The organism is Methanosphaera sp. ISO3-F5, assembly GCF_034480035.2.
In the GTDB taxonomy this organism is placed as follows: Archaea; Methanobacteriota; Methanobacteria; order Methanobacteriales; family Methanobacteriaceae; genus Methanosphaera.
Window position 1 is genome coordinate 855,001 of the sequence record NZ_CP118753.2, and the last position, 230,686, is coordinate 1,085,686.

Sequence of the window (230,686 nt, forward strand, 5' to 3'; positions counted from 1 at the left end):
AGTGGGACAGAGATCCACTGTAGAGTGTAAGGGCATAAGCCAGCCTGACTGTATTTCGAATAGTAAGAAATTCAGAGGCGAAAGCCGGGCCTAACGAACCTCAATGTCCTCGTCGATGGGGGCTTGAGATGACAGAAAAACTACCTCGGGGATAACTGGGTGGTCGCAGGCAAGAGCCCATATCGACCCTGCGGCTTGCTACTTCGATGTCGGTTCTTTCCATCCTGGGTGTGCAGCAGCACCCAAGGGTGGGGCTGTTCGCCCATTAAAGGGGAACGTGAGCTGGGTTTAGACCGTCGTGAGACAGGTTGGTTGCTATCTAATAGAAGTGTTTTGTTGCTTGAGCGGAAGGTGGTTCCAGTACGAGAGGAACGAGCCGTCGGTGTCTCTGGTCTACCAGTTGTCTGATAAGGCATTGCTGGGCAGCTACGCACTATGATAATAAAGGCTGAAAGCATCTAAGCCTGAGGTATTCCGTGAAAATAAGCAGCTTTTTTAGGGTATGAGTAGAAGACTTGTTTGATGGGGCTGGGATGTAAGCTTCGAGATTTTTTCGAGTTGTTAAGTCCGCGGTTTCCAACACCCGATTTTTTCACAAATTTCATATTAAATATAATTACAAACTAGGCAAAATATCTTAGTTATAAGTTCTATTTTATGCATAACATATTATGATTAATGATTAGTATGTTTTTATGGAATATTACAAAGTTTCTTATGATTCTTAGTACATTCTAGTTAGGTGTATTCAGTATTTGGCTTTTATGTTTCGTATTTTTTTCTGGATATTTACATTTATCGATTTTATCTGGTACGGCGACCAAAGCGATAGGGTCACATCTGATCTCGTCTCGATCTCAGTAATAAAGTCTATCTACGTTCTGTTTTGTACTATAGGTGGTAAGCTTATGGGAATTTCGGAAAGTTGCCGGCCTTTAACTTTTATTTACTTGCTTGTTTTGTTTATTGTTTGTTTGGAATTTATTATGTAGTTTTTTCTGATTTTTGTAATGAGTTCATGCTTCTAATTTTTATCCTTTTTACTTGTAATTAGTTAAATATTTTGTTTACTTGTTTTTATTATACTAATTATCTTTTTTTCATGTTTTAGCTCTTGTTTTATTTTTAATTTATAGGATAATCTTTTATTTGTTAATATTCTATTTTTAAGATTTTCTGTATTTGCTTTACGAAAAAAATTAGATTAACATAATATTTTGCATCGAAAATAAATATATACACTTTTGTTATATCTAAATAACTTAATATATTTTGTGATATTAATTAGTAATGTCTAAATATTTTTTTTGGTGAAAAATGTCAATGCTGTCTATTTAAGTAGTTATCATTTTATTAGTTTATTTTTATTTTAGATTATTTTTTGATTTTTATTTTTATTATTTTCATTAATTTTTCTTTGTTTTAATTTATTTTTACTTTTATTATTGTTATAGTTGTTATTATTAGTGTTTATTTTTTTAATTGTTGTTTTAATTATTAATTAGGGTTATATTTATATATTACTTTTTATATATATTTTATTAGTGAATATGATTTCTATACTTTTTTGAATTTTGTTATGAGTTTATTGTATTCATTTTTATTTGAATTTATCTTATTTGTGGTGTTAATTTATGAATTTTATGGTTGAGGTTGAGAATTCTATTTGTAGGATTGAGGACTATAATGATTATAAGTATTGGTATGGACGTAAAGCTTTTACTCGTGTTCGTAAATGGAGTTTTATGGATTATGTACTTTTTGTTTTAGTCAATAAAGGTCGTAGTAGTTCTATTGAGATTGAAGAGTACGTTAAAGAACGTTGGGATGATGAATCTAAAATCATTTCTAAACAGGCTTTATCAAAGCAACGACTTAAAATTAAACCTAAAATCTTTAAAGACATGAATCTAGACTTTATAAAAGATGTATTTAATAGTTCTGAATTTGAACATGATTTTAAAGATTATACAATACTTTTAGTTGATGGTTCTGATCTTCAATTACCTAATATTAAAATTACCAAAGAAGAATTTAATGTTGCACCAGATACCATAGTGTACACCCAGGCACCAAGTGTTAAAGCTTCTATGTTGATAGATGCTAAATATAACCTTGTAGTTGATGCTATCTTAGGTGATTTTAAATCAAATGAAAGGGAATTAGTTAAACAACACATATCCAATATTGAAGATAAAATAAATTTAGAAAAAACAATAATAATCTTTGATAGGGGTTATATATCACTTGAATTAATGTTATTCCTTGAAAACAAAGGTATTAAATATTTATTCAGATCCAATGAAAGATACTACCAAAACGAAATATTAACTATGAAATCTCGTGATGAAACAGTACAATTAGAAATCAATACCAACAGAACTCAAAACATCAAAGACAAAAACATAAAAAAACAAGCATTAAACCTAGAATATTATCAAACAAGAATAAGCAAACCATTATTAGACAATGGAGTTACAGAAATACTATTTACTAACATCACTGAATCAGAAGCAGACATTCACAAACTCAAAGAATTATACAAAATGAGGTGGGAAATCGAATTAAATTACGAAAAAATCAAAAATAAGATACGAATAGAAAATTTCTCTGGAAAAAGAAGAACCATAATTGAACAAGACTTCTATTCACAAATATACATCTTCAATTTACAAATGGCAATACAAAACAAAGCACAAAAAGAACTAGAACCAGAAAACAAAGAATTACGAGAAAAACACGATAAAGAAAAACGACCAAACACCAACCTGGGAATAGGACGTCTCAAAAACAAACTAACCCAAATACTATTAAAACCATTAAACGAAATAAAAAGAATCTTAAACAATTTAATCATCAAATCCATCAAATTCACAACAGATTACAAATTCAACCGACCATCAACAAACAGAAAAACCAAAAGACACGTAAAATACCCCTACAATCTAAGAAGAAGCTTTTAAACAAAATATTTTTTTTTCATAGAAAAAACATTATCAAACAAAACAAATCAAAAATTAAGTTGACAGTATTGGGATATTTTATTAAAAAATAGTACTTTTTTTTGTTAAAGGGGAACATTAATCATTTTTTTCTTCTAAAAAAATAATTTTTAGTATGACATGAAGATTAATGTTCCTTGTTTTGATATAAACTTATATTATTTAATATTGTTTGTTATAAACAAACAATTATTATATACTCTTTTATAATATATGAATGTTATTAATGTTTGTTTAGCCTAAATCTGTTGAGTCATACTCTTTTTTAAGATTTTACTAAAAAATTTTTTGTTTAATTAATTTCTTTATAAAAATAGTTTTTTTGATAAAGGTTACAAAGACAGAAAAATTATGGAAATTTCTACTTTATAACCTATTTCTTAATGAATATATTTATGTATCATTATAATACATTGATTAATAAATATTAATCAATTATATTTTTGTTTAAACTTTATTATATACTTTGCATATTAATCTATTTTAGTAAGATTATCCTATATATTTATAGGTGTTGATATGAAGACTGATAAAAAGAAAAAATTGGAGATTTTATTTATTGATGATATAAGATCTCTTCATAATAATTTATTATCCGATAAGTCAAATCATTATCTTCAGAATATGTTGTTTAATTTAAGACTTTTATTTAGGTATAATAATCGTGATCTTGATGATTTGATTGACTTTTATTATTATGTTGAGGATATATTGAATAATAAGATTTTATTGGATTTTGATGAGCTGAAGATTCTTATTTATAGGGTTACTGATTTGGTTGTTAACTTGGATGATTATGATGTTCGGGGCAATACTTTAATCACGGAGTCTTGTTCTAGTCTTTTACAGTCTTTGTATCTTGAGTTGGAAACGTACAGGTTGGCTGATAAAACTAGTGAATCTAGTGCATGGAAGAATATTCTTGTAAATCAACTTAAGAATCAGGTTGTTGATTTCGAGTTGCTAATACGTATTTTGGAATTGTCTAATGATGATGATGTTAAGGGTATTGTTCTAGAAATTTTGGAGAATAATTATCCATTTGAGTTTGCCACTTATAAGGCTCGTAATGGTATTTTAATTGTGTAGGTGTTATTTTTATGGAGTATAGGGTTTCAGGTAAGACTGGTGATAAGATTTCATTGTTGGGTTTTGGTGCTATGCGTTTAAAATCTAGTGGTGGTCGTGTTGATATGGATTTAGCTACTGATTTGTTAAGGTATGCTATTGATAATGGTGTTAATTATATTGATACTGCTTATTTGTATGGTAATGGTTCTGGTTCTAATGAACGTGCTATTGGTATGATTCTTGAAAGTCTTGGCTATCGTGATAAGGTTTTTATTTCTACTAAGATGAACAGGTTAGCTATTCATTCTCGTGAGGATATGGATGTAATGTTTTCTAATCAGTTGGAGAATTTATGTACTGATCGTATTGATTATTATTTTATTCATAATGTTATTTGTTATGATGATGTTGTTTCATTGATTGATATGGGCTTGTTTGATTTTATTAATGAGAAAAAGTCTAGTGGTCAGATTGTTAATATGGGTTTTTCTTATCATGGTTCTTTGGATGATTTTAGGAAGATTTTGGATCTTTATGATTGGGATGTTACATTGTTGCAGTATAATTATTTTGATGATAGTATGCAGGCGGGTATTGAGGGTATTCGTTTAGCTTATTCTAGGGGTATGGCTGTTGTAATTATGGAGCCTTTGAAGGGAGGTCTTCTTGCCGGTAATATGCCCCTTGAGGTTCAGGATTTGATTGATGCTTCTTCATCTACTAGGAGTAATGTTGATCTTGCTTTTTCATGGATTTTTGATACTCCTGAGGTTACATGTGTTCTTAGTGGTATGAATTCCATGGATATGTTGGAGGAGAATATTGATATTGTTAATAGGCATGTTGATTCTTCTTTGAGTGATGATGAGGTTGCTTTGATTGGTGAGGTTAAGGATGTTCTTCATCGTTTGAATAAGATTAATTGTACTGGATGTAATTATTGTATGCCTTGTCCTAGGGATATTAATATTCCTTCTATTTTCAAGTTGTATAATGATAAGTTCTTGTTTCCTCAAGATAAGGTTGCTGGTGTAAATAACAATTCATTACTTTATGTGGGTAATATATTGGGTGTTACGGGTAGTCCTCATGATGCTTCATTATGTGTTGATTGTGGATTGTGTGTTAGTAAATGTCCTCAACAGTTGGATATTCCTGGTTTGATTCGTTTAGTTGATAAAGATTTTCATGGTAAGCTTTTCAGACCGTTTATTCCAGTGATTAAGAGGGTTATGAAGTTTGTATTATAAAAAAAAGTTATTAATGGGGGAGGGTATTGTTTGAAGATTTAATCTTCTTCATATACTTCTATGCATTCACCGGTACAGTTTTCTTCTGCTTCTTCGTATATTGAAGCATCTTCTACTTTTAATTCGTCGGTGTTATCGTCTCTTTCTGCTCCAATTAATGTTGCTTTGTCATCATCATCGAATGTGAATTTTGTTTCGTCTATTTCTACGCAGTGTCCGCACATTGTGCAGTCGTCTCTTTCTAATATAACTTCATACATATTTTTTTTCCTCCTTAATTAAAAAAAATATATTTAGTAGGTATAGTATCGGTTGTATTTATAATTTTGTAACTTTTTAAGTAAATTTTAGAATAAGTTAAGGGGAGTGGAGATTATTGTTTTATTGGAGTGTTGGGTACAGTTTTATTCTTTGTATGTTGCTTACTTCAATGTTGCTTATTTTTAGGCTTAGTGTGTCAAATCCCAGGAATAGTTTTGTGTTTATTAGTGTGTTTGCTGTTCCTATTATGTGGTTTAGCTGGTCGTAGCAGGTTGCTGCTATTTTTATGTTATGGTATTTGTCGGGGTTTTTTATTCTTATTTCACCCACTATCTCTATGTCAAAGTCAGATTTTACCAGTACTGACGTGTTTGTTATTGTCATTCCTATTTTTCGTTCAATATCTTGTAGTTGTTCGATGAAAATATTGTTTGCTTCATGGGATGTTTCATATTTTTCATAGTTGGTAATGATTATATCATCTTTTGGTTCTTCCTTATCCTGTGTGTCATACTGTATCATTTCTGGTAAGATGATTATTATCGCTGTCTTTGTAACATCAATGTTTAGGCTAATATCAAATGTATTGAAGTTTCCATGATCCACGTTTATAATTGTTTTATTTTTTGTTAGCTGTGCCTTGTTTTCATCATAGGATATTGCTGATAGTTGGACGCTTTTATTGTCTAGTTTATCGTTTGTTGTGATTTCTCCCATTATTTCCAGGGGTCCGTTAAAATCATCCAGTATAACATCAATATTTCTGAGTATTAATCCCATGTCTGCTTCTAATTTTTTGTTTCTTCTTAGTTTTCCCTTAATCTGTGTTTCTAGCTGTATTAATTCTTCGTCTCGTTCAGTGTTTTCTTCATCGTTTGTATTGACGTATAATTCTTCATCATCAAGGAATGTTGGTTTTTCGTTTTTTTCTCCCAGTAGTTCTCGGGTTATTTCATCTATATCATCATCAAATAAGTTGTTAGTGTTTGAATCAATTATTTCTCTTGCTAGACTGTCTGCGTATAAGTGATCCATTTTTATGTCATTGTTTGTTGAGTTATTGTCTACTTGTATGTACATTATTTCGCCACAGTATGCACAGTAGTCGTATGAATCATCATTTAATTCTCCACAATTTGAACATCTTTGCATTGTTTTTATCCCCTTATATATTTTGATGCTTTCTTATAATATTTTATAATTGATATGCTTAATAAATTTTAGGAAGGTATAATTAGTTGTTTTTGGTATATTAATTATTAGGTGATAATGATGACTGAAAGAGAAGAAGTTTTTGATTATTTGCAAAAGGCTGGCGTATTATTTTTAGCTACTGTTAAGGGTGATAAACCAAAGAATAGGCCTATAGGTTTTAAGATGCTTGTTAATGACCAGATTTATTTCTTAACGGGTGAATCTAAGGATGTTAATGCGCAGATGATTAAAAATACTAATGTTGAATTTGTTGGCAGGTTTGATGAGGGCTTTATTCGTTATTATGGTAGGGTTGTTTTTGATGAAGATTCTGATGGTGAGCTATTAGGTAAGGCTTTTGAATTAATGCCTATGCTTGAAAAACTTTATGGTGAAGGTTCTGAAGATACTGCAGTTATTTTCCATGTGGGTAAAGCTACTGCAGAAATTAGGGACATGTTTGGTATTAAAAAAGCTTATAATTTCTTAAATTAATAAAAAAAAGTTTTGTTATGGGGATTTTATAATAGTTTTTCTTCCCATTCTTTTTCTTTAAAACCGGTTAGTATAACGTTTTCTGTTATTATTAATGGTCTTTTTACTAGCATTCCATCTGTTGATAGTATTTCTATTTGTTCGTCTAGTGTCATTTCAGGTAGTTTGTCTTTTAGTTTTAGTTCTCTGTATTTTTTGCCGCTTGTGTTGAAGAATCTTTTTATGGGCAGTTCTGATTTTTCTATCCATTCTTTTAGTTCGTCTTTTCTTGGATTGTCTTTTATGATGTCTCGGTCTTCATATTCTATGTTGTGTTCGTCTAACCATTTTTTTGCTTTTCTGCAGGTACTGCATCTTGGATATTCTATTATCAGCATGCTTTTTTCCTCTCTAGTTTTATGTTATTATCTTTTTTCTGTTTTTTGTTATTTATTTTTTTATATTATTCATGTACATTATGTACATTAAATACATTTCATACATATCATACATAATGTTGTAAATGTACATAATTTTATATATTAACAATTATAAATATAATCTCATGAAAGATTACACAGTAAAAGCAAGGCAACGACAAGGAACCAAATCCATTGACTTAACATTACCTGCTGATATTAGTAAAGAATACTCTATTTCTAGGGGAGACATCTTTAAAATAGATACTGTGTTTGAAAACGACACTTTAAAATTAGAATACACATTAATATATCAAAGAAATAAAAAAGAGGACTGAAATGTATCAAAATAAAATAACACATAATCTTTTCATCAGTTACTACCATGTTGATCGATACTTTAGAGACAAACTAAGTAAAATATTAGAAAAAAACTTTAAAACACATTCATCCCCACATAATTATGCAATATGCCATAACTTTGAAAGATACACCGAAGAACTAAGAAAATCCACATCACAAGAGGATATATTCATAGTTCTTGTGGGAAATGAAACATATAAATCACGAAATGTGGATTGGGAAATAGATTTTGGACTTCATGAAAATGCATGCATGATGGGATTATGCTTACCAACAAACGATGATTACCTAAAAAAAGAAATTAATCCTAAAATAATACCTAAAAAACTGGCAACTAACATATACTCAGGTTATGCATCATACTTTGACTGGACAGAAAATTACGAAGCAATACAATCATATATAGAACATGCCATAAAAAATAAGATAAACAAACATGCATTATTCATCTAAAATTATTCCCGTAAACATTTAATATTAAGTACAATATATTACACTTATATATTTAATGTATTAAAATATAGGTGAAAAAATGGCAGATAATAAACATCCACATAAAAATGTAATCGATAATTATGAAAACATATACCCAATGGTAACATTAATAGATCAATCAAAAACAACATATGTACGTGAAAACTTACCAATACACTTACATGCAAGTCAAATAAAACTATTGAAAGAAGCAAACAAACACCAGAAACCACACCATAAAGCAGTTAGAATAAACCAATACAAAAAACTCAAAGAATCAGGAAAAGAAGATAAACTATTTGAATTACACACAGAATTATACATAAAAAAATATGAAAAACTAGAAAATAAAGGTTTACTAACAGTTAATACAGATACTGATGAACTTCCATTTGATGCAATTCTAACAGAAAAAGGTGAAGAAATACTAAATCAAATAAATGAATTAGAAGCACAATGGGAAGAAGTAGTACTTGAAGGTGTTGAAGATAAAGAAAAACTACTTGAACAAATAAAAATAGTAGCAAATAATGCTTTACCAATCAACTATAATCATAAAAAACAACAGAAATTCGTATTCTAATTAAAACATCATCACCCTCTTTTCGATTTCTTTTTTTCTAATAAACCTATTTCTAAAATGATTATTTTCATCCGGGTCATATCCAATAATTTAATACTATCTAAAAGTATACATTTATATAATGGTGGTATTAAAATGGTTGCATATAAAATAGATGTAAGGTTAGATATTAATTCAGAAATTAAAAGAACAGTAATTATACCAGGAAACATTACCTTTAAAAAATTACATGAAATCATATGTATACTATTTAACTTAAATAACAATAAAAAATATAAGTTCATATTTGAAGATTTAGACTTAATAATCCATGATACGGGTAGTCTAAATATTGATACTATTGATGCCAGGTTTGAATTAATAGACGCATACTTCTTAAGATATACAAGTATAAAATATGTAAATGACATATGGAACATTAAAATAAACAACACAAAAACAAAATATGAAAAAGAATATCCCCAACTACTGGAAATCAAAGGAAACCTCAACCCAACAAACAAAATTAAATCAACAAAGGAATATTTAACATCAATAAAACAAAAAGATAAAAACCTTAACGAAATAAGACAATTAAAAACTCAGTCAGAACTAATATCATTATTTAATATTCCACACACTATAGAAAATAACCAGATAACAATACTAAATGAAGATGAAACACTAGAAAAATATATAAAATAACCTACTTTTAATCAAATACTAAAACCCCTGATATAAAATTATTATCAAATAAAAACTTGTCCATTTTATAATAAATAAATAGTTTCCATAATATATTTTTTTTTACTTATTTTTATATAATTCAGAGCATAATACATAATTTAAACCAAAATTTATAAATAATTATAAAATAATTAATTAATGAATAATTATATATACATCTTAGAAGTTATTAATATTAGCGATAATCAAGTATACCTAAAAAATTATGAAAAGTACATCAATTCAAAATAAACTCATAGGGAGGTGAAATACATGAAAAAAGTATTAATGATATTATGTGACAAAATAAATCTACAAAAAGAAGAATTCATAAAATATCTATCATCAATCGTATATGATGATCAAGTAGACACAGCAGTACTAGTAGGAACAAAAGAAATACTTGGATTAATAAGAGAAATAAAAGAATACTATAACCATGAATACTCTCAGGAAATAAACATAAATGTTCTGATACTTCAGAACATGGAAGATACAGATTACATATTCAGCAGATTTAAATTTAAAATTAAAGAATTCCCATACGCACAAATATTAATAAACATTACACATGGTTCAAACAAACTATCAGCAATATCCATGTTAGTATCAAAAATGTACGGTCTAAGGATACAAGATAGGTTACACATCGAAGATTCATCAAAATTCGAAAACTTTGATGTAATAGAACAAAATGAAAAAAATAGCAACAAGCCCATGTATTATATAAAGAAACTATTTAACAATTATGACTACAAACTAGCAAAAGAAGTATTATATGATAATTATGATACAATGGACAAGACAGAACAAATGTTTGAAACAATAATAGAAATATATGAAAAATGGGACTCATTTGACTACGAACGATATGATTTTAATAAAATAGAATCATACTTCTCCAACCTTAAAGAGATAAAAAATAATTATGAAGCAATAACAATATTAACTGATCGAAATAATGACAAATACAATTCATACCGAATAGCAGATTTAATAAATAATGCAAAAAGACGTATAGATGAAGAAAGATATGATGATGCAATAATAAGATTATACAGAGTTCTAGAGCTTATAGGAGAATCAGAATTACAGGAAAAATATGGTATAAGAAAGGATGATATACACTTAGATGATATAAATGGATTAAACATAGATAAAACTGCTAAAATCAATATTAAAAAACGTTTAGACTTCAAATATCCACGATATCAAATACCATTAACAACAACATACTTCATACTTCAAAAATTATATGATAAAGTAGGATTATATTATTCAAGAAACAAACAAAAGTATCAGGAACTCTTCCAGAAAAGAAACGTCTCAGTATTAGTTCATGGAAATCATAAATATGAAACATCAGAAATTAAGGAAATGCTACAAAGAGTAACTGATTTAGCAGGAGTATATGATGAAAATATTCAAACAATCATGTTAAAACTTGATTTTCCAAAATTTAAAATATAATCTCCTAATAAAATATTCCTTTTTTTTAAACAATTTTTTCAAGAATTATATTAACTTTATTATGGAAAATAAATTAAACTATTAAAAACTAATATAATCTTAACAAGATAAGGTAAAATAATATGAAAAAACAAATAATACGTTTGATATTAATAATAATACTTATTCTGTCATGTTTACAAACTGCAACGGCAGCAAGTGTATTTCTAACATCAGACCATATTGGTACAGATGACAATGACTTAAATATGCTGAATTCTGTAAAGAAATACATTGAAGAACTAAGTAATGGTGAAATAAATGTAATAATCGATCCATATGCACCCAGTCCCGGAGAAGGTACAAGAGCATTAGAAAGTAGTGCTGATGTGAGTGTGAACTTCGCAGCCAGCGACCCGGGTAACTTCCTATTATTGGCAAAAGCAGCAAGTAATATAAATAAACAAATAATCTTTGTAAACACAGGAAATTTTGACTTGGATGAAGCTAATTTTATTAGAAGAGCATGGGATGATAATTACTCCACTGCTTCATTTGCAGGAATAAATACTCCCGGCGAATTTCTAAAAAAAGCAGGCATAGAATATGTACAACCATTAAAACAATATTCAACAGGTGATGATTCTTATACTACTAGTAAGGATGAAATAAACAGGTACATAGCAGAACAAATAGTAGAAAAAATCAATAAACAATCAAGCAGCCCAGTTTATGATGAAAATCTTGTAGTAACACATAAGATGCATCCATCAAAAATGGCACAGGCAAGCAGTGAACTAGTAGCAAGCAATGACACATCCTACAAAGGAAATTATGGAGGATACACAGCATCACAATTACTATACCTGACAAGCTCATACCTCAATGGGAACGGACTTGAAGAACCAAAAAATTATGATCTTCCAGATTCACCATTAGAAACATCAATACTAGCAAAAGAATCATACTCAACATATGATTACATGAAAATGGGAAGCCTAGTGAAAAAGTATATGGATGAAAATGGACGAGCACCAAACTATATAAATTACGAGGGAGCATACCTAGCATATCCTGATGTAATGTACAATTTTGCAAGAATCACAGAAAACCATACTAGTTCAAGTCACATGGACTTCGCAACACATTACAGGTTTGATAAAGTAAACAGTTCATTACTTATGGACGCATTACCATTCATTCTAATAGGATTAGTACTTTTAGTACTGTATGCTTTAATAAGAAAAATCAGAAACAAAAATAAAAGAAGAAGATAATAAAAAAAATATAAGGGATGATAATAATGTCAGACATAGAAAAAGTAGATAAATACTAACAGAAGTAGGAATGTTCTTCCTGGCAACAGTAGATGAAGACCAACCAAAATGCAGACCATTAGGTTTACATATACTATATGAGGATAAAATATACTTCGGAGTAGGAGACTTCAAAGATGTTTATAAACAAATGATAGCAAATCCTAAAATTGAAATAGTTGCCACAAGAGGAGAAGATATTCTCAGATACTATGGAATAGCTAAGTTTGAAGATAACAAAGCAGTTCTAGAAAAAGCTGCAGAAATCTTACAGACTTAAAAGAAGTATATGAAGAAAATGGGTGGAAGATGAAATTATTCTATGTTGATGAAGCTACAGTTGAATTTAGAAACATGTTCCAGGTAGAAGAAACATATAATTTCAATTATTAATCCCCCATTTTTTCTCATAATCATTTATTTTTTCTTTTAGTACAAGTATTTTTCATAACGGCGTGTAAGAAACTTGTTTATCTCATTTTTGCTGAACTTTAATTCATAGAGAATGCATGCTTCAATAAGGCATTTTAATAATGTTCCAGCATATTCAAGGTCATTCTTGTTAATAATGTCATTATAATCATCGATTTGTGGGTGTGTATAATAATTACGAGTGTTACGTAACAGTTTTGAAATAAACATTATCTTCTCAGTGTATATTGAATCCTCTTTTGAGAGGAAGTAATAGTTTTCATATAACTTTTCCACTAGTTTAATGATAATGTCAATCTTAAAATTCTCTAATAATATGATGAACATACCCTTTGTTGAAGGGATTAGGTCATGATTATAATTATTTTCCTTAAACAAGTCTTTAACATCATAATTGTTCTGATTTTTGTTACGTTTAGCCCATTTACTGTCATCTTTAACAATAAAGTTTTCTGATAATTTAAAACTAATGTTCATTGGATTATTTGTATTTGAAACAAAAAATTCTAATGATTTAACATAGTTTATAAACACTAGTTCTGGATGATTGTCAAGATCGGCAAGTGATGTGTACAGTATTAGCATGGTGTAAAACTTGTTATAGAATGAAAACCAAGTATTGAAGAATGCGTTTGCATCTTTGAGTTCATTAACATAGAATAGTGGTTTGTTATCTGTATCTGATTTTTCAGGCATATCTGGAAGTATTACTTCTGTTAAGCTACCGTCATGTAATGAAGGGTATTCATTTAGTTTAGAGCTGATTTTATATAATTCTACCTTGTTGAATAAGAGGTATATGAGCATTTTTAAACAGTTCATATCCTTTACAAATTCGTTGTAATCTACCTTATTTTTATATTTAAGTGAAATCATTGGTTCTTGTTCCAGGAAGTATGGTAATGAACTGTTGGTTTTCTTAAATGTATGATATCTGATATATAATGATAGGTTTAAGTTTCTGCGACTGATTGTCATGTTGGAGAAGATTTTATTGAATGATTTTATTCTTCCAACTAATTCATCTGTGTTGTTCTTGTTTGATAGGAAGTTCACATAACTAACATAGTCTATGTTTTTTGTGAATTTCTTGTTGTCTAAACTGTACCATTTTAGAAGGTTATTGAAGTGGAGGGACATGTTGTTTACTTTTAATTCCTTAATGTTGTTGTATGTTCCCTCGAATATTCTGTTAATATGGTATTCGCATTTTATATCATTATAGTATTGGGACATTTGTATGTTGAATGCTTTTTTGAATACGCTGAATGTATAGTTTTTTCCGTTAATTTTTGTATGAACGAAGTCGTATTCGCTTGTAACGGGTAAATCCCATATAAATCTGTCAACTTTTAAAACATATAAGTTTTCTTCATTTTTTTCTAAATAGCCTATATGTTCATCTTTTGAGTTTCCCGTATAGAAACGACATATTTGGTTAGTAAAATTCATGAAATCACTGTATTTTTTGATAAAAATAGTTTTTATTATCTTTCTATTATTATATTATTATTTTTTCTTTTGTTAAGTTTTTCGATTTTTCAATAATAATAATAGTTTTAGTATATAAAGTATTATATGGGGTTGATATTAATGGTTAATAATGATTTGGAAAGTAAAGAAAAAATTACTGTAGATATTCAGAAGCTTGAAAGAAATCTTAAACAGGTTGAGGATATTACTTTTGTTGGTAAAGAAAAGGAAGTTTATGATAGGGCTGTGGATTATATGAATGATTCTAAGTATTATCTTGAAAAGGAGGATATGCGCACAGCTTTTGGTTGTATTGAGTATAGTCATGGATTGCTTGATGCTCTTAGGATGATACATGGATTAATATAATTAATTTTTGTATTCTTTTTTTAGTATGGAGTATAAGTCTAGGTTACTGTATGTGTTATCAGTATTTTTTTGTCCTTCTCTTAGTTTTCCTTCGTAAATCATGTCTAGTTTTTTCATTACTTTTTTTGATGCGGTGTTGTCTTCGTGGCATGATGCGTAGATTCTGTTGAATTTTGCTTTGTTGAATGCGTAGTCGAGTACTGCTTTTGCTGCTTCGGTCATGATTCCTTTTTTCCACCATTGGCTTCCTAAACTGTATCCTAGTTCTCCTGAGTTGTTGTTTTCGTCTACGTTGAATATTGCTATTGATCCTACTATTTGGTTGTTGTAGGTTATTGTCCATGAGTAGTGTAGTGGGTTGTCCTGGTATTCTTTTATGTTGTATTCTATGAATTTTTCACATTTTTCTGGTGTGTTGCATGGTATCCATGAGATGTATTTTGTTATTTTTTTGTCACTTCCATAGTTTTGGTATACTTCTGTTGTGTCTTCTTTTTTGAATTGTCTTAGGGTTAGGCGTTTTGTTTTTATTTCTTGTGTTCCTATTTTTTCCATTTTTTTTCACTTTTCATGTTTTTTTTATATTTTATTTTTATTTTATTTGTTTATTATATTTTTCAATGTTGTTTGTTTGTTTTTCTTTGTTTTTTTAGTTTTTTGGGCGATTGTTTTATATAGTTTGTTTTCAAAATATAAATATACCCATAGGGGTATAGGTATAATAAATTTAAGAGGTACAAAAAAATGAACGAAATCATCCTAAACAACATATCATTCATATTCATAATGACACTAGTACTGATAAGCTTCATACTAGTAGTAAAAACAAGCAATAAACCATATTAACAACACACTCCTTTTTTAAACTATTTTTTTAAAAACAACTAATAACAGCCACACACAAAAAAGAATTATCATTCAAATTTATTTTAATAAAAAACAAAAACATAGAAAAAATTAGTATACTTTAAATACTTTGATTTCCTATACTATAATTAATGATAACAATCTTAACAAAACAAAAAAAATTAAAAGATTGGAATCAAAAAAATGATAAAAACACAAAGGAGACGATAATTATGGCCCAACATGATAAAATTGTTTTAAAAAATACAGACGAAAACAACATGTCAACAACAATAGAACTAGACAATCTAAACAAAACAAGCGTTAAATGGGGATTAGATCCAGAAAAAACAGAATATGTTGGGAAAGTAAACATAAAAGACCTGGAAGAAAAAGAAGAATAACTTCCACTTCCTCCCCTCCCTAAACTATTTAAATAACACCCACATAATTACTCATTTTAAACTAAACAAAGACAACTGACTTAACAAGTGCAATAATCAACACAACTACTAAAATAATAGTAACAGTTAAAATCAAATCCTTAAAAGGAACCTTAATCCTAGAAGCAATACTCCTCCAACTAAAAGAACTAACTTCCAAAATAAAACGAACTTCAATCTTAGCAACCAACAATGATCCAACCAACACAAACACATCATTAACCATATGAATTAAACTAATAACACTAGGAGCATTACCAATTCCCACCTCATTTGCAACAACAAACAAGATAGACAAAACAGAAAACGACAAACCAAGTAACATAGTATATAAACTATAAACAATATTTTTAACAAAAATCACAACAAAACTACCAGTTATGTCACCCGGTAAGAACATATACAAGTTCAAAGAACTGTTAACAAAACTTAAAAACCCAGTATTAACATTACTATGATTAAAGCCAGTGTAAAAAGACAATAAAATTAAACAAATACTAATAATGAAAAAAAGTTTGTTTCTCTTAAAATAATCCTTAAAATTACCTTTATTATAAACATCTTTAAAAAATTTTCTAATAATAACCACCCTTTTTACAAGATAATACATAATATGTAAAAGATATCTATTAAAATTTTACTATAATATATATGAATCAACAAAACAACTTATTTTACAAAAAAAATAATTGAAAAACATTAATTTGATAAAAAAAAGAATATCAAATAATATAATAAAGAAAATAACAAACAATAACTAAAAGAGAAAATATTATGAAAATATTATACTTAACAGACCTATACTATGAAGCCAAAGGAAGAAAATACTACGAAGAAGACTTATATATAACATCAATACTAAAAAATAAATTTAACCTAGTACTATGCCACCCTTTAAACTCAAAAAGCTTCGAAGAAGATGTAGACTTAATAATATTCAGAAACACAGGATCAGTAATAGGATACAAAGAAGAATACAAAAAATTTATAAACAGAATAAAAACAAAAAATATCCGGACATTCAATGAATTCAATGGAAAAGCAGACATGCAAGGAAAACAATACTTACTAGAACTAACAAAAGCAAACTATCCAGTAATACCCACAATTAACTCACAAAAAGATTTATCATCATTACATGACGTGGAAGAATATGTAATAAAACCATTAGATGGTGCTGATTCAATAGGTCTTGAATATGTGACAAAAAAAGAATTAATTGAAAAAGAATTATCTGATAAAATGTTAATTCAGCCACGCATAGATTTTGAATATGAAGTATCATTCTATTATATAAACGATAAATTTGAATACGCACTCTATGCACCAAATAAAGAAAAAAGATGGGAATTAGAACAATATAAACCAACAAAAGAAGACTTAGAATTTGCTGAAAAATTCATAAAATGGAATACAATAAAAAAAGGAATACAAAGAGTCGACGCATGCAGAACAAAAGACGGTAAATTATTACTTGTAGAATTAGAAGATTTAAATCCGTATTTATCATTATCTAGTTTGGATGAAGAAACAAAGAACCAGTTTATGGAAGATTTTATAAAAACAATACAATCATATGATGATTAAATGAATATTATAAGTTAATAAATATTAAACCAATTATACAAAGAATCATACCTACAATCTGTTTAACACTAATTCCTTCATGAAATAGAACAGCACCAATAATGAGCAAAGCTATTGCAAGGCACGTGTTAGCAACCACTGGAGCATTATTTACTTGCCATCCAAGCCTATACGCATAAATATATCCTGCCTCCAATCCCACTATACAAATTCCCAGAAGAATTGATGACCAGTTAATATTAGACAGTTGCACAACCAGATTCTCTGGTTTAACCATTGAAACGAATAAGATTGCCGATAATATTGCTGCTGAAACATATGTAACTGTTAAACTGCCAAAAGTATTCACATTACCTGGTATGGTTTTGCTGCAGATATGATATAAACAGTTGGATAAAACGATTATCAGTATAGGTATGGCCATATTTAACAGTATCATCAACCTCCAAACTAGTAGTGTATTATATTTTGTTTTTTGTAAGATTAATATTTTTTATTTTAATGAAAAAATAATGAATAATTGGCAGGGATAATTCATGTTTTTGACGAATTGTTTACAATAACAGTTCTGAATTATTATTATGAAATTAGGTGATACTTAATATCAAATAACACTGTTATAAATCTTTATTTTAACTAAAAAACTATTAATAAACAAAAATCAAATAATAACATATAAGAAAAAATACAAGAAATAAGGAGTAAAAAATATATGAACTACAAAGAACTATCACAAAAACTAAGAGAAAAAATACAAATGGAAAAAGAACCAGTAGCAATAAAAATATATGAAACAACAGAAGAAGCAGAAAAAGAACTGCCAAAATATGAAGGACAAGCAAAACACTGCCAACTAGTATCCGATTCCTCAACACAAAAAAAATCATTCTATGCAACAGCAGAAGAAATAAACTGCCCAAACGGTCAACTAGCACTTGGACTAACAGAAAAAACAACAGACGCATTACCACAAATCCCACCACTCAAAAAAGCACTAGGATACGCACCCCTAACAGATGCAACATTCCAACCAGACGTAATAGTAATATACGCACTACCATCACAAGCATTCCATGTAGCACAACTATTTAAAACAAAACTAAAAACAAGATTCGAAGCAAACTTCAACGGAACAGCATCATTATGTGCAGATGCAGTAGCATACCCATACATATCCGGAAAATCAAACATGACACTAGGATGTATGGGATCAAGAAAATTCTCAGACATCAAAGATGAAGAAATGGTCATAGGACTAACCTTCGATGAAGCACAAAAAATAGTAGAATAAAAAATATTCACCTTTTCTCTTTTTAATTATTTTTTAAGCTTAAACACGTCTAACTTAGCAGAAACCCTATCATTAATCTTTTCCTCACTAAAATTAACAGATTTAACTAATTCCAGACGAGTCTCCGTAGGCAAATACAATTTATATTCAACAGTAGAATAATAAAAGAAAATAAGAACATCCCTAGGATTAACATCCACAGATTCTTCAATTCTTCTTAAAACCTGCCTAAAAATCTTAGATGAAAAAGGATTAAACAAATAAAAACAATTAGCTTCATCAGGAACATACTTTTCGGCCTTAGAATGTACAAAAACAACATCCCCTGTATCACCATAACGTTCTAAGTTCTTAAAAGCCATATTAAGTAATCGTTCACTATGGTCAACACCAATAACCCTGCAACCAAGCAGTTTATTCAAGAAAAAACCTACACGACCTAATCCACAACCATAATCAACAACAACATCATCTTCACAAATCAAATCCAACTTCACTAACTCTTCTAAAACAACATACGGTGTAGGATCATAACCATAATTCTGATAATCTTCCTCCAAATAATCAAAAACATCAGTACTAATATTCAATTTAGAGTCCCATAATAAATCATTAGGATCATTCAATTTTTTCACTCCTCCTTGTTTAACCGTATCAAAAGCGTATAAACTATTATTATCCTTTGTTTTTAAAAATATAAATAATAAAAGTGTTAATATTTTTCTAGATAAAAATTATTTACAATACTCCGAAAATCAGCCACAGGCACCTTCTCTTTGAATGGAACACCATCTGTAGTTAAATTATCCTCATTAGAAACATAATCGGACGGATAAGAATTTAAGTTCTCTAAAAAGGTGTTAGTTCTATCAAAAATATCTATAAGTTCATCCCTATTTGTAGGATAAGCCATTTCAAGACGAGGTATCTCCTTTTTCCTAATTAAATATAAAAGAAACTTAGGAAAATTACCACTACCCACACCACCATATAACAAGATAGTACTATTTAATCTATCATACATCCTTGTTCTATTCTTAGGAGCACGACCTAAAATTATAGCAGCTTCAGCTTCTCGTATAATGTGATCAGCAAGAGTTAACCTTCCCTTTATACCTGATGGAACTTCAGTACCAACATACTTATTACCCTCTTGTACAAGAGTACCATTTAAATTATATAATGCTGAATCATGATCAATTACATCATCATCATAAGGATCCTTTTCTCTAGCTTTCTCAGGGGACATATCATACATTTGTACTGGGGTATGACCATTTTTAAAAATTAAATTAGTTAATAACACGCCTCCCTCAGGAATCAATGCAACTTTCATATAGAACCATCCAATATTAGCATTATGTAATATTTATAATAATAATTATTATTAATAGTAATGATAAATTTTTAATCAATGATATAAGGATATACCTCATATTTTTCATACTCTATTTTTAACCATCGAGCAAGTAACTTTTCATCAATACTGTACTTATTATCTTTTAAACTTATTAAATCAAGATTTTGAAGTTTTTTCAAAGATAAACTAAGAGAACCGCTTGTTACACCAAGACATTCAGCTATTTCTTTTCGCTTTAATGGTTTCTCCAGTAAGGATATGAATATGTTTTGTTCCTTATGTGACAATCTGCTCCAAAGATTAATCAAATGAAATATTATACTTGAAATGTTCTTATCAAAATTTTCAATAACCATTTTCTCATTTAATTCAATGTTTTTTGGTAATAATGTTCCAAATATGTTTATATATGCTGGAACTCCAGAAGTACATTTATAAAATCTATCAAAAGCAGCTTCCGTAAAAATTAGATCAGGCGCATTCTTATTTAAATAATTTCTAGTAGTTTCTCTGCTAAATGGATCCAATTGAATATTTAACATTCTACCACCAAATGCACCATTCTGTGAAGAAATCTTTGGAATTAACTCATCTTGTAAGCTCATAGAACCAGATAATACATATGCTACATTGTTATGTTTCTGACTATAACTCCTGAAAATCCATAAAAAAGACTCTAAATATTCTCCTAATTCCTTAATAACTTGTATTTCATCAATTAGTATAATAACACCTTTTATAACATCATTGTATTCCTTCAAAATTTCATTTGGTAAATTGAATACAAAATCTTTTAATTTTTCAAAATTCTTTTCAGAATTTATTAATGGGATTGGAATGTTTCTTAGAGAGATTATATTCTCTATATGAAAATCGTTAGTTTTAAAATATTTCCTGATACTATATTCAAAGTTTACTAATTTTCTTTTTTTACATTCATCTATAATTTCTTTATAGTAGTATTCTAATAAACCCATAGGATTCATATTATTTTTCTGATAACATTCTGCATGTGAAAAGTCCATGTATACTACTAGGAAATCTTTTTCTAGATCTTTTTTGATTTTATTTAAAAATACTGTTTTTCCTACATTTCTAATTCCTGTAAGTAATATTGAAGGGGCATTATTTTGTGCTGTTAAATTTAGTAATGCTGTAATATTTGCAATTTCTTCTGTTCTGTTATAAAATTCATCTTCATTTAATTCTTGATTATTGACCCATGCAAGATTGCTCATATCATTCACCAAATTTATTTCCTATAATAATATGTATTATCTTTGATAATATATAAAATTTATATTATTCCTAATAATAACTATTACTTAAAATAATATATTTGTATTGTATTACTAATAATAATAAGTATTATATTTAATAATGGAATATAATCTCTTATGTTGTTAATATCTAACAAATTGGTCAATCAAATGATTTTGAAATAGATTTTATTGCTGAAAAAGATAAACAAATTGTTTATATTCAAGTTTCTTATTTATTATATTCTGAAGAAACGGTTGAAAGAGAGTTTAGGTCATTATTGAAAGTGAAGGATAATTATCCAAAATATGTTTTAAGTATGGATCATCTTGATTTTTCAAGAGATGGAATTATTCATCAAAATTTACTAGATTTTTTAATTAATGTTTTATGTTAAAAATTGTTATTTGTATTTTTTTTTATTATTTATTTTTTTGTATGTATTGGTTTTTTCTTGTTTTTCAATATTTTTATTAAAAGTTCATTTTTTGTATATGACATCTATATGTGGTTGGTGATTTTTGGTATTTTTGTTTTGTTTCTTTTTTCTTGTTTTTCAGTGTTTTTATTTTACTTCGTTAAACCTAAGTATAGCGAACTAAAAAGAGGCTGGAATATTCCCAAAACAGGCAAAAATCACCAAAAAATAATAAAAGTAACAAACAATTTTCATCTGGAATATTTTATTCATCAAAAACTATTAAAAAAGAATTTTCTCCTAAAAAATATAAAAAAATAAATTAAAACAAATCACTAAATAATAATTAATTTCAATATATTTGATTTATAATGGCTATAATTTAATTTTATGATAAAATAATTATTTATATATTATATGAATGAATATAATTTCTAAGATTTAAGTATATTAATCATATATTTAATATTCCAATGATATTTGTCTCCTTATTTCAGCAGAAAAATCATTATATTTGTAATATTAAATCATCTATTTTTTAAAACATAATATGAGTTAAAATTAAATAATAATAATTGAACGTTGAGACTAATTTTTATTAATCTAATCTTAAAGGATAAATTTTATTATTTTCAAATTCTAACTTTAACCACCTTTTAAGAATTTTATCATTAATATGATAATAATTATTTTCCAATATAATTAATTCTTGATGTTGAAGGTTTATTAAAGGTTTACTTATTGATCCTGTAGTGACATTTAAAGTTTTAGCAATATCTTTTCTTTGTAAAGGTTCATCAATTAATGATATAATAATATTTTGTTCACGTAGAGTAAGTTTATTCCAAATTACTATTAAATGAGTATTTATCACTGTAATTTTTTCTTCAAATTCTCTTATAACATCTTTTTCATTTAATTCTATGTCTTTGGGAAGTAATGTTGCAAATATATTTACGTATGAGGGTATACCTGATGTACACTTATAAAATCTTTCAAATCCTTCTTTATTAAAAAGGAGATTGGGAGCTTCTTGATTCAGATAATTTTTTACTGTTACTTTATCGAATGGTGTTAAATTTATTGTTAACATTCTTCCACCAAAAGCACCTCTTTGACTGGCTATTTCAGTGATTAATTCGTCTTGTAAACTCATTGACCCGGAAAAAATGTATGATACATAGTTTTGATTTTGAATGTAACTTCGTAATTTCCAGAGAAATGATTCTTTATAATCATTTAATTCCTTAATAATTTGAAATTCATCAATGAAGATTAATATACCTTTTATTTTATCTGTATTCTTTTCATATATTTTTTCGGGTAATGTTAATACGAAATCAAATAATTTTTCAACATCTGTTTCATGAGTAAATATGGGTACTGGAAATTTGTCTATTTGAATAAAATCTTTAATTTTAAAATTATTTGTTTTAAATATTTTTTCTATTTTTTTATCTAATGTGTTTAATTTTTTTTCTTTTGATTCGATGAGAAATTCTCTTAAAAAATATTCCATTAATCCTTTGATGGATAATTTATTTTTCTGATAACATTCTGCTTTTGAAAAGTTTAAATATACTACCAGATAGTCTTGATCTAATTCGTTTTTTATTCTTTTTAAAAATACTGTTTTTCCAACACCTCTTAGTCCTGTTAATAATATTTCAGGAGCATTGCCTTGGGATGTTGTTTCTAAAAGGCTTTTTATATTATTTAATTCTCTTTTTCTATTGTAAAATTCATTGTCTCGTAAATTTTCTCTAGTTCCCCATGGAATCATCACTGTCACCTATTATTATTTATATTTATAAAACATATAAACATATTCAATATATGAATAAGTAATCAGGTATGAAATAAAAATTAAATATATTTCATGTTAAAATATGTATTCATTTATAGAATAACTTAATGATGTATTCATGATGTGAATAAATTATAAGTTAATAGAGATTAAAGTTTTAATTTATTTAATTATTATAAAAACTATTAAAGTATTATATTAATTGAAATTTTTTTTTATAAAAATAGTATTTTTCTTGGAGTTGATTTTGTAAAAAGTTATGAAGCGAAGATCATATTGGTGATTAGGTTTTTATTCTAGTATGATTGCTTCGGCTTCGTTTTTTCTTAGTGCTAATGAGAATCCTTGTATTCTTATTTCTACTGGGTAGTTGAGTGGTGCTCTTCTTTCGAGTTTTACTGGTATTCCACTTATTAGTCCCATTTCTCTTAGGTGTTTTCCTAGGGTTCCTTTTATTTTATGTGATTTTATTATTCCTGTTTCTCCTATTTTTAGGTCATCTACTGTTTTTGGCATTATGTTGTCCTCCTTTTTTGATGTTTATAAGTTTATATTTGTTTTATCTTCATGTCTTTTTTAGGTGATTTAACTTTACCTATACCCCTATAGGTATAATATATACTATGCTTTTATTAGTATATAAATGTTTTTACAAATCCGATTCTAAAATTCAAATTAAATATACTTAATTTAAGTTTTTTTAATTTATGAATTTAGTTTATATTATGTATTCTTAAAAAAATGTAATGTTTTTCAACCATTTATATTATATCTGGTTGAATTAGTTTAAATAAACTAAAATAAACATTTCCTTTTTGATTTTATTAAATATGTGATTAAAAATGATATCTTTTTTTAAGTTTTTATAATTGGAGTCAATTATATTTACCTATACCCCTATGGGTATAATATATGATATCATAATCATACTATATAAAGATTACATCAAAAAATATTAAAAAAAGTTAAAAAAACTTCAAAAAAATAGAAAAAACTAAATCTCGATTCTAATATCATCATAAGGACATACTTTGATATGATCATTAATTTCTTCTATCTGAATGTTATGTGCATGTCCCTGTTCATAATTATCAATAAGTATTACTATGTATAGGTTTATGAAAAGTATTATATTTCTGTAATTGAAATATTTACAAAAATTGTTATTTTAAATTAATATATTAAAAAAAGTGTTGTGTTTGGTCAACCAATTATTTAGTGGATGTAATAAATTTTGGTTGATCATTAGTCTTAATAAACTAAAATAAATGTTTTGTTTATTTTATTAAATATGTGATTTTAAATGATATTATGTTTTTGTTTTTATAATTTTTGGAGTTAATTATATTTTACCTATACCCCTATGGGTATAGTATATAGTATGACAACAACACTATATAAACATTAACCAAAAATCATTAAAAAATAATTAAAAAACCATAAACAAAAATAGAAAAAAAAGGATTAACAAATCCTAACAAGAGTCTTACCCTTAGAACCACCATTAAAAACCTTACCAAGAGCATCATTAACATGATCCAAATCAAAAACCTCATCAACAGAAACATCAACACGATTCTCATCAAAAATACTGGAAACTCTTTCTAACTGATCACCATCAGACTCAACAAACAAGAAATAATACTTCTGATTATTCTTACCAGCCAAACGATCATACTTTAACCCAGCAAACTCAAACAACAACCTCTTATACAAAGGCATATTCATCCTAGAAGCAAACTCACCATTAGGCATACCCTTCAAAGAAACCAGAGAACCACCCCTTTTAAGAATCTTAAACTCTTTCTCTAACTCACTCTCACCAAGAGTATCAATAACATAATCAACATTATCTAAAATCTCAGAATAATCCTCACTCTTATAGTCAATAAACCTATCAACACCTAACTTAGTAACATGATCCTCGTTTCTCTTACTACCACTAGTAATAACATTCAAACCCAAACTCTTTGCAATAGGTATAGCCATCGCCCCAAAACTACCCGTACCACCAGAAATAAACACACTCTCACTCTTTCTAACATTCAACAAATCAAATGCCTGAAAAGCTGTAAGAGCAGTTAAAGGAACACAAGCAGCCTCATCAAAATCCAAATAATCAGGAATCATTGCAACAGCATTTTTATCCACACTAACAAATTCAGCAAATGCACCAATATTATCCAGTGGAAGCCTACAATACACCCTATCACCAGGTTTAAATTCGCTAACATCACATCACACTTCTTCAACAATACCCGAACATTCATTACCTAATACTAATGGCAGATTATATGGTGTTATAAGTTTAACTTCACCTCTTATTATCATATTATCAAGAGGGTTTACTCCTGCATATTTTACTTTAATCAAAACATCATCATTACCAACAAGGGGTGTTGCTACTTTATCTATTCTAAGTTCACATCCATTCTTATCATACTTATCTAATACAGCGGCTTTCAAAATATTTCACCAATAATCATTAATCATAATCTTCATATGATAAATATTTTACAATATATTCATAATACTCTGTTAATATGGGAAATAAATACTTTAAAACATTAAAACAAGGATAATACTTCATAGGGATACTCTTAATAATCATATATAAAAAAGAATTAATCTTATCCCACTAAAAATATAAATAATTAAGTCAACCCTAGAAAACAAGATAGAAAATGAATAAATGGGGGGGTTATAACCAGTTTTTTCTCCGGAAAAAGTATAAAATCAGAATACTAATCATTACACTTATAATGAATAATGTAGGATAACTCCACGTGTAATCTAGTTCGGGCATATACTTAAAGTTCATACCATACCATCCAACAATAAACATCAACGGAGTGAAAATTGTTGTAACCATAGTAAGAATGGTCATAATATGGTTCTGCTTAATATCCAAGTGAGTTTTATATATATCACGAATCTGTTTCGTATAATCTCTTATAGAGTTAGATGTATCACGTAATCGTTCAACCCTGTTAATAAATAATCTGAAGTAACGAAGGTTGTATTCCTTAAAGAATTGATTCTCATTTTCCTCAAATACTTCTCCCAAGTCAAGTAACTGTTCATAATGATTCTTCAAATCCCTGTTATCTATCCTGATTTCATTAACTCGTTTGGATGTTAATGAATCGTTATCATTAATTATTTTACTTTCCATATTGTCAAGTTCATCCTCATATCTTTCAAGTATGCGAAAATCGTCCTTAATAATTTCATTAAGAAAATCATATATGAACCGTTCAAGACTGGGAAGTCTCCATTTTTTTGTTCTCTGTATCTTTTTAATAATCTTCCTTGATGCTCTTGTATCATCAATGAATACAATTCCCTTTTCATCTAAAGCAAAGGCAAACTTATCTTCTTCAGATTGTAAATCTTTTCTTTTTGGTATGAAAAAGGTGCCGGTTATAGAATCATAGTTTTCTTCTGCTTTTGTTACGCGTATATCTGTAGTTTTTGGTTCAAAATCTATACCCATCTTAAATAGATGTTTTTCATCAGTCCATTCCTTCGATGTAAGAAGTGCAACATATTGTTTATTCGTATTTGATAATTCTTCTTGGGTGCATTCTTTTAATCTTTCACCTATTAAATAATACATGTTATCACTTCCTACCATATACAATTATATAGTTAATATTAGTTTGTTTTATTTAATTAATAAGTTCTTTTATGTTGTTGGAAAAGGAAAATATGTTATATTAACATTTTTTTATAATAAAACAAAGGTAGAATAGATATTATTTTAAACTAATATATTAATTCCAATGAAATTTTTCATACAATTAGAAAAAAACGATAAATTAATAATCTGGGAATATTTAGCTATTTTTTAGAAATTATATTAACATTAAAAAATAAAATTCAAAGTATAGTATTCAATTTTGTTAAAAAAGAGGACAGGACTTGATAGGATGAGTAATGTAAAAATCACATCTAACGAAACATTAAATGATGAGCAGAAAAAAGTTTTAGAACAGTTTGAAAAATTTCAGCAAGCCATGATTGATAAGGATGAAGAAAAATTACATGAAATAATACTTGATGGATATACATTAACGCATATGTCTGGTAAAACTCAGACAAAGGAGGAGTTTATCGGGGAAATCATGGGTAATACATTAAATTATTATGAATCAACAATCCAAAATCCGAGGATAAAAGTTATGGGAAATCATGCTCAATTAGTAGCTGATGTAACTCTTGATGCAAAAGTATATGGTATGAAGGGTGTATGGACATTACATACGGTAGCAGATTTTGAACTGGTTGATAACACATGGTTATTCGGAAAATGGGATAATTAATATTATTTTAAAAACTGATCTAAGTAATAACCGAGGTGGATTCTCATAACTCTGAGTATAGGTCCAATGATTAGTGCGGATATGATTGTTCCTTCACGTACACCTGCAAGATAACCTAAAAAGGCTACTGATAGTATTGCAGCAGTTATAACAAATGATGTGTCTATGAAAGGCTTTACTTTACCAAATTCTTTTACTAACTTCACTTATGGCTACAATAATACCGTCACCTGGCAGATAAACTACTTCTGTTTTAATTTCAAGTAAAACACCAAATGCCATGACAATACAATTGGTGGGTAATAGTAATAATTGTGATATGTAATCAGTGGGATTAATTGGACTTACTAGCATTAATGTAAAATCTATAAATATGCTGAAAATTGTTCCTATTAGTATTTGTAAGTATTGTCTTTTATGAAAGTCTTTTCTTAAAAGTAGTGTTTGTAGAAAAATTAGCAGGATATTAAATATGAAGCTGGTAGTGCCTACACTTAGTTTTGTAATTAAACTTGAAACATATGGTATGCAAATTAGTGGTGAGGTTCCTAGATTGGCTTTGATTGATAAGGAGGCACCTAGTGAAATAATGAATAGTGAGAGTAAATAAACGCCATATCTTTTATAATTTATTGTCTTAATATTCATATTATATTGGGGTATGGTTTTATAATTGTTTCTATTTTTATAATTTAATAGTTTATCTGGGGTTCTTGTTGTGTATTTTTTTGGGGTGTGAATTTGGTAGTTAGTGTAATATTTTTTCTTAGAATTAGTAATATTTTGTTTTTTTGGGATAAACTAAATAAAAGGGTGTTGATGTTTTTAAAGTTAAAGAATTCATGTCTCTTTAACTATCAGGGATTTTATTCTATTTTTAGTATTTTATCAAATCCGGATAATGAGAAGTTGTAATCTTTTATTACTTCTTGGCTGGAAATTGCTAACATGTAATCTTGTAATTCGAATAATTTAAATTTTATGTTTTCTAGTTTTATATTTCTGTCTTTGTTTTTTTGTTTTTTTCTTATTTTTTAGTATTACATTTATATGTTCTTCTTGTAAGTCTATGTTAAATTCATCAAGGTTAATATTAAAGCCTAGGCTAGTATATTTCATGAAACTTTCCTTTAAGACCAGTATTTATAGAATTCTTTTGCTTTGTTTTTTGATTGGATGATGTTTTTGTATTCGTTGTTATAGAAGTAGTGTTTGGCTATGTTTAGGTCAATGTTTTTATCAATGTATTCTATGTCGATTCCTATTGGTTTGTCTGATATTGCACAGGCTACCATTTCTTTGCTATGGCTTATGTTGAATTCTATTTTGTGGTTTTGTATGTATGGTTTTTTATAGAAATCTTCTTTGTATATGGGGTGGGTTATTTTTTCTTCTTGTAATAAGTGGTTAAGTAGTAGTTCTGCTCCACAGGATAGTTTTTTTATCTTTCATGAAATGGTATTTGTTTATTTTTTCTTGTCGTTTTTGTGAGACTTTTTTTATTGCTTTTTCTAGTTTTAAGTCTTTTATGTTACATATGGCTATTTTTATCATGGGTTTGTACCTTTAGTTTTGTTGAAGATCTTTTTAGTAGTATAATATTAGTTATTCTTTTTATTGGGTTAATTTATTTATGATTATTTGTATTACTTTACGAATAATATTTATGCTTAGTAATACAAAAGTATTACTTTTTAGTAAATTCATTTAAATACTAGTATTACAAAAGTATTACTTGTAAGCAAATTTATTTAAATAGGAGTAATACTTATGCAAATAACAAAAATTATAAAAACCCTTGAAGGGCTAAAAATGACAATAATAGGAGGAATATTCTTACTAATGAGCCTAATACTAGTACTAACAGGAACATCAGTACCAATATACCTCGATCCGGCGTGGATGACCATAATAATATGTGGAATACCACTAGTATACCTAGCACTAACCAGACTCATATACGAACACTGGGTATCATCAGCACTACTAATAGTAATGGCAATGGTAGCATCAATATTCATAGGCGAAATATTCGCAGCAGGAGAAGTATGTTTCATCATGGCACTAGGAGCACTCCTAGAAGACTACATAGTAGAAAGATCAAAACAAGGACTAAAAGACCTAATTAACCTAAAACCACAACAAGGAAGATTAATAATAAACAACAACGGAGAAACACAAGAAAAAATAGTAAAAGCAGAAGAAATAAAAATAAACGACTACCTACGAGTACTACCAGGAGAAGTAATACCAGTAGATGGAACAATAATTACTGGAGACACATCCGTAGACCAATCAATCATGACTGGAGAATCATTACCATTAGACAGAACAGTAGGCGATGAACTATTCGCAGGAACCCTAAATCTATACGGAGCAATAGACATAAAAGCAACCAAAGTAGGAAAAGATTCATCACTAGAAAAACTCATAAGGATGGTAGAAGAAGCAGATGAAAAACAAGCACCAACTCAGAGAATAGCAGACAAATGGGCAACCTGGCTCGTACCAATAGCATTACTAATAGCAATAGGAGCATACGTAGTAACATGGAACATAGAAAGAGCAGTAACCATACTAGTAGTATTCTGTCCATGTGCATTAATACTAGCAACACCAACAGCAATAATGGCAGCAATAGGACAAGCAACCAAACAAGGAGTACTAATCAAATCAGGACAAGCACTAGAAACAATGGGAAATGTAGATACAATAACCTTCGATAAAACAGGAACCCTAACCTACGGAAACCTAGAAGTATCAGACATAATATCATTCGACAACAAAATATCCGAACAAGAACTACTAAAACAAGTAACAATATCCGAAGTCAAATCAGAACACCCAATAGGAAAAGCAATAGTAAACCATGCAAAAAAAGAAGGATACACATATAATGACCCAGACGAATTCACAATGATACCAGGAAAAGGAGTAAAAGCAGTATACAAAAACAACACAATATACTCCGGAACAATAAAATTCATGAACGAAAACAATATGCAAATAACCAAAGAAGAAACAGAAAAACTAGACAAACTAAGAAACGAAGGAAAAGTATCAATCATAGTAGCATTAAACGAAAAAATAATAGGAATCATAGGACTATCAGATGTACTAAGAGAAAACGCAAAACCAGTAGTAAACTCACTAGAAAATGACCTAAATACTAGTGTAGAACTCCTCACAGGAGACAATCATAAAGCTGCAAACTACTTTGCAAACAAAATAGGAATAAAAAACATACACTCAGAACTACTACCAGAAAACAAAGTTGAACTAGTAGAAGAATTAAGAAACTCTGGAAAAACGGTGTGCATGGTAGGAGATGGGGTAAACGATGCACCAGCACTAAAAACTGCAAATGTAAGTGTAGCAATGGGTGGAATGGGCAGTGACATAGCAATAGAAGCAGCAGACATAGCACTTCTCGGAGATGACATAGAAAAATTACCATACCTTAAAAAACTATCCAACTCAACACTATTCATAATACATTTAAGTATAACCATATCCATGATGATAAATGCAGTAGCAATAATATGCTCAGTACTTGGATGGCTAAACCCGATTACAGGAGCACTAGTACATAACATAGGATCATGTGCAGTAGTACTGCTAGCAGCATCACTATATAACAGGGACTTCTCCGATTATATTAAAAAATCAAAAGCAGATACAAAAATAGAATATGAAAAACCAAAACAATCACATACTGTAGCATCAGTAGCTACCGTATTTGATGAATAAAAACTTTTAACCTCCCTCCATATCAATATTTTTTTTATAATAGTTAATTGAATGAAAAATATGAGATTACTGTTCATTCACCATTTTAAACAATGCATTTTTAACAATTTTATAATCATCATCACTAATATTTCTGCTAACTTTTTCTTCCCATTGGTCAACTAGTGACATAATTTCTTCCATTTTCTGTATACCCTTTTCTGTTAGGGTCACTATCTTTTTTCTTCTATTATTAGGATCTTCTCGTCTTGAAATTAATTCTTTGTCTTCAAATTTTCTGAGTAATTTTGCAGTGTAACCTTCACTAACGTTAAACATTTCAGCTAGTTCTTGTTGATTACTATTCTCTGAAAAGCCTATTCGGATAAAAAAGGGACATTCGGTTAGTGAGATGCCTGTTTCTTCAATTAATGGTTCCATGTGGGATTTATAACTAACAACTAATTCTTCTACATAATGGTATATGCGGATATTTTCTATATTTTCTTCTTTAAATTGTTCTGGAAGTTTCATATATTCTTTTTTGTTTGTTAATTTATTTATTTTTTACATGAAAAATTCTAAATATTATCTTTAATAGACTATTATTTAATGTAATCTATGGTGTATGGGGTTTCAAAAACTAGGAATATATGATGAATTATTATTTAGTTATTATGTGGGATGATTCAAATTGAAAATTCGTAAGTTAGATAAGTTATCAAGAATTCAATTACTTGTAACTGGTTCTGCATTTATTTTATTTCTGATTTTTATTATAACTTATATTACTTTTAATCCGTTAAATGAAAACAGTTACATATACACTGTTTGTATAATAATTGTTGGTTTGGTATGGATTTACTCATTCTATAGAAACTTGAACAGACATAAATTCTACAAAAATAGTATTAAAAAAAGGTAATCTGATGAATAAAATGATAACTGTTGATTAATCTAGAAAATCTGTTATTTCTTCTGTCTTATTTATTATTTTAACTGGGTACTTGTCTTGGTAAACATTTCCTACTCCATATCCCCAGGTAACTAGTATGCAGTCAATGTTGGCATTTTTTGCAGTTTGTATGTCTGTATGTGAATCTCCTATGTATATTGTTTCTTCTTTTGTTACGTTTGCTTTTTTTATTATTGTATTTGCTCCGTATGGGTCTGGTTTTGATGGGTTGTAGGATACGTGTCCTTGTATGTCTATGAATTTTATATTTGGCGTATATTTGTTTAGGAAATGTTTTATTGATGTGGGATCCCGGTTTGAGTTTATAGCTAGGATGTATCCTTTTTCTTGTAGTTTGTTTAGTGTTTCATGTATTCCTGCATATATTTTAGTGTTTTCTTTTGGGTTGTTATGGTATATTTTTTCGTATGTGCTTTTTACTTCTTCTATGTTTTCTGGTGTGTTGTTTTCTTTTAGGATTTTTGCTAGGATTTCATCTATGTTTCCGCCCAGTGATTTTTTGTAGAATTCCAGGTTTAGTGCTTCGTATCCTAGTTTTTGGAATGTTTGGTTGAAGCATGTTGCTACGTCAGGTAGTGTGTCGAATAATGTTCCGTCGAAGTCGAATATGCATAGTTTTTTCATAGTTTTGCTCCTTTGTATTGTTTGTTATTATTTTTGTTTTTTGGTGTTAATTAATGGGTGTGTTGTATCTTAAAAATTTTATCATTATAAATCATTATAAATTATCGAAAATTTTATTAATAAAGTCGATGATAACAATTATTAAAAACTATAAAAAAATTATAAAATTTACAATTTGGAGGAAATTATAGTATGGCAAAAAATGCAATAATAACTGGTGGATCAAGAGGATTAGGAAGAGCAATGGCATTAAAACTAGGCGAACTAGGATATAATGTTGCAATAAACTACAGAAGCGACTCATCCAAACAAATAACCGAAGAATTAGTAGAAGAAATTAAATCAGAATATGGAGTAGAAGCAATAGCAGTACAAGCAGATGTAAGTAAATTCGAAGACTGTAAAAAACTAGTAGACACAACAATAGAAACCTTCGGTGACACAATCGATGCACTAGTAAACAATGCAGGAATAACCAATAACTGTAACTTCATAGACCTTCAACCAGAAGAATATGAAAGAGTAATAAACACAAACCTTGTAAGTATGATGCACATGAGTCACCTAGCACTACCATACATGGTAGACCGTGACACAGCAATCGTATGTACTGCAAGTGTAGGTGGAATGACAGGAGTAATAAACCAAGCAGACTACTGTGCAGCAAAAACAGGAGTAATTGGATTAGTAAGAGCATTAGCACTAGAATTTGCACCAAGAAAAGTAAGAGTAAATGCTATAGCACCTGGAATGATCATGACAGATATGCTAAGAGGAGTAAACCAGGATGAACTAAATGCACTGGCAGCAACCATACCACTCGGACGTATAGGTGATGTTGAAGATATTGCAGGTGCACTAGGATACATTCTCGAAGCAGGATACCTAACTGGTCAAGTAATCTCACCAAACGGTGGATTTGTACTACAATAAATTCATTCTTTTCGTTAATTCTTTATAGGATTATGATTCATAATCCATTTTAATCTATTTTTTTACACTTAACATTTTTCGTCCACAATATTTCTTTTATTTTCAAATTAAAATTAATAATTTAATACACAAATATAAATATATGGGAGTCGTATTATGGTTAAATTTAACTTGGAAGAAGAACTAAAATATTTCACACCATTTACTATGTACATGGAATATATTTTATTAAATTATAACAATTTTCTAAAAAATCATTTAAAAAATAAAAATATCACAACTAAGGAATTTTTATATTTATTCAACATTTTCTATAATAAAAACGTATCCCAGAAATATTTGGCAGATTTAATGTATGTTTCTGAGGCAAATGTTGCTAAGATGCTTAAGAAATTAGAATCAAAAGGTTTGGTTGAAAGACGAAGAGATAAGAATAACAAAAGTAAAAATGTATTGTCACTAACAAAAGATGGTGAATTAACAGTTTTTAGCTTATTAAAATTTAGTATTGAGTGGGAAACAAAAGTTTCGGATATGATTGATGAAGAGAAATTAGTAGATTTTAAGGACAGATTATATGAGATTTCTGAAAAATCTGTAGAAATAAAATAATATTTGTATATTTTGTATACTAAATATTTTAATAGTCTTAACTGAGTTAAGTCTAAAATATATGTGAGGTAATTAAACATGGCAAATAAATAAGAAACATTAAAAGTATTACAAATGATAGTAACCGATTTATCATCAAATTCAATGCAACACAGATTCCAAGCAAAAATATTCGGAGCACAAGGATTCACAAAACTTGAAGAAAAATATCAGGGTCATGCAACAGAAGAAATAGAATTTGTAGAACAATTCATGGACAGAATCATGGATTTAGGTGGAATATTAGTACAAAATGAAATGCCTGCACAAAAATTATATGAAGATGTACAAGAATACTTTAAATCCGATTTACAAGTATCCAAAGATGGAATCAAAGTAATTGTTGACTTAATGGAATCCGGAATATTTGACATAACCACATATGACTTAATGAAAGAATACCTAAAAGATGAAGAAGAAGACATGTACTGGACAGAATCACAACTTGAACTCATCGAAAAAATAGGTATACAAAACTACTTAAACAATCAATTATAATTACTGATTAATATGAAAATTGAAGCAGTAAAATTATATGAAAATGGGTTCATGACACAATCCTTTGCTTTCGGTGGAGAAGAAGGAGTAGATAAGTTTGATCCAACAATTAAATATAGGTCAAGCCTACAAAACTATGTGATAGAACTGGTGATGAAATAATTCTAGTAGACACGGGTATGCCAAAAGAAACACCTGAAATTCTGCGTAATGATGAAGCACCATTATATATGGGGGAAAAAATCACAGACTATGTAACAGCACTGGAAAATCTAGGTTACAAAAAAGAAGACGTGTCAAAAATACTTATCACACATAAGCATGACGATCATACCGGTGAAATAAGAAGTTTTCCTGATGCAAAGGTATACATATCTAAAACAGAAGCTGAGGAAATGAAACTTGATGGAGATAATATTGTTCCAGTTGAATTTACCAGTGGATCTTATCATAACTTTGAAAAATCAGAGAAAATAGTTGACGGAATTTATCTTATGGAAGCAACAGGACATACAACAGGAAATAGTATAGTGATTGTTGAAGATGATGATAAATATGTTATGATTCATGGTGATGTAACATATACTGATGAAGCATTATATGCAAACAAGTTATCAGTGGTTTTTGAAGATGTTGATAAGGCACGTGAAACTTTGGATAATGTACGTGAATTTATATCAAATAATCCTACGGTTTATCTTTCAACTCACACGTCTTTAGGTCCTGAAAACCTTGAAAATCAAGCTATTATTGATTTAGATAATGAACCGGAAAGTATTAAACCAGAATAATTGGTTTAATTATTTTATATTCTTTTTTTCATTTTTGATTTATTAATTCTTCTTTTATATTAGATTTTTTTTTACCAAAACCTTTATATAACATTGTTATTATAATAATAATTGTGAACAGAAAAAAATTAACAATAGTTATAAAAAACTAATCAATCACAAAAAAAGAAAACAAAAGGAGGATGAAAATCAAAACAACAAAAAAATAAAGCATTTAATATTATACGCCTCATAACATTCTATAAAACATAATATAAATAAAAAGTCATATACTAATCGCCTAAAAAGACTAACACCTAAAAGAAAAATTCTAACCTCCTATACAAATGAAAAACATAATATTTAAACACATCAAGGTTATAAATCAACTAAAAAAATCCTTAGAAAGAAAATAGTATCAACAATTAACCTGTTGATACTATCATAACCTTAAAAATAAAATGATACTTACCCAAATACGTACTTAACATCCTAATTTTTGAAAATAAATAACATCCTAAAAAAAATTTAAAAACATGTATTAAATAATACATAAAAAAAACTATTTAAAAAAAAGTAGAATTTTGGAAAGAAAATATAACTACCCATTCCAGTACAAATTACCCTAGAAAAAATAAGGATAATACAATACAATGGATAAAATCTTCCCCATAAAAAAATGAAAAAACATTATTCAAAACAACATCTTTCATTTAAGATAAATTATTTCTCATTTTTTCTTATTTTTAATTAAATCTTCCATTTCATCAAATTCACGATCAATATATCTGCGTATCATTGAAACTGATAATGTAGCAGTACCAACTCCGGATAACATAAATCCACCCCAAGCCAATACTAATGAATCAACTTTTCCAATAACTGAATTTCCTGCAGGATCAAAACTGTTACTTGTAAATGCATTCGTTACCATAACTATTGAATCTAAAGGAGTTACCTCTTCAACCAGCATAGTAAATAAAAAACTAACCAGTACAATAGTATATAATAACATTATAGTTATACCTAAACCATTATTTTCAGTATATTTTACAAATTTACGATAATATACTCCCATAAAGTAAATGTATCCTATAATGTGGAAAACATCCAACAAACTAATTAATGTAGGTCCAAACAATAAATTAGTTATTGAACCAAACGGAATCAATAAAAATAAGATAATCTTATCTTTAGAGGATTTCTTATCCAGATTAATTAAAAGATATATGGAAATAATGATATCCGAAACATATATGTACTGTGAACCAGTCATGTCAAATATCAAGTATAAATCAATCATTAAGAATACTAATATCATTATCAAGTAAAAAACTTGTTTTAAAAGTAATACTTGTTCATGAGGAAAGTATTCTACAGGATTTAAAAACTTTGAATTTTCAAGACTAGGCATTGAATAAATCTTTTTCACAATATAATTACTTACATATGCTAAAACAGCAAAAATTCCAATAACTGCTACTAATTGAACAATGAGAAAAATTACGGACGAACTTTCCATTATTTATCCTCTCCTTCAATTAATTTCTCCAATTCTTCAAATCTTTTTCTGAAATGCTTAACCAAAATCGCTGCAGTTAATGTTGCAGCACTTGCTCCTGAAATGACATATCCTCCCCATACTAGAAGTAAACTATTAAGCTTACCAGCTATGCTTTTTCCAAAAATACCATAACCGTTTCCTGTGAATTCATTGGAAATCATCACTAGGGAATCTAATGCATTAACATTTTCAGCATATTGGGTAATGAAGAAGCTTAAAAATATTATTAAAAACAATATTATTATAGTCAGTCCAAGACCATTTGAATGAGTATATTCCATAAATTTGTCATAATTTACTTTTGCAAAGTATAAGAAGATTAAAACATGTATCACTTGTAGATATATGACTAAATCATGTTTGAATAATAAAAATGATAAAGATCCATATGGGATAAGTAACAACCATACTATCTTATTTTTTGTCAGCGTTTTATCAATTATAATTGCAAAGTATAATGAAAGTATTATATCAAATATTGGGAAATAGATCAGTAGTTCTGTTCCTTCTCCAATCAATGCATAGAAAACGTTAACAATACATAATGCCATCATTATTAAATAAAAAATTTGTCTTAAAGAATGTACTTCATCTTCAGGCAATAATTCATTTACATTTATAGATTTCAAATAATTATTTTTTAATTTATTATATATAAACCCACCAATTAGGGTTAAAACTAAAAAAATAGAAATTACGATAGCAAATTGAAATATTATTTCACTAAATAATTCCAAAATGTTCACCAACATTCTCTTTTTATATATTAATCTTTATTTTTTAAATTATATTAACATTTGGTCTCTAATGTTGATAGTTTTTGATTTTATACATTATTTGAATTTTTAATTATTTTCTTTTTTAATTATAAAATTAATATAAGCTAATTTAATCTATTAATAGAATGATTTTTAACAGCAAATATTCCTAGTTGACCGTGCGGGTGATAAAGAAATTATATAAACATTAACAACATTGTCTAAATATTTAAAACTTCTAATGAACATGCCACCATTTTTTAGAATAGTTTTTACAGAAGCAATATTGTCTTCATAACTGGACAATTGAACTTCAGATAATCCAATCCGTTTAGCAAGAGATAATATCTCACTTAACATGGCACTAGCATAACCTTTTCCACGCTTGGAAGGTCGGACACTATATCCTATATGACCCCATTCTTTCAGAAAATCATTCAATTTATGTCTAAATGAGATAACACCAACAAATTCGTCTTCTTCAACAGCAAAGAAAATATCTGTCAAAACCCAATCGGGTGAAACAGTATCTTTATTGGAATTCCTGTTCACATAATTTATCCATTCACTAAAATCAAGTTTGTCTAGTAGCTCGCCACCACTAATTGTTTCATTATTGGCTAAAAATTCCTCTTTAAACTTTAATATCTTCTTTTCATATAGTTTTGATGGTCTGATAAGGTAAATAAGATCACTCTCCGACGGTCTGTTTATATACATTGCCCTTGGTGGTACTGGTAGGATCTAAAATAACCTTAACCCTATGTTTTCCATCAGTTATCGTATAAGACGCATCTAAAATGCCATTAATTTCCTTTTTATCAATAACTGTATCATCAACAAGTATTTTGCAGGATGATACAACTGGGATATTCCTAAGATCATAGTATGCTATTTTGATGGATAACCGGTTATTGTCTAAAATGCATTTCTCAACTTTTCTGGTTATTGGTATGACAAAATTGTCTTCTATTGAGACAAGTTGGTATTGTGCATTCTCAAGTGTACGTTCTCCCCTAATTTCAAGTACATCTGATGGTTCTAGCCATTCTACTAAATCCTTATTAAAATACCATAAATCCTGATACAAGAACACATCCCTGTAATATGATATCAGTGCTGGAATTAATGGTTTAACTGAATCATCACAGAGTACTAACACTTTATTATCTGATATGCTGTTGTTGTTATGGTAGTATTTGCTTTTGGTTGTAGAGAACATTCTGTATTCTAATGGAATTTCTTCTTCAGCATATTCTCTTGCTTCTTCTTTAAGGGTTAATGACTTGGTATCTATTGCATAAAACTTGTCATGCAATTGTATTTCATTAGGGTATGACCAGCTGTGCTTAGTAAATAAGTTACCTCTATGCTTATCTTCAACTATATCTAATTTTGATAACATTTCATCATAATATTCTTCGAAAGTCTTGTTTTTATGCAGATTATTAAGTATGTATGCTACTATTTTAAGTCCTGCACACATAGAAACATTTGTATCATTAATCAGAAAATCCTCTTCGTCTATTATTTTAATTAAATCAACAAGGTGTTCTGTTAAACTGGTTATTTTACGTAATGGTGGATTATCAAAGGGTAAGAACCTGTTTAATACAACACTTTTGTCTGGTATTATGTAAATTCCATAATTAACGCCCATGTTTTCAAGATAACTTTTCTTGGAAGATAAACTTTCTAGGAATTTTTTCTGGTTGAACTTTGAATTATACATCCTATCATAATGTTGTCTAATCTCATTAGAATTATCGTTAACAATAAAGAATGTGTTGTTCAATCCCTTAAATGTATGTTTCAGGTCTTTAAATAGTGGTTCAAGACTTTCTTCATAAACAAAGTCCTGGACTACTTCCCTGTATTTGTATTTGCTTTTAATTTTAAATAGTAGTGTGTGTTCTCCATAATCACAATTATTTAATGAATAGTTAAAGTTGTAATATAACTCACTGGATTCTTCTTCACGTATTAGAGTGTCATCAAGGAATGTTTTAATAATTGTTTTTACTGGTAACTGTCTATAATCCTTTATGAGAATTTGTGCATTTAAAGTGTTTTCATCAATATTAAACTTTTTCATCTGTGCAGATATTGGAAACTTAACTATGTATTCATCATTTACTATTTGGTATTGTGGGTTATCAAGGAAGCGTTCGGTTCTAATTTCAAGAACGTCATCCGGTTTAAACCATTCAATTAGTTTATCATTGAAAAACCAGTGATCCCAATAAAAGAATACTTCCTTATAATAAGCAGTTAATGCATCCATCAGTACTAAAGTTGTGGAATCATGTAATATTACAGCACGCTTATCTGAGATGCTGTGTTCATTCCTGAAATAATAGGAGTCTCTTCTGGAAATATGTCTGAACACAGGTGGTATACTGTTCAAATTCACTTTTTCTACTGGAGTATTTAACTCTAACTTATCTGTAGTTATATACTTATTTTCATGAAACATTTCGTCTCGATCATAAGACCAGTTTTGGATATTGAAAAGATCACCTAAATGTTCGTCTTTCTTAAAATGTGTACATTCATCTAACTGTTCTAGTATGATTTCGTGAGAAGTATTATGTAATGTTGATATGATATGGGCCACAATCTTGGGGGATGATCTGCTTGATATGTGGGTATCGTTTTTATAAAAGTCATTACTTGAAATAACATTACTTAAATCATGCAGGGTGTCCTTTAATTTATCTGTGTGGCGTTCTGGTGTATCTGTCTTGAATGGTAATTTGTTTCTAAGTATGATGCTCTTATCAGGTACAACAAATAGTCCATACTTTATGCCTTTCTTGTTAAGGTAATTTTTCTTTGTTTCTGTGCTGTGTCTGAATTTATTTATGTCAAGGTTGCATTCGTAGTTTTTATCGTAGTGTTGTCTGATTTCTTCGTTTCTATCATTTATGAGGAAGAATGTGTTATCTTTTCCGAGTATTGTTTTCTTAAGATTTTTAAAGTAATCTTTTAAGTCTCTGTTAACTGATTTATATATGAATTTGTCCTTTGTTTCTGCTTTTATATTGAATTTGCTGATGTAAGTGTTTGAAATATCCTCTTTAATTTTTATTTTTTTATCATTGCTTTTTGTTATGATGCTATTGTTTAAGTATATGGTACATTCTTGGTTTGTATTGTTAATTATTGTGAATTCTAGTGTGTCTTCTTGTATTTCATTGTTTTCTATTTTTAGAGGATATTTGTTTAGGTTTTCTTGAGACATAAAATCACATATCATTTATTATAGTATTATATCTATAATTTTTTTGTTAATAATTTTTAAGGTCAGATTTTGTTATTTTTTAATGCTTTTATTTTTTCTTATTTATTCCATTTTGGGTATTTTTTGAAGAATATATTATGTATTGCAGATATTTTTCCAGATTTTTATAAGTGTCTTTGATATTTTATGTTCGTATTGGAATAATTTTTTAGAAAAGTTTATATACTTTTTATTCCAAATAGTATATTAGAAGTTTAATATCGGTATCATCTCAAAAAAAAATAATGTTTATTAAACTTCGATAAGGGATGTAATTTCTATAGATTTCTTATTATTTAATAAAATGAAGCTCCTTAAAACTTTACATTACTAAAAAATCTATGGGAATGGGGAACCACTAACAAAAAGTTAAATTATATTATATCCGGAAGAAATAGTGGTCAGAGGGAGAGATAAGTTCTTATTTAAACTAAAAAAAGATTATGTTCATGTTTAATCATCTCTATGTGTTCATTTTAATTCATCTCTCAAACAGAACGGGTTTAAGAACTTATCCATTTTTTCTATTTTTTTTTAAAATTCTTCTCAGAAGAAATAATTTTATATCATATGATATTATTATATATCCACTAAACTAATAATTCATAAAAAAAAATTAACCTATTCTTAAATAACAATAAAAAGAAAAATAATAATAATATAGGTGAAAAAAATGAAAGTACTACTAGTAAATGGAAGCACAAGAAAAGAAGGATGTACATACACAGCACTAAAAGAAATAGAAACAATCCTAAAAGAAGAAAACATAGAAACAGAAATATTCTGGATAGGAAATGATGCAGTATACGGGTGCATAGCATGCCACGCATGTAGAAAACTCGGAAAATGTGTATATGATGACGTGTCAAACAAACTAGCACAAAAAATGCAGGAAGCAGATGGAATAATACTTGGAAGCCCAGTATACTATGCAAACATAAACGGATCCTTTGCAGCAGCATTAGACAAAGCATTCTACCAGAACAGCCAAGCATACGAAAACAAGATAGGAGCAGCAGTAGTAAGCTGTAGAAGAGGAGGAGCAGGACCATCATTTGACAGACTAAACAAATACTTCACAATCACAAGAATGCCAATAGCATCAGGACAATACTGGAATGCAGTACATGGAAACACACCAGAAGAAGTAAAACAAGACATTGAAGGAATGCAACAAATGAGAGACCTGGCACGCAGTATGGCATGGATGCTCAAAAACCTGACAAACACAGAAAAACCAGAAAGAGAACCAAAAACATTCATGAACTTCATACACTAAAAAAAAGTGGAGAAAAAAAATAATGAAAATATACCTGATAAATGGAAGTAACCGTAAAAAATACAACACAGCCCAACTACTAGACGCAACAGCAGAAGGCATAACCGATGAACTAGAAAAACAAGACAAAGAAGCAGAATTAGAAATAATAAATCTTTACAATCTAAATTATACAGGATGCAAATCCTGCCTTCACTGCAAAAAAATAGACGGCAAATACTATGGAACATGCCCAATAAAGGATGACCTTAACAAGTTACTCCCAAAACTATGGAACAGTGATGCAATAATATTCGGAAGCCCAATATACTTCGGAAATGTAACAGGACAAATGAGAAGCTTCCTGGAAAGACTAATCTTCCCAAAATATGTATACGGAGGAGAAACACTGGCAAATCCTAAACCAACAGCATTCATATACAACATGAATGTTACAGAAGAGTACAGTAACCAAATGTACGCAGACTCCATATATAACTCAGTGGAAGGATACATAGAATACGCATTCGGAAAACCATACTCACTAAAGTCCTATGACACATACCAGTTCAATGATTACTCATTATACAAACACGGATTTAATGTGGAAGCAAAAGAAAAACAGAAAAAAGAACAATTCCCAAAAGATTTAGAAGAAGCATATAACATAGGTACACAGATAGTAAGGGATATATTTGGGAAGTAAATGACTATTCAACCAGAATATTCCCCTACTTTTCATCACCACTATTTTTTCGGGTAAAAAAAGTTTACCTGTAATTATGATTTTTTCAAAATATTTATTCTTGGAATCTCAATATTAATAAATAATATAACACTGTAATATAATATATAAGAAAATATAATGAGTAGTGAAAAAATAAAATGTTAAAAAACAAATACCCCGAAGGACCAACAGACAAAGCAAAAATAGATTCAACACAATACAACGGACAATTACTGGGAAAAAATGAAACAGGCACAGTACACATACACGGACCATACGGAAACACAGAATCAGACAACAAAATAGCATACCTGGTAGGAATGCACCCATATGAAAGTAAATCACACAGAGCACTATTTGAAACAGTACTGACAAAAACAGATACATTAAACTATTCATACTATATTTATAACATTAATATAAACAAAATAGACAAAAAAACTGAAGGCAGAATGCAAGGACAAATACTAGCACAGCAATACGTAGCACCACACATAATCACAAACAATTACACATTCTTCGCAGACATTCATTCCAACAAGGGAACAAGAGGACCAGGCAAATACGAGAAAACAAACTTCATATTCGCACCAGGATTTGATGAAAAATCAGAAAAAATCGTAGAAACATTACTATCAAACCTAAAAGAACTAGACTATTATGCACCAGAATACAGGACAAGCCCTGAATACATAACAGTCCCAGTAGCAAAAAGTGGAATACCAACAATAGTATATGAAACATACTCATACGAAGATATGACAAAAACATACAATCTAGCAGAAAAATTAGTTAATTCAATAGACAAATTAAACTTTAAATAAAAAAATGGAGGAATCATAAAATGCAAATAACAAAAATAACATTTGAAGAAATACCAGTAAACCTACAATCGATATTAGACAGTGTAATAAACAAACTAAAAACAGATAACATATATGATACTAATAAAGGATACTACATCCTAGAAAACACTGAATTAAACAGGATTTACATCGAAATATATAATCATGAAATATATGATGGTCTAACAATGGAAGAATTAAACACATTAATAGAACATTTCAAAATAAATGATCCACACATATTCTCTTACCCATACACTCATGAAGATAGCCTAATATGCATTGGAAAAATAGAAGAAAACGAAATAATATACTAAAAGGAAAATTAAGGCAATGCATTTTACAAGCACAGTAATAAGACCACCATACGAGGCACGAAGCACATATTTACAAGTAACAAGTGGTTGCAACCATAACAAATGTAAATACTGTTCCTATTACAAGAATGTCTCATTTAACATTTCATCAAATAAAGAAATACAAGAAGACATAATAGAATTAAAAAATAGAGGTTATTCATTTAAACGAATATGGTTACAGGGAGCAAACCCATTCCTACTCTCTGCACAAAAACTGGGACAGATAGCAGAATTAATTCATAGAAATCTTCCATTTGTAGAAAGCATAGGAGGATACTCTAGAGTAGATGACCTGGAAAACAAGACAATAACTGACCTTAAAAAGCTGAGACAAATGAAGTATAACTCAATAGTGCTGGGAGTAGAGTCAGGTGATGATGAAATACTCGACTACATGAACAAGGGATATAAATCCGATGAAATAATTAAACAAGTATCAAAACTGGAACAAGCCGGGATAAAATACACATTAATCTTTCTATCAGGATTAGGAGGACACAAGTATGGCTATAATCATGCAAAGAAAACAGCACAGGTATTCAACCAACTAAAACCAGAAAGAATAATGATAAATCAATTAGAAATAAAAGAAAACACAACACTATACGATGAAGTACAAGATGGCATATTTACTCCATCAAAACCTGAAGAAAACAACAAAGAAATAATAACATTTCTAGAAACACTAACTATAAACACGTTCATTGATGCCACAAACAATACAAACAATATTCCATTTTTCGGAAAAATTCAGGAAAACAAAGAAAACATTATAAGACATCTAAAAGAGAAAACGGGGTGAAAGACAATGGATGCATTTGACATGTTTATCATAGGAGACACAGGATCAATAATAATAAACTTTGACAATAAACATTTCATACAAAGACTAAACAAATATCATTTATCACGAAGATACATGGTAGATATGATACTGGAAGACGAACCAATACGCTATGATACATCAGGACCTGGCCAATACGATGTAGTATACAGGGCACCACAAAACAAGGAATATAAGGAACTTAGAGTAATAATGGCCGCAACAGATAATAGGATAGACATACTTACAGTAATACCTGAAGGAAGAACACAAAGACAAAAAAACAAGTATGCTGATAAGAATTATAAAGAATTAGAAAAGAAAAGAAACAAAGCATATGCAAAAAGAAAAAAATTATATTAACCTCCAAAATTTATCATATACTATTTTTCCACAAAAAAAGTTTTTAAAGATTTTATTCATATCTTCTACCTATAATCTGCAACTTGTTAATTTTTCATAACAAAAAATCTTACTAATTTAAATATAACTAAAATAATATCTATGAATAACAAACTAATTACAATAAAATCCCTATTAAGAGGTTAAATTATGAAGTGTAATAAATGCGGACACCTCAATAAGAGTAATATGTATTATTGTGTAAAATGTGGAAATCCCCTGGACCAGAGCAGTCCAATAAAAAGATATAAACAATCAACAATAGCAAATCCTACAAACAAGAACATATTTACAAAAACACAGAAATTCATAATTGCACTAGTAATCATAGGAATACTTATAGTTGTACTATCGGCAATAACACCACCAGACCTAGAATTACCAAGCTTAGCAGCACCAGGAAATCTTTCAACAGACCAGCCAACAGAAATAACTGATGAAATAGCAGATAAACTAAATACAACAATACTCGTAGGTGCAGTAAGTTCAAAAACGGGAGAAAGAATAACAGTAAATGCTTATGTAAAAGATCAGAACGGAAACCCCGTATCGGGTGGAACAACTAGTATCAACCTATTTAATGCAAAGTACTCGGGACAAGTAGAAAACGGTAATGTAAACATAGAATTACCCGAACTATCAGAGAACAACTATGAAACAACAATGGTTTATGAAGGAAACGAAAAATACAATCCGTCAGAGACAAAAGTATCAATAGCGGTTAACAAGGTAAATACTCAGCTAATCGCCGATACAACGGGAAATGACACAATAATCACATTAAAAACTGGTGACAACAGAACAATAATTGGTGCAAAATTAATAATAACTACTCTTGATTCACAATACGAAGAACAAACAGATGATAAGGGACAAATAACTATTAAACCAGAAAAGTCAGGAAAACATGAAGTTAAAATCACCTATCAGGGTAGTGACATGTATAATCCAACAGAAACAACAATAGAAGTTGGACACGACAAAGAAGAAACAAACTTAAACACACAATATAATGAACAAGACAAGACAATTACAATAACTTTAACTGATAAGCAGAAACACCCGATACAAAATGCAGAACTGGAAATAATAAACAATTACCATGAAACACATGAAAAAACAGGTGTGGATGGTAAAGTAATAGTACCATTAAACAAAGGAGAAAACAAAATAACAATCAAATATATGGGCAATGACCAATACCAAGAAACACAAACAACAGCAAACATGGATATAGATGACCAAACAAGTGAAAACACAACAGAAAATGAAACACGTAATGATACAAACAATCAAACACGTAATTCAAGTAATGAAACATTTAACACCACACAAAATAAAACAGAACAGATAAGGGATAATGATGCCAATATAACATCAGAAACAAGAAATGACACAAAGATACAAGTAGAAAACGAGGAAAACCAAACAGATATCATATTATTAACTGATGATAATAAAGTTCTGAGTGGAGAATACATAAAAATAGTATTAGACAATGGAACACAATTAACAGAAAAAACTGATAGTAACGGTAGGATAATATTGGATATTGACCTTCAAAACATCTATGAAATAAAAGTAATCTATGAAGGAAATACACGGTATAATCCTATGAATAAAACAATAAGACTATCTCATTAAATATTATAATTTTCAACCCCTCAAATTATTTTCTTTTTTCTAGAATAAAGTGCTTTGACGAGTTTTTATTTTTCGTGGAAGAGTATTCAGGTATTTGAATATTTCTTCAGGATTGTTCATTAGGCCTGCTTTTTGTGTTTTTTCATAGAATATTTTCATTAACTTCTTATTATACGGGCTTTGAAGAGAATAGTTTTCACCATATTTTTCCTGATATACCTTTTTCAGTCCTGGGAAATGTTTTTCCAGATTTTCATAGTAATATTCACGGTTTCCTTCTCTTAATGTCAATCCCATTTCGAAGCAGATTACTCCTTTAACATTATTTGATATGCATGCATCAAGTATGCCTGTAATGTTTTCCTCAGTGTCTGTAATATAGGGCAGCACGGGTGTTAACCATACAATGGTAGGAATATTTTCTTGGTCTAATTTTTGGAGAACTTTAATTCTTTCATTTGTTGTGGATACATTTGGTTCAATAATTTTACTAATTTTGTCATCGGTGCATGTTAGTGTTACTTGTACAACAGCCTTCGTGTTCTGATTTATCTTCTTAAGTAATTCAATATCTCTTAGTATTAGGTCTGATTTTGTTATGCATGTAAATCCGTGACCATAATTGTATGCTAGTTCTAGTGTTTTCCGGGTGTATTCTATATTTTTTTCTAAGGGGATGTAGGGGTCGCTCATGGAACCTAGTCCTATCATGCACCTTTCTTTTTTGTTATGTAATGCTTTACGTAACAGTTCATGGCTGTTTTTCTTAACTGCCACGTCCTCGAAGGGATGATTCATATTGTATACTTTGCTGCGACTGTCACAGTATATGCAGCCGTGAGTACATCCTCTGTAGATGTTCATTCCATTTTTTGCTGATAGTATTGTTTTAGCTGTTATGTAATGCATTTATATCATTATTCCTTGGTTGAATTGGTAATTATATTTTTATGTTCATGTTTTTTGTGCAGATTATTTTATTATGTGGACATAAATGGTATTGTTTTTCTAGAAAAAATGTGATTGTATAATAAATTATTTAATTAATGAAACAAATATGATTTAATAGAAGTTATAATAGTGTGATGATTAGCAATGTTTTGTCCAAATTGTGGAAAACCTATCAATGATGAACAGAAATTCTGTGAATCATGTGGTGCAAGTATAAGAAAAGGGAATTCTCTTGCAAGTAATTTACAGTCAAGTAGTCAACAGTCAAGTAGTCAACAGTCAGAACCAGTGCAGATGAAGCAGTGTGCAAACTGTGGTACATTCAACCCGGCAAGTGAAGTAATTTGTTCCCATTGTGGTAGAAATGTGAATCAGAGACAAGTATATTCTGATAATAAGGGGGATGATGGTGGAAATGGTTGGATTCTTGGTTGCTGTTGTCTTTTAATAATTATTATAATAATTATTGCATTGTTATAAGTGACATTTTTTTTCTTATTCTTCTGCTTTTACACTATTTTTACCCACAAAGTTCAGCATTATCTTATAAAATATTTTCATTGGAAGCTTCTTAATAATGCTGCATGGAATTCCGGGATAATACTCTGAGTCTAGCATGTTATTTTCTATCCAGTATTTCTTATCGGCTGGTATATGACCGTTTTTTGCCATTGCTCTCCAAACATTATACATGACCATTGCATTCATACTAGGACTTTTAAGGGTGCCTTTTTGTATGCTATTATAAAAGCGTATGCTTTCCTTGTCAATCTTCTTTTTAGTATTTAGTGGAAGGTATCCATGTCTGTCATGGCTTACTGTAAACATTAATTTAAATCTTTCATTGTATCCCCAGTTTCTAAGTGTTTCATCCAAGTATTTGCCAACTTTTTTATGGCCTGCTCCTGCTGTGGAAACTATTATCATTGCTTTTTTATCAAAAAAGTATGGTCTGTGATAGAAGTATGCAAGATGATCTATGAGGTTTTTAATTAATCCTGTTACATTAAGTGCATATACTGGGCTTGTTATTATGAGGCCATCACAGGTTTTCATCTGCTCGGCTATGGGTTGGATTATGTTGGCATGTGGGCATGTATTCTCGCCATGGTTAAAACAGTTATAACATCCTGTGCATGCTGGTATTTGTGTGTTTATCAGATTTATTTCGGTGAATTGTGTTTTTTCATCGATATTTTTGAGTGTTTGTTTTGCTCTTTCTACTAGTTTCCAAGTATTTTTTTGTCTTGGACTACCATTTATTATTAAAAAATTCATATTTTACCCTTAAATAATTCTTTAGTATTATATCTGTTGTTATATGTTCTATATAATTATTGATTTTAAAGAATGAGTTGGGGGGTATCATGTGGTATTTAATATTTTGTAAAAATAGTATATATTATTGGGGTTAATATGAAAAAATTTAAAAAAGAAAGATATAGGATTTTGGTCTTATATTTCAGAGTATAATAGACCATTAACCCTATTTGAGAAGAATAGGAAGTAAATTGAAGCAAGACCTGTTACGATTGAAGCAATATCTTTGCTAATTGCACCGAAGATTAATTGTAGTATTGCAACAACAATAAATGTTATGACTACAACGGCAAATACGGTTATTAAAACTTTTGTTATACCGATTGTTTGAAGATCTCCGATTGCTTCTGAAATATTTAATGCGTAATTAAGTTCTTCTGTTTTTGCTAATCTACATACAGCCATTGAAAGTACAAATCCGAATAATATAATCAATATGAAAGATATTATTGCTACAATCCAACGTTGTAGGAATAGTGATAATATTACTGCTACTATTATTGGAATTATGAGATATACAATTTGTACTATGAATAATTTAATTCCATTAAATAATTGTCTTGTAAGGTCTATGGAAGGACCATAATTGTTTCTATTTATACCTGATTTAACTATGTCCAAAGCGTATCCATCAATAATAAAAGAAATTACTAAACATAATGCTATTCCGATTAGTGTTACAATTATTCCTGCACCAGAGTTTGTTCTAGTGGTTAATACTGCACTGACACCGGTGAATATGGCGATTAGTGCTGCTATAAATGATAGTGCAAAGTATAACACTAATGACATTATATTATTGAATGGGAATCTTAGGGCATCATTAATTATTTCGCTGATTTCCATTTTTTTCACCTTCATTCATAAAAGAATGTTCATCTTTTCGTTTTATATAATTATTTTTTCTTTTAATGAATATATATCTTACTATTATTAATTTTTCATCATTTAATAGTTTAATAGTTATTTGTTTTAAAGATATATGTTTAAAAATGTTGTGAATGGTTTTTAGCTTTCTGAATGGTGGTTGTTCAGAATCCGGTTGATGTTTGTTTCTGATTTTTCTTTTTTGTGTTTGAAGTTGTGTGTTTTTAGAGTGTATGATTGGGTTTATTTATAAAAAAGAGTGTGTTTTTTTTTTGTTTCGTTTTGTTTTTATTGTTGTTTGTTGTTTTGTGGTTTTGAGAGTGGGTTATTGTGTGTAGTTGATTAGGAGTTAATCCATAGTATTTTTTAAATGATTTAATAAATTTACTTTCATCCATGTATCCGACATGATGCGAAACATCAGCAACTGTCAAGTCATTGTTTTTAAGTAAAATTGATGCCATATTTAATCTATATTCTCTTCTCCAAGTAATTAATGCTTTACCATAAATTGTTTTAAAATAAGTTTTAATTGTGGTTTTACTGATATTATACTTTAAGGACAAATCATCCAATGTAATATTTTCATCAATATTACAAATTAAATAATTTCTAATTTCCTTAATTTTTTTTACATTCTCCACTTTCAAAGTAGGAAATTTATCTGTAATACTCTTAATATCTGAATTACTTATAAATAAGAGCAATTCAAGAACTTTAAGTTTATAGTAACTTCTTTTAATATTTTCTTCCACATGATATAATTCACTGATAACATGATCTATTTCAATAGTTGAACGAATGACTGCAAATCCGTATTTATTAACTCATTGCTTAATTTACGAATGTCCAGAATATTTGATCCTATTATTTTATCAATACTTTTCTGAGCAGTTTTTAAGTTAATTAAAATCTGTAATCCATTATAATAGCCTAATGGAAAATCATGCATATAATGTTTTGCTCCTGATGAAAATACTATATCGCCTTCAGATAAATAAATATAATTATTTTTGTAAATCGTTTCAAAACGACCCTTATTACAATGATTAATGATAATATAATCACTGTAATTAATGGATGAAACTAACTGGTTACATTCATCACAATTAAAAACATTGAATATTAAATCTATACCTTCAAAAAGATGATAAATGTTCATATAGCCATTACCACTTTCATGATTAAACTGATATCTTGTAACAAAGGGAGTGTCTTTTAAAACAGTTGTTATTTCCTTATTAAAATTATCTTTCATAATCAATCAATCTACATATCTTATTTATTGAAAAATCATCCATTAACATGTTCTTTAGTATGCTATTTAATATAATCATTGAATTATTTGCTTAATTTGTATTATATAAGAAATTATATAATAATTTTCAGTTGAATGAAAAATCAATATAAAAATACATATTGTGTACTGTATGTAATACTTTAGACAGTACAAGGATAAATGTGTTTTATATAAAAATTTTTAATTATTTTTTGTTATATAGTGCTTTCTATAGGAAGCATTATATATGTATGTATTTATATTATTATATAAGTTAAATATTCTTGGAGGAATTATATCTTGATTAAAAGAGAATCCTATTTAAAACAAATTGATGCTTTGATGAATACAGATTTTATAAAAATAATAATAGGAATACGTCGCTGTGGAAAAACATTCTTACTTAAGAGTATTATCGAAGAACTCAAAAATAAAGGAGTCAATGAAGAAAATATAATTTATATTTCCTTTGAATCAAACAAATATAAAAATATATTTACACAAGAAGAATTAGATGAACTCATTCTGAATTTAACAAATAACATTAGTGGTAAAATATATATACTTTTTGATGAAATTCAACAAGTCAATGGATGGGAAAAATCTGTAAATGGATATCGTGTAGATTTAGATTGTGATATTTATATTACTGGATCAAACTCCAAACTATTATCAAATGAATTAGCAACACTATTATCAGGTAGATATATAAAAATCAATTTATATCCTTTTTCATATAAAGAAGTATTGAAATATAAACAAGAATATTATAATATAGAATTAAATTATGAAAATAAGAGAAAAATATTCCATGAATACCTCCTGTTTGGTGGAATGCCCGGAATTCTTGGTATCCCAGATGATGATACTAAGATAAATGCTCTTCAAGATATATATGATTCGATTATTGTTCATGATATTTTATCAAGATATACCATAAATGATGTTGATTTATTCAAACGTTTTAGTCATTATTTAATGAATTCAACAGGACAAACATTCTCTAAAACAAGTATTACAAACTACTTAAAAAATGAAAATAGAAAAACTACCCGTAACACTATATCGAACTTTACTATTTATCTTCAAGAATCTTTGTTTTGTAAAAAAGTTAGACGTCAAGATATATTGGGTAAAAAAATATTAAAAACAGGAGAAAAATATTATTTGGCTGACCAAGGATTTCATCATGCACTTGTAGATGATAATACTAACTGGATACCAAGAGTACTTGAAAATATAGTGTATAATGAACTAATAAGAAGAGGTTACTCAGTTAAGATTGGAAAAATTAAAAATAAGGAAATAGATTTTGTATGTCAGAAATATGATAAGAAAATATATGTGCAGGTAAGTTATTATCTATCGACTGAAAAAACTGTTGAACGAGAATTTTCACCATTACTTGATGTGCCAGATAAATATGATGCATATGTAATAAGTATGGATGAATTTGATATGTCTTATAATGGTATTAAACATAAAAACATTATTGAATTTTTATTAGATGACGAAATTTAATTTAAAAAAAACTTTATTTAAAAAAAGAGGTAAATATGGGGCACTGTTCAGAATCTATGGGGATGTTGGTTTTTTGGGATTGATTTTGAAGAAGTTGTTGATGGGTTTTTTGTTTTGTAGTACGTTTCTGTGGATCCATCGTATTCTTGCACTTTTTAGTCTTCTTTTTAGTCCTCGTATTGTTCTGTATCTTCTTTTTAGTTGACGTGGAAGTGTTGTTTTGAAGTATAATTCTATTATGTTGTTGGTTTTTGGTATTGCTTCGTTGTTTAGGTATTGTGTTAGTTCGTTGAAGTTATTTTTAATTCTTTTGATGCTAGTTGCTACTGAATCTGGTAAAAACTGTATATTGTTGGTTAAGTGTGATAGGCGTCTTTTTGCTAGTTTTATGTTTTCTGCTTTGAATATGTTGGATATTCTTTCAAGGTAGTTGTTTAGTTCTTTGATCTGTTTTTTGTTGTGTTTTATTTGTTTTTTTTATGTTTTTGATTTCTTTTTCTAGTGTTTTGATGTCATCGTGTAGTTTTTTTATCTGTTATTGGTCCCATGTGTGGTTTGTATTTTTCTAGTTTTTTATGTATTTTTTCGTTGATTTCTTCTAATTTATGGTATTTTCCATTCTTTTTACGTGTTATTCTTCGGATAACTGGATATACTTCCATTCCTACGTTGTACATCATGTGGAACACGCATCTTTGTTGTATCATGTTAAATTCTTCTATTATAGAAGGATAAGCTGAATATCCATCAGTTATCATTATTTCATGTGGTATATCATCCAGTATTTGGTGGAAATATTTTTCAATAATTTCCGTGTCAAATAGTGTTGCATATTCCAGAAAATCTTCATAAGGATATTGGGTATTTGCATCAATAATCATTAACCGTGACATATATTCTCCATTTTGAGATGGAAATTGCTCATCATAGTGATACGTGCCACTATCTTTAAGATTTTCTTTTTCTACTAGTTGTTCTACTTGTTTTTCTTTTTCTTCAAGGTATGAATCTGCAGTATTATTTTCATGATAAAAAAGCGTAGATTTTGGTAAATGTATATCAAAAAGTGATTCAAACAATTCAGACTTCTTTTCATATGATTCTTCACCAATCTCAGATAATTTAACACCCCACTCTTTAACAGTAGAAGTATAAACAGAATAATTATCAATAAATTCATTAAAATTAGTTACAATTCGATTACCACATTCTTGACAGGAATAATCTTTAACACTAACAGGAATGCCATTAGGTTTACGAGTATGATAACCTTTAGAATGTAATTTACAACCACAATCACCACATACTTCATCAGTAAGAACATAAGTAACCTTAAAATCAAGTAAACCCATCATTTTAAAGATTAATAAAAAATCAGGAGATAAACAATCAGGAAAAATAATTTCATCAATATCACTAGAAACGATATCTTTAAGACAAGTTAAATCTAATATATTATTGGTAAGAGTTTTATTCGACTTCATAATAATATATATTACTCTTACCACTATTTATAGACTTATACAAACTTAAAATCAAGAATAAAAAACAGAACAAAATCCATACAAATAATCAAGTTGATAAATATCAGATATTAACTAAAACAGTACATATAACACAGTATAATAAATAAAACAAATAATCACCAATTTAAACAAACATATAAGAATATAACTACTTTTAATTAAATAACAACACTCATTTAATCAATAAAAAATAAAACTAATTTATTCTATCAAATATTTTAAGAAAAGAAGTGAAAATCATCCCCATGAATATTAGACAGTGCCATAATCGGGAGTATATTATATAATAAAGATGGTATATCTCGGATTATTAAAATTTAAGGTTAATACATTCTTTTTATATCAATTAAACATTTATAGAATCTATTTAATTAAAAGTATCTTAAAACTATTAATTTAATTAATCAAGCTTTTATTTTAATTAATTTTAGAAAAAAGAAGTTTATCATTTTTTTATATATTAAATAAAAACTAAATAATTATTTAATTTAAATTTAAGAATATTTAAATTGTTGTTTTAAAAAAGTATCAGCCGGATTCTGAACAACCACCTGAATGTGTTATTTTTTAATTTTTTTCTGTTTTAATAAAAATTTTATATTGGGGTATTAATTATATACTATGTTTTACAAAGTATTAACAGTTATAAATAATCTTAATTTAATAAAATAAAATTGATTAATTTAAAAAAGTCACGTGGTGGATATGAGCTCAAAAAATTATTGGACAAAAATACGAGAAATAGCAATTGAATTAAATAAGATAGGGAATGAACACCTGGATGAAACAAGCTTGGACCAGTTAGTACCAATTCTTGATGAAATAGAAAAAATAGCACATAATGATAGTATTGACTATGATTCAGCAAAACTAATTTTATCTGATGAGGGGATGGTGAATTCACTGGAAACTATCAGGGACTTTTATATATACATTGGTGCAAGGCTTGAAAGAGAGAATGCTTATGAAATTATTCAGGGCGGGGAGAATGCATGGGATGTACTTGATACTTTCCACTTCTATGAAAGATATGAAGGACTTTTAAGGAATGAATCAGAATTGGTGCCATTTGATGAGAAGACTAAACTTGTTTTTATAGGAAGTGGGCCACTGCCATTAACATTAATAATGTTCAACAAGCTATTTGGATGTAAATGTGTGGGAATTGAGGTACAGCCGAGTGTTGCAAAACTTTCTCGTCATATTATTAGAAGACTTGGGTTGGCTGATGACATAGAAATAGTTATTGGTGATGAAAGATATGTTAAATACTTGGATTATGATGTGATAATGGTTGCAGCGTTTGCTATACCTAAGAGTAAGGTTTTCGGTAATTTGTGGGAAATAGTTGATACGGATACGCCGATTCTTTATAGAACGTATTCTGGTATGCGGCAAATGCTTTATGAACCTGTGAAGGATGTGGATTTAAGAGGTTTTCATCAGGAGGGTTTAATGTTACCTAAGGGTAATGTTAATAATACATCGGTGCTGGTAAAAAAAATAGTTTAGTTTGTTTTTGAAGAAATTTGTTTTGATGATAAAGAATACAGGGCATAACAGGTTAAACAAGATAATTTCCCCGTTATTATTTTAGGGGATTATGACTTATCTTGCTAAATAGTTATGCATTACTTGTTGTATTCGTTATCTTATCCTTTTTTTATTAATATTTATTGTTGTAGTCTACATGTGGTACATGTTTAATGGGATATTTTCAGATGAACCAGTGTCATATCATCATATTGAGCCTGATTACCACAGTAATCATTAATATTATATATCAAGTCTTTAATAGTGTTATTATTATTTTCACTATTTAAGAAGTTAATCATTCTTTCAACACCATATAACTCATTCTCATCATTCCGTGCATCAGTAATACCATCAGTATACAACAATAATTCATTATCTAAGATAATTTTCTCATTTTTATACTCAAAATTTTCATAAATACCTAATACAAGACCTGACTCAATGTTAAGCTCTACAAATTTATCATCCTCTTTAACTAATGGCGGATTATGTCCGGCATTACTAAACAATAATTCATGAGTATTTTTATTATAAATACCAATCCACAATGTAATGAACATAACCTCAGTATTCTTCTTACAAACATTATTATTAATTGAATATAACATTTTTGCAGGATCCTTTTCATACGGACTGAGCTGTTCTATAAAGTTTTGAATAATTGTTGAGAAAATCGCTGCAGGAACTCCTTTACCCGAACTATCACCAATCACTATCAATACCCGTTCATCATCTAGTTCATAATAATCATAAAAGTCTCCACCAACCTCTTTTGCAGGCTGACTGAAACCGGTCAGACAATAATTATCATTTTTTATAGATTCTGTAGGTAATATGGAATTCTGTATATTACGAGCAATCTTTAATTCAGTTTTAATCCTCTGTTTTTCGGTTTCAATATTTTTAATGTTTTCAATATAATCATTATTATATTTCACCAAATCAATGTAACTACGTGATAACATACTTATCTCATTATCTTCTTCTGTGTACTTTGAATATATTTCCAGTAAGTCATTTGATTCAATTATTTCACCATGCTTTATGCGTGATTCTATTTTTGAAAATGATATTAATGGTTTTACAATAGTTTTTTCAATATATCTGATAATAAAATATGTTGGTATAAAGAATATGGCAACTAACACATCCAATATTAATAACAGATAAAGGTAAACAGTATCCTTTGAAATATACTTCACAGTATTTAATATAATGTTATCTATCGGGAGGAACACATCAAGTAACGCTATAATTATTATTATAAATGTAATTCCCAGGAATCTGTCAATGATTCTTTCAGGAATCGAAATGAAAGATACCTCATCAACCTTTTTAATAGGCTTAGTACAGTATATTGCCATTAATGACATTATAAGTATTACTTCGAAGAGATTTACAAAATAATTCTTTGTTACCATATGGTCTGCAATTATAACACACGGAATAAATATTAACATGATAATATCAATTATCGTATATAATCTTGGATTAAATTCTTTTTTAGCAATAGGTGGCATGTCCACAAAATCATAATAACGTGTAATCCATATGCCTATTGTACTAAAAATTAATGAGAAATTCACAAAATTAACAAAATATTTTAAACCCATATCATAATATAAACCAATTGTATGCGGATAGAAAATATATGTAATCTTAGTAGCTAATAATGAATATAAAATTCCACAAATTATAACGATTAAGAAAATACTGACAAGTTATGAGTATTATTTAATCTTAAACGAGTAATCAGGTTTTCTTCCTGATACTTAGTGTACCATAATTTATATCCCAAATATATTACTAAAAGCCCGTAATTTCTGAAGCAATAGATGATTCAATTGAATAACCATTAATTAGATCACATATGAAGTTAGCACTTGTAGAACCAATTGCACCATAAACTCCGAAGAACATTGAAGAAATAAATAATACTCCAAGGTATGGTGAAAGTTCCATTCCGAAAGGTTTTGTCGGAAGTAATGTATACGTACCTAAATTAATTATAACCATCAATATGAATGGTATTATAAAATTCTTTATTTTAGTCTTCATACTACTTCACTTTTTTAGTTATTATTAAATGATTTTCAGTATCATAATTATATTTTATCGAATCTGCAAGATTTGTAACAAAATGAATACCTAACCCACCAATTTCAGTTTCTTCAATAGTATCCGGAGCAACATGATCCTCTTTTTCAAGTGGATTAAATTTAACACCATTATCAATAAATTCCAAGCATAAAAGTTGGGTTTCATTATTAAAATCTGCTGAGATTTTAATGTAATCTGCATCAGAATAATTAATTATGTTAACAAATATCTCTTCAGTAATAAGTGTAACTTCAAAATCCTCTTTTTGAATAATCTCCTGAATAAATCTATTGATAGTATATAGTTCTTCTAATTTTGGATCTACTTTGATTAATTTCATATTATCAACTTAACTATCAGTATGTGACTATAATCCTTGATAATTGTAATGATTAAAACAATATTCTTGTATATTAGGCTAATGATTATTTATAATTATTTTATAATACATAATTATATAATATTTTTATTCGATACTATTCCTGAATGATTTTGTAATTAATTTTTATCCTATTATATGAAATTGGTCTATTATAGTTTCATTTTTTAAGAGACTTAATATTAAATTCAATAGATAAATATAATATTATATGAATCAAAATCAGTATAATAAAACAGAAGTATATGCATTACTTACAGGCATAGCAACTGCAAGTCTGATAATAAGTAACATTTTAGCCTTTAAAACTTTCACAATGCTTGATATAGTATTGCCTACTGCAGTAATAATATTTCCCGTAATATACATAGTTAATGATGTACTTGCAGAAACATATGGATTTCAGAAAGCTAGACAAGTAATTCTTCTAGGATTTATAATGAATTTCCTAGCAGTAATATTATACAATATTGCCATAATATTGCCCGCACCAGTATTTTTTGAAGGAGCAGAAGCATTTCAAATGGTGTTAAGTAATAGTTTAAGAGTACTGGTAGCTAGCTTTTCAGCATATCTTATTGGAAGCTTAGTAAATGCTTACGTAATGGTATACCTTAAGAAAAAATTTGACAAATACCTCTTTGCACGTTGTATACTATCAACAATATGTGGGGAAGGATTAGATGCAATAATATTCATAACAATAGCATTTATTGGTACAATGCCAATAGGAGTCCTATTAACCATGATAATAGCTCAAGCAGCTTTTAAAACAGTATATGAAATAATTGTTTATCCATTAACCAAAATGATTATAAGCAAGATAAGATCCTTGCCAGAAAACTAGAACTGGAAGTAAATGATAAAAATTATAATGCCATCATGGAAGAAAACCTTTTTTCAATTATTAACAAAATACATTTTTAGAAGGTTAATATGGGATAAAAAATAAATATAGCAAATAGGAGAATAACGATGACAACAATAAGAAATATGAAACTATTAGAAGAACTCAGTTTAACACCTGCAATATCAGGAAACGAAGAAAAAATGCGTGAAATAATAAGCAGAGAACTGGAAAGTTGCACAGATGAAATAGAAACTGATGAAATGGGAAACTTAATCACCACAAAAAAAGGTGAAGAAGGAGCACCAACAGTAATGCTAGCATCACACATGGACGAAATCGGTTTAATGGTAAAATACATTGACGACAACGGTTTTATCAAGTTCATAAAAATTGGTGGAATCAACGATCAAATGCTGATAAACCAGGCAGTAATCATACACTCAGCAAACGGCAAAGTACCTGGAGTAATAGGATCCAAACCACCACATGTAACAAAACCAGAAGAAAGAAACAAAGTAATAAAATACACGGAAATGTTCATCGACATAGGTGCAAACAACAAAGAAGAAGCAGAAGAAATGGTATCCATTGGAGATATGATAACCTTCAGAAGTTTCTTCGAAGAATATCCTAACAATAAGGTTATGGGAAAAGCATTAGATAACAGGATTGGATGCTATGTGATGATGGAAGTGATGAAAAGAGTTGAAAGTCGTGCAACAATTTATGGAGTTGGAACTGTTCAGGAAGAAGTAGGACTGAAAGGGGCAAAAGTGTCAAGTTACACATTAAATCCGGACTACGCGTTTGCACTAGACACAACATTATGTGGAGACCACCCTGGAATAACAATAGAAGAAGCACCATGTAAGATGGGAGAAGGACCTGCAGTAATACTTGCAGACAGGTCCGGGGATGGAATAATCACTCCTAAGGTCATGAAGGACATGATAATAAATGCTTCAAAAAAGAATGATATTGGCATACAATTAGAAGTAAGTGATGGTGGAACAACCGATGGAACGGCCATACACTTGAACCGGGAAGGAATTACCACTGGTGTGATAAGTGTACCTACCAGGTATATTCATACACCTGTAAGTGTGGCAAGTGCAGAGGATATTGAAAATACCATCGAATTGATGTTAGCAATACTAAACAACATTTAATCCCCTATTTATAGTTATAATTATGTGAGAACAAGTTTCTCCCATAAATAAATTATATTAAAAAGAAAACTGAAATCAAAGTTAATGGGAATGATGATTATACAAGCAAATGGCATTAAAAAACTATTAATCTTAGGATTGGTTTTAATGGCAGTAACCTGTACAATGGCAGCAATAAGTGCTGATGATGTACCTGTTACTAATAAAACATTCGAAAATGGAGTACTAACCCTTGGTGGTTTACAATTTAAAATTCCAACAGGATATAATCAAGTAGAAGCTGACCAAGAATCTTCCACAGCAGGAGATGCAGAACACATAGATGGAACAACAGTAGATACAGAAGTTGCAGCAGATTTCGCTAACGGTGCAGACAAACCTGACATCAAAGTTGGATACAAAAACAACGGAACAATTGACACAATAAACTTACCTAATGCTCAGAAAAAATCTATTGCAGGAAAAGATGGATATTTCTGGACTGAAAGTGATGACAGTAAAACAGAATACAATTTTGAATATTTACAAGATGGAAAAATTGTTAAAATAGAAACTTACAATGAAGGAGTAATAAGTCAAGTACTTGCTTAGTTTCAATAGGTTTTTTATAATATTGGCCCTGTAGAAATCATATGAATAAAGTGTGAAAAGTAATACTTTTTATCAAAATATTTAAATACTATTATCGAATAATTATTAACTATACAATAAGTAATAATTTATTATCTATATTTAATATTTTATTATTTAGTGTATTTTTTTGAAAGTTGTTATGTATAAGAGTTTTGTTGTTCGTATTTATCCTGATGAGGTTCAGGAGAATTTTTTCACCAATCAGTTTGGTTGTTGTCGGTTTGTTTTTAATACTTTTCTGGATGCCAAAAAGAAAGTATATGCTGAAAATGGAGTGTATTTGTCTTTTTATGATTGTTCAGCTATGTTAACTGAGCTAAAAAAGTCTAAAACTTGGTTAAAACGAGTTGATTCCACAGGTTTAATTGAATCATTGAAAAATTTAGAAAATGCATTTAACAGATTTTTTAACCAAATCAGCAAGTATCCACGTTATAAAAGCAAGTATAATCCTGTACAATCTTATAAAACCCATAATATCAATAACAATATCAGAATTAGGGACAAATTTATTCGTCTTCCTAAGGTAGGTTGGATCCGATTTCGTACCCATCAAAAGATAACTGGTCAAATACAATCTGTAACTGTTAAAAGAAAAGCATCAGGCAAATATTTTATTTCTATCTTATGTAAAAATGTTACAAGACATGTTTATAAGACTAATAATCGTAGTTGTGGTATAGATTTGGGAGTATCACGTTTTGTCACAATAAACACGGGCAAAATAATACCTTTCCCACAACAAAACAAAATCATACAACTACACAATAAAATACGAAGATTACAAAGAAAACTATCCAAAAAAGAATTTAGCAGCAAAAACTACAATAAAATCAAAAAGAAAATAGCACAAACATATGAAAAAAGACATAACATACTAGACTATCACTTCTATAAGATAGCACAACAATTAACAGAAAAATACCAAGTAATCTGCATGGAAACACTAAACATCAAAGGCATGCTAAAAAACAGCAGACTATCTAAGAGCATACAAGAAAAATCATGGCACATGTTCACAAAAATAATAGAACAAAAAGCATATGAACACGGAAGAAAACTAATACACATTGACCAATGGTACCCCTCCAGTAAAACATGCAACAACTGCCAATACTACAATGACAAGTTAAAACTAAACAACCGAACATGGACATGTCCACAATGTGGAAACACACATGACAGAGACATAAACGCAGCCAAAAACATACAACGAGAAGGATTAAAAAAAATATAATTATATAAACAAAGTATTTTATATGTGAACCGAGGGTTTCCCGGAGATCGCCTGTACCACTTACTATGCTTAGCATTAGCGGCAATTAGGCAGGAATCAAATGAAAAATATGATTACTCAATATGAGTGAGAATTGTATTATGATGAAGAAAGGAGAATATTGAAATAAAATATTTCCCTCTGTAAAAAAACTATATTTGGGTTATTACTCATATTTCTCTCAATGCAAGGTTTTCTACAGAGCCATAAACTGTTTTCTTATATATTAATCCAAAAGTCATAAATATATAATGATAACATAAAAGTCATATATATAAGAAAAATGGGGGGAAAGAAATATGAAAAATGTAGAAATACTTAAACAATCATTACTATTTCCTATAAGATATTATAAACATTTTGCAATAGTAACATTATTATTTCTAATAGCGGAACTAGTTCAGGAACACTTCGCACACCATCACGGCAGTGTAATAATATCAGTTATAGCATTAATATTACCTTTAATAGCTCTTGGAATTAATCTACAAATTATATTTCATGCAATAAAGGCCAATAAAGGATTTCCAAAATTATCATTAAGAAAAGCCCTTGATGAATCAGTAAAAGACACAATACTAGAATCATACTATCTTGCAATAACCATAATAATTACAGCAATTATAGTGGCGATAATAGCAGCAATTCAAGGTATTGTTGATATTCCAAATCGTACAGCCCATCTTCTGGTAGCATATGAACATTCAAATGTAATAGAAATTATTGGATCAGCACCTCAACTGTTAATGAATCACAGTATGGATATAATAGTAACAGCATTACTAATATTCATCCTTATATTGACTGTAATGTTTACATTTTGTACTATAGGTAAAGTAGATTTAGAAGTAAATCATAATTTCAGACAAATATTAGACCTCGGATATATAGGTGGTATAGTTGGAAAGATAGGAGTAACGAGGTATCTGCAATTTTTAGCCTTAGTAATGGTTCTGTGTATAATTATATCAAATATTATAGTCTTTTTAGAAGCTAAACATACACTTGGTTGTCTGTTATCATCATTGTTGGAAGCATTTTCGTTATTCTTCTTCCTACATGCATTCTCACAATTATACCCAGAATAACATTTTCACCACCCCTTCGAAACTCCTTTTTTTTATTAAATGAAAATTATTTTTTCCTTTAAATTTTATTTAGTGTAATCTAATATTTTTAGTAGAGAAAGGGATAGTATCATATTATTAAACAGATAATTTGATAAAAAATAGTATTATAGTGGGGAAGGGGAGATTACAGTATACTACCACCAACAGATTCAACATACTGTTCAACATAATCCTTATCTTTCACATCAAATAAAGAATAATGGAAGGTAAAACATGAGAACGAGTCATTAACCTGATTATCATCCCTGTCAATTATTTCTACATCAATAACAGGTTCAATATTCTTAAACATTTTAATCAAGAATTCATCATCACATTTACGAGGAAACAGTACAGATAAATCAAAATATTCTAAATTAATATTATTCTTTTTCCATTCCTGAATATCCTCATCAGATAATATGTCAACATTTGAAATATCTAAGTCAATCACATTATCCTCTGAAGTTCGAAGAGCCACACTTTTAGATTTTACATCAGAAATAATTCCAACATACACTTCATTAGTGAAATGATGTTTCAAGCCCATCTCTTTTCCAACAGATTTCTTGAGAAGATTAATCTTACGGTTAATCATATTAATAGCTAAATCTGAACGTTTCAAGGATTCTTTTTCATCATTTAAATGTTTTGCAGATTCAACAATAATTTTAACAAAATCTTCCTCATCTTCATTTTTAATCAAGTTAGAAATATATATGCTTTCATCTATTAATGTTTGCCTAGCATTTTCTGTTTCATGGTTATTTTTTTGTATGGAATAATAAAGATAAGGATTCTGATAAACTATACGTCCAACCATGTCAAGCATTAAACTGTAAACAGGGCTTGAAAAATTTCTAGATTTTTTAACATTAATATTTAACTTTTTAATGGTAGCAGCTAAGCTAATGAATGAAAAATGAGTAAGGCCCTGAACTATACTCATATATTTATCATGTTCTTCAGGTGTAGTTTCTACTATTTCACACTTATTTTCTATTAAAAATTCCTTAATTCGTGGCAACCAATTGTTTGACCTGCCCTGTACTGGTGTTAATACTATTATTTGCTTTTTAAGATTGGGAACACGAGGACCAAACATAGGATGACTTGGTACAATCTCCGTATCTTCTGGTGCAAACTTTTCAAGAGCATCTGAAACTTCGCTTTTTATACTCGCAACATCCATAAGCACTGACCCTTTTGGAGCATATGGTGCTACTTCCTCGATAGTTTTCACCATACTCTCAATAGGAACACTGAAAATAATTATTTTAGCATCTTGTATGGCTTCAATGTTATTGCAATTATAATTTACCCCTATTTCCTGTGCAATTTCTGTTCCTGTACTTTTGTTACGACTGGTGATGGTAATATCATATTTTTCTTTCAAATGTTCTGCCAACCATCTTCCCAGACCTCGGGTACCTCCTATGATGGTCATTTTCTTTTCATTTTCTCTAGTCATATATAAGCATCTCTAATTTTTTCAAATATTTTATTGTAAATTATGGTTTCTCCTATTATTAACATTTAATGACAATATCTTTTTTTTATTATTATTTAGTATATGGGAGATATAAATTTTAAAAATAAAAATCTTATTCTATTTTAACATTAACTACATCTTTTTCATCTTTTACAGTATTAGTCTCATCTTCAACGTCTTTTTCAGAAGTTATGTTAACTTTAGTTTTCACATTATTCTCTTTTATAGGAATGATTAAACAAGCTAATATGTAAATTAAAATGCCTCCAGGAAATAAAACAGTGAAAACAGCCCATAATAATCTTACAATCACTGGATCAATATTAAGGTACTCTCCTATTCCACCACAAACTCCTGCAATACAGATATTGCTTTCTGAACGATATAATCTTTGAACCATGAATTCTCACCTAAAAATTTTTATAATAATACTTCTATCAATACTCTATTAATTATTTTTTTGTGAAATTATTTAATATCATAAATATATGTTGTGAATTTAATGTACAATAGGATATTAAAGTTCTTTTATAGAGACTTGGCATAAATTAGTTTCAAGAGAAAAAAAGTAATACTCGAAAAAATATTAACCTTTTTATCAAAATGATAACCAGCATTATGTCTTTGTTCAAATCAAATATAACAAAACCCTTTTCTTTTATTGTTTATTTTTGAAAATAGTCTTGTATTTTTTTGATTTTCCCAGGGGCAGTCCGTGCCCACTTATACAGTCGTTCCTTGGGGAAGTTCTGCTTACTTTTACGTATAATATTACATGCTGCATTGATATCTGCATTTATTAATATTCCGGTGCTTGTTTTATAGAGTCCTCTTTTTATTCGTTTTCCTTTAAATTTATATTCCTCATTTTTTTCTTCATCTGCTTTGTAGGTTGGTAATATGTCGTTGTCTAGGAAACTGCTTTTGCTTGTGTATGATTCTTCGGTAATAATTAGTTTGATGTCGTATTTTTGGCATTGTGTTTCTAGTTTGTTTATGAATTTTTTGAAAGCTATTTGTGTGAATATTTGGTTTTGTTTTTTTCCCATATCTGTTTCGTATTGGAATTTTTTGTTGTATCCGAGTATTATGGTTCCTATGTCTTGTTTTTTGCATGTTTCTATTATGAATTTGGTTGTGTGATCTAGGAAGTTGTTTTGTATTGCTTTAAATTTGGTGTTTATTTTTTGTAATCGTTTGGATGTTTTTAGTCCCTGTTTGTTTAGTATTGATTGATATTGTGCTGTTTTTTTGCATTTGAAGGCTATTTGATTTTTTAAAAATCGCCCGCCCACAATGTATGGGGTCCCTTCACTTGTAACAATACTTGCAAAATTATTAACACCCAAATCAATACCCATCATTTTACTTTCATCTAAACCTAGAGACTCTTTTTCCATTTGATATGTGAAATTGGCTTTAAACATTTGTCCATTCTTTAATGGTATAATTTCTACTTGTATAATCTTTTTATCACGTATATTTTCAGGAATTCTAATACGTGGTCTGCAATCTTTGGATTTTAATTGTTTTTTATATTCTCTGCTTAAGGGTAATTCAATGTAACCCTGGGCTAATTTTTTCTTGGAAGAAGTTATTGACTCATTTGATATTATGATATTATGTAAACGGTTATCTCTGGTTTTAGGTTTATTTGATGGTCGTTTATATTCATTATCGATGCTTTTATTTTTTAATGCAACATAAGAATTAAAAGATTCAACATGTTTTTTAATAACATTATTTGCTATATTGGCTTGAATAAGTGAATAATCTTTACTGAATTCAGTTTTAACTTTAGTGATTATTGATTTGAAATTCAACTGTTTAAAATGTTTATCATCAGCACATTTATCTAATTTAGTAGTTTTTATAGCACAATTTCGTAAATCATTTAATTTCAATGAAATATCCACTAAAACATTGAATTGTTTCTTAGAAAGACCTCTAATAAGAGTACTTTGAGTTAAATATATACAATTTTCATCTATCATAATAATTAATACTGCTTATTTCACTCCATTAACTTTAAAACCGAAAATCAAGAAAAGAATTTCATAAACAACAATTCTATGACTTCGATAATATAAATTATAGAATAAAATGTATATAAGTTTAATCCAAGAGCAGCTGGTAAGTAATCAAGGGGGTCTTGGTAAGTAATCAAGGGGGTCTTGATAAGTAATATATTTCATATTCCTATACATACTTAACAATCATACTAAAAAAAAAGTTTCATCCACATAAAAAAGTATTACAAAAACGAATTTATGCCAACACTCTTATATTAGAAAAATATTAAATATGATGTAAAACCTTTCCACACAACATGCATGTTTTTTTATTTTTTGGATACTTTAATTTTTCGGAGAATTTATTAAAAATTAAATCATTACTTCCTATATAAATAATCTTATAATCTAGAAAAGACAAACACTAAACTAAGATTAAATGAGGAATAAAATATGTTAACAGTTGGAACAAAGGCACCAGATTTTAGTTTACCCGATTATGATGGAAAAACCAGAAAACTATCCGTTTTCGTGGACAAAAAATAATATTATACTTCTTCTATAAAATCACAACAGCTGGCTGTAAAAATCAGGCATGCACATTCATGGACTTATATCCACAGTTTGATGAAAAAGGAGCAACAATAATAGGAATAAGCAGAGACAGTGTAGAAACACAGAAAGGATTCCTGGAAGAATACAAGTTACCATTCATATTACTCTCAGACACGGGAAATGGAAGTTATAAAACAATATGATGTATTGAAGGAGAAGAAAAATGTTTGCTCGGCCAACAATAGGGCTTGAAAGAACTACATACCTGATTGATGAAGAAGGAATTATCATTAAAGCATTTGATAAGGTAAATCAGGTAAAAAATCCAAAACAGATGCTAGATGAACTAGACTGATTACATTACATTTCTCCTCTCCCTAGTATTTTTTTTTGCACATAATTTTATTCATATGTTTGGATGGTATGTTAGCACTGAGAAAAACCAGAATATAAGGAATAATAGACAACAGATTCCAAGGCACGTTTTGTCATGATTGTTTTGTTCATTGTTTTCTTGTGGTTTGTAATCATAATTATTATCCCAGTTCATGTTATGGGGAATTATATAACCTCTGGAATCAAAATCTGACCCGCTTAATTCATTCAATACTTCTTCTGGGTATTCACAATCTTCTATACTTAAACGACCTGCTTCTACTTCCTCTGCTTCGTATATGACTGTTGATCTATGTGACATGTTCTATAATCCTCCAGTATTATTCACTATTATTTCTTATTTATTACATGTGTTGAATTATATTATTTTTAGAATTTAGATGTTATTGAATATACTATATGTTTTTATTATCTATTATAGGGTACTCGATTTTAACTGAATGCAAGAGTGTTGTTTGGTGTTCTTTTGTGAAGTCGTCTAGTGTTGTTTGGTTGTTTTTGTAGGGTACACGTGGATTTTTTGTTTTTTGTTCTGTTTTTTGTTCTGTTTTTTGTTCTGTTTTTTGTTTTTTCTTTCTTCTGTGTTTTATTACTGGCCGTAGTTCTATGTTTCCTTCTGCTAGTTGTTGCATTTTGGTTTTTGTATTGTAACCTTGTTGTATGCAGATTGTTGTTAATAATATGCATGGATATATGTATTTGCTTATTGATTTGGTTGTATATTTGTGGAATTTGCCTAAACCGAATGCATCTTTGGCTACTTTGAAAAAATCTTCTATTAATCCTCGTACAGGTTTTAGTTTTTTCCAGTTTTCTAATTTTTTTATTAAGATGGTTTTTAATGTTATGTACTCTTTTTTTAATTTATTTACTTTCTTATTTTTGAATATTTCGAGAGGATAAGCTAGATTATCTTTTATTTTTTGTATTGTATTTTTGTATTTTGGTGCTATTACTGGAACTATGTTATAATGGTTAATTCCTATTTTATAGTTTTCTAATAGTAATATCCTCTATCTAGGTATAATGATGTTCTTTTTGTTAAAAGTCTTCTTCTTTTTAATTCGTTTAGTACTTCTTCATAAAGTACGGAATCATGTGGTGATCCTGGATGAATAAGAATGGATACTGGGCATAATGTATCTTTATCAAGTGTTACTGTTACTTTAAATCTTATATAATAGTTTTTAGTTTTAGAAAATCTCCATTTGAGTTTCAATTTATCTAATTCTTCTTGAGATATGTATTTTTTGATCGTGTTTATATCTACTTCTACAGAGGTTGCATCAACTATAAACGTTCTTATTGGATTCCTATTTTCTTTATTTATTCTAGAACATATGCTGTTTGTTATATTATTAAATAATTATGGGTCAAAACGATTAAAATAATCGTAAAATTGTTGTTCTGTAAAATTATTTTGTATTTTAAAATGAGTTTGTAATTTTTTATCTCGATTTATTTCACGAACTGTATCTGATATTGTATAATTATAAAACAATGCTATTAGTATAATTTTCATAGAATCTATCATTTTGTTGATATTTTTTACACCATTTCTTGATAATATTTGTTTGGTTGATCTTTTATCGAAATATTTAAGTATTTTGGTCAATAAACATATTTTTGGGTCAGTTTTATCTAAATTTATACTTATTGACCCTATTTTTATGAATTAAGAACTAATTTTTTGTACTTAAAAATATAACAACATATACATATGGTTAATCATGAAAATAAGCTTTAATAATACTTATTTTATAAGCTATTTTTCGAGTACCCTATACCAATATATACAATACAATAATCGAAGAGAAAAATGAAACAGTAAACATTACTGTACATAAAGTATGGGAAATACTGGTAACAAGAATCCGGTACATGTAACTGTGAACATAATAGCACATGGTCATACCATTGCATCAGCAACACTATCTGAAGATAATAGTTGGACTTACACTTTCACAGGACTTCCAAAACATGATGAAAACAAAGAAATCATACACTACAGAGTAGATGAAATAACCATACCTGAAGGTTACACGGCTACATATTCAGGAAATATGCATAATGGATTTACCATTACAAACACCTATGAATATGAAGAAGTTGAAGAAAACAAGGAAACAGTAAACATCACAGTACACAAAGTATGGGAAAACAATGGACATAAAATACCAGATTCAATAACTGTAAGTTTAATGGCTAATGGACAGCACATAACCAGTACAAAACTATCAGCTGGTAATCGTTGGACTCATACATTCAGTAACCTTGACAAGTATGGTGCTAACGGTAAACAGATAGTTTACACGATAGATGAAATCAGAATACCTGAGGGTTACATGGTAGATTATACTGGAAACATGAAAGAAGGATTTATCATAACTAACACTTATCCATTAAATGATAGTGTGAAGGTAAGTATTAACTTTCACTGTAGTTAAAAATTGGAGAGCTAACACTACACAGCCACAACCAATTATGGTGAACTTATATGCTAACGGTAAACATATAGCATCAACAATTTTGAACGAAGAAAATATGTGGATGCACGTGTTCACACATTTGGATAAATATGATAGTAATGGAAAAACTATTCTTTACTCAGTGAATGAATTTAGAGTTCCTGAAGGATATGTTGCATCATATGAAACAAAAACTGAGGATATTGTATTTATTACAAATACTTATCAGTCAAGTAATATAATCATTGTAGAAAATCATACTTTGGAGCAAGATGATGATATTATAGTTCACGTTCCGGAAGATGATGAGAAAAAGGATAATATTACCTTTGATGAACATACAGAACTTGTACATTTCAAGTGGGGTTGGGAATTAATAAATATGAGTAAGTATTTTGAACTTTACGAGCAAAACCTTAATGATACAGGAGATTCATTGAATGTACTTGGTAATGCTTCAAATAGTCCAAGTATTCCAAACAATCCGTATACATCAAATCCATATAATAATGGATATAACAGAAATGATGGTAATCAAGGTTCCTATCTGCAGTCCGGATATTCTAATAATCAAATAAGTGGATATAACAGGTATAACAGCTATAATTACCGATATAACAGGTATAACAGGTATAACTGGTATTCAAGAAACAATTATTACAACAGAAACAGGCAACAAAGCAGTGGATATTCATATCAGGATGAAGGAAAAATATACAAATAACATTTATACATTTACTTATACGAGGAATACCTCTTAGGACATATGAGCTTTGCAGACTTTATAGCTGCATTAGGGCATGAAGGAATAAATATATTCAAGCATCATACTCATTGGGATGAAAATGGAATTCTTGTTGTTGACTATGAAGACATAGATGATGTGCCTCACACAATAAATCTTGTAAACCAGCAGGGCCACGTTGAAAATTCTTCCGCTCAAATAGATAAGAGTGGATCAAACAGTAATGGTCATATAATAGATTCAGGTGAAGTTCATACAGAAGTAAACACGGATCATGAACATTATAGAAGTCAATCAAATTCAAACAGTGGTTCAGGTTCAAGCAGTTCAGGAAGTTCTAGTAGTAATGAAAATCCTAGTGCTGGCACTGAAAGTATAAGTATAGAATAATTTGTTTTATTCTATTTTTTTCATAATCTCCCATTTTTTAATTTTTTTTATTTTTAACTTTTTTTTGATATATCTTTTAAAAGTATTATCTTTTTTATATAAAAATCATAATTGTAATGATTAATCATAATATTTATATTTTACAAATATTCATATATAATATTAAGTAAATATTATAATTTCCAGCAAAAAAATAGAAGATGTTCAAAAGAGTAGGAGACTAAAAGAATATCCTCAAAATTTTAAACAAGCATAAAAAAAATTATAAACAACCTTAAAAATAAACATGCCCCAATATTTACTTAAAAATATAATAAAAAAATCAACATTACTTATAATAGGTGAAAACGACATGTTAACAATAAACCATACAATATGTCCCCAATGTAGCATAGGCTGTGGAATTAACCTCATAAGCAAGGATGGAAAAATAATGGGAATCAATCCATACAAAAACCATCCAATAAACGAAGGAAAAAACTGTAAAAACTGCATAGAATACATAGAAAGAATCAAAGAAAACAACCAAGAAAAAAACTTCGACTACAAAAACAAAATCAGAGAAATAGCACAAACCATCAAAAAATACCAGAACAACCAGATAAGTATAATCACCTCAGGAAAAACAGATAACGAAGACCTGGAAGAAATAATAAAATTCACAAACAAAAACAACTACAACATCCTATCATACGAAGACGGATTCACAAAAACAGACAAAAAATTAATAACATCCTATGAAGAAATAGAAGAAGCAGAACAAATCATAATCATAGGCGACATATACAGGAAAAACACCCTAATAGCCAGAAGAGTAATACACGCACAACAAAACGGTGCAAAGACAATAAACATAAACACCAACAAAAACCTGACAGGATACAACTCCGACCAACTATTACAAATTGATTCACTTGAAAACATAACCACAGCACTAAAAGACATAAAATTAACCCCCAAAACAATACTAATTCTAAACGAAGTTGAAAACTACAAAGACATAATAAGCTTTGCAGAAGAAAACAACATCAAATTACTGCCATTACTAAAAAATCCCAACAGCTACTCAATCCTGGAAAAAATAGAAAAAACAAGCAAAAAAGATGTTACAGACACCATACAGGATTCAAAACTACTAATATTCATCAACGAAGAAAAGGAAAACTATGAAGAATATAACATAAAAGATAAAGAAACAATAACAATAACACAAGAACCCAAAGGAAACAAAAACGAGATACCAGTAAAACAATGGTGCGAAAAACGAGGATCCTACACAAATACCATGGGCACAACACAATACTATGAAGATGCAATCAATGATGAAAACAATAACCTAAAAACAGTTGGAGAAATACTTGAAAATATAACAAACAACATATAATGGTGGTGGAATTGATGAAATATTTACAAATAAAAGCAACAGATGAAGAAATACTATCAAAATGCGAAAATGGTGGAGCAGTAACAGCAATACTTCTATCATTACTCGAACAAGAAAAGATCGATGGAGTATTAAACCTTAAAAAAGGAGAAGACGTGTATGATGGAATACCAGCATACTCAACCACCAATGAAGAACTAATAGAAACAGCAGGATCACTGCACTGTGCACCAATAATGACATCATACCTGATAGCACAATACCTAAAAGACGAAAAAATAGCAGTAACCACCAAGGCATGCGACCTAATGGCCATCGATGAAATAATAAAAAGAAAAGGAATAAACAGGGACAACATATTCATCATAGGATTAAACTGTGGCGGAACAGTAAACCCATTGACAGCAGAGAAAATGATACAATTATACTATGATGTAGACCCAAAAAGAGTAGTGAGTGAAGAAATCAGCAAAGGAAAATTCATAATAGAACTAGACGATGGCGAAGAAAAAGAAGTGAAAATAGACGACCTCGAAGATGAAGGATACGGAAGAAGAAACAACTGCCAAAGATGCGAATTAAAAATACCAAGAAAAGCAGACATAGCCTGTGGAAACTGGGGATCAAGCAAGGGATACACATTCGTAGAAATAAACACTCCACGGGGAGAAGAAATAGTACAAAATGCCATAGACAAGGGATACATAGAAACTAAGGAAGCAAGCGAAAAACAAGTCGCAATACGTTCTAAAATAGAGAATGTAATGAAGAAAATGGCTAAGAAGAAACAGAAAACACAACTGGAAAAAGAATATCCGACACCAGAGGAATTTAACTCAATACTTACAAGATGCATAAAATGTTACAGGTGCAGGGATGTATGCCCAATATGTAACTGTAAAACATGCTCCCTGGAAAAGGAACATTTGCAGCAAGAAGATTATGAAAAACCAGACCCACTATTAATGCATGGAATAAGATTATCACATATGGCATTCAGTTGCATTAACTGTGGCCAGTGTGAGGACGTGTGTCCAATGGATATACCATTAGCAAAGATGTATCAGAAAGTTCAATTATGCTACAGAGAAGAAACAGGATATGTTGCCGGTTGTAGTGATGATAAGGCACCAATGTTCAGTGGACTTAAAGAGGAAATAACAGAATAAGTTGTGGTGGAGGATTAATAGTATGAATGATGATGAAATAAAAATAATAGGATTTTGTTGTAACTGGTGTTGCTATGGTGGAGCAGATAATGCTGGAACAGGTAGAATGGCTTATCCGCCAAACATTAGAATTATACGTGTGATGTGTTCTGGACGAATAAATGCAGAAATGATATTCAAGGCATTCCATGAGGGAGCAGATGGGGTATTTGTAGGAGGATGTCATATAGGTGACTGTCACTATGATGCAGGAAATTATAAGTGGAGAAGAAGAGCACAATTGGTACGTTACATCCTTGATGAGATGGGTATTGATCAGAGAAGGTTCCGTTATGAATGGGTATCCGCATCGGAAGGTTCAAAGTTCCAGAAGTTAATGAACGAATTCCATGAAGAACTGGCGGCAATAAAAGAATAATGATTGATTTAATATAGTTAATGTTAATTATGTATTGTTGACAGTATTCTTATTGTAACATGTTGTAATGGGTGCTGTCAGCATTCCTATTTTTATTTTTTTGTGAATGTCATATGTTATAGTAATTTTTGAGTTATTTTAAAGTTCAGATATAATAATGATTATTGGAATAGTTGATGATTTTTTAATTAAGCTATTGATAAATTGTGTTTTTAATAGAATTTATATTACAACATATATATGAACTATATAAGAAATATACATTTAAGACTGTTTTCATAATGTGCATAAGTAATCATCTAATTTTTCCAGGTAATTTTTAGAATTATAGAATGTTGACATAAACTCTCTTTTTGTAATACTTTTTATTTCTAAACAAATTTATGCCAAGTCTCAATTGTTGTAGATTTGTATATAAATATATTTATATATAAAATTTCATAGGTTATTATAGGTGGTATTTCTATGGCAACTACGATACGTATTAATGAAGATGTTAAACAACAATTAAAACATAAAAGTGTGCTTACTGGGGTTAGTCAGTATAATCTAGCTAACAAATATATTCTTGAGGGTATTAAAAATGATTCTACACCTAATAAGCCCTTAAAATCTATTGAAGAAATAGAAAAAATATTGGATAATGATAGAAAAGATGAAATGACCTCTTATGATATTGATTTATCTGATGATATTCCTGATGAATTAAAATTAAATGATGATGATAATTTAAATATTCCAGTTTCGGATATGAATGATGTAAAGAACTTATTAGATTTTGACAATGACTCAAATGATGATGTTTTAAAAAATTTGGATGGTGCAGTAGTATTTGACAAAGAAACTAACAGTCTTAAGTTAAAAAAAGAAGCTTATAAATAATTAATAGGTAAATGATATTTATGATTTTTTTGGATAGCAGTTATTTGATTGGATTAATAATAGATAATGATGTGCATCATCAAAAAGCTCACATGTTACGTCCATTGTTGGAACATGAAAATAAGATAATTAACAACACGGTTTTAACAGAAGTTTTGAATAGTTTAAAGAAGAATAATTATCATTGGGATAGAAAAAAAGTCATTCATTCCTTATTGGATATTGGAGTTGTCAGTATATTATCCAGTAATGACTATGTAGAGTCAATTAAATTATTTAATTATTATAATCATGCTATTAATTTTTCAGATTGTACTATTCTTAAGACAATGCAGAATAATAAGGTTAATAAAATAGTATCATTTGATTCAGACTTTGATAAAATAAAAGGAATTATACGAATTACACATTAGATTTTTTCCTTTTTTTTACTATGCTGTGTTGGCATAAACTCTCTTTTTGTAATACTTTTTATTTCTAAACAAATTTATGCCAAGTTTGGATATAATACTGTTTTTTCATGAATTTCATTAAATATTAATATGTTTATGTTTTAAATATTATAATAAGTCTTAACTTAGTTAATTCTTACATGGTATTAAAAAAAATAGAAACAGGTGATATATAAATGAACAACAAAGATAAAGTAATAGAAGCATTCAAAAACTCAGAAGACCCATTAAATGCTACAAAAGTAAGTGAAATCAGTGGAGTAGAAAAAAAAGAAGTAGATAAAATAATGAAAGAACTAAAAAAAGATGAAACAATAATTTCACCAAAACGATGCTACTGGACATTAGCAGACAAATAATATAATAAAACAGTGGTTATCATATTGGAAGACAACAATTACCCACACAAAGAAGCAATAGAAAACCTGGAAATCATCTCACCCCCTAATATCATTGATTGAAGAATCAAAAGAAAACTATATCAAAGAAAACCTCAGTCAACACTTACACAAAAGAGAAATAAAACTACTAAAACAAGCAAATTCACATTCCATGCCCGTACATAAAAAAGCCAGAATAAACCAGTACAAAAAACTACAAGAAACACCAGAACAAATAAATGGAATATTCAATCTACATAAGAACATATTCATCAAAAAATACCAAAAACTGGAAAACAAGGGATTAGTAGAAGTAAACACGAAAAGTGAAGATTTACCCTACGATGTAACATTAACATCAAAAGGAAAAGAAATAATAAAAGAAATGAAATCTCTGGAAATGGAATGGAACAAATATATGATGGAAGATATAGACAGAGAAAAACTACTAGAACTATTAAAAGAAGTAACACACAAAGCAGCTCCAATAAACCATAAACATAGAAAACAACAAAAATTCATATTCTAGAAAATCATCCACTCCAATTAATCTAATCTTTTTAGAAAGATGATAAATTATCATCTTACAATTTTTTTTTTATCCAGTAAATACTTGTAGTAATCTGGAAAATTTCATATAACTATCGTACAATCATATTTATTAAAAAAAAATATTTTAGACATTACCTTCTCCCCCCAATTATTTGTAGTAACATTACTGTTTGCAATCTCCTATTTTATGATGAAAAGAATTTCATCTGCTGAGTAATGTTAATAATTCCTTATGAGTAAGTTTATAATGAGTATACTGGTTTGGTAATCTTTCTTCATCTATTCCATGACAAACATAATGTACTTCCGGTCGAGACTTGGCATAAATACTGTTTAATTTCATTTTAACTGACTTTTAATAATTTAATTATATTAAAGATAGAAAAAATAATAATTATTCTTCAATATATGTCCTGACAAAATTTCTGTTAAACAATAAAATAATAGTAAAAAAGAATAAAAAGGGGTATTTAATTATAATATATCTTTTTTAAAAGAAAAAAGGTATTTAAATGATTATTTGTAATTATACTCTTGGATAAAATGGTATTATCCTTATTTTTAAACATTTTCTTGTCATATTGTTATAAGTAATATTAAACAAATAACAAATATTATCATTGTTAGTATGCTTGGGGCAAAGATTACAGCTGATAAAGAGAAGCAGAATATTATGATCATAAAGAATGCAGCGTATGGATTGCTCATATTTAACACCTCAATAGAATGTAATTATTTTATCATTTTAATGTTGCTATATTTGTTTTCTATATCATCACTGTTTATATCTTTTTTCATTTTTAAATAACTATCATACATTAATTGACTCTTAATATACCATGTAGTACATTTATAGCTTTTAAAAGAGGATAATCACCTAATTGAAAAATAAGTTAAAATTTAATAATAATATTAATATAATATTATATAGTTAATTTAAACAATTAAATAAAATGAATAATAACATGGTTAATCTGATAAACAATTCAACAACAACAGAATAAGAATATACATAATAAAATCCAACAAATTCAAAAAACATCACATAAAATCACAATCCAGAATAATATTAAATTAACTAAAAAAATACAAGAAAGGAGGAAATGATAGGTGATAAATAAGAAATTAGTACTGCTTATATTAACAATAATACTAATCACAAGCCTAGGCGTAATAAGTGCAACAGACATACAAGAAAACAGCACTGACACAAACACGATACAAAAAACACAAACAAGCACAAACCTACAGGAAAACACAAAAACAATCACAAAAGCAGAAAAACTAGAAAACAAAAAGGCAACAAACACAGAAGCACCAGACTATGAAACATTATATAACACACTAACAACCAGTACAAGTGACGAAGTAACCGTAACACTAACAAGCACAACAGACACATACACAATCACAAAACCAGTAACACTAAACGAAGCAATAAACAAACTAACAATAAATGGTAATGGAAAAACAATAAATGGAGACAATAAACATAATTTCCTGACAATTAAACATGCCTGTAACTTAATACTTAATAACATAACAATTACTAAATGTAATTCAACAGACATGTATGGTGGAGCATTATACCAGGAAAATGGTAATATTACAATTAATAATTCCGCTTTCACAGAAAATCATGTGAATACAAGTTTAATATACCGTTTTGGTGGAGCAATAGCATTAAAAAATACTAACTTAAACGTGTTTAAATCAACATTCCAATCAAACGGAATACTGGAAGAAGAAATTAAATTACCTGAATATCAAGATCAGAATATGTTTGGTGGAGCAATATACTTCAATGGAAAACAACACAATATCAGTATTATTGATTCTGAATTCAACGAAAATGGGTTAAGTACCGATAACACATACCAGAGGGGTGGAGCATTATTTATAGATACTGCAGGCACTACCACTATCATAAATACAAAATTCTCATCCAACAAAGCAGGAGAAGGTGCAGGAATTTATTATAATGGAGCTGAAGGAAGCACATTCAACATGAATGACACAGTATTTGAATATAATAATTATGATGTCATCTCCAATCTTGGAGCTGGATTATGCATAGAAAACAATGGTAGTATTAGCTTCAATAATGTAAACTTCACAAAAAACATAGCATACCAGGGAAGTGGATTCTATTATATTGGATCTAAGGATAGTCACATGCAACTAAGAAAATCCAATTTCGAATCAAATGGTTATAAAGAGGGTTTTCTTTTTAACTCGCATATTGGTAGTATCCAAATAGAAACGGATGGGTACGTACTGGTAGAAGACTCTAACTTCACTTCAAACAAGGTAGAAGGATGGGGTGCAGGAGCAATAGACTATAATGGTGGTAATAACAGTATACTAGTGCTAGAAAACAATATATTTGATTCAAATGGTTTAGTAACTGAGAAAGTAGAAAGTGGGGCATTAGGCCTATGGACTAGTGGTAATGTCACCATAAATAACTGTTTATTAAAGAATAATAAGGCAGAATCATCTAGTGCAATCACATACCGTAACGGAAACAGGAACTCAAAACTAACTATTAACAATACAGTATTTGACTCTAATAATTATGAAAATGAGGATAATAGATGTGCAGCAGTTGACATCCTGGCATATTGTGATGTAACAATAACCAATTCCGAGTTCAAATCCCATAAGGACAATACCAGCGCTCTTAGATTACAAGTCCTTGAGGGAAGCATCACTCTAGAAAATGATACATTTGATTCCAATATCAATACTGGTGAATTAGGAGCATTATTTATCATGAGCAATGTCACAACATTGATAAAAAATGTTACATTCACAGATAATCTGGGTAAAAATGGTAGTGCCATGACATATTATGGTGCTGATAACAGTACCCTAATATTATCAGATTCCTTGTTTGATAGAAATGATGAGTATACAAGGTATGAGAGTAATGGTGGAGCATTATATGCTATGATTAACGGTACAGTCCATATAACAAACACCACATTCACAGACAATAATGCAGAGAAAGGTGGAGCACTCTATGTATACAGTTTCGATAATGGTAATTTAAACATAACAAATTCCACATTCAAAGAAAATAAAGCAGGCTATGGAGGTGCAACTTACATTGAAACTGAAGGAAATGTCAGCATAACCGATACTAGTTTCATTTCTAATCTTGGTGAAGAAGGATCTGGATTATTTTACAAGAATACTAACAATGGCGAATTAATTATAAGAAATTCATTATTTGATTCAAATGGTGAAGTAGGCTATGATTGTGAGGTTGGTGGAGCAATATACTTTGCATCAACAGGAAATATCCTGATAGATGATACAGATTTCACAAGAAACTATGCACAGTATGGTTCTGCAATATACTTCTATGCTGATGGTAATGCTAATATTACAGTAAATAATTCACGATTTAATGGTAATGGTGGAAGTGATGATGAGCCAGCACAGGGAGGAAGCATTATCCTTATCAGAGGGTATTGTCTAGTAAATAATTCTGAATTCATTAATAATTCAGCAGTTGATGGAAGTGCTATATGTTTAAGTGATTCATCATGTCTGGTGAATAATTCATTATTCAAGAATAATCTTGTTAATAATGGATGTATCAATAACTATGATGGTAACCTTACAGTCATTTACAGTAAATTCATAGAAAACACTTTATATGAGAATGAAGATGAAAGTGATGGATATGGTGTAGCAATCAATAATGGTGGAGGTAATGTAACAATAAATCATACAAAGTTTATAGGAAATAACTTTGGAGATAATGTTTATGGTGAAAATAGTGGTGGAGCCATTTACTCAGATGACGGAAATCTATATATTGATAACAGTGAATTCATATCCAATAAGGCAGCAGAAACCGGTGGAGCAATAGAGACTTCAGGTAATGAATTAATCATCACAAATTCATTGTTTAAAAACAATAAAGTAATAGGTCAGGATACTAATGGTGGAGCTATAAGTGCAAGACATAAAAGGACAGTGATTGATAACTGTACATTCGATTCAAACACTGCAAAAGACGATGAAAATAGTGGTGGAGCTATATATGCACCAGATAATCATTGGTATGAATATGATTACTTTAATGTAACAAACTGTGTATTCATAACCAACACTCCGAACACTTTCACACTATCTGGTAATAGGATAGTGTTGAATAATAGTGACAATTATGTTCCGGACTTTGCAAATGTAACAGTATATGTTAATGAGGAAAACGGTGGAGTAAACACTACCCTAATAAGAGATCCTGAAACAGGTGACGTATACATCAAGGATTACATTGCAAGTAAAACAAACTATGCATACAAAATAATAGTAACACAGACCGAGGAATCAGAATACTATGGATTAAACGACTTCATAAAAAACATCTACTATATAAAATTACCACACGACTACCTGTTATCAGTAACAGCAGACAATGTAACCCTGGAAGATAACACCACAATCAGGGGAAAACTATACTACATTACAGAAGAAGGACAGGAAATAGCACTACCAAATAAAGACATAGAAATCTGGATAAACAACACACTTATAGACACTACAAGGACAAATGAGGACGGAACATACTCCTACAACCACACAGTTGACACCCTAGGAGAACATAACGTGGAAATAAAATTCACGGGAGATGCATATCTAAACGAAATAACAAACCACACAACATTCAATGTAGAAAAACGAAACACCACAATAACAGTAACAGCAGAAAACACAACAATAAACAACCAGACAAATATCCACATAGAATTAAAGGACCATGAAGACAAGCCAGTAGCAAATGCAAACATAACAGTATACATAAACGAAAAAATAATAAACAAAGAAACAGACGAAAACGGTAAAATAAGCATAACATACAACACAACACTAGCCAGCGAAAACCATGTATTCATATTATACGATGGAAACAATACATACAACCCATCACACAACATAACAACATTCATAGTAAACAAACTAAACACAACAATAACAATACAGGCAACAAACTGCACAATCGGAGATACCATAACAATCAAGGGAAAACTAAGTGACCAACAACAAAAAGCAATAGCAAATGCAGCATTAATACTATTCATAGACGAAGAAGAAATACCATTAAACACTACCAGTAACGGAGAATTCACATACAATTACAAGACAATACACACCAAAGACAATTACATAGAAGTATTCTATGAAGGAAACGACACATACAAGGACACATACAACCACACAACATTCAACGTAGACAAGATCAACACAACAACCACTGCAAATATAACAAGCCAAACAGTAGGAAACCTGTCATTCAATGTTAACATAAAAGGAGACGACAATAAAAAAATAAACAATGGAACAGTAATAGTAACTGATGAAAAAGGAGAAATCATAGCAGCACACAACATACAAGACAAGACAACACTCACAATACAGGACATAACTAGTGGAACATACACATTCAACATAACATATCAGGGAAACGACACATACAACCCATCCACAACAACACAAACAATAAAAATTAAAAAAGAAGCAAACATCACAATAAACGTAAAAAATAACACTGAAGGAAACGTGGAAATAGAAGTCACACTAACAGATGATAAAGATGAAACAATACCAGACCAGACAGTGGAAGTAACACTACCAAACGGTTCAAAAACAAACAAGACCACAGACAAGAACGGAAAAATACTAATAAAAGATACCACCACACCACCAGGAAACACAAAAATAACAGTAAAAGTACCAGACACAAACGAAATAACAGGAACAAATAAAACCGAACAAATAACAATCCAACCAAACTACCAGAAAATCATTGACGAACTCGAAAAAACAAGTATTATAACAGCAATACCAGAAAACGGCACAGTAGACGACAACAAAGTCACAGTAACCCTAAATAATAAGATGGGAACACCAATAAGTAACGCACCAATCACAGTTAAAAACAGTAAAGGCTACATTATTGGTAATGCAAGCACAGACAACAAAGGTATTGCAGTAATACCAGTAAAAACAAATGCTGGAACAGAGAACATCACAGTAACCTACCCTGGAAACGCTAAGTACTCGCCGGCCAGTACAACAGTTAGTATCACAACAAGTAAAAACAATGTAACAGTAACAGTTGATCCAGTATATGGAATAATCGGGGAAGACATCATACTAACAGCACACATTACTGACATTAAGGGTAATCCTGTCAGTGGCGGAAACCTTGTATTCAAACTAAACGGTAAAACACTACGAACAGATGGTAGATTTGACAGTAACGCAAGTGCATGGAAGTTCCAAGTTAAAAATGGAATAGTAACAATAAAAATCAATGCTGACCTTTACCTGCGTAACACTAAAAACCTAACAGCAAGCTACAGTGGAAGCTACAAGTACAATGAAGCAAAAAGCAAGACAGTAACTGCCCAGATCAAGAAACGAAATGCTAAATTAACAGTAACAACAAGTCCTAAAGCACAGAAACAATACAACAAGATAACATTCACGGCAAAACTAACAGACACAACACCAAACACCAAAAACACTACAGCAATGAGTACTGGTACCAAGGTAATATTCAAGGTTAACGGTAAAACAATAAAAGACAACAAAGGAAACAACTTACAGGTAAAAGTTGTTAACAACACTGCAACCTACAAGTACACTGTACCGGCTGGTATGGGTGGAATCAGTAAGGACGGGTCAATACGTGACTACACTGTAGAGGCTGTACTGGTAAGTGACACTTACTACCCGGACACAAGGAATACTGCAACCTTCAACATACAGAGAAGTCCAACAAGTATAAACATTAACAAGGTATCTGTAAACAATAAAAACATGTTAACAGTAAGTGCAGATATCAAGGACTACAAGAACAATTATGTTATCGGAAACAGTAGTATAAACATTAAAATTAATGGTAAAAGTTATGTTAACCCTAAAACTGGTAAGACTCAGAACTTCCGGGCAGTAAATGGTAAATTAAGCCTTAAGAATATTCAGGTAAAACAGGATATTAAAATCAAGAATGTTATGATTGTGACTGGTGCTCGTCAGGCTTACCTTGGACAGCGTAATGAGACAAGTAATATTGTTAAAATTTAATCAAACTTTTCTCTTTCTCTCTTTTTTTTTGATATGGATTGCAAATATTATTCTTTTTTTTAGTGCTATTTTAATCATGGAACATTTGAATAATGTTTAATTTAAATGTAATTAATTCTTATAAGAGCTTCTTTTTTATAAAATATTTTTCTAATTTGAATAATGGTTATTTGATAACTTATTTTAACATATTTTGGTTATTTTGGGATTATTTTAATTATTATCCTTTTTTTATTGTTTATTCATATTTTTTTAAAATTTAATTGGTTATTTTGTGGGTTGTTTTTTCTTATTCTTCCTTTAATTTTACTATAATATATTTCGTTTTATGATATATTTTTAAATGATATGTATCTTATTTTTTGTAGATTTTTATGGGAATGTTTGCCGGATATTTTTTTTTATTTTCTAAGAAATTATAATAAAATTTAATAGTTTTGTAATATAACTATATATAGTTAATTTTGTTGTTTTAATAGGGCATAAAATAAATTATATTAGATTAAACAATTATTAATAAAATAAATAACTATATAAATAATTATTAACTTTCATATTAATACTTTAAACAATATTATTATTGAAAAAACATATGGAAAAAAACATATTCAAACCCCTTTATAACAGTGGCATTAATTAACTAATCATCAATCTAAAGGAGGAAAAAATGGTGATAAATAAGAAATTCTTCTTCATTTCACTAATAATCATACTTATCATGAGCTTAACCGTGATAAGTGCAACAGATGATTCAGGTAATTACACAACAGACCAGACATCACCAACACTCAAAGATATACAATCAGACACCACACCACAAACAACAAAAACCATAAACAAGAACACACAAACCAACACCAAAGAAGCAGCCAACACGAGCGTGACAAGTTACACACAACTATACGAAACACTCACAAGCTCAACAGCTGATGAAGACACAACAGTAAACCTGGGCGGAGATGAAGAAACATATACAATAACCGATACCATAACAGTTAATGAAGCAATAAAAAAACTCGTAATAAATGGTAACGGAAAAACAATAGATGGAAACAACGAAAAACAATTCCTAATAGTAAATCATGCATGTAACCTAGTAATAAACAACCTTACAATCAAAGGATGTAATAATACAAGAGAACCAATTGGACATGTTGGTGGAGGAGCAATCTACACAAACAATACGGATATAACTCTTGAAAATGTTAATTTTATTAACAATTTAGCATATGTAAATCCTAAACCAAATATAGACTATGGTGATGATTATTCATATGCAAGAGGTGGAGCATTATCTGTCAGTAATGGAAAAGCTACCATAATTGGTTCAACATTTGATAACAACAAGGTAGATTTCCGTCCATATACTTTCGTAGCTGATCCTGATGAATATTATACATATCTTGCAGATAGTGAGGCAGGAGCATTATTTGTGGAAAATTCAACTCTAGAAATATCAAACTCCAATTTCATTAACAACGATGCAAATTTCTTTGCTGGTGCAATATTAATACAGAATAGTCAGAGTAAAATTAACAATACTTACTTCTCATCAAACAGAGCATATGCAGGTGGAGCAATCTACTATGATGGGGATGATAAAAGCACACTAGAAATAGCCAATTCAACATTTGAAGATCACGAATACATAAAAGAAGTAACCTACTGGGATTTCACTACTGACTGGGAACAAAAAACTCGTTTAGAAGTGGATGGATACGGGGGAGCTTTACTAATACGATCCAATAATACTGTAATCATAAACAACACTGTATTCACACATAACCTTGTAGACAAAGGTGCAGCAATAATGTACTATGGTAAAGCTGCAAGTAAACTGATCATAGACAAGTCAAAATTCACAGAAAATGGGGTCGATGACACTGAAAGATTCTATACTAATGCAGGTGGAGCAATAAACATAGAAACATTAGGAAATACAACTATTACAAACACAATCTTTGACTCCAACACAGCACAAGGATACGGTGGAGCAATAAGCTACTATGGACTATTCTCAACAAACTTGGAAATTGACAACACAACATTCACATCAAACAAAGCTAATGTTGGTGGAGCAATAGACATGGAAACTATTGGAAAAACCAAAATAACCAACTCAACATTCACCACAAACCAAGCATATTACGACGGAGCAATATCATATACATCAATAGACATTAACGGTGACGAGTTCCTAATTGGAACTGAAACAGTAAGCATCGAGGATATGGGTGAAATAAACTTAATAATAGATAATTCTATCTTCGAATCAAACACTGCTGAAAGTTATGCTGGAGCAATATCCGCATCAAATCCACAGAACATGTCAATTACAAACAGTAAATTCAACTCAAACAATGGTACGTTCGGAGCAGTAGCAATCGTTAACGCTCAAGACAATACGGTTATTGAAAATGTTACTTTTGATTCTAACATTGGAATTTTAAATGGTGGAGCAATCACATTTATCAACAACGCAACTGCAACCATAAAAAACAGCACATTTACAAATAATACTGGTGCAAGTAGTGGTGCAATAGTATACTTTGGATTTAATGAAAGTAATATTAACATAACAGATTCAGAATTCTATTTAAATGGTTATGCTGAAGAGGAACCTAGTAAACATGGTGGAGCAATAGCTATACAAACATATGGTAATGTAACATTAGACAACAACAATTTCACATCAAACATTGCAGATGAGGGTGGAGCAATCTACTATACCAGCAAATTTGATGAAGAATTACAGATTGAATCAAAAGACACTAAACTGGTTATCAATAACAGTAACTTCAATTCACACGTTTATGATTCAAGAATTGGAATGCCAACTTCTGGAGGGGCATTATATATTGAATCTAATAATTCTGTGATTATAGAAAACAGTAACTTTACAGAAAATCAGGCAGTGCAGGGTGGAGCAATAAATTATAACGGTTACAGTGAAAGCGATTTGACAATCTGTTCATCAAAATTTGATTCAAACGGAATATTTTCAACTCATGAATCAACAATTGGTGGGGCAATATCGATAGAAAGTGAGGGTAATATAACAATTAATGATTCCAAGTTCACAGGAAATCATGGACAAGAAGCTGCTATAATATATTATATTAATGCAAATGAAAACACATCATTTATAGTAGATAAGAGCATTTTTAATTCAAATGGAGATACATATGGTTATAATAGTTACCATACTTATCAAGGAATATACACGAAAAATGTAAAAAACATAAGTATTACAAATTCAGAATTCAAAAACAATCTAATGAATTACGGTTTAATTTATTCCGATAATGAATTAGAAAACAGTTCCATATTGATTAAGAATGTAACAATAGAATCTACGGGTAAAACAGCTCATCATACTGAATCAGCGATAACTCTGTATAATTATGAAAATGTTAATATAATAAATACTACATTCTATGATAATATTGCTTGTGAAGGTGTATTGTATATACGTTATTCTAATAATACTCTTATCGAAAATTCTACCTTTGATACCAATGGACAAATTCGTAATGCCAACGATGTTAGTGGTCATATCTTATACATAGAGGATTCAACTAATTTAACAGTATCCAATTCCAAATTCTTTAATAACAGAATAAATAGTGAAGGAGTTATTAGTTTTCATTCACAATTAAATGATACTTATGTGAATATTACTGATTCAGTATTTGATTCTAATAAGGGTACAACAGGAGGAATACTAAACTTACGTACTTATAGTGGTAATGTGTATCTTATCAACTCTAACATCACAAACAATGTAGTAAATAATGAAAGTTATACAAGTGAATATTATGGCCTGATAATATACAATACAGCAGATAGGTATTATGATAGTGATAATTATGAATATATCTACTATAATGGAAGTAACATATACATTAACAACAGTAACTTCATAGGAAACGGTCTTCCAAAAGAATATTCAAATATACAACATGCATCTAGTTTAATATATCATGATGCTAACTCAAATTTAACTATTGATAATTCTAATTTCACTGCAAATCGTGGAGGAGATTATGAAGCAGGATTAATATATTATTCTGATACAAATCCAGACATACTACTACTCATCAACAACACGTCATTCAAAGATAATATAATATTACATACAGGTGAAGACATCAGTATCAGGAATATGATAATATATGCACTAGGAAATGTTAGAATTGATAACAGTCTTTTCAGCAACAACCGATTTGATGATTCAAGAATTGTTAAAGAAAATATGGAAAAGAAAATTACTGTAATTGATGGAGAATGTAATGTAACCAACACAATATTTGTAGATAATTACCATTCCAACTTTATTATCCAGGATAACAAAATCGTTCTAGACACTATCAATTATGTATCGACAGGACTATTGGATGATGGTTACATTCCAGACTTTGGAGATGTAGTAATATATGTAGATGAGAGTGATGAAGGAAAACATTACAAGTTAGTATCAGAAACAGATGCAGAAACAGGAATAAGAAAAACATATGTACAAGACTTCAAGGTAGATGATGAAAATTATGTGATAAAAATGGTGGTAAACCAGACCAGCGAATCACAATACTATGAAGATCAAACTTTCCACAACAACACATACTACTTCATATTACCACACGATTATAAACTAACAGTAAACGCAACAAGCCCAATATACGTGGGAGATAACACAACAATCACAGGAAAAGCATACTACACCAAATCAGATGGAACAATAGTAGCATTCACAGAAAAACCAGTAGACCTATACATTAACGGAACATACATAGCAACAACAAACACAGACAGTAATGGAGGATACGAATTCAATTACACCGGAAACATTATAGGAACACATAATATTACAATAGGATTCAACAAGACAATATACCTGCCAAAAACTACAAACACAACCACATTCACAGTACTAATCAGGGAAAGCATCCTAAACATTGATGTAAACAATACAAAAATAGGAGACAAAACAAACATCACAATCACACTCAAAGACAAGACAGGTAAACCAATAAGCAACGCACCAATACAATACCTCGTAGATGATAAGCTGGCAAACGGCACAACAGATGAAAACGGTACACTCAAAATTACATCTGAAATAGAATACACAGGACATAACTATGTAGTAGCATCATATGCTGGAAACTACAGCTACACAGATGCAATAAACTCAACAATATTCACGGTAGACAAACTCAACACCACTGCAACAATAACCGCAACAAACACAACACTCGGCAAAGAAACAACAATAACCGGAAAAATAGTGGATGAAAACAATAAAGGAATAAAAGTACCAGTAATCATATACATAGACGAGGAAACTATAAACACAGAAACTGATGAAACAGGTTCATTCACATTCACATACCCAGCAACATTAGCAGGTGAAAACCATGTTGCAATATTCTATGAAGGAAACGACACCTACGCAGACAGTACCAACAAAACCAGCTTCCACGTGGAAAAACATAACACCACAATAACAGTAACAGCACAAAACACTAAACTCGGCGAAAAAACAACTATCCGAGGAAAACTAGTGGACGAAAATGGTAACAAAGTACCAAATGCACCAGTAATACTTATCATAGAAGATGAAGAAGTAGACCTCACAACCAATGCTAATGGTGAATTCACATACAACTACACAACCAAGTATGAAAATGAAAACTTCGTAGAAGTATTCTATGAAGGAAACGACACACACAAGGACAGCTTCAACCATGCAAAATTCAACGTAACCAAAAAAGCAGAAGCACAAATTGATATTGATATCTTAAATGATACAGTAGGAAACGTTGAAATAGAAGTAACAGTAACTGATGAAAAAGCAAAAGCATTACCAGACCAGACAGTGGAAGTAACACTACCAAACGGTACAAAAACAAACATGACCACTGACAAGGATGGTAAAATACGGGTAAAAGACACTACCTCACCAGAAGGAAACACTAACATAACAGTAAAAGTACCAGACAGTGCAGATGTAACTGGAACAAACAAAACCAAACAGTTCACAATAGAACCAGACTACCAGAAAATCATAGAAGACATGAAAGATAAAATACAAGAACTAGAAGACACACTGGACAAACTAAACAAAACTAGTATTATAACAGCAATCCCAGAGGAAAGCACTGTGGATGATGCAGAAGTCACAGTAACCCTAAATAATAAGATGGGAACACCAATCACTAATGCACCAATAACAGTCAAAAACAGTAAAGGCGAAATTATTGGTAACGCAAGCACAGATAACAAAGGTATTGCAGTAATACCAGTAGATACCAAAGCAGGAACAGAGAACATCACAGTAACATACTCTGGAAACAGTAAGTACACACCAGCAGAAACTACTGTAACAATGAAAACAGTTAAAAACAATGTAACAGTAACAGTAGACCCAGTAGAAGGAATAATAGGCGAGAAAATCACATTAACAGCACATGTCACTGACATTAAGGGTAATCCTGTAAATGGTGGAAACCTTGTATTCAAACTAAACGGTAAAACACTAAGAACAGATGGTAGATTTGACAGTAACGCAAGTGCATGGAAGTTCCAAGTTAAAAATGGAATAGTAACAATAAAAATCAATGCTGACCTTTACCTACGTAACACTAAAAACCTAACAGCATCTTACAGTGGAAGCTACAAGTACAATGAAGCAAAAAGCAGCACAGTAACTGCCCAGATCAAGAAACGAAACGCTAAAATAACAGTAACAATAAGTCCTAAAACACAGAAACAGTACAATACAATAAAATTCACAGCAAAACTAGCAGACACAACACCAAACACCAAAAACACTACAGCAATGAGTACTGGTACCAAGGTAATATTCAAAGTAAACGGTAAAACAATAAAAGACAACAAAGGCAAAAACGTACAGGTAAAAGTGGTTAACAACACAGCAACATACAAGTACAAGGTACCGGCTGGTATGGGTGGAGTAAGCAAGGATGGCAAGGTACGTGACTACAATGTAGAAGCAGTACTGGTAAGTGACACTTACTACCCGGACACAAGAGACATTGCAACATTCAATGTCGAAAGAAGCCCAGTAACGATAAACATAGCAAAGGTAAGCCTTAACAGCAAAAACGTGCTTAATGTACAGGCAACAATCAAGGACTACAAGGCTAAAAACGTGATAGGCACTAACCAGGTGAACATTAAAATCAATGGTAAAACCTATGTTAACCCTAATACTGGTAAGACACAAAACTTCCAGGTTACTGATGGTAAGATAAGTCTTAAGAATATTCAGTTAAAAGATGATATTACAGTTAAGAAGGTTATGATTGTTACTGGTGCACGTCAGGCTTACCTTGGAGCTCGTAACGAAACAAGCAACATAATAAAAGCTTAACATGTATATTACAGGGTATATTCCCCTCCCAAAATAACCCCCCTTATCATTTTTCCTTATTTTTCTAGTAGTTCTGCTATTTTTTCTAGATTATCCACTATATCTATTTTCTGTGGACAAACTTTTTCACATTCATAACAGGATATGCAGGCAGATGCTCTCGCATATTTTCGTGCATAATTATCATAATAAATAGTGTGTAACAATTGATTAGCATTGCATTGCATCTTATTATTATAAACCGAGAAATATTTTGGAATAGGTATTTCCTGTGGGCATCTAACAGTACAGTAATCACAGTACGTGCATGGTATACTATTAGTTCTAAGCAGGATCTTCTTCACTTGTTCAATCATTTCTTTTTGATTGTTATCTAATTTTCTGAATTCATGTACTGTTTTTATATTGTCTTTAACGTGTTCTAGGCATGACATGCCGGAAAGAACAGTGTCTATGCCATCATGATCTAATGCGAATCTTAGTGCTCAGGAGGCATTTGTATCATCAGAGTATTCCCGGAATATTTTCTCAGCATCCCTGGGTAAGTGTACAAGGTTTCCTCCCTTCACGGGTTCCATTACCTTCATGGGTAGACCATACTTTCGTGCTACCTTATAACATTTACCTGATTGTATTGATGGACTATTCCAGTCAAGATAGTTTACCTGTAATTGAATGAAATCTAATTCAGAATGTTCGCTTATTATCCGTTCTAATACTTCGGGTGTGTCATGAAAAGAGATGCCTAATTTTCCTATTTTTCCTTCATCTCTGTACTTTTGAAGCTTTTCAAACACCCCGTATTCCCTGCATATGCCATCGTAGAGTTTTCCTGATGGGTTGTGTACGAGGTAGTAGTCAAAGTAGTTTACACCACACCTTTTTAGTTGTGTTCTGAATATTTCATCTGCACTGTGTGTCATATTGTATACTGGCATTTTATCAGCTATTTTCACTTCTTCCCTGGGATATCTTTCTATCACGGATTTTTTTTATTGTTTCTTCGCTCTGTCCGTTATGATAAAAGTATCCTGTATCAAAGTAGTTGCCGCCATGTTCTATGAAGTAGTCCACCATTCTATTAACTTCTTCATGGTTTATACTACCATTTATTGTTGGCAGCCTCATGAATCCAAAGCCTAATCGTTGAGTAAACCTGTTCTGCATCACATACCCCCCCCCATATTTCATTAGTTTAAATATTATGTTATGTATGTCATCACTATTTAATATTTGGCTTTTTCTTTCCTATTTTTTTCACCCATTTATTATGGATTAATTCTAAATATTATAAAATACAGATATAAGTATTAGTATTTTATGATTATTAGTTTTTTGGGATTATTATGATTAATAAAGAAGATCTGGAAAATGTTAATCGGGAAACAATGTCCGAGTTAAAAAGTGTTATTCTCTTAATTTTAACATTAATTGACTTAATATTCATTTTTCTTTCAACTATTTATTCATTTAGTTTTAAGGTAGATAATATTTTTGCTGATTATGATTTTCTTGTTTGTTTATTGTTATTTATTGATTTATCCTATGATTTCTATACTAGTAATAAGAGTTTCAAGGAATATTTTATTAAGGATAAGCAAATTATCTCCTTATTGTCTTTGCTGCCATTTGATATTCTGTTCAGGTATTTCAGTGTCTTCCGTTTGTTCAGGTTCCTGAGAATTATTAAAATTGTGCGTGTATGGCATGTTTTAAAGGATCTTGATTCATTATATTACTTTATTAAGCATCATATGCTGAAGTTACTCCTGATATTGCTCTTAATTTATGTGGCTTTGTCTTCGGTACTGTTAATTGTATTTGACACTGCTATTGATAACCTGCAGGAAGCATTATGGTTTATTGTTGTAACCATATCATCGGTAGGTTATGGTGATATTGTACCTGTTAACCCGATTAGTAAATCATTAGCGGTTTTAACCATTCTTATCGGAACGGTATCGGTTGCAATTTTCACAGCATACCTGTCTGCAATGTATAATCAGAAGCCTGAAATGGAAAGAAAGGATGCTTTTATAGAATATTTTAATAAGCTTGATGAGACTAATAAGGCATTGAATGAAAAGGTTTCTGATTTGGATGATAAGGTTTCTGTTATGGAAGAGGAGAATAAGCTTTTGAAGGATAAGCTTGATGAGATGACTGACAAATTAGATGCCATATCAGATAAGTTATAAAACTATCACCCCCTCACTGTTTTTTTGCTTATTAGGGATTATTTTATCAATTACACCTATTTTACTGATAATAAAGAGTAATATTCAATTAATTTAAAAATCATAATAATATATGAGATATTATAAAAAATGGAGGAGAAATATAGAATGTTAGAGGAGTATTTACCATTTGTAGGACTGCTAATATTTGGTAATATAGAAAACTTAATTCTTGCTTCACAGGGTGAAGTAAAAAATGCAAAAGTGCTCTCATTAAGTATAATGAGTATAATCATAGTAATTGCATGGTATGCAATAGGAGCTATACTAACCAAGGAAGCAATCAGATATTCAAACATCATCGACTTTATAGGTGGATTAGCAATATTCATATTAGGTGTTCAAGCAATCATTGAAGCACATAAATCAAAGAAAAGCAAAAAAAGGTGCAGGTGAATAAATTATGAATCTAATAAAGGATTGTAACGGATTTTGGGGTTTGCTTGTTTTTGGTAACATTGAAAATTTAATTCTTGCTTCACAGGGAGCAATAGCAAGTGTAAACCTGGTAATATTATTAGTTTTAAGTCTTATCTGTGTTGTTTTATGGTTATTGGCCGGAAAATTTGGAACACAAATAGCAATCAAGTATGCAGATGAAATTGAGATTATCGGCGGATTAGCAATAATAATATTAGGACTCCAGTCAATGCTCAGTGCAGTAGGAATATTATAAGAATATTAATATTCCAAATATTTCAAATAAAAAAAAATTTTTTTTTCTTCAAGAATGAATAAGGAGTTTTATGAACAAGTAGTATACTGTTCATAGCATTCATTATTTCAAATAACAACTATTTTTTTCATATAATTAACTAATAATACTTACCCATTTTTTTCTTTAAAAGAATATTATGGATTAATTATAAAATATAAATACCATACTTATTATTAGATTAAATACCAAATATATAACCATAACCATACATAACAGAATAAAATGAAAACATTATGGGGTGTAAAATGACAATGTTATAAGAGAACGAAACACAAATCGACACAAAAGAAAGATTCAACGAAATATATAAAGTAGCAAAAAAAAACATAACCTGGGAAAACTATTCCTAACATCATCCAAACGAACAAAAAACGGAAAATATGATGGAAGAACTAGACTCATCCGCACTAAGACTAACAATGGAAGAACTAGGACCAGCATTCATAAAACTAGGCCAAATACTATGCACACGACCAGACCTAGTAGGCGTCGAAATGGCAGAAGACCTGAAAAAACTAAGAGACAACACTCCAACCACACCATTCACCGAGATGAAAAAAGTAATAGAAACAACACTAGGAAAACCACTAGAAGAAATCTACTCAGAATTCGATGAAACACCACTAGGATCAGCATCCATCGGCCAAGTATACAAAGCAACACTCAAAACAACAGGAGAAAAAGTAGCAGTAAAAGTCCAAAAACCAGGAGTATACGACATAGTAGCCGCTGACGTAAAAATAATGGAAGAAATAGCAATAACATCAGACAAATACATAACAAGCGTAAAAACATACAACCTACCCGCAATAGTAAAAGAATTCGAAAGATCAATATTCAAAGAATTAGACTACATGGAAGAAGTTATGAACATGCAAAAAGTAACACATAACTTCGAAAACGAAGACTACATAAAAATACCAAAAGTATACACAGACTACTGCTCAGACAAAGTAATAACCATGGAACTCATCGACGGAATAGAAGTAACCGAACTCTTCGACAAACAAATCAAAGGAATAGACAACAAAACCATAGCAAACTATGGAGTACGATCCTACTTCAAACAAGTAATACTAGACGGATTCTTCCACGCAGACCCACACCCAGGAAACATGTTCATCACAAAAGACGCAAAAGTATGCTACATAGACTTCGGAATGATGGGAATACTAAGCGACGATTTCCGAAGAGACCTCGCACGACTAATACTACTACTACTCGACGGAAACACAAACAACCTAATCAAACAACTAATACACATGAAAGTAATCACACCAGAACACGACACAGAAGAACTAAGAATGGACATACAAGACCTCCTCGGACGGTACATGGGAGCAGAACTAAACCAGATGAATGGAATACTAGAAAAACTAATGAACACCATGATAAAACACAACGTAATACTCCCAAGAGAATTTGTGATGATAGGAAGAGGACTAGCACTCATAGAAGACACAGGAAGTAAACTAGACCCAGAATTCAACGCAGCCGAGGAAGTGCAGAACCTGGCATACATGATAGTAGCCCAGAGATTTGAGCCCAAAAACATAGCAGCAGGCAGCCTAAACTATGTAATGGATATAGAAAACCTTCTAAAAGACCTGCCAGACAGGATAAACAGCACACTAAACAAGGTAGAAAAAGGAGAAATAGAAGTAAACCTCAACCACACAGGCCTAGACACATTCAAAAACCAAATATCAGTATCATTAATACTATCAGCACTAATAATAGGATCCTCACTAGCAATACTAGCAGACAAAGGACCAAAAATCTATGAAATATCAGCACTAGGATTCATTGGATTCGTAATAAGCGCAGTCCTAGGACTATACGTGGTAATGGGAATAATAAAGAAAACATAAAAAAAAGATATAGGGGGAACAAAAAAAAGATGTTAGGCACCATAAAAAAAATCAGAACAGGACTACTCCTAGCAAACTTCTTGAAAGATGAAATAATAAACCAAACAGTAAAATTCATAACAGACGAACCAAAACTAATGAAAATAATAAAAAACGATTCAAACACATTCATCATAAGAGAAATAGCAACTAAGCAGATAACAGACAATGAACTATTAAAAGAAATAATATTTGACACATCAAAAACATCATACACAAAAAACGTATTTGACCTACGAGAAATCGCAGCAAAACAAGTAACAGACGAAGAAACACTAACAGAAATAGTAGACAAATACTATGACAAAACAATAAAAACAAAATATGGACTAAACGTAGTAAAAAGTGCGATAGAACAAATAAACGATGAAGACAAACTAATGACCATCGTAGAAAGCAACTATGATGAAGAAATAAGAAAACTAGCACTAACAAGAATCAACAACAAATACGAAGAACCAGACCTAAGCGAACTAAGAACATTATGTGATGATGACATAAAAGTAAAACGAATGCATGCAATAGACAAAATAAACGACGAAGAAACACTCATTGACATAGCAATGAACGCAAACTACATGGATGTACGAGAAAAAGCAGTTAACAAAATCAAAACAGACGACACAACAATAAACATACTAAAACACTTAATCACCCAGGAAAAAGAATACAACAAGATAATGAGCGACTACATAACAACAAACCAGGAAAACGAGGAAAACAAACAAGAAATAATCAGAAAAGCAAACAACCTAGGAGTACAATACAAAAAAATAGGAAACACCAAAAAAGAAAAATTCTACAACCAACAAAGCAAACTACTAAAAAACAAATAACCTCCTCTTTTATACATTACCTCCTTTTTTTATTATTGTATTGGCATAAAGAATCATATTTAGCAACGAAACAATATATATGTATTGTTATTCTTCCAAATACTATGTTATTCATATTTATAGTATTCATTTATTTATATAATTGCCATGTAAACATATTATATATAGTATATAAAATTCATGTGATATTAGGTGTAAATATGGAAACTAAATTAATGGGAGTAGGCAATTACACACCAACGCTTAAAATGATAGAGGAAAAAAATCAGATACATTTGTTTCAGTTGTTAGTGTTGTTTTCATGCTTTGTGATTGAAAAAGATGAATTGTGATTTAAGTAATAGAAAAAAGAGCATATGATGAAGAGGATTAGGGTATAATTTTTTAACTTTTCATCCTCTAATTATTGTTTTTATATTATTGGATTTTTTTTGTCTCTATATATTATATCTTTAGTACAGTTGTTACTTTTCCTGTCTTGTACGCACTATTTTCTCCACTTATTATCAGTAACTCGTAGAGTCCTGGTCTGAGTGTTGTTGTGAATGACAGGTTTATTTTCCCGTTTTTACTCTTTACATTGTTTAGCAATGTTTTACCCTTTACTTTGAATGCTAGTTTAGTATTGGTTACGAGTAGTTTGCCTGTTTCATCCGTGATTGTTGCCTTAACTGTGGTTTTTTTGTTCTTGGTGGTTACACTGTCTGGTGTGATGAGTACTGCTTTTTTCTCTAGTTTTATGCTGCCATTGGTTTCGGTTCGTTGGTAGTATTTTCCTCCGAATACTGCTGTTAGTGTGTATGTTTTTGCACTGTATGTTGCTGGTATGGTATATTCTAGTACTGCTTCTCCGTCTTTTACCTTTGCGTATAGTGTGTTTCCTTTCTTGTCTTTTAGTGTTTTGCCGTTTATTTTGAACACTACTTTGTCATTGTTTACACGGTCACCATTGGCGTCTAGTACTTTTGCTCTTAGTGTTATTGTTTGTCCTGCCTTGGCTGTGATTGTTTTCTTGTCTAGTGTTATCTTGGCTTTTCCTTTGCTGATGTTTAGTATTCCTGTTGCATTGCTTCGGCAGGTCTGGTACTTCTCGGTTCCACTGTATACTGCTTCGATATAAGTGGTGTTTTTTATCCATACGCTTTGTACTTTATAATTTATGCTTGCTATTCCATCTTTTACTTGTGCATAGATGATGTTACTGTTTTCGTCTTTTAGTGTTATTCCATTGATTTTGAAGATTGCTTTTCCACTGTTTACTTTTTCTTTATTTTCATCTTGTATGTTGGCTGTTAATTTGGTTATGCTTCCTATGCTGGATTTTATTGGATTTATTGTAATTGTCGTGTTTAATGGTGGTTGTGTTAGTTCTTTTATAATGTCATTTAATTTTTCTATTGTTTGATTTTGTTGCTCGATTATGTTCTGGTAGTCTGGTAATATGTTTATTTTTTGTGTTAGTGTGGTGTTTGTGTAGTCATCATTTTCTGTTTTATGGGCTGTGATAGTTGTTAATCCTTTTTGTGCCGGTATTCCTGTTAGGCTTATTTTTCCTTCATTGTCCGTGGTTTTTGTTATGCTACTTCCATTTGGTAGTGTGATATTGATTTGTTCTTGTTTTATTGGTTTGCTGTTTTCGTCTGTGACTGTTATTGTTGCTGTTAAGTTGTTTTCTATTGGATTTATTATGTCGATTTTTATATTGGTTTGATGTTTTACTTTAATTGTGACTTGGTAGTTGGATTGCATGTGTGTCTGATTTCCTGTGTATGCTGCTATAATGTTATGTTCACCATATGCATAGTAAGGTCTTATTATTGTTTCATTGTTATTTATATGTCCAATTATTGTCTGACCAGTTTCATCAGTAATTGTTATTGTTCCATTGCTTATATAATTATTTTCTTCATCTTGGACTGTTACTTTTACTATTGTGTTGGCAGCTGTGTTGTTTATGATTGTTATCTTGGTTTGTGTCTTAATTAATTTTTCATAATTTAATATGTATATGTTATCAGAGTAAGTGTCATTGCTTCCTTTAACTATGAGTTTTATTCTATGATTTCCAGCTGGTGCTGTGAAGTCCTCTATTTTTCTATCAGTTAAATTAAGGATTTCTCCTTCTCTATCATCAATGTATATTTGTACTGGTGATGTTTTTGGTATAACTGTTGGATTCTCATTTAATATTACATTACGTGTTTCGTTTAATATGAATTCAGCCGGTGTTGAATTTATGAACGTGTTACCTGTTAGGTTCATACTAGAATTGAATGTGTTGAGTATTGCTCCTCCAATGGAGGCAGTGTTATTGATTATAGTGTTACTTGTTATGCTCATACTAGAATTGTATGTGTTGTATATTGCTCCTGCATATACTGTTGCAGTGTTGTTGTTTATTATGTTACTTGTTATGGTCATACTAGCAATGTACTCATTGTGTATTGCTCCAGCGTATATTGTTGCAGTGTTGTTGTTTATTGTGTTGCCTGTTATGATTATATTAGATTGGTAGTTGCATATTGCTCCTCCACGATCACTTGCGACATTATTGTTTAGTGTGTTGTCTGTTATAGTCATATCAGAATGGTTGAAGTTGATTACTGCTCCCCCATTTTTTCCTGCGTTGTTTTGTATAGTGTTTCTTGTTAGGATCATATTAGATTCGAGGTTGCATATTGCGCCTCCACTGCTTGTTGCGTTGTTGTAGTTTATTGTGTTTCCTATTAGAATCATATTAGCATTATGGATGTTATATATAGCTCCTGCTCTGGTTGCAGTGTTGTTGTTTATTGTGTTGCCTGTTATGTTCATAGTAGAACCATTACTGTTAAAAATTGCTCCTCCACCAACAAATGTGTCTGTTCCATTCGCATGATTGTTGTGTATTGTGTTTCCTGTTAGGGTCATACTAGCATGATTTGTGTTGAATAATGCTCCCCCACTTTGTTTTACATTATTATTGTTTAATATACTATCTTGTATGGTTAGTGTCCCCTGGTTAGATATTGCGCCCCCATTCGTTGCTGTACAATTTGTGATTGTAATATTTTTTATTGTTGCTGTGGTTTCACTTGGAATATTTAGGAATTGATATTGTCCATTCCCGTTTATTGTGTGATTGTTTCCATCTATAGTCAAGGTTTTTATTCCATTATTAACAGTTGTACTGGCAGTAAGTGTTATGTTAGATGTGATGCTAATTGTTAAGGCATCATATGTGCTGTTTGTCAGATAACTATTTAATGTATCATAATCATCTATGTCTACTGTTACTGGTGCTGTTTTCGTGTTTGTTGTCCTGTTTTTCTTTATTTTTTCTTTTATCGTTTTTAAATTATTTTCTTTTCCTGTTTGTATTTCTTTTACTTCAGTACCTGTTGCTACTTTTTCTACTTGTGTTGTTGTTTTTTCTAGCACGTCATCATCTGTTGTTGTATTATCACTAGCATTCACAACACTTATACTTAGAAGCAATAGCATGCTTAGTACTAAGAAGTATTTGAATTTTTTCATCATAGTTATCCAGTCATTTATTTTTAATATTTTACATCATTATTAGCAAAGTTCATAATTTTTGATTTAATACTATAATCTTTTATTTAGTTTAATGAACTCATTACTTTGTATTATATATAAACATTTTATTTTATTTATATCTACTGTCATAAATAGTCATTTGAAACGTTTTAATCTGGTTTGAAGTTTAGTCTTTTAATGGATGTTGATTATTATTAACTTATTATTTTTTTCTTATGATAAAAGAGAGAATATATCCTTTGTACCCGAAAAACCTTAATACAAATCATTACAATGACTATTCAAACCCTGTTTGAAATTTATTTATTATTAGTATGAAAAAATATTAACATTCCCCTTATAATTATTGGATATGAAATTCACTAAGAGAATGGATTAAAAAATAGTATAGAGAGGAACTGTTTTTTTCTTATTTTAGATTTTAATTATGTGAGTCTAGATTTATAGTTCTTCAAAAAAGTATTCGTATCCTTTGTTTTTGTAGTATATCATTGATTTATGATATCATTATAAATTTACAATAATTTTGGTGAAAAAATCAAAAAAAAGAGGGGAAGATGGACTGAATAAAAAATTTTTATCCAATAATAATATTTTCCGTGTAAGTGTTTGTCTGATTTTCATTATCTGTGAAAACTACTTTAATTTCATGAACTCCTAAGTATTTATCCAATAATTCAAGAATTAGCATTGCACTATCTTCTGATGTAGTTCCATTGAATACAAGTACTCCATCAATATACACTAGTAAATGACCGTTTGTAAAGTTTAAGTTAAATATTTTATTCAATGCATTTAATGTTAATTTATTTCCTGTAAATACTACTGTGTTATCACTTGCAAGTTTAATTGTATAAATGTTTTGTCCTATTTTATTGTTTTCTATGCTTTTATGTAATCTTACATTTTCTGATGTCTTATGTGATCTTTGAGGTGTTGTTTTATTTGATGAATTATCTGATTTTGAATCATCAGGTTCTATAGTACAATTATAGGTAAATGCATCACAATTAAATGTATCATTTGTATTATTTATTAAAACACAATTATATAATGATGGTTCTGTATTATTGGCATATATAGCACCACCGCTTTCAGCATTATTTGTTAAAAAACGGGTATTATTCACCAATAAAGTATCATTAGTAAAGATAGCACCACCAAATTTTGCATGGTTATCAATAAAGGAAGCTTTTTCTATTGTTGCGTTATGGACATATAATCCTCCACCGTATACTGCGGAATTGTTTATGAATTTGCCGTTGAATTTTACGTTTACCATGTTGTTTAAGAAGTTTATTCCTCCTCCATATTCGGCTTTGTTGTTGATGAAGTTGGAATTAAATACTATGTTGTATGGTGTTTCTCTGTAGTTTACTGCTCCACCATAGTTATTTGCGGTATTGTTTATGAAGTCGCATTCGAATGAGTTATTGGTTGATGTGTCTCTGAATATGAGTGCTCCACCGTTACCGTTTGGTGCTGTGTTGTTTATGAATTTTCCTTTGATTTTGTTGTTGTTTGCTAGGTCGAAGAAGATTATTGCTCCTCCGTGTGCTTTTGCTGTATTGTATCTTAAGTCGCTGTTGAATGTGTTGTTGTGTGTTTGGTTGAAGAAGAATATTCCTCCACCGTTTACTCCTTCATTGTATTTAAAAATACTTTCGAATATGTTGTTTGTTGTGAGGTCGTGGAATAGTAATGCTCCTCCGCTTACTTCTTGTGCTTTGTTTTGGATGAATTCTGATTTGAATGTGTTGTTTTTTACGCGATTTCTGAAGTACATGGCTCCTCCGTCACGTTCTGCAATGTTTTCTTTAAAGGTTCCGAGAATACGTGTATTTTCTACTGGGCCTTCAAAGTATATTGCACCGCCCCGTATAGCAGAGTTATTTACGAAGACTGAGTCAATTAAACTATCAACAGTGGATGATTCGATGGTCGGATAAGTCAGAAAGATTACTCTTTCCTTCTCTCCTAAGAACCGTACGTGTCCCTTTCAAGACATACGGCTCAAGCATAATTTTTATCTCGAATATCAACTTTAGAATATTTCATTCCTTTATATTACTTTTCTTATTTTAATGTCTTTTAGAGTATAGACATTCGAATGGACTCATTTTCCATCTGTTATAGATGTAATCTGAGTATTCTTTATTATATGGGCTACAATCATGTTTGATTTGTTTACCATATCTTATGTGTATGTTTTTCATCTTGATAATTTGTAATTTCGGGTCTTCGGGGTCAGTAAGTATATAACTATACCCGTAGTGTGGGTCTATGTCCTTCTGAAGGTACTTATTTCTAATCCAAGACCATGACTTCATCGGATGTTGTCTAACTAAATATTGTTTAGTTAAATTCCAAACGTATTCGTCAATTTGACCAAATGTCTTTTTGGCTACTGATTGTCTCCAATAGTAGGCTGTTCCCAAGATAATTTGATTGACTTTTTCGATGAGTTTTGAAATACTTTTACCTCGATTATTTACAAACACATCTCGTATTTTAGCTTTACACTCGGATATACTTTTCTTTGATGGTTTAATAAGAACTTTTTCATGGTTTTGTGTGTGATAGTTTCTTATATTGAATCCGAGAAAATCGAATCCATCATCAATGTGTGTTATCCGTGTTTTATCCTCTGCAAGAGTTAAACCCCTTTCTGACAAGTAAGGTTCTAGTAAACCATAAATATTTTCTGCATCTTCCTTTGTTTTACAAATTACTACAAAATCATCTGCATATCTAATCATAATATACTTGGATGTGTTATGATAATTTATGTTTCCTATCTTGTCAGTATGTTGTTTATATTCTATATTTAGGGCATCTTCCATACCATGTAGGGCTACATTTGCCAATACTGGGGAAATAATTCCTCCTTGTGGTGTTCCCGTACTGGTTATGTTGATACAGCCGTTATATAGATATCCTGCTTCTAACCATGATTTGATAACTTCTTTAGCAGGGAAATTTCCCAGCTGTTTTATTATAAAGTCGTGGTTGAGTGTGTCAAAGCATGATTTAAAGTCACCTTCAAAGATCCATTTTCTAATATGACCCTTAGTTGATGTGTGTATTTTAGCTATTGCATGTTCAACACCTCTTAAGGGTCTGAATCCATATGAACATGGTTCAAACCAAGCTTCAACACGAGGTTCTAAAGCTAATTTAACAACCATCTGATAAATCCTATCAATAATTGTAGGAATACCTAATGGTCGCTTCTTACCATTTTTCTTATCAATATAAACTCTCCTAACCGGAGAAGCCTTGTGTAAGAAAACGCTACGCTCTTTAAGTTTGTAATACAAAGCCATACGCTCAGCATCTGATAGTATAATCATACCATCTATGCCAGGAGTACGCTTACCACCATTAATTTGTGTAACCCTCCTGATACTATACAAGAGAGTTGAATCCTTGTTTAAAAGAATTCGTTGCAAATTTCTGGCTTTATTATATTCTTTGTTGATTTCGGCACTAAATATCCGTTGTTGCAAATCAAATATGCTTCTTTCAATTTTATGCCATGGGATTTCTTTCCATTCACATTCTAATTTAGAAGCATATAAACTCACGGACTGGCTAATATCATTGATATTATCAGTTTTACTCATATAGTTTATCTTCAATTTGATTCACTTTCCGTTTTATCTGTGTTTTACACCTGTTAAAGTCAGCATATCCTCAGCAATTATTATTTCCTATTTCTTGCTTGTCTTAACGACATTTGAGGCTTTAGCTTCCTTAACATCCTTTACCCAGTAAGGCTTATTAGCATCCGCTCACGCAGTAGCCTACCAGTACTATCTTATACACATGACTAGTTATAGACTGGACACAAACTGGGCTTACCAAGTTTATCTTCTGTCAGACTGCGACCAACTTAGACTCTCCCACTACGCCGGTAAACATATGGGTTATGAACAAGTACACATCATATAACTGTGTACGACCTGTTTACAAGACGAGAGATTAACTTTCAGCATTCTATCCTCTCGCTGAGGTTGACGACGCTTATAAGAGTTCATTTATCATTAGTCATATTGGTCTTTCTCTAGCCCTCACACCCTTGAATGCTAGCGTGTGATTAGACATTAACTCTCATGCAACCCACATCCTTCGTTACCAAAAGATGCAGTTTCGAGTGAGAATAGCCCACATAACTGGGCTAACAGCATCCGAGAAACCTTAGATTCCTAAGATGCCATACTGACTAATAAAGGAAAGAAGATAATTGCTTGTCGCACTATATTGCACCTCCACTGGTAGCATTATTGTTTTTGAAACTACAATCAATTATGTCTAAATCAGTACTATTGGAATAAACTGCACCACCAAAATTTGCTACGTGATTATCCATAAAAGTACAATTAACTAATTTAACATTATTTCCAGTTATATAAAGTACTCCACCATTTTCAGAAGCACCATTAACAAAAACTATGTTCTTGAACGTAATATTATTTCCAGTGACATTAAACATCCGGGCATGAGAACTTCCATCGATAATATGATCATTTCCATCAATTATCAAATTGTTCCCATTTATCTTTATTCCATTCACATAATCCATGTCCTGAGCAGAACTAAAAGTAAAACTCTGATTCAAGAGAGCATAATCATCTGAACAAGAAATAAGATAATCTAAATTATTAAATGTGGAACCAAAATCAATTTCACCATTAAAACCACTAGTTAATGCCAATTCTTCAGATAATCCCTTATCCGTATACTGGGCGGATGCTTCATCTGAAACATCCAAATTATTCATTTCACTGTTTGTTGAAGGGGTTTCCCCTTCAGCCATGTTGAACGAATTATCATCTGTAACCGATTCAACATTTTCTAATCCATTATTTGTGTCATCCGAAGTATTTCCAACAGCACTAACAGCTCCAATTGTCAATACTGTCAATAAAATACTCAGAAATATTACTCTTTTAATATTCATAAAATCACTTTTACATGATATATAATATTATGAACATTTAAATTATAAATTTTTTTTTTCACAAACACACACCATCCTCAAAAAAATTAAACAATCTAGATATAAAACATCTCACATATAAACAGTATATATTTTTATTTAAAAAATCTAAAACAACAGCACGAAGAGATAAAAATAATTTATTAAACCAAGGTTTAATTTATAAAGAAGAAAAAAGAAAAAAATTATGTATTACATATAATTTAGAAAAAAAATGCCATTCTGGTTCATTTGATGTTTTGACACACTATAAATTATTGTTTTTGGGTTGTTGTAAATATGGTTTTGTAGTTGTAAGTTTTATTATTTATTTTGATATGTTTTTGATATTTGAGGTGTGCCATTTTATGGTAGTACCAAGAATAATTTTTAAGGAAGTTCTTCGTTAAAGTCCGCAATAACGAAACACAAAAATAAAACTCACAAAACAAACTAATAAACTAATATTTCAAAACAAACATAAATCCAACAATAATTCAAAAATATAAACACATCAATACAATCATAAAACACCAAAAACTAAGAAAACCAATCTAAAAATTAAAAATTTATAAATACAATAATGAAAAAAACAAATAATATAAACAAAAAGGTTTATACCACTAATAATAGGGGAATATAATATGAGTAAAAAATCAATCATAGGTATTATAGCATTAATAGTCATAGTACTACTAGCCGCATACTTCCTATTCATACCACACTACAAAACAGTAGAAATGAGCGGCTACACCTTCGAAGTACCAGACAACAATGCACAAGTAAAAAACAATACCATCAACTACAACACATACCAAGACAAAGATAATGATTTAAACATAAAAACATGGGCATGTAAAGACATAAACGACATAAACGGAACAGTAAACGGATCACTAGAAATTGGAATGCAACTAGAACAAAACAGTGGAAACAACATAACATACAACAATATCACACTAATCAACAAAACAGGAAACTACACCTACTACGACACAGACACAAACAACACAAGCATGATAATCATCACATCCAAAAACCCAGACATAATCCAACACATAGTAGAAACAATGAAAAAACCACAAATAAACATTGATGTAAACCAACTAAACATAACAGCCACCCCATTAAACACATCCGAACCAGCAAACAACACAACAACAGAAAACCAAAGCATTATCTAAAAAATTGTTTTTAAATGACAAAAAGTTAAGAATTAGAATTTAACCACCCTCTTCATTACCTTTTCTTTTTTTAATCTGAAACTAGATTTGATATTCAGTAGATAAAAATACACACACAAGAACAAGGGTGTATAATCCAATCCTATTTCCTTTTATCTTCCAACAATCTTCAACAAACAACATATTTATTATGCAATTATAAAAAACACCACCAAATTTAAAAATAAAATAAATCAGATAATAAAACAATAACCATCATATATATTACTGATAGGAGCTCAATCATGAATAAAAAGGATGTTATAGTAATAGGAGCAGGAGTATCCGGTCTAACATGTAGTGTAAAGCTGGCAGAATACGGAAATCATGTAAAACTATTTTCACCATCACCACCAGAAAGATCACAATCCGTAATGGCAATGGGTGGAATAAATGCAGCACTAGACAACAAGGGACAGGATGACTCACCAAGCCAACATTACACAGATACAATAAAAGGTGGACATAAAATAAACAATCATAAGGCAGTAAAAAAATTAACCAATAATGCTCCAAAGATAATAGAATGGCTAAGTCAAATCGGAACAAGCTTTACACGAGACGAAAATAATAATATAGACCAAAGATACTTCGGAGGACAAAAAAAGAAAAGAACAGTATATGCAGGAACACGAACAGGAAAACAGATAATAACAGCCATCAATACAAGGCTAAGAAAATATGAACACGAACACCACATAGAACATTATGCCGGATGGAGATTCCTATCATTAATACTAAATAAAGAAAATGAATGCAAGGGCGTAATATTAATCAACGAATTAACAGATGAAATAAAATCATTCACATCCGATAACGTGGTAATAGCAACAGGCGGAATGAACAAGATTTTTGGAAAAATCTCCGGATCACAACAGAATGATGGTGGCACAACAGCAAGACTATTCCTGCAACAAATAAAACTAGCAAACCTTGAAATGATACAATACCATCCAACCACAATAAAAACACCTGTAAAAAACATGCTGATAACAGAAGCCGCAAGAGCAGAAGGAGGCAGACTATACACAATAAAAAACAATCAGAAATGGTACTTCATGGAAGAATGGTACCCCGAACAAGGAGCACTCATGCCAAGAGATGTGGTAACACAAAGCATATACAAAGTATGCAACCAATATAACATGGGAATAGATGGCGAAAACAAGGTATACTTAGACATCTCATTCTTACCCGAAGAAACAGTAAAGACAAAACTAGAGGAAATATATGAAATATGTACAAAATACCTGAACATGGATCCGACAAAAGAACCAATACCAGTCTATCCATGCATACATTACTTCATGGGGGGCATATTAACAGACGAAAACCATAAAACAAGCATCAAAAACTTATATGCAATAGGAGAATGCTCCACACAATACCACGGAGCAAACAGACTAGGAGGAAACTCACTACTAGGAGCAATACACGGAGGAATAACAGCAGCCAAGGAAATAAACAAGAAAACACCAACAGCTACCGAAGACAACCTACCCATAGAAAAACAACTAGAAAAAGAACAAACACAATACAACAAATGGAAACAGAACCAATCACCAAATAACACATCATCCTATAAAATAGAAGAAGAACTAGTCCATATAATGAATAATGCCATGAGCATATACAGAGAAGAAATAACACTAAAAAAAGCAATACAACAACTAAAACAACTGGAAAAAGAGGAAATATACTCCCACAATAGCTACTACGAATATGTTTTAATAAAATCATTAATACCATTAGCCAAAGCATTCCTCAAATCAGCAATAGAAAGAAAAGAAAGTAGAGGAGCACACCAAAGAATAGACTACCCAGAAAAAGATGAAAAATACCAGAAAACAACAGTAATACAACAAAACAACAACCAATACAATATAACATTCAACAAAACAGACGAACAAATGAGATGGTAAATATGCAAACATTAAAAGTAATAATAAAAACACAAGAAAACGGAAAAGAGAAAATTAAGGAATATGAATACAAAGAAGAACTCCACATCACAGTAACAACACTACTAGAAAAAATAAACCACACCTATGATACAAAAATACATTACTCTTCCAGCTGCCAACAAGGAATATGTGGAAGCTGTACAATGCTAATAAACGGATGGCCAAAACTAGCATGCAAAACATTCATAGATGAACTAATCATGACCAAACATTTCCAAAAAATAACAATAGAACCACTAACAAAATTCCCAATAATCAAAGATCTGATAGTAGACAGAAACATAATACATAAAAACATGAAAAAAGCACAACAATGGCTAGAAAACGAAGCAAAAATCAATCCAAACAACATACAATTCGAATACGAAGTCTCACAATGCCTACTATGCGGGTGCTGCCTAGAAGTATGCCCCAACTACAACGGAGAAAACGACTTTATGGGAATAATCCTACCAGTAACATCATCAAAAATCACATCCCAAGAAACAAACAAAGAAAAACAAGAAAAACACAAACAAATATACAAAAAACATTTCCAAAAACACTGCGTAAAAGCACTAGTCTGTGAAGACATATGCCCCATGAAAATACCAACACAAAAAGCAATAACAAAAATGAATAACCTACTCGACAATTATAAATCAATTAAAAAACAGGAAAAATAAAAAAACATGATGTAAATAGAATACATAACTATCATTTTACTTATTTTTAATATAAACTATAACTTTATCTATTGAAATATCTTTTAAAGTTCAATAATTTAATACCTATTGATTTATTAAAAAATCATCAATCAAAGTATGAATATCATAATTTACAAAAAGCAATAAACTCTATGAAACACTTTTTCTATTCTTAATTCAATATATTCATAACTAATTTTAACTATCATAATAAATGCACCAACGTATTATCTATTTAATTATGTTTACATAATATTAATCCATTCCATCCAAAATATCAGTTATACAATTTATGATCCAATTATCATATATATGAAATTCACGTAAATCTTTTATCATATTCTTGATAAAAATATATTATATAATAGTTTGGATCGTAAATAATATGAAAGAAGTTGAAGTAGTAGCAGCAATAATACAAGACGGAGATAAATTTCTTGCCACGAAGAGAGGATATGGTGAATTCAAGGGATTATGGGAATTTCCCGGTGGAAAAATAGAAGAAAACGAAACAAGAGAAGAAGCACTTATAAGGGAAATAAAAGAAGAATTAACCTGTGACATAAAGATTAAAAAATTCATGTTGACAGTTGAATATGATTATCCAACTTTTCATCTGATAATGCACTGTTATCTTTGTGAATTACTATCAGAATTCACATTACTAGAACATGATGACTATGAATGGTTAAACAGGGACAATATATTGGATGTTGAATGGCTGGAAGCAGACATTAGCGTCGTAAATTACTTACTAACAAAAATATAATCATTTTGATTTAGGGGGTGTGTATATTGACTACAAACAGTCTCATTCAAAACAAGCCAGAAGAAAATATGAGGGTATTAAACGTAATTAAACAAGAACTGGAAAAATGTGATGAATTCTTGATGAGCGTAGCATTCATCACAACCAGTGGAATCACACCCCTACTACAAGTACTACATGATACAACAGCAAAGGGCAAAATAATAACAACAGACTATAATTACTTCACACAACCCAACGCAATAAAGTCACTAATGAAACTAGAAAACGTGGAAGTAAGAATATTCAAATCAGAAGAAGTAGCATTTCATACAAAAGGGTACCTGTTTAACGAGGAAGGAAAATACAACATACTAATTGGAAGCAGCAACCTAACAGCAAATGCACTGATGAAAAACAAGGAATGGAACGTGTACAACACATATAGCCCAGATGACAAATTTACACAAGACTTACTACGAACATTCCATGAATACTGGACACAATCACAAAAAGCAGAAGAATACATAGAAGAATACACACAACTATACCAGGAAAACAAGCCAAAATACACAGTACACCACCAAAACAAAGTACAAGTATTCAAGCCCAACAACATGCAACAAGAATTCATCAAAAACTTCAAACAATTACTACAAAAAGGAGAAAAACGAGGACTACTCATAAGCGCAACAGGAACAGGAAAAACATACGCATCAGCATTCGCAATACGAGAAGCCAAACCAGAACGACTACTATTTCTAGTACACAGAGAACAAATAGCAAAACAAGCACTAAACACCTACAAAACAGTACTAGAAGAAGACAACTTCGGACTACTCACAGGAAACCACCACGACAAAAACGCCAAATACATATTCAGCACAATACAAACAATGTCCAAAGAAGAAACATACACACAATTCAAACAAACAGAATTCGACTACATAGTAATAGACGAAGTACACCGAGCAGGAGCACCAAGCTACCAGAAAATAATGCAATACTTCAAACCAAAATTCTACCTAGGAATGAGCGCATCACCAGACAGAACAGACGACTTCGACATATACAAACTATTCCACCACAACATCATCTACGAAATACGACTCAAAAAAGCACTAGAAGAAAACATGCTATGCGACTTCCACTACTTCGGAATCAACGACCCAGTAGATGCCAACAACACAAGCGACGAACACGTAGACAAAATAATAGAAAACCTAGAATACTACAAACACTCAGGAAACAGAGTCAAAGGACTAATATTCTGCAACACAATAGAAAACGCAGAAACATACTCAGAGAAACTAAACCAAAGAGGATACAAAACAGTAAGCCTCAGCGGAAAAAACACACAAGAAGAAAGAGAACAAGCCATACAAAAACTAATCACAAACAAAGAAAACACAGAACAACTAGACTACATACTCACAGTAGACATATTCAACGAAGGAGTAGATATACAAGAAATCAACCAAATAGTAATGCTCAGACCAACAGAATCAAGCATAATATTCATACAACAACTAGGAAGAGGCCTGAGAAAATCACGAGACAAAGAATACGTAGTAATCCTAGACTTCATAAGCAACTATGACAACAACTACCTAATACCAGTAGCACTATCCGACGACAGAACATACAACAAAGACAAAATGAGAAAATTCATCATCAACATACCACACACAACAATAGGAAACTCAACAATAAACTTCGACAAAATAGCCAAAGAAAAAATATACAAATCAATCAACGACGCAAGCCTAGAAAAAATATCGTTCATACGAGAAAAATACAAAACACTAAAAAACAAATTAAACAAAACACCAACACTAAACGACTTCTACGACTACGACGAACTAGATCCAATGTTCATCATATCATACATCAAAGGAAAATACACATCATACCCGGAACTACTACCAAAAATAGACAAAGAAGCAGAAATAAACCTAGCAAAAGAACAATTACTATACCTAAAATTCATAACAACAAAACTAGCAAATGGAAAAAGACCACACGAACTAACAATACTAAAAACACTAATAGAAAACCTAGAATATTATAAGGAAGATGATATAAATTACCAACATGCACTAACAGTACTCAACAAAACATTCTACAAAGAAAAAGAACAAAAAGAATACCAAAACATCAATTTCTACGAAGAAAAACAAAACAAAATAACCATCAACAAAAACTTCAAAAAACACCTAAAAAACAAACAATTCAAAGAAAACCTAGAAGACCTAATAACACTAGGACTCAAACAATACCAAGACAAATACCAACACATAAACAACACACAAGACCCATTCAAATACTACCAAAAATACTCAAGAGACGACGTAGTAAGACTACTAAACCTCAAAAGCAACGATTCATCAACAATGTACGGATACCGAACAAAACAAGACATAAATAATAATTTACACTGCCCAATATTCGTAACATACAACAAAAAAGAAACAATATCCAAAACAACACAATACGAAGACAAATTCATCAACAAACAACAATTCAACTGGATGACAAGATCCAACCTCAAAATACAATCAAAAGAAGTACAACAAATCATCAACCACTCCAGTAACGGAAACCAATTCTACCTATTCATCAAAAAAAGTGACGACGAAGGAAACGAATTCTACTACATAGGACAAGCCACACCAACACAACCAAAACAAACAACAATACAAAACGACAAAGGACAACACAAACCAATCGTCAACTTCCAACTACAACTCAAACAAACAATACGACAAGACATATACGATTACATAACAAGTTAACGTTATTTTTCTTAGTTAACTATTTTTTTAGGAAGAATATTCTGTGTTATAGTTCAGACATTTAAATTTATATAATAAATAATTCCGTATTAGCAGACGAACCATCAACAACTAAAGTCCTATTTTTACTTTTATAACCTTTATTTATTTTTTTAAGAATATTATTAACAGCATTTTGAAGATTATCTTTATCACAACAAATCTCCTCAATACTTCTTGAGCTGTTAACAACATTTCAAAATTTAAATATTCTACAAGCTTAGATTTATTAAATAACTCAGTCAGTGTGAAAGATATATCATTTTCAAAAGATGATGATAAAAAAATAGTTTTGCTGCTGTTTTAAATCTTTTGATTCTTTAAAGCCATTTCTAGCTAAAATATTATCAGTTGATCTAGAACGTGATAATATCAAATATTTTGTTTAACAACATATAATTAGGGTCTTGTTCATTGTAATTTAATCCATGTAACATTAGTATAGCTAAAACTATATATATTATGGGTTTTATATAAATATAACAATTAATAACCCATAATTTCTAAAATAAATTTCATAACATATACTATTTCTATAACACAATTAATATATATTTAAATAATAAAAATAAACGATATGTGAGTTAAAATAAATTGATTTTCTAGAACCTAAAAGGATTAAATAAGAAAATAAGTTAGTACATATCATTGGTCAAAACTCATTATTTTTTGATTTATATAATTGATGGAAGTAGTTTCCATACTATTAAGTCTATTTTAAACATTAACAAATTCTTCAAGTTTTTCATAAACTTCTGGGTTTCCATACTATTAAGTATATTTTAAACATATTTAACTGGAAACATTGGAACTATGAAAACGGGTTGTTTCCATACTATTAAATATATAAACTAGGTAGTAATTGTTCATTTTTCTTCATCCTCACAGTTTCTATACTATTAAGTCTATTTAGGGGTCTAGAAAATTAATATTTTTTTACGACCTAAAAACGCTGATTTTTTAGTATTAAACATTTAATTAATCTTGGTTAAAAATAATACATTTGATTTTTACTTGGATTTTTATGAAAGGTTTTTATTATCGAAATATTTAAATAAAACCTTTAATAAACATATTAATAGTGATTCAAAATGTTATTAGGTTTAAATTTCGATAATTCCAACCCATATACTAGTTTGTTAGAAGAAATATTTAATATTATTGATTCTAGAAGAATCCAACAAATAATAGCTTCAAATGGTATAAAACCATTGAATAAGTTTAATTTTACTTTAAAAGTTATTTTTATTAGTCAATTTTTTAATTTAAAGGTTTCATACATCATTGATGAAATAAATAGGAAACCCGAAGTCAAATCTTTTTTTAATATTAAAAATATGTTATCAGTTTCTCAGGTTACAGAACTGATTGGACGTTTTTCTGCCCAAACAATAGAAAAAACTATCAATACAATACTCAGATATCTTAATAGAAATAATAGAGTTCAATCACATACTTATTTACTTGATACAACTCCATTGGATGTTGATTATAATTTTGATAGTAAGAAGATTTCCAAGAAAAATCTTGAAAATAAAGATCCAAAATGAGGTCATGGAACAAGTATTGGCTTCTATATAGGCTTTAAAGGAACTTTTGTACTATATTACAATACCATGATGCCTGTTTTATTCATAATACACCCAGGTTCACCCCCCCCGACAGTCAAATATTCCTAAAAATACTAGAACAAATGAAAAAACACCACCTATTACACCACAATGATAAAATACTAGCTGATAGAGGATATTATAATTATGAAAACTATGAAATAGGCTTAAAAAAATACCACATACAACCATTAATCCTCACTAAATCCAATTCCAACATAGAAAAACTAAACAACGCATTAACCAGTCCATTAGAATATTTCAGACAAAACAAAAAAGATAAAGAAAATAAAAGTAAATTCATAAAATTACAAACTCATTTTGAAAAACATAATCAAAAGAAAAAGAATTAAATATGTAAGAAGCCATATCGAAGACTTTTTTAAATTCCTTAAAGAAGGACTAAATTTAAAACATTTCCACAAATATACAACAGAATCCGTTAAAAAAACAACATTACTAACTGTATTATTAGCATCCTTAATAATTAATCAAGGATACACAACAAAAACAGACTTACAAATGCTTTCTGAAGGACGAATAATCTAGACCCCTAAAGTCTATTTTAAACACGTTTCAAATCATTATACTCCTCACGTTTACTATGAGTTTCCATACTATTAAGTCTATTTTAAACTCCATCCTTTAATCTTAGGATGTCCACTCGTATCTGGTTTCCATACTATTAAGTCTATTTTAAACAAGCATTGAGGTATGAGTTTATATATTAAAAAAGAGTTGTTTCCATACTATTAAGTCTATTTTAAACATTGTACTGAGTTTGTGAGTATAGGGTATTCATGAGTAGTTTCCATACTATTAAGTCTATTTTAAACTCAAGTTCCACACCCATATTTATAAGGATCTCCTTGTTTCCATACTATTAAGTCTATTTTAAACTTTTCTTGCCGGATTTGATTTCTCTTATGTTTTCTGGGTTTCCATACTATTAAGTCTATTTTAAACACATATCTTCATCAACATTATACCCTACATCTAGGGTTTCCATACTATTAAGTCTATTTTAAACTCCGTTTTCTTTCATATATTCAACGCTTTTATTATGGTTTCCATACTATTAAGTCTATTTTAAACTGAATGTACAACATTATATTGCAATACAGATTAAGAAGTTTCCATACTATTAAGTCTATTTTAAACCCTATAATTTCATATGTAAAAGGTTTTATTTCAAATTCGTTTCCATACTATTAAGTCTATTTTAAACAACATACACACCAACCAAAAACAAGTAGTGGGAGGGGTTTCCATACTATTAAGTCTATTTTAAACAAAAAATATTTGGAAGGGGTGTAAGTGACATAAAAGCGTTTCCATACTATTAAGTCTATTTTAAACAAGAGAAATATCCTGATTGGAGGGAATGGAATAAAAAATGTTTCCATACTATTAAGTCTATTTTAAACATTACTCTTGTTATCTTAAATTCTTTTTGAACTGAATTGGTCGTTTCCATACTATTAAGTCTATTTTAAACGCATTAATGAAGTCTGTTACGAAACCGGCTGCTTGTCCACGTTTCCATACTATTAAGTCTATTTTAAACCTCATATACTACATCTCCCACATATAATTTTATCTGTTGTTTCCATACTATTAAGTCTATTTTAAACAGGATACGATTTAATCAGTTTCAGGAAACACTTCTTCGTTTCCATACTATTAAGTCTATTTTAAACTCCTTGTGAACACTTTCATAGCAGGGTGGGAATGGCTGTTTCCATACTATTAAGTCTATTTTAAACCAGTTGCAGATGAATTTAACAAGATTAAAGAGAAGAGTTTCCATACTATTAAGTCTATTTTAAACTTATGATCTTTAAATGTATTACTTAGTTCATCAATCTGTTTCCATACTATTAAGTCTATTTTAAACCTGGTATAGTTGAAGTGTTTAGCAGATATGATAAACAGTTTCCATACTATTAAGTCTATTTTAAACATCATATAAATTGTCTACAGCATCACAAACAGTGTTGTTTCCATACTATTAAGTCTATTTTAAACGGGGTTACGCCTCCTTATAAAACAGTTACACGAACTTAGTTTCCATACTATTAAGTCTATTTTAAACAAAATATACAGCATCAAAACAAAAAATTATTTTTTGAGTTTCCATACTATTAAGTCTATTTTAAACAACATATATAGTAATAGAAAGTGGCACACTGCCCTACCGTTTCCATACTATTAAGTCTATTTTAAACAAAAATTGGGTGTCGGGGATGCATATATTACAATGTGCGTTTCCATACTATTAAGTCTATTTTAAACACTTTGTTTTCAACGAGTGCTTTTATTTCTGCATCTGTGTTTCCATACTATTAAGTCTATTTTAAACTTTTGGTTTTGATTTGTCTGATAATTATACTGTTACGTTTCCATACTATTAAGTCTATTTTAAACCCTGGTTCGATTCCAGGCAACCCCTAATCTACCATTTGGTTTCCATACTATTAAGTCTATTTTAAACACTAGAAAAAATAAGGAGATGATGCGATATGAACCAACCAAGTTTCCATACTATTAAGTCTATTTTAAACTCACACTTGCGGCATCGTTACCCTCTTGTTCTATTTCCTCAAGTTTCCATACTATTAAGTCTATTTTAAACACATTCGGATACCAGTGACATTCAATGGTAGGTTCGGTTTCCATACTATTAAGTCTATTTTAAACGAAATCTTTAAGAGCGGCGGTTCCTTTTCCATTGAGGTTTCCATACTATTAAGTCTATTTTAAACACACATGGATTGATGTCCCTGCAGGACAATTGGCAAGGTTTCCATACTATTAAGTCTATTTTAAACTTTCCTGCTTCATTACTTGCACCAGTACTCATACCACGTTTCCATACTATTAAGTCTATTTTAAACATAATAGACCGTGAAAACGGTAAACTAAGAAAAAGGAGTTTCCATACTATTAAGTCTATTTTAAACACTAAACCGCTCCGGCCTTTAAAATGCTTTCTTAATGGTTTCCATACTATTAAGTCTATTTTAAACTTGTAATGTTTTTATTCAAATCATAATGTTTGGTGGTGTTTCCATACTATTAAGTCTATTTTAAACTTGTATTTCAATGTAAAGGGAATGGTAGTCAAGGTCAGTTTCCATACTATTAAGTCTATTTTAAACTTGACTTACTGTATTTGCAATATTCTTTACAGCACTACTGTTTCCATACTATTAAGTCTATTTTAAACAGCAGGTATTGACATGATGGCAAGAGCAACTACGAGGTTTCCATACTATTAAGTCTATTTTAAACACAATAACAGACACAGACATAGACATCGACGGAAACAGTTTCCATACTATTAAGTCTATTTTAAACAAGACAACTACAATGTACTAACCAACAATGCAGAAAAGTTTCCATACTATTAAGTCTATTTTAAACATTATATAGATTGTCTGCAGCCTCGCAAACTGTATCGTTTCCATACTATTAAGTCTATTTTAAACCTCACAGGATTCCAACAAGACTGTGCCACAAGCCTCATAGGTTTCCATACTATTAAGTCTATTTTAAACCGCAATACTGAAGATGATGACACGTATCGTAAACGATGTTTCCATACTATTAAGTCTATTTTAAACTATTGTAGGTGCACTTTTAGTGTGAGCTGTAAGAGAGTTTCCATACTATTAAGTCTATTTTAAACAAATCCACTTCCAGTATTAGCACTATTAGTCCTTCCTTTGTTTCCATACTATTAAGTCTATTTTAAACTCTACAGCTTCGTCATCATCATTTAATACTCTTACTCTGTTTCCATACTATTAAGTCTATTTTAAACAGTTACCCACCTGCCAATAAGGATTCATGAGGGCTTGTTTCCATACTATTAAGTCTATTTTAAACAGTAGAGAAACTAGTCATATACGAAGATGGCACTAGGTTTCCATACTATTAAGTCTATTTTAAACATCATTGTATCCTGTGTCAATAGTGAAATAATTAATAGTTTCCATACTATTAAGTCTATTTTAAACTGGTGTATTTGTACCCTGTGTTTCAAGTGGTATTCCGTTTCCATACTATTAAGTCTATTTTAAACTAGGAATGTTCTGGTTACTTGTTCAGGTTGTCCTTGTTTCCATACTATTAAGTCTATTTTAAACTACAGGAAACAATACAAAGCATCTTGGATAATGATCGTTTCCATACTATTAAGTCTATTTTAAACGTTAATGACTGTGACAATTGACCAAATAATGTATAGTTTCCATACTATTAAGTCTATTTTAAACACCGTAAATTAACGTATATGCTACGAGTTAATAGTGGGTTTCCATACTATTAAGTCTATTTTAAACGCCGAAAAATTTTGCTTATTTTCCTGTATAATTTTTTGTTTGTTCTTTAAAAAATAGTTTTGTATAGTCCACCTTTAATGGTGTAATTTTATTGGTGGCTGGACTATAATATCATGGTCATTGGATTTTTTTCATAGCCGATTATTGTTCTGTTTAGATATTTTTCTGGTATTTCGTAGATGATAATTGAGTCTTTTTCTTCGTCTATTAATGTTTTGAGTTCTGTGGTTATGGTTTGGTATTGAGATTTGGTAATTTCTCCTTCGAATACTGAGTTTTGAATCCAAGTTAGGTATGTTTTGAGGTATTTGTGTACTTTGTTTACTCTTTTGGTATTTATGTCATATATAATTATTACGTACATTACCACCACGCCTTGAAACTTTCATATGTTTTGTCATTTAAAATGTGTTTTATTAGTTTGTATCCTTCTAATCTTATTAAATATCTGTATGATACTTTTTTATTTAAGTTTGGATGTTTTATTGTTGTTTTTAGTTTATTATTGTATTCTTCTATGAATTTTTGTCTTCCTTTGTCTGTTAGGTATACTCCCACATCATCTTTGAAGCTTTTTTTGTTGATCATGTTTGTGTTTACTAGTTTGAATATGGTTCTGCTGACTATTATGGGTTTAAATATGTCGGCTATGTCGCATGCTAATGAAAATCTTCTTTCTCTTGGTTCATGTAAGAAACTTATTGATGGATGTAGGTATGTGTGGTATATTTCTGAGAGTGTTGTTGTGTATAGTAATGAGTTTCCGAATGAGATTAATGCATTCATTTCGTTTGTGGGTGGTCTGAATTCTCTTTTTTTTAGGGGGAAGTTTTTTGTGATTTCGTTAAATGCTGGATAGTAATGTTGCCATAGTTTTCCTTCTGAGCTTAGTATTTGGTTTATATTTTTGTTTAGTATGGGTTCTTTTTCTATTTTTTCTATGTATTCTGTTACGTTTTTTCCTTTTTTAGAATAGTACATTAAGGTTTTTCTCATGTTATGTTTCATTCCTTGTACTATTTCTTGTGCTATGTAGTTTCTTTGGTCTGGGTTGTTGTATGCTAGTGCTTGTTTTACTATTGTTGTTCCTGAGTTTAGGGTTATTTTGGGGTATAATGATCCTTGGTAATGTCCATATTTGTTGAAGGAGTTTACTATTATTTTTTCATTTTGTAGTAATGTTATTGCTCCTGATTTTAAAGATACTTTTCCATAACAGTTTATTTCGTTTATTGCATGTATTGGTATTGTTTTATCTACTTCTTTGTTAGTGTATTTGAGTGTGTTATCTTTTCTGTATAGTATACCATTTGAGTTTATATTTAATGGTTGTTTAATAGTATCACCTTCTCATATCATGCATAATTCATAGTATGTGCATTTTTTACAATATGGTTTATTGATTGGTTTGGGTGGCTTTTTTTGTTTTGCTATTTCTATTATGTCCTGTGTTATTTCATTTAATTCGTTTATTATTTCATTATTTAGTTCAATTAATTTTTTCTTTTTTTCTTTAGGGTATACTAGGTATCCTTTGGCGTTTATGTTTGATTTTTTTAAAGTCCATAGATAGAAATATAATTGGTAACTTCCACCAATAGTTAATTTTGATGATTTTTTAATTTCATATATTTCTATTTCGTTTTTATTCTTCACAAAGTCGAATACTAGGTTTTCTAGGCGTATCTCTTTCTTTTCTCGTTTGTAACTATTTTCATGTATTAATTTTCCTATTTCTATGTCATCATTGTCGTAGTTCATATTTATTTGATTTATATAAAACCATAATTCTCTTTTACATACTTTAAAGTATTGTACCATTACTCCAGTAATTTCTGATTCTTTTAGTATCATGTTAATCATATTATAAATGCGTCTTCATCATCTAATGGTATGAAACCTATTTGTTCATCATATTTTCGTTCAATATCCTGTCTGTCAATATGACCAATATTATATTCTATTGGTGTTGTACCTAATTTTTTAACATCAATTGATATAATATATTTTCTAAATTCTGATTTTATCTTCTTAAATTCATATCGCTTTTCAATTACTGATGTTTCTGATGAGTATATTTCTGTATATTTATTCCAAATTTCATGTGAGTAATCATTTAAGTCTATGAACACGTCCTGTTTTTCAACATTTTCTTCAATTAACTTGAATTCATTTGTTATATTGGATATTTCTAGTTTTGATAATTTTTTAATTATATCTTTTGAAGAATCTTTTGAGATTTTTTCTAATATTTTATCATAATATTTGTCAATTATTGTTCCAAAATCTTTTTCACTTATTGTTTCTAAGTCTTTAATCAGTTCATATGTTACTTCTCTTGAAATTGAATCATAGATATATTTATTGTATTCTTTTTTATCATCGGCTAGTCTTATAATGTTTACTGTTCCTTTATCTTTTTGTTGGTTTCTGTTACATCTACCAGCAGTTTGTACTATGCTGTCTATAGGTGCAAAATCTCTGTATATTATATCTACATCTATGTCTACACCTGCTTCAATTAATTGTGTGGTTACAATAATTTTCCTATTTTCAGATTTTTTAATATTTGATATACGTTTTTTTCTTTCAATTGGAATGATATTAGTTGATAAGTAATATAATATATTATCCTCTAAGTAATTTGATAAGTATTTGTAAATATCAATAGAATTTTGAATAGTATTTACAACTATCATAATATCCTTATTGGTAGATAATATTTCATCAAGAATAAACTCATTAAATTCAATAACACTTTGCTTTTCTAGACAAAACTTATAATTAACCCTATCAAATTTATTAAAATAATATTCTTTATTCTCAACCAAAGGAATCATTTCAGACTCACTGAAAATAGCAGGTTGTGTAGCTGTCATAAATATAATCCAGAAATTATATCTTTCAACCATATATTTAAGTAACACATTAACTAACTTCCAATACTTGGGAGGAATGGACTGTACCTCATCAAGAATAACAATAGAATTACTTAAATTATGCAACTTTTTCAATGACCTATTCTTATTACTAATAATAGTATAAAAAAACTGATAAAAAGTAGTGATAATTATCTCAGAATACCATGATTCAATTAACATCTCAGCATTATCAATCTCTAATTCCTGATTATCACTTGTTTTATAATAAATCTCTGACATAGAATTATGCTTAATAAAAACATCTTGACTATCAAAACCATTATCTGATAAAATATCTTTAATAACTTCCTCATTCTGATCAATAATGCTTAAAAAAGGTAACGAGTAAATAATACGTGGCATAAAATTCAATTCATTTGTTATTCTATCTCTTAATTTCAAGGCAAAGGAGAATGCATTCATAGTTTTTCCAGAACCAGTAGGAAGTGAAATAGAATATAATTTATTATCCAGGTCTAAAGAATCTATTATACTATTTAACTCTTGAAAAGCTTCCTCACGAACAAAATTAATACCCTCCGAATTAAACTTTTTATCAATTTTATATTTGTCAACAACATTCTTATCAATAGGTATTCTATTATAAGTACTTGTATGTGAAGCATCTAACTTATCAGAATCAATTAAAACAGAAAATAACAAAATATAATCCAAATAATTGTCTAGCAAATCTTCTCTTTTGAATTTAAATAAATCTTTTTTAAGATCTTCTTTAACCTCATTAATATTGGATAAGAAATAATTAACATCAATATCATATTGTGAGTAAAATGCAGTAAATGAATCTAAATTTCGACTCAAAAGATCATTTACTTGTACATCCACATTATCCATGTTTTTCTTAAAATGATTATGTTCATCAAAAATATTCTTTAAATTACCATGATGATTTTTAACAACCAAATAACCTAAAACTGGAAAATTCACATAGTTACTGTTTCCTTTTCTTTTAATAACATAATAACAGAATATGGCAGATAAAAAACCATGATATGCATTAGGAGAATGATTCCTGTTAAATAAATGATCTTGAAAAAAACTAGTGGCCTTAGCAAAATCATGAGTTAAGCCAATAAAAAAAGAAATATCAGAATATAACTTATTATCAGTTATATTCATATTCTCAAAAATCTTACGAGAATTATTAGCTACATTTAAAAGATGATCAGTTAACAATATATTTGGATGAGAATAAATCTCCTCAGAATAACATGACATTATCATCACCAATCTTATAATATGTACAAGAATCTACAAGAATAGATTTAGCATTACTTTCATAAAAGTATTCAATAAATAACTTAACGGAACGATCATTATTCATAAATCCTGGAGATTTCACAACACCATATTTTTTATCATGCTCAATATGAATATTAACATTATTCTTGACAAGAACAGAATCAATTTGAACATTCTCTCCAACAATCTCTTCAACATTGTAAAGTCCATCACCAACTACCTCAAAATTACATAAACATTCAGTAATTCCAAGATATGGAGTATAAACACTTTTATGATTCCTTATGAATGAATATAATTTATTCATTAATTCCTTATCATCTAAACTAACATATAACCTATACTTCACATCTTTTAAAAATTCAGCAGGCACTTGTGTTCTTTTACCATTAGATTTAATTTTAAATAAATGCATACTTTCTTTTGTATTAACATAATTTAAATTTAATCTAGTTTTCTTAATAGGATTAACAATTTTAATACCAATCTTACTATTTTCTTCATTAAATAATTCATGATAACTATCACGAGGATAACCTAATATTCCCGCAATAAATCCAGCAATTGTAGTTCGACTAGGGAATGGATATGAAATAGTGGAAGTAGTAGTGTAACCTCTTCTAAAATATGCATAATCACCCCACACATCAAAAACCACTACATCTTTTGTCATAAAAAAATCCCTCATAAACTAAGTTCTTCAACATCAATACCATAAGATTTAATCTTATCAACTAATGAACTATTATCATTATCATCAAAGGATACATTTTCATCAATCTTATAATAAATCTTGTTAATTTTATCCTTAGATTTCTCTAAATTATCTAATAAATTTTTTACATCTATTTTAACATCAGCTATTTTTCTGATTTCCTTATCATTATCCAATTCATGAGTAATACTTATCTTATTATTTAGATCTCCAATGAAATAATAATCCTCAGAATATTCGATTTGTAATAATAATCTAGGAGTTTGACCGAATTTAGAACGTGTAATTAAATTCTTAGTACCATTCCACATAGCATCTAACAATTTATCAACATCTTCCTCTTTTAAATGAGTATCCTCTGCAGCAACCTCATTAATCACACCATAAAAAGCAATTAAAGAATACGGTAAAACATATTCTTCACGGAAAGTTTTCTGTGATTTGTTATCACCTGATGCAAATGCCCCCGTACCTTTAATATGGGTTAATTCAACTTTATGTAATGATCGACCCATTCTAAATTGTACTGGTCCTGTATATACTAAGGAACTTGTTTGTTTTTTTGTTTTTCCTTTGATTTTAAGTTCTAATGGTATAGTAGCTCCAAATAAACGAACATCAATGGAAGTAGATAATAAATTTTTACTTAATTCATTTTTTGCTAATTCCATAGAATCATATTCATTTTTTGATAAATAATCCATTGCTCTCATTTTTGCATCTTGAATTCCTTCACCAGAACTGGATGCTTTTTCTTTAACAAATATGTCATCATCGTATTTTTGATCAATATAATCACGAATAGTTCTTTTTAATCGTACATCAGTAACAATATTTGTTTCAGTTTCTTCATCAATTCTTGGTTTGTTCTCATCTAATGGATCACCATTAGGGTTTGCATCATTTAAATCATATAAAAATAATAATTCACTTCTATTCATTTGCATCAACCTCTTTTTTATTTAATTGTATTTTATTTCCAATAGTAAAACCTAAAACAAAATAATAACTTGTTTCATCTTTATTTAACTTCCAATTATCCTCAGATTTTAATAAATTATATGTTAATTCTTCTTCAATACTTGGATAAGCTTTATCATATTCTCTGAGTTTATTCACAGCCATAGTATAAACTTTCTGGACACGTTCATAATTTAAATTTAACTCCCATAACTTTTTAATAAAAGGAGTAGAACTAATTTCATTATACTGAATATTAGTAACCTTCTTTGTTAAAACACCTAATAAGAAACAAGCCTTCTTACTAGGATTATTTATCATATCTAAAATATTTTCACTATCTATATTATCTAATGACATTTTCTCATCTCCATAAAATAACTCTAATTTGTCAAACAGTAATAACAGCATTAATGATTTATAAACATTAATTTTCATAGAAAAATTTTGAGTGTCATAGTTACGCCAATTACTTCTAATCAGATGCATCATCTTGGATAATAAAAAATCATAATTAATATGTTGTTGTCCCATAATGCTAACAACTAAATCAAGATAATACTTATTTGCAGTATCATATGGGAAAAAATCTCTCAACAATGCTAAATACCAATTATTCTTATTAAATCCAAACTTTGAGTTATCAGAAAGATAATCAATAAAATTATTGGATACAACTTTTTCACCAAGATTCTCTTTTAAAGCATACTCACTAAAAATTGGTAATTTTTTAACAAACTCTTGTTGATCATATAACTCTCTGAGCCATGATGGAAGAACACTTTCAACATAACCTAAAATATTGAATGAATTATTTGAAGATTCAAAATACAAGTATTTAAACTCAACATAATCATCTAAATCTTTAATAATGTCCTGGAAATCATCTTCCTCACTAACTAAATCTTCACTATGACGTTTAGTCTCATATTCTCTAAAACTATAATCTAATTCGCTGAAAACTTCTTTCTGATTAAAAAATATTTTAGGAATAATATAATAATTAAGTCTATACTCACTAAATTTCAAATATTTATCAACATACTTCTTTCCAGCTTCTAACGTTAAAGCACAATCAGAACAAATGCTGGATTGTTTCCATTGATTTTGAACATTAAACTCAGGAACATTACCTGGTTTATCTCCAGTACCAAAAGTTAATTTAATAGCACTAGGAACAAGTCCATAAACCTCTTTTTCTTCATCACAAAGATAACATTTAGACACACCAATACTCTTCTTAGAACCTAATTTATAGTACTTATCAGTAGCCTTAGAAAACAATATTTCTTTAAATATATCATACTCATTAATATAAGAATACTCATCATCCACAATGAAACGTATAGTTAATATAACATTACGTTTATTTTCAGTTTCCAAAGAAGAATAAATTCTATTAACTTCAGATAATATAAAATCACTATTATCAACCAATTCATTATAAACATTCTCAATTAAAGAATCTTCCTGATAATCATTAAACCACTTAATAAACTTATTATTAAATGTCTTTTCAACTTCTGTGATTAAAGCAGTAGGAGTAATATTAGTACCCCTGGAAGAACCCTTTTTATAAAAATAATTATAAGACTTATCTTCATCAAAAGATTCTAAAGAAACTTTATCAAAGCGAATATTCTCATTTTCTTTAATTAAATCAACAAAAAGCACTGATTTAGAATATTTTTTCAAATCGTTAGAATCTAAAAGAACACTAATCTTATCAATATTGTCCTTTTCAATCCAATATTTACCAATTTCATACATACTATTCAACACAAATTTCACCTCCTATTGTTAACAAAACCAAATCCTAATGAATTTTTCTCACCAAGACCACAATCAAACAAGAAATTATAAAATTTCCTATTCTCTTGGTTTATTTCAACTTCAAATAAATTCCATAAACTACCTATAATTATAAACTTATTATGATGAATCTGCATCCTAACAGAAACTTCTCGATTAAACTCAAAAGAAGAAAATAAACTATCATTTAATACAAATTCATCATCATAATATGCATTAAACTTTTTAACAGCATTATCACTTAAACGATCAAAAAAGAAATTAAAATCCATATTTGACTTAAAAGAGTAATATCTGTTATCAAGATTATTCTCATATAAGACTATAGGAGTTCCTGAAATAATTTGCCGTTTCATTTTACTATTTTTTAATATATTGACAGAAACAATTTCCATAAAAAACTTATTCAACCGAAATACTTCCATACCTGAAATAATATGATATAACAATTTAATAAAAGCACTACTCGGTGAAGAAATAATCAACTGCTTCTTTTCACCTAACTTAAAATCGCCAAGAGGAAATATATTAGAAAATGTGAAAAATTTAAACCCTTTAAGGTCATGATAATCACCAAACTCTGTATCCTTAATCAAAGAATAGATAAACCCTTGAATATCATATTTACCTATTATAAAGTAATCTTCATTACACAACGGATTAAACTTAATTAACAATCTCATAAATACACCTCTAATATTTTTCATGGAAAATATTTTCTTAAATACAAATTTATTAAAATCACTATATAAAGATATCTATTTTATAGATATTAAAAATATAGATTCCACTTCAAAAAATTTATACACAAACAAAAACAAATACAATATAAATAGACTACAATAGTATGGAAACTAGATTTTAAACATATAATCAATTTAAAATAGACTACAATAGTATACACATAGTATAATAAAATACTTTAATACATAAATATTTTCCATAAAATCAATAATTTTAATAACACATTATAAAATTAATACTTAATAATATATAAGTATTACTATATGTGATTACATATTAAATTATTAAATAACCTGATTCAAAAAAAAATTTGAAGATATACTGCAATAATTTTCTTTCTTTATTATTATGAATTAACAACTTTTCTATAATAAGATAATTCATCAATTTTAATCATTTCTAATATATAAATCAATTGTTAACAATATATTACTCAGTCTTTGAAAAAAGTCAGATTTTTAGGAAGTATAATATTATTTTCAACTTTTTAATTAGGTGTGTTGAATTTTAAAATATCTATGTATCCCACTAAAAAAACTATATTATATTCTTTATTATCAATTTAATCTAATTTTACAATAATCCTAACAAATCATTATCTTTAATGAGAAAAGAAATAATGATCGTATTTTAAGAACGTTTTATTATTAGTTTTCATAAATTATGTACTATAACTATTATGAATCGTAAAAACCAAACACTAATAAAAATTGAAAATTATACATTATAAAGGTTTAGGGTTCTAGAAATATTTACTTTCAGAAAGCATTTGGAAGTCGTTTTTTGTATCAACACAGTAATGTATGATTAGGCCAGATAATAGTACAATTAATGAAGTGGCTTTATGCATGGATTCAAATGTATATTTGTGTAAATGTTTAAAACCTAATCCTTCTTTGATGAATTTGAAATAATCTTCAATTATGCTACGTTTATACTTTATTACTTTTCTATTTGGTAAATTAGCCATTAATTCGTTCACTAACTTTTTATATTCTCTTTTTAATTTATTTGTATTTCTTTTATTGTAAAAATAGTCTAATGGATAACTTAATATTGAATTCATTTTTTTCATGTTGGGCTTTCCTTTAACTAGAATCAATGGTATTATTTTATAGGTTTTTAATGCTATTTAGTAATTGTAATATGAGTAATAACCTCTATCAAATAGTATTTTATCTCCAGTACTGATTAATTTTCTTCTTTTTAATTCTTTTAGTATTAATGGTACCATTTTTGTATTATGAGGTGAACCACGGCACTGTTCAGAATCTATGGGGATGTTGGTTTTTTGGGATTGTTTTTGAAGAAGTTGTTGATGGGTTTTTTGTTTTGTAGTACGTTTCTGTGGATCCATCGTATTCTTGCACTTTTTAGTTTTATTTTTAGTCCCCGTATTGTTCTGTATCGTCTTTTTAGTTGACGGGGTAATGTTGTTTTGAAGTATAATTCTATCATATTGTTAGTTTTTGGTATTACTTCGTTGTTTAGGTATTGTGTTAGTTCGTTGAAGTTATTTTTAATTCTTTTAACGCTAGTTGCTACTGAATCAGGTAAAAACTGTATATTGTTGGTTAAGTGTGATAGGCGTCCTTTTGCTAGTTTTATGTTTTCTGCTTTGAATATATTGGATATTCTTTCAAGGCAGTTGTTTAGTTCTTTGATTTGTTTTTTGTTGTGTTTTATTTGTTTTTTTATGTTTTTGATTTCTTTTTCTAGTTTTTTGATGTCATCGTGTAGTTTTTTCTGTTTTTTATCTGTTATTGGTCCCATGTGTGGTTTGTATTTTTCTAGTTTTTTATGTATTTTTTCGTTGATTTCTTCTAATTTATGGTATTTAGTCTTGTTTTTACGTTTGATTCTTCGGATAACTGGGTATACTTCCATTCCTACGTTGTACATCATGTGGAACACGCATCTTTGTTGTATCATCTTAAATTCTTCTATTATAGTAGGATAAGCTGAATATCCTTCGGTTATCATTATTTCATGTGGTATATCGTCCAGTATTTGGTGGAAATATTTTTCAATAATTTCGGTGTCAAATAGTGTTGCATATTCCAGAAAATCTTCATAAGGATATTGGGTATTTGCATCAATAATCATTAACCGTGACATATATTCTCCATTTTGAGATGGAAATTGCTCATCATAGTGATATGTGCCACTATCTTTAAGATTTTCTGTTTCTACTTGATGTTCTACTTGTTTTTCTTTTTCTTCAAGGTATGAATCTGCAGTATTCTTTTCATGATAAAAAACCGTAGATTTAGGTAAATGTATATCAAAAAGTGCTTCAAACAATTCAGACTTCTTGTCATATGATTCTTCACCAATCTCTGATAATTTAACACCCCACTCTTTAACAGTAGAAGTATAAACAGAATAATTATCAATAAATTCATTAAAATTAGTTACAATACGATTACCACATTCTGGACAAGAATAATCCTTAACACTAACATTTATACCATTAGGTTTACGAGTATGATAACCATTAGAATGTAATTTACAACCACATTCACTACATACTTCCTCAGTAAGAACATAAGTAACCTTAAAATCAAGTAAACCCATCATTTTAAAGATTAATAAAAAATCAGGAGATAAACAATCAGGAAAAATAATTTCATCATTATCACCAGAAACGATATCTTTAAGACAAGTTAAATCTAATATATTATTGGTAAGAGTTTTATTCGACTTCATAATAATATATATTACTCTTACCACTATTTATAGACTTATATGAACTTAAAATTAAGAATACAAAACAGAACAAAATCCATACAAATAACCAAGTTGATAAATACCAAATATTAACTAAAACAGTACATATAAAACAGTACAAAAAATAAAACAAATAATCACCAATTTAAATAAATATATAAGAACATAACTACTTTTAATTAAATAACAACACTCATTTAATCAACAAAAAATAAAACTAATTTATTCTATTAAAAATTTTAAGAAAATAAGAAAAATTCATCCCCCTGAATATTAGATAGTGCCAGTAGCCACCCTTAAAATATTATTAGTACGACATTCACGAGCAATATCCGAAATTTTATACAATCCAATACTAAAACAGTACATAAAGATAATTAATATAATCTCTCTAGGGATAAGCCCTATTTCCAACCTTGGAATTAAATTTACTATTTAATTCAAAAATTAAATCACGAATACACTCATCATTTAAATAATCAATATAAGTTATCAACTTATAAGCATCTTTACCATACTGTTTCAATTTATCTTTAATTATATCATAATTAAACCCTTTTACATCCATAATAGCCATAATAAACAATCCTTATACTATTAATTATATTTATCAACCCATTATAAAAAGACATAAAAGCCATGAAAAACTCTAATAAAAAACAACCAATACATAATTTTTATAATAAGAGAATATATAATAACAATATATAAAATAAACTATAAATAACTAATCATATTAAAAAATAAGTAAAAACAAACTTAATAAAACTAAAATAAGCTTAAATAATTAAAAATATCAATAACTAATTAAATTTATACAATTATTTCCTCATTTGAATGATATAAACAAAAAAAAGCTTCAGCATGAAAATTACACTAAAAATAAATCCCAGAAAAAAACCAATAAAAACAATTATTATAAAAAAAATAAATAATTATAATAGAATACAAACTAAATAAAGAAAAATAAATCAATAATATCCTATATTTCCTAATAGTTAATCGTAAATTTTAATTAAAAGTATTTAAAACCAGATAATAACATGAAAAAAATAGACTTGTTTTAAAGAATATAAAGTTAAATTAATCATAAATAGGACATAAAATCAGAAAATAATGAATATTAAAAAGAATCAGAAAAATGGAAAATACCCTTAGAAAAATAGGAATTTATATTAATATTCATTTATATTTTTAATTATATGAAAATCAGTGATTTATTTTTTTTAATAAAAATCTTCAATATAATAAAAATCATCTCCATCCCATTTTTCTTCGAAATCATCATGTTCTATATCGGCATATATTGTTTTTCCGATTGGATTTCCATTAGTTTGTCGCATAATTTCTCTCCAATCATATTCATCTAATTTAATTATATAATTTTTACCTTTTGGAATCAAAGTTCCAATATATCCGAAACCTACACGGTTTGCTATATTTTGATTATTTTCAAGAACCATATTTTCTATAACAATTTTTTGATAACCCGTATTTGAGTTTTTAGTAATTGAACTTGAAGTTGATGGATTTCTTGTTGATAGGTAATTTGAAGAAGTAGATTCTGATTTAACTTGGATATCAGATGTACTATTTTCATGGTCTGAAGAACCACCTCCACCTATAATTACAACTATAATTAACAGAATACAACAGCATGCACCCACACATATTGCATCTTCATCAGCCAAATAGTTCCCTCCTTTATTTTATTATTAAATATATTAAAAATAATTATTTAAATAAAGTTTGTCTATAATTAATTATATATTTATCTAATAATCAATATTATGAAATTTAAAAAAATAAAAATGAAATTAAATTATATATTTTTAGAAAAGTTTAATTATTTATTAAAACAAACTATTTTTATAAAAATTGTGGTGGTTAACTATGAATAAAAAATATTTGATAATTTTAGTATCATTTTTAGTACTATTTTCTATTTCTAGTGTTAATGCATCGGAAAAAATATCAGCTACACCAAATGATTACTTTACTTATTATGGTTATGATCAACCTGCTGCTGAAACACATTCATTTGCAATAGAAGTTGATAGTAATGTATATTATATTAGTGATACTATAGCTAACAAACTAGCATTATATAGTTCAAACTTCAGAGAGATATATAATGAAGTAAATGGTAAAAATATCCGAGGTAACCATCAATTTGAAAATGATAAATATTTTGATTTTGAATATATTTCTGGTCAACAAGTAGGATTTAACCGTGATGCTAAAGTAATTACAAATATATATGATTCTAATGGTAATGAACTTATTTAAAAAAGGTATATTTAAATAAGTTTGTTAAATTTTATGAAGAAATAAACAATAATTAAATATTTTAAATCTTTTTTCTTTTATTTTATTTCATATTTAAATATCGTTTAAATATAATTATTCTAAAAAATATTTTATATTTAAACTTATTTTATGTAAAATTAAGAAAAAATAGTGCATTTATAATTTAAAGTAGTAAATGATATATTATTAATTTTACTTTTTCAGAGAAAGTTTAAGTAATATTAAAATATAATCGTACTAATAAGTCTTAAAAAAAGTTACTTTTTAAATTTAATATTTAAATGTTAAATACTTAATATTAAAATAGACTTATGTGGATTTAAAAATTATTGAGATGATTTTATGAAAAAGAGTTATATTTTATGTTTATCTTTATTGTTCTTATCATTATTAGGTACATGTTCTGCAATAAATGTAAACCTTAATGAGGGTTCTATAGTAGAAATTCCAAATGAGTATGAAATATCCTATGGAAATGATGGGTCCGTAAATATTTTTAATAGACCTTATTGTATAATTATTATGGATGAATCCGAATTATTATCCAATGAAAAAAAGTTAGATATTGCAGAATATTCATTGGGAGTTGAAGATTATAGAATAATTGAAGTGGAAAATTTTGAAGTAATGGAATATACTGCAAAACCACAAGATACTGGTTCAGTTATTTATGGTTATTATGTTGATACTAGAGATAGTACTATTTGGTTTATGGTAAATATAAATCCGGAATATGAATGGAATATAGATGATTCTTCAAATCCAGTGCATAAAATTATTAATAATATGAAATAGTTCATTAATAATTCAGTGAAAAAATATCAAATAAGTAAACTTATAAAAATATTAGGCTTTGTAGAAATCCCTATTTTTGTACAATCTGAATAGATCTGTAAATAGTATAGAACACATTTTTGATTTTTGTTTCTTTTATTTGTAAATTAGTGCTTCTACTATTATTTATTCCACTAAATTTTCTTTTTTCTACACTATTTACCCCTTCTACTTGATTTCTGAATCGGTATACTTGTGATCTGAATATTGCTCTGCATTTAGTTCTGTATGTTCCATTTTTTTGTCTTGTTTTTACTGGTATTTGTGGTAATGCTGTTGTTTCTTCAGTAATTGTTTGTTTAATTATTTCTGTATCATACGCTTTATCTGCTAATATGTACGTTGGTTTATAACATCTTATTGCTCGTATTGCACTTATTGCAAAGTTTGTATCATATTTTGGTCCTTTTGTAGCGTTGTGGTGTCGTATTAACATGTATTCTGAGTCTACTGTTATGTGGTTTTTGATGTAGCTACGGCGTGTTTTTTTAGTTCTGTTATTGTAATATAAGTCAGAATAAGAATTGGTGAACCCTGTTCCATCTAAACTAAAATAACATTCAGATACGGGAAAATGTTGTAAAAGTAATGTGTTTATTTCGTTTAATTTTTTAACTGATAATTTTTTAAAGAATTTTTGGATAGTTGTGTAATGTGGTATTGTTTTAAGTTTCAAAGCCTTTTGTAATTTCGTGGATATCTTTAAATTTTCTGTTGTATTTCTGTAATCGTATTTATTGTATGTTTTGTATGCTAAAATTGCAAATAATTGTGGTTGAGTATATTTTTGTTTAGAATAAAAGGAAGAATACCTTTTAAATGTTATTTTAGCATAATTATATGCTGTTAAAATAAAATCTAACATCATATTACCAGTTAAATCTACTTTTTCAATTTGTGATAATTGTAGTAAAGAATGAGTATTATGTCTTGATAAACCAAAATCGAAAAGTTTAAGTTGTCGAGAATTCAAATAGTTTTTTATAGAATAGATATTTTCGGATTGCATATTAATATCAATTCTATTTTTAATATAAATATTTATTCTTTCTTGTATTACTTTTTAATTAATTATTATTCTGTAAATTTTATTTTACACTTGCAATTATTGTAAGAAATATATTTAATGTAAGTATTACTCGATTTTAAAAAAAATAAGATATTATAATCAGAAAATTTTTACTAAATGTGTAAAAAATATAGGTTTTCTACAGAGCCAAATATTATTTTTTATTTCATATGAAAAAGGGGAGTTTTTTTAATGATTAAATGTTTAAAATGCAATGAAATTAATACTGATGATTCAAAATTCTGTTCAAAGTGTGGAAATTCACTAACTAAATCAGATGTAAATTTTATTCTAATTAATGATAATCAACAATCTAATCCAAAAGAAAACGTTCAACAAAATTCTAAAAGAAATACAAAACATATGTGTTTGGGATTAATAGGATTATTAGTAATATTATTGATTATAGGGCTATTTGTTGGAGATACATCCAAACCGATTAATTTAGAGGATGTTCGCGTATCATCAGAATTTACTATTAAATTTCAAAATGAATCACGACTTGATTTATATACTGAAGATGGAACATACTTTTATATGATTGTAATAAACCGTGAAGATCAACGAAATCCCAAAATAATTAGTGATGAATTACAAAATCAGGGATTTATACTTCAAGATAGTGATAATGTCCTAATTAATAATAAAAATGTTAAAGAAGAAAAATACAAGTACAATTCTGGAGATAGTTTTGTATATAATTATATTTTAGAACAGGGAAATAAAAAATACTCAATAAGTTGTTTAACTAACAATAATATTTGGTACATAGAGAATGAACATAACCCAGTGAATAAAGTAATTAATTCTATGATAAAATATTCAACATAAAAATTATTAAATTAATACAATATATAATTTAATCTTAAATAAAATTTATTTAATTTCTTTATTTATATGTTATTTTGCAATAAATATATTTAACATTTTTATTATATAAAAAATAATTATTTTTAATTCTATATTTTTTTGTTGGATGACTGAATATTTATATATTCATTATTAAAATAGCACATTAAAAAAGAGTTAAATAGTATAATTATAGGATATTATAATAAACCATATTAATAAAATATATATTAATATTTATAGACTAGTTAAACTATAAATTGATTTCTATCCATATTTTCTAAAAATAATATAAGGAGATACTATGTATAATATAATAAATTTAATCATAGATATTGCTGCTTTAATATTTTATGTATTACTTATATTTAGTATTTTATCCTCTTCAGATAGAGAATGGAAAACTGAAGATTGGATAAAACTTGTACTATCAATTTTTATATTTTATATTGCAGGTGATTATAAATTATTACTAGTACTATTATTATTAATATATGTACTATTTTTTTATGAAGATTCAAACAATAAAAAAGTTGAAACTACAAACAGCAACTCAAATTCCAAAAAAGAAAATTTCAATCAAAAAACTACGAATACTAGTCAAAAGAATCATAAAAATATAAAATACACTACCTCTACAAAAACTAGAAAATACCAACACAATTCACATAACACATGTACATCCACAAATCATAAAACAACATATAACTGTAAACCCGAAGATTACTATAATAATTTTAATTTATATTCTCCTGAAAAAAAGGGAGTTAAGTTACTATTTAAACAAAATGTTATTCATTGGTCAGGAATTTATGAGATATATTATGAAAATGGAAAAATTGCTTATAAAGTAGATGGTTATCGATCTTTATCATTTGGTGATGCAAAATTAAAAATCATTAATAACTTTAATAAAGAAATAGGAAAAATTGAGGAACGTACTATATCTCAAACCCCAGCTTTTGATGTTTATGAAAATGGAAGAAGATTAGGTTCTATCCGTAGAACAATTGGTATTTTTACTCCGGGAGCTGAAATTGATTTTAAAGACTGGAATGTTGAATGTGGATATAATAATTGTGAATTTACAATAACTGATAAAAAAAATAAAAATTTGATTGCAAAAATCAGTAAAAAATATTTATCTGGCACAGATACTTATGAATTGAATATAACTGATTCACATAATTCATTATATGTTGTAATGTTTATTATTGCAATGGATTTATATAATGCAAGATATGAACAAAATACAAGGTGGTAATTAATAAATTTTGAAATCATAATCCTTAAAACTTAAATTATTTTACTATTTTTTTTACATTTTTTTTTATATGAGTATCTGACAAAATTTTTATTTCGGATAAAAATTCAATTATTAATAGTAAATTTCTTTTTTTATTAATTTAACAGTATTATTTAGTTAATTTTTATATACTCGTTTTTACATATGTTATATTAAATATTAAGTTTATTTAGTTTGGTATTTAAATGAACAACTCATTTCTTTTTCTATTTCTTCTTTCTGTTCATATAAATAATCAAATAAATCCTTATTATCTGGTATATAAATCTGTGATGTGACACTTTTAGTATTCGAATTTATTGTCAATGAAATATAAGCATGTTTACTATTTATATTAGACTTACATCATTAGATAATGGTAATTATAATTTTGGTATTTGTGAAAAAGAAGATTATATTTATCCTATGCAATGGAAACATATTCATGAACTAAATGATATTACTTAAAAAGAATGCTAGTTTATTTAAGGAAATTTTGAATTCAATTGGAAGAAAATAATTAATAAAATTAAATAATGTTTTTTATAATTATTTTTTATTAAATTCATTTATTTTAAAAAAGAAGTTGTTAAAGTAATAGATTACTTTTTTTTATTCTTGCATTTCTATTACTTGTTGTGCTGATGATCTATACCATTCTCTTAGTTGTCCATCAATAGCTTGGATGTTATCTGCTTTTTCTAGCCAATTGTACAATTCGTTAATGTGGATATCAGTTGGTGGCATTCCATAATAAATTATTTTTGCATATAAATAATTTGCATCATCATTGTTCCATTGATTTAAAATATTTTCTGCACGATCTTGGTTATTTTCGTCAATAGCATTTTTAAATTCTTGTGCATAGTTTTGTGTGTACTTATTGTTGTTCATTTGATTGTTTTGTTGGAAGTTTTCTTGATTATAGTTTGGGTTATAATTTTGTTGATTATATCCTTGGTTATTCATTTGTTGGTCAATATTTAGATTAATTAGTGGTTTTTCTGAGTTTAATATTCTTCCTAATCCCCATCCCAGTATATATGTGGGTAGAGCCATACTTAAAGCAAGAACAAATGATGCAATTAATGACACACCTATTCCAAAATTTAGTATAGGAGTAGTCAAGTACATAATAATAAACAATATGAATGATATAACAAAAACTATTAATGTAATTAATTTTGTTTTTGACATTCTTTTTTGTCTTGTGGAATTATCAGTTTTGTATAGTAAAATATCTATGATTTCCATATAGTTAACTCCATTATCAATTTTGTTTCATTTAAATATTTGGATATAATTATTTATAACTAAAGTTTTAATTATAATTATTTATAAAGTTAAAATATTCTATAATTAGAATACTATTAATGTAATTAATGATAAACTATTATTATAGCGAATTATTTGTGACATTATGTTTTCTGAGATTAATTATAAATATTGTCCGCATTGTAATACAAAAATAAATATTGAAGATAAATTTTGTAATATATGTGGAAAAGAACTACCTATTTTTAAATATGAAAGAACTAATTCTACTAGTCTAAATGACTTAAATAATCATAAAAATAATAAACCTAGGAAGAATTTCAGTTTATTAACTCAAAATAACAAGAATACACATACAAATAATCAAAAAACTAAAAATTTTACCGTACTAACTAATAAATCCAAAAAATCAAAAGATAATAATTATATTCAATTATCTGATATTGATATTAACACTGCAACCAAAAATCAATTAATTAAAATAAATGGTTTAACAATAACAGAAGTTAATAAAATTATAAATTTAAGAGATTCAGGAACTAAATTTGAATCATATAATGATTTAAATAAATTAAAACAGGATTTAAATATTAATTATTTTGAGTTAACAAATAATAAAAATATTGATAAAATTAATATTAACACAGCAAATGAAGAAATATTAAATCAAATTTCTTATATGAATCCTTATAAAGTTAATACAATACTAGAATTAAGGGAATCAAATATATTTATTGAATCATTTGAAGATTTACAGATAAAATTAAATTTAAAAGAATCTGAAATTAATAATTTAAAGAATAAAATAATTATTCAAATACCTGAACCTAAAAAAGCAGAAAAAATAGATATTAACAAAGCAGATATGATAAATTTAGCTAAAATAGGATTATCAGAGGATGTAATTGCAAAAATTGTACTAAATAGAAGTAAAGGTAATTATATATCTTCATATGAAGAATTAAAAACAAAATATAATTTATCTGATGTAAATATATTAAAAATTAAAGAAGTTAGCTTTATTTCTCAAATCCAGAATCAAACAATAAAAGAAAATACAGAAAAAATTTACAAAAAAAGCATGGACTTGAATGAATCTTTTCAACAAACAATACACAAAGATACTGAAACAAATGATTCATTTGAGAAATCTATTCAACAAAAAGAGGATAAACAAGATTCAATGGAAAGCATTGAAAAAATTGATATTAACAAAGCTAGTATAGAGGAATTAAATAAATTACCAACTATAAACTTAATTCAGGCAAAAAAAATTATTGAACTACGAAATGAAGGAAAATATATAAAGTCATTTGAGGACTTATCTAAAAAAATAAATCTTAGTACTAATCAAATTAACCAAATACAAGATAAAGTTGTTATATCAGAAATTAAAGTAGTTAAACAAAGAGTTGTTGATCTTTAATTAATCAAAAAGAAAAAAATAAAGGATTATATTATAACAATATTTTTTTTTTAAAAATCTAAGGTTCTTCCACCTCTATTATTATTTATGTCTAATGTATCTTCAGGTGGTTTAAAATCATCATCAGATGGTTTGGATTCTAAATTATACTCCTTCATATCTTCATGTGCTGTAGCAGCAACAGCTCTAATATTTGCCCAATTTCTTATAGCAATTATTTGTTCTTTTTGGGTAACACTAAGAGGCACAGTATTTCTAATAGCATTCTCAAAATCTTGCATAGTAATGCTACGATCTTCAGCAAAAGCATCAAATAATCCCATAATAACTATTTGTTCTATTTCAGCACCACCAAAACCTTCAGTTAAACTTGATAAATTGTTTAATGTTTCATCGTTTATATTAAATTCTCCAACTACATCTGGATCAGTTAATCGGGATTCTAAATGTACTTTAAAAATTTGTTTTCTTTCATTAAATGTTGGCAAATCTATGAAAAAAATCTCATCAAAACGACCCTTACGCATCATTTCAGATGGTAATCCATTAATGTTATTTGCAGTAGCTACTACAAATACAGGTTTGGTTTTTTCTTGCATCCAACTAAGAAATGTTCCAAAAATACGACTACTAGTACCACTATCTCCACCATTACCCAGACCACTGAAACCTTTTTCAATTTCATCAATCCATAAGATACATGGTGCAATAGCTTCTGCTGTTTTTATAGCTTCCCTCATATTGGATTCACTATTACCCACATACATATTAAATACTTTTGAAACATCAAATCTTAGGAGAGGTAGATGCCACATAGAAGAAATACTTTTAGCAACTAAACTTTTTCCACAACCAGGAACACCAGTTAACAATACTCCTTTAGGAGCAGGTAAACAATATTTTTTTGCATTGGAAGACCATGATTTGTCACGTTTTTTTAACCATTTTTTAAGGTTTTCCAATCCTCCAACATCATTAATATTTACAGTTGAATCAATATATTCCAAGAGATTGTTCTTTTTAATTATTTGACTTTTTTCTTTAATAATTAAATCTATGTCATTTGCATTCAAACATCCATCATTAACCATAGCTTTAGCAAATGCATTTTCAGCTTCTTGTAGTGTTAAACCAACAGCAGCTTTAATAATCGATTCTTTTTCCTTATCATTTAATTCTAATTTCAGACCATTTTCAGAGTTGGAATAAATCATTTCATCTAATAATTCACTTATTTCTTCCTCACCTGGTAATTCAAAATCCATTACAGTGACATCTTTTTTCAAATCATCAGGTTCATCAAATGTAGGTGAAACAAATATCACATTCTTAGGATTGTATGATCCTTTTAAGTTAGGCATTAAATCCTTTAATAAGCGAATTATACCATTATCAACCCCACCATTACATTTTTCACAAAATACATGAAAATCTAATAAAACGAAAAGTGAAGAATCTTCATTATCTTTTATGAATTTTAATGCACTAGTTTTTTCAAATGTATTTTCTTCGATTAATCCATCAGAATTTCTAAATCCTTCTGATTGTTTCCATACATATAATTTTCTTGGAGTTTTAATTAATTCTTCTGTTGTAACTATTCGTTCTAATTCATTTATTAACCTATCTTCTTCATAAGTAGTAATATGTATAAATGGAAATTTAGCCCGTAACAAATCACATAATTCTTTATCAAATTTGTTCATAATATCACAATTTTAATTAATAATTTTCTTTGTTTCACTGTTGTATAATTTTTCTTCATTTTCATAGTATTCTGAAGTATGCTCTTTATTAACAACTTTAGAATCAGTTAATTCTTCAATTACTTTAATATAATCTTCACATTTCTTTCCTTTAATTCCCTTAGTTTCAGCTTCTATACTACCATCTTTTCTAATTTTAATTATTAATTTTTTAGACATATATCTCACCAAATTAAAGACTATTTATTTTAAAAATCCAGCATTCTTTTATAATTACCAGTTTCAATTTTTGAAATTTTTGTAACTTTTCTAATTTCATTAATATCCTCATTTTTTAATGAAAATAATTCTTTTAAGTCATTATAAGATTTGATAAACTTTTTTTCATATCGTAATTGAATAATATGATTTGCTTTTACAGAATCAATAAAAGGAATATTAATTAATTCTTCTAAATTTGCTTTATTAATATCAATTTTATCATTTAACTGTTTATTCTCTACAGAAATATTCTTCTTGTTATTTTCATTATTATTATAAAATTTTTCATTAATACTTCTATCAATTAGTTCCTCTGTAGAATTGATATTTAAATGTTCAGAAACAAAAGAAACTTCACGTATTTTATTAATATTTTTATCAGATAGTGAATATATATTTTTTAAATCATCAAAAGAGTTAATATAAATATTTTTTTCACGATCTAATATAATATTAGCCACTATTTCTTCAGAAATACCCATTTTAACTAAATCAATTAAATCTGCTTCATTGAAATTTATTTTATTAACATTTAATTTAGGTTCTTCAATTACAACATATTTCTTAATATCTTTCATATCAAAATAATTTAAATTTAATTTACCCTCTAAATCTGCAAATGATTTAATATAAATACCACATTGCCTTAAATTTAAAATTGTTTCAATATCATCTAAATTAATTCCAGGAATTTTCTGTAATAAATCTATGTTAGCACTATTTAAATTTATAGGGGCTAATTTTTCAAGTTCTTCTATTTGTTTTTTCTTTTTTTCTTCTTTTTCTTTAATTATTTTTTCCTGTTCTTTTTTCTTACTTTCTTCCTGTTTTTTCTTTTCTTCTAATATTTCTCGTTCTAATCTTTTCTTTTCTTCTCTAATTTTTTTAATTTTAATTGATTCTTCAGCTTTTTTTTCTCTTTCCAATTTCTCTCTTTTTATTTTAATTTCATTTAATTTTTTTTTCTTTTCTAAAAGTTTTTTATTATAATTTTCTTGTTTAATTTTATTTAATTCTTTTTCTTCACGTTTTTGTTCTTCTTTAACTTTTTTTAATCTTTTTTCTTCCTCTATACGTTGTCTTTCTAATTTTATTCTTTCTTCTTCCATTTTATTATCTCTATTCATTTTATTTTCTTTAGTTTCTATTATTTTTTCTTTTTCTTTATTTACCTGTTGATAATTTTGTCTTTGTAATTTATTATTTGGTTGCTTATTTTCTGAATCTTTTTGATTTTTAGTATTACTTCTATTTTTTCTTAAACTTGTAATCTCTTTATAAGCTTTTAATGCTTCTTTGTTCCTTTTTATAGAAAAATTAAATAATATGAATGATCTTTCTTTAGTTTTTACTCTAATATGTCCATTAGTAACTAGATTAGCTTTCATAAAACTTAAATCAATAATTTCCTCATAAAAAATTCGGCCACCATTAAAAAGAGTATTTGAATAAATACCTTTTGTATCATAACTTAAAGTACCCCAAGGAAATAAATGTAAAACACCCATATTAAAACCTCTATATTATTATTCCTCTTTTTTAAATAGGAAATTATGAATTTTTATAATAAAAATATAGATTTTTCAAATACTTTTTTTCATATAGTTCAATTATGTATGAAAATAAAATTAACAAAAGTTAATCAAAATCTTAAAATTAATCAGTTATGTCCTAAATATTAATTGTTAGAACAATAGAGTTTTCTTTATCAATAATTTCAGATTCTAATGACATATCTTTTTCTTTAATTTTTTCTAAAACTTTAAGATAAGTTCGTTCTTGAATTTCTAATGCATATTCATCAGTAATATCTTCAACATATTTTTTTGCTCTAGATTCATCATATTCCCCTGCAAATATAAAATCATATGTACCTGCAGAATTTCTATTAATTTTTATACTACCAATATTTTGAAATTCTTCCAATTCTTTTCTAGAAGAAAAACCCAAATAACTTTCTGATAAAACAGAATCAATAATTGTTTTATCCGTTAAATTAGATGATATTATAATACTATTAGAATTATCTTCTACAACAATTAAATCGTCGTCAATATTATCATAAAAATTATTATTTTCATATTTTTCTTTAAGTTCTAATTCTTTCTCTTTAAGTTTTATTTCTTCTTCTAGTAATTCTTTTGATTTAGACTCATTTTCTTTTAAAAATTCTTTTTCTAATAATTCTTTTTCACGTTGAATCTCTTTTAATTTTTTACTTTCTTCTAAAAAATCTGAACTAATTCTATTATTTATTTTTTGTAGTTTTTCTTCTTCAAATTTAATTTCTGATTGGAGAGTATTATTTTTTCTTTGAAATTCATTATATTCTTTCATTTTCTTTTGTTTTAATTGTTTTTCAATATTTAATCTTTCTTCTTCCATTTTTTGAATTCTTTTTTTCTCTAATTTTATTTTTTTTTCTTCTTGACTTTTTAATGATTGATTATTATTATTTTTAGAATGATATGCTATCTTATTATATTCATAATTAATACCGTTTACAAAGGTACGTATATCTTTTTCATTATATTCACCAACAAAACGAACATGTAATATATTATTATTATCAGGGAAAAAATACATCATACCATTGTTTTGAAATTGATGTAAATCATTTTTAGATTTAAATCCAACTGTACCCTCTAAAATTTTATCAATATAATCATAGTTGGCCTTAGTACGAATTGTAATGTCTGTACTTGCTATCTTACTTAAAAGTTCCATACTTAAACCAAATCCAATAGAAGCATTTTTTAAATGTATACTCATATTATCACAAAACCCTTTATTAATTATTTATATTTAAATGTTTGATTTTTAATAAATAAAAATTTTAATAATTATATATTAATTTTTCATGTTTTTGGTATTGTTTTTGAATTATTAATTATTATCTAATAATGTAATTAATTGAGGGTAATATATTTATGTCCAATAATTTTAAAGTTAGACTATATTTAATTTCTTTACTATTATGACTTAAGAAAATAATCTTTTTACTTCATAGAGAACATTTTTATTATATTAATTATCAAATATTGGATAATTAATACTAATAATTTTTTAGTATATTAATAATTATTCTTAAATTATTGAATATTCTATTTGATACTCAATACTTTAGAATATTAAAGTGTAAAATGAGCCATTTTAACATTTTTTTTTAAAAATAGAAATCTAAGCATTGTTATAAAAAAATAAGAAAAAAAGTAATTAATTAATTTCTTTACCATTAGAATCATATAATTTTGTTATAATTTTAGCATTATTATTTAAACCTACTGTACCTGTCATGTATTCGAAATCAAAATTTACATCATTTTTCATTTCATGTATACCTGGAACAGATTTACCTTGCACTTCAGCATAAGCTTCTCGGAAGTTAGGACTATATGATGCGAGGTCACGGGCTACAGAATCACTAATATAATATACTGTACTATCTATTTCTATAGCAAATGAATGTGTTTCAGCAGCAGGTTGATCATATCCATAATAATAAATGTAATTGTTAGGTGTAGCTGAAATTTTTTCAGATGCATTCACTGAACTAATAGTAACAAGTAATAATATTGATATTAATATTATTAAATACTTTTTATTCATTTCAATCTCTCCTTAATGGATATTGTTAGTTTGTTTTAATTAATAATTAAATGTATGTATTATAGTCGAATTATATAGTATTTAATGAGATTAATATAAGTATTTTAATAGCAATAAACAAATAATCATACACTTTATTTTAAAAAGTTAAATTAATGTATTATGGAGATATATTATATATTATATTAATGAATTATTATAAAAACTCTATTGAATAACAAAATTGAATTATTTATAATATTATTAATTTTAAACGATATGAGGGATAAATATGGCTGAAGAAGATGCAGTACTTGTATGTGCATGTTGTTGTATCATGTTAATAATCTTTGTAATTTTTGGTGGAGGTGGATCTTCAGATCATGAAAATAGTACCTCTGATATAAAAGTTAAATCAAATTCTAGCTCTTCAGGATATTCTTCAACGAAAAATCCATCAACATCAACTTCATCAAGTCAAAGTTCAAACACAGGTTATCAAACTATTATTATAGAAAATATGGTTAGAGAGGATTATCCAAATTTAGTAAACCATGCAGGTTTTGGATATATTGGAACTCTTATTCCTAAAGGAAAAAATTTTATAATTAAATTAGATGAATCTGATTGGCAAGAAATTATGAGACAAACTAATAGAAATCCTATTGGGAAATCAATTTATGTAGATATTCAACATGATGATTTTGAAGAAAGTTGGGATGGAGATGATTTTTATTATATTGAAGAATTTTATTGAAATCATTTCATAATATAAATATAATAAAAAATATTGAGTATATTATACTATTGTTGTTAAAGTGAGTAAGAGATTAATTTATAATATTGATGAAATCATGATATTTTCTAAAAATCTTACTTTCATAATTTATTTTTAAAGTTTTTAATACATAGTTATAAATCTAAGCTAAAACTATATTCAATGTATGTACTACTTATTTTTTCGTGTTTCTTATTGTCTTATTTTTTTTGTATGAGTTACAAAAATATTTTTTGAGGGTGGGTTATGTTTTATTATTTTTATTTTAATTATTTTATTAATATTCTTGTTACTGGTTGTGCTTTATTTAATAAATGATTATTTCATAAACAGTGTTTATGGAAAATATTTAATTAATAATTATGTATTATTTAATACATAGTTCATATTTATAATTAGAAGTAATTTTTATTCAGGACATAAAAAATTGATTATTATATAATACGATGTTAATTAAACTAAAATGTAAAAACTATTCTCTAGTTAACGTGACTTAGAAGATTTTCCTCAGTACTGTTCTTGGTATACTTTTTCTGTTTATTGTTTCGGTATATTCCTTCACCTACGTCATTGTATTAACCAATCGATTTGGAATTAACATTGGGGTATATACTTTCACGATTTGACGTTAATTTGATGATTTCTTAGCATCTTGCTAGTGATTGTCTGAGTATTATTAATCGGCTTATTCTTTGGTTCAGTTAAAATTAAACCATTTTCAGACATATTAAAGGATTGGTCCATTTTATCATTATTCAATGATGTATTTATTCTTTTTAATGTTCATATATTCTTTAAATTAGATTTTTTTCCTGTGTAATGGTTATGTAAGGAGATGAAGTTGTATCCATATATTTTTTTTGAAAAATCCATTTATTCCATATTTTCCAGAGTTTTAATGCTAGTTTTACATAATACTCCTGTAATAATTTTTACTCCTGGTTTTATTAATGTTTGATAGTTTTTATGTAATTTTTCTTATTGTTTTTCACCACTATGTTTTATCCTAGATTATTCTACGTTTTCTGCTATTCTGATTATTAAGTGTCTATTAATTAGTAGTCTATGAGTATTATATTATATTTTTGGATAATAATTCTTTTATATTATTAATACTTGTTAATTTAATCATATATTATCTCTGTTCTATTGAATTTTTCCAAATTATTTTTTTGTATAATGTATAACCTGTTTTTATGATGTATGTTCTTATAATTATATATTATAATAGCTTATTTTCTAATAATATTTAATTATATCTATTTATAAGGTTTATAGGAACTTTTATCATATATATTCTATATTAATCATACATATCTTATTTTATAGGGTTTTAATCATTTAAACTAATTTATTTAAGTTATTATACAATAATTCAGAATATTCACTCTTTATGATAATATCTTCACTTCATAATATGTCACGCAGATTGTATGATGGTTATACTCATTTTGTTTTTTATTTTCTTGAGTTATTTTATTACATAATTTTTCTTCATTTTTTTCATCCCCTTAAGTGTATTAATTTAATATTTATTTTGTATTAACTTTTTCTAGTTGCTTGTCAATGGAATACGTCACAAAGATTGTATGTCGGTAATATCAAAAAAAATTTTTTCTAGAAAAGATGTGGGAGTTGTAAAAAAACTCCAGTCTAGAAAATTTTTTCCTTGTCTTTTCTGAATATTTCCTCCANTATGTCCATCCTCGTATAACCNAGTTTTCTAGTTGTTTTACACTAACGTTTAACCGTTTTGCCTGGAATTTTATGTCCTCTTTCCGAACATCTGGTAAAATTTTTAGTGTACTAACAGCTTTCATATAATCTTTTGGACGACTGTTATTCTTCTTTTCAATATTCCGGATTTTCTTTCTTACACTGGTTAGTTCTGACTTTTCCTTCTCCAATTTGGCTTTTAGTTCTTTAATATTTTTTTCTATTTGCTCTTCTTTTTTCACATATACTTCTTTGTTAAGAAAATACATTTTTATTGCTTCAGTTATTACTTTACTCTTATTTTCACAGTTATTTAACTTGTTTAAGGTTTTTTCATCTGTATAAAATGTCATTTGTGGCATAAATTATTTTTCCTCCAAATATTTATTTTTACAATTACTACTTTGTCAATAGTATCAATGTTTTCTGAAAATCATATAATTTTCATAATTACTACTTTGTCAGAGGTATCAATGTTTCCTGAAAATCATAGAAGTAGATGGTAGTATAAAAATGAGGATTCTTTTTTTTTGAGGTGATATGTGGATTAGAATGAGCATAGGGTATGGTGTTAGATTACTGGAATGTCCTGAAAAAACTTGTTATTTTTTTTTAAAATGTTTTATTGAAGTTTATTTCCATTAACTTCTGATTGAGGGTATATAAATAGTAAATGATTAATTTTAATCAAATTTTTTATTTTCTCATATTTTTATATGATTATTTGGTATGATTTGTATTGTATTATTGTATTTAAAATAGTATTTCTGGTGTAAAATAAAATTAATTTAATATTAGTCTTATGTAGTATATATGGGGTGGATTTAATGGATGATTATATTATACGAAATTACTTTTAATTTAATTATTGTTAACAAAAATTCGGTAGATTGTATATTTTGATTGAGTACTGTTAGTTAATTAGGTATTTAACTTCATTAATTGTTTTTTGTAGTATTCTTTTCTTGATAAAAAAAGGGTGAATGGAGGGGGGGGGGGGGGTGAGTTTAAGGTTTATATGTTGTTATTATTGAATTATTGTTACTAGTTTATTTTGGTATATTTTGTCGTATTTCTTGTGGTGTTTTTTGTCTGAATTTTACAACTACTTTGTATGGTGTGTATCCATTAATGAGATCTGTACTATACAGTTCGTTATTATCTTCATATGTATTGTATCCTGTTCTTGTTATTATTTTATTATTATTTTTGTTTTTAAAGTAGAATTTTACGCTTGTTATTTGGTTGGTCATGCCTGCACCGACCATATCTATTCTTCCATATTGCATAGCATATACACCAGCAGGATAAGAACCATCTGATACTTGGTACCAGGAGAGTATTCTGTCTGTTCCAAAATATTCTGTATCAGTTGTTCCAAAGTATATTACTGTATCTGTGACTTTAGATAGTGGGGTTTCTACTTCTATTTCTCCTTCTTTTTCACGTGTTTTGAATATGACTCTTTCAGTACTTCCGGCATATTTTGAATTTCCATCAAATATTACAGTCATTGAATGTTTTTTAAAGTTATTATTTTTAAAGAGATATGTGTACCTGCCCTTGTTATTTGTTTTAGTTGTATATTTTTTTCCATCTATTTGTAATGTTAAAGGCACATTTTTCATCATATTTCCTTTATAGTCAAACACTACTCCTTTTATTTTTGTGTACTTTTTATTTGCCTTTGATGTGTCAGTTACACTTATGTATGTAGGTTTTTTAGAAACGTAGAATGTTGTTTTATTCACGGCTTTAGTAAAATGGCGGTCTCCCTTAAATGATATTGTTAAAGTATTAAGTCCTACTTTATTTGCTTTGAAAGTATATTTGTAATATGCATCTTTGGAATAATCTCTACTAGTTTTTATAGTGAAAGATTTACCATTTAATGTTATGGTAAGTGGTGTTTGATATGCAGTATAACCTCTATCAGTATCTTTTATATATCCGCTAATAGTAACATCTTCACCCAAGATTTGATCTCCATAGATTTTATCTAAACGTAGTTCTGTTTCGAATGTATATCCACTTGTCGTAGTTGTTGTTCCAGTGTATTTCTCATTTCCAGCAAAAGACACTGTTAAGCTATCTGTATAATATTCTTTTCCTTTATATTTATAGGAAAATTTTCCATTATTATCTGTTCGTATTTTAGATATTTTCCCATCATGATTCACAGTTAATTGACTATTTTTCAGTGGATTTCCATAATCATCAGTAAACTCTCCTCTCATTATCCGATAACCATTGACAGTTTCATGATAATATACGGGTGTAAGTGATATTCTTGTATCTACAGGGGTAATATAAAATGAAGTTTTAGAACTTGTACTTCTGTATACTGAATTTCCAGAATAAGATACAGTTATATTGTTTAAACCAATTTTATCTACTTTATATCGGTAATTAAATATTCCATTTTTATCAGTTTTTGTATTGTATTTTTTACCGTTAATGTTTATAGTTATTGGTAGAACACCAGGATTATAAAAATCGTAACCATGTATATCTCCACTTATATATTTATAAGCAGTATAATCATCAGTATATCCTGATACATCTATTATTAATGCTTTTTTGGTTACTTTAAATGTTTTCTTAGTGGTATTATATTTGTAGTAAGTGTTTCCACTAAAATATGCTGTTATAGTATTGGTTCCAACTTTGCTTGTCTTATATTTAAAAGTATAAACTCCATCAGAATCTGTTTTTGCAGCATATTTAATATTGTTAATTTTCAACTTTATAGTGGCACTACTTAATGGTTTTCCTTTATTATCAACAAATTTTCCTGTTATTATAGCATAATCCTTATATTCTGTACTATTAATGTTATTCAATCTTATTCGTGTTCCTTTTTTAGTTACTTTAAATGTTGTTTTTGTGGTTGCTGCTTTGTATTCATTGTTTCCGCTGGATGTTGCTATTATCGTGTTTGTTCCTACTTTGTTTGCTTTGTATTTGTAGAAGTAGTTTCCTGAACTGTATGTTTTTGTCTTATATTTTTTGCCATTAATGTTTAGTGTTATCACTGTGTTTTTTAATGGTTTTCCATTGATTGTTTTGTAGCTTCCTGTTATCAAGGCTTGATCTGAGTATTCTATTGTTTTTATTTTTTTGATTGTTATCTTTGTAGGGGTTTTTGTTGTCTTTGATTCTGTTTTAGTATCTTGTATTGTGTTTTCTTTTTGAATTATTTTATTGGATACTGGTGTGATATTGGTGTCTTTATGTGTTATCGTCTGGGCGGTGGATAAATGTTTGTTATCTGTGTGGGAATTGTTTTGTGTTGCAGTGACTGTTCCTATTAGTAAGAATAAAAGTGTAATGAATAATATTATTCGTTTCATATTTTGATTTAACATCTATTTTTTCCTCCATTATTATTTTAATTGATAATGTTGTATGTTTTCATTGTTAAAATAGTTTATTATTTTAACTAGTGAAAAATATTTTAATATCAAACATTTATTTGATTAAATGCATTGTAAATATTAACTAAACAACAAGTTTTAAACATATTTCATTTCATCAAAAAAATAAGATGCATATAATAATCCTTAAGAATCCCTCTTAAATCATGATAATATCGAATGTATTAAAAACAAAACTATAAACAAAAATAAATAATTGGAACATTTTGTTTTCATCTAATATTTCTTATCTATTTTACAATAGAATTAAATATAGTTTATTATAGAAATAATTTTAATTATAAATATGTGTGGTGTAGTATATGGCACAAAAACCGGATATTAAACAAGAAACTGCAATACATTATCCATTGGAACCTGTATTGATTGAAGCAGGTCCAGGTGCTGGAAAAACATACGTGTTAATTAACAGAATAAAATACTTATTAGAAACTAAGAAAGTAAATCCTGAAAGTCTACTGATTATTACATTCACTATTAAAGCTGCTGATGAATTGAAAAAACGTTTAAGCTCTAAAGAATATAATATCCCTTCAGAAGCATTGAGTAAAATGTTTATCGGCACTATACACAGTTTCTGTAATTATCTGTTAACCGAATATTCCGATAAGGAGATATATCTGTTAGAAAATGATGATGTTGATGAACGTAAAGTCATGTTTTTACAGAAAAACATGGATAAACTTGGTTTAAAAGGGTACAGTTACGTGGAAAAATGGGAAACAAGTAATATAATTAAAAAATATGATCAATTCACTAATTTTGGTCTAAAAGATGAAGAACTAGCCGAATATCTTGAAAAGAATTTTGAAGTATCAAAAGATTATAAAAACTTTGTGAATGATTACATGGAAAAATATCATACATTTCCTAAGGATTCTGTGAAGGATAATGATGAATATTATAATTCATGGTATTTTGCAAAGTTTATTGCTATCGTAAAATCTTATAAAGGATATGAAAAATTATTAAAAGAGAACAATTTATCTGATTTTTCATTTCTACAGGTATATGCAAAGGAACTTTTATCAAAAGATGAGGAGTATATGGCAAAACTTCTACCATTTAAGAATATATTGATTGATGAATTTCAGGATATTGACCCTATTCAGAAGGATATATTTGAAATATTAAGGAAATATTCGGATTCATTTACAGTAGTGGGGGATGATGATCAAGCAATATATGGATTTAGGGGCAGTTACTCTGATAACTTTGAAGATTTTGCTAAAAAGAACAATACTATTGAACTGGATATTAATCATCGTTCCGGTAAAAATATTGTAGATTTTAATGAATGTTTCATTAAAAAGTATCGGAGAACTGATAAAAATCTTGTTCCTGAGAAAACATTTGATTCCAATGTATATTATATGAAAAGTGACAAGGATGCAGAAAATATTAATTCAGAAGCAGAAAATATATCATTACTTATCAAATCGTTAAAAGATAATAATAAAATTAAAAATTATTCCGATGTTGGAATATTATTCAGGGGAATTCAAGGAAATGGAAGTCTAAAAAAACCTATCATAGACTTGTTGAATAAGTTTGATGAGCATGCTATTCCATACAATATGCCTGATATTTCCTCATTAACTGACCAGAAAGAAGTTAAAGTAATGATGACTCTATTATGGTATATGAAGAAATCATCGTCCAGGACATATTTTAGTAAAATAGAAAGAGAATGGTTAAATCTAAGAATATTCACAGAATTAAAGGATTGTCTGAAACTAAGTGATGAAACATGTACAATATTATCTGAAATAGAAGATAAATTCGAAGAAAATGTTATAGAAGCAGAATACAATCATGAAAACAGATTATATAAAAGGGGTAAACCTAAAAATTTAAAGGCTATGTATACAAGATATCATAATGAAAAATGCACAGCCCTATATAATGAAATATTAAATAGTGTTCCACATTTTGAATTAAATGAAAAAACCAGAACCGATTTAAAAGATATTGGCATAACAGATGAACATGATCTAGATTTCTTTGAAAAACTATATAATTATAGGAAAAACTACTATGAAACTAGTGAAGATAAACAAGATTCATTATTAGATGTTTATTATAAACTACTGGAAATATCAGGATTATTAAAAGGCAGATTTGATGAAGAAAACACTGTAAATGATAGAATACTGAATAATCTTGCAATATTCACTCAAACAATATTTAACTATACAGAATTAGTTGATGAAAACGACTTAAACGGATTAATATGGTTTATATTATCAAATTATGAAAACTATTCCAGTTATAATGAAAAAACAGGTATGGAAGATGAAGTACAATTATTAACAGTACATAAAGCAAAAGGATTAGAATTTCCAGTAGTAATACTATGTACATTAGAAAACAATAATTTTCCATACAAAGAAATAACTAAAGAATCAATAGATGAATTATCCAAAAAAGAGCGTGGAGTTCCAACATATCCAATAAAACCAGAATTCTTCAAAAACAAACATTATAATCAAGAAGAAGAAATAGAATTAGAAGATCTTGAAGAAAAACGTATATTCTATGTTGCATGTACACGAGCAGAACAGTTATTAATATTATCCACAGTATACGATAAAGAAGGAAACAAGCCAGAATTCCTGGAAGAATTAGAGAAAGACACAACTTTATCCGAGATATCACCACATGATTTTAATAAGATTGATAAACTAACAACCTCCAAGGATGAAGAAAAAACAGAAAGAATCAGGATGAGCTACACAAGCTTTTCAGCATATAACAAGTGTCCAAGAATGTACAATATAGGCTACAATTACCAGTTTAGACTTCCAGCATCAAAAGTTATAAATGATGGACTAGCAGCCCACACAATACTAGAAAGAATGAATAAAGAAACACTACAAGGAAAAGATATACAAAAAGAAGATATAACCAGAATATCTGAAAAAATACTACAAAACTATCCAGATATTCAAGAAGAAAACTTTAACAATGTAATAAAAGGAATAGAAAACTACTGGAAAAATTATGAAAATAGCGAATGGGAAATAATAGGTTCAGAAGTACCATTCAACATAATAAAAGAACACTATGACATAGAAGGAAAAATAGATTTAATACTAAAAAATTCCAAAACAAACGATATCAAAATAGTGGACTATAAAACAACAAATCAACAAAAACTAAAAGCTAGAAAGAAAACTCATGAACAACAATTATGCATATACGCCAAAGCATTAGAAAACTACCTAGAATACAATCAACACAATATCAAATATGCAAGCGTATACAGTATATATGACAACTATGAATTAGAAATAGAATTAACAAAAGAAAAAATAGAAAAAATAAACAATTCACTAGACAAAACAGTAGAACATATTCTTAACAAACAATATGACAAGACCAATAAAGAAAAATGCGACGAATGCCCATACTATAACAAATTATGTAAACATAATTAATAATTCCAAAGAATTAAATATACTTTCTATAAAATATTTCAAAGTAATTAATGAAACATCTACTAAAGATAATAAAAAAAATGTTATAAAGTAACAGTTATAATTCTTTAAATCAGTTTATATATTGTAACAGTGATAATACTACAATATCTCTAAGAAATATATCTAATTAAAATTAAATAACTTGTTAATTTTTTTATTATCTCCCATTCCATTAATAACTATGGAACCATCCTTTTTTAATCTAATTTCTATTTTATTTTCTAATAAATTCAATTTATTTTCTAAATATTTATAACGATTACTTAAAAAATGATATTCTTGATTACTTGATCCAATCCAAATTTTATCTTGTACCATTTTATTTATATCGAATTCACCAGATATTAATAAATCTGTTATTTCTAATAAATTATTCCAGTTACTATCATTAATTTTCTTTATAAAATTATAATTAAATCCAGTAAATGTTACTATAGATAAATTATGTTTTTTAATTAATTTACCTAGCTGATATAATTCTTTAGATTGTAGAAATGGTTCACCTCCTGAAAAAGTTACACCTTCTATATTTTTATTGGATAAAATATGTTGTGCTAATTTATTAATTTCATATTCTTTTCCGGAAGTTATATCCCAAGTTTGTTTAGAATTACAATATTTGCAATGCTTTAAACAACCTTGCACAAATATACAAGTTCTATTTCCAGGGCCTTCTACTTTGGTATTATTTATTATTTCATATATTCTTATATTCATTTGAAACACTATTTATTTAATATATTATAGAGTTTACTATTATATATACTATTATAAAGTTAATAAATAAAGCGTTGATTTTGAAAATGAAGTTTACTTTTAATTATACGGGTTATTCAACTAACTTTTTTATATACAATAAATTATAAAAATATTATTAGAAATCAGAATTGAATTAAACATAAAATTATAACCTTTATTTATGTTATTTATTTAAAAATATAAAGAATAAATTGATGATTATGTCCAATAATAACGAATATTATTCTTCAGAACATTTGAACTGCCCTATATGTGAATATCCTATGTATTCTTTTGAGAAAAGTGGTTTTTTTAGTGGAGGCACACATTTTCTCTGTAAAAAGTGTGGACTGGAATTAACTGATAAAAAGGATAATAGATATTACATTGAAAATGCTCCTGAGAATACAAAATTGAATAAAAAATATAAATATAAAACATTACATTGGAATGATTTACTTCAAATTGCATGTGGAAATTATACTTGGGAAGAAAAAATGGAAATATCTCAATTAATAAGAATAGAAATTACTGATGAAATTTGTCCCGTTTGTTATGAAAAATATTTGGAAACTTTTAGAAAAGAGGGGATGTTATCATTTAATTCTTTAATATGTCCTAATTGTAATGTTAGATTTGAAATTTCAAATGATCATGTTTCATTTATATATTCTAGAAATAATTTTTCAATTTTATGGGAATTTTATAATAAAAAATTATATTTAAATCAAATTAGGGATATTTTAAGTAAGTATAATCAAGAAATCTATCAAAAAAGGATTGAATATGAAGAAAATAATCCTGAAGATTTTTTTACAGAAACTGATTTAGAAACAAACGAATTAGAAAATACAGAAAAGTTTATTGAAATTGATATTAATAACGCATCTATAACTGATTTATTAAATATTCAAACATTAAATGATGAGCAAATAATGAAACTTATCCGATTAAAAGATTCAGGAGTAATATTTTACTCTTATGAAGATTTAAGTGATAGATTAAATCTTACTAATGATGAACTAGAATATGTAAAAAATGAATTAATTATAAATGAACTGGAAGATAATATATTCAATAATGAAACAAACAATGGACACTTAGACGAAGAAAGTGAAGAAGAAGATAATCCTTATAAAATTGATATTAATTCTGCTGATTTAGATGAATTAACTAACATTCCTAGTATTAATTTAATTAAAGCAAAAAAAATAATAAATTTACGAAATGAAAACAATTATATTAAGTCTTATGATGACTTAAAAGAAAAATTAAATTTAAATCCTGAACAAATAAATCAAATAAAAAAACGTACAATAATTTCTGAAGTAAATGATGACCTCTCCGGAAGAATTATAGATTTTTAGAATAATACATAGCAATAATAATTAGGTGATATAAATGTCTAAAAAACTTATAATTAAAATAAAAAAAGATGGTACTATCGAATCTGAAACTAAGGGTATAAAAGGAAAAAAATGTGAAAATTATATTCCATTAATAGAAAAATTAACAGATTCTAAAGTTATAAATAAAGAGTATACGCAAGAATATTATGAAAATACCGATGAAATACATAATCAAGCATTTAAAAAAATAACTAATTAGTGAGTGAGAAAAATGCAAGAATTTGATAAAGAGTTATGTGATTTATTAAGAGCACGATTTCCTTTTATTCAAATTACCACATATGAAGAAGAACGATTAATAAATGAACTATCACGTATAGTTACTACACCTGAATTAATACATACTGTTAGAAACATTTTTATATGGAAATCTTCAGAAGGTTTTAAAAATGATAAAGGAATCATTCAGGAAAATACTTTTGAAAAATTAAGGGCTTTAAATTTTATTAAAGAATTTGATCAACCAGGACTATTTATTATTTTAGATTTTCATATTTTTTGTGAACGAGCAAATGGAGGTACCGATTTTAATATAATAAGAAGTTTAAAAGATTTAATGCCTCATTTAAAACAAAGTCGTGACCCTAAAAATATCATATTTGTTTCACCATCATTCACAATACCTGATGATTTAAAAAAAGATGTAACAGTAATGGATTTTAAGTTACCTACAGAAGCTGAAATCGAATCAGTTTTAGAAGAAATCATTAAAGCAAATAAAAAAGGAAATCTTGAAATAAATTTAAATGAAAAAGATAAAGAATCTATAATTAAAGCAGCAGTAGGATTAACTCTACAAGAAGCAGAAAATGCATTTGCACGAGCAATGGTGAATGATGGAAAATTGGATGCGGATGATATTGACTTAGTTTTAAAAGAAAAAAGTCAAGTTATTAAAAAGAATGAACTACTAGAATATGTGGATTCGGATGTAGATATTAATGATGTTGGTGGTTTAGAAAATCTGAAAAAATGGTTAATTAAAAGAGATAAATCTTGGCTTGATTCAGCAAAAGATTATGGTTTACCTTCTCCTAAAGGAGTTTTACTTACAGGAGTACCAGGCTGTGGAAAAAGTTTAATTGCAAAATCTATAAGTTCAATGTGGCATTTACCATTGTTACGTTTTGATGTTTCTAAAGTATTTAACATGTATGTGGGTAATAGTGAATCTAATATGAGAGAAGCTATCAAAACTGCAGAAGCTATTTCACCATGTATTTTATGGATTGATGAAATAGAAAAAGGATTCTCTGGTTTAAGTAATGGTGGTGATGGAGGTACTAGTAGTCGTATTTTTGGTACATTCCTTAGTTGGATGCAAGAAAAAACTAAACCAGTTTTTGTAGTTGCTACAGCAAACAATATATCTGGATTACCTTCAGAAATGATGCGTAAAGGAAGATTTGATGAAATATTTTTTATTGATTTACCTACTTATAATGAAAGAAAACAGATATTTAAAGTTCATTTACAATCAAGATTAAAAAAACCTAAAGTTATTGGTGATTTTAATATTGATGAAACTTCCCTTAATCATTTAGCAAATTTAACAGAAGGATTTGGTGGTGCTGAAATAGAACAGATTATTATAATGGGTTTGTTTGATGCATTTGCAGAAAATCGTAGTATTACAATGAATGATTTTGAAAATGCTATTAAAAATACTGTTCCATTAAGTATCACTCAGGCAGAACAAATAAGAAATATTCGAGAATGGGCAGATATAAGAGCTGTTGCTGCAACAGCACAAGAAGATAGGTTAAATTATAAAAATCAGTTTGACATCACATCGGATGATTCTTCAGAACCTCCTGAAGATTCTTCAGATATTAATGATAGTAGGGGTGGAAGAACTCTTGATTTTTAATCATATTTCTAATTAATGCAAAATGACATTTAATTATTTTTTTGCTACAAAATATGTTAGTAAAAAAAAGAGATTATTATCAAAAAATAAATTATTCAAAAATAGATGTGAAAATATGACTCAAGAATCTAATATAAATTTCTGTATTAATTGTGGAAATAAACTTACTTCCAATGCTAATTTTTGTATTTATTGTGGGGCAAAAATTGATGATGATACCGAAGATACAAGTAATATATCAAATAATAAAATTTACATTAATAAAGCAAACCTACAAGAATTATTAAAAATTCCGTATATTGAAATAATTCATGCAGAAAAAATTATAAGAATGAGAAGAAGGGGATTTGAGTTAAAAACATATGATAAAATGAAAATGAAATTAAATTTAAATAATGATGAAATAAATGAAATTAAAAAATATACTTCATTAGAATAAAAATATTTTATTTTAAAATTTTTTCAAAGTATATTAATTAATATTTAATGTAAGTATAATTGAATCTTCATTATCAATTATTTCAGATTCTAAATTTAAATTTTCGTTTTCTATTCTTTCTAATACTTTAAGGTATGTTTGTTCTTGAATTAGTAATGCATATTCATCTGATATGTTTTTTACATAATTTTCAGCTTCTTTTTTATTATAATTTCCTATGAATAGAAAATCTAAAGTTTCATCATCATTTTTTTTTAAAATTATTTCACCTTTATTTTGAAATTCATTTAATGCTTTTTTTGAAGAAAAACCCAAATAATTATCTTTTAATATGGAATTAATAATTTTTTCATCTTTTAAATTGGAAGGTATTTTAAAGCTTTGTTTAGATTTTTCATTTACAATTGTTAAATTTACATTATCTATATTAGAAATTTTTTTGAAATCATTATTAATAGCATTTATAAATATATTTATGTCTTTAAGATCATAATCTCCTACAAATCGTATTTCAATTTTGTTATCTTTTAATCTAAATAACATTGTCCCTTGATTTTCAAAATTAATAAAATCTTGTTTTGATTTAAATCCTAAAGTATGATCTTTATCTAAAATTTCATTTAATGTATCCATACTATTAACACTAGTTCTAATAGTTACATCCGTATCAACAAAATGACTTTGTATATCCAATAATAAACCTATTCCTATTGGAATAGTCACTAGTTGTAAACTCATTTTCGTTACCTCAAATTATTTCACAATATAATAAATCATATTACATTTATAATATATAAGTATTTATTATTTAAATCCAGATTAACCTTTAATTTATAAATTCAAGTAGAACTAATTTAATGATAATAGAAATAATTAAAGATTAAATTTTATTAAGTGATTTTAGAGAAAATATTTCGTTGTATTCTTTATTATTTTTTTAGTATATAAATACTCTAATAATAAGAATTGAATATATTTAATAGAAATAATTTTAATATGTTTTAGATATTTATTATTAAAATTATTAAAATTGATAAATTCAATAAATATTAACTTATATAATTATATATAAAAATTTAACAATTATATAAGGTTATTCTAATCGTTATATCTAAAAATATTTAAATATACAAGAATATAATTTATAATAGTTATTAGAATATATTTTTAATGTGCGACATTTAGTATTTGGATAATAAAACTAATAATATTAAACATTAAAATATCTTCAAATCATTAAAATTCTTTATATATCTGATGTTTGATAGGGATTCATTAGAATAGTTATGAATAAAGAGAGAATTAATGATTAAAAATAATATTAAATATTAAAACGTTTTAATTATAAATAGTTAAGTATCATTTTTTTTCATAATAAACTTTAAAGGTGGAAAAAATGTATTGTCAAAAATGTGGTTATGAAAATAAAGAATCAGCTAAATTTTGTAAAAAATGTGGTACCGCTTTAACTATACATGCAAGTTTAAAAAATCATAACCCTACATCACGAACTGATAATAATTCTTCAAAAAATAATAAAATAATAATTATTTCTATAACTATAATTATAATTTCACTAATTATTGCTGGATCAATTCTTTATATGTCTGAAAATAATTCAAAGACTGAAAATATTTCTTCAAATAATGAAAATAATGCAGTTAATTCTAATGTTAGTAGTAATGAAAATTTAAATGATAATTTAAAAATTATTAGTGGAAGTTTTTCAACAGCTACTCCATTACCTGCAAAAACATATATTACAGTATATGTTGGAGATAATCATGCAGGTGAAAATGTTAAAATTAGGGTATTTTATAGTTATAGGGGAACTACATTAAATGCGGGGAATATTGTACCATTAACTGTTGAAAGTACAGGTCATTTTACAATGAGAACTGCAAACGAACTTACTAGTTATCCGGATCATGCATCTATAACTTTATATGATGGATCAGGAAATGTAGTTGATACTAAAGAGGTTGATATTAATCCAGTTAGTGGAACACAAACTTTTTAGGATAAGGTATAATTTTTGATTTTTTTTCTATTTTTTTCTTCTTTTATTAGTTTTTGTTAAATTTTGTTTGTTTTTTGTTTTAATTTATATATTTTTTTATTTTTAATGTAAGGTTTTATTATCGTATCTTTTTTTTTTATATGGGCTTTCGAATAGTATCATATTCTTTTATAAAATTTAATAAAACCTATGAATATTAAAATTAGATTTTATTAGTAATAATGATCATTTTTAAAAGATTAATACTTATTTATATGGTTGTTGTAGATTTTTTATTATCTTAAAAAGAGGGGTTTACTGTATAAATTTTTTGTTTAGTTTTTTACGTACTGGTGTTATGTTTAAATGGTTAAATTTATATGTTTTTAAATACTATTAATATTCAACTATTCATTTTAATTTTAATGTATAGTTAGATTTACAACAATTTTTAGTGAGTTATATGGATAAAAAACAAGTTGTGTTAATATATTCTTTTTTATCATTACTTTTTGTACTCTTTGCAATGACAACGATTAGTGCATCTGATTTTAATGATTCAGTTGATGATAAAAGGATATCTGATGATTATTCAAAGGATATGGTTACTCAAAAAAGTAGTAATACTTTTGATGATTCGTTACGAGAAAATAGTGATATTAATAAGTTGAATGATTCTTCAAAGTTTAATGATAATATTAATACAAAAAGTATGGAAAAAATCAATACAAAGCCCGTTAAAAAGGAGTGGGATAGTTCTTATTTATTCACAGATTTGGAGTTAAATGTTAGTGATACAGTATATGTGGGGGATAATATATCAATTAATGGTGTGTTATATTGTGGTTATTATACGGATACTCCTTATATATATGAGAATATTAGTGTGGAATTTGAATCTGATATTTATAATTTAACTACAGATGAAAATGGTTATTTTTATTTAAATGTTCCAGCTAGTATTGCTGGTAGATATACAATAATTGCTAAATATTCTAATGATAATCCGAGGATTGGTAATTCAATAGATTATGCTTATGTAGAGATATTGAAATATGATACAAGCATTACAGTAGATACTGATAAGAGTATATATGTTGGTGATGAATTTCATATTTATGGTAATTTAAAAACATATAAAGGTAATATACCTAATGCTACAATAAGATTAACTGTTGATAATAGTTCTTACTATATTACAACATTAGATGATGGTAGTTATAATGCTAACATAACAGTTTCATTCAGTGGTAATAAAACTGTTGAAGTATATTATCCTGGATCATATAATTATACTGATATAACTAGCATAACTTCTGTTTATGCGTATGATAGTACTCAATTATCAGTAGTGTCTCATAAGAGTGGATATGTTGGAGAGAAAGTTAGTGTATATGGAAATCTGAAAAAATTTGGTGAAAATTTAGCAAATGCTAGAATAACCTTAAAAGTAGATGGTAAAACATTTTCAGTAATAACTGATGAATATGGAAATTATAATGCTAAAATTTTGATGTCGAAAATGGGGAATAAGACAATAATATCATCATATGTTGATTCAAAGAATAATATTTATGATACAAATAAAACAATTGTTAATGTGAAGAAAAAACCTACTAAACTAACATTAAACACTACAAGTACAGTCCTAGTAGGAAATAAAGTGAGCATTTATGGAAAACTTACATCAAGGGATGCTTCTGTATCTGATAAAACAGTAACAATCAATTTTGATGGGAAAAAATATAATGTAACTACAAATAAAAATGGTTTTTATAGTCTTAAAGCAGAAGTTAAATCTTCGGGTAAGCATAAAGTCCGGGTAAATTATGCTGGTTCTACGGTTTATACTTCTACAGTAAAGTCCAAATCATTCAGGGCTGAAAAAAGGAAAACTAGTATTAGATTAAGTAAGCCATTGAATTTATTTGTAGGAGAAAAAGTGAATATTAAGGGTAAATTAATTTCTAAAGGAAGTTTATTATCTGAAGAGCTATTAATTATTGATGTTGATGGTAAAAGGTATAAGTCTAAAACTAAAAAAGATGCTAGTTTTGGTCTTAAAATAGGTGTTAAGTCTTCTGGTAAGCATAAAGTCAGGGTAAGCTATAATGGTTCTGCAGTTTATACTTCTGCAGTAAATTCCACATATTTTGCTGCTGAAAAAAGATTAACTCATATTTCTTTAAGAAGTACTAAAAAATTATATCTCGGAGATAAACTCAATATAAATGGAAGATTAACATCAAAAAAGGGTGCAATACCTAAGCAGAAAATTAAATTAACGGTAGAAGGTAAAACGTATACTATCACTACTAAAAAATATGGAGAATTTAATCTAAAAGTAACATCAAAATCCACATCATACAAAAGAATATACGTCAAATATGATGGAAATAATAAGTATAAAAGTTCACGAAACAATACCAGTTATACATCAAAACCATTGAATAAGATTACAATCGGAAGTACTTCAACAGTTTATGTTGGAGAACGGGTAAGTGTCTATGGTAAATTAACTACTCGAGATAAATCAGCAGCATACAAAAAGGTAACAGTTAATCTGGAAGGAAAAAATTATAAAACAACAACTAATAAGTATGGAAAGTATAATCTAAAGCTTATACCATTAACTAGTGGAACAAAACGGATTACAGTATCCTATGGTAACATTAATAAGTATGGAGTATCAGAGTACACGTACTTCGATGCATACAAAAAGTCATCAACCATATCAGTGCAATCATCGGATTCAGTACAATTTGGCGATAAAGTAAATGTTTACGGAAAATTAACCTCCAATGGAAATGAAATTCCATATAAAACAATTAAAATAAATATAAATGGAAAACATTATTCTACAACAACAAATCAGCACGGATATTATAACATAGCTATCACAACAACATCAATTGGTAAAAACAAGATTTTAGCTACATTTACTGGAAGTGATGAATATTATGGTAGTGATGATTATGTGTATTTCACAGTAACTAAACCGGATTCAAAAATAACTGTCAGCACGACTAAAAACCCTTGTGTAGGTGATGATGTGAACATATATGGAAAATTATCATCTAAGGGAAGAGGATTAGCAGATCAAGAAGTTGTTATAAATGTAGAATCCAAGTATTATTATGTTTTCACAGATACAAATGGGAAATATAATTTAAAAATAGATGCTTTAAAAAAGGGAAATAATTATATATCAGTGTATTATGATGGGGACAGTAATCATAAAGCTACTAGTACAAACACAAAATTCAAAGTTATTGAACCATTTGGAACATTAATGTTAGATGTAGGTACTATGTATTATGGTGAGTCAACCTCTAAGAGATATGTTGGAAATAATTTATTCTCATGTTGGTATCAAACATATGATGGACAATATGATAAAGGAATACATGTAGAAACAATAGGTTATAATCCTAGAACTGATAGGTATAGTTCACCGGAGTATACAATTACAGATGCATTATTCTTCTTTAAAGATAGTGATGATGAAATTCATTGGAGTCATGCTAATATAGATTATAATTATTATACTTATTTAGGTCATACATGGGTGTCTGGTTGGACTCCATACAAAGTAGTAGTCTACTATCGTAAAGCAACAGCATATGAAAGACAAAATTTCTAATTAAATTTTTTAAATTTTATCTTTTTTTTTATGAGTTTTGAACAGTAAAAAAACATGATAAAAAAAGTAGGATATTGCAAAAAATATGTAATATTTATTTCAAACTCATATTTACTATTTTTTTTGTTTACAAAGATTTTATAGTTTTATAGTTCTAATATCGGCTTGTTAGATGTTTAAGTATTGTAATATTGTTTTATTTAAAATTATGTATTGTTTTTTTTCTTATTTTTTTTTCTTTCTGCTATTGTTGTTTGTATCGTGGTATTAGTGTTTTGTCGTAGTTGTTTTCTTCTAGTTTCTCTCGTATGTATCGTGCCTGTGTTTTGTCTCTGGTTTTGTGGTATGTCTTGTTTTGGTGCTTTGTTTTTTTGGTTATGTTGTGTGTTTTTTTGTTTGTTGTTATGTTTCTGTCTGGTTTTTGTGCGTTTAGTACTCGTGTGGGTGTTATGTGTCGTGGTTTGTTGTTAGTGTTGTTTGGATTAGTTGTGTGTAAGTATATAATTTTATGTTCTTTGTTTGAAAAAAATTAGTTGTTATGTGTATGGGGGGATTGTTTTTTGTTAGTTATATTATTAGGAGTATTGTTTGGGTGAAGGTGGTGATGGGTGAGGGGAGAGTGTTGATTAAGATTTGTTATCTGTTCTTTTTAGAACATTTTTTTTTAAACTTTGTAATATCTATAGACTCCATCATAGTCTAAATGACGTTTGTATATTTCTCCTGTTTTTTTATTTCTCATATATGAATTAGTTCTTGTTCCAATGCGTTCGATGTTAGGATCAGGTCCAAAATCATATCTTATCTCTATTTTATCTCCAAATATTGTTGTTGAAGTTATTATTGTATTTTTTTTGGTATTCTCGTGTACTGTGACTGTTCTTGTTGCTTTTACTATTGGTATACTGATTGTTGTTTTGACTGATGATTGAGCGTATTTATTGTTTCCGTGGTATGTTATTGTTATTTTCTTGGATCCTGATTTTGTAAGTTTGGTTTGGAAATCGAAGCCTCCGTACTCGCCCGTCGTTGTTTTATAATATTTTCCATTTATGTTCAGTGTGACAGGTACTTTTTTCAGGTCAGTATCTTGCTCATCATAGACAAGACCACTAAGGAGTAGCATCTTATTTGTTTTATTGTAATATGGCTGGTATAATGAGGTGTATGTGGTTATTTTGTTGACTTTGAATGTTTTCTTTGTTGAGTTGTATTTGTAGTAATCATTTCCTCGGAAGTATGCAGTTATGTTGTTGGTTCCTATTTTGTTTGTTTTGTAGTTATATGTGAATTCTCCATTCTTGTCTGTCTTAGTGCTGTATTTTTTTCCGTTTATTTTCAGGATAATTGTTGCACTCATTAATGCTTTTGCTTTGTTGTTTGTGAATTTTCCCTTGATGATTACTTTATCAGTGTATTCTGTTGTTGGTATGTAGTTTATTTTTATGCGTGTTCCTTTCTTGGTTACTTTGAATGTGGTTTTTGTGGTTGCTGCTTTGTATTTGTTGTTTCCAGGGTATGTTGCTGTTATGGTGTTGGTTCCTACTTTGTTTGTCTGGTATTTGTAGAAGTATTTTCCTGAACTGTATGTTTTTGTTTTGTATTGTTTGCCGTTGATGTTTAGTGTTATCGCTGTGTTTTTTAATGGTGTTCCCTTGCTGGTTTTATAGGTTCCTGTTATCATGATTTTGTCTGAGAATTCTGTTGTTTTTATTTTATTGAGTGTGATCTTGGTTGGTGTTTTGGTTGTACTGGTTTTCGTGTTTGTTGTGGTGTCTTGTTTGTTTATTTCTTTTGTATCTGTTTGTGTGTTTTGTAGGCTTTTTTCTATTGTATTTTTATTAGTGTTTGTCTGGTTATTGTGTTCTGTTGCGCTTGCTATTCCTATGAGTAGTACTGTTAGTATTAGCAGTAGTAATAGTTTTTTTATTGTTTGTTTCTTTTTCATTCTTTTATTCCTCCTTTATTTTATTGGATGTTATGTTTATGGGTTTGTTATTCTTTTAATTTAATCTTATTATTTATTTTGTTTGTCTTGTTGGAGTTTTGTATTGTTTGTTGGTTTTCTTTTGTTGTTGTGTTTGTTGTGATGTTTTGTATGTATGTGGAGGCTATATTTTGTGTTTATTATTTATTTGCTATTTGTTCTAGTAGGTTAATTATTTTATTATTTTGTTCAATTATCATATCTAGTTTCATATTTTGTGCTGCCATAAATCTTCCATTTACTTTATCTATTCTGCTTATTCCATCTGTTACATATGCATCATATACTTTGTCTGCTAGTTTTGATTCTATTGAATATTCTTGTTGTTTGTTTTTATAGTAGTTTATTCTTCCTAAAGTGTAGTTCATGCAGTTATGACATGCTTCTATTCCTTCTGTTTCAGCTATTTCTGTTAATGTATTTTCTAGGCTTTTTACTCCTGTTTTTCCTAGGACTTTTTTTATTTCATTTTCATGATTTTTTATTAGATTTTTTGCTAGATCTTCTTCTGCTGTGTTTTTACTTAATAATCTCATTTTTATATCTCCTCTTTTTTTTAATATAATTATATTTGGATAATATTTTTTTTTATCTGATATTTGTTGATAGGGCAATGTTTTTATTATTTTTTTCTATTTTTTTTCAATTATTGTAAAATTATATTATGGATTTTTGCATTAACGGGGTGAGGATTTTTTATTGTTTTAAAAATATTTATAAGGGTGAATTTTATGTGTTTATATTCGTCCGTTTTCTCTGTCTATTTCATAGAATTCTGGATGGTATTTGTCATATTTTCCTTCTTGTAATGATCTTTCATGGTATAATGCTGGGAATCTTTCTGCATATTCTTTTTCTGACATGCTTACGTATTCATCGTTTATGTATGTTCCATATTCTTCCTCGGATGATTTTTTTCTGATGTTTTACTGTTTTTTGTTGTGGATTTTGTTGTTTTTGTGGTTGTGTTGTTTGCTGTGGTGTTGTTTGTATCGTTTAGTGTTATGTTTATTGTATTGTTTGTTGTGTTGTTTTTATTTGTAGTTTGTAGTCCGAATCCTATGTATGATGCTATTATGATAATTATTAGTGCAGTTATTCCTAATATTATGAGGTTATTGTTTTTCATATTATATCCTCCTTTTATTTGGTTTTCTTTTTTTGTGTCTTTTGTTATGTTATTTATGTTTTATTAAGTTTATTTGTTGTGTTTTTTGTTTATTTTAGTAGTTTATTATGGAATTTAGTAGATACTATAGTATCATTGTATTATTGTGGGGGATATGAAAAAAATAATATTTAAAAAAAGAACTTAGGGGGGGGTTAATAAAAAGGAATTCTTAGTAATATGAGAACCATTTTTTTGTTTTAGGATTGTAGCCATATCCATTATTCCATTTATTTTTCTCTGTGGATGTCATTTTTCGATATTCTGCCACGACTTTATATGGAGTGTAACCGGATACTAAACTATGATACATACTGCCTCCGGTTCCTGTTTCAAATTTTTTGGTAATTATTTTTCCCGCATTGTTTTTGAAATAGAATGTTGCATCAACTATTAAATTATGTGGTGGATCACCCATATCGCTAGCATAACAATCCTCTACAAAAATATGAACTCCTTTCTCATTTTGTCTGTCAGTTAACTGATACCATGCAGTAAAGATATCATCACCCACTCTTTTACTATCCTCAGGGTATGGTCCAGTAAGTAGGTGAGTGTATAATTCAACTGTATTGTAGTTTGTTACTGTGAATGTTTTTGTTATAGATGATGCTTTGTAGTTAGTATTTCCTTTGAATGTTGCTGTTACTTTGTTGGTTCCTGTTTTTGTGGTTTTATATGAGTAATAGTAGTATCCATATTCATCAGTTTTAGTGTTATAATTTTTACCATTGATTGTTAATACTATGTTGCTGTTTTTAAGGGAATTATAATTATTGTCTGTGAATTGTCCTGTTATGTCTACGTAATTTCCTAGTGTGGTTTTTGATATTGAGTCCAGGGTTATTTTTGTAGCTTTTACTATTGGTATATCGATTGTTGTTTGGAATGATGAGCTTAAGAATTTATTATTTTCAGGGTATGTTATTGTTATCGTGTTTGTACCTGCTTTTGTAGGTTTGGCTTGATAATAGAAGTATCCGTAGTTGTCTGTTGTTGTTTTATAATATTTTCCGTTAATATTAATTGTGACTGGTGCTTTTTTCAGGTAATTGTTTTGCTCATCATAGACAGCACCACTAATGTATATTATTTTATTTGTTTTATCATAAACTGATTGGTATAATGATGTGTATGTGCTCATTTTGTTTATATCAACTGTTATTGATTTTTTTGATCCTATGTATTTGTTTGTTCCTATGTATTGTGCTGTTAGCTTGTTTTTTCCAGCTTTTTTGGCTGTGAATGTGTAACTAAAGTAACCCTTTTTATTTGTCTTGACGGTTTTTTTAGCTCCATTATAGTATATGTTTATTTTCGTGTTTTTTAGTGGATCATTATTATTATTGTATAGTTCTCCAGTTATTGTTTCCTTTTTTCCTATAGTTGCAATGGAATAGTTATCCATATATAATGTAGTTGGCATTCTAGTTACTTTGAAAGTTTTACTGGTTTTTGCCATTTGGTAGTAGTTATCTCCTTTGAATGTTGCAACTATATTGTTTTTTCCAGGTATTTTAGTTTTATACTCATAAGTATAAATACCATCCTTGTTTGTTTTTCGTGTTACAGTATTGCCATTAATTTTTAAGATTATGGATTTGCCGTTTAGTTTGTCATTAGCTAATAGTTTTCCACGTATTTCAACAGTATCAGTATAGTATGTGTTTGGTATATTGTTTATTGTTAATGTTGTTTTTTTCTTTGTTGTTGTGAATGTTTTATTTGTTGAGTTGTATTTGTAGTAATCGTTTCCTTTAAAGTATGCTGTTACTGTGTTGGTTCCTACTTTGTTTGTCTGGTATTTATATGTGAATTCTCCTCGGGTGTCTGTTTTTGTAGTGTATTTTTTTCCGTTTATTTTCAGGATAATTGTTGCACTTTTTAATGCTTTTGCTTTGTTGTTCGTGAATTTTCCTTTGATGGTTACTTTATCAGAGTATGCTGTTGTTGGTATGTAGTTTAGTTTTACACGTGTTCCTTTTTTAGTTACTTTAAATGTGGTTTTTGTGCTTGCTGCTTTGTATTTATTGTTTCCTGGGAATGTTGCTGTTATGGTGTTGGTTCCTACTTTGTTTGTCTGGTATTTGTAGAAGTAGTTTCCTGAACTGTATGTTTTTGTCTTGTATTGTTTGCCATTGATGTTTAGTGTTATCACTGTGTTTTTTAATGGTGTTCCCTTGCTGGTTTTATATGATCCTGTTATCAGTGTTTTGTCTGAGAATTCTACTGTTTTTATTTTATTGATTGTAATCTTTGTTGGTGTTTTGGGTGTATTGTTTTTGTAAGTTTTTTCATTGTATGTTATGCTGATTTTAGAGGATGGTATTTCATTACCTGTTGTACTAGTATTTACTGTTGTTTTGGTTGGTGTTTTGGTATTGTAATAATAGTCATCATTATAATTATAGTTTGAATTGTAGGTATCTTTATTGTTATAATTTGAATTGTAATTATAACTATTGGCTATGACATTTAAATAGGCATATGCTATTGTAGTACCACCATACTTATTGTATATACTAGGAGTATATATGGCTTTTAATTGCCCGTAACATTCATTGATAAATCTACATTTAATGCTAGCTATTCCATTTTTTACGTTAGTTTGAGCAATAAATTTATCGGATAATTGGAAATTAACGGTACCTCCTTCAACATTTACATTACCATATTTTATGTTGATAGAAATTGTACAATATTCGCCAGTATAGACAGTCTGATCTGGGAAAGTAATATCATATTTAGGAGTATATTGTGTGTAATCAGTATAATCATATTCATTTTCATAACTTGAATATGAATCTTTTTTTATAGTTAAAATACCAGTACCACTATAACGATCTTCATATGTGGCTATAATGTTATAAGTTCCTTCGGTTAATTTAATATTAATTGAAGCTATTCCATTTTCAACATAGCTATATCCTAAAGTTCTTCCGTTAGTAGAAAACTCTACATATTCCCTATTAGCTGGATTTCCATAATAATCTCTAACTGAAGCAGTTATATCCACATAACCTTCATAATCAGTTTTAGAGGGTACAGTAACTGTGTATCCATAATTATATTCTTTTAATGTTTTGTTATTATTTTTAACTAAATTTTTAAATGCTTTTTTTTCATAATTATTAGAATCTTTGTTGATGTATTTCTTAGAATTTGTTTCATTATTTATTTTTACTGTGTCCTTGGTTTGTTTTGTTTTTTCTATTGTTGGATTAGCAGATGTTGTGTGTTTTGTTATGGTGTTTGTTGTTGTGTCTGTGTCATTTAGATCATTTGCACTGAGTATTCCTAATGATGCTATGAGTACTATTGATAGTAAGACTATGAATATTTTTTTATTTATCCTCATTTCTTTTCCTCCTTCTTGTTTTTAGTAATCTTAATTAATGTAAATTGTAATTTTACTTTTAAGTGTTATTTATATCTGCTTCTATTTTTATTTATATTTAATTAGTTTTTTTAGTCTGTTTGTATTTTTTTTTATTATTTTTATATAAGCAGACTATTTTCTAGAAATAATTAATGTTTTTTTCCTTTGTTTTCTTGGTTGTTATATATACTGTTAACATGGAACTAGAAGTTGTGTTGTTGGGTTGTTTTTCTGTTCTATTAGGTTTAGTATTATCTTGTGGTATATGTCTTGTCTTGTTTCTTGTATTTGGTCCTTAAGTGTTAGTTCTTCTTGTTTTTTTTAGTATGATTTTTTTTTGTTTTATAGTTCTAATATCTGCTTGTTAGATATTCGAGACGTATAATATTCTTTTATTTAAAAATAGTATTTTTTGCTAATTTGGCGCTGTTTATTATTTTTTGTGATAATCCTTTTCCATGTTCCTGGTATACCCATACAATCACAACTTTATCATTGATTGTCTTCTTTTGCTGGAAATATCTTCCTTCACCATCTATGGTGTCTACTTGTTCTCCATCTTTGTATTTGTCCATGTATGGAAGATTTTGTTTGTCAATTACCATAATGTTGATATCGTTTTGTGTGTCATGGTATTCGTGTGCTGTTCCTTTCGTGTTAAAGTTATCTACTTTGTCCATCTCTAAACTGTAATCTCCTCCAGTGTTAAAGTTATAGTAACTGAGTGTTGTTGAGTTATTGGTAATGGTATTGTTTGATTGAGGTACTGTTATTGTTACATTGTTGAGTTCTATTGTTGTGTTGTTGTCTATTACTGGGTTGAAGTCAAGGTCCGTTATGTAGGATGCTGCAAACATTAATATTACCAGTAGTAGTATTAGGCCTATGCAGCCCCCGAATATTGTTATTCCATCTTTAAAGAAGCCCATATTTTCACTCCTCCATTTCATACTTTCTTTATTCGTTATTTTTATTATTTATTAATAGCATATACTTATCTTTTTTTGTTAAAAATACACAATAAGGAATATTTGCTAATGTTAATAAAAATTATAGGTATTTATAAAAAGTAAATGAATATATATAAATTAGCTAATAAAAAAGTAAAAGGAGTAATAACCTTTATTTTAAGTATTAAAAGGGGTGAAAATGGTATTATGAAAAGTTTTAAAATTATATTATGTTTATTATTTACCGGATTATTAATGACAAACGTATGTGCATATAATGATGCTCCACCAGGTGATTGGATGGTAATAAATGGCGTGTTAACTAATGGCACATATAATACAACTGACTTGACACGTAACTGGGATTCCAGGAGGGATGTTACTGTTGAAGTATCCAATCTTGTTTATGTTTATAATGATGGCATCTCACAAAAGTATAAAGGCGATTCAGGTCTAAGTTATGCTATGTTTAATGATAGTAAAGGCTGCTGTTATCATATGAGTAAAGACTTGGTGAGAGGTATAGCTTTTGCTACAAAGTATAAGTTTGACATAAAAAAATTCTCAACAAGCTGTTACCGTAATACGGGTAATCAATACGAAGATCCAGAGGATTTTTATAAGATAAACGAAGAAATACGATTAGAAAATGGTACAGTTATTAAACCATTAAGTATAGATCAGGACTTAACAAGGGAACAAAAGACGTATTTTGATGATTACCAGACTCAACTGGTGAATTATTATCAGGAAAAGGAGATAAAGGCTCTTGAAGAGAATACTTACTGGACGGGAAAAGTGGATACTGGTTTAGATGTCAGTAACCGTATTGCTTCAAAAAGTAAAACCAGTGGTTCATTCCATGGTTACACTAGTAACGGTGGCTACCTATTTGGCCGTTATAACTAGAATACTCTCTTTTCTTCCCCCCACTTTATTAGGATTAAAAGAAATATTAAAAGTATAAAATAAGAATATAGAGGTGAAAAGAATGGGTGATACAACTAATGCAATACCCTGTTGCTGCTTATTAATAGTAAAATTATTTTTAGCAGTTTTCATGTTTCCATCCCATAATACCACGGTCCATACATATAATACAGAAGAACCGGAAGAAGTTATGGGAGACTTCAATGTAGTAAACAACACATTAACAAATGGTACATTCAACACAACTAACCTGAACAACACATGGGATGTAGTCAGGTACAAAAACTATTCCATAACACCAACAGACTTCATATTTGTATATAATGATAAGAACACAACAAAATATGATGGAGATGCCGGCCTGGAATACTCCACATTCAATGATACAAATACAGGCAGTACCTACAGAATGAACAAGGATCTGACCCGTGCAATAGCATATACAACCAAGGGTAAATTCGATTTAAAAGATGGATTTAACCTTACACGGTACAGAAGTAGTGGAGAAAATTATTATATGCCAGATTCTGAAACAATTACCTTAAATAATGGGACAAAAATTGAAGCATTACATATTTATGATAATTTAACACTTGAACAGGAAAAGTACTTTGTTGATTATGAAGAACAACTCTATCGTTATATTCAGGAACAAAGACTAAAAGATATTGATAGGGATACTGCAAGTGCTGTGGAGTGGGATAGTGAATTGGATGTTCAGAACAGGATATCATCTAAAGAGTCTGGTGGTTCCTTCCGTGGTATTTCAAGTAGGGGAAGTTATATTTATGGCCATTATGACTAAGAACATACTCCTCCCCTATTATACACTTTTTTTTAATTAATTTATAAAATATCCAATAATCATTATTTATTTCTTATTCTAACGATGTAAATAAGTGTTTGCACTCAAAAACCTTTATATAAGAACTCTTACAAACTAAGAAGTAGAGATGGGAAAGAATTACCTCCAAATCATGGGTATTGGTTGAAGATAATAAACAAGAAAAAAATATATGATTGAATAAAATGATATTAGTTTCAGACTCACCCATAAGAGCTGCAAAAGGTAATCAAGAAGTAAAATACTAAAGGTGAACCCTCAAGAAAAAACTTGATAACATAAAAACAGCAAGAGTGACAAAACCTGAACTAACAATAAAAGTCCCTAAACAAAGAATAATATAAAATACCCGGACTAAAAAAAAATGCTTACGGCTACACAATAGCCGATAAAAGAGTAAACTTCAAAAAAAAATGAAGCAGACAACATAATACAATACAAATATAATTATAACCAGAATTTTTCCCATTCTCCCTAAACTTTATTAACTAACATTGACTCCAATAAAGTATCCCCACTTTTTTTTGCCCTTATAATTATTATAGTCAATAAATGAACAAAAAGAAAGGATTTCCATGTTTAATACAATAAATATTTTTTTTCTAACAGAGTGGGAACAAAGACAATAAATTACTACTAATAACACTTTATAATTCAATTAATAAACCGCTTATGTTAAATATTGTCCAAAACAGATACCTGCAGGTAATAAGTATTTAATCATAGAATAATTACATAATAATCAAATAATGGCATAGATTTATATTCACTTTTTACAGAATTCATGAATGATTTAACATAAAAAACATTTAAACACCAAAATATACTCACATATTTTCAATTAAATAAAATGACTTAAAACACTTCATGACGAAGCAATTATCTTGGTTAATAATATAATATAAGTATTAACGGTATTATAACTAGTCTTTATCATTATCAAGTTACATAACAAATAATCATCATATATAAGCTATTCGTATAACGAAGAATCTGTATTAGCAAAATATTTATGCTTAAAAAGATAAATAAACCAGTATAATTACTCAGGTGTAAATAATGCGTATAGTTATTGTCGGAGCAGGTGCTGCAGGATTAACCTTAGCATCAAATATAAGAAAAAAAGATAAAAAAACTGAAATAATAGTATTTACTAAACATAACGAAATAGCATATGCCCCATGTGCCATTCCATTAGTTCTCGGAGGATGCATAGAATCATTTGATGATATAATAATGCATGATGCAGATTATTATCAAAAAAAGAACATACAAATTCATCTATCAACCAAAGTAACAAGTGTAGATTCAGCAAATAAATCCATAACTTATGACGAAGAGGAAAAAACAAAAACACTTACATATGATAAATTAGTACTAGCTACAGGATCAGATATTATAACTCCCGAGTTTGACATAGATGATATGAACAATATATATCCATTAACAACTATTACTGATGGAAAAAATATTCAAAAATCAATCGAAAATAAAAAAGAGATAATATTCATTTCAAACTTATCTATTGGTATTGAAAGTGCATACGAATTAGCAAAAAAAGAATATAATGTAACATTCCTAGAACAATCACCAAATATTTTACCATTATTCCTTGATGAAGAAATATCACAAAAACTAGTAGAATTAAATAAGGGAGTAAACTTTGAAACAAATGCCCATATAAAATGCATCACAACCAATGACTCTAAGAAAGAAATCCATTATAATGATAAGATCATATCCGCGGATGTAATCATATTACCAAACATTAAAGTTCCATCCACCACTCTAGCCAGACAAGCAGGCTGTGAAATTGGAGATTTTGCAGTTAAAATAAACGAATACCTTGAAACCAGCGTAGAAGATATTTATGCTATAGGTGATTGTGTAGAAGTAAAAAGTCATATAACAGATACACAAACATATTCACCAGCAGCAACCACAGCAGTTCGTCAGGCAATGATTCTAGCAGAAAATATAACAGGCAACAAGATAACCTTTAATCCTGTTGTAAATACAGTTGTCTCACAGGTAGGAAATTACTATTATGCATCAAGTGGTATAACAGAATCATTTGCAAACATGATAGGAATGCCCGTTGTAACACAAACCATGGATACAAAGCAAAAAGCAAGATATTACCCAGAAAATAATAACTTATATATTAAGATGATATGTAAATGTGACGGTACTATTGTGGGCTGTCAAATGATATCTAAATGTGACCTTTCATCTAAAATTGATGTTTTATCATTTGTAATAACAGAAAACTTGAAATGTGATGAACTTGTTCAAAAAGAATTTTCTTACACGCCATCATTAGCATCAATCATTAATCCTCTAATTAAGATATCAATGGAAATTTCTAAAAAAATAGGATGAAAAAACATTTAAACATTTTTTTTCCAATTCGATACATATGTCTATAACGAAGAAAAACCTTCCCCCCTGAAATAAACTATACAATAAATGTATAACTAATAAAACATAATATATTCTAAGAAGATATGGGGACAATATATGCAGGACCGATTTATAATAGCTAAAGAATTTGCAGAAAAAATCAAATCAGAATACATTAAAAAGATTATACTTTTTGGTTCAGTAGCTCGTAAAGAAGATGAAAAAGATTCAGATATAGATATATTGATAATAAGTAACCATAGAGAAAAAATTCAAAATATTATTGATGATGAAATAGCATGGATTATGTATGATAAACAAGAACTAATTTCAGCACACATTATGGATGAAGACCTGTTTAACCAAACAAAAAACTTCACATTTTTAACAAATGTCCTAAAGGATGGTGTTATAATTGGATGAAATAACCGCATTAATGAATTAAGCAAAACGAAAAATTAAATAATAGTAAAGTGTTATATGAAAATAAAGGTTATTCTGATTCAGTTAGTTTATCATATTATGCAATGTTTTTATCAGCAAAAGCATTATTAATTAAAAAAAAACTGTAAATTTGGAAAAACTCATCAAAGTTTAATTCAAGAGTTTAGCAGAGTTATATGTTCATGAAGATGACTTTGATTATAATATGTATAAATATTTAGCTACTTCACAATCATTAAAAGAAGAAGCAGATTATAATGTTATAGATCGTATTGATGAAAGACTAGCAAAACAAAAAATTAATCAAGCAGAAAAGTTTATTATTGAATCTGAAAAATTCATTTAATACAAAATTATTATATCTTACGGAAATTTCGGAAGTTTTCATATTAAATTTATTATGCTATTTGTTAAAAAAATATTAAAGAAAAAATTCATAGACTAATTTCTTGATATAATAATCAACACGCCCAATTTATCAAAACATTATAAAATTCCTTTTCAATCAGTTTAGCCTCATCATCACTTATATTTCGTTATAAATATGCTTAAAATCTTTTTTAAACCTTCTAATTGAGCGTGATGAGGGTGTAATATAATCACACACATACTTATACATATCATGATACAATGCCAAATCTTCAATTTCTTCAGAACTACTCACATGATTAGTTTTAGCATAAACAATCAATTTTAACATAGAACGAGGACTATACGAAGTTCTACCTACACTTTTTTCACAATGTTTAATTCCACATTCATCCATAAATTCTTCCATAAAATCAACAAAAAAACGAGCCTTATAATCAAGAGGAACATTATAATCTTTAGTATTAAACACCAATTCACTCTGTGCAATATCATTATTAATTGAAACCATAAATAAAATAACCAATACAACTAATTTCTAATATAAAATATGTACGAGAAATTATATAAACTTTACTAATTAAATAATTAACTATATAACTAAAGAAAATATTATTATGAGTAGTATAAAATATGATAAATTATTTATTGGAGGTATATGATATAAAGAATTTATATTAAAAATTATGAAAAATAGGAGTATTAAATCTGGAAAATTTTTTTGTACTTTTTCGAAAAATTAATTTTGGCCAACACTCTAATTAACCTTCAAACAATTATTTTATTATATAAGAAAATTATCTAAATACACATATTATAGGTTTTTATAACTTATCGTTTTCTTTTAAATATTCTTTTAATCCTTCTATTATTTCATTTTTCTCTTCGGGAGTAATTTCTATGTTTTCTTCCTTGATAAATGATTCGGTGAGGTTTTCAAGTAATCGTTCTTCATATTCCTTTTTCAAATTTAGTTCCATGTATAACATGGTAATATAGAACAGTTTATTATTAATCACAGAATACTTGGAAAAATCATCATTTTCATCAGGTTCTTTCACAATTTTTTCTATTAAATCCTTTATAGATGTGTTATCTTCTTTAAGAATTTTATTGTAAGTTGTTAGTTTTTCTGGATCATACTTTTTTAGTCTGTTTATGCAATTGGTTATTATTGTAGCATTTGAATCTAAGCATATTGATATTATTTTATATATTTCATCTTCCTCGGCTTTCATGGGTTTAACACTTCTTCTATTTTTTTGTTTATTATTATCTTATATTATTAATATTTTAAATAACTTTCATAACACAATCACTAAAAAAATCATCACATTACCTATAAAAAAATAATGGTATCAGAGGCTTTCATAGAACCTATCACATAAACTTTTCACAAAATCAATTTTAGCAGTTTTTTTCATCCACTCACATGGAATACTACTTATTCCATAATATAATCCGGTTAATCCGCCAGTAATCATAGCATTAGTATCAGTATCCCCTCCAAAATTCACAGCCTTAAGAACTGACCTAGAATAACTGCTGGAATGATATGAACAATATACAGCTACCTCTAAAGAATTAACCACGTAACCCATACTAAATAGTTCATCTTCCTCACACTCTAATACATGATTATATAAGTTTTCAAAGCAGGGATACATACTGTTTTCATAATATCTTCTTGATCTGTCAATACCTCTATGAATTAATTCTTTTAAGTCACACTCCTTATTGTTAAGTATTTCCTGTATAATCATGTTATATATGTTGCATGATGCCTTGCTTATAGGATGTGCATGGGTTAATGAAGATACACTATCTATAAGTTTTATCTGTTCTTTCATTGTTAATTCTTTTGCATGATTATATAATGTTATTGGCAGTATTCTCATTAATGAACCATTACCATTATCTCGTTTCCCGTTTAATCCACACCTTGTTGCTCTAATATTGTACTGAATATGATTTATCAATGCTTCCCGTGTTGTTACACCTATATCAAATACCACTCCATTTGCTGTGTATTTTGATTCAAGGTACCATTGACAAAATTTCTCCATCATGTCTTCAAGGTTTATTGAATTTGTTATGCTGTCTATTGTTGCCAGGGTTAATGATGTGTCATCACTCCATGTTCCCACGGGCTGGTTGTACATGCCATGGCCTGTCATAGTAGTTGCAGGATGTTTTTTCATCTTGCTACGTGAACTAAATTCATAGGGTACTCCCAGTGCATCAGCAACTGCAGCTCCTATAATTCCAGAATATATTGTATCTTTTTCCATAAGCCCTGTCACCCCTATTTATACTGCCATTCGTATGTTTCTTTTTCCTACTTTCTCAAAAACTTCTCGTTTAACAAGGTATTGTACTTCAGCCTCTGTTTCAACTGATTCTATGCCATAAACATCTTCCATAAGCATGTTCACCCAGTCAATAGGTGTTACTCCATTATCAAATCCACTTGTCTGCACAACATGTATTATCGTGTTTCTTATGTTATTGTTTAACAATGGCTTGGTTGTACTCATCTCTTTTCGAGTGGGGTATAATGGGAATTCTCTTACTGTTCCATTATCATAGTTTATTGATATGCTCGTGGCATTCCATTCATTTTTCAATAGGAATTGGCTCCATGTGTATGGGTTTACTTCCTGGTATAACTGATGGTATTTGCAGTGACATTTTTCACATAATGTTATTCCATTGGATATGTCTGAGAATAGAAATCCATAGTCTTTTACTCCATAAATATGGTGTACTTGGAGTCTTTCTCTTGATCCACAGATGAAGCATTGTTGTTTGTCCCTTTTTCGTATGTCTGTTGTCCATAGGTTAGTTTGTAAATATTTTCTACTATTCATCATATCTTTCTCCTCTTGTACTATAATAAAATATTGGATTATTTTACTATATAAAAATTACTAAAAAATATTCCATATTTATGTATAACATGATACAAATATAAAAACACGGAACTATATTTTACATAAATATTAATAATAATTCACCATATTAAATAAAACAAGATATAACATAAAATAATAATTAAAAACATATACTAAAATATTATTCCAAACAATTATTAAAATCAAAAAAAAATACAACAAAACACACACTACGTATCCACCACATTAAAGGAAAATGATAAAAATGAACCAAGAACGAATATTATACAATACTCAATGTGCATGGACATGTGATGATGCACAAGACACAAAAAGATCAACAATAACAAGATAAAAAGCAATAAATGTTGCAGAAAAAAATCAAAAACAAACAAAACACCGACAATTACAAAGTAATAAAGCAGACCTGTTAAGACGAACAGAACAATACAAACAACTAATCAAAGAATATGAAAACACTACACTAGACAACGAACTCCTAAAGAAGATCATCAAATTCCAACTAAAAAAAAGCACACCAAAAAGACAACAATGTTACACACTAGACGAAAAAGAATAATTCACAAATGATAAAAAATTATATATATTCTTAAAAATATAACTCTTTACCAAGCAATTTATTTAATTCGAAAATAATTAAAAAAATGGAAGTTATGTTTATGAAATCAATTCAAATATCAGATGAAGTTCATCAATTACTAACAAAAATAAGTAATGGAACTCAAAATTTTGATGATGTTATATATAAATTGTTAATCGACTCCAAATATGTATCTAATGAAGAATTTTCTGATGAAGAGGCATCTTATTATAATGAATGTATAAGAAAAATAGAAGAGGGTGATTACTCTGGAACAAGCAAATTAGATTTGGATACTCTTGATGATGAACTAGATAGAATGGATGACGATTAAAAATGCAGTATACTTTAATTCAAACTAATAGAGCAAAAAAGAGATTTAAAACATTTTAAAAAATCAAACAAGAAGCTCTATGAAAAAATTAAGGAAGGGTTGTACAATATACAAATAGATCCATATAATGCTGATAATATCCAATTAAAAAGTAATAAATGTCCAAAATGTAGAAGATACAGGGTTGGAAATTATCGTATAATATATTATGTTAATTCATCACAAAAAATTATTGAAATAATTAAAATATTATTCCAAGAAGAAATGATTATTCTCAATATTAATTAAACTTTCAATAATATGTTAATCAATATTTTTTTTGTTTTTGAGAGAGGGTGTGCGACAACTCTCAGATATAACTATTTTTTTTATACTTTAAATCTTTTTATTTTTATTATAATTCCTTGATTTTAATTATTTTTTTATAAATTTTTTGTATTCATTTTTATTTTACTTATTAATTGTGTTTTTTAGGTATATTTATATATAAGGTTGTATAAATATATTATATAGAGAATTGAATTTAATGATTTTGTTATTTATGGTTTTACAAGAAGATACTATTGGTCAGACATTTTTGTTACCTAAGGATATACGTACTATGATTCCTGATGATCATGTTTGTTTTTTTATTGAAAAGCTTGTGAATTGTGTGGATTTTAGTGAGATTGATTTTCAGTATGTTGATACTCCTGGTCAGAAGGCTTATCCTGCGGCCATGTTGGTTCGTATCATTATCTTGGGTACTATTTATTCTATTCATAGTAGTCGTAAGTTGGAACGTATTGTTCGTGAGAATATAGTGTTTATGTATTTGGCTGGATTTCAAACCCCTGTTTTCAGCACTATCGCAGCTTTTAAACGCGAACACAAGGAGATTATAGAAAAAATTTTTCTTGAAACAATCAATTATGGACATAACAAAAATTTAATTGATTTAGACAGCATCAGCATTGATGGAAGTAAAACAAGAGCATATGCCAATAAATATAATAATTTAACCAATGAAGATGTACTAAAACTTTTACATATCATCCGTAAAGGCATTATTACGGATATGGAAGAAAATAAAGCTTTAGAAAACCGAGAAAACAAAACCGTACAAAATACAAACAATACCAAAGAACAAATCAAAGAAGCACTACGAGAAGCACGTAATATCAAAGTTAAACCAGATGAAAAACCAAAAACAATAAAGAAAATAAAACACGAAGAATCACAAGATGAAGTGGATGAAGAACAACAAACATTAGATATTTACCGTAATAAACCGATGAAAAACAGTATGGAGCATGATGAGAGCAAATTTGACGAAGAAATGTATGAACTAATCGATGAAAATGATTTAAACTTCTGTGGAAAACAAATACTAAAACAAGCCATAGAACACCCAGAAACAGCATACAAACAAATAAGAAAACTAGAAAAATGCAAAACAGAACTAGAAAAGAGTGGTAAAAATACCGTTAATTATACAGATCCAGAAGCACGTAAAAGTCCCAACAAAGAAGGAATAACACAAACCGGATACAACGAACAAATAGTAGTAGACAACAAAAACGGACTAATAATAGCAGTAGACGTAACCACAGATGGAAACGACCAAAAACAACTAATACCAATGATAAACCAGACACAAACAAACCTACAAAACGCCCTAAACCTAACAAATGAAGAATCAGAACAAATAATGCAAAACATGGATATACTAGCCGATAACGGATACTACACCAACCAAACAGTACACGATATCTATGAAGAAGGAAAATACTCCATATTAATGCCAAATAGAGAACAAGCAGGCAAACAAAAAGATTGTCTAAGACGAAACAGCCAAAGAAAAACCAACAATAACAAAAAAGACGGATACGGAAAACATAACATGATAAAAGACGAAGAAAACTACGGATACATCTGTCCAGAAAACAAAATACTACCTGTTAAACAAGTTTACCCTGGAAAATACACGGACAGAATAATATATTACACCAGTGAATGCAGCAAATGCCCATCCAAAAAGATCTGCTTAACCAACAAGATGACAGGTAAAGTAATAACAGATTACACAAGTGATGCCAAAGAACTACTGGCTTATAAATTCGAAACACCAAACGGACAAGCACAATACAAGAAGAGAATGCCAATGGTCGAACCACGATTCGCATACAACAAATACACACTAAAATACAGACAATACCACCTACTAGGAGTAAACAACGCAAAAATGCAACAAACACTCATGGCCACAGCACAAAACATAGTAAAAATACACAACATAGAACAAAAAGAACTAACAAACAATAAAAAGACAATAAATCTAAATTAAAAAATAGAATATAAAATTAAAATTGAATTAAAGTGCCCATAACAATTATCCTAAAACACAATAATTGTTGCACACTCTCCATTTTTCTCTTTTAACTCATTTATTATATTATATGTGTATAATGCTTATTTTTATTAGTTGTTGCTATTAATATAATTAAATTATTATTTAAATATGTATTTAATTATTTTGTTAATTAGAATTCTAGTGTGTATCATTATGAACAAAGATAATGCAGTATTTTTATCCGGATATTTTTCTATTTCAATAATAAAATGGAATATATAATAAAATATATATTATTTTTTTATTCCATATTTATATAATAAAAGATACAAATATATAATTATCTAACTATATTTTACATAAATATTAATAATAATTCACCATATTAAATAAAACAAGATATAACATAAAATAATAATTAAAAACATATACTAAAATATTATTCCAAACAATTATTAAATTCAAAAAAAAATACAACAAAACACACACTATGTATCCACCACATCAAAGGAGGATGATAAAAATGAACCAAGAACGAATATTATACGGAAACAAATGCTTCCTAATAGAAGAAGACGAAAAACTATTAACTTACCTCGAAGATGAAGGATTCCAGAGTACAAAATACATAAAACTACCAAAGATAAACTATATATATGTGAACACAGAAAGCATGTGCTACGCCTTACAACCCCTAGGAGTAAAAATAGCAACAGACTTCCTAGACACAACACTAGAAAATGCATTCAAAACACACGAATTCAAAAACATATGGAACATACTAAAAAAACATAAAAAAACAAGAAAAAACAAAACAAACAAGGATAGAAAACATTTATCCGACGGAAACTCAAGCCTACTAGTTAAAGATGAAGAATTAAAAAATAATTACACAAAATTCAAGCAATATCTGGAAAAAGAAAAATTCAAACCACTAAAAAAAGAACAAAACACTGATTGGATCCTCATAAACATAGGAAACAAAACATACCTAAACAATACAGATAATCCCGAAATAATATCACATATTAACATGAACCTGGAAGAAGCATTAAGCATAAAAGAATTTAAAACAATATGGAACAATATAAAACCACACCATAAATAAAAAACCAAACAAAGAAGTATGATGAAATAAAAATATCAAAACATACTCTTAACCAAACGTGGGGACAAAACCTTATGAAAACTAATAACAAGATAATAATCGGAATAATTACAATAGCCCTCCTTACAATACTAATATACACAGGCCTCACAACACAAACAACAAATAATAACACAACAAACAATACTGAGATAAACATAACAGTTAACAATACAAACAATACAACAGACAACCAGACAAGCATTAAAACATCCTCACAAAAAAAATCCAAATCAACAAATAAATCCAATGAACCAGAGATAATAAGCGATGAAATACAATATAATTATCAGAGAGATGACGGTAGTTATTATAGGCAAGTAGAATATGCTGATGGAAACTTCAGACAAATCGATACTAATGGAAAAATTATAGGTTCATCCTTTGAAAATGACCATGTTGACTCACCATCAATGGAATAACAACATACAACTAATAATCAAGGAGGATAAAACTCATGGATGAAAGAAATTTAATAATCATCTGTATTACGGCAATAATATGTGCAGCAATCTTATCATTCACAATCATCTCCTACAATAATACAGCAAAAATTAATGAAACAGTTAATAATTCATCAAATAATACTACGAACATAACATTAAATGAATCAAAAAACCATACAAATAACACCACATCCACAACCACTAAGTCCACATCAAAAAGTAATTCAAAGAGCAGTTCAAAATCAAATTCAAATAATGGATACAAATGGTCCGCACAATATGGAGACTACATAAGAGAATACACAGACTCAGAGGGTGTTCAACACATAGAAAGTAAAGGCGGAATGAAAGAATCATATAATCCAAAAACAGGAGTTTACACATCAAATTTCTAAAAAATAACAATATTAAAAAACCCTTACTATAAAATACAAAAAAAATAATATAATACACATAATCACATTAACCAAAAGAAAAAGTGATGAATAACCATGATAAAAAATAACAACCTAATAATCATAGGAATAATTGCATTAATACTAGTAGGAATACTAGGTTATGCCGGATTTGCAACACAAACAGTTAAAAATAACTCAACAAACGCAACAGAAATAAATATCTCATTAAATAATAACACAACAAATAATTCATCAGAAAACGAAACAATAACTTACAAACCAACAACTAAAAAAGAAGATAAATCAGAAGAAAATAAGTCACAGATAACCGAACCTTCAAACAATCAACCAAAACCAAATATAGATCAGGATCTATGGCCAATTGAACCAGATTATCCTTTTGATGAAAATCCCGATCATGGTCGCAGTAGCAGTTCAAGTAGATCCAGCAGTTCAAGTAGTGGTTCTAGTTCTAGTAGCTCCAGCAGTAATTAATAATACTAAATAAAAAAAGTCCATCAAAAAATCATAAACATATTAAAACAAGAAAAAAAATATAAAATAATTCATCAAAAAAGGATATCTATAATCTAAAGGTAAAAAAATTGAGGGAGAAAAATTATCCTGCAATGTCAGAACCATAAAGCTCCCTTAATTTTCCCTGATCACTATCATAACTACTTCCAATCAGCTTACCATTAGTATCATACTGCCTGAAATTACCATCCTTATAGGTAACCTCCCGATAATAACTTCCATCACCAGCTTGTAAATTCTCCTTAACTTTTTCACTTTCAATCTCAGAACCAGAAGAAGATGATTTTTTCGTAGAATTAGAATATTCTACACTACCTGTATCATTAGTACTGTTACTTGTCTCATTCAGGGAAGAGTTAACCGAATTTACATTTATACTGGATAATATATGCTCCATATCCTCCTTATTTTTAGTAATTATGAAAACATTTTTATGCCCATAATTTGTAAGGTAAGTATAAACCTTCATAGTATCTGAATGATTATATGTAATGTTAGAGTTTTGCTGTAATTGTGCTCCAATCTGGAAAGCATCCCGTGTACCAGCAAATGATGCTGCTTCACTCATATCACTTAAAGTAGCATCTGTACTGTCAAATACAAAGATTGCAACACCTTTCTCAGTATCATTATAGATACTGTAATGTTCTGTCTGATTTAATACTGTCACATTACTCTTAGGAACTTCAAAAGTCACACCATTCATTGTAATATTCATATACTCGGGAGATGAATTATACAATAAATAAGCTCCAGCTCCAATACAAAGTACTGCAACAATCACTCCTATTATAATTAAGCCTTCTTTTTTCATATATAATACTATAACAGGTATTAACTAAAATACTTATGTTAACAATAGTTATTATATAAATATTATTTAATATGTCCAGATTAAATAATAAAACATAATATTTAAACACTAATATGATAATCTTGTGATGTTATTAGAAGAAATAAATTATTTTTTTTTCATATATTGAGTATTGGACAAAACTTTTAAATCGCTTATTTTTATAATATTTTTTATATTTTTCTCTATTTTTGTATTTTTTAGTTGTATGTTCTCTTTCTAATTATGTATTACTTTTTTACTATTTAATATTATTATTTTTTCGTTATTTTTATAATTTATTTTTCTTATTTTCCATTACTTTTATATATTATTTTAATTATAATTTATTATAATTACTTATTATTGAATATAACTTATTAGTTATAAGTTATAAGTAATTTAGAGTTTAAATAAAAATGTATTATTAAATTTATAAATGAATTATAGGTTATATTATAATTTATTGATGTGTGGTTTTTTGTTATGATTTCAAAGATTTTATTGGAAAGGAGTAAGTTTATTCGTGATAATAAGTTTATTAATTTGGTTTTGGATGATGATTTGCTGTTTTTTATCATGTTTTTTGTTGAAAATTATTGTGATGAGATTTGTGCTGATTTTGTTCAAAAAGGCACGGGTAGGCCTCGTTATCCGATTGAAAGGATGTTATGTTTGATTTTATATTCATATTGTAAGAAAATTTTTTCTCCAGTACTTATTGAGTCTAATTGTGTTCAAATATTCCTTATATGATTATAATGAATGGTTTAATGCCTTCTAGTCGCAGTATTAGTCGTTATCGTAAACTTTTAGGTTGTTATTATAAAGTTATATTATCTATGACATTACAGTTAGCTTTGGATTTAAATTTAACGGATTTTGACCATGTAGCTATTGATGGAACAATTATTAAGGCATATAATAGTAGTTATAATGTTATTCGTAAAAGTGATGTTAATCGTTTATTAAAGATATTAGAAAATGATAATTATGATCAAGAGTTAATTAAAAAATTAAAAAAACCTGCACGTGATTTGTTAGAAGATAAAATGAAGTTAGATCAAAAAATTGACTTTTTATATCATATAAAAGAGGAATTAAGAAAATCAGGACAAAAAACATGTCCCCTTTATGATACTGAAGCTCGTTGGATGTTAAACAAAAAAGGCAAAAAAAATTATCATACAACCTACAATCAGCAGCAGAATACACCAGTAAGTTAATACTAGCTGTACATGTTTCCAATAAAGCAACTGACCATTATCAACTACCTCCAACAGTAGTAAAAGCCATAAACAACAGTCCAGTACCACTTAATAAAATTAGTGCAGATACAGGATATCACAACGAAATAAGCATGAGTATACTGGAAAAATACGAATTAGACGGATATATTCTCAATCGAAAACAAGCAAAAGAAAATAAAAAGAAATACAACCCCAACCCATTCCATAAAGACAACATGATAGAAATAGAAGGAACCAATGCATTCTTATGTTTCAACAATGAACTATTATTCTTCAAATACAAATACATAGTAAAAAATAATGCTAAAAAAGAAGACACAGACCCTTATGAAATAAAAAGAATATATAATAACCCAGAAGCTTGTTATATGTGCCCTTACAAAAAATTATGCTTCACAGACAGCCACGTACACAGACAAATAACAGAATACGGATCAGAATACTCACAACAAATGAAATACAAACTAGAAACAAAAGAAGGAAAAGAAGAATATCAAAAAAGAGGAAAAACAGTAGAAGCACCCTTCGGAACACTCAAACAACAATACCACATCAACCAACTACCATTCATAAACAAACAAAACGTAAAAAACATAATAAACCTATACAGCATAGCATACAACTTAAACAGAATATTCGAAATAATACACATAGATTTAGATGAAAATAACGAATATCAAACATTTAAAAAAGAAAAAATCAAAGAATACAAAACAATACCCTGAATAAAAAACATAAAATAACAACCCTTTTAGAACAAATCACTGTTGGTTAATTCTGGACTAAAAATAAACCATTAATAAAATTAACATTGTTAAGCATTTTTCAGAAAAAATAAAAAACCACACCAGAAAAGCCCAAAACAAACCCCAATCAACCTAAAAACAAGAATAAACAATTTTACAAAAAAAGCCCCATTTAACTAAAAAAGAACAAAAAAGAAAGTATCAATAAAACTAAGTCATCAGAAAGTTTGTCCAATACTCGTGATTATTATACTTTTTTTGATATAATCTGTTGTTTGTGAATTACCTCTTAGAAAAATATGGCTATACACCAAAAGATACTTTTTATATGATAATAGATAATCCCTTGATTAAATGACAAAAAATAGTATGAAAAACTATGTGAAAAAGGGTCCGATTATCCTGTATATGTCATATTGTAATCAATTGCTGAATACAACACAATACAAGTAATATGATATTAACACATCAGAAATTTTAATAGATAAATATATCATATGATTAGTGATTATATGCACATCATATCAACAGATACTAATATTGTGGACACTACCTGATTAGTAGATTATAATCTTGTTATATGTTGCCAGTCTCAATGTAAAGTTAACCAATTATATAATGTTTTTACTCTAAAAAGAGAGGGTAGTGAAAAATTAGCACTATATAATCATCACAAGACCATCCTAATAATACAAAACCTTTAAATTTTCTCATTTATAATTTAGAATAAAAGCATATGTTTACACAGTCTCTTAATGCTTTTCGATGATACATTCTTATCTTTAACAATATAAATTAATAATTATTCAATCAGATAAAATCACTATTAAGTCCTTCTCGGTAAAAAACAGAATAGTCTCTTTTAGAATGAAATCTATATTGATTATTATTATTATACAATTATATGTTGGTAAATAACTATAATTATGTAATCATATTAACATGTTATTCACTAATTATTTACATATACTAAACAATAACTAGAACTCCTTCCATACAAAAAATATAATTAATAATAAAAACATATTACATATCAATTAATTTTAAGAAAAGATATCAAATCATACTCCAAAATTTTAGGAAGAATAGATTAATATCACATCTAAAATTAATTAAAAAAAAAACACAAATAATAGGAGGTAAAAAAAGTGTTGAAAAACAAGAAACTGGTACTAGTAGCATTAACAATAATACTACTAACATGTATCACAGCAGTAAACGCAACAGACATACAAAACAATGACACAACACCAACAACAACAGTAACAACAACACACACAACACCAACAACAACCACGATTGACACAACACCAACACAAACAAGCAAGCAACAAGCATTGGAAACAAACACAACAAAAACAAAGGCTATAAACAAACAAACACAACAGAAAACCAAAGAAGCAGCAATAAACGATTACACAGAACTATATAATACATTAACAACAAGCACAGACCCAGAATTAACAGTAGAACTAAACACAGATCAAACATACACAATAACACAAAGCATATTATTAAACGAAGCAATAAACAAGCTTACCATAGAAGGAAACAATGCAATAATAGATGGAAACAATAAATACAGTTTCCTAGTTATAAACCATAAATGTGATCTAACAATAAACAATCTAACACTAACACACTGCCTAGCAAACAATACAATCCTAGGAAACCAGTATATTGATGGTGCAATATACCAGAAAGATGGAATAATAACATTAAAAAACTCAAACTTCAACAATAACAAAGCAACAAGTAACCTCTATTTAACAGGTACAGTAATAAATTTCCATGGACAAAAAATGAACATAGAAAAATCCACATTCGAATCTAATGAAATAAATAGTAAACAACTGGATAATAGTGGGGGAGCAATCAACTTTGAAGGAGAAGGAGATTATTCTAATTACATCTTAAACATAACTGAAAGTAACTTTACAGATAACAGTATAAAAAGTGTTAGTAATCGTATAGATGCTTATGGTGGAGCTATATGCTATTGGAATAATAATGGACATAATAGTTTATATATTACAAGATCAAAATTTGAAAACAATAAAATAAAAACAGCAGGTAATGCTGAAACTGAATCAATGATAAACAGTTATGGAGGAGCATTATACTACAAAGCTGATGTTTTAGATGATGTTAATATTTCTGATTCTAGTTTCACAAGTAATGGGATTGTAAATGGGAAGGAAACTGGTGAATTAGGTAATGTTAACTCCTATGGTGGAGCTATAGATCTTAATTATAATAGTCATAATGATGGTCTTGATTTTACTGTTGTTAATAACAGTTTCACTGATAATAGTATTAGTAACCGGAAAGCCGATGGTTCTTTAGAAGTTTATGGTGGTGCTTTAAGCATTCGTTATTTTAATGACTTTTCTAGTACAAATTATGTTCCAGTCTTGAATTTATCTGATAACGTGTTCTCACATAACACATTGAATAATTTCACGGAATCCTGTGGTGGAGCAATATATTCTAATGTACTGTTAAATACAGTAATATTTAACACTAATTTCACAGATAATCATTTACTTACTGTTTCATCAAGTAGTATAAGTGCAAAAGGTGGAGCCATATTCATTGAAAATGAAAAGGATAATGGACGAAATAGTTTAACCATTACAAAATCAAAATTTAACAACAATAAAATTACAATATATAATTCTGAAGATAACTCAAATAGCCTAAAGGGAGGAGCATTATACTTCAATACTAATGGGTTAGATGATCTTAATATATCTGATTCTAGTTTCTCTGGTAATGGTATTGTTAATGTGAATGAAACAACGGGTGAGTATTCTTCAGGGGATTTTGATTCCAGTGGTGGAGCAATAGACATTACTTTCAATAATCCAGATCAAAGACTTGTATTTACTGTTGTTAATAATAGTTTCACTGATAATGGTATTAGTAACCAGAAAATAATTGGTTCTGGAATAGGTTATGGTGGTGCTTTAAGTATTAAAAGTACTAGTCCTAGTTCAGATGTTGTTCCAGTATTTAATTTATCTGATAATGTGTTCTCACATAATTCTTTGAATAATTTAATGGAATCCTATGGTGGGGCTGTATATTCTGATGCATTGTTAAATACGTTCATATATAACAGTAATTTCACAGTAAATTCTATTAATACAGGAAATGGTCAAAAAGCATCTGGTGGTGCTTTAGCATTAGTTGGATTTATAAATATTAGTAACTCTAATTTCCATGATAATCTTATTAAGGCAAGTGCGCTGGATTATGATATGTATGAGTCTGATTATTATGGTGGAGCAGTCTTTATTGATAAATTAAAAAGTTATGGTTATGAAACTGAGAGTAATGATTTTGTAATTGAAGAATCTAACTTTACAGGTAATAGAATTATAGCTAACGGTCTAATTGATGATCTATATGTATATGGTGGTGCAGTATTTTACGAAAACGATGCTATGATAAGTTCTGATACTTCTGCAATGATAATTAATAATTCTTATTTCAATGATAACACAATAACGGTTACTTATAGATATCGTGTATTTACATCTGGTGGGGCAATATACTTTAATCAGATGGGTGCTAGTTCAGTCAGATTAAATATTATTAATTCTGAATTAGATGAAAACCATGTAAAAAATGTACTTGTTGGTGAATCTGGGGAGATTAACAGTTATGGTGGAGCATTATACTGCAATGTCAATAATTTAGATAATGTTATCATATCTGATTCTAGTTTCACTGATAATAGTATTGTTGATGTGAATAACTCTGAGTATGGTTCTTATGTTGGTGAATCCAGTGGTGGAGCAATAGATATTAAATATGGTAGTTATAATGAAGGTCTTGTAATTACTGTTGTTAATAATAGTTTCACTGATAATGGTATTAGTAACCAGAAAACATTAGGTTCTGGAATAGGTTATGGTGGTGCTTTAAGTATTAAAAGTACTAGTCCTAGTTCAGATGTTGTTCCAGTATTTAATTTATCGGATAATGTGTTCTCACATAATTCTTTGAATAATTTCAGAGAATCATCTGGTGGGGCTGTATATTCTGATGGATTGTTAAATATGTTCATATTTAACAGTAATTTCACATTGAATTCTATTAATACAGGAAATGGTCAAAAAGCATCTGGTGGTGCTTTAACATTTGAAGGATTTATTAACATTAGTAACTCTAACTTCCAGGATAACTTTATTAAGGCAAGTGCACTGGAAGGTATGAGTGATTCTAAATATTATGGTGGAGCAGTCTCTATTGATAAAATAAATAGTTATGGTTATGAAACTGAGAGTAATGATTTTGTAATTGAAGAATCTAACTTTACAGGTAATAGAATTATAGCTAACTGTATAATTGATAATCTATATGTATATGGTGGTGCAATATTTTACGAAAACTCTGATATGATAAGTTCTGATACTTCTGCAATGATAATTAATAATTCTTATTTCAATGATAACACAATAACGGTTACTTATAGATATCGTGTATTTACATCTGGTGGGGCAATATACTTTAATCAGATGGGTGCTAGTTCAGTCAGATTAAATATTATTAATTCTGAATTAGATGAAAACCATGTAAAAAATGTACATGTTGGTGAATATGGAGAGATTAACAGTTATGGTGGAGCATTATACTGCAATGTCAATAATTTAGATAATGTTAACATATCTGATTCTAGTTTCACTGATAATAGTATTGTTTATGTGAATAACTCTGAGTATGGATCTTATGATGGTGAATCCAGTGGTGGAGCAATAGACATTATTGCAAGGGGTTTTAATCCTAATGCTGTATTTACTGTTGTTAATAATAGTTTCATTAATAATGGTATTAGTAATCAGAAAACAATTGGAGCTGGAACTGGTTACGGTGGTGCTTTAAGCATCCGTGATTATTCAAATGGAGATAATGTTATTGTCTTGAATTTATCTGATAATGTGTTCTCACATAACAGTTTGAATAATTTCAGAAAATCATATGGTGGAGCAGTATATGTTGATGCTATTGAAAATACTGAGTCAGTGTTTAATATGTCCATATATAACACTAATTTCACATTGAATTCTATTAATACCGAAAATGGAGAAATAGCAAATGGTGGTGCATTAAGTCTTTCCGTATATTTAGATATTAAATGTTCTAACTTCCAGGATAACATTATCCGGGCAAAATCAGAGGATAATCAATGTCCATATTATGATGGTGGAGCAATATATATCCATAATGATAATTATGAGACTCTAGTGAGTATAGTTAACAGTAGCTTTGTTAATAATGCTATTATTATCCCTAAAATAAACGATGAAGGAAAGGCTAGAGGTGGAGCTATAAGTATTAAAGGAATTTATGATATTAACTTAACCAATTCCAATTTTACAGGAAACAGTATAACCGGCCAATTAAATGAGGCACATGGTGGAGCTATAAACCTAGATACTAAGGGAATCATAACAATCTCTGATGTAAAATTTGATGATAATATCATAAATGTAAAATATGAACGTGTGGAGAATGTAAGTGGTGGAGCAATAAATATATATTCTTATGATTATAATCAACCATTTACCTTTGCTAATATAAGTTCATCATCTTTCACAAGAAACACAGTTAGAAGTGAAGGATTAGCAAACGAGGCATATGGTGGAGCAATATATGTAAGTGGAGACAGTAACAGTCAATTCGCACTATCAAATTCCAACTTCACAAGTAACAGTGCAAGTATAGGAAACCCTAACATTGAAGATGCTAAAAATAAAGTAAATGGTGGAGCAATATACAATAGAGGTTTATCCACTGAAAACTTTAACCTAAACAATAATGAATTCAGAAACAACACTCCTGAAAACTTCATAGTAAACAGTACAAACAATATCATACTAGACAGAAACGATGAGCACATACCAGGCTGTGCAACAGTAGAAGTATACCTTGATGATGAACATTTAGGCACAGCAAAACTAACAAATGAAGCAGGCACACCAGAAATCATAGATTTCCCAGCAAAAGAAGGAACACACACATACAAGCTAGTAATCACTGAAGACAAAGAAAATGAACACTTCAAGGAAAACATTTACTACATAACCTACACCCTCGCAACCAGTACTGATACAACACCAACAAAGATAACACTAGCATACGATCCAAACAATATTAAGATGGGTGATACAGTAACAATAACAGGTAACTTCACAGACAATGAAGGCAATAAACTAGACACAAGTAAAGTTCACTTATATGTAAATGATGTGGAAGTAACCCTAACTGCTACAGAGGACGGATTCAAGTACGAATTTGTAGCAAACACAACCAACTATTACGTATTAGCAGTATTTGATGGAAACACCACATACCAGGCCAGCATGAACAAAACATCATTCAATGTAACTAAACGTCCAACAAGCATCACAGCAGAACGCCTATCCGATGATGTTGAAAACGTTGCAATCAAATTCACAGTAAAAGACACAACTTCAAACAACATTATCCCAGAGGGAATAATAGTAATAACCGATGAAGAAGGAAACATAATACAATCATCCAAGTATGATGAAAACACCAAAAACATCACAATCACTGACCTTCCAAGTGGAACACATACAATAAATGTCACATACATAGGAAACAACACATACAACATGTCAACACAGGAACTAACAGTAACAGTATTACCAAAAACAAACATTACAATAGAAGTACTAAACCATACAAAAGGAAACGTAGTAATCAATTACACAGTAACCAAAGACGGACAACCAATAGGTGCAAATGTTGACGTACAAATAAAATTACCAAACGGTACCACAGTAACCCGTAAAACAGACAATAATGGTAAAATCAGCATAACCGATCCAACAGTTACAAGTGGTGAACACACAACAACAGCAACACTACCAACAAGTAATGAATACATAGGTACAACCTCAGATAAGGATGTTTACGTAGCAGATGATGTACAATCATTACTAGATGAAATCGAAGAACTCAAAACAAACATAACAGAACTCAAAACAAACATCACTAATCTAGAACAAGAATTAGAGGAAGCAAAACGTAACAATACAGAACTTAAAGAAAACATCACAAAACTCGAACAGGAACTAGGTGAAGCTAAACAGAACATCACAAATCTGGAAAACAACATAACAGAACTGGAAAGAGCATTAGAAGCAAACAAAACAGCACTAGAAAACAATATCACAGCACTACAAAACAATATCACAGCACTAGAAAACAATATCACAGCACTAGAAAACAATATCACAGCACTAGAAAATGCACAGGACACAATAGATAAACTAACAAAAGACATAGAAAACCTAACAGAAGCACTACAAAACAATATCACAGCACTAGAAAATGCACGTGAACAAATAGAAAACCTAACAGAAGCATTAAATAACAACATTACTGCTTTACAAGAAGCTGAAAGAGAAAATCAACAACTAAACAACACAGTTAATAACCTTACAAAAGAATTAGAAAATGCAAATAAAACAATAGAAAACCTAACAAAAGATCTGGAAAAAGCACAGGACACAATAGACGAACTAAATGAAACCAACAAACAACTAAACGACACAGTAAACAACCTAACCAAGCAATTAGAAGACGCAAACAAAACAATACAAAATATTACAAAAGAATTGGAAGATGCAAACAATAAAATAGACAACCTAACCAGTCAATTAGAGGATGCAAACAACAAGAACAAGCAACTAGCAGATGAACTCAAAGAAACAAGAGACAAAGTATCAGAACTCGAAAAACAATTAAAAGATGCACAGGACACAATAAAAGACCTAGAAGACCAACTAGACAAACTAAACAAGACAAGCAAAATAACAGTAATACCAACCAATGGAACAGTAGAAGACAACAATGTAATAGTAACACTGGAAAACAAACTAGGAACACCAATCAGTAACGCTACCGTCAATGTAACAAACAAAGACGGACAAACAATAGGAAACGCAAAAACAGACAAAGATGGAATAGCAGTAATACCAGTAAATACAAAGGCAGGAACAGAAGAAATAACAGTAACCTACCCTGGAAACACTAACTACACACCAGTAAGCAAAAAAATAAATGTAACAACAACTAAAAACAATGTAACAGTAACAGTAGACCCAGTAGAAGGAATAATAGGAGAAACAATAACACTAACAGCACACCTAACAGATAAGAACGGAAACCCAGTTAGTGGAGGAAACCTAGTATTCAAGCTCAACGGTAAAACACTACGCAAAGACGGAAGCTTCAACAGCACAGCAAGTCCATGGAAATTCACTGTAAAAGATGGAATAGTAACAGTAACAATAAATGCTGACCTATACCTACGTAACGCTAAAAACCTAACAGCAAGCTACAGTGGAAGCTACAAGTACAACGAAGCAAAAAGTAACACAGTAACCGCACAAATCAAGAAACGAAACGCTAGAATAACAGTAAACACTAACCCTAAAGTACAAGAACAGTACAAGACAATAACTTTCAAAGCAAAAATCATAGACACAACACCAAACTATAAAAACAAGACAATAATATCAGAAGGAAACAAAGTACTCTTCAAAATCAACGGAAAAACAATCAAAGACAACAAAGGCAAAAACGTACTAGTAACAGTTAACAGTAATGCTACTGCAACCTACAAGTACACTGTACCGGCTGGTATGGGTGGAATCTCAAAAACAGGCACTGTCCGTGACTACACCGTAGAAGCATTACTTGTAAGTGATAATTACTATCCAGACACCCGTAACACAACAACATTTAATGTTGAAAGAAGTCCAGTGACAATCGAATTAAACAAAGTAACAGTGAACAAAAACAACAAGTTAAGCATAAAAGCTAACATCAAAGATTACAAATCAAACAATGTAATTGGTGACAACCAGGTTAACATTAAGATTAATGGTAAATCATATGTGAACCCAAAAACTAATAAGACCCAAAACTTCAAAGTTACAAATGGAGTTGTGGATTTAAGTGGTTTACAGTTATCTAAGGATCTTAAGGTTAAGAAGGTTACCATAGTTACTGGTGCTCGTCAGGCTTACTTTGGTGGTCGTAACGAAACTAGTAAAATAGTAAGAGTATAATGAATTTTTATTCTTTATACTCCCTTAACCCCCCAATTATTATTTTTATTTTATTATTATCTTTTTTTTAGATTTTAATCGTATTACAAGTGATAATTTTAATAAAAACTTGGAATAGAGTTCTATTTTTTACAAAAAAAACATTTTTGATAATCTCTAATATTTCCTTAAAGTGGAGAATATATGGAGGGAAGGATAAAAAAATATATTAAAACACATGAAATCTATATGTTTTCTTCTTTAATAAGGTCAAGTATTTCCTCAGCCCTACTGATAACCATTAATGGATACGGATTTTCATAGTCTTCACGGCTTCCCTGACCATAAGTTACCAGTACCAAGTCAATACCCGCATTTATTGCTACTTTCACATCAGCATCCTTGTCACCAAGGTATACAACTTCCTCGAGGCTAACATTTTCATTGTTTATTATTTCATTTACTCTGTAGGGGTTTGGTTTATCAGGTACTCCTTTCCTGTACCCGGATATGTGCTTGAAGTTCACTTCATTGAAATACTTTTCTGCTAACTTTTCAACGGTTTTTTCTTCACGGTTACTGCATATTGCAAGTGTAACTCCATGTTCTTCAAGTTTCTTCAGTACCTGTATTATCCCGGGGTATGGCCTTGTATTCGTTAACGGGTCTTCTTTGTATAATTCAATGTATCTGTCATATACGGGCGTGTTTTTACCGGCATTGTTGTCATTCAGGTATTTTCTAAATGTGGGGTAATGTAAATTGTTAAAGTCTTCTGTATATGGGGGTATATTAAATTCCTCCAGTACCCTGTTAACACAGTTATATGAGTCTTCGAATGTGTCCAGTATCATGCCGTCCAGGTCAAAAATAAATAAACGCTTCATATTGAAATATTTGTTTTAATTAGTTTTTATTATTTTTTAATAAAAATTATCATATTGAATATTGTTCAAAAATTATCAAGCATATACCCTATATTTAATACACTAATAACAAACATATTATATAATGTTATTAATATGATGAAAGTATAAACACAATATAGTTAATGGTGAATAATCTATGAACAATCAGGAAATCATAAAAACAAGAAAAAGCATCAGAACATTCAACAATAAAAAAATAAGCAAGGAAGATAAAGAAAAACTCGTCCAATACATGCAAACAATCAAAAACCCCTATGATATACCCATAGAATTCATAATACTAGACCAGGACAAATACAATCTATCAAATCCAGTAATAGAAGGCGAAGACTTCTACATAGCAGCAAAAGTACCAAAAACAGAACAATGCGAAGAAGCATACGGATACTCCTTCGAAAAACTAATACTATACGCATGGAGTCTGGGAATAGGAACAACATGGATAGGAGGAACATTCAACAGAGAACTCTTCGAAAAAGCAGCCAATATAAATGATGATGAATACATGATGATAGCAACACCAGTAGGCTACCCATCAAATACTAGAACACAAGTAGATAAGGACCTGAGAAACACTATCAAAGGAGATACAAGACTACCCGTACAAGAACTATTCTATGAAAATAACCTACAAACACCATTAGAAACAAAAGAAGAGTGGATGGAAGCAGTAAGATGGGCACCATCAGCCGCAAACATGCAACCCTGGAGGATAATACGCAATGAAAACAAGTACCATTTCTACCTGGAACACACAAAGGGGTACACATCCACAGTAGAATGGGATGTGCAGAAGATAGACATGGGAATAGCAATATGTCACTTCATGACAATACACGGAGGACAACTCAGCCATGAAAATCCAGGCATACAAACAAGTGTAAACATTGAATATATAGCAACAATAAAATAAGATATAACAAGGGAGTTTGATAAATTATGACAAAGAAAATCGTAGCAGTAAATGCAGGACCAAGAAAAGGATGGAATACCGACACACTAATAGATGAAGCAATAAGAGGAGCAGAATCCGAAGGAGCAGAAGTAACCAAGTACAACCTCTTCAAACTGGATAAATACACAGGATGCATCTCATGCTTCGTATGTAAAAAAGAACAATTCAAGGGAAACTGCATAGTAAAGGATGGACTAAAAGAAGTACTAGATGCAATCAGAGAAGCAGATGGACTAATAATAGGCTCACCAAACTATCTTGGAGAAATGACAGCATCATTCAGGGCACTCTACGAAAGACTAATCTTCCAAAACCTAACATACAATACAGAAGTACCATGCTGCAACCAAAACCCAACCAACGTACTCCTAGTAATGACAAGTAACGCACCAGACGACATGTACACACCATTAATACAGAATTACCAGTCCACACTAAACAACTTTGTAGGATCAACAGATGTATTTGTCAGCGGAAACACATTACAAATAGAAGATTACAGTAAAACAGACTGGCCATGGTTTTTCAATGCAGAAGAAAAATATGAAAGACACGAAAAAATATTCCCAAAAGAACGAGAACAAATGTACCAGAAAGGAAAAGAACTAGCAAAAAAATAACACCACCACCCCTTTCTAACCAATAACTTTTTTTAATTAATCAATTATAAATTACAGCATAATATCCTCCACTAAACTCCAATATCAATCAACAAAAAGCTATAAATACATACAAAAATAAACCCTTTCATAAAGATAACAGGAGGAGAATAATAATATGATTTGTCCAAACTGTGGTCTAGAAAATGTAGAAGGAGCAAAATTTTGCCAAAGCTGCGGACATCCACTAAACAATTACCAGAACCCAGGATACAACAATTACACACAACCAATACCAACACAAAAAAATAAAAACAACAACACAATACTCATCCTATGCATCACAATCATCATATTAACAGCAATAATAGCAGGAACATACCTATTCTTACTAAACAATAACGAAACAACACCTAACAATCAGGCAAACGAGATAAATATTCCACAACTAAATGTAAGCTCTGCATCATTCTACCTGGACGGAAACCCAAACACTGGAATACCAGCAACAATAACAGTCGGAAAAGAACACGTTGGAGAAAACATGGAAGTTATCACAACATACTCAAGGGACGGAACAAACCTAAACAGCCCATCAGGATACGAAAACCATGTAGTAGACGAAGATGGAAACATAAAAATAACAGAATACGCACCAATACCAAAATACCCGGATTACTGTAAAATAGAAATACGATACAAAAACAATGTATACCAATACGGTTGTGACATGGGCAAACACAAAGGATCACAAACAAGCACACCAAGACCAATATCATAACTCATAGAAAAATAATATAAACCAAGATACATAACCAAAACAAAAGGTGGCCTGAAAATAAAATGAAATTTTGTCCACAATGCAGATATGCAAACACGGATGATGCAATGAACTGCACAAACTGTGGCCAACCACTAGATACAAAAATATCATATCATAACAATTACCAGGCAAGAAATAAAGAATCAAACACAAAATACATTATAATAAGCATAACAATAATACTAGTCACACTAATAATAGCAGGAACAGTACTCCTACTAGCAAACAATCACACAAACACGCCAAACCAAGAACAAATAAACACACCAGAACAAGCAGCAAACACAACAACACCCACTAATAATATGACAACAAATAATGAACAAAACAAGGCAAACACACCACTCAAAATAATAAGCGGAAGCATAAAAACAGGAAGCTCACTACAAGACAAAACATACATAACAGTAAATGTAGGAAAAGAACATGCCGGAGAAAACGTGAAAATCAGAGTAAACTACAGTCGTAACGGCACACAACTAAACCCAGGAAACATAGTGCCAAAAACAGTGGATAACACGGGAACATTTTCAATGCCAAGTGCAAACTCATTCAAATACTATCCAGACCATGCACATATAACATTATATGATGCCAACGAAAATATAGTGGATACAAAAGAAGTAAACCTAAACCCAACCAGTGGCACTCAAAACTACTAAAACATCATTCAAAATAATCTAAAAATCCAGAACAATATAATTGTTACTGGATCTAACCTCACAACTCTTTTTTTTTTAATACAATATATAAACAAATTATTTAAACACAAACTAGTAAACTAATAACTATATAATAATTCAATAAAATATACATGGGAGGGAAAAAAATGGAAGAAAAAAACCTTATAATCATCTGTATCACAGCAATAATATGCGTAGCAATAATAGCCGGAGTCATATTATACATAAACAATAGTAACCAAGCAAACAACACTACCAATAACACAACAAACAATACAATCAACGTAACAATCAACGACACAAACAACACAAACAACACAACTACCACTACAAAGAAAACAACAACAAAGAAAACCAAAAAAAATACTGATCCAGATTATGATCCAGAACGTGATGCAAGCCACAAATATGCAACAGAAGACAATCCAATAACTGTACAACAAAGTGATGGAGAATACACTTACTATGGACCAGGACACTATGATTACTATGCCGGAGGCAATCACATGTCTGGTGGTTACTATAAAGAACAAAAAGAGAGATACAGCTAAAAAAGTAGTATTCTCTTAAACCTCTTCTCCTCTTATTTTAGATTATTATTAGTAAAAAGTACATACAGATTTAAATCAACAATCCAAATCAAGTTTAAATAAAAAAAAATTAATAAAATAAAAAAAATAATAATGGAGTTTTAATGCCATTTGATACTACTCATATCCTCTTCTTCTTTTAAAACTTTGGCATGCATTATATTTTCCAGGAAGTTATGAGCATATACAGTTACCTCTTTTTCATAGTAATCCTTGTTCTCATTGAAGAATTCATCAGGAAAATGTAGTTCTACAGCTAATTCATAGGGAGGTAAAATCTTTTCCTTCTGATAATCCCTGCCGATAAGGGCTAATTGAAAATCATTTAACTTGTCAAGATTGTCCTTTACTGGCCATATTTTTCTGTTTCTGAATTGATTAGTTTCTATTTCTGGTATTATCTTTTTGTAAGCACCCCTGGTAATGCTTAGACTCAGTTCATCCAGTAGTATGGTGCTGTTGTCATTAATTGTATACGCAAGTTCATCTATCCAGTACTGGTATGATTTAAGAGTATTGTTGGCAGTGAATAGTATTTCATATTTTATCTCATATTTCTTGTCATTGTTAATTGTTTTTTCTGATAATATTCTGCTTTTATCAATGTAATTTCGTATTATGTTCTTAAGATTATATATTCTCTTACCTGATGGGTATTCCCTAGTACTCATATCATATGCTATTTTCACGTGTAATGTTTTTCTCCGGTAATCCTTATTATGGAAGATGTAATGTTGTATTCCATTCATATCATGGAATGTTATTACTCCTGAACCATATCGTCTTTTAGTATATGATTCCTCTTTGGGCTTATGGTAGTCCAGAGGTGATATGCTAAGTTTATTCGTGTTTAGGAAGTTTTCAATTCTTTTATTGAACATATTATTATCTTTTTCTTTTATTAGTAAAAAAATTTTTTCATTTACATATACTATCCATGTTTTATCCATGTATTACTTATTAATACGTATGTTTAAAGATTAAATAGCAATTAATAACATAATATATTATTAAAGTCCGTGATTAAAAAGAATTAATTAATCTAGTATTCTACATGATTATAGATATTGGAGTGTTTTAGGATGAATTTGAAAGATAATTTAATTAACGTGTTAAAGGGTAAAGGTTCAGAAATAACTCCTGTTGTAGCATTCCCCACAGTGTTAACAACACAATTACTGGATATGGCTCATACAACATTTGATGAGGCATGTCATGATGCAGATAAAATGGCAGAGGTAGCAGGTTCAGTGTATGAACACACAGGCCTTGAGGCAATAACTGTGCCATTAGACTTATGGTTTGAATCAGAATCATTCGGATATGTTGTTGAAAGACAGGAAGGAAAAATTACTCCAAAAGTATGTGTTGCACCATTCAAGAGTGTTGAAGAATTGGAAGTTCCCCGAGATTTTACTTGTCTAGGACAATTTCCTGTAATAGAGAAAGCAGCAAGCATACTTCATGAAAGATATGATGACAAGGATGTGCCACTAGTGGGTGAAGTGACGGGTGCTTTCACATTACTAACTGATCTTGTGGATATGGGTGAGATAATTAAGATGTTGAACTCAGATTATCTGGGAATTGATGATGCCCTCGAAGAGATTAACACAGTATTATTGGATGAGGTGGAGTTTTATAATGATATTGGCGTTGATGTGATAGTGGTGAATGATCCTAGTTCCACGTCACGTATATTGAAGCCTGACCTGTTTGAGGATCTTGTTGGACCTTACTTATCTGAATTGTATGATGCAATGAATGTTCCGGGTGTTCTTCATATATGTGGTGATACACGCCCATCCTTGGAGCATATGCTCTCATGTGGCTATGATGGTCTCAGCATATCACAGGAAGTGGACATAACTAGTATAAGTGCTTTACGTGAGGAGATTGGAAGCAATACTATGATTTGTGGAAATGTTGCTATTGGTGAAACGTTATTGATGGGCAGTGCTGATAAGATATTGGAAGATTCAACAGAATGTCTGGAGAAGGGAGTTGACATTTTAGGTCCTAGTTGTAACATTGCCTATGAAACACCCCTGAACAATATACGGGCAATGGTGGAAGCAAGGAATAGTTATTTGTGACACGCCATTAATAACAAATTTTTAGAAGAGTATATTCATAAGAAGGTATAAATTATAGGAAGAACTATTATTGATTATAAGCCGCATAATTATAATATAATCAATAATAAATACTATAATTATTATTTTGTGGGGGTAATGGAAATTAAAAGAATAACAAATAAGAAAGTACACCTGGTACTATTCATGCTACTGTGTATCGTATCATTATCAGTATCCTCTGCATACTATACTGGAACAGGTTTCACACACAGTAAGGCAGATAATTATTATGACTCATATTCTACACAGGACATACTGGGAAAATATGAGAACACCTATTTAACCAGTGAAGAACGTGCCGTCTGTACAAAAGTAGTGGATGGAGATACAATCTACTTATCCAATGGAAAAAAAGTTCGACTAGTGGGAGTAAACACTCCAGAAAAAGGAGTGGCAGGATGTCAAGCTTCCAAAAGATTTGTTGAAAAATTATGTTTAAACAAAGAAGTTGGAATAAATGCTGATGACCGAAAATACACAGATAAGTATGGTAGAACACTAGCCGTGGTAATAGTTGATGGAAAGAATTTGAATGAAATGCTTCTAAAGGAGGGCCTGGCAGAGGTAATGTTCATACCACCAAGTGAATTCTCACCATACAAGTGGGCTGAGGGTGCACCAGCAGCTGATCATGTGACAACAACAGATACCAGTACTAGTGTAGAGTCTTCCAGTTCCACTAATAACCTGGCCAGCAGCAGTTCTGATGGTTATGTGGGAAATATAAATTCACAAAAGTTTCATAAGCCGGACTGTAAAGGAGTAAGTAAGATGAGTGATAAGAACAAGGTTTACTTCTCCAGCAGACAGGATGCAATTGATAATGGGTATCAGGCCTGTCATATATGCAACCCCTAAACACCCTATTTTTTTTAAATAATTATATTAGTACATGTACATGTAATACTAGTTTTTTCTAAAAATGTATCATACAAATCATTTTAAACAACATACCAATAAGAATAATACAAACATTTATAAAAAACACCATAAATACTATTACACAACTACAAAAACAATACATATAAATAAAATATTACCTGTAACTAAAAAAAAATGAAATAAAATAATAAAAAAACGATAAGGGGAAAAGAAAATGATAACCTGGAAACACTTATTCAACCAGAAAATATTAGAAAAAAGCAAAAACTACAAAGGAAAAATCAGTGAAATAAAACATACTCCAAGTACAATAACAGCACAACTAAAAACAAACAAAGAATTCAAAGTAGAACTAATAATAGAAGAAAATCAATTATTTGACCTAAACTGTACATGTTCAAACAAAACACATTGCATACATCAAGCAGTATTCCTACGATTCATAGAAGAATTCCCAGAAATCCTAGAAGACCACCAAAAATACTATAAACCACAAAAATCAGTATTAAACAAAGACTGCGAACAAATGCTAAAACAAGTAAGCATAACACGCCTAAACACATTCATAAAAAAAGAATTAAAACAAAACCCACAATTCAAATATGATTTCATCAAATACTTCCAGAACAAATCATTAATAGATGAAAAACTATACGAAAAAAAACTGAACACAATATTCAACAACGCAAAAGGACAAGGATTCAGCTACCATGGCTACTATGAAATGAGAAGCCTAGCAAAACCACTAAAAAAATACATGAGAACCGACATTAAAAAACTAATAGAAGCAAAAGAATACAAACTAGCATGCAAACTATTAAACAATATAATGGAAAAGTTATCAGATGAAAATTACTTCGATGATAGAAGATTCTATGACATAGTTTATTATTACCAGGATTATGCAGATATACTACTAGAACAGAACATTAATGACAAAGATAAAAACAAAATAAAAAAATATTTAATCCACTTCTACGAATTCGGATTCTAAAACAAAATGATTATACAAACATGTTACATAAAATGTGGTTATCAAAGAAAAAATACATTGAAAAAAATATAAAAAATAGAAGATTAGAATATTATTATCCATTCTAATCACACGTTTTTAACATTTAATTGAAGTTTATTGTTTGAGTAAATATTGGATTACTACTAAAGCTTTCACTTACTCGTATCTCTACCTTTGCAGGCTTTTTACTTGAATCTTCATAATATGGTATGTTCAGCTGATATTTCTGATTAGCTTTAACATCATTTAAGATTCCAGAATCATAAGTTTCCGTAATTTGTGTTCCATCAGCTGCAAACCATACTCCTTTTACCTGTACACTTTCAAGATCTTTCTCAGAAGTTAATGTTCCCTGCACTCCACCAGTATAAGTTCCATAAGATACTTTCAAATCACTACTTACATTAGTAATATGTATCCCATTTGCCTTTTCTTGTAAATTATTATTATAACTGGCATCACCAATTACACCGGATAATATTATCAGTACTGCAGAGATAATTACCACTGCCCAGTAGATAGTATTGTTGGATGTTCGTGGAAAATTCGGATATCTTTGTTTAATCTGTGTTTTGTTCATATAATAGTTTTCATCATCAAATTGTGAGCTGTTTTCTGATTTATCTTTCTCAGTGTATGCTATTATTGCTGCTATTATATAGAATAGGAAACCTGCCAGTCCCATTACACTGGTTCCTATCAGCACTCCTACTCCACATACAATGTATTGTGCTATTGCAATTTTATAATCCTTATTGAACAGGTAGATTCCTAACAGTCCTAGTATGCTAGCTATAAGTGTTATTGACCCGTTTGTTGCAAGGTCTGCACTTAGTCCTGACCATGCATATGCATAAATTGCTCCTCCCAGACCACATATGAATGCAAGTACTGCTATTATGGGATTAATTTTCATACGCTTAATCCTCCCCTTTTATTCTATTTTCATTTTAAGTAGTTCTTTCTTTTTTTCCTCAAATTCTTCCTCTGAGATTATGCCCTCTTTCATAAGATTGTGGAAGTTACGTATTTCCTCGGAGATATTGATTTTTTCTTCTTTTTCCTCGGTTTCTTGGATTAATGGTGTGTTATTGTAATTAATGCTTGTGTCAGTGTAACTTGGAGTTTTGTTTAATAGTTTTTCGTCTTTTCGTGTGTTATTTCTCATTCTTTTAATGCTTTCATAGAAGTTTTTAAATTCAATCTCGTTTTCTAGGCAGTTTACCTCAAATTGGTCTCCTGCTATTCCAATATAAAATTTATCTTTTAATAGGAAGTTACCCTTGGAGAATAGTAGAAAATCGATGTCCTGTACTGGTTTATTATAATTAAACATTGAATCAAGTGATCTGATTTTAAATTTATTCTCTGATAATTCAAGGGATACATTTCCCACATCTTTTATTTTTGCACTGTTTAGTCGGGGTACATCCACTTTTTTAGTATGGGTGTTAACCTCGTTGATTTTGTTTAAAGTCATAAAAATCACTAAAATTAATTATTTAATGTTTACATGTAATTGTATATAGGATGGTTAATTTAAAGGTATTGTTATTATATATTATGGGTATGACGGGCAAATTAGTATGTGGCATTATTTTTAAAAATAGTTATTGAAATTTAAGTATAATTATGTTAAAGGGGAGGGTGGGTGGTGAAGTTTATTCAAGGTCTAACTGTCCGAATAATAATGGTATGCTATGTCCCTCGTTAATAGCCTGAGTACAAAGGTGAGCATCATACGAGGAGTATATTATAAGTGCTATTCCCATTATTAATGAAAGGATTGTTCCAACAGCTTCTGATACTACTAATATTATTGCTACGTTAAATAATGTTATAAGTAATCCAACAGCTCCAATTACGAGTCCTCTCTTGAATAATCCAAGATATATTTGTCCTATACCTGCTAGGAAGTAGAAGAATATACCACCTATACAATTTAATATTATTGCAATAATAGCATTTTTCTTTTTGGGTGGTGTGTAGTTTGGCTGATAAGTGTTTGGCTGAGTGGTTGGTTGTTGGTAGGTCTGGTTATTATCCTGGTAATTATTGTTATTGTCTGGATTAAAATCGTACTGTGTTTCAGTATTTTCTGGTAAATTATATCCACAGGATGAACAGAACTTTGCATTGTCCTTATTTTGATATCCACAAGACTGACAAGTTTTCATTATCATTTCACCTCTTCATGTCTTTTTGTTTAGAAATAATATATATTTACTGTTTATTATACTTTCACTTATTTGTTTAATATAATTTCTTATTAAATTAAATAGAATGTTTATGTTCATTAAATATAAACTTTGTTTTTATAATATCAACATAGTACTGGATTATATTAATTTAATAATGTTCATTTTGTTTTAGTAAATTGTGTATTTGTCATTATTTCTTATTTTATTTATTAAATTAGAAATTTTTTTGATATAATATTTAATTTTGTTGTTTAATCTTTTTTTTATAATTTATTTTGTATTTATAATAATTTTTGAAGGTAACTCTTTAATTATTTTTTTTATTGATTTTTTTTAAAAATTATCTTTATTCTTTAATGGTTATTGATGTAAATTATCTCACTATTATTTTTTATTTAGATATATCTAATTTTATAAGAAAATTATTTAGAAATCTCTTTTAATAATCCGTTTAATAAATTATAAAACCCAATTAAATTTATTAAATACAATAAATAAATATAAATTGTTAATATTATTTATAAAAACATAGTATACGGTAAGTAATCAAGGGGGTCTTGATAAGTAATATATTTCATATTCATATATACATACTTAACAATCATACTAAAAAAAAAAGTTTCATCCACATAAAAAGTATTACAAAAACGAATTTATGCCAACACTCAATTTTTAAAAAAAATTAATAACTAATTGATATTAGTTAATTTAGTAGTTTATCTGAAATTTCTAGAAGAGATTCTTTTGATATTGTTGAATTTTAACTCTATTAACTGATAATAATACTGGTTTTGTTTTTTTCTCGAATAAAATACTGATAATGATTCATAATTCTTCGATGATCATCTTTGTTCCGTGTTCGTATGCGTATGATTCTTGTTGTAGTATGTTGTTGTTTTCTTTGTACCATTCTCTGAATATTTTCTCGGGCGTGTTTTCTTCTTGGTTGGTGAAGATTGTTATCAGTATTTCGTTGAAGATTCTTGTCTTGTAGTGTCCTTTTACTTCTGTTATGTAGAAGCTATTGTATCCTTCAGTGTTTAGTTGTTTTATTAGTTTGTCTATTATGTTCTCGTTTTTTAGTGATATTAGTTTTCCATCCTGGTATTTGTAGCAGGGTATGTGCAGTACATATTTCTGGTTTAGGGTTATCATTTTATTGTTCCTCTTTTTTTTGTTGTGTATATATTATTTTTTGGGGTTGTGAATTATTTGTATGTTATTATAGTTATAGATTAAATGAAAAAAAGCCGTATATCCATATTAAGGGAGGGAATATATGGGGGTTAAACTTGTTTCTATTTGAAATAGTATGCTCCACCATCCAAGTATCTTTTTACTGTTTTACCAGTTTTCTTCTCTCTAATGTAAATATTATTTTCTGTTCCTATATATTCATAGTCAGGATTTCCAGCGAAGTCATGTCTTTCACCTATCTTTTCACCATATATAGTATCTTCACTAGAACTTTTCTTAGTACTGCTGGTCTTCTTTGTCTTCGTGCTGCTAGTCTTTTTTGTATTGGTTGTGGTAGTATTATTTGCTGTTGTGTTGTTTTGTGCTGTTAGTCCTAGTGCCATGTTTGTGAAGTTTCCCAGGTCCATGGCAGGTCTTATCTCGGATTTTTTCATTGTATCTACTATGTGGGTTATTGTTTCTAATTTGTTTGTTGTGATTATTATCATTGATCCTGTCATTGCATTGTAGTCGAAGTATGTGTATGTTCCGCTTTTATTGTATAATGTTATGTTTTCGTGTGTGCAGTTTTGTCCCAGGTTGCTTCCGAGTTGTGCTCCTATATCGTAGCATCCGTTCAGGTTTTGGTCTTGTGTGTTTTTCCATGACCATGTTTTGATGGACAGGTTATGTCCTCTATCATCGTATGTGTTATAGTTTTCAGTTTTATTGTCAACATTAGATGTGCTTTGTGGTACTTCCAGTTGGTAACCACTCATCTCCACTGCCTTGTATGAGGGTACTAGTGCCATGTATACCATGATACATGCGAAAATAATTATTATGGCGGCAATTATTGCCCCTATTTTTTTGTCCATTTATCTTCTCCTGTATACTTGTATTATATTTAATCTATTGATTGGGTTTCATATTAATTAAATTATTTTTCATATGCAATGTTGCTGTATTTTATTGAACTGTGAACTGAATTAATAAGGTATATATTATAAATTCGTAGTTACAAATAAATGATTATGATAGATTATATTATAAGGGATAATCAAGAATCGGAAGTTTTTGAAAGTAATGATGATACATTAAACGCAAAGAATATACTTAAAGAAAACTATCCCTATATATATGAGTGTATGAAAAAAGAGGGTTTTATATTAGAAAATACTGAATGCAATATATTTAAAGAATTATTATATGATAATAAGGTAGTAGGTTTTATTGCTTATAATATTGATGAAGATTTTGATAGTATTTCACTAGTAAATGTTTATATAATGCCTGAGTATCGTGGAAATAGCATTTTATACAATGAATTGTCAAAAATTTTGAAAAGTGATATTGTATTTTCTGTTTTAGAACCGAATAATTTGATTATAGACTTGTTTATAAAATATGGGTTTGCAGAAAAATTAAATGAATACCTGGTAGCATCCAGTATATCATTGGATGTAAAATCAGAAAATTATATATCAAATACTAACGATTTTATCCTGGATGATGACTCTTTTTATGGATCAAACTTATATGATACTGCTATAAGTGCTACACTACTACTAATAGATATTTCATCTCCTGGAAGTAATATCATATGTTACAGTAAAACATTAGAGAGCGATAAAGTTAACTACAATGCAGAAAAACATAGAAATAACATTCAATCACACTTAAAAAATGTAAAAGAAGATATGTTAGAAAATTGTGATTTATTTGCAGATATTTTAGTAGATTTAAAGGAAAATCTTCCTAAACCAGAATATGATATAAATGAACTTGTAGGAAAACCTCCTGAATTATCAGAAATTCTAAAAATAGCATTAGAAGAAATAGGGAAAGAAAGAGTTAAAGAAATACAGGAACAATTGATAGAAGAATATGATGAGGGCATAGTACGTAATGAAGCATTATTTAAAAGACTTAAATTCCTGTTAGTAGAAGATGAAATAATTGATGAAATTCTATTGGAAAATGATATTACAGAAGTATCCTGTCCATACTGTTACAGTCCAATAAATTTATCCGACATTTCATGTAAGATCTGTGGTTATAACCTTCAATACAGTAATGAAGAGGAAATGCAAATATTTAGTGAATTTTTTGATGAATTAATAAAGAAAATAACTAATAAAAATAATGGTAGAGAAAGTTTAAGAGGACTTTTCTCAAAATCAGATTATTCCCTAAATTCTGAGACAGATTCTGATGAAATAACTTCTTTAAGTGTAGCTACTGTAAAAATAATTTCAATATTGCATGATTTAACACCATTAGATAATGCCTGTGAATACATATCACTTTCTACTGGTTTTGAACCAAAAATACTAAAGGAACACATGATAAAAGAGGGATATGTTGGAAAAGAAATTTCTAAGGACAATTGGAACATTATTGCTAATAAAATGAAAGTTCCACAGCTAAAAGATATTCTACGAACCGATGGACAAAAAGTATCCGGAAAAAAACAGGAATTGATTGAACGAATAGAAAAAAATGTTGACTTATCAGCATATAATCCATTAGATCTAATAGGACAGGAATATATTATAACTAAGAATGCAATTAATTATCTGAATGAAAATAATTTTCTGCTCTTAGCAGGTAATATGTTAGAAGATTATGATTTAATGGAATACAAGAACTTCTTAAACGAAAATAATTATGAAGATAGTTATCAGACAGAATTATCCTTCCTTGAATTACATGAACAAAAAGCATTACAAGAAGATGACCATGAATATATTAAAACAGTACTGGAATCCAAGAGAGCAATATATAAAGCTCTTAAGAAGTGTGATGGGGAAGAATTTGTCAATGAATTAAAAATATTTTCTTTAAACTTAAACCGGGATTATCCGATTTTCATGGCTTTTGTTGATTTTTCAAAGGAAGAGTTAGAAATAGGTAATGTGAAACAATTAAGAAAATTGTCAAAAAACACAAGATACCCTTATGAATCAATGATGTTGGAAATATATGATAATACGCCTTATGATAAAAAGTTCACAGTAGATAATATGGTATTGATATTAGATGATATATTTAAAGGTATAAATTTATCAACGATTAGAAGTAATCTTTTTAAATATAGAGAAGAGTATCAGAAGCATTTTAAAAATCTGGATGATTATATTTAGCTAAAGTATGTGTTAATTGTCTATGTTTCTTATTTTTTCATATTTTTTCATGTGATTAATAGTTATAAATTGTACTTTTTTTCTTCGTAATAGTTGAGAATAACGAAACAAAACTTAATAAAAAATTGTTAAATATCTAATTAAAAACATAAATATTTTAGCCCCCTTGATAAGATCACTTTTGACTGAGCTTTTGTAGTGCTGTTTTTGTCTTAGTGGTTTGGTTTACTGCGAGGGTTATTAATAATACTCTTAAATAGATGTCTTTTGTGAATGAATTGACTGTGTATTTGTGTATTTTATGCATATTGAATGCTTGTTTGCATACTTTAAAAAAATCTTCAATATAGCCACGTATTGGTTTATATTGTTTCCATTTTTTTAATTAAATTGATTAATTTATTAGTAGCTTTCTTTAATAACTTTTTTATTTTATTATTTCTTTTATTTTTCTTAAATAGTTCTAGTGGGTAGTGTAAATATGTCATGAGTTTGTCTTTTTTGAAGGTTGTTTTTGGGAAGATTAATGGTATGATTTTATAGTCTAATATGCCTTTTTGATAGTTTTCATAGCTATAATATCCTTTGTCAAAGAGTAATATGTCTAATGGTTGTATTATTCTTGATTTTTTTAGTTGTTCCATGATTTCTGTGAATAATTTTGAATCGTGGGGTGCTCCTTGGTGGATTAATATCATTACAGGAGTTAATGATTCTTTTTCTAATACCATGGTAACTTTATAACCGATATAATGTCCTTTGGAGGATGAATATGACCATTTTAAATCTAATTTTTCTAGATATTTCTTGCTATATGTTGATCTTAAGAAATTCATATCAACATCTACGGGAGTTGCATCAACTAAGAAAGTTAATCTTTTTTTGTGTTTACGTGTAAAATTAGTTCTTAATAATCTGTTTACTAAATTAACAATGGTTGTTATGTTAATTTTAGATAAACGAGTAATTATGGAGTTTAAGCTTGGAATTTTAGAAATGTTACAAAATTTTCTTAATTGTGAATTGTTTTTTAATTCATCCAGGATAAATGATACTTCATAATTGTATGTGAAGCTTAAAAAATGGATTTTTAAATCATTTATAAATGTTTCAATTGGTTTTATACCATATGAAGCAATAATTTGTCTACTTTTTTTAGAATCGATAAAATTAAATATTTCTTTGAACATACTATAATTAGAGTCTTGTTTACTAAAATACAAATGAAGTTTCATGTAATCGCCAATATAATATATGTAACTCATTGTATATAAATATTAGTATACAATGACTCTTTTTTACTAATATAAAAGATAATACATATGTATTATTAAAATTCAAAACTATTTTTATAAAAAAATTAAAAAAACAAGGTTTTATTGCTCTCAAAAAATTACATTTTTATCAAGGGGGCTAAAATATTTATATAATTTAAACATATATATCTATATTATAAAACATTATGATAACAGAAAATGAAGAAGAATTACATAAATTCATATACAATCTACTAAAAAACAAATACGATTATGAAATACAAAGATTTGAAGGACTAGATTCAAAAGGCAGTTCACTACTGAATATAAATATACTAGTATTCACCATACAATTATCATTCATCAGTGCAACAGTACTAGAATTATTCATTAACCAAAATTACTTTTTAAACACTACCAAAATAGTATTCCTATTAATATTTATCCTAAATATAATTGCCAATAGTTTTTCATTGTACAATTTATACAAATCATACAAATTAACATATTATGCTAGTGCCTTAACAGAGAATATCATTTTAGGATACTATTTAAATAAGAATAATTTTAAATATATTATAGCAGAAGTTATTAGTAGTTTAGATTATGCTATAGGATATAATTCAAATATAATAACAGAAAAAAACGGAATATATAAGAAAAGGTTCAAAAATGCTTGTTATTAGTATATTTCTATTATTAACTGATATAATAATTATTTTAATTAATCTGTTGGTGATAATATGAATGAAAAACATGATGATAAGAAAAATAAGGAAGAACCACGTAAGAGAGTTAAACCAGTTATTCAATTTTTTGGAGCACCCAAGAATTTTAAACCTAAAAAACTTGATCATGATTAGTATTCTTTTTTGTAGTGTTATTTGTAATTATTTTGTTTATTAAGGTAAGGATTATATTTTTTTCTATTTTAATAGTAATACTTTTCTAATTATATGATTTTATAGGATATTTTTTGTTATTTTGTTGTTTTATTCTTTATTTTGTTTTGTTATATTTATTCTTCTTTAATTTTTTGATATTGCTTTGTTTGATGTATCTTTTTTTGATATCAAGTTATTTAATACTTTTTTTAAAAATTTTAATAATACTTTAACATTGTTAATGTATAAAGAAGTAATAAATAATATTATATATGTATTACTACAATATTTAAATTGATATTAGGTACACTAAGAAAATGATAAATTAAAGATTATAACATTAGTGTATCATGGACAGTGTACTTAATGTCCAAAATACGAAATCTCGCAAAAAAAACTATGTTATAACCTATACTATATTTATTAATTAAATTATTAATATTGTTTTCATGGATTATAACTAATTAAAAAATAAACGGGGGAAAAGACTATTAATAAAAAAATTTATTTAATATCATTTCTCGTGTTATTATTTTTGATGGTTGGTAGCATAGCAGCAGCAGATGTTCAAGAAAATTCAACATCTACAACCCAATCATCAGATAATCCGGTTGTTACAACAACAGGTAGCAATCAAGATTTACAAGAAACACAGACTACTAGTACATTAACTAGTGATAATGATGGAAATGATCTAAAAGACGTATCAGTCAATGTAAAAATAAAATATGAATATCCAAAAGATATTGAACAAGTAAATCCTGATTTTCATGTATTCGATGATGATCAAGAAGTACAATTTGAAAAAGACTACGACTCTGAATCAAATAAATTTGTACTAACAATTCCAAACACATCATCAGAAAAATTTAACATAACAGCATTAACTTCAGGTTATATTCCAGTAAGTAAAATAGTAGATTCCACACAAAAAACAGTAACTTTTGACTTAACTGCTACCGAAGCATATAAATTAGGTAGAACAGTTACAGCATCAGCAGATAAAGCATTGAATTTCAATAATGCAGATGATATATTAGTTGTAACTTCAGCTGGAGTTGCAAAACTAAACGGTAAAACTAGTGAAGAAGCTATTGAAGGAATATTAAACTATGGCGACGATATAAGTTATACTGATGTTTTAATGTTACGTGAAACAGCAGTAGATCCAATCGATTTTGCATTTATTGTTAAAGAAGGTTCAGATTTAAGAATTGCAGTATATGAAAATGCTTCAACTAAATTATCATATCTTGGAACAATCTCTGAAGATATGACTAGAAGTCAATGGAATACTTATTTCAAATCAATTAAAGGTAAAAATGCATGGTCATTTGCAAGTTTAGCTAATGGATGGGCAGCAGGTGTTTCTAGAGAAGTTTTACAAGAAGCAGCATTCCACGGACACATATGTGAAGGAACACTCGGTGGATACAGTATAGTACAAGCATTACTACAATATTACCCACCAGTAAAAGAAACACGTATGGACGGAGGATCTCCTGGTGATATAACATCATACAAAATATTAGGAGTTCCAGGTGGATCAGATGATGACGCAGCAATGTTCTTCTTAGATGCTACAGTTGGAAAAATAGGTTATGTTGGAATTGACACCACAGCTACCGGTGCAACAGAAAACATGATTGGATTTATCCGATGGTACTCAAATGATAACACTGGTGACTTAATCATCATGACTTTTGATTCAAACAAAACAAAAGCAGACTTCACAAAAGAAACTGGAATAAATCCAGATGACGGAAGTTTAGAAGAATTAAAATACTGCACATGGTGGATTAACAAAATAAACAAAAATCCAGCAGAACTTGTAACTTTCTTATATGAATTCACAAACTTAACCGAAGAACAATACTACTATCTCATGGGAACAGCAAGTAATGTAACACACGATGATGACCACACAATACAAGCAATAGATTCTCATGGATTAGACTTAGAATATATATTATCATTAAATTTACCACAAGCAAAAAGATCAACACCAGATCAAACAACAGGTAAATTAACAGATAATCAAATGAAACAAATCGGTGTTAAAGCTGCTAAAAAAGCTTTAAGCATTTACAAAAAAGAATTAGGTATTGACATACTCAAAGACGATGTAGACTTTGCAGCATTCACATCAGCAGGTTATGTATACTTAGACAACCAAGAAACAGTATTAGTCCGTGATGGATTATATGAAACACTTGGTGCAAGTTTATACAGTAAAAACATGCTACAATACCACCAAGCATTATGGAAACCATTATGGTTTGCATTCATCATGCGTAACCCAGGATCAGATGATGTTTATGCATCATACCTCAGATACAATAATGATGGAACCTTCTTTGTAGGAGAAGTAAATGGTTCTAAAGTAGTAAATATTGGAATTGATACTTTAAACGATTCTGAAAAATTAAACGAAATACAACAAACATTCATGCCAGATGGTAATTGGTTCAGCATACAAACGATTGCAAATGCATGGAAAGCAGACCCTGATTTTGATCAAATCATGTCTTTCTTATACCATAACCACGTTTGTCCAGGTGTACAACCAGGATTCTTCATTACTGACCACATACAAAAAAATTATCCATTAGGTGAAAACGAATCATACACATACATAGCTTCAAGCACATACTGTAAAGATGACAGTTTAACATATATATTAGGAATATCACCAGGTATGGGTTCATTTATTGTACAAAAATTACCTGATGAAGATACAGAATCTGAATATGTTGAAGGTGCAACTGATGAAGGAGCATTAATTGTATGGGATAATGAACTTAAAGTAGGTCGTGCAGTAATTGTAAGTTTCAAATGGCCGGTAGTTGATACAAATATGTATTCAACATCAGAGGCTAAACGTGCAACTCAAATACAAGCATTTATTGATATGTATAAAGGAAATCCTAATGATAAAATTATGGAAGACCTTGTTGTAGATACAAATGAAGAAAGATGGATTAATCAGGAACAATATGATGCTTTAGTATCAGGTTCCGGTGATCTTAACACTATGAGCTACATAAAAAGTTTACCAAAAGTATCTAAAGAAGATGCAATAAAATCCAATAGTAATTCAGAATCAACAGATAATACAAACACAAACACAAACACTAACACTAACACTAATACAAATACAAACACTAACACTAATACTAATCCTAACACCCATAACAATGGACAATCATACTCAGAAAACACAAACACCAACACAAACACCAACACTAATACAAACACTAACACACCTACAAGATCATCAAGTAATACTCGTTCAAGCACAAGCAGAGGTTCTTCAAATACTAGAACTTCACCAAGCTCCGCAGTTTTAGCTGTTGGAACTACTCAAGCTGCTTCAGAAGAAGTAGGAACAGTAGCTGAAGACCAAAGTAAAGAAGAACAAGACTCACAATCTGAACAAGAATCAACACCAGACAGTGGAAAAGCATATGAAATCACAACTGACCAACAATCTGCTCCAGATTACACTAATGTAGGAATAGCTGTAGTTGCAATAGGATTAATCGGAGCAATTGCAGGTTATGGTTACATGAGAAGTAAAAAAGAATAAAACTTCTCTTTTTCCACTTTTTTGGTGATTATTATGAAAATAAAAAAAATATTTCTTTTTTCAATAGTTTTAATTATACTAATTTCAAATGTAGTAGGATTATCATTTGCTCATCCAGGCCATGGAAGTGAATATCCTACAGAAGTTTCTTCAAGTTCAAATTCTCATACATCTTCACAATCATCTGGATCTTCAAAGTCTAGTGTAAAATCTTCTAGTTCTAAATCATCCGGTTCTAACTACAAAACTGTTTCAAGAAAATCTTCCTCCACAAAAACACAGTCAAATTCAAATTCCAAATCATCAACATCAAGTAATCCTACAAGCAATTCACAGTCCGAATTGACAGATGAAAATAGTACTGGTGAAGTATCAGAAGTAGAAAGCAATGATTCCTATGAAGTTGAAGAAGTACTATCTTCAAACAATACTAAGAAAGATAATGGGAATCTTCTTAACACAACTAATATCTTATTAATTGTAGGAGCATTTATAATTGGTTTTGCAATAATAGTATTAGTATTTAAATTAAAAAAATAATCAAACATTAAAATGAGATGATAATAATGCATTTACCTGATGGTATCATACCACTTGATCAAGCATTTTTATATTGGTTATTATCAATCATAATCTTAGCAGTATATAACTATAAGTTTTCTAAGAATGAACAAGTAGAAAAGCAGATAGTTAATATTGCAATTTTTTCCGCAATTGTACTACTTTTATCATCATTATCCATACCATCTCCATTAGGTATTCCAATACATTTCTTTGTAATTCCAATAGTAGTAATACTATTAGGCGTAATATCGGCAACATTATGTTCATGTATATGCTTAATAGGACAAGCGTTACTATTGAATATGGGTGGAATTAGCTCATTTGGAGCAAATTTTCTAGTGATGGGATTTATACTGTCCATTGTTACAATTGTCTCTTACAACATATTCCTTAATATTGATGAAAGAATAGCAATATTTTTATCCACAATAATGGGTATTATTAGTGCAACTTTCCTTCAGGCAATAATACTAGTATTATCAGGTTCAATAACATTTAATGCAGTAATATCAACATTAATCCCATATTACATGTTTATATCTGTAATAGAAGCAATATTGAATGTTATGATAGTTATTGCTATTAAAAGGATTAAACCAGATTTATTGAAACTAGATAAAATATAAATGAGGTGATAATAATGAAAAAAAATATTAAAAGCTTTGCATTAATATTAATATTTTCTTTACTCTGCATATCCACAATAAATGCCCATGGTGTTGATGTAACCGCAGATAAGATGATAATAGCATCAGAATCTGATGGACAGCAAGTGAAAGATCTTGCAGATCAAAATAATATAAATATTAGTGTATATAAGTTCACATCCAATGATGAGGTAAATCATCAGCTAGAACACATGCTAAATAATTCAGAAAAGTACATAATTGTAGTTGATTATCAGGATGTGGCACATACATTTCTAAATGCTCATCCAGAAGTCAAAGACAGGTTAATAATAATAGATGAAGTAACAAATGACTCATTGCTTAATGAAATGAAAAAAGTACAGGATGTTACACCAACCGAAAATGGTTCTGATTTCATATTACCACTAGTAATAGGAATAGTAATAGGAATTATTATTGGTGTAGGTTGTGGAATTGTAATTATGAAGAAAAAAGAATAAAAAAAGTGGTAATTTATGGATTATTCAATACTTATACAGATTATTACAATAATATCCGTATTAGTCTATGGGGTGAATATTGGATTATCGATAGGTTTAGCTAATTTATCAAAAAAAGTTATAACATGTATATGCATATTATATGGTGGAAGCATATTCTTATTAGGCTCAATTGTAACAAAATATTCAGGGGCCATAATTGAATTCATGAATGCAAACAACACATTCACAAACTTACTGTTAGGTTGCCTTTTAATAATGGCAGGATTGCTTACAATAAGGGAATGGAGAAAACATGACAATAACACAATAATATCAATACTATTATCAACAATAGTACCATATGCATGTTTCATGATATCGTTAATGTTTTTAAACGCATCATTGGCAACAACAATAGACTTAAACTCATTAACAACCAAGGGATACATGGCTGCATTACTAATAATAATCATATTAGTAACATACTTCTTATCTAAACATTCAAAGATAAACAAAAAGCCATACCAGATTGTACTGGGAAACTATATGATAACAATAGGAGCATATTATATAGTCTCAACATTAATCTCACCGAACATGATGACTATGAGAAACTCTAAGTTAGCGGCTATAACCATAGATTCGCCGATAAACTTAATACTATTCATAATTGCATTTATCATAATGATAATAATAGGAATATACTATAATAGAGAAGATAACATTCTAAAATAGGAGGTGATAAATTATGATTATTAGTGTCCCGGGAGGCGAAGTACTAACAGGAACATTAGATTTAATATCACAAAGTTTAACCATACCTGTATTAATTATATTGTTAATAATATTCATAATCTCCGTAGTAACAATCGGAGCAGTAATAGCAGAATACAGTTCAAGAAAGGAAATAACAGTAGAAAAAATAAAAGAACTCATATATGATATAAACAATGCAAACACGCCACATGAAATAAAGCAAATAATAGAAAATTCAAACTTACCAAAATCAGAAAAAAAGATACTTGATGATATAGCAAGCTCAGAATCTTTAACTAACAATTCACGTGAAATATTAGCAAGAAAACTAGTAGAAAATGAAGAAGAAAAAACAGATAAAAAATTAAGAAGAACAGACATAATAACAAGAATAGGACCAACACTCGGATTAATGGGAACATTAATACCATTAGGACCTGGACTGGCCGCTTTAGGATCAGGAGACATTAACACTCTAGCAAGCTCATTAACAGTAGCATTCAACACTACAATTGTAGGTATTGGAAGTGGAGCATTATCATACTTTATAGGTAAGATAAGAGGGTCATGGTATGAAAAATACTTATCAGATTTAGATGCATTATCTGATGCAATACTAGATAACATGAACAACAAACAAAAAAACAATACCATTGAAAGCAGTGATTAATATGGTTAGGAAAAAACAAAGAAGACGCTCAAAAAGAGTAGACGAAGATCCAATGGCAGGAACAGCAAACCTGGTGGATGCAATGTTAGTACTGGCCGTAGGTTTTCTCATATTTGTTGTTATGAGCTGGAACATGCAAAGCATAATCTTTTCTGATATGTCCCAGCAAGAAAAGGATAATATTATGGAATCCATGTCAGAACTAAAACAGGTAAATCAGGGTAAAGAATTGGAAGAACTACCTGATGTATCCCATAGTAGTGGTGAAGGATACTCTGAAATGGGAAAAGTTTATAAGGATTCACGAACAGGTAAAATGATTATGATAGAGGGATAATAATATTCTTCATCTTAAAACTTAACCCCCATATTTAACTATTCTTTTTTTTAAAATGTATTGCTTTAAATAATATTAGTAATTCTATAATTACTAAAAAAATAAACATCTATAATGATAATATTATACATAAGAAAAATTATAAACTGACATAGAATAATAGGAATGATGAAAATGAGAAAAAACATAAAAACAACAGAAGCAATATTTCCAATGCCCGTACTAATGGTGGCAACATATAATAGCGATGAAAGCGTTGATGTAATGAATGCAGCATGGGGAACTATGCTTTCAAGAACTCAGGTAATATTAAACCTTACCAAGACACATAAAACAGTACAAAACATCATAGAAAGAAAAGCATGCACAGTAAGCATAGCAGACACAAAACATGTGAAAGAAGCAGACTACTTTGGAGTAGTATCAGCAAATGATACACCAAACAAGTTTGAAAAAACAGGATTAACAGTTACAAAATCAGAAAATGTTGATGCACCAATCATTAACGAGTTCCCAATATGTTTTGAATGTAAATTCATAGAATACCAGGATGGAGACTATGGCTGTGGAGTAATAGCAGAAGTAGTTAATGTAACAGCTGATGAAGAAGTACTTGATGGAGATAATGTGGATATTTCCTTAGTAGATGCAATAGCATTTGATCCTTATACTCATGGTTACTACAGAGTACAGGAAAGAGTGGGAGAAGCATTCAAGGACGGACTTGAACTCAAATAATAAATAAATTCTCCCAATTTATTTTTTAAAACTATTTTTTCATAACTTATAACAGATTCTTATTGCAGTATACTCCGGTTACAAAACTCCATAATATTAATGTATATACTGATAATCTTTCAAGTACTGGCATGTAAACATTTTTCATACTGAAAAACATTATCCAGAATGCTATTAACCCTATAATGCCCAGTATCAAGGTTATCTTCTGGTATTCACTAAATTCTTTCATTGACCTTGAAATTAGTATTAATAAAATATTTCCTCCAAGTATGGCCATTACTGCACCAAGTGTATGATAACCTGATGTTAAAGGATTTCCACCATGTATAAGGCCTACAATTATAACACCTACTGCTGTAACAAGAGTTAAAATGTAGAAGGGTATCCTATTTTTTGTAATGTATTTCTTAAAATAATAATAATTACCAAAGAGCACTGCTAATCCCATTAGGATAAAGGCTATGTTCATCAGAATAGAATATGGTGAGTTAGCTCCGGGTATTCCAAGCTCTGAAATTGTATGAATAAGATAAGTATTAATGAGTGAATCCTTGAAGAATAAAGCACAAAATGCTTCGGCAAGGATATAAAAAGTACTTACAGATAAGAATACACTACTTGCTAGTTTAGATTTCATATATTATAGTATAATCACAAAATGTATATCTAATTATCTGCAAACTAAAAAGTTAATAAAAGAGGAATGATTATTATTTTTAGAAGAATTTTTCTACAAATTCTTCATATACTGTTAACAAATTATTATCTAACCTGTTTTTACATTCATCTACTAAGTCAGTTGGAACATCATAGTATGCAGCTGCTATTGCCCCGCTTATGGCACCCATAGTATCAGCATCTCCACCAAGACTCACAGCATTACGTATAGTGTCAGTGTAACTGTCTGCTTCCAGGAAGCATATAATGGATTCCGGTACTGATTTCTGGCAGGATACCTCAAATTTATAATCCGGCCGTATATCATCCAATCGTCTAGTAAGATTGTACTGGAATGTTGATTCAATGTACTCTTTTATATACTCTTTGCTTTTATTCTGTCTTGCAAGGTATATTGCGGATGCTGTTGCCATCGCACCTTTTATTCCCTCAGAGTGATTGTGTGTTATCTGTGCAGACCTTTTTGCCAGTATCTGAGTATCTTCCAGTGTGTCACATACCCATGCAGCCGGGCTTACTCTCATTGCAGAACCATTTCCCCAACTATTATATGGCTTCGGATTTCTTTGAACAATCCACTCCCTGAATCTGCCACCATACCCTGCATTCGGATAATATGAGGCAAATTTCTGCACCTTCCTCACCAGAGACTGTGTGCTATAGGATTCATCATTGGTTAGCCATGATGCTACTGCTAATGTTAGCACAGTATCATCAGTGTATGTGGAGTATTTGTTTACCAGTTTAAATTCCTTTGTTTTTATTGGATGAAACTCGTGGGTTGATCCTATGATGTCTCCACATATTGCTCCTATTATACCATTCATAAGGATTCACCTTCCCTATTGTAATGATTCTGTGAATTTGTCACATAAATCTTTTATATAATCTAGTCTAACTATCTGTTTTATCCATTCTGGTGGTATGCTATCATATCCATAGTATAATGCTGCTAGTCCACCTGTTATTATTGCATTAGTATCAGTGTCTCGTCCATAGTTCACACTTTTTAGCACGGCTTCCTTGTAACTATCCGTATGGTAGCAGGAGTATAATGCTACTTCTAATGAGTACACTACATATCCCTTGGATTCTATGTCATCATCTGTTAACATGAACAGGTTGTCATATATCCTGTTAAAGCATGAGTATTCACTGTTATCATAGTATTTTCTTGATTTATCTAATCCTTTCTTTATTAATTCTTTGAAGTCTTCTCTAGGGTTTTCGAGCACTTCCTGTACTATGAAGTTGTAAATATTACATGATGCCTTACTTATCTTATGTGCATGCGTTAATGATGATGTGTTATCTATCAATTCCATCTGTTTATTAACTGACAGTTTATTTGCATATGAGTATAATGATACTGGCAGTATTCTCATGAGTGAACCATTACCGTTACTGTGTTCATCGGTTAATCCGGATTCCAGTGCCGGAGTATGATTTTGAAAGTAATTATATATTGCACTACAGGTTGTAATTCCACAGTCAAACACATTATCATGTGGAGTGTATTTTGCATTAACCACCCATTGACTGAATTTATCCATCATATCCTCATAGTCTATTCCATTTAGTAGGCTGTCCATTGTTGCCAGCGTCATTGATGAGTCATCACTCCATGTTCCCACTGGCTGGTTGTACATTCCATGTCCTGTCATGGTAGTTGCCGGGTTTTCCCTCATGTCCTCAGGTGCTGAGAATTCGTAGGGTACTCCCAGTGCATCTGCTACTACTGCACCTATTATTCCTGAGTATATTGTTTCTTTTTCTATCATTTTTCTCAACAACTAAAAATTCTTATACTAAATATTATGGAATAACATTATATAAGTATGTTTAATTGATAATGCTAGCATTAATGTATATATTAAAGTATTCCAAAAGATATTTTATTACCTTAATCAATATATTGTATTATGAAACGTAAAATATGCCCACAATGTGGAAGTGAAAACATAGAATGGATCATACCACAGAACTGGTCACAATGGTCCTGTAATGACTGTTCCTACACTGGAATAGTAATAGAAGCAGACAAGGAAACACAAATGGAAATACAGAAGGAATGGAAAGAAACAGGTAGAATCATTTCCTCTGTAGATTATGACGAAGAAGATGAATAAAATCATAATGATGGAGGAAATCACGAAAAATGAAATATGTTAAACTGGGAACAACTGATTTAGAAGTTAGTAAAGTATGTCTTGGATGTATGGGATTTGGAGATCCTGAAAATGGTATGCACACATGGACATTAAACGAGGAAAAATCAAGAGAAATAATCAGTTATGCAATAGATGAAGGAATTAACTTCTTTGACACTGCAATAGGCTACCAGAATGGAACAAGCGAACAATACCTTGGACGAACAATTAAAGACTATGCTGACAGGGAGGACATGGTAGTAGCAACAAAGTTCCTGCCAAGAACAGAAGAAGAAATTAAAAACAACGTTTCTGGCCAGGAACATATTAGAAATATGGCACAGAAGAGCCTGGAAAACCTGGGACTCGATTATATTGACCTGTACATATATCATATGTGGGACTTTAACACACCAATAACTGACATACTTGACGGGTTAAACCAGCTAGTAGATGAAGGATTAGTGCATAATATAGGAATATCCAACTGTTTTGCATGGCAACTAGTAAAATCAAATGCAATTGCTAAAGAAAATGGACTGAAAGGATTTGTATCAGTACAGGGACATCATAACCTAATCTTCAGGGAAGAAGAAAGGGAAATGATACCATACTGTTTGGAGGATGATATAGCTACAACACCATATAGTTCACTTGCATCCGGCCGATTATCCAGACTACCAAGTGTGACGTCAAAGCGTTTGGAAGAAGATTCTTATGCTAAGACAAAATATGATAAAACAGAAGAACAGGACAATAAGATAATTTATCGTGTGAATGAATTGGCAGAAAAGTATGATGTTACTATGACAGAGGTATCATTGTCCTGGCTTGAAACTAAGGTCACATCTCCTATAGTTGGATCTACCAAGAAGTATCATGTGGATGGTGCAGTGGGAAGTACGGAGTTAAATTTATCAAAGGATGATATAGGATACTTGGAAGAGTTGTATGTGCCTCATGAACTTGTCGGGGTTATGGCTGATAATAATAAAACTCTTAATGATAATAGTAAAGTTTGGATGAAACATACTAAAGACAAGTTATAATCATATTTTTTTTCTTTATTATTCTTTTTGTGCTACTAAATGTAATCTGAACTTTTTTTGTCGTTCTATTTTTAATATTTTAAGTCCTGCTTTTTGACAGTATTCTTTTACTTCTGTTATACTGCTTGCTTTAACATCACCGTGTCCTGTCATGTTTGCTATTTTCATTCCTATTTTGTTCATGAAGAATAGTGCTGGTTTTGATGCTGTGTTGTCTCTTAGTATTAGTTTTCCTCCTGGTTTAAGTACTCTGTGTACTTCTTTAAAGAATGCTAGGGGGTCGGGGTAATGATGGTAACTTTGTGAATTTATTACTATGTCGTAGGTGTTTGATTTTAGTGGCATGTTTTCACAGTCTCCTTCTATGAATGTGGTGTTGGGTAGGTTTTTCTTTTTTGCTGTTTCTATCATTTTTGGTGATAGGTCTAGTCCTGTGTATTGTTTTTCTGGGTATTCTTGTGTTAGTAATATTAGCATTGGTCCTGTTGCGCATCCTGCGTCGAGTAGGTGTGTGAATGGTTGTTTTTTTATTTCTTCTAGTATTGGTGGGTAGTCTTCTTTGCACATTTCGTATATTCCTCTATGGTTTGATTCGTATTTGGTTGCTGCTTTGTTGAATTCTTTTATGGATAATTCTTTGTATTCTTTGTTTGTTTTCATTTTTCTTTTACACCTCTATGTATTTAGGTATACCTAAACTTATTATTATGTTTAACTAATCAAATAAAAAAACAAAGAAAAAAAATATAATAATACAAATACAATAATCCAAAGAAAAACCTAATAAACATCTAATTACCTTAATAACAACCCACACTAAATATAATATATAATAAAAAATATCACCCAAAAAAAGAATAAATCAAAAAAAAAACCATACCCTCAACAATTCAATAACAAACCCCTAAAAAAATAGTAATATGGAGAAACAAAAAACATGAAAAAAACAAAAATAATAAGCACAATAGGTCCAGCAAGTGACACAGTAGAAACCATGACACAAATGGCAAACAATGGAATGGACTGTGCCAGAATAAACCTCAGCCACGCAAAAAAAGAAGACATACTAAAAACAATCAACATAATACGAGAAGTACGACAAAAATCAGGAAAACCATTAGCAATAATGTACGACACTAAAGGACCAGAATTCAGAACAACAACAATAGAAAACGGAGGCACAACCCTACAAAAAAATGACACAATAAAAATGAGCAAAAACTGCAAAAAAGGCAACAACAAAGAATTCGGAGTAAACCACAACGAAGCAATAGACTACATAAAACTAGGAGACAAAGTACTCATAGACAATGCCCTACTAGAATTAATAGTCATAGACAAAAAAGAAGATCACGTACTACTAAAAGCATTAGGAAACGGAAAAATACAAGACCATAAAACAATAAACGTCCCAGGAGTAGACCTAAACCTAGATTTCATGAGCGAAATAGATAGAGAAGACATAACATTCGCAGCAAAACACGCCTGCGACTACCTGGCATTATCATTCGTAAACACACGAGAAGACGTGATAGAAGCACGAAAAATAATAGAAAAAGCAGGAGGAGATGCCCTAATAATATCAAAAATAGAAAGCAGAAAAGGAATAGAAAACATAAACGAAATAATAGAAGAATCCGATGGAATCATGGTAGCCAGAGGAGACCTCGGAGTAGACGTACCAATGGAAGAACTACCAATACTACAGAAAAACATAATACATAAATGCCGAGAAAAAGGCAAATTTGCAATAGTAGCCACAGAAATGCTCGCATCAATGTATGAAAATCCAAGACCAACAAGAGCAGAAGTATCCGACATAGCAAACGCAATACTAGACGGAACAGACTGTGTGATGCTATCCGGAGAAACCACAATAGGAAAATATCCAATACAAGCAGTAAGCATAATGGCCAGAATATGCGAATACGTAGAATCCACGATAGACTACTCAAAACACGTAGCATACAAGGGAACAATAGGCACCAGTGACACAATAGCAAAACTAGTTGCAGAAGCAGTAGAATACTCAGATATTAAACTCATCGTCACAACCACAATGACAGGATTCACAGCACGTAAAATCAGTAATCTAAGACCAAACTCCACAATACTTGCATGCTGCCCATCAAATCATATTGCAGAAAAAGTTGTCTTAAACTTTGGAGTAAAACCAGTAACAACAGACATATACGAAAATACTGATGAAATGGTAGAAAATTCCAAAAAAATAGCACAAAAAGAATTCAATCTGAATAAGGGTGATCTGATAATAGTTACTGGAGGATTCCCATTAAGAAAGGCAAAAACAACAAATTATATTAGAATAATAGAAATAGATTAATTTAATCAATAATATTTAATAATGGAGTGGAGTGGCATGAAGATTTTATATTTTTCATCAACTGGAAATAATATATACATTGGACAAGTTTTGGGTGGAGAATTACTTAGTATTCCACAATTAATCAAGAACGAACAATACAATATAAAGGATGATGTTGTTGGAATTATTTTCCCAAATTATTATATTACAGTACCAGATATAGTAGCCCAATACTTGGAAAAGGTAGAGATAGATGCAGATTACCTATTCACAATATGCTCCTATGGATCCGTAGAGGAAGGTGCTTTAAGAGCACTTATAAAGTGTAACAAGATAATAGAACAAAAATGCAGTGTAAACTATTCAAACACAGTACTGATGGTGGATAATTACCTGCCTGCTTTTGACATGAAGAAAGAAAAGGAAATTAAAAAGGATGAAAAAATAGATGCACAAATATTAACTATAAAAGAGGATATCCTTAACAAAAAGCAGCACAAAATACCATATGATATTGATGAGGATGTATATTTACAGGACCAGCAACATAAGGAACGTTTCCAGAAGCTAATTAAACTTGAATTAACAGACAATGAATGCATACAATGTGGCGTATGCGTTAAAGTATGTCCAAGGGCCAATATTAAACTGGAAGATAAACCGGTTATTGGTGATAACTGTGAGCAATGCTTGGGTTGTGTACATCACTGTGTTAATAAGGTTATAAAAACAAACATGGACAAGAGTAGTGAAAGATTCATTAATTCACATATTAAGTTGTCACAGATTATTGAAAGCAATAATCAATATTAGTTATTAAAAGATAATTATGAAGGAAATTACTTAAAATGTAATTTTTTCTTCATTATATTTTCCTTTTCTTAATTCTATTTTTATATTATTCTTTTCGGCACGTTCAAATAACTCTTTTTTAAGGTAGTCATATTTTTTGTCTAGTGTCATGTTTTCTGTTGTGGAGTCAATATTATCTGATACGTTTATCAGTTCTTCTAGTGGCAGTAGGTTTACTGCTGTGCAGAAGAATACTTCTTTATCATTGTTCGGATTATATTCTTCCAGAAATTTATGTAATATTTCAACTTTTTGGCTTCCTGGTTATATTTTTCTAT

Annotated in this window: 211 protein-coding genes, 2 rRNA genes, 1 pseudogene and 1 CRISPR repeat array (2 of these 215 running past the window's edge); of the genes and pseudogenes, 117 read left to right on the forward strand and 97 right to left on the reverse strand. The window is 28.9% G+C overall.

What is annotated here, in order from left to right; genetic code table 11:
- From PXD04_RS15500 to PXD04_RS15520, 5 genes are all read left to right on the forward strand, one after another.
- Positions 1 to 602: ribosomal RNA gene (locus PXD04_RS15500) — 23S ribosomal RNA — on the forward strand; it begins 2,431 nt to the left of the window's first position.
- Between the two features lie 210 nt (positions 603 to 812).
- Positions 813 to 934 (forward strand): 5S ribosomal RNA (rrf, locus tag PXD04_RS15505).
- 700 nt (positions 935 to 1,634) lie between these two features.
- A complete protein-coding gene (locus PXD04_RS15510) occupies positions 1,635 to 2,963 on the forward strand; it encodes an IS4 family transposase (protein ID WP_323735726.1) in 1,329 nt (442 codons plus the stop codon).
- 558 nt (positions 2,964 to 3,521) lie between these two features.
- Positions 3,522 to 4,091 carry a hypothetical protein gene (locus PXD04_RS15515; protein WP_323735727.1) on the forward strand — a complete coding sequence of 190 codons (570 nt, stop codon included), beginning with the start codon at positions 3,522 to 3,524 and terminating at the stop codon, positions 4,089 to 4,091.
- A gap of 11 nt (positions 4,092 to 4,102) precedes the next feature.
- Positions 4,103 to 5,323: an aldo/keto reductase gene (locus PXD04_RS15520; RefSeq protein WP_323735728.1), complete on the forward strand. Its 1,221-nt coding sequence runs from the start codon at positions 4,103 to 4,105 to the stop codon at positions 5,321 to 5,323.
- A gap of 38 nt (positions 5,324 to 5,361) precedes the next feature.
- On the opposite strand, the gene PXD04_RS15525 is transcribed toward PXD04_RS15520, so the two are convergent.
- Positions 5,362 to 5,583 carry a ferredoxin gene (locus PXD04_RS15525; protein ID WP_323735729.1) on the reverse strand — a complete coding sequence of 74 codons (222 nt, stop codon included), beginning with the start codon at positions 5,581 to 5,583 and terminating at the stop codon, positions 5,362 to 5,364.
- Between the two features lie 121 nt (positions 5,584 to 5,704).
- The gene (locus PXD04_RS15530) at positions 5,705 to 6,736 is read right to left on the reverse strand and encodes a zinc ribbon domain-containing protein (RefSeq protein ID WP_323735730.1); all 1,032 of its coding nucleotides are present in this window, start codon (positions 6,734 to 6,736) and stop codon (positions 5,705 to 5,707) included.
- A gap of 120 nt (positions 6,737 to 6,856) precedes the next feature.
- Between PXD04_RS15530 and PXD04_RS15535 the strand changes: the two genes are divergently transcribed.
- Positions 6,857 to 7,273: a pyridoxamine 5'-phosphate oxidase family protein gene (locus PXD04_RS15535; protein WP_323735731.1), complete on the forward strand. Its 417-nt coding sequence runs from the start codon at positions 6,857 to 6,859 to the stop codon at positions 7,271 to 7,273.
- A 26-nt stretch (positions 7,274 to 7,299) separates the two neighbouring features.
- On the opposite strand, the gene PXD04_RS15540 is transcribed toward PXD04_RS15535, so the two are convergent.
- Positions 7,300 to 7,650, reverse strand: coding sequence for an arsenate reductase family protein (locus tag PXD04_RS15540; RefSeq protein WP_323735732.1), 351 nt, complete (start codon positions 7,648 to 7,650; stop codon positions 7,300 to 7,302).
- 125 nt (positions 7,651 to 7,775) lie between these two features.
- Between PXD04_RS15540 and PXD04_RS15545 the strand changes: the two genes are divergently transcribed.
- From PXD04_RS15545 to PXD04_RS15575, 7 genes are all read left to right on the forward strand, one after another.
- Positions 7,776 to 8,009 carry a hypothetical protein gene (locus PXD04_RS15545; RefSeq protein WP_323735733.1) on the forward strand — a complete coding sequence of 78 codons (234 nt, stop codon included), beginning with the start codon at positions 7,776 to 7,778 and terminating at the stop codon, positions 8,007 to 8,009.
- Position 8,010: 1 nt separating this feature from the next.
- The gene (locus PXD04_RS15550; protein WP_323735734.1) at positions 8,011 to 8,487 is read left to right on the forward strand and encodes a TIR domain-containing protein; all 477 of its coding nucleotides are present in this window, start codon (positions 8,011 to 8,013) and stop codon (positions 8,485 to 8,487) included.
- A 79-nt stretch (positions 8,488 to 8,566) separates the two neighbouring features.
- Positions 8,567 to 9,091, forward strand: a complete 525-nt coding sequence (locus tag PXD04_RS15555) for a hypothetical protein (RefSeq protein WP_323735735.1) — start codon at positions 8,567 to 8,569, stop codon at positions 9,089 to 9,091.
- A 135-nt stretch (positions 9,092 to 9,226) separates the two neighbouring features.
- Entirely contained in the window at positions 9,227 to 9,775 is a 549-nt protein-coding gene (locus tag PXD04_RS15560; protein WP_323735736.1) for an IS1096 element passenger TnpR family protein, read from the forward strand.
- Positions 9,776 to 10,069: 294 nt separating this feature from the next.
- The gene (locus PXD04_RS15565; protein ID WP_323735737.1) at positions 10,070 to 11,266 is read left to right on the forward strand and encodes a hypothetical protein; all 1,197 of its coding nucleotides are present in this window, start codon (positions 10,070 to 10,072) and stop codon (positions 11,264 to 11,266) included.
- Positions 11,267 to 11,388: 122 nt separating this feature from the next.
- Positions 11,389 to 12,522 carry a pseudomurein-binding repeat-containing protein gene (locus PXD04_RS15570; protein WP_323735738.1) on the forward strand — a complete coding sequence of 378 codons (1,134 nt, stop codon included), beginning with the start codon at positions 11,389 to 11,391 and terminating at the stop codon, positions 12,520 to 12,522.
- Positions 12,523 to 12,592: 70 nt separating this feature from the next.
- The gene (locus tag PXD04_RS15575; protein ID WP_323735739.1) at positions 12,593 to 12,841 is read left to right on the forward strand and encodes a pyridoxamine 5'-phosphate oxidase family protein; all 249 of its coding nucleotides are present in this window, start codon (positions 12,593 to 12,595) and stop codon (positions 12,839 to 12,841) included.
- A 149-nt stretch (positions 12,842 to 12,990) separates the two neighbouring features.
- Here PXD04_RS15575 and PXD04_RS15580 read toward each other — a convergent pair whose 3' ends face one another.
- Entirely contained in the window at positions 12,991 to 14,445 is a 1,455-nt protein-coding gene (locus PXD04_RS15580; protein ID WP_323735740.1) for a HEPN domain-containing protein, read from the reverse strand.
- Positions 14,446 to 14,586: 141 nt separating this feature from the next.
- Between PXD04_RS15580 and PXD04_RS15585 the strand changes: the two genes are divergently transcribed.
- Positions 14,587 to 14,835, forward strand: coding sequence for a DUF357 domain-containing protein (locus PXD04_RS15585; protein ID WP_323737459.1), 249 nt, complete (start codon positions 14,587 to 14,589; stop codon positions 14,833 to 14,835).
- Here PXD04_RS15585 and PXD04_RS15590 read toward each other — a convergent pair whose 3' ends face one another.
- Positions 14,836 to 15,390 (reverse strand): GNAT family protein, encoded by a 555-nt coding sequence (locus PXD04_RS15590; protein ID WP_323735741.1) that lies wholly within the window; start codon positions 15,388 to 15,390, stop codon positions 14,836 to 14,838. It lies immediately after the preceding gene.
- A 524-nt stretch (positions 15,391 to 15,914) separates the two neighbouring features.
- Here PXD04_RS15590 and PXD04_RS15595 point away from each other — a divergent pair.
- Positions 15,915 to 16,085 carry a hypothetical protein gene (locus PXD04_RS15595; RefSeq protein ID WP_323735742.1) on the forward strand — a complete coding sequence of 57 codons (171 nt, stop codon included), beginning with the start codon at positions 15,915 to 15,917 and terminating at the stop codon, positions 16,083 to 16,085.
- Between the two features lie 61 nt (positions 16,086 to 16,146).
- Here PXD04_RS15595 and PXD04_RS15600 read toward each other — a convergent pair whose 3' ends face one another.
- Entirely contained in the window at positions 16,147 to 16,524 is a 378-nt protein-coding gene (locus PXD04_RS15600) for a hypothetical protein (RefSeq protein ID WP_323735743.1), read from the reverse strand.
- A 374-nt stretch (positions 16,525 to 16,898) separates the two neighbouring features.
- On the opposite strand from PXD04_RS15600, the gene PXD04_RS15605 reads away from it, so the two are divergent.
- Positions 16,899 to 17,711: a hypothetical protein gene (locus PXD04_RS15605; RefSeq protein ID WP_323735744.1), complete on the forward strand. Its 813-nt coding sequence runs from the start codon at positions 16,899 to 16,901 to the stop codon at positions 17,709 to 17,711.
- A 7-nt stretch (positions 17,712 to 17,718) separates the two neighbouring features.
- Here PXD04_RS15605 and PXD04_RS15610 read toward each other — a convergent pair whose 3' ends face one another.
- Positions 17,719 to 18,150 (reverse strand): hypothetical protein, encoded by a 432-nt coding sequence (locus tag PXD04_RS15610; protein WP_323735745.1) that lies wholly within the window; start codon positions 18,148 to 18,150, stop codon positions 17,719 to 17,721.
- A gap of 273 nt (positions 18,151 to 18,423) precedes the next feature.
- Here PXD04_RS15610 and PXD04_RS15615 point away from each other — a divergent pair, with 273 nt between their 5' ends.
- Entirely contained in the window at positions 18,424 to 19,002 is a 579-nt protein-coding gene (locus PXD04_RS15615) for a DUF169 domain-containing protein (RefSeq protein ID WP_323735746.1), read from the forward strand.
- Positions 19,003 to 19,028: 26 nt separating this feature from the next.
- On the opposite strand, the gene PXD04_RS15620 is transcribed toward PXD04_RS15615, so the two are convergent.
- The 8 genes from PXD04_RS15620 to PXD04_RS15655 all read right to left on the reverse strand — a co-directional run bounded on the left by PXD04_RS15620 (position 19,029) and on the right by PXD04_RS15655 (position 27,466).
- Positions 19,029 to 19,628, reverse strand: coding sequence for a class I SAM-dependent methyltransferase (locus tag PXD04_RS15620; RefSeq protein WP_323735747.1), 600 nt, complete (start codon positions 19,626 to 19,628; stop codon positions 19,029 to 19,031).
- 86 nt (positions 19,629 to 19,714) lie between these two features.
- Positions 19,715 to 20,338 (reverse strand): DUF2112 family protein, encoded by a 624-nt coding sequence (locus tag PXD04_RS15625; RefSeq protein WP_323735748.1) that lies wholly within the window; start codon positions 20,336 to 20,338, stop codon positions 19,715 to 19,717.
- Between the two features lie 71 nt (positions 20,339 to 20,409).
- Positions 20,410 to 21,600, reverse strand: a complete 1,191-nt coding sequence (locus PXD04_RS15630) for an ATP-binding protein (protein WP_323735749.1) — start codon at positions 21,598 to 21,600, stop codon at positions 20,410 to 20,412.
- Positions 21,601 to 22,638: 1,038 nt separating this feature from the next.
- Complete coding sequence (locus PXD04_RS15635; protein ID WP_323735750.1) at positions 22,639 to 23,823, reverse strand: AAA family ATPase; 1,185 nt, start codon at positions 23,821 to 23,823, stop codon at positions 22,639 to 22,641.
- 315 nt (positions 23,824 to 24,138) lie between these two features.
- Positions 24,139 to 24,363 (reverse strand): FeoA family protein, encoded by a 225-nt coding sequence (locus PXD04_RS15640; RefSeq protein WP_323735751.1) that lies wholly within the window; start codon positions 24,361 to 24,363, stop codon positions 24,139 to 24,141.
- A gap of 948 nt (positions 24,364 to 25,311) precedes the next feature.
- Positions 25,312 to 26,052, reverse strand: coding sequence for an NADP-dependent oxidoreductase (locus tag PXD04_RS15645; protein ID WP_323735752.1), 741 nt, complete (start codon positions 26,050 to 26,052; stop codon positions 25,312 to 25,314).
- Between the two features lie 33 nt (positions 26,053 to 26,085).
- The gene (locus PXD04_RS15650) at positions 26,086 to 26,313 is read right to left on the reverse strand and encodes an alcohol dehydrogenase catalytic domain-containing protein (protein WP_323735753.1); all 228 of its coding nucleotides are present in this window, start codon (positions 26,311 to 26,313) and stop codon (positions 26,086 to 26,088) included.
- 235 nt (positions 26,314 to 26,548) lie between these two features.
- A complete protein-coding gene (locus PXD04_RS15655; RefSeq protein ID WP_323735754.1) occupies positions 26,549 to 27,466 on the reverse strand; it encodes a CorA family divalent cation transporter in 918 nt (305 codons plus the stop codon).
- A gap of 313 nt (positions 27,467 to 27,779) precedes the next feature.
- Between PXD04_RS15655 and PXD04_RS15660 the strand changes: the two genes are divergently transcribed.
- The gene (locus tag PXD04_RS15660; protein WP_323735755.1) at positions 27,780 to 28,172 is read left to right on the forward strand and encodes a nuclear transport factor 2 family protein; all 393 of its coding nucleotides are present in this window, start codon (positions 27,780 to 27,782) and stop codon (positions 28,170 to 28,172) included.
- 2 nt (positions 28,173 to 28,174) lie between these two features.
- Here the strand turns inward: PXD04_RS15660 and PXD04_RS15665 are convergent, their stop codons facing one another.
- The 5 genes from PXD04_RS15665 to PXD04_RS15685 all read right to left on the reverse strand — a co-directional run bounded on the left by PXD04_RS15665 (position 28,175) and on the right by PXD04_RS15685 (position 29,726).
- On the reverse strand, positions 28,175 to 28,378 hold the full coding sequence (locus tag PXD04_RS15665) for a hypothetical protein (protein WP_323735756.1): 204 nt from the start codon (positions 28,376 to 28,378) through the stop codon (positions 28,175 to 28,177).
- The gene (locus PXD04_RS15670; RefSeq protein ID WP_323735757.1) at positions 28,353 to 28,820 is read right to left on the reverse strand and encodes a YczE/YyaS/YitT family protein; all 468 of its coding nucleotides are present in this window, start codon (positions 28,818 to 28,820) and stop codon (positions 28,353 to 28,355) included. Before PXD04_RS15670 ends, PXD04_RS15665 begins: the two co-directional genes overlap by 26 nt.
- Before the next feature lie 324 nt (positions 28,821 to 29,144).
- Positions 29,145 to 29,291, reverse strand: coding sequence for a hypothetical protein (locus PXD04_RS15675; RefSeq protein WP_323735758.1), 147 nt, complete (start codon positions 29,289 to 29,291; stop codon positions 29,145 to 29,147).
- A gap of 11 nt (positions 29,292 to 29,302) precedes the next feature.
- Positions 29,303 to 29,467 carry a 4'-phosphopantetheinyl transferase family protein gene (locus PXD04_RS15680; RefSeq protein WP_323735759.1) on the reverse strand — a complete coding sequence of 55 codons (165 nt, stop codon included), beginning with the start codon at positions 29,465 to 29,467 and terminating at the stop codon, positions 29,303 to 29,305.
- A gap of 112 nt (positions 29,468 to 29,579) precedes the next feature.
- Positions 29,580 to 29,726, reverse strand: coding sequence for a hypothetical protein (locus PXD04_RS15685; protein WP_323735760.1), 147 nt, complete (start codon positions 29,724 to 29,726; stop codon positions 29,580 to 29,582).
- 216 nt (positions 29,727 to 29,942) lie between these two features.
- Here PXD04_RS15685 and PXD04_RS15690 point away from each other — a divergent pair, with 216 nt between their 5' ends.
- Positions 29,943 to 31,922 (forward strand): cation-translocating P-type ATPase, encoded by a 1,980-nt coding sequence (locus PXD04_RS15690; protein ID WP_323735761.1) that lies wholly within the window; start codon positions 29,943 to 29,945, stop codon positions 31,920 to 31,922.
- Positions 31,923 to 31,988: 66 nt separating this feature from the next.
- On the opposite strand, the gene PXD04_RS15695 is transcribed toward PXD04_RS15690, so the two are convergent.
- Both PXD04_RS15695 and PXD04_RS15700 read right to left on the reverse strand, forming a co-directional pair.
- Entirely contained in the window at positions 31,989 to 32,435 is a 447-nt protein-coding gene (locus PXD04_RS15695; RefSeq protein ID WP_323735762.1) for a MarR family winged helix-turn-helix transcriptional regulator, read from the reverse strand.
- 418 nt (positions 32,436 to 32,853) lie between these two features.
- Complete coding sequence (locus PXD04_RS15700) at positions 32,854 to 33,501, reverse strand: HAD family hydrolase (RefSeq protein WP_323735763.1); 648 nt, start codon at positions 33,499 to 33,501, stop codon at positions 32,854 to 32,856.
- 192 nt (positions 33,502 to 33,693) lie between these two features.
- Here PXD04_RS15700 and PXD04_RS15705 point away from each other — a divergent pair, with 192 nt between their 5' ends.
- The 5 genes from PXD04_RS15705 (at position 33,694) to PXD04_RS15725 (ending at position 36,374) form a co-directional block, all read left to right on the forward strand.
- A complete protein-coding gene (locus PXD04_RS15705) occupies positions 33,694 to 34,434 on the forward strand; it encodes a 3-oxoacyl-ACP reductase family protein (RefSeq protein WP_323735764.1) in 741 nt (246 codons plus the stop codon).
- 156 nt (positions 34,435 to 34,590) lie between these two features.
- Positions 34,591 to 35,046 (forward strand): MarR family winged helix-turn-helix transcriptional regulator, encoded by a 456-nt coding sequence (locus tag PXD04_RS15710; protein ID WP_323735765.1) that lies wholly within the window; start codon positions 34,591 to 34,593, stop codon positions 35,044 to 35,046.
- Between the two features lie 114 nt (positions 35,047 to 35,160).
- Positions 35,161 to 35,583, forward strand: a complete 423-nt coding sequence (locus PXD04_RS15715; protein WP_323735766.1) for a bacterioferritin — start codon at positions 35,161 to 35,163, stop codon at positions 35,581 to 35,583.
- A gap of 12 nt (positions 35,584 to 35,595) precedes the next feature.
- Positions 35,596 to 35,745 (forward strand): hypothetical protein, encoded by a 150-nt coding sequence (locus PXD04_RS15720; RefSeq protein WP_323735767.1) that lies wholly within the window; start codon positions 35,596 to 35,598, stop codon positions 35,743 to 35,745.
- Between the two features lie 17 nt (positions 35,746 to 35,762).
- Entirely contained in the window at positions 35,763 to 36,374 is a 612-nt protein-coding gene (locus PXD04_RS15725; protein ID WP_323735768.1) for an MBL fold metallo-hydrolase, read from the forward strand.
- A gap of 709 nt (positions 36,375 to 37,083) precedes the next feature.
- Here the strand turns inward: PXD04_RS15725 and PXD04_RS15730 are convergent.
- The 4 genes from PXD04_RS15730 to PXD04_RS15745 form a co-directional block, all read right to left on the reverse strand.
- Positions 37,084 to 37,875, reverse strand: a complete 792-nt coding sequence (locus PXD04_RS15730) for a hypothetical protein (protein WP_323735769.1) — start codon at positions 37,873 to 37,875, stop codon at positions 37,084 to 37,086.
- The gene (locus PXD04_RS15735) at positions 37,875 to 38,654 is read right to left on the reverse strand and encodes a hypothetical protein (protein ID WP_323735770.1); all 780 of its coding nucleotides are present in this window, start codon (positions 38,652 to 38,654) and stop codon (positions 37,875 to 37,877) included. Before PXD04_RS15735 ends, PXD04_RS15730 begins: the two co-directional genes overlap by 1 nt.
- A 174-nt stretch (positions 38,655 to 38,828) precedes the next feature.
- Complete coding sequence (locus PXD04_RS15740; protein WP_323735771.1) at positions 38,829 to 39,395, reverse strand: GNAT family N-acetyltransferase; 567 nt, start codon at positions 39,393 to 39,395, stop codon at positions 38,829 to 38,831.
- Complete coding sequence (locus PXD04_RS15745; RefSeq protein WP_323735772.1) at positions 39,367 to 41,919, reverse strand: hypothetical protein; 2,553 nt, start codon at positions 41,917 to 41,919, stop codon at positions 39,367 to 39,369. The genes PXD04_RS15740 and PXD04_RS15745 overlap by 29 nt, the downstream gene beginning before the upstream one ends.
- Positions 41,920 to 42,631: 712 nt before the next feature.
- On the opposite strand from PXD04_RS15745, the gene PXD04_RS15750 reads away from it, so the two are divergent.
- From PXD04_RS15750 to PXD04_RS15780, 7 genes are all read left to right on the forward strand, one after another.
- Positions 42,632 to 43,237, forward strand: coding sequence for a flavodoxin family protein (locus tag PXD04_RS15750; RefSeq protein ID WP_323735773.1), 606 nt, complete (start codon positions 42,632 to 42,634; stop codon positions 43,235 to 43,237).
- Positions 43,238 to 43,259: 22 nt separating this feature from the next.
- On the forward strand, positions 43,260 to 43,922 hold the full coding sequence (locus tag PXD04_RS15755; protein WP_323735774.1) for a flavodoxin family protein: 663 nt from the start codon (positions 43,260 to 43,262) through the stop codon (positions 43,920 to 43,922).
- A 179-nt stretch (positions 43,923 to 44,101) separates the two neighbouring features.
- Positions 44,102 to 44,767, forward strand: a complete 666-nt coding sequence (locus tag PXD04_RS15760; protein ID WP_323735775.1) for an adhesin — start codon at positions 44,102 to 44,104, stop codon at positions 44,765 to 44,767.
- A gap of 20 nt (positions 44,768 to 44,787) precedes the next feature.
- The gene (locus PXD04_RS15765) at positions 44,788 to 45,105 is read left to right on the forward strand and encodes a hypothetical protein (protein WP_323735776.1); all 318 of its coding nucleotides are present in this window, start codon (positions 44,788 to 44,790) and stop codon (positions 45,103 to 45,105) included.
- A gap of 16 nt (positions 45,106 to 45,121) precedes the next feature.
- Positions 45,122 to 45,949 carry a radical SAM protein gene (locus PXD04_RS15770; protein WP_323735777.1) on the forward strand — a complete coding sequence of 276 codons (828 nt, stop codon included), beginning with the start codon at positions 45,122 to 45,124 and terminating at the stop codon, positions 45,947 to 45,949.
- Between the two features lie 6 nt (positions 45,950 to 45,955).
- Positions 45,956 to 46,333 carry a hypothetical protein gene (locus PXD04_RS15775; protein ID WP_323735778.1) on the forward strand — a complete coding sequence of 126 codons (378 nt, stop codon included), beginning with the start codon at positions 45,956 to 45,958 and terminating at the stop codon, positions 46,331 to 46,333.
- 189 nt (positions 46,334 to 46,522) lie between these two features.
- Complete coding sequence (locus PXD04_RS15780; RefSeq protein WP_323735779.1) at positions 46,523 to 48,016, forward strand: zinc finger Ran-binding domain-containing protein; 1,494 nt, start codon at positions 46,523 to 46,525, stop codon at positions 48,014 to 48,016.
- Positions 48,017 to 48,055: 39 nt separating this feature from the next.
- On the opposite strand, the gene PXD04_RS15785 is transcribed toward PXD04_RS15780, so the two are convergent.
- The gene (locus tag PXD04_RS15785) at positions 48,056 to 48,925 is read right to left on the reverse strand and encodes an SPL family radical SAM protein (protein ID WP_323735780.1); all 870 of its coding nucleotides are present in this window, start codon (positions 48,923 to 48,925) and stop codon (positions 48,056 to 48,058) included.
- A gap of 186 nt (positions 48,926 to 49,111) precedes the next feature.
- On the opposite strand from PXD04_RS15785, the gene PXD04_RS15790 reads away from it, so the two are divergent.
- Positions 49,112 to 49,447 carry a zinc-ribbon domain-containing protein gene (locus PXD04_RS15790; RefSeq protein ID WP_323735781.1) on the forward strand — a complete coding sequence of 112 codons (336 nt, stop codon included), beginning with the start codon at positions 49,112 to 49,114 and terminating at the stop codon, positions 49,445 to 49,447.
- A 15-nt stretch (positions 49,448 to 49,462) separates the two neighbouring features.
- Here PXD04_RS15790 and PXD04_RS15795 read toward each other — a convergent pair whose 3' ends face one another.
- From PXD04_RS15795 to PXD04_RS15810, 4 genes are all read right to left on the reverse strand, one after another.
- Entirely contained in the window at positions 49,463 to 50,245 is a 783-nt protein-coding gene (locus PXD04_RS15795) for an NAD(P)H-dependent oxidoreductase (RefSeq protein WP_323735782.1), read from the reverse strand.
- 177 nt (positions 50,246 to 50,422) lie between these two features.
- Positions 50,423 to 51,133, reverse strand: a complete 711-nt coding sequence (locus tag PXD04_RS15800; protein WP_323735783.1) for a DUF4013 domain-containing protein — start codon at positions 51,131 to 51,133, stop codon at positions 50,423 to 50,425.
- 245 nt (positions 51,134 to 51,378) lie between these two features.
- A complete protein-coding gene (locus tag PXD04_RS15805) occupies positions 51,379 to 51,909 on the reverse strand; it encodes an AraC family transcriptional regulator (protein ID WP_323735784.1) in 531 nt (176 codons plus the stop codon).
- A gap of 26 nt (positions 51,910 to 51,935) precedes the next feature.
- Positions 51,936 to 52,316 carry a hypothetical protein gene (locus tag PXD04_RS15810; protein ID WP_323735785.1) on the reverse strand — a complete coding sequence of 127 codons (381 nt, stop codon included), beginning with the start codon at positions 52,314 to 52,316 and terminating at the stop codon, positions 51,936 to 51,938.
- Between the two features lie 417 nt (positions 52,317 to 52,733).
- Between PXD04_RS15810 and PXD04_RS15815 the strand changes: the two genes are divergently transcribed.
- Positions 52,734 to 53,954 carry an ATP-binding protein gene (locus PXD04_RS15815; protein WP_323735786.1) on the forward strand — a complete coding sequence of 407 codons (1,221 nt, stop codon included), beginning with the start codon at positions 52,734 to 52,736 and terminating at the stop codon, positions 53,952 to 53,954.
- Positions 53,955 to 54,466: 512 nt separating this feature from the next.
- On the opposite strand, the gene PXD04_RS15820 is transcribed toward PXD04_RS15815, so the two are convergent.
- The gene (locus PXD04_RS15820) at positions 54,467 to 55,438 is read right to left on the reverse strand and encodes a hypothetical protein (protein ID WP_323735787.1); all 972 of its coding nucleotides are present in this window, start codon (positions 55,436 to 55,438) and stop codon (positions 54,467 to 54,469) included.
- A 747-nt stretch (positions 55,439 to 56,185) separates the two neighbouring features.
- Between PXD04_RS15820 and PXD04_RS15825 the strand changes: the two genes are divergently transcribed.
- A complete protein-coding gene (locus tag PXD04_RS15825) occupies positions 56,186 to 56,992 on the forward strand; it encodes a nicotianamine synthase family protein (RefSeq protein WP_323735788.1) in 807 nt (268 codons plus the stop codon).
- Positions 56,993 to 57,183: 191 nt separating this feature from the next.
- Here PXD04_RS15825 and PXD04_RS15830 read toward each other — a convergent pair whose 3' ends face one another.
- The 3 genes from PXD04_RS15830 to PXD04_RS15840 all read right to left on the reverse strand — a co-directional run bounded on the left by PXD04_RS15830 (position 57,184) and on the right by PXD04_RS15840 (position 59,456).
- Positions 57,184 to 58,629 (reverse strand): PP2C family protein-serine/threonine phosphatase, encoded by a 1,446-nt coding sequence (locus PXD04_RS15830; RefSeq protein ID WP_323735789.1) that lies wholly within the window; start codon positions 58,627 to 58,629, stop codon positions 57,184 to 57,186.
- 193 nt (positions 58,630 to 58,822) lie between these two features.
- Complete coding sequence (locus PXD04_RS15835) at positions 58,823 to 59,074, reverse strand: hypothetical protein (protein WP_323735790.1); 252 nt, start codon at positions 59,072 to 59,074, stop codon at positions 58,823 to 58,825.
- Between the two features lies 1 nt (position 59,075).
- The gene (locus tag PXD04_RS15840; RefSeq protein WP_323735791.1) at positions 59,076 to 59,456 is read right to left on the reverse strand and encodes an ATP-binding protein; all 381 of its coding nucleotides are present in this window, start codon (positions 59,454 to 59,456) and stop codon (positions 59,076 to 59,078) included.
- Positions 59,457 to 59,706: 250 nt separating this feature from the next.
- On the opposite strand from PXD04_RS15840, the gene PXD04_RS15845 reads away from it, so the two are divergent.
- The 5 genes from PXD04_RS15845 (at position 59,707) to PXD04_RS15865 (ending at position 64,511) form a co-directional block, all read left to right on the forward strand.
- A complete protein-coding gene (locus tag PXD04_RS15845; RefSeq protein ID WP_323735792.1) occupies positions 59,707 to 60,342 on the forward strand; it encodes a queuosine precursor transporter in 636 nt (211 codons plus the stop codon).
- 128 nt (positions 60,343 to 60,470) lie between these two features.
- Positions 60,471 to 61,514: a M42 family metallopeptidase gene (locus tag PXD04_RS15850; RefSeq protein ID WP_409988273.1), complete on the forward strand. Its 1,044-nt coding sequence runs from the start codon at positions 60,471 to 60,473 to the stop codon at positions 61,512 to 61,514.
- A 90-nt stretch (positions 61,515 to 61,604) separates the two neighbouring features.
- Positions 61,605 to 62,105 (forward strand): hypothetical protein, encoded by a 501-nt coding sequence (locus tag PXD04_RS15855; protein ID WP_323735793.1) that lies wholly within the window; start codon positions 61,605 to 61,607, stop codon positions 62,103 to 62,105.
- A 169-nt stretch (positions 62,106 to 62,274) separates the two neighbouring features.
- A complete protein-coding gene (locus PXD04_RS15860) occupies positions 62,275 to 63,384 on the forward strand; it encodes an RNA-guided endonuclease TnpB family protein (RefSeq protein WP_323735794.1) in 1,110 nt (369 codons plus the stop codon).
- Between the two features lie 338 nt (positions 63,385 to 63,722).
- Positions 63,723 to 64,511 (forward strand): hypothetical protein, encoded by a 789-nt coding sequence (locus PXD04_RS15865; protein ID WP_323735795.1) that lies wholly within the window; start codon positions 63,723 to 63,725, stop codon positions 64,509 to 64,511.
- A gap of 166 nt (positions 64,512 to 64,677) precedes the next feature.
- Here the strand turns inward: PXD04_RS15865 and PXD04_RS15870 are convergent, their stop codons facing one another.
- From PXD04_RS15870 to PXD04_RS15880, 3 genes are all read right to left on the reverse strand, one after another.
- Positions 64,678 to 66,003 (reverse strand): prephenate dehydrogenase, encoded by a 1,326-nt coding sequence (locus PXD04_RS15870; RefSeq protein ID WP_323735796.1) that lies wholly within the window; start codon positions 66,001 to 66,003, stop codon positions 64,678 to 64,680.
- 133 nt (positions 66,004 to 66,136) lie between these two features.
- Positions 66,137 to 66,424, reverse strand: coding sequence for a PspC domain-containing protein (locus tag PXD04_RS15875; RefSeq protein WP_323735797.1), 288 nt, complete (start codon positions 66,422 to 66,424; stop codon positions 66,137 to 66,139).
- Between the two features lie 265 nt (positions 66,425 to 66,689).
- Complete coding sequence (locus PXD04_RS15880) at positions 66,690 to 68,018, reverse strand: transposase (protein ID WP_323735798.1); 1,329 nt, start codon at positions 68,016 to 68,018, stop codon at positions 66,690 to 66,692.
- Between the two features lie 584 nt (positions 68,019 to 68,602).
- Between PXD04_RS15880 and PXD04_RS15885 the strand changes: the two genes are divergently transcribed.
- Positions 68,603 to 68,794 (forward strand): redoxin domain-containing protein, encoded by a 192-nt coding sequence (locus PXD04_RS15885; protein WP_323737461.1) that lies wholly within the window; start codon positions 68,603 to 68,605, stop codon positions 68,792 to 68,794.
- 20 nt (positions 68,795 to 68,814) lie between these two features.
- Entirely contained in the window at positions 68,815 to 68,946 is a 132-nt protein-coding gene (locus PXD04_RS15890; RefSeq protein ID WP_323735799.1) for a hypothetical protein, read from the forward strand.
- 51 nt (positions 68,947 to 68,997) lie between these two features.
- On the opposite strand, the gene PXD04_RS15895 is transcribed toward PXD04_RS15890, so the two are convergent.
- From PXD04_RS15895 to PXD04_RS15905, 3 genes are all read right to left on the reverse strand, one after another.
- The gene (locus PXD04_RS15895) at positions 68,998 to 69,288 is read right to left on the reverse strand and encodes a hypothetical protein (RefSeq protein WP_323735800.1); all 291 of its coding nucleotides are present in this window, start codon (positions 69,286 to 69,288) and stop codon (positions 68,998 to 69,000) included.
- A gap of 94 nt (positions 69,289 to 69,382) precedes the next feature.
- The gene (locus PXD04_RS15900) at positions 69,383 to 69,619 is read right to left on the reverse strand and encodes a hypothetical protein (RefSeq protein ID WP_323735801.1); all 237 of its coding nucleotides are present in this window, start codon (positions 69,617 to 69,619) and stop codon (positions 69,383 to 69,385) included.
- Positions 69,620 to 69,984: 365 nt separating this feature from the next.
- Positions 69,985 to 70,341 carry a transposase gene (locus tag PXD04_RS15905; RefSeq protein WP_323737462.1) on the reverse strand — a complete coding sequence of 119 codons (357 nt, stop codon included), beginning with the start codon at positions 70,339 to 70,341 and terminating at the stop codon, positions 69,985 to 69,987.
- A gap of 496 nt (positions 70,342 to 70,837) precedes the next feature.
- Between PXD04_RS15905 and PXD04_RS15910 the strand changes: the two genes are divergently transcribed.
- From PXD04_RS15910 to PXD04_RS15955, 10 genes are all read left to right on the forward strand, one after another.
- Positions 70,838 to 71,434 (forward strand): Cna B-type domain-containing protein, encoded by a 597-nt coding sequence (locus PXD04_RS15910; protein WP_323735802.1) that lies wholly within the window; start codon positions 70,838 to 70,840, stop codon positions 71,432 to 71,434.
- A gap of 37 nt (positions 71,435 to 71,471) precedes the next feature.
- Positions 71,472 to 72,179, forward strand: coding sequence for a Cna B-type domain-containing protein (locus PXD04_RS15915; RefSeq protein ID WP_323735803.1), 708 nt, complete (start codon positions 71,472 to 71,474; stop codon positions 72,177 to 72,179).
- A gap of 42 nt (positions 72,180 to 72,221) precedes the next feature.
- The gene (locus tag PXD04_RS15920) at positions 72,222 to 72,590 is read left to right on the forward strand and encodes a hypothetical protein (RefSeq protein WP_323735804.1); all 369 of its coding nucleotides are present in this window, start codon (positions 72,222 to 72,224) and stop codon (positions 72,588 to 72,590) included.
- Positions 72,591 to 72,942: 352 nt separating this feature from the next.
- Positions 72,943 to 73,974, forward strand: a complete 1,032-nt coding sequence (locus PXD04_RS15925) for a hypothetical protein (RefSeq protein ID WP_323735805.1) — start codon at positions 72,943 to 72,945, stop codon at positions 73,972 to 73,974.
- Between the two features lie 14 nt (positions 73,975 to 73,988).
- Entirely contained in the window at positions 73,989 to 75,143 is a 1,155-nt protein-coding gene (locus PXD04_RS15930) for a Coenzyme F420 hydrogenase/dehydrogenase, beta subunit C-terminal domain (protein WP_323735806.1), read from the forward strand.
- Positions 75,144 to 75,165: 22 nt separating this feature from the next.
- A complete protein-coding gene (locus PXD04_RS15935; protein ID WP_323735807.1) occupies positions 75,166 to 75,561 on the forward strand; it encodes a hydrogenase iron-sulfur subunit in 396 nt (131 codons plus the stop codon).
- Between the two features lie 465 nt (positions 75,562 to 76,026).
- Positions 76,027 to 76,443 carry a hypothetical protein gene (locus tag PXD04_RS15940; RefSeq protein WP_323735808.1) on the forward strand — a complete coding sequence of 139 codons (417 nt, stop codon included), beginning with the start codon at positions 76,027 to 76,029 and terminating at the stop codon, positions 76,441 to 76,443.
- Positions 76,444 to 76,463: 20 nt separating this feature from the next.
- Entirely contained in the window at positions 76,464 to 76,856 is a 393-nt protein-coding gene (locus PXD04_RS15945) for a type II toxin-antitoxin system VapC family toxin (protein ID WP_323735809.1), read from the forward strand.
- A gap of 215 nt (positions 76,857 to 77,071) precedes the next feature.
- Positions 77,072 to 77,254, forward strand: a complete 183-nt coding sequence (locus PXD04_RS15950; RefSeq protein ID WP_323735810.1) for a MarR family transcriptional regulator — start codon at positions 77,072 to 77,074, stop codon at positions 77,252 to 77,254.
- 94 nt (positions 77,255 to 77,348) lie between these two features.
- Positions 77,349 to 77,804 (forward strand): hypothetical protein, encoded by a 456-nt coding sequence (locus tag PXD04_RS15955; protein ID WP_323735811.1) that lies wholly within the window; start codon positions 77,349 to 77,351, stop codon positions 77,802 to 77,804.
- 225 nt (positions 77,805 to 78,029) lie between these two features.
- On the opposite strand, the gene PXD04_RS15960 is transcribed toward PXD04_RS15955, so the two are convergent.
- A complete protein-coding gene (locus PXD04_RS15960) occupies positions 78,030 to 78,170 on the reverse strand; it encodes a hypothetical protein (RefSeq protein ID WP_323735812.1) in 141 nt (46 codons plus the stop codon).
- Positions 78,171 to 78,403: 233 nt separating this feature from the next.
- Positions 78,404 to 78,535, reverse strand: a complete 132-nt coding sequence (locus PXD04_RS15965; protein ID WP_323735813.1) for a hypothetical protein — start codon at positions 78,533 to 78,535, stop codon at positions 78,404 to 78,406.
- Between the two features lie 402 nt (positions 78,536 to 78,937).
- Between PXD04_RS15965 and PXD04_RS15970 the strand changes: the two genes are divergently transcribed.
- The gene (locus PXD04_RS15970) at positions 78,938 to 84,937 is read left to right on the forward strand and encodes a hypothetical protein (RefSeq protein ID WP_323735814.1); all 6,000 of its coding nucleotides are present in this window, start codon (positions 78,938 to 78,940) and stop codon (positions 84,935 to 84,937) included.
- A gap of 667 nt (positions 84,938 to 85,604) precedes the next feature.
- Positions 85,605 to 92,333 (forward strand): right-handed parallel beta-helix repeat-containing protein, encoded by a 6,729-nt coding sequence (locus tag PXD04_RS15975; RefSeq protein WP_323735815.1) that lies wholly within the window; start codon positions 85,605 to 85,607, stop codon positions 92,331 to 92,333.
- 56 nt (positions 92,334 to 92,389) lie between these two features.
- Here PXD04_RS15975 and PXD04_RS15980 read toward each other — a convergent pair whose 3' ends face one another.
- Genes PXD04_RS15980 through PXD04_RS15990 form a run of 3 tightly spaced genes read right to left on the reverse strand, consistent with a single transcriptional unit; the run spans position 92,390 to position 93,461 of the window.
- Entirely contained in the window at positions 92,390 to 92,767 is a 378-nt protein-coding gene (locus tag PXD04_RS15980; protein WP_323735816.1) for a 4Fe-4S dicluster domain-containing protein, read from the reverse strand.
- Positions 92,768 to 92,818: 51 nt separating this feature from the next.
- A complete protein-coding gene (locus PXD04_RS15985) occupies positions 92,819 to 93,289 on the reverse strand; it encodes an aldo/keto reductase (protein WP_323735817.1) in 471 nt (156 codons plus the stop codon).
- On the reverse strand, positions 93,276 to 93,461 hold the full coding sequence (locus tag PXD04_RS15990) for an aldo/keto reductase (RefSeq protein WP_336470725.1): 186 nt from the start codon (positions 93,459 to 93,461) through the stop codon (positions 93,276 to 93,278). Before PXD04_RS15990 ends, PXD04_RS15985 begins: the two co-directional genes overlap by 14 nt.
- A 218-nt stretch (positions 93,462 to 93,679) precedes the next feature.
- Between PXD04_RS15990 and PXD04_RS15995 the strand changes: the two genes are divergently transcribed.
- From PXD04_RS15995 to PXD04_RS16015, 5 genes are all read left to right on the forward strand, one after another.
- Positions 93,680 to 94,531, forward strand: a complete 852-nt coding sequence (locus PXD04_RS15995; RefSeq protein ID WP_323735819.1) for an ion channel — start codon at positions 93,680 to 93,682, stop codon at positions 94,529 to 94,531.
- Positions 94,532 to 94,678: 147 nt separating this feature from the next.
- On the forward strand, positions 94,679 to 94,966 hold the full coding sequence (locus tag PXD04_RS16000; RefSeq protein ID WP_323735820.1) for a hypothetical protein: 288 nt from the start codon (positions 94,679 to 94,681) through the stop codon (positions 94,964 to 94,966).
- Between the two features lie 7 nt (positions 94,967 to 94,973).
- On the forward strand, positions 94,974 to 95,246 hold the full coding sequence (locus PXD04_RS16005; protein WP_323735821.1) for a hypothetical protein: 273 nt from the start codon (positions 94,974 to 94,976) through the stop codon (positions 95,244 to 95,246).
- Between the two features lie 425 nt (positions 95,247 to 95,671).
- Complete coding sequence (locus tag PXD04_RS16010) at positions 95,672 to 97,159, forward strand: AarF/ABC1/UbiB kinase family protein (protein ID WP_323735822.1); 1,488 nt, start codon at positions 95,672 to 95,674, stop codon at positions 97,157 to 97,159.
- Between the two features lie 29 nt (positions 97,160 to 97,188).
- Complete coding sequence (locus PXD04_RS16015; RefSeq protein ID WP_323735823.1) at positions 97,189 to 98,034, forward strand: hypothetical protein; 846 nt, start codon at positions 97,189 to 97,191, stop codon at positions 98,032 to 98,034.
- A gap of 444 nt (positions 98,035 to 98,478) precedes the next feature.
- On the opposite strand, the gene PXD04_RS16020 is transcribed toward PXD04_RS16015, so the two are convergent.
- The 4 genes from PXD04_RS16020 to PXD04_RS16035 form a co-directional block, all read right to left on the reverse strand.
- Positions 98,479 to 101,553, reverse strand: a complete 3,075-nt coding sequence (locus PXD04_RS16020) for a hypothetical protein (protein ID WP_323735824.1) — start codon at positions 101,551 to 101,553, stop codon at positions 98,479 to 98,481.
- A 598-nt stretch (positions 101,554 to 102,151) separates the two neighbouring features.
- Positions 102,152 to 103,360, reverse strand: a complete 1,209-nt coding sequence (locus tag PXD04_RS16025; protein WP_323735825.1) for a hypothetical protein — start codon at positions 103,358 to 103,360, stop codon at positions 102,152 to 102,154.
- A 295-nt stretch (positions 103,361 to 103,655) separates the two neighbouring features.
- The gene (gene ltrA / locus PXD04_RS16030) at positions 103,656 to 105,200 is read right to left on the reverse strand and encodes a group II intron reverse transcriptase/maturase (protein ID WP_323735826.1); all 1,545 of its coding nucleotides are present in this window, start codon (positions 105,198 to 105,200) and stop codon (positions 103,656 to 103,658) included.
- 632 nt (positions 105,201 to 105,832) lie between these two features.
- Positions 105,833 to 106,501, reverse strand: coding sequence for a hypothetical protein (locus PXD04_RS16035; RefSeq protein WP_323735827.1), 669 nt, complete (start codon positions 106,499 to 106,501; stop codon positions 105,833 to 105,835).
- Positions 106,502 to 107,199: 698 nt separating this feature from the next.
- Between PXD04_RS16035 and PXD04_RS16040 the strand changes: the two genes are divergently transcribed.
- The 8 genes from PXD04_RS16040 to PXD04_RS23395 all read left to right on the forward strand — a co-directional run bounded on the left by PXD04_RS16040 (position 107,200) and on the right by PXD04_RS23395 (position 116,169).
- On the forward strand, positions 107,200 to 107,739 hold the full coding sequence (locus PXD04_RS16040; RefSeq protein WP_323735828.1) for a hypothetical protein: 540 nt from the start codon (positions 107,200 to 107,202) through the stop codon (positions 107,737 to 107,739).
- Positions 107,740 to 108,023: 284 nt separating this feature from the next.
- The gene (locus PXD04_RS16045; protein WP_323735829.1) at positions 108,024 to 109,700 is read left to right on the forward strand and encodes an FAD-binding protein; all 1,677 of its coding nucleotides are present in this window, start codon (positions 108,024 to 108,026) and stop codon (positions 109,698 to 109,700) included.
- A 2-nt stretch (positions 109,701 to 109,702) separates the two neighbouring features.
- On the forward strand, positions 109,703 to 110,407 hold the full coding sequence (locus PXD04_RS16050; RefSeq protein WP_323735830.1) for a succinate dehydrogenase/fumarate reductase iron-sulfur subunit: 705 nt from the start codon (positions 109,703 to 109,705) through the stop codon (positions 110,405 to 110,407).
- A 406-nt stretch (positions 110,408 to 110,813) separates the two neighbouring features.
- Positions 110,814 to 111,197 carry a (deoxy)nucleoside triphosphate pyrophosphohydrolase gene (locus tag PXD04_RS16055; protein WP_323735831.1) on the forward strand — a complete coding sequence of 128 codons (384 nt, stop codon included), beginning with the start codon at positions 110,814 to 110,816 and terminating at the stop codon, positions 111,195 to 111,197.
- A 17-nt stretch (positions 111,198 to 111,214) separates the two neighbouring features.
- Positions 111,215 to 113,971 (forward strand): DUF3427 domain-containing protein, encoded by a 2,757-nt coding sequence (locus tag PXD04_RS16060; RefSeq protein ID WP_409988274.1) that lies wholly within the window; start codon positions 111,215 to 111,217, stop codon positions 113,969 to 113,971.
- A gap of 1,130 nt (positions 113,972 to 115,101) precedes the next feature.
- Positions 115,102 to 115,560: a hypothetical protein gene (locus tag PXD04_RS16065; protein WP_323735833.1), complete on the forward strand. Its 459-nt coding sequence runs from the start codon at positions 115,102 to 115,104 to the stop codon at positions 115,558 to 115,560.
- 119 nt (positions 115,561 to 115,679) lie between these two features.
- Complete coding sequence (locus PXD04_RS16070) at positions 115,680 to 115,973, forward strand: transposase (RefSeq protein WP_323737463.1); 294 nt, start codon at positions 115,680 to 115,682, stop codon at positions 115,971 to 115,973.
- Complete coding sequence (locus PXD04_RS23395) at positions 115,942 to 116,169, forward strand: hypothetical protein (RefSeq protein ID WP_409988275.1); 228 nt, start codon at positions 115,942 to 115,944, stop codon at positions 116,167 to 116,169. The genes PXD04_RS16070 and PXD04_RS23395 overlap by 32 nt, the downstream gene beginning before the upstream one ends.
- 59 nt (positions 116,170 to 116,228) lie before the next feature.
- Positions 116,229 to 119,966: direct repeats of the CRISPR family, unit length 29 nt; unit sequence GTTTCCATACTATTAAGTCTATTTTAAAC.
- A gap of 103 nt (positions 119,967 to 120,069) precedes the next feature.
- On the opposite strand, the gene cas2 is transcribed toward PXD04_RS23395, so the two are convergent.
- The 12 genes from cas2 to PXD04_RS16130 form a co-directional block, all read right to left on the reverse strand.
- Entirely contained in the window at positions 120,070 to 120,330 is a 261-nt protein-coding gene (gene cas2 / locus PXD04_RS16075) for a CRISPR-associated endonuclease Cas2 (protein ID WP_323735834.1), read from the reverse strand.
- Positions 120,330 to 121,304 carry a type I-B CRISPR-associated endonuclease Cas1b gene (gene cas1b, locus PXD04_RS16080; RefSeq protein WP_323737464.1) on the reverse strand — a complete coding sequence of 325 codons (975 nt, stop codon included), beginning with the start codon at positions 121,302 to 121,304 and terminating at the stop codon, positions 120,330 to 120,332. Before cas1b ends, cas2 begins: the two co-directional genes overlap by 1 nt.
- A 12-nt stretch (positions 121,305 to 121,316) precedes the next feature.
- On the reverse strand, positions 121,317 to 121,829 hold the full coding sequence (gene cas4, locus PXD04_RS16085; RefSeq protein WP_323735835.1) for a CRISPR-associated protein Cas4: 513 nt from the start codon (positions 121,827 to 121,829) through the stop codon (positions 121,317 to 121,319).
- Complete coding sequence (gene cas3, locus PXD04_RS16090) at positions 121,826 to 124,126, reverse strand: CRISPR-associated helicase Cas3' (protein ID WP_323735836.1); 2,301 nt, start codon at positions 124,124 to 124,126, stop codon at positions 121,826 to 121,828. The genes cas4 and cas3 overlap by 4 nt, the downstream gene beginning before the upstream one ends.
- Positions 124,110 to 124,823: a type I-B CRISPR-associated protein Cas5b gene (gene cas5b / locus PXD04_RS16095; protein WP_323735837.1), complete on the reverse strand. Its 714-nt coding sequence runs from the start codon at positions 124,821 to 124,823 to the stop codon at positions 124,110 to 124,112. The genes cas3 and cas5b overlap by 17 nt, the downstream gene beginning before the upstream one ends.
- Positions 124,824 to 124,834: 11 nt before the next feature.
- Positions 124,835 to 125,806: a type I-B CRISPR-associated protein Cas7/Csh2 gene (gene cas7b / locus PXD04_RS16100; protein ID WP_323735838.1), complete on the reverse strand. Its 972-nt coding sequence runs from the start codon at positions 125,804 to 125,806 to the stop codon at positions 124,835 to 124,837.
- Positions 125,799 to 127,607, reverse strand: a complete 1,809-nt coding sequence (locus tag PXD04_RS16105; protein ID WP_323735839.1) for a TIGR02556 family CRISPR-associated protein — start codon at positions 127,605 to 127,607, stop codon at positions 125,799 to 125,801. Before PXD04_RS16105 ends, cas7b begins: the two co-directional genes overlap by 8 nt.
- A 5-nt stretch (positions 127,608 to 127,612) precedes the next feature.
- Entirely contained in the window at positions 127,613 to 128,320 is a 708-nt protein-coding gene (gene cas6, locus PXD04_RS16110) for a CRISPR-associated endoribonuclease Cas6 (RefSeq protein WP_323735840.1), read from the reverse strand.
- Between the two features lie 803 nt (positions 128,321 to 129,123).
- Entirely contained in the window at positions 129,124 to 129,456 is a 333-nt protein-coding gene (locus PXD04_RS16115) for a hypothetical protein (protein ID WP_323735841.1), read from the reverse strand.
- Positions 129,457 to 129,653: 197 nt separating this feature from the next.
- Positions 129,654 to 131,090: a hypothetical protein gene (locus PXD04_RS16120; protein WP_323735842.1), complete on the reverse strand. Its 1,437-nt coding sequence runs from the start codon at positions 131,088 to 131,090 to the stop codon at positions 129,654 to 129,656.
- 412 nt (positions 131,091 to 131,502) lie between these two features.
- Positions 131,503 to 131,688, reverse strand: coding sequence for a hypothetical protein (locus PXD04_RS16125; RefSeq protein WP_323735843.1), 186 nt, complete (start codon positions 131,686 to 131,688; stop codon positions 131,503 to 131,505).
- 649 nt (positions 131,689 to 132,337) lie between these two features.
- Entirely contained in the window at positions 132,338 to 132,802 is a 465-nt protein-coding gene (locus PXD04_RS16130) for a hypothetical protein (protein WP_323735844.1), read from the reverse strand.
- Between the two features lie 217 nt (positions 132,803 to 133,019).
- Here PXD04_RS16130 and PXD04_RS16135 point away from each other — a divergent pair, with 217 nt between their 5' ends.
- Together PXD04_RS16135 and PXD04_RS16140 are read left to right on the forward strand one after the other, a co-directional pair.
- Positions 133,020 to 133,400: a hypothetical protein gene (locus tag PXD04_RS16135; RefSeq protein ID WP_323735845.1), complete on the forward strand. Its 381-nt coding sequence runs from the start codon at positions 133,020 to 133,022 to the stop codon at positions 133,398 to 133,400.
- Between the two features lie 363 nt (positions 133,401 to 133,763).
- A complete protein-coding gene (locus tag PXD04_RS16140) occupies positions 133,764 to 134,216 on the forward strand; it encodes a hypothetical protein (RefSeq protein WP_323735846.1) in 453 nt (150 codons plus the stop codon).
- Between the two features lie 70 nt (positions 134,217 to 134,286).
- Here PXD04_RS16140 and PXD04_RS16145 read toward each other — a convergent pair whose 3' ends face one another.
- Positions 134,287 to 135,264 carry a transposase gene (locus PXD04_RS16145; RefSeq protein WP_323735847.1) on the reverse strand — a complete coding sequence of 326 codons (978 nt, stop codon included), beginning with the start codon at positions 135,262 to 135,264 and terminating at the stop codon, positions 134,287 to 134,289.
- 252 nt (positions 135,265 to 135,516) lie between these two features.
- Between PXD04_RS16145 and PXD04_RS16150 the strand changes: the two genes are divergently transcribed.
- Positions 135,517 to 136,155, forward strand: coding sequence for a zinc-ribbon domain-containing protein (locus tag PXD04_RS16150; RefSeq protein ID WP_323735848.1), 639 nt, complete (start codon positions 135,517 to 135,519; stop codon positions 136,153 to 136,155).
- A gap of 322 nt (positions 136,156 to 136,477) precedes the next feature.
- Complete coding sequence (locus PXD04_RS16155; protein ID WP_323735849.1) at positions 136,478 to 137,437, forward strand: LURP-one-related/scramblase family protein; 960 nt, start codon at positions 136,478 to 136,480, stop codon at positions 137,435 to 137,437.
- A gap of 207 nt (positions 137,438 to 137,644) precedes the next feature.
- Here the strand turns inward: PXD04_RS16155 and PXD04_RS16160 are convergent, their stop codons facing one another.
- Positions 137,645 to 137,812, reverse strand: a complete 168-nt coding sequence (locus PXD04_RS16160) for a DUF4268 domain-containing protein (RefSeq protein WP_323737465.1) — start codon at positions 137,810 to 137,812, stop codon at positions 137,645 to 137,647.
- A 258-nt stretch (positions 137,813 to 138,070) separates the two neighbouring features.
- Positions 138,071 to 138,712, reverse strand: coding sequence for a hypothetical protein (locus PXD04_RS16165; protein ID WP_323735850.1), 642 nt, complete (start codon positions 138,710 to 138,712; stop codon positions 138,071 to 138,073).
- A gap of 166 nt (positions 138,713 to 138,878) precedes the next feature.
- Between PXD04_RS16165 and PXD04_RS16170 the strand changes: the two genes are divergently transcribed.
- Positions 138,879 to 140,159, forward strand: coding sequence for a helix-hairpin-helix domain-containing protein (locus PXD04_RS16170; RefSeq protein ID WP_323735851.1), 1,281 nt, complete (start codon positions 138,879 to 138,881; stop codon positions 140,157 to 140,159).
- A 50-nt stretch (positions 140,160 to 140,209) separates the two neighbouring features.
- Here PXD04_RS16170 and PXD04_RS16175 read toward each other — a convergent pair whose 3' ends face one another.
- From PXD04_RS16175 to PXD04_RS16195, 5 genes are all read right to left on the reverse strand, one after another.
- Positions 140,210 to 141,865, reverse strand: coding sequence for an AAA family ATPase (locus tag PXD04_RS16175; RefSeq protein ID WP_323735852.1), 1,656 nt, complete (start codon positions 141,863 to 141,865; stop codon positions 140,210 to 140,212).
- A 12-nt stretch (positions 141,866 to 141,877) separates the two neighbouring features.
- A complete protein-coding gene (locus PXD04_RS16180) occupies positions 141,878 to 142,084 on the reverse strand; it encodes a DUF2997 domain-containing protein (protein WP_323735853.1) in 207 nt (68 codons plus the stop codon).
- A gap of 29 nt (positions 142,085 to 142,113) precedes the next feature.
- Complete coding sequence (locus PXD04_RS16185) at positions 142,114 to 143,634, reverse strand: helix-hairpin-helix domain-containing protein (protein ID WP_323735854.1); 1,521 nt, start codon at positions 143,632 to 143,634, stop codon at positions 142,114 to 142,116.
- A 163-nt stretch (positions 143,635 to 143,797) separates the two neighbouring features.
- Positions 143,798 to 144,898 (reverse strand): hypothetical protein, encoded by a 1,101-nt coding sequence (locus tag PXD04_RS16190; RefSeq protein ID WP_323735855.1) that lies wholly within the window; start codon positions 144,896 to 144,898, stop codon positions 143,798 to 143,800.
- Between the two features lie 444 nt (positions 144,899 to 145,342).
- Positions 145,343 to 145,735 carry a hypothetical protein gene (locus PXD04_RS16195; RefSeq protein WP_323735856.1) on the reverse strand — a complete coding sequence of 131 codons (393 nt, stop codon included), beginning with the start codon at positions 145,733 to 145,735 and terminating at the stop codon, positions 145,343 to 145,345.
- Positions 145,736 to 146,006: 271 nt separating this feature from the next.
- On the opposite strand from PXD04_RS16195, the gene PXD04_RS16200 reads away from it, so the two are divergent.
- Positions 146,007 to 146,471: a hypothetical protein gene (locus tag PXD04_RS16200; protein ID WP_323735857.1), complete on the forward strand. Its 465-nt coding sequence runs from the start codon at positions 146,007 to 146,009 to the stop codon at positions 146,469 to 146,471.
- A gap of 2,786 nt (positions 146,472 to 149,257) precedes the next feature.
- Here PXD04_RS16200 and PXD04_RS16205 read toward each other — a convergent pair.
- Complete coding sequence (locus tag PXD04_RS16205) at positions 149,258 to 151,576, reverse strand: Ig-like domain-containing protein (protein WP_323735858.1); 2,319 nt, start codon at positions 151,574 to 151,576, stop codon at positions 149,258 to 149,260.
- Between the two features lie 371 nt (positions 151,577 to 151,947).
- On the opposite strand from PXD04_RS16205, the gene PXD04_RS16210 reads away from it, so the two are divergent.
- Entirely contained in the window at positions 151,948 to 155,085 is a 3,138-nt protein-coding gene (locus PXD04_RS16210; protein WP_323735859.1) for an ATP-dependent DNA helicase, read from the forward strand.
- A 165-nt stretch (positions 155,086 to 155,250) separates the two neighbouring features.
- Here the strand turns inward: PXD04_RS16210 and PXD04_RS16215 are convergent, their stop codons facing one another.
- Entirely contained in the window at positions 155,251 to 155,844 is a 594-nt protein-coding gene (locus PXD04_RS16215; protein ID WP_323735860.1) for a 4Fe-4S single cluster domain-containing protein, read from the reverse strand.
- A gap of 242 nt (positions 155,845 to 156,086) precedes the next feature.
- Here PXD04_RS16215 and PXD04_RS16220 point away from each other — a divergent pair, with 242 nt between their 5' ends.
- Genes PXD04_RS16220 through PXD04_RS16235 form a run of 4 tightly spaced genes read left to right on the forward strand, consistent with a single transcriptional unit; the run spans position 156,087 to position 159,583 of the window.
- Complete coding sequence (locus tag PXD04_RS16220) at positions 156,087 to 157,232, forward strand: ComEA family DNA-binding protein (protein ID WP_323735861.1); 1,146 nt, start codon at positions 156,087 to 156,089, stop codon at positions 157,230 to 157,232.
- A gap of 34 nt (positions 157,233 to 157,266) precedes the next feature.
- Complete coding sequence (locus tag PXD04_RS16225) at positions 157,267 to 157,473, forward strand: DUF2997 domain-containing protein (protein WP_323735862.1); 207 nt, start codon at positions 157,267 to 157,269, stop codon at positions 157,471 to 157,473.
- 12 nt (positions 157,474 to 157,485) lie between these two features.
- Positions 157,486 to 159,144 (forward strand): AAA family ATPase, encoded by a 1,659-nt coding sequence (locus PXD04_RS16230; protein ID WP_323735863.1) that lies wholly within the window; start codon positions 157,486 to 157,488, stop codon positions 159,142 to 159,144.
- Between the two features lie 22 nt (positions 159,145 to 159,166).
- Positions 159,167 to 159,583, forward strand: coding sequence for a zinc ribbon domain-containing protein (locus tag PXD04_RS16235; RefSeq protein WP_323735864.1), 417 nt, complete (start codon positions 159,167 to 159,169; stop codon positions 159,581 to 159,583).
- A 33-nt stretch (positions 159,584 to 159,616) separates the two neighbouring features.
- Here the strand turns inward: PXD04_RS16235 and PXD04_RS16240 are convergent, their stop codons facing one another.
- Positions 159,617 to 160,306, reverse strand: a complete 690-nt coding sequence (locus tag PXD04_RS16240; RefSeq protein ID WP_323735865.1) for a hypothetical protein — start codon at positions 160,304 to 160,306, stop codon at positions 159,617 to 159,619.
- Between the two features lie 673 nt (positions 160,307 to 160,979).
- On the opposite strand from PXD04_RS16240, the gene PXD04_RS16245 reads away from it, so the two are divergent.
- A complete protein-coding gene (locus PXD04_RS16245; RefSeq protein ID WP_323735866.1) occupies positions 160,980 to 161,603 on the forward strand; it encodes a zinc ribbon domain-containing protein in 624 nt (207 codons plus the stop codon).
- A 442-nt stretch (positions 161,604 to 162,045) separates the two neighbouring features.
- Positions 162,046 to 165,225, forward strand: a complete 3,180-nt coding sequence (locus PXD04_RS16250; RefSeq protein WP_323735867.1) for an Ig-like domain repeat protein — start codon at positions 162,046 to 162,048, stop codon at positions 165,223 to 165,225.
- Between the two features lie 664 nt (positions 165,226 to 165,889).
- Here the strand turns inward: PXD04_RS16250 and PXD04_RS16255 are convergent.
- The 6 genes from PXD04_RS16255 to PXD04_RS16280 form a co-directional block, all read right to left on the reverse strand.
- Entirely contained in the window at positions 165,890 to 167,173 is a 1,284-nt protein-coding gene (locus tag PXD04_RS16255) for an Ig-like domain-containing protein (RefSeq protein WP_323735868.1), read from the reverse strand.
- A 179-nt stretch (positions 167,174 to 167,352) separates the two neighbouring features.
- The gene (locus PXD04_RS16260) at positions 167,353 to 167,748 is read right to left on the reverse strand and encodes a zinc ribbon domain-containing protein (RefSeq protein ID WP_323735869.1); all 396 of its coding nucleotides are present in this window, start codon (positions 167,746 to 167,748) and stop codon (positions 167,353 to 167,355) included.
- 201 nt (positions 167,749 to 167,949) lie between these two features.
- Positions 167,950 to 168,075 carry a hypothetical protein gene (locus tag PXD04_RS16265; RefSeq protein WP_323735870.1) on the reverse strand — a complete coding sequence of 42 codons (126 nt, stop codon included), beginning with the start codon at positions 168,073 to 168,075 and terminating at the stop codon, positions 167,950 to 167,952.
- A 17-nt stretch (positions 168,076 to 168,092) separates the two neighbouring features.
- Positions 168,093 to 168,341: a hypothetical protein gene (locus PXD04_RS16270; protein WP_323735871.1), complete on the reverse strand. Its 249-nt coding sequence runs from the start codon at positions 168,339 to 168,341 to the stop codon at positions 168,093 to 168,095.
- Between the two features lie 211 nt (positions 168,342 to 168,552).
- Positions 168,553 to 171,738, reverse strand: coding sequence for a hypothetical protein (locus PXD04_RS16275; protein ID WP_323735872.1), 3,186 nt, complete (start codon positions 171,736 to 171,738; stop codon positions 168,553 to 168,555).
- Positions 171,739 to 172,151: 413 nt separating this feature from the next.
- Positions 172,152 to 172,688 carry a hypothetical protein gene (locus PXD04_RS16280; protein WP_323735873.1) on the reverse strand — a complete coding sequence of 179 codons (537 nt, stop codon included), beginning with the start codon at positions 172,686 to 172,688 and terminating at the stop codon, positions 172,152 to 172,154.
- 228 nt (positions 172,689 to 172,916) lie between these two features.
- Between PXD04_RS16280 and PXD04_RS16285 the strand changes: the two genes are divergently transcribed.
- From PXD04_RS16285 to PXD04_RS16305, 6 genes are all read left to right on the forward strand, one after another.
- Positions 172,917 to 173,618 (forward strand): hypothetical protein, encoded by a 702-nt coding sequence (locus PXD04_RS16285; RefSeq protein ID WP_323735874.1) that lies wholly within the window; start codon positions 172,917 to 172,919, stop codon positions 173,616 to 173,618.
- Between the two features lie 82 nt (positions 173,619 to 173,700).
- The gene (locus PXD04_RS16290) at positions 173,701 to 174,444 is read left to right on the forward strand and encodes a hypothetical protein (RefSeq protein ID WP_323735875.1); all 744 of its coding nucleotides are present in this window, start codon (positions 173,701 to 173,703) and stop codon (positions 174,442 to 174,444) included.
- A gap of 1,098 nt (positions 174,445 to 175,542) precedes the next feature.
- On the forward strand, positions 175,543 to 176,865 hold the full coding sequence (locus PXD04_RS16295; protein ID WP_323735876.1) for an FAD-dependent oxidoreductase: 1,323 nt from the start codon (positions 175,543 to 175,545) through the stop codon (positions 176,863 to 176,865).
- Between the two features lie 138 nt (positions 176,866 to 177,003).
- Positions 177,004 to 177,309, forward strand: coding sequence for a nucleotidyltransferase domain-containing protein (locus PXD04_RS16300; RefSeq protein WP_323735877.1), 306 nt, complete (start codon positions 177,004 to 177,006; stop codon positions 177,307 to 177,309).
- A 17-nt stretch (positions 177,310 to 177,326) separates the two neighbouring features.
- Positions 177,327 to 177,458, forward strand: coding sequence for a HEPN domain-containing protein (locus PXD04_RS23400; RefSeq protein ID WP_409988281.1), 132 nt, complete (start codon positions 177,327 to 177,329; stop codon positions 177,456 to 177,458).
- A gap of 77 nt (positions 177,459 to 177,535) precedes the next feature.
- Positions 177,536 to 177,676: a hypothetical protein gene (locus PXD04_RS16305; RefSeq protein ID WP_323735878.1), complete on the forward strand. Its 141-nt coding sequence runs from the start codon at positions 177,536 to 177,538 to the stop codon at positions 177,674 to 177,676.
- A 180-nt stretch (positions 177,677 to 177,856) separates the two neighbouring features.
- Here the strand turns inward: PXD04_RS16305 and PXD04_RS16310 are convergent, their stop codons facing one another.
- The 4 genes from PXD04_RS16310 to PXD04_RS16325 all read right to left on the reverse strand — a co-directional run bounded on the left by PXD04_RS16310 (position 177,857) and on the right by PXD04_RS16325 (position 180,572).
- Positions 177,857 to 178,210, reverse strand: coding sequence for a transposase (locus PXD04_RS16310; protein WP_323735879.1), 354 nt, complete (start codon positions 178,208 to 178,210; stop codon positions 177,857 to 177,859).
- A 313-nt stretch (positions 178,211 to 178,523) separates the two neighbouring features.
- Positions 178,524 to 178,937, reverse strand: a complete 414-nt coding sequence (locus PXD04_RS16315; protein WP_323735880.1) for a hypothetical protein — start codon at positions 178,935 to 178,937, stop codon at positions 178,524 to 178,526.
- Positions 178,938 to 179,057: 120 nt separating this feature from the next.
- Positions 179,058 to 179,990 (reverse strand): ADP-ribosylglycohydrolase family protein, encoded by a 933-nt coding sequence (locus PXD04_RS16320; protein ID WP_323735881.1) that lies wholly within the window; start codon positions 179,988 to 179,990, stop codon positions 179,058 to 179,060.
- A gap of 18 nt (positions 179,991 to 180,008) precedes the next feature.
- Positions 180,009 to 180,572 carry an HNH endonuclease gene (locus PXD04_RS16325; RefSeq protein ID WP_323735882.1) on the reverse strand — a complete coding sequence of 188 codons (564 nt, stop codon included), beginning with the start codon at positions 180,570 to 180,572 and terminating at the stop codon, positions 180,009 to 180,011.
- Between the two features lie 701 nt (positions 180,573 to 181,273).
- Between PXD04_RS16325 and PXD04_RS16330 the strand changes: the two genes are divergently transcribed.
- The 7 genes from PXD04_RS16330 (at position 181,274) to PXD04_RS16355 (ending at position 186,346) form a co-directional block, all read left to right on the forward strand.
- On the forward strand, positions 181,274 to 181,528 hold the full coding sequence (locus PXD04_RS16330; RefSeq protein WP_323735883.1) for a hypothetical protein: 255 nt from the start codon (positions 181,274 to 181,276) through the stop codon (positions 181,526 to 181,528).
- A 27-nt stretch (positions 181,529 to 181,555) separates the two neighbouring features.
- Positions 181,556 to 181,816 (forward strand): type II toxin-antitoxin system RelE family toxin, encoded by a 261-nt coding sequence (locus tag PXD04_RS23405; RefSeq protein ID WP_409988282.1) that lies wholly within the window; start codon positions 181,556 to 181,558, stop codon positions 181,814 to 181,816.
- A 253-nt stretch (positions 181,817 to 182,069) separates the two neighbouring features.
- Positions 182,070 to 183,854, forward strand: coding sequence for an IS1182 family transposase (locus PXD04_RS16335; protein ID WP_323735884.1), 1,785 nt, complete (start codon positions 182,070 to 182,072; stop codon positions 183,852 to 183,854).
- 529 nt (positions 183,855 to 184,383) lie between these two features.
- Positions 184,384 to 184,968 carry a hypothetical protein gene (locus PXD04_RS16340; RefSeq protein WP_323735885.1) on the forward strand — a complete coding sequence of 195 codons (585 nt, stop codon included), beginning with the start codon at positions 184,384 to 184,386 and terminating at the stop codon, positions 184,966 to 184,968.
- A 74-nt stretch (positions 184,969 to 185,042) separates the two neighbouring features.
- Positions 185,043 to 185,429 carry a flagellar protein, FliL gene (locus PXD04_RS16345; protein ID WP_323735886.1) on the forward strand — a complete coding sequence of 129 codons (387 nt, stop codon included), beginning with the start codon at positions 185,043 to 185,045 and terminating at the stop codon, positions 185,427 to 185,429.
- 35 nt (positions 185,430 to 185,464) lie between these two features.
- Complete coding sequence (locus PXD04_RS16350; protein WP_323735887.1) at positions 185,465 to 185,848, forward strand: hypothetical protein; 384 nt, start codon at positions 185,465 to 185,467, stop codon at positions 185,846 to 185,848.
- Positions 185,849 to 185,944: 96 nt separating this feature from the next.
- Positions 185,945 to 186,346 (forward strand): hypothetical protein, encoded by a 402-nt coding sequence (locus PXD04_RS16355; protein WP_323735888.1) that lies wholly within the window; start codon positions 185,945 to 185,947, stop codon positions 186,344 to 186,346.
- A 124-nt stretch (positions 186,347 to 186,470) separates the two neighbouring features.
- Here the strand turns inward: PXD04_RS16355 and PXD04_RS16360 are convergent, their stop codons facing one another.
- Positions 186,471 to 187,202, reverse strand: a complete 732-nt coding sequence (locus tag PXD04_RS16360; protein ID WP_323735889.1) for a hypothetical protein — start codon at positions 187,200 to 187,202, stop codon at positions 186,471 to 186,473.
- 860 nt (positions 187,203 to 188,062) lie between these two features.
- On the opposite strand from PXD04_RS16360, the gene PXD04_RS16365 reads away from it, so the two are divergent.
- From PXD04_RS16365 to PXD04_RS16375, 3 genes are all read left to right on the forward strand, one after another.
- Positions 188,063 to 188,446 (forward strand): hypothetical protein, encoded by a 384-nt coding sequence (locus PXD04_RS16365; RefSeq protein ID WP_336470728.1) that lies wholly within the window; start codon positions 188,063 to 188,065, stop codon positions 188,444 to 188,446.
- Positions 188,371 to 189,195 carry a transposase gene (locus PXD04_RS16370; protein WP_323735891.1) on the forward strand — a complete coding sequence of 275 codons (825 nt, stop codon included), beginning with the start codon at positions 188,371 to 188,373 and terminating at the stop codon, positions 189,193 to 189,195. Before PXD04_RS16365 ends, PXD04_RS16370 begins: the two co-directional genes overlap by 76 nt.
- A 1,172-nt stretch (positions 189,196 to 190,367) precedes the next feature.
- Positions 190,368 to 198,329: an Ig-like domain repeat protein gene (locus tag PXD04_RS16375; protein WP_323735892.1), complete on the forward strand. Its 7,962-nt coding sequence runs from the start codon at positions 190,368 to 190,370 to the stop codon at positions 198,327 to 198,329.
- 224 nt (positions 198,330 to 198,553) lie between these two features.
- On the opposite strand, the gene PXD04_RS16380 is transcribed toward PXD04_RS16375, so the two are convergent.
- Entirely contained in the window at positions 198,554 to 199,195 is a 642-nt protein-coding gene (locus tag PXD04_RS16380; RefSeq protein WP_323735893.1) for an HAD family hydrolase, read from the reverse strand.
- A 178-nt stretch (positions 199,196 to 199,373) separates the two neighbouring features.
- On the opposite strand from PXD04_RS16380, the gene PXD04_RS16385 reads away from it, so the two are divergent.
- From PXD04_RS16385 to PXD04_RS16405, 5 genes are all read left to right on the forward strand, one after another.
- The gene (locus PXD04_RS16385) at positions 199,374 to 200,150 is read left to right on the forward strand and encodes a nitroreductase family protein (RefSeq protein ID WP_323735894.1); all 777 of its coding nucleotides are present in this window, start codon (positions 199,374 to 199,376) and stop codon (positions 200,148 to 200,150) included.
- A gap of 26 nt (positions 200,151 to 200,176) precedes the next feature.
- Positions 200,177 to 200,812, forward strand: coding sequence for a flavodoxin family protein (locus PXD04_RS16390; RefSeq protein WP_323735895.1), 636 nt, complete (start codon positions 200,177 to 200,179; stop codon positions 200,810 to 200,812).
- Positions 200,813 to 200,969: 157 nt separating this feature from the next.
- Entirely contained in the window at positions 200,970 to 201,572 is a 603-nt protein-coding gene (locus PXD04_RS16395; RefSeq protein WP_323735896.1) for a zinc ribbon domain-containing protein, read from the forward strand.
- 62 nt (positions 201,573 to 201,634) lie between these two features.
- Complete coding sequence (locus PXD04_RS16400) at positions 201,635 to 202,276, forward strand: zinc ribbon domain-containing protein (RefSeq protein WP_323735897.1); 642 nt, start codon at positions 201,635 to 201,637, stop codon at positions 202,274 to 202,276.
- A gap of 167 nt (positions 202,277 to 202,443) precedes the next feature.
- Positions 202,444 to 202,848 (forward strand): hypothetical protein, encoded by a 405-nt coding sequence (locus PXD04_RS16405; RefSeq protein ID WP_323735898.1) that lies wholly within the window; start codon positions 202,444 to 202,446, stop codon positions 202,846 to 202,848.
- A gap of 140 nt (positions 202,849 to 202,988) precedes the next feature.
- Here the strand turns inward: PXD04_RS16405 and PXD04_RS16410 are convergent, their stop codons facing one another.
- Entirely contained in the window at positions 202,989 to 203,768 is a 780-nt protein-coding gene (locus PXD04_RS16410; protein WP_323735899.1) for a hypothetical protein, read from the reverse strand.
- 201 nt (positions 203,769 to 203,969) lie between these two features.
- On the opposite strand from PXD04_RS16410, the gene PXD04_RS16415 reads away from it, so the two are divergent.
- The 3 genes from PXD04_RS16415 to PXD04_RS16425 all read left to right on the forward strand — a co-directional run bounded on the left by PXD04_RS16415 (position 203,970) and on the right by PXD04_RS16425 (position 206,901).
- Complete coding sequence (locus tag PXD04_RS16415) at positions 203,970 to 204,983, forward strand: uroporphyrinogen decarboxylase family protein (RefSeq protein WP_323735900.1); 1,014 nt, start codon at positions 203,970 to 203,972, stop codon at positions 204,981 to 204,983.
- Positions 204,984 to 205,121: 138 nt separating this feature from the next.
- Positions 205,122 to 205,883: a thermonuclease family protein gene (locus PXD04_RS16420; protein ID WP_323735901.1), complete on the forward strand. Its 762-nt coding sequence runs from the start codon at positions 205,122 to 205,124 to the stop codon at positions 205,881 to 205,883.
- Between the two features lie 238 nt (positions 205,884 to 206,121).
- Entirely contained in the window at positions 206,122 to 206,901 is a 780-nt protein-coding gene (locus tag PXD04_RS16425; protein WP_323735902.1) for a hypothetical protein, read from the forward strand.
- 124 nt (positions 206,902 to 207,025) lie between these two features.
- On the opposite strand, the gene PXD04_RS16430 is transcribed toward PXD04_RS16425, so the two are convergent.
- The 5 genes from PXD04_RS16430 to PXD04_RS16450 all read right to left on the reverse strand — a co-directional run bounded on the left by PXD04_RS16430 (position 207,026) and on the right by PXD04_RS16450 (position 211,177).
- Positions 207,026 to 207,838, reverse strand: a complete 813-nt coding sequence (locus tag PXD04_RS16430) for a hypothetical protein (protein ID WP_323735903.1) — start codon at positions 207,836 to 207,838, stop codon at positions 207,026 to 207,028.
- A gap of 18 nt (positions 207,839 to 207,856) precedes the next feature.
- Positions 207,857 to 208,402, reverse strand: a complete 546-nt coding sequence (locus PXD04_RS16435) for an SHOCT domain-containing protein (protein WP_323735904.1) — start codon at positions 208,400 to 208,402, stop codon at positions 207,857 to 207,859.
- Positions 208,403 to 208,583: 181 nt separating this feature from the next.
- Positions 208,584 to 209,099 carry a zinc-ribbon domain-containing protein gene (locus tag PXD04_RS16440; RefSeq protein ID WP_323735905.1) on the reverse strand — a complete coding sequence of 172 codons (516 nt, stop codon included), beginning with the start codon at positions 209,097 to 209,099 and terminating at the stop codon, positions 208,584 to 208,586.
- 849 nt (positions 209,100 to 209,948) lie between these two features.
- Positions 209,949 to 210,278: a hypothetical protein gene (locus tag PXD04_RS16445; RefSeq protein WP_323735906.1), complete on the reverse strand. Its 330-nt coding sequence runs from the start codon at positions 210,276 to 210,278 to the stop codon at positions 209,949 to 209,951.
- A gap of 143 nt (positions 210,279 to 210,421) precedes the next feature.
- The gene (locus tag PXD04_RS16450) at positions 210,422 to 211,177 is read right to left on the reverse strand and encodes a hypothetical protein (protein WP_323735907.1); all 756 of its coding nucleotides are present in this window, start codon (positions 211,175 to 211,177) and stop codon (positions 210,422 to 210,424) included.
- A 150-nt stretch (positions 211,178 to 211,327) separates the two neighbouring features.
- On the opposite strand from PXD04_RS16450, the gene PXD04_RS16455 reads away from it, so the two are divergent.
- On the forward strand, positions 211,328 to 213,445 hold the full coding sequence (locus tag PXD04_RS16455; RefSeq protein ID WP_323735908.1) for a GNAT family N-acetyltransferase: 2,118 nt from the start codon (positions 211,328 to 211,330) through the stop codon (positions 213,443 to 213,445).
- A 175-nt stretch (positions 213,446 to 213,620) separates the two neighbouring features.
- Here PXD04_RS16455 and PXD04_RS16460 read toward each other — a convergent pair.
- A pseudogene (locus PXD04_RS16460) lies at positions 213,621 to 214,680 on the reverse strand (transposase).
- Positions 214,681 to 214,907: 227 nt separating this feature from the next.
- On the opposite strand from PXD04_RS16460, the gene PXD04_RS16465 reads away from it, so the two are divergent.
- From PXD04_RS16465 to PXD04_RS16505, 9 genes are all read left to right on the forward strand, one after another.
- On the forward strand, positions 214,908 to 215,387 hold the full coding sequence (locus tag PXD04_RS16465; RefSeq protein WP_323735909.1) for a hypothetical protein: 480 nt from the start codon (positions 214,908 to 214,910) through the stop codon (positions 215,385 to 215,387).
- 736 nt (positions 215,388 to 216,123) lie between these two features.
- Positions 216,124 to 219,174 carry an FmdE family protein gene (locus tag PXD04_RS16470; protein WP_323735910.1) on the forward strand — a complete coding sequence of 1,017 codons (3,051 nt, stop codon included), beginning with the start codon at positions 216,124 to 216,126 and terminating at the stop codon, positions 219,172 to 219,174.
- Positions 219,175 to 219,207: 33 nt separating this feature from the next.
- Positions 219,208 to 219,714 carry a hypothetical protein gene (locus tag PXD04_RS16475; RefSeq protein WP_323735911.1) on the forward strand — a complete coding sequence of 169 codons (507 nt, stop codon included), beginning with the start codon at positions 219,208 to 219,210 and terminating at the stop codon, positions 219,712 to 219,714.
- A gap of 26 nt (positions 219,715 to 219,740) precedes the next feature.
- A complete protein-coding gene (locus tag PXD04_RS16480; protein WP_323735912.1) occupies positions 219,741 to 220,364 on the forward strand; it encodes an energy-coupling factor ABC transporter permease in 624 nt (207 codons plus the stop codon).
- 14 nt (positions 220,365 to 220,378) lie between these two features.
- Positions 220,379 to 220,867, forward strand: a complete 489-nt coding sequence (locus tag PXD04_RS16485) for a hypothetical protein (RefSeq protein ID WP_323735913.1) — start codon at positions 220,379 to 220,381, stop codon at positions 220,865 to 220,867.
- A 15-nt stretch (positions 220,868 to 220,882) separates the two neighbouring features.
- On the forward strand, positions 220,883 to 221,584 hold the full coding sequence (locus tag PXD04_RS16490; protein WP_323735914.1) for a DUF2162 domain-containing protein: 702 nt from the start codon (positions 220,883 to 220,885) through the stop codon (positions 221,582 to 221,584).
- A gap of 16 nt (positions 221,585 to 221,600) precedes the next feature.
- Positions 221,601 to 222,275 (forward strand): MotA/TolQ/ExbB proton channel family protein, encoded by a 675-nt coding sequence (locus PXD04_RS16495; RefSeq protein WP_323737466.1) that lies wholly within the window; start codon positions 221,601 to 221,603, stop codon positions 222,273 to 222,275.
- Position 222,276: 1 nt separating this feature from the next.
- The gene (locus PXD04_RS16500; RefSeq protein WP_323735915.1) at positions 222,277 to 222,612 is read left to right on the forward strand and encodes a DUF2149 domain-containing protein; all 336 of its coding nucleotides are present in this window, start codon (positions 222,277 to 222,279) and stop codon (positions 222,610 to 222,612) included.
- 174 nt (positions 222,613 to 222,786) lie between these two features.
- Complete coding sequence (locus PXD04_RS16505; protein ID WP_323735916.1) at positions 222,787 to 223,350, forward strand: flavin reductase family protein; 564 nt, start codon at positions 222,787 to 222,789, stop codon at positions 223,348 to 223,350.
- A gap of 46 nt (positions 223,351 to 223,396) precedes the next feature.
- On the opposite strand, the gene PXD04_RS16510 is transcribed toward PXD04_RS16505, so the two are convergent.
- The 3 genes from PXD04_RS16510 to PXD04_RS16520 form a co-directional block, all read right to left on the reverse strand.
- Complete coding sequence (locus PXD04_RS16510; RefSeq protein WP_323735917.1) at positions 223,397 to 223,990, reverse strand: DUF998 domain-containing protein; 594 nt, start codon at positions 223,988 to 223,990, stop codon at positions 223,397 to 223,399.
- Positions 223,991 to 224,069: 79 nt separating this feature from the next.
- Positions 224,070 to 224,858, reverse strand: coding sequence for an ADP-ribosylglycohydrolase family protein (locus PXD04_RS16515; protein WP_323735918.1), 789 nt, complete (start codon positions 224,856 to 224,858; stop codon positions 224,070 to 224,072).
- A gap of 15 nt (positions 224,859 to 224,873) precedes the next feature.
- Positions 224,874 to 225,812 (reverse strand): ADP-ribosylglycohydrolase family protein, encoded by a 939-nt coding sequence (locus PXD04_RS16520; protein WP_323735919.1) that lies wholly within the window; start codon positions 225,810 to 225,812, stop codon positions 224,874 to 224,876.
- A 141-nt stretch (positions 225,813 to 225,953) separates the two neighbouring features.
- On the opposite strand from PXD04_RS16520, the gene PXD04_RS16525 reads away from it, so the two are divergent.
- Together PXD04_RS16525 and PXD04_RS16530 are read left to right on the forward strand one after the other, a co-directional pair.
- Positions 225,954 to 226,160: a hypothetical protein gene (locus PXD04_RS16525; protein WP_323735920.1), complete on the forward strand. Its 207-nt coding sequence runs from the start codon at positions 225,954 to 225,956 to the stop codon at positions 226,158 to 226,160.
- 29 nt (positions 226,161 to 226,189) lie between these two features.
- The gene (locus PXD04_RS16530; protein WP_323735921.1) at positions 226,190 to 227,230 is read left to right on the forward strand and encodes an aldo/keto reductase; all 1,041 of its coding nucleotides are present in this window, start codon (positions 226,190 to 226,192) and stop codon (positions 227,228 to 227,230) included.
- Positions 227,231 to 227,248: 18 nt separating this feature from the next.
- On the opposite strand, the gene PXD04_RS16535 is transcribed toward PXD04_RS16530, so the two are convergent.
- Complete coding sequence (locus PXD04_RS16535) at positions 227,249 to 227,890, reverse strand: class I SAM-dependent methyltransferase (RefSeq protein ID WP_323735922.1); 642 nt, start codon at positions 227,888 to 227,890, stop codon at positions 227,249 to 227,251.
- Between the two features lie 277 nt (positions 227,891 to 228,167).
- Here PXD04_RS16535 and pyk point away from each other — a divergent pair, with 277 nt between their 5' ends.
- Positions 228,168 to 229,574, forward strand: coding sequence for a pyruvate kinase (pyk, locus tag PXD04_RS16540; RefSeq protein WP_323735923.1), 1,407 nt, complete (start codon positions 228,168 to 228,170; stop codon positions 229,572 to 229,574).
- A 36-nt stretch (positions 229,575 to 229,610) separates the two neighbouring features.
- The gene (locus PXD04_RS16545) at positions 229,611 to 230,369 is read left to right on the forward strand and encodes an EFR1 family ferrodoxin (protein ID WP_323735924.1); all 759 of its coding nucleotides are present in this window, start codon (positions 229,611 to 229,613) and stop codon (positions 230,367 to 230,369) included.
- Positions 230,370 to 230,581: 212 nt separating this feature from the next.
- Here PXD04_RS16545 and PXD04_RS16550 read toward each other — a convergent pair whose 3' ends face one another.
- Positions 230,582 to 230,686, reverse strand: partial view of a DUF3795 domain-containing protein gene (locus tag PXD04_RS16550; RefSeq protein ID WP_323735925.1) — the end only. The gene runs 285 nt beyond the window's last position; 105 of the gene's 390 nt are visible here — the last part of the coding sequence; its start codon lies off the right edge, out of view — the gene reads right to left on this strand; the stop codon is at positions 230,582 to 230,584.

Coding starts and splice junctions, on each gene's coding strand:
- PXD04_RS16265 (WP_323735870.1), bottom strand. CDS start 168,075: ATGTCAGAAAAAGAATATGCAGAAAGATTCCCAGCATTATACCATGAA.
- PXD04_RS15720 (WP_323735767.1), top strand. CDS start 35,596: ATGAAAATTGAAGCAGTAAAATTATATGAAAATGGGTTCATGACACAA.
- PXD04_RS15750 (WP_323735773.1), top strand. CDS start 42,632: ATGAAAGTACTACTAGTAAATGGAAGCACAAGAAAAGAAGGATGTACA.
- PXD04_RS16250 (WP_323735867.1), top strand. CDS start 162,046: ATGGATAAAAAACAAGTTGTGTTAATATATTCTTTTTTATCATTACTT.
- PXD04_RS15545 (WP_323735733.1), top strand. CDS start 7,776: ATGTACATAATTTTATATATTAACAATTATAAATATAATCTCATGAAA.
- PXD04_RS16360 (WP_323735889.1), bottom strand. CDS start 187,202: ATGAAAAAAGAAGGCTTAATTATAATAGGAGTGATTGTTGCAGTACTT.
- PXD04_RS15560 (WP_323735736.1), top strand. CDS start 9,227: ATGGTTGCATATAAAATAGATGTAAGGTTAGATATTAATTCAGAAATT.
- PXD04_RS15600 (WP_323735743.1), bottom strand. CDS start 16,524: ATGTTCTTACCGGGTGACATAACTGGTAGTTTTGTTGTGATTTTTGTT.
- PXD04_RS16235 (WP_323735864.1), top strand. CDS start 159,167: ATGACATTTAATTATTTTTTTGCTACAAAATATGTTAGTAAAAAAAAG.
- PXD04_RS16310 (WP_323735879.1), bottom strand. CDS start 178,210: ATGGTTTCAATTAATAATGATATTGCACAGAGTGAATTGGTGTTTAAT.
- PXD04_RS15715 (WP_323735766.1), top strand. CDS start 35,161: ATGATAGTAACCGATTTATCATCAAATTCAATGCAACACAGATTCCAA.
- ltrA (WP_323735826.1), bottom strand. CDS start 105,200: ATGAGTAAAACTGATAATATCAATGATATTAGCCAGTCCGTGAGTTTA.
- PXD04_RS15770 (WP_323735777.1), top strand. CDS start 45,122: ATGCATTTTACAAGCACAGTAATAAGACCACCATACGAGGCACGAAGC.
- PXD04_RS16465 (WP_323735909.1), top strand. CDS start 214,908: ATGATAACAGAAAATGAAGAAGAATTACATAAATTCATATACAATCTA.
- PXD04_RS15820 (WP_323735787.1), bottom strand. CDS start 55,438: ATGAAGTCGAATAAAACTCTTACCAATAATATATTAGATTTAACTTGT.
- PXD04_RS15870 (WP_323735796.1), bottom strand. CDS start 66,003: ATGACTAGAGAAAATGAAAAGAAAATGACCATCATAGGAGGTACCCGA.
- PXD04_RS16140 (WP_323735846.1), top strand. CDS start 133,764: ATGAAAAAGAGTTATATTTTATGTTTATCTTTATTGTTCTTATCATTA.
- PXD04_RS16050 (WP_323735830.1), top strand. CDS start 109,703: ATGCAAACATTAAAAGTAATAATAAAAACACAAGAAAACGGAAAAGAG.
- PXD04_RS16185 (WP_323735854.1), bottom strand. CDS start 143,634: ATGGGTGTTTTACATTTATTTCCTTGGGGTACTTTAAGTTATGATACA.
- PXD04_RS15855 (WP_323735793.1), top strand. CDS start 61,605: ATGATGATTATACAAGCAAATGGCATTAAAAAACTATTAATCTTAGGA.
- PXD04_RS15800 (WP_323735783.1), bottom strand. CDS start 51,133: ATGGAAATCAGCGAAATAATTAATGATGCCCTAAGATTCCCATTCAAT.
- PXD04_RS16500 (WP_323735915.1), top strand. CDS start 222,277: ATGGTTAGGAAAAAACAAAGAAGACGCTCAAAAAGAGTAGACGAAGAT.
- PXD04_RS16190 (WP_323735855.1), bottom strand. CDS start 144,898: ATGAGTATACATTTAAAAAATGCTTCTATTGGATTTGGTTTAAGTATG.
- PXD04_RS16025 (WP_323735825.1), bottom strand. CDS start 103,360: ATGTACTTCAGAAATCGCGTAAAAAACAACACATTCAAATCAGAATTC.
- PXD04_RS16065 (WP_323735833.1), top strand. CDS start 115,102: ATGTTATTAGGTTTAAATTTCGATAATTCCAACCCATATACTAGTTTG.
- PXD04_RS16470 (WP_323735910.1), top strand. CDS start 216,124: ATGGTTGGTAGCATAGCAGCAGCAGATGTTCAAGAAAATTCAACATCT.
- PXD04_RS16205 (WP_323735858.1), bottom strand. CDS start 151,576: ATGTTAAATCAAAATATGAAACGAATAATATTATTCATTACACTTTTA.
- PXD04_RS15950 (WP_323735810.1), top strand. CDS start 77,072: ATGAACAACAAAGATAAAGTAATAGAAGCATTCAAAAACTCAGAAGAC.
- PXD04_RS16350 (WP_323735887.1), top strand. CDS start 185,465: ATGGATGAAAGAAATTTAATAATCATCTGTATTACGGCAATAATATGT.
- PXD04_RS16395 (WP_323735896.1), top strand. CDS start 200,970: ATGATTTGTCCAAACTGTGGTCTAGAAAATGTAGAAGGAGCAAAATTT.
- PXD04_RS15565 (WP_323735737.1), top strand. CDS start 10,070: ATGAAAAAAGTATTAATGATATTATGTGACAAAATAAATCTACAAAAA.
- PXD04_RS15710 (WP_323735765.1), top strand. CDS start 34,591: ATGGTTAAATTTAACTTGGAAGAAGAACTAAAATATTTCACACCATTT.
- PXD04_RS16415 (WP_323735900.1), top strand. CDS start 203,970: ATGAATTTGAAAGATAATTTAATTAACGTGTTAAAGGGTAAAGGTTCA.
- PXD04_RS15590 (WP_323735741.1), bottom strand. CDS start 15,390: ATGGAAAAAATAGGAACACAAGAAATAAAAACAAAACGCCTAACCCTA.
- PXD04_RS15975 (WP_323735815.1), top strand. CDS start 85,605: ATGGTGATAAATAAGAAATTCTTCTTCATTTCACTAATAATCATACTT.
- PXD04_RS16150 (WP_323735848.1), top strand. CDS start 135,517: ATGATTAAATGTTTAAAATGCAATGAAATTAATACTGATGATTCAAAA.
- PXD04_RS15515 (WP_323735727.1), top strand. CDS start 3,522: ATGAAGACTGATAAAAAGAAAAAATTGGAGATTTTATTTATTGATGAT.
- PXD04_RS16390 (WP_323735895.1), top strand. CDS start 200,177: ATGACAAAGAAAATCGTAGCAGTAAATGCAGGACCAAGAAAAGGATGG.
- PXD04_RS16145 (WP_323735847.1), bottom strand. CDS start 135,264: ATGCAATCCGAAAATATCTATTCTATAAAAAACTATTTGAATTCTCGA.
- PXD04_RS16175 (WP_323735852.1), bottom strand. CDS start 141,865: ATGAACAAATTTGATAAAGAATTATGTGATTTGTTACGGGCTAAATTT.
- PXD04_RS15670 (WP_323735757.1), bottom strand. CDS start 28,820: ATGAATATTAAGACAATAAATTATAAAAGATATGGCGTTTATTTACTC.
- PXD04_RS15760 (WP_323735775.1), top strand. CDS start 44,102: ATGTTAAAAAACAAATACCCCGAAGGACCAACAGACAAAGCAAAAATA.
- PXD04_RS16520 (WP_323735919.1), bottom strand. CDS start 225,812: ATGATAGAAAAAGAAACAATATACTCAGGAATAATAGGTGCAGTAGTA.
- PXD04_RS15605 (WP_323735744.1), top strand. CDS start 16,899: ATGAAAATATTATACTTAACAGACCTATACTATGAAGCCAAAGGAAGA.
- PXD04_RS15810 (WP_323735785.1), bottom strand. CDS start 52,316: ATGAACATTTATCATCTTTTTGAAGGTATAGATTTAATATTCAATGTT.
- PXD04_RS15595 (WP_323735742.1), top strand. CDS start 15,915: ATGGCCCAACATGATAAAATTGTTTTAAAAAATACAGACGAAAACAAC.
- PXD04_RS16330 (WP_323735883.1), top strand. CDS start 181,274: ATGAAATCAATTCAAATATCAGATGAAGTTCATCAATTACTAACAAAA.
- cas3 (WP_323735836.1), bottom strand. CDS start 124,126: ATGTCATGTTATTCTGAGGAGATTTATTCTCATCCAAATATATTGTTA.
- PXD04_RS15550 (WP_323735734.1), top strand. CDS start 8,011: ATGTATCAAAATAAAATAACACATAATCTTTTCATCAGTTACTACCAT.
- PXD04_RS16165 (WP_323735850.1), bottom strand. CDS start 138,712: ATGGAAATCATAGATATTTTACTATACAAAACTGATAATTCCACAAGA.
- PXD04_RS15695 (WP_323735762.1), bottom strand. CDS start 32,435: ATGAAACTTCCAGAACAATTTAAAGAAGAAAATATAGAAAATATCCGC.
- PXD04_RS15900 (WP_323735801.1), bottom strand. CDS start 69,619: ATGCAACAACTAGCAGAAGGAAACATAGAACTACGGCCAGTAATAAAA.
- PXD04_RS15790 (WP_323735781.1), top strand. CDS start 49,112: ATGTTTTGTCCAAATTGTGGAAAACCTATCAATGATGAACAGAAATTC.
- PXD04_RS16345 (WP_323735886.1), top strand. CDS start 185,043: ATGAAAACTAATAACAAGATAATAATCGGAATAATTACAATAGCCCTC.
- PXD04_RS15755 (WP_323735774.1), top strand. CDS start 43,260: ATGAAAATATACCTGATAAATGGAAGTAACCGTAAAAAATACAACACA.
- PXD04_RS15780 (WP_323735779.1), top strand. CDS start 46,523: ATGAAGTGTAATAAATGCGGACACCTCAATAAGAGTAATATGTATTAT.
- PXD04_RS15890 (WP_323735799.1), top strand. CDS start 68,815: ATGTTTGCTCGGCCAACAATAGGGCTTGAAAGAACTACATACCTGATT.
- PXD04_RS15925 (WP_323735805.1), top strand. CDS start 72,943: ATGTTAACAATAAACCATACAATATGTCCCCAATGTAGCATAGGCTGT.
- PXD04_RS15540 (WP_323735732.1), bottom strand. CDS start 7,650: ATGCTGATAATAGAATATCCAAGATGCAGTACCTGCAGAAAAGCAAAA.
- PXD04_RS16410 (WP_323735899.1), bottom strand. CDS start 203,768: ATGTTCAATAAAAGAATTGAAAACTTCCTAAACACGAATAAACTTAGC.
- PXD04_RS16010 (WP_323735822.1), top strand. CDS start 95,672: ATGGAAGAACTAGACTCATCCGCACTAAGACTAACAATGGAAGAACTA.
- PXD04_RS16220 (WP_323735861.1), top strand. CDS start 156,087: ATGTCCAATAATAACGAATATTATTCTTCAGAACATTTGAACTGCCCT.
- PXD04_RS16430 (WP_323735903.1), bottom strand. CDS start 207,838: ATGAAAATTAATCCCATAATAGCAGTACTTGCATTCATATGTGGTCTG.
- PXD04_RS16420 (WP_323735901.1), top strand. CDS start 205,122: ATGGAAATTAAAAGAATAACAAATAAGAAAGTACACCTGGTACTATTC.
- PXD04_RS15895 (WP_323735800.1), bottom strand. CDS start 69,288: ATGTCACATAGATCAACAGTCATATACGAAGCAGAGGAAGTAGAAGCA.
- PXD04_RS15935 (WP_323735807.1), top strand. CDS start 75,166: ATGAATGATGATGAAATAAAAATAATAGGATTTTGTTGTAACTGGTGT.
- PXD04_RS15930 (WP_323735806.1), top strand. CDS start 73,989: ATGAAATATTTACAAATAAAAGCAACAGATGAAGAAATACTATCAAAA.
- PXD04_RS16215 (WP_323735860.1), bottom strand. CDS start 155,844: ATGAATATAAGAATATATGAAATAATAAATAATACCAAAGTAGAAGGC.
- PXD04_RS16440 (WP_323735905.1), bottom strand. CDS start 209,099: ATGAAAACTTGTCAGTCTTGTGGATATCAAAATAAGGACAATGCAAAG.
- cas6 (WP_323735840.1), bottom strand. CDS start 128,320: ATGAGATTGTTAATTAAGTTTAATCCGTTGTGTAATGAAGATTACTTT.
- cas4 (WP_323735835.1), bottom strand. CDS start 121,829: ATGATTAACATGATACTAAAAGAATCAGAAATTACTGGAGTAATGGTA.
- PXD04_RS15795 (WP_323735782.1), bottom strand. CDS start 50,245: ATGAATTTTTTAATAATAAATGGTAGTCCAAGACAAAAAAATACTTGG.
- PXD04_RS15845 (WP_323735792.1), top strand. CDS start 59,707: ATGAATCAAAATCAGTATAATAAAACAGAAGTATATGCATTACTTACA.
- PXD04_RS15660 (WP_323735755.1), top strand. CDS start 27,780: ATGAGTAATGTAAAAATCACATCTAACGAAACATTAAATGATGAGCAG.
- PXD04_RS16045 (WP_323735829.1), top strand. CDS start 108,024: ATGAATAAAAAGGATGTTATAGTAATAGGAGCAGGAGTATCCGGTCTA.
- PXD04_RS16020 (WP_323735824.1), bottom strand. CDS start 101,553: ATGATGAAAAAATTCAAATACTTCTTAGTACTAAGCATGCTATTGCTT.
- PXD04_RS15865 (WP_323735795.1), top strand. CDS start 63,723: ATGAAAAATGTAGAAATACTTAAACAATCATTACTATTTCCTATAAGA.
- PXD04_RS15965 (WP_323735813.1), bottom strand. CDS start 78,535: ATGAGCAATCCATACGCTGCATTCTTTATGATCATAATATTCTGCTTC.
- PXD04_RS15640 (WP_323735751.1), bottom strand. CDS start 24,363: ATGCCAAAAACAGTAGATGACCTAAAAATAGGAGAAACAGGAATAATA.
- PXD04_RS15910 (WP_323735802.1), top strand. CDS start 70,838: ATGGGAAATACTGGTAACAAGAATCCGGTACATGTAACTGTGAACATA.
- pyk (WP_323735923.1), top strand. CDS start 228,168: ATGAAAAAAACAAAAATAATAAGCACAATAGGTCCAGCAAGTGACACA.
- PXD04_RS16260 (WP_323735869.1), bottom strand. CDS start 167,748: ATGAGATTATTAAGTAAAAACACAGCAGAAGAAGATCTAGCAAAAAAT.
- PXD04_RS15980 (WP_323735816.1), bottom strand. CDS start 92,767: ATGTCATGCCTAGAACACGTTAAAGACAATATAAAAACAGTACATGAA.
- PXD04_RS16270 (WP_323735871.1), bottom strand. CDS start 168,341: ATGAAAAACAATAACCTCATAATATTAGGAATAACTGCACTAATAATT.
- PXD04_RS15580 (WP_323735740.1), bottom strand. CDS start 14,445: ATGAATTTTACTAACCAAATATGTCGTTTCTATACGGGAAACTCAAAA.
- PXD04_RS15685 (WP_323735760.1), bottom strand. CDS start 29,726: ATGATAAAAATAGCCATATGTAACATAAAAGACTTAAAACTAGAAAAA.
- PXD04_RS16355 (WP_323735888.1), top strand. CDS start 185,945: ATGATAAAAAATAACAACCTAATAATCATAGGAATAATTGCATTAATA.
- PXD04_RS15655 (WP_323735754.1), bottom strand. CDS start 27,466: ATGTATTATTTAATAGGTGAAAGATTAAAAGAATGCACCCAAGAAGAA.
- PXD04_RS16435 (WP_323735904.1), bottom strand. CDS start 208,402: ATGACTTTAAACAAAATCAACGAGGTTAACACCCATACTAAAAAAGTG.
- PXD04_RS16000 (WP_323735820.1), top strand. CDS start 94,679: ATGTTAGAGGAGTATTTACCATTTGTAGGACTGCTAATATTTGGTAAT.
- PXD04_RS16015 (WP_323735823.1), top strand. CDS start 97,189: ATGTTAGGCACCATAAAAAAAATCAGAACAGGACTACTCCTAGCAAAC.
- PXD04_RS16525 (WP_323735920.1), top strand. CDS start 225,954: ATGAAACGTAAAATATGCCCACAATGTGGAAGTGAAAACATAGAATGG.
- PXD04_RS16385 (WP_323735894.1), top strand. CDS start 199,374: ATGAACAATCAGGAAATCATAAAAACAAGAAAAAGCATCAGAACATTC.
- PXD04_RS16325 (WP_323735882.1), bottom strand. CDS start 180,572: ATGATGAATAGTAGAAAATATTTACAAACTAACCTATGGACAACAGAC.
- PXD04_RS16535 (WP_323735922.1), bottom strand. CDS start 227,890: ATGAAAACAAACAAAGAATACAAAGAATTATCCATAAAAGAATTCAAC.
- PXD04_RS16315 (WP_323735880.1), bottom strand. CDS start 178,937: ATGAAAGCCGAGGAAGATGAAATATATAAAATAATATCAATATGCTTA.
- PXD04_RS16180 (WP_323735853.1), bottom strand. CDS start 142,084: ATGTCTAAAAAATTAATAATTAAAATTAGAAAAGATGGTAGTATAGAA.
- PXD04_RS16225 (WP_323735862.1), top strand. CDS start 157,267: ATGTCTAAAAAACTTATAATTAAAATAAAAAAAGATGGTACTATCGAA.
- cas2 (WP_323735834.1), bottom strand. CDS start 120,330: ATGTACGTAATAATTATATATGACATAAATACCAAAAGAGTAAACAAA.
- PXD04_RS15530 (WP_323735730.1), bottom strand. CDS start 6,736: ATGCAAAGATGTTCAAATTGTGGAGAATTAAATGATGATTCATACGAC.
- PXD04_RS15575 (WP_323735739.1), top strand. CDS start 12,593: ATGTTCTTCCTGGCAACAGTAGATGAAGACCAACCAAAATGCAGACCA.
- PXD04_RS16245 (WP_323735866.1), top strand. CDS start 160,980: ATGTATTGTCAAAAATGTGGTTATGAAAATAAAGAATCAGCTAAATTT.
- PXD04_RS15990 (WP_336470725.1), bottom strand. CDS start 93,461: ATGAGGCTGCCAACAATAAATGGTAGTATAAACCATGAAGAAGTTAAT.
- PXD04_RS16195 (WP_323735856.1), bottom strand. CDS start 145,735: ATGAATAAAAAGTATTTAATAATATTAATATCAATATTATTACTTGTT.
- PXD04_RS15835 (WP_323735790.1), bottom strand. CDS start 59,074: ATGAAGACTAAAATAAAGAATTTTATAATACCATTCATATTGATGGTT.
- PXD04_RS16155 (WP_323735849.1), top strand. CDS start 136,478: ATGTATAATATAATAAATTTAATCATAGATATTGCTGCTTTAATATTT.
- PXD04_RS15850 (WP_409988273.1), top strand. CDS start 60,471: ATGACAACAATAAGAAATATGAAACTATTAGAAGAACTCAGTTTAACA.
- PXD04_RS15730 (WP_323735769.1), bottom strand. CDS start 37,875: ATGGAAAGTTCGTCCGTAATTTTTCTCATTGTTCAATTAGTAGCAGTT.
- PXD04_RS16480 (WP_323735912.1), top strand. CDS start 219,741: ATGCATTTACCTGATGGTATCATACCACTTGATCAAGCATTTTTATAT.
- PXD04_RS16505 (WP_323735916.1), top strand. CDS start 222,787: ATGAGAAAAAACATAAAAACAACAGAAGCAATATTTCCAATGCCCGTA.
- PXD04_RS16485 (WP_323735913.1), top strand. CDS start 220,379: ATGAAAAAAAATATTAAAAGCTTTGCATTAATATTAATATTTTCTTTA.
- PXD04_RS15510 (WP_323735726.1), top strand. CDS start 1,635: ATGAATTTTATGGTTGAGGTTGAGAATTCTATTTGTAGGATTGAGGAC.
- PXD04_RS16275 (WP_323735872.1), bottom strand. CDS start 171,738: ATGAGGATAAATAAAAAAATATTCATAGTCTTACTATCAATAGTACTC.
- PXD04_RS16290 (WP_323735875.1), top strand. CDS start 173,701: ATGGGTGATACAACTAATGCAATACCCTGTTGCTGCTTATTAATAGTA.
- PXD04_RS15615 (WP_323735746.1), top strand. CDS start 18,424: ATGAACTACAAAGAACTATCACAAAAACTAAGAGAAAAAATACAAATG.
- PXD04_RS15705 (WP_323735764.1), top strand. CDS start 33,694: ATGGCAAAAAATGCAATAATAACTGGTGGATCAAGAGGATTAGGAAGA.
- PXD04_RS16365 (WP_336470728.1), top strand. CDS start 188,063: ATGACATTACAGTTAGCTTTGGATTTAAATTTAACGGATTTTGACCAT.
- PXD04_RS16170 (WP_323735851.1), top strand. CDS start 138,879: ATGTTTTCTGAGATTAATTATAAATATTGTCCGCATTGTAATACAAAA.
- PXD04_RS15940 (WP_323735808.1), top strand. CDS start 76,027: ATGGCAACTACGATACGTATTAATGAAGATGTTAAACAACAATTAAAA.
- PXD04_RS16125 (WP_323735843.1), bottom strand. CDS start 131,688: ATGGCTATTATGGATGTAAAAGGGTTTAATTATGATATAATTAAAGAT.
- PXD04_RS15630 (WP_323735749.1), bottom strand. CDS start 21,600: ATGAGCAATCTTGCATGGGTCAATAATCAAGAATTAAATGAAGATGAA.
- PXD04_RS16320 (WP_323735881.1), bottom strand. CDS start 179,990: ATGGAAAAAGATACAATATATTCTGGAATTATAGGAGCTGCAGTTGCT.
- PXD04_RS15535 (WP_323735731.1), top strand. CDS start 6,857: ATGACTGAAAGAGAAGAAGTTTTTGATTATTTGCAAAAGGCTGGCGTA.
- PXD04_RS15610 (WP_323735745.1), bottom strand. CDS start 18,150: ATGATACTGTTAAATATGGCCATACCTATACTGATAATCGTTTTATCC.
- PXD04_RS15675 (WP_323735758.1), bottom strand. CDS start 29,291: ATGAAATATACTAGCCTAGGCTTTAATATTAACCTTGATGAATTTAAC.
- PXD04_RS15915 (WP_323735803.1), top strand. CDS start 71,472: ATGGTGAACTTATATGCTAACGGTAAACATATAGCATCAACAATTTTG.
- PXD04_RS16545 (WP_323735924.1), top strand. CDS start 229,611: ATGAAGATTTTATATTTTTCATCAACTGGAAATAATATATACATTGGA.
- PXD04_RS16455 (WP_323735908.1), top strand. CDS start 211,328: ATGATTATGATAGATTATATTATAAGGGATAATCAAGAATCGGAAGTT.
- PXD04_RS16005 (WP_323735821.1), top strand. CDS start 94,974: ATGAATCTAATAAAGGATTGTAACGGATTTTGGGGTTTGCTTGTTTTT.
- PXD04_RS16400 (WP_323735897.1), top strand. CDS start 201,635: ATGAAATTTTGTCCACAATGCAGATATGCAAACACGGATGATGCAATG.
- PXD04_RS15775 (WP_323735778.1), top strand. CDS start 45,956: ATGGATGCATTTGACATGTTTATCATAGGAGACACAGGATCAATAATA.
- PXD04_RS16040 (WP_323735828.1), top strand. CDS start 107,200: ATGAGTAAAAAATCAATCATAGGTATTATAGCATTAATAGTCATAGTA.
- PXD04_RS15740 (WP_323735771.1), bottom strand. CDS start 39,395: ATGTATATAAACAGACCGTCGGAGAGTGATCTTATTTACCTTATCAGA.
- PXD04_RS15570 (WP_323735738.1), top strand. CDS start 11,389: ATGAAAAAACAAATAATACGTTTGATATTAATAATAATACTTATTCTG.
- PXD04_RS15700 (WP_323735763.1), bottom strand. CDS start 33,501: ATGAAAAAACTATGCATATTCGACTTCGACGGAACATTATTCGACACA.
- PXD04_RS16285 (WP_323735874.1), top strand. CDS start 172,917: ATGAAAAGTTTTAAAATTATATTATGTTTATTATTTACCGGATTATTA.
- cas7b (WP_323735838.1), bottom strand. CDS start 125,806: ATGAATAGAAGTGAATTATTATTTTTATATGATTTAAATGATGCAAAC.
- PXD04_RS15690 (WP_323735761.1), top strand. CDS start 29,943: ATGCAAATAACAAAAATTATAAAAACCCTTGAAGGGCTAAAAATGACA.
- PXD04_RS15525 (WP_323735729.1), bottom strand. CDS start 5,583: ATGTATGAAGTTATATTAGAAAGAGACGACTGCACAATGTGCGGACAC.
- PXD04_RS16230 (WP_323735863.1), top strand. CDS start 157,486: ATGCAAGAATTTGATAAAGAGTTATGTGATTTATTAAGAGCACGATTT.
- PXD04_RS15520 (WP_323735728.1), top strand. CDS start 4,103: ATGGAGTATAGGGTTTCAGGTAAGACTGGTGATAAGATTTCATTGTTG.
- PXD04_RS15875 (WP_323735797.1), bottom strand. CDS start 66,424: ATGGTTCAAAGATTATATCGTTCAGAAAGCAATATCTGTATTGCAGGA.
- PXD04_RS15920 (WP_323735804.1), top strand. CDS start 72,222: ATGAGCTTTGCAGACTTTATAGCTGCATTAGGGCATGAAGGAATAAAT.
- PXD04_RS15745 (WP_323735772.1), bottom strand. CDS start 41,919: ATGTCTCAAGAAAACCTAAACAAATATCCTCTAAAAATAGAAAACAAT.
- PXD04_RS16280 (WP_323735873.1), bottom strand. CDS start 172,688: ATGGGCTTCTTTAAAGATGGAATAACAATATTCGGGGGCTGCATAGGC.
- PXD04_RS16340 (WP_323735885.1), top strand. CDS start 184,384: ATGAACCAAGAACGAATATTATACGGAAACAAATGCTTCCTAATAGAA.
- PXD04_RS15945 (WP_323735809.1), top strand. CDS start 76,464: ATGATTTTTTTGGATAGCAGTTATTTGATTGGATTAATAATAGATAAT.
- PXD04_RS15555 (WP_323735735.1), top strand. CDS start 8,567: ATGGCAGATAATAAACATCCACATAAAAATGTAATCGATAATTATGAA.
- PXD04_RS15635 (WP_323735750.1), bottom strand. CDS start 23,823: ATGATTCCATGGGGAACTAGAGAAAATTTACGAGACAATGAATTTTAC.
- PXD04_RS16450 (WP_323735907.1), bottom strand. CDS start 211,177: ATGGACAAAAAAATAGGGGCAATAATTGCCGCCATAATAATTATTTTC.
- PXD04_RS16055 (WP_323735831.1), top strand. CDS start 110,814: ATGAAAGAAGTTGAAGTAGTAGCAGCAATAATACAAGACGGAGATAAA.
- PXD04_RS16300 (WP_323735877.1), top strand. CDS start 177,004: ATGCAGGACCGATTTATAATAGCTAAAGAATTTGCAGAAAAAATCAAA.
- PXD04_RS16425 (WP_323735902.1), top strand. CDS start 206,122: ATGATAACCTGGAAACACTTATTCAACCAGAAAATATTAGAAAAAAGC.
- PXD04_RS16405 (WP_323735898.1), top strand. CDS start 202,444: ATGGAAGAAAAAAACCTTATAATCATCTGTATCACAGCAATAATATGC.
- PXD04_RS16200 (WP_323735857.1), top strand. CDS start 146,007: ATGGCTGAAGAAGATGCAGTACTTGTATGTGCATGTTGTTGTATCATG.
- PXD04_RS16335 (WP_323735884.1), top strand. CDS start 182,070: ATGGTTTTACAAGAAGATACTATTGGTCAGACATTTTTGTTACCTAAG.
- PXD04_RS16510 (WP_323735917.1), bottom strand. CDS start 223,990: ATGAAATCTAAACTAGCAAGTAGTGTATTCTTATCTGTAAGTACTTTT.
- PXD04_RS16445 (WP_323735906.1), bottom strand. CDS start 210,278: ATGATAACCCTAAACCAGAAATATGTACTGCACATACCCTGCTACAAA.
- PXD04_RS15785 (WP_323735780.1), bottom strand. CDS start 48,925: ATGCATTACATAACAGCTAAAACAATACTATCAGCAAAAAATGGAATG.
- PXD04_RS16475 (WP_323735911.1), top strand. CDS start 219,208: ATGAAAATAAAAAAAATATTTCTTTTTTCAATAGTTTTAATTATACTA.
- PXD04_RS16295 (WP_323735876.1), top strand. CDS start 175,543: ATGCGTATAGTTATTGTCGGAGCAGGTGCTGCAGGATTAACCTTAGCA.
- PXD04_RS15840 (WP_323735791.1), bottom strand. CDS start 59,456: ATGAAATTAATCAAAGTAGATCCAAAATTAGAAGAACTATATACTATC.
- PXD04_RS15825 (WP_323735788.1), top strand. CDS start 56,186: ATGAGCTCAAAAAATTATTGGACAAAAATACGAGAAATAGCAATTGAA.
- cas5b (WP_323735837.1), bottom strand. CDS start 124,823: ATGACAAAAGATGTAGTGGTTTTTGATGTGTGGGGTGATTATGCATAT.
- PXD04_RS16115 (WP_323735841.1), bottom strand. CDS start 129,456: ATGAAAAAAATGAATTCAATATTAAGTTATCCATTAGACTATTTTTAC.
- PXD04_RS16120 (WP_323735842.1), bottom strand. CDS start 131,090: ATGAAGTCGAATAAAACTCTTACCAATAATATATTAGATTTAACTTGT.
- PXD04_RS15880 (WP_323735798.1), bottom strand. CDS start 68,018: ATGATAGATGAAAATTGTATATATTTAACTCAAAGTACTCTTATTAGA.
- PXD04_RS15585 (WP_323737459.1), top strand. CDS start 14,587: ATGGTTAATAATGATTTGGAAAGTAAAGAAAAAATTACTGTAGATATT.
- PXD04_RS15995 (WP_323735819.1), top strand. CDS start 93,680: ATGATTAATAAAGAAGATCTGGAAAATGTTAATCGGGAAACAATGTCC.
- PXD04_RS16490 (WP_323735914.1), top strand. CDS start 220,883: ATGGATTATTCAATACTTATACAGATTATTACAATAATATCCGTATTA.
- PXD04_RS16210 (WP_323735859.1), top strand. CDS start 151,948: ATGGCACAAAAACCGGATATTAAACAAGAAACTGCAATACATTATCCA.
- PXD04_RS15830 (WP_323735789.1), bottom strand. CDS start 58,629: ATGGGTTTAAAATATTTTGTTAATTTTGTGAATTTCTCATTAATTTTT.
- PXD04_RS16255 (WP_323735868.1), bottom strand. CDS start 167,173: ATGAAAAAGAAACAAACAATAAAAAAACTATTACTACTGCTAATACTA.
- PXD04_RS15765 (WP_323735776.1), top strand. CDS start 44,788: ATGCAAATAACAAAAATAACATTTGAAGAAATACCAGTAAACCTACAA.
- PXD04_RS15680 (WP_323735759.1), bottom strand. CDS start 29,467: ATGGTAGCCTGTGCAATATCAGACAAACCAATAGGAATCGACATAGAA.
- PXD04_RS16305 (WP_323735878.1), top strand. CDS start 177,536: ATGTATAAATATTTAGCTACTTCACAATCATTAAAAGAAGAAGCAGAT.
- PXD04_RS15725 (WP_323735768.1), top strand. CDS start 35,763: ATGCCAAAAGAAACACCTGAAATTCTGCGTAATGATGAAGCACCATTA.
- PXD04_RS15960 (WP_323735812.1), bottom strand. CDS start 78,170: ATGAAATTAAACAGTATTTATGCCAAGTCTCGACCGGAAGTACATTAT.
- PXD04_RS16515 (WP_323735918.1), bottom strand. CDS start 224,858: ATGAATGGTATAATAGGAGCAATATGTGGAGACATCATAGGATCAACC.
- PXD04_RS16530 (WP_323735921.1), top strand. CDS start 226,190: ATGAAATATGTTAAACTGGGAACAACTGATTTAGAAGTTAGTAAAGTA.
- PXD04_RS16380 (WP_323735893.1), bottom strand. CDS start 199,195: ATGAAGCGTTTATTTATTTTTGACCTGGACGGCATGATACTGGACACA.
- PXD04_RS15625 (WP_323735748.1), bottom strand. CDS start 20,338: ATGAAAGTTGCATTGATTCCTGAGGGAGGCGTGTTATTAACTAATTTA.